Annotated in this window: 195 protein-coding genes and 1 riboswitch (1 of these 196 only partly in view); of the genes, 79 read left to right on the top strand and 116 right to left on the bottom strand. The window is 71.2% G+C overall.

Annotated elements, in window-relative coordinates:
- A protein-coding gene (locus WAT24_RS08680; protein WP_336807452.1) for an aldo/keto reductase crosses the window boundary here: on the bottom strand, window positions 1-173 show its 5' portion. It extends 820 nt beyond the left edge of the window; 173 of the gene's 993 nt are visible here — the first part of the coding sequence; its start codon is at window positions 171-173; its stop codon lies beyond the left edge, outside the window.
- 105 nt (window positions 174-278) lie between these two features.
- Between WAT24_RS08680 and WAT24_RS08675 the strand changes: the two genes are divergently transcribed.
- Window positions 279-1190 (top strand): LysR family transcriptional regulator, encoded by a 912-nt coding sequence (locus WAT24_RS08675; protein WP_336807451.1) that lies wholly within the window; start codon window positions 279-281, stop codon window positions 1188-1190.
- A gap of 114 nt (window positions 1191-1304) precedes the next feature.
- Here the strand turns inward: WAT24_RS08675 and WAT24_RS08670 are convergent, their stop codons facing one another.
- A complete protein-coding gene (locus WAT24_RS08670; protein ID WP_336807450.1) occupies window positions 1305-2048 on the bottom strand; it encodes a glutathione S-transferase family protein in 744 nt (247 codons plus the stop codon).
- 139 nt (window positions 2049-2187) lie between these two features.
- Here WAT24_RS08670 and WAT24_RS08665 point away from each other — a divergent pair, with 139 nt between their 5' ends.
- Window positions 2188-4512: a S9 family peptidase gene (locus WAT24_RS08665; protein ID WP_336807449.1), complete on the top strand. Its 2325-nt coding sequence runs from the start codon at window positions 2188-2190 to the stop codon at window positions 4510-4512.
- An 83-nt stretch (window positions 4513-4595) separates the two neighbouring features.
- Here WAT24_RS08665 and WAT24_RS08660 read toward each other — a convergent pair whose 3' ends face one another.
- The 9 genes from WAT24_RS08660 to WAT24_RS08620 all read right to left on the bottom strand — a co-directional run bounded on the left by WAT24_RS08660 (window position 4596) and on the right by WAT24_RS08620 (window position 16548).
- Window positions 4596-5066 (bottom strand): nuclear transport factor 2 family protein, encoded by a 471-nt coding sequence (locus WAT24_RS08660; RefSeq protein ID WP_336807448.1) that lies wholly within the window; start codon window positions 5064-5066, stop codon window positions 4596-4598.
- A gap of 194 nt (window positions 5067-5260) precedes the next feature.
- On the bottom strand, window positions 5261-7159 hold the full coding sequence (locus WAT24_RS08655) for a M56 family metallopeptidase (RefSeq protein ID WP_336807447.1): 1899 nt from the start codon (window positions 7157-7159) through the stop codon (window positions 5261-5263).
- 1 nt (window position 7160) lies between these two features.
- A complete protein-coding gene (locus WAT24_RS08650) occupies window positions 7161-7547 on the bottom strand; it encodes a BlaI/MecI/CopY family transcriptional regulator (RefSeq protein WP_336807446.1) in 387 nt (128 codons plus the stop codon).
- Between the two features lie 217 nt (window positions 7548-7764).
- Complete coding sequence (locus WAT24_RS08645) at window positions 7765-11010, bottom strand: TonB-dependent receptor (RefSeq protein ID WP_336807445.1); 3246 nt, start codon at window positions 11008-11010, stop codon at window positions 7765-7767.
- A gap of 326 nt (window positions 11011-11336) precedes the next feature.
- On the bottom strand, window positions 11337-11777 hold the full coding sequence (locus WAT24_RS08640; RefSeq protein WP_336807444.1) for a nuclear transport factor 2 family protein: 441 nt from the start codon (window positions 11775-11777) through the stop codon (window positions 11337-11339).
- 30 nt (window positions 11778-11807) lie between these two features.
- Window positions 11808-12671 carry a helix-turn-helix transcriptional regulator gene (locus WAT24_RS08635; RefSeq protein ID WP_336807443.1) on the bottom strand — a complete coding sequence of 288 codons (864 nt, stop codon included), beginning with the start codon at window positions 12669-12671 and terminating at the stop codon, window positions 11808-11810.
- A 31-nt stretch (window positions 12672-12702) separates the two neighbouring features.
- On the bottom strand, window positions 12703-13710 hold the full coding sequence (locus WAT24_RS08630) for a ribonucleotide-diphosphate reductase subunit beta (RefSeq protein WP_336807442.1): 1008 nt from the start codon (window positions 13708-13710) through the stop codon (window positions 12703-12705).
- 189 nt (window positions 13711-13899) lie between these two features.
- A complete protein-coding gene (locus WAT24_RS08625) occupies window positions 13900-14124 on the bottom strand; it encodes a hypothetical protein (RefSeq protein ID WP_336807441.1) in 225 nt (74 codons plus the stop codon).
- A gap of 12 nt (window positions 14125-14136) precedes the next feature.
- Window positions 14137-16548 (bottom strand): ribonucleoside-diphosphate reductase subunit alpha, encoded by a 2412-nt coding sequence (locus WAT24_RS08620; protein WP_336807440.1) that lies wholly within the window; start codon window positions 16546-16548, stop codon window positions 14137-14139.
- Between the two features lie 243 nt (window positions 16549-16791).
- A riboswitch (cobalamin riboswitch) is annotated at window positions 16792-17007 on the bottom strand.
- Between the two features lie 244 nt (window positions 17008-17251).
- On the opposite strand from WAT24_RS08620, the gene WAT24_RS08615 reads away from it, so the two are divergent.
- Window positions 17252-18283 (top strand): SDR family oxidoreductase, encoded by a 1032-nt coding sequence (locus tag WAT24_RS08615; protein ID WP_336807439.1) that lies wholly within the window; start codon window positions 17252-17254, stop codon window positions 18281-18283.
- Between the two features lie 4 nt (window positions 18284-18287).
- On the top strand, window positions 18288-18758 hold the full coding sequence (locus WAT24_RS08610) for a DUF421 domain-containing protein (RefSeq protein ID WP_336807438.1): 471 nt from the start codon (window positions 18288-18290) through the stop codon (window positions 18756-18758).
- 11 nt (window positions 18759-18769) lie between these two features.
- On the opposite strand, the gene WAT24_RS08605 is transcribed toward WAT24_RS08610, so the two are convergent.
- The 3 genes from WAT24_RS08605 to WAT24_RS08595 all read right to left on the bottom strand — a co-directional run bounded on the left by WAT24_RS08605 (window position 18770) and on the right by WAT24_RS08595 (window position 22549).
- Window positions 18770-20569, bottom strand: a complete 1800-nt coding sequence (locus WAT24_RS08605; protein ID WP_336807437.1) for a sensor domain-containing phosphodiesterase — start codon at window positions 20567-20569, stop codon at window positions 18770-18772.
- An 89-nt stretch (window positions 20570-20658) separates the two neighbouring features.
- A complete protein-coding gene (gene zapE / locus WAT24_RS08600; protein ID WP_336807436.1) occupies window positions 20659-21771 on the bottom strand; it encodes a cell division protein ZapE in 1113 nt (370 codons plus the stop codon).
- 85 nt (window positions 21772-21856) lie between these two features.
- On the bottom strand, window positions 21857-22549 hold the full coding sequence (locus WAT24_RS08595) for an alpha/beta hydrolase (RefSeq protein WP_336807435.1): 693 nt from the start codon (window positions 22547-22549) through the stop codon (window positions 21857-21859).
- Between the two features lie 60 nt (window positions 22550-22609).
- On the opposite strand from WAT24_RS08595, the gene WAT24_RS08590 reads away from it, so the two are divergent.
- Window positions 22610-23197, top strand: coding sequence for an acyl carrier protein phosphodiesterase (locus WAT24_RS08590; protein ID WP_336807434.1), 588 nt, complete (start codon window positions 22610-22612; stop codon window positions 23195-23197).
- A gap of 155 nt (window positions 23198-23352) precedes the next feature.
- Here WAT24_RS08590 and WAT24_RS08585 read toward each other — a convergent pair whose 3' ends face one another.
- Window positions 23353-23874 (bottom strand): c-type cytochrome, encoded by a 522-nt coding sequence (locus tag WAT24_RS08585; RefSeq protein WP_336807517.1) that lies wholly within the window; start codon window positions 23872-23874, stop codon window positions 23353-23355.
- Window positions 23875-24183: 309 nt separating this feature from the next.
- Between WAT24_RS08585 and WAT24_RS08580 the strand changes: the two genes are divergently transcribed.
- From WAT24_RS08580 to WAT24_RS08570, 3 genes are all read left to right on the top strand, one after another.
- Complete coding sequence (locus WAT24_RS08580) at window positions 24184-25401, top strand: efflux RND transporter periplasmic adaptor subunit (RefSeq protein WP_336807433.1); 1218 nt, start codon at window positions 24184-24186, stop codon at window positions 25399-25401.
- 124 nt (window positions 25402-25525) lie between these two features.
- Window positions 25526-28762: an efflux RND transporter permease subunit gene (locus tag WAT24_RS08575; protein ID WP_336807432.1), complete on the top strand. Its 3237-nt coding sequence runs from the start codon at window positions 25526-25528 to the stop codon at window positions 28760-28762.
- Window positions 28763-29432: 670 nt separating this feature from the next.
- A complete protein-coding gene (locus WAT24_RS08570; protein WP_336807431.1) occupies window positions 29433-32549 on the top strand; it encodes an efflux RND transporter permease subunit in 3117 nt (1038 codons plus the stop codon).
- 239 nt (window positions 32550-32788) lie between these two features.
- On the opposite strand, the gene WAT24_RS08565 is transcribed toward WAT24_RS08570, so the two are convergent.
- The 4 genes from WAT24_RS08565 to WAT24_RS08550 form a co-directional block, all read right to left on the bottom strand.
- Window positions 32789-34123, bottom strand: a complete 1335-nt coding sequence (locus WAT24_RS08565; protein ID WP_336807430.1) for a metal-dependent hydrolase family protein — start codon at window positions 34121-34123, stop codon at window positions 32789-32791.
- Window positions 34124-34185: 62 nt separating this feature from the next.
- Window positions 34186-36822, bottom strand: coding sequence for a glycerol-3-phosphate 1-O-acyltransferase PlsB (plsB, locus tag WAT24_RS08560; protein WP_425605282.1), 2637 nt, complete (start codon window positions 36820-36822; stop codon window positions 34186-34188).
- A gap of 97 nt (window positions 36823-36919) precedes the next feature.
- Window positions 36920-37858 carry a hypothetical protein gene (locus WAT24_RS08555; protein ID WP_336807428.1) on the bottom strand — a complete coding sequence of 313 codons (939 nt, stop codon included), beginning with the start codon at window positions 37856-37858 and terminating at the stop codon, window positions 36920-36922.
- A gap of 246 nt (window positions 37859-38104) precedes the next feature.
- Window positions 38105-38983, bottom strand: coding sequence for a 5'-nucleotidase, lipoprotein e(P4) family (locus WAT24_RS08550; RefSeq protein ID WP_336807427.1), 879 nt, complete (start codon window positions 38981-38983; stop codon window positions 38105-38107).
- 131 nt (window positions 38984-39114) lie between these two features.
- On the opposite strand from WAT24_RS08550, the gene WAT24_RS08545 reads away from it, so the two are divergent.
- Both WAT24_RS08545 and WAT24_RS08540 read left to right on the top strand, forming a co-directional pair.
- Window positions 39115-40149, top strand: coding sequence for an AI-2E family transporter (locus WAT24_RS08545; RefSeq protein ID WP_336807426.1), 1035 nt, complete (start codon window positions 39115-39117; stop codon window positions 40147-40149).
- A 152-nt stretch (window positions 40150-40301) separates the two neighbouring features.
- Complete coding sequence (locus WAT24_RS08540) at window positions 40302-43145, top strand: TonB-dependent receptor domain-containing protein (protein WP_336807425.1); 2844 nt, start codon at window positions 40302-40304, stop codon at window positions 43143-43145.
- Window positions 43146-43191: 46 nt separating this feature from the next.
- Here the strand turns inward: WAT24_RS08540 and WAT24_RS08535 are convergent, their stop codons facing one another.
- The gene (locus WAT24_RS08535; RefSeq protein ID WP_336807424.1) at window positions 43192-44772 is read right to left on the bottom strand and encodes a tetratricopeptide repeat-containing sulfotransferase family protein; all 1581 of its coding nucleotides are present in this window, start codon (window positions 44770-44772) and stop codon (window positions 43192-43194) included.
- On the bottom strand, window positions 44772-46754 hold the full coding sequence (locus WAT24_RS08530; RefSeq protein ID WP_336807423.1) for a UvrD-helicase domain-containing protein: 1983 nt from the start codon (window positions 46752-46754) through the stop codon (window positions 44772-44774). The genes WAT24_RS08535 and WAT24_RS08530 overlap by 1 nt, the downstream gene beginning before the upstream one ends.
- Before the next feature lie 115 nt (window positions 46755-46869).
- Between WAT24_RS08530 and WAT24_RS08525 the strand changes: the two genes are divergently transcribed.
- From WAT24_RS08525 to WAT24_RS08515, 3 genes are all read left to right on the top strand, one after another.
- Window positions 46870-48168: an NAD(P)/FAD-dependent oxidoreductase gene (locus WAT24_RS08525; RefSeq protein ID WP_336807422.1), complete on the top strand. Its 1299-nt coding sequence runs from the start codon at window positions 46870-46872 to the stop codon at window positions 48166-48168.
- 57 nt (window positions 48169-48225) lie between these two features.
- Complete coding sequence (locus tag WAT24_RS08520; protein WP_336807421.1) at window positions 48226-48858, top strand: thymidine kinase; 633 nt, start codon at window positions 48226-48228, stop codon at window positions 48856-48858.
- 73 nt (window positions 48859-48931) lie between these two features.
- On the top strand, window positions 48932-49702 hold the full coding sequence (locus WAT24_RS08515) for a hypothetical protein (RefSeq protein ID WP_336807420.1): 771 nt from the start codon (window positions 48932-48934) through the stop codon (window positions 49700-49702).
- Window positions 49703-49772: 70 nt separating this feature from the next.
- Here WAT24_RS08515 and WAT24_RS08510 read toward each other — a convergent pair whose 3' ends face one another.
- Window positions 49773-52268, bottom strand: a complete 2496-nt coding sequence (locus WAT24_RS08510; protein ID WP_336807419.1) for a S8 family serine peptidase — start codon at window positions 52266-52268, stop codon at window positions 49773-49775.
- Between the two features lie 177 nt (window positions 52269-52445).
- On the opposite strand from WAT24_RS08510, the gene WAT24_RS08505 reads away from it, so the two are divergent.
- On the top strand, window positions 52446-53147 hold the full coding sequence (locus WAT24_RS08505; RefSeq protein ID WP_336807418.1) for a 2OG-Fe(II) oxygenase: 702 nt from the start codon (window positions 52446-52448) through the stop codon (window positions 53145-53147).
- Window positions 53148-53175: 28 nt separating this feature from the next.
- Here the strand turns inward: WAT24_RS08505 and mutM are convergent, their stop codons facing one another.
- The 6 genes from mutM to WAT24_RS08475 all read right to left on the bottom strand — a co-directional run bounded on the left by mutM (window position 53176) and on the right by WAT24_RS08475 (window position 58993).
- Window positions 53176-54003, bottom strand: coding sequence for a bifunctional DNA-formamidopyrimidine glycosylase/DNA-(apurinic or apyrimidinic site) lyase (gene mutM / locus WAT24_RS08500; protein ID WP_336807417.1), 828 nt, complete (start codon window positions 54001-54003; stop codon window positions 53176-53178).
- A gap of 88 nt (window positions 54004-54091) precedes the next feature.
- Complete coding sequence (gene gndA / locus WAT24_RS08495; RefSeq protein WP_336807416.1) at window positions 54092-55507, bottom strand: NADP-dependent phosphogluconate dehydrogenase; 1416 nt, start codon at window positions 55505-55507, stop codon at window positions 54092-54094.
- Window positions 55508-55669: 162 nt separating this feature from the next.
- The gene (locus WAT24_RS08490; protein ID WP_336807415.1) at window positions 55670-56155 is read right to left on the bottom strand and encodes a hypothetical protein; all 486 of its coding nucleotides are present in this window, start codon (window positions 56153-56155) and stop codon (window positions 55670-55672) included.
- Window positions 56155-57507, bottom strand: a complete 1353-nt coding sequence (locus tag WAT24_RS08485) for a GldG family protein (protein ID WP_336807414.1) — start codon at window positions 57505-57507, stop codon at window positions 56155-56157. The genes WAT24_RS08490 and WAT24_RS08485 overlap by 1 nt, the downstream gene beginning before the upstream one ends.
- On the bottom strand, window positions 57507-58262 hold the full coding sequence (locus WAT24_RS08480) for an ABC transporter permease (RefSeq protein WP_336807413.1): 756 nt from the start codon (window positions 58260-58262) through the stop codon (window positions 57507-57509). The genes WAT24_RS08485 and WAT24_RS08480 overlap by 1 nt, the downstream gene beginning before the upstream one ends.
- Window positions 58259-58993, bottom strand: coding sequence for an ABC transporter ATP-binding protein (locus tag WAT24_RS08475; protein ID WP_336807412.1), 735 nt, complete (start codon window positions 58991-58993; stop codon window positions 58259-58261). The genes WAT24_RS08480 and WAT24_RS08475 overlap by 4 nt, the downstream gene beginning before the upstream one ends.
- Before the next feature lie 138 nt (window positions 58994-59131).
- On the opposite strand from WAT24_RS08475, the gene WAT24_RS08470 reads away from it, so the two are divergent.
- Both WAT24_RS08470 and WAT24_RS08465 read left to right on the top strand, forming a co-directional pair.
- A complete protein-coding gene (locus tag WAT24_RS08470; RefSeq protein WP_336807410.1) occupies window positions 59132-60325 on the top strand; it encodes a DesA family fatty acid desaturase in 1194 nt (397 codons plus the stop codon).
- Between the two features lie 73 nt (window positions 60326-60398).
- Complete coding sequence (locus WAT24_RS08465) at window positions 60399-61493, top strand: saccharopine dehydrogenase family protein (protein WP_336807409.1); 1095 nt, start codon at window positions 60399-60401, stop codon at window positions 61491-61493.
- On the opposite strand, the gene WAT24_RS08460 is transcribed toward WAT24_RS08465, so the two are convergent.
- The 5 genes from WAT24_RS08460 to rpmB form a co-directional block, all read right to left on the bottom strand.
- Window positions 61490-61897, bottom strand: coding sequence for a thiol-disulfide oxidoreductase DCC family protein (locus tag WAT24_RS08460; protein ID WP_336807408.1), 408 nt, complete (start codon window positions 61895-61897; stop codon window positions 61490-61492). The genes WAT24_RS08465 and WAT24_RS08460 overlap by 4 nt on opposite strands.
- On the bottom strand, window positions 61887-62432 hold the full coding sequence (locus tag WAT24_RS08455) for a DUF4166 domain-containing protein (protein ID WP_336807406.1): 546 nt from the start codon (window positions 62430-62432) through the stop codon (window positions 61887-61889). The genes WAT24_RS08460 and WAT24_RS08455 overlap by 11 nt, the downstream gene beginning before the upstream one ends.
- A gap of 37 nt (window positions 62433-62469) precedes the next feature.
- Window positions 62470-62982: a DUF3016 domain-containing protein gene (locus WAT24_RS08450; RefSeq protein ID WP_336807405.1), complete on the bottom strand. Its 513-nt coding sequence runs from the start codon at window positions 62980-62982 to the stop codon at window positions 62470-62472.
- 133 nt (window positions 62983-63115) lie between these two features.
- Window positions 63116-63283 (bottom strand): 50S ribosomal protein L33, encoded by a 168-nt coding sequence (gene rpmG, locus WAT24_RS08445; RefSeq protein WP_267170299.1) that lies wholly within the window; start codon window positions 63281-63283, stop codon window positions 63116-63118.
- A 10-nt stretch (window positions 63284-63293) separates the two neighbouring features.
- Window positions 63294-63530 carry a 50S ribosomal protein L28 gene (rpmB, locus tag WAT24_RS08440; protein WP_055999652.1) on the bottom strand — a complete coding sequence of 79 codons (237 nt, stop codon included), beginning with the start codon at window positions 63528-63530 and terminating at the stop codon, window positions 63294-63296.
- 296 nt (window positions 63531-63826) lie between these two features.
- Here rpmB and secB point away from each other — a divergent pair, with 296 nt between their 5' ends.
- From secB to WAT24_RS08425, 3 genes are all read left to right on the top strand, one after another.
- Window positions 63827-64333, top strand: a complete 507-nt coding sequence (gene secB, locus WAT24_RS08435) for a protein-export chaperone SecB (protein WP_336807403.1) — start codon at window positions 63827-63829, stop codon at window positions 64331-64333.
- Between the two features lie 12 nt (window positions 64334-64345).
- Window positions 64346-65371 carry an NAD(P)H-dependent glycerol-3-phosphate dehydrogenase gene (locus WAT24_RS08430; protein WP_336807402.1) on the top strand — a complete coding sequence of 342 codons (1026 nt, stop codon included), beginning with the start codon at window positions 64346-64348 and terminating at the stop codon, window positions 65369-65371.
- Window positions 65372-65557: 186 nt separating this feature from the next.
- Complete coding sequence (locus tag WAT24_RS08425; RefSeq protein WP_336807401.1) at window positions 65558-68581, top strand: SNF2-related protein; 3024 nt, start codon at window positions 65558-65560, stop codon at window positions 68579-68581.
- 459 nt (window positions 68582-69040) lie between these two features.
- Here the strand turns inward: WAT24_RS08425 and WAT24_RS08420 are convergent, their stop codons facing one another.
- Genes WAT24_RS08420 through glk form a run of 3 tightly spaced genes read right to left on the bottom strand, consistent with a single transcriptional unit; the run spans window position 69041 to window position 72018 of the window.
- Window positions 69041-69724: an HAD family hydrolase gene (locus WAT24_RS08420; protein WP_336807400.1), complete on the bottom strand. Its 684-nt coding sequence runs from the start codon at window positions 69722-69724 to the stop codon at window positions 69041-69043.
- On the bottom strand, window positions 69721-70950 hold the full coding sequence (locus tag WAT24_RS08415; protein ID WP_336807399.1) for a hypothetical protein: 1230 nt from the start codon (window positions 70948-70950) through the stop codon (window positions 69721-69723). Before WAT24_RS08415 ends, WAT24_RS08420 begins: the two co-directional genes overlap by 4 nt.
- Window positions 70951-71001: 51 nt before the next feature.
- Complete coding sequence (gene glk, locus WAT24_RS08410; RefSeq protein ID WP_336807398.1) at window positions 71002-72018, bottom strand: glucokinase; 1017 nt, start codon at window positions 72016-72018, stop codon at window positions 71002-71004.
- Window positions 72019-72173: 155 nt separating this feature from the next.
- On the opposite strand from glk, the gene WAT24_RS08405 reads away from it, so the two are divergent.
- The 6 genes from WAT24_RS08405 (at window position 72174) to WAT24_RS08380 (ending at window position 80328) form a co-directional block, all read left to right on the top strand.
- Window positions 72174-72839, top strand: a complete 666-nt coding sequence (locus WAT24_RS08405) for an ABC transporter ATP-binding protein (protein ID WP_336807397.1) — start codon at window positions 72174-72176, stop codon at window positions 72837-72839.
- Complete coding sequence (locus WAT24_RS08400; protein ID WP_336807396.1) at window positions 72823-74715, top strand: HlyD family secretion protein; 1893 nt, start codon at window positions 72823-72825, stop codon at window positions 74713-74715. Before WAT24_RS08405 ends, WAT24_RS08400 begins: the two co-directional genes overlap by 17 nt.
- A complete protein-coding gene (locus WAT24_RS08395; protein ID WP_336807395.1) occupies window positions 74712-75920 on the top strand; it encodes an efflux RND transporter periplasmic adaptor subunit in 1209 nt (402 codons plus the stop codon). The genes WAT24_RS08400 and WAT24_RS08395 overlap by 4 nt, the downstream gene beginning before the upstream one ends.
- Window positions 75917-77149: an ABC transporter permease gene (locus WAT24_RS08390; RefSeq protein WP_336807394.1), complete on the top strand. Its 1233-nt coding sequence runs from the start codon at window positions 75917-75919 to the stop codon at window positions 77147-77149. Before WAT24_RS08395 ends, WAT24_RS08390 begins: the two co-directional genes overlap by 4 nt.
- A 290-nt stretch (window positions 77150-77439) precedes the next feature.
- Window positions 77440-78432, top strand: coding sequence for a porphobilinogen synthase (gene hemB, locus WAT24_RS08385; RefSeq protein WP_336807393.1), 993 nt, complete (start codon window positions 77440-77442; stop codon window positions 78430-78432).
- A gap of 90 nt (window positions 78433-78522) precedes the next feature.
- Window positions 78523-80328, top strand: a complete 1806-nt coding sequence (locus WAT24_RS08380) for a monovalent cation:proton antiporter-2 (CPA2) family protein (RefSeq protein ID WP_336807392.1) — start codon at window positions 78523-78525, stop codon at window positions 80326-80328.
- A gap of 81 nt (window positions 80329-80409) precedes the next feature.
- Here WAT24_RS08380 and WAT24_RS08375 read toward each other — a convergent pair whose 3' ends face one another.
- Entirely contained in the window at window positions 80410-83835 is a 3426-nt protein-coding gene (locus WAT24_RS08375) for an ankyrin repeat domain-containing protein (RefSeq protein ID WP_336807391.1), read from the bottom strand.
- A 64-nt stretch (window positions 83836-83899) separates the two neighbouring features.
- On the bottom strand, window positions 83900-84187 hold the full coding sequence (locus tag WAT24_RS08370) for a YcgL domain-containing protein (protein ID WP_336807390.1): 288 nt from the start codon (window positions 84185-84187) through the stop codon (window positions 83900-83902).
- Between the two features lie 199 nt (window positions 84188-84386).
- On the opposite strand from WAT24_RS08370, the gene WAT24_RS08365 reads away from it, so the two are divergent.
- The gene (locus WAT24_RS08365) at window positions 84387-85829 is read left to right on the top strand and encodes an OmpP1/FadL family transporter (RefSeq protein ID WP_336807389.1); all 1443 of its coding nucleotides are present in this window, start codon (window positions 84387-84389) and stop codon (window positions 85827-85829) included.
- A 79-nt stretch (window positions 85830-85908) separates the two neighbouring features.
- Here the strand turns inward: WAT24_RS08365 and WAT24_RS08360 are convergent, their stop codons facing one another.
- The 3 genes from WAT24_RS08360 to putA form a co-directional block, all read right to left on the bottom strand.
- Window positions 85909-86241, bottom strand: a complete 333-nt coding sequence (locus tag WAT24_RS08360; RefSeq protein WP_336807388.1) for a hypothetical protein — start codon at window positions 86239-86241, stop codon at window positions 85909-85911.
- Between the two features lie 72 nt (window positions 86242-86313).
- Window positions 86314-87720: an aldehyde dehydrogenase family protein gene (locus WAT24_RS08355; protein WP_336807387.1), complete on the bottom strand. Its 1407-nt coding sequence runs from the start codon at window positions 87718-87720 to the stop codon at window positions 86314-86316.
- Between the two features lie 173 nt (window positions 87721-87893).
- Window positions 87894-91118, bottom strand: coding sequence for a bifunctional proline dehydrogenase/L-glutamate gamma-semialdehyde dehydrogenase PutA (putA, locus tag WAT24_RS08350; RefSeq protein WP_425605281.1), 3225 nt, complete (start codon window positions 91116-91118; stop codon window positions 87894-87896).
- A 241-nt stretch (window positions 91119-91359) separates the two neighbouring features.
- On the opposite strand from putA, the gene WAT24_RS08345 reads away from it, so the two are divergent.
- From WAT24_RS08345 to WAT24_RS08325, 5 genes are all read left to right on the top strand, one after another.
- Window positions 91360-91800 (top strand): DUF2244 domain-containing protein, encoded by a 441-nt coding sequence (locus WAT24_RS08345; protein WP_336807516.1) that lies wholly within the window; start codon window positions 91360-91362, stop codon window positions 91798-91800.
- Between the two features lie 20 nt (window positions 91801-91820).
- Window positions 91821-92783, top strand: coding sequence for a cytochrome c oxidase subunit II (gene coxB, locus WAT24_RS08340; protein WP_425605280.1), 963 nt, complete (start codon window positions 91821-91823; stop codon window positions 92781-92783).
- Window positions 92784-92836: 53 nt separating this feature from the next.
- Window positions 92837-94453 carry a cytochrome c oxidase subunit I gene (ctaD, locus tag WAT24_RS08335; protein WP_336807385.1) on the top strand — a complete coding sequence of 539 codons (1617 nt, stop codon included), beginning with the start codon at window positions 92837-92839 and terminating at the stop codon, window positions 94451-94453.
- Between the two features lie 49 nt (window positions 94454-94502).
- A complete protein-coding gene (locus tag WAT24_RS08330; RefSeq protein WP_336807384.1) occupies window positions 94503-94628 on the top strand; it encodes a hypothetical protein in 126 nt (41 codons plus the stop codon).
- A 101-nt stretch (window positions 94629-94729) separates the two neighbouring features.
- Window positions 94730-95617 (top strand): cytochrome c oxidase subunit 3, encoded by an 888-nt coding sequence (locus WAT24_RS08325; protein WP_336807383.1) that lies wholly within the window; start codon window positions 94730-94732, stop codon window positions 95615-95617.
- A gap of 196 nt (window positions 95618-95813) precedes the next feature.
- Here the strand turns inward: WAT24_RS08325 and WAT24_RS08320 are convergent, their stop codons facing one another.
- Window positions 95814-96029, bottom strand: a complete 216-nt coding sequence (locus WAT24_RS08320; RefSeq protein ID WP_231349938.1) for a twin transmembrane helix small protein — start codon at window positions 96027-96029, stop codon at window positions 95814-95816.
- 59 nt (window positions 96030-96088) lie between these two features.
- Here WAT24_RS08320 and WAT24_RS08315 point away from each other — a divergent pair, with 59 nt between their 5' ends.
- The 7 genes from WAT24_RS08315 to mgtA all read left to right on the top strand — a co-directional run bounded on the left by WAT24_RS08315 (window position 96089) and on the right by mgtA (window position 103255).
- Window positions 96089-96829: an SURF1 family protein gene (locus WAT24_RS08315; RefSeq protein ID WP_336807381.1), complete on the top strand. Its 741-nt coding sequence runs from the start codon at window positions 96089-96091 to the stop codon at window positions 96827-96829.
- Window positions 96826-97398, top strand: a complete 573-nt coding sequence (locus WAT24_RS08310) for a hypothetical protein (protein ID WP_336807380.1) — start codon at window positions 96826-96828, stop codon at window positions 97396-97398. The genes WAT24_RS08315 and WAT24_RS08310 overlap by 4 nt, the downstream gene beginning before the upstream one ends.
- Before the next feature lie 77 nt (window positions 97399-97475).
- Complete coding sequence (locus WAT24_RS08305; protein WP_336807514.1) at window positions 97476-98648, top strand: COX15/CtaA family protein; 1173 nt, start codon at window positions 97476-97478, stop codon at window positions 98646-98648.
- An 18-nt stretch (window positions 98649-98666) separates the two neighbouring features.
- Window positions 98667-99080, top strand: coding sequence for an EF-hand domain-containing protein (locus WAT24_RS08300; RefSeq protein ID WP_336807379.1), 414 nt, complete (start codon window positions 98667-98669; stop codon window positions 99078-99080).
- A gap of 28 nt (window positions 99081-99108) precedes the next feature.
- Complete coding sequence (gene cyoE / locus WAT24_RS08295) at window positions 99109-100014, top strand: heme o synthase (RefSeq protein ID WP_336807378.1); 906 nt, start codon at window positions 99109-99111, stop codon at window positions 100012-100014.
- Window positions 100015-100283: 269 nt separating this feature from the next.
- Complete coding sequence (locus WAT24_RS08290; RefSeq protein ID WP_336807377.1) at window positions 100284-100469, top strand: hypothetical protein; 186 nt, start codon at window positions 100284-100286, stop codon at window positions 100467-100469.
- A gap of 134 nt (window positions 100470-100603) precedes the next feature.
- A complete protein-coding gene (mgtA, locus tag WAT24_RS08285) occupies window positions 100604-103255 on the top strand; it encodes a magnesium-translocating P-type ATPase (RefSeq protein ID WP_336807376.1) in 2652 nt (883 codons plus the stop codon).
- 124 nt (window positions 103256-103379) lie between these two features.
- On the opposite strand, the gene WAT24_RS08280 is transcribed toward mgtA, so the two are convergent.
- From WAT24_RS08280 to rpsU, 6 genes are all read right to left on the bottom strand, one after another.
- Window positions 103380-104390: a bile acid:sodium symporter family protein gene (locus tag WAT24_RS08280; RefSeq protein ID WP_336807375.1), complete on the bottom strand. Its 1011-nt coding sequence runs from the start codon at window positions 104388-104390 to the stop codon at window positions 103380-103382.
- A 53-nt stretch (window positions 104391-104443) separates the two neighbouring features.
- The gene (locus WAT24_RS08275; protein WP_336807374.1) at window positions 104444-105070 is read right to left on the bottom strand and encodes a DedA family protein; all 627 of its coding nucleotides are present in this window, start codon (window positions 105068-105070) and stop codon (window positions 104444-104446) included.
- Window positions 105071-105139: 69 nt separating this feature from the next.
- Window positions 105140-106936, bottom strand: coding sequence for a DNA primase (locus tag WAT24_RS08270; protein WP_336807373.1), 1797 nt, complete (start codon window positions 106934-106936; stop codon window positions 105140-105142).
- A gap of 113 nt (window positions 106937-107049) precedes the next feature.
- Window positions 107050-107220 carry a DUF1328 domain-containing protein gene (locus WAT24_RS08265; RefSeq protein WP_336807372.1) on the bottom strand — a complete coding sequence of 57 codons (171 nt, stop codon included), beginning with the start codon at window positions 107218-107220 and terminating at the stop codon, window positions 107050-107052.
- A gap of 210 nt (window positions 107221-107430) precedes the next feature.
- Complete coding sequence (locus tag WAT24_RS08260) at window positions 107431-107877, bottom strand: GatB/YqeY domain-containing protein (protein ID WP_336807371.1); 447 nt, start codon at window positions 107875-107877, stop codon at window positions 107431-107433.
- Between the two features lie 119 nt (window positions 107878-107996).
- Window positions 107997-108212 (bottom strand): 30S ribosomal protein S21, encoded by a 216-nt coding sequence (gene rpsU / locus WAT24_RS08255; protein WP_055999514.1) that lies wholly within the window; start codon window positions 108210-108212, stop codon window positions 107997-107999.
- Window positions 108213-108323: 111 nt separating this feature from the next.
- Between rpsU and tsaD the strand changes: the two genes are divergently transcribed.
- The 5 genes from tsaD (at window position 108324) to WAT24_RS08230 (ending at window position 112698) form a co-directional block, all read left to right on the top strand.
- Entirely contained in the window at window positions 108324-109358 is a 1035-nt protein-coding gene (tsaD, locus tag WAT24_RS08250) for a tRNA (adenosine(37)-N6)-threonylcarbamoyltransferase complex transferase subunit TsaD (RefSeq protein ID WP_336807513.1), read from the top strand.
- A gap of 133 nt (window positions 109359-109491) precedes the next feature.
- The gene (gene folB, locus WAT24_RS08245) at window positions 109492-109851 is read left to right on the top strand and encodes a dihydroneopterin aldolase (protein ID WP_336807370.1); all 360 of its coding nucleotides are present in this window, start codon (window positions 109492-109494) and stop codon (window positions 109849-109851) included.
- Between the two features lie 88 nt (window positions 109852-109939).
- Window positions 109940-111202 carry a mechanosensitive ion channel family protein gene (locus WAT24_RS08240; RefSeq protein WP_336807369.1) on the top strand — a complete coding sequence of 421 codons (1263 nt, stop codon included), beginning with the start codon at window positions 109940-109942 and terminating at the stop codon, window positions 111200-111202.
- Window positions 111203-111204: 2 nt separating this feature from the next.
- Complete coding sequence (gene folK, locus WAT24_RS08235) at window positions 111205-111687, top strand: 2-amino-4-hydroxy-6-hydroxymethyldihydropteridine diphosphokinase (protein WP_336807368.1); 483 nt, start codon at window positions 111205-111207, stop codon at window positions 111685-111687.
- Window positions 111688-111840: 153 nt separating this feature from the next.
- Entirely contained in the window at window positions 111841-112698 is an 858-nt protein-coding gene (locus WAT24_RS08230; protein ID WP_336807367.1) for a DUF6159 family protein, read from the top strand.
- Here the strand turns inward: WAT24_RS08230 and WAT24_RS08225 are convergent, their stop codons facing one another.
- A complete protein-coding gene (locus WAT24_RS08225; protein WP_336807366.1) occupies window positions 112699-113454 on the bottom strand; it encodes a pteridine reductase in 756 nt (251 codons plus the stop codon).
- A gap of 31 nt (window positions 113455-113485) precedes the next feature.
- A complete protein-coding gene (locus WAT24_RS08220) occupies window positions 113486-114142 on the bottom strand; it encodes a hypothetical protein (protein ID WP_336807365.1) in 657 nt (218 codons plus the stop codon).
- 133 nt (window positions 114143-114275) lie between these two features.
- Between WAT24_RS08220 and WAT24_RS08215 the strand changes: the two genes are divergently transcribed.
- Complete coding sequence (locus WAT24_RS08215; protein WP_336807364.1) at window positions 114276-116414, top strand: TonB-dependent receptor; 2139 nt, start codon at window positions 114276-114278, stop codon at window positions 116412-116414.
- Window positions 116415-116597: 183 nt separating this feature from the next.
- Window positions 116598-117791: a class I SAM-dependent methyltransferase gene (locus WAT24_RS08210; RefSeq protein ID WP_425605279.1), complete on the top strand. Its 1194-nt coding sequence runs from the start codon at window positions 116598-116600 to the stop codon at window positions 117789-117791.
- 482 nt (window positions 117792-118273) lie between these two features.
- Here WAT24_RS08210 and hemH read toward each other — a convergent pair whose 3' ends face one another.
- On the bottom strand, window positions 118274-119332 hold the full coding sequence (gene hemH, locus WAT24_RS08205; RefSeq protein ID WP_336807362.1) for a ferrochelatase: 1059 nt from the start codon (window positions 119330-119332) through the stop codon (window positions 118274-118276).
- 103 nt (window positions 119333-119435) lie between these two features.
- Between hemH and WAT24_RS08200 the strand changes: the two genes are divergently transcribed.
- The 4 genes from WAT24_RS08200 (at window position 119436) to tatC (ending at window position 121640) form a co-directional block, all read left to right on the top strand.
- The gene (locus WAT24_RS08200) at window positions 119436-120122 is read left to right on the top strand and encodes a lipid-binding SYLF domain-containing protein (RefSeq protein ID WP_336807361.1); all 687 of its coding nucleotides are present in this window, start codon (window positions 119436-119438) and stop codon (window positions 120120-120122) included.
- A gap of 68 nt (window positions 120123-120190) precedes the next feature.
- Window positions 120191-120436, top strand: a complete 246-nt coding sequence (tatA, locus tag WAT24_RS08195; protein WP_336807360.1) for a twin-arginine translocase TatA/TatE family subunit — start codon at window positions 120191-120193, stop codon at window positions 120434-120436.
- Window positions 120437-120454: 18 nt separating this feature from the next.
- Complete coding sequence (tatB, locus tag WAT24_RS08190) at window positions 120455-120901, top strand: Sec-independent protein translocase protein TatB (RefSeq protein WP_336807359.1); 447 nt, start codon at window positions 120455-120457, stop codon at window positions 120899-120901.
- A complete protein-coding gene (tatC, locus tag WAT24_RS08185; RefSeq protein WP_336807358.1) occupies window positions 120888-121640 on the top strand; it encodes a twin-arginine translocase subunit TatC in 753 nt (250 codons plus the stop codon). The genes tatB and tatC overlap by 14 nt, the downstream gene beginning before the upstream one ends.
- A 981-nt stretch (window positions 121641-122621) precedes the next feature.
- Here the strand turns inward: tatC and WAT24_RS08180 are convergent.
- Window positions 122622-123974 (bottom strand): S41 family peptidase, encoded by a 1353-nt coding sequence (locus tag WAT24_RS08180; RefSeq protein ID WP_336807357.1) that lies wholly within the window; start codon window positions 123972-123974, stop codon window positions 122622-122624.
- A gap of 103 nt (window positions 123975-124077) precedes the next feature.
- Window positions 124078-125250: a murein hydrolase activator EnvC family protein gene (locus tag WAT24_RS08175; protein ID WP_336807356.1), complete on the bottom strand. Its 1173-nt coding sequence runs from the start codon at window positions 125248-125250 to the stop codon at window positions 124078-124080.
- A gap of 63 nt (window positions 125251-125313) precedes the next feature.
- Between WAT24_RS08175 and WAT24_RS08170 the strand changes: the two genes are divergently transcribed.
- The 4 genes from WAT24_RS08170 (at window position 125314) to ligB (ending at window position 133283) form a co-directional block, all read left to right on the top strand.
- A complete protein-coding gene (locus tag WAT24_RS08170) occupies window positions 125314-127443 on the top strand; it encodes a TonB-dependent receptor family protein (RefSeq protein ID WP_336807355.1) in 2130 nt (709 codons plus the stop codon).
- A 281-nt stretch (window positions 127444-127724) separates the two neighbouring features.
- On the top strand, window positions 127725-130565 hold the full coding sequence (locus WAT24_RS08165; RefSeq protein WP_336807354.1) for a TonB-dependent receptor plug domain-containing protein: 2841 nt from the start codon (window positions 127725-127727) through the stop codon (window positions 130563-130565).
- Between the two features lie 99 nt (window positions 130566-130664).
- Complete coding sequence (locus WAT24_RS08160) at window positions 130665-131429, top strand: NRDE family protein (protein ID WP_336807353.1); 765 nt, start codon at window positions 130665-130667, stop codon at window positions 131427-131429.
- A gap of 162 nt (window positions 131430-131591) precedes the next feature.
- On the top strand, window positions 131592-133283 hold the full coding sequence (gene ligB, locus WAT24_RS08155; protein WP_336807352.1) for an NAD-dependent DNA ligase LigB: 1692 nt from the start codon (window positions 131592-131594) through the stop codon (window positions 133281-133283).
- Between the two features lie 716 nt (window positions 133284-133999).
- Here the strand turns inward: ligB and WAT24_RS08150 are convergent.
- Window positions 134000-134398 (bottom strand): YchJ family protein, encoded by a 399-nt coding sequence (locus WAT24_RS08150; RefSeq protein WP_336807351.1) that lies wholly within the window; start codon window positions 134396-134398, stop codon window positions 134000-134002.
- 182 nt (window positions 134399-134580) lie between these two features.
- Between WAT24_RS08150 and WAT24_RS08145 the strand changes: the two genes are divergently transcribed.
- Window positions 134581-136506 carry a CocE/NonD family hydrolase gene (locus WAT24_RS08145; protein WP_336807349.1) on the top strand — a complete coding sequence of 642 codons (1926 nt, stop codon included), beginning with the start codon at window positions 134581-134583 and terminating at the stop codon, window positions 136504-136506.
- A gap of 41 nt (window positions 136507-136547) precedes the next feature.
- Here WAT24_RS08145 and WAT24_RS08140 read toward each other — a convergent pair whose 3' ends face one another.
- From WAT24_RS08140 to dinG, 5 genes are all read right to left on the bottom strand, one after another.
- Window positions 136548-137153, bottom strand: coding sequence for a DUF938 domain-containing protein (locus WAT24_RS08140; protein WP_336807348.1), 606 nt, complete (start codon window positions 137151-137153; stop codon window positions 136548-136550).
- Window position 137154: 1 nt separating this feature from the next.
- Window positions 137155-137352, bottom strand: coding sequence for a hypothetical protein (locus tag WAT24_RS08135; RefSeq protein WP_336807347.1), 198 nt, complete (start codon window positions 137350-137352; stop codon window positions 137155-137157).
- Window positions 137353-137431: 79 nt separating this feature from the next.
- Window positions 137432-138019 carry an NnrU family protein gene (locus tag WAT24_RS08130; protein WP_336807346.1) on the bottom strand — a complete coding sequence of 196 codons (588 nt, stop codon included), beginning with the start codon at window positions 138017-138019 and terminating at the stop codon, window positions 137432-137434.
- A gap of 67 nt (window positions 138020-138086) precedes the next feature.
- Complete coding sequence (locus WAT24_RS08125; protein WP_336807345.1) at window positions 138087-138641, bottom strand: HutD/Ves family protein; 555 nt, start codon at window positions 138639-138641, stop codon at window positions 138087-138089.
- Window positions 138642-138768: 127 nt separating this feature from the next.
- On the bottom strand, window positions 138769-140874 hold the full coding sequence (dinG, locus tag WAT24_RS08120; RefSeq protein ID WP_336807344.1) for an ATP-dependent DNA helicase DinG: 2106 nt from the start codon (window positions 140872-140874) through the stop codon (window positions 138769-138771).
- 217 nt (window positions 140875-141091) lie between these two features.
- Between dinG and WAT24_RS08115 the strand changes: the two genes are divergently transcribed.
- Window positions 141092-144031 carry a bifunctional diguanylate cyclase/phosphodiesterase gene (locus WAT24_RS08115; protein ID WP_336807343.1) on the top strand — a complete coding sequence of 980 codons (2940 nt, stop codon included), beginning with the start codon at window positions 141092-141094 and terminating at the stop codon, window positions 144029-144031.
- 39 nt (window positions 144032-144070) lie between these two features.
- Here the strand turns inward: WAT24_RS08115 and WAT24_RS08110 are convergent, their stop codons facing one another.
- The 8 genes from WAT24_RS08110 to WAT24_RS08075 form a co-directional block, all read right to left on the bottom strand.
- Window positions 144071-145714: an NAD(P)/FAD-dependent oxidoreductase gene (locus WAT24_RS08110; RefSeq protein WP_336807342.1), complete on the bottom strand. Its 1644-nt coding sequence runs from the start codon at window positions 145712-145714 to the stop codon at window positions 144071-144073.
- A gap of 152 nt (window positions 145715-145866) precedes the next feature.
- Window positions 145867-146091, bottom strand: a complete 225-nt coding sequence (locus tag WAT24_RS08105) for a hypothetical protein (protein ID WP_336807341.1) — start codon at window positions 146089-146091, stop codon at window positions 145867-145869.
- Between the two features lie 154 nt (window positions 146092-146245).
- Window positions 146246-146758 (bottom strand): DUF1993 domain-containing protein, encoded by a 513-nt coding sequence (locus WAT24_RS08100; protein ID WP_336807340.1) that lies wholly within the window; start codon window positions 146756-146758, stop codon window positions 146246-146248.
- Window positions 146759-146771: 13 nt separating this feature from the next.
- Entirely contained in the window at window positions 146772-148079 is a 1308-nt protein-coding gene (locus WAT24_RS08095) for a TCR/Tet family MFS transporter (RefSeq protein WP_336807339.1), read from the bottom strand.
- 130 nt (window positions 148080-148209) lie between these two features.
- Complete coding sequence (locus tag WAT24_RS08090) at window positions 148210-148542, bottom strand: EF-hand domain-containing protein (RefSeq protein WP_336807338.1); 333 nt, start codon at window positions 148540-148542, stop codon at window positions 148210-148212.
- Window positions 148532-149125, bottom strand: coding sequence for a GTP cyclohydrolase I FolE (folE, locus tag WAT24_RS08085; RefSeq protein ID WP_336807337.1), 594 nt, complete (start codon window positions 149123-149125; stop codon window positions 148532-148534). Before folE ends, WAT24_RS08090 begins: the two co-directional genes overlap by 11 nt.
- A gap of 176 nt (window positions 149126-149301) precedes the next feature.
- Window positions 149302-150744 (bottom strand): DNA recombination protein RmuC, encoded by a 1443-nt coding sequence (locus WAT24_RS08080; protein WP_336807336.1) that lies wholly within the window; start codon window positions 150742-150744, stop codon window positions 149302-149304.
- A 44-nt stretch (window positions 150745-150788) separates the two neighbouring features.
- Window positions 150789-151859, bottom strand: coding sequence for a DNA topoisomerase IB (locus WAT24_RS08075; protein WP_336807335.1), 1071 nt, complete (start codon window positions 151857-151859; stop codon window positions 150789-150791).
- Window positions 151860-151989: 130 nt separating this feature from the next.
- On the opposite strand from WAT24_RS08075, the gene WAT24_RS08070 reads away from it, so the two are divergent.
- Complete coding sequence (locus tag WAT24_RS08070; protein WP_336807334.1) at window positions 151990-153180, top strand: NAD(P)/FAD-dependent oxidoreductase; 1191 nt, start codon at window positions 151990-151992, stop codon at window positions 153178-153180.
- A 16-nt stretch (window positions 153181-153196) separates the two neighbouring features.
- Here the strand turns inward: WAT24_RS08070 and WAT24_RS08065 are convergent, their stop codons facing one another.
- From WAT24_RS08065 to WAT24_RS08050, 4 genes are all read right to left on the bottom strand, one after another.
- Window positions 153197-154369, bottom strand: a complete 1173-nt coding sequence (locus tag WAT24_RS08065) for a class I SAM-dependent rRNA methyltransferase (protein WP_336807333.1) — start codon at window positions 154367-154369, stop codon at window positions 153197-153199.
- Window positions 154370-154391: 22 nt separating this feature from the next.
- On the bottom strand, window positions 154392-154826 hold the full coding sequence (locus WAT24_RS08060; protein ID WP_336807332.1) for a hypothetical protein: 435 nt from the start codon (window positions 154824-154826) through the stop codon (window positions 154392-154394).
- Between the two features lie 74 nt (window positions 154827-154900).
- Window positions 154901-155845, bottom strand: a complete 945-nt coding sequence (locus WAT24_RS08055; protein WP_336807331.1) for a serine/threonine protein kinase — start codon at window positions 155843-155845, stop codon at window positions 154901-154903.
- A 160-nt stretch (window positions 155846-156005) separates the two neighbouring features.
- On the bottom strand, window positions 156006-156443 hold the full coding sequence (locus WAT24_RS08050) for a hotdog fold thioesterase (RefSeq protein ID WP_336807330.1): 438 nt from the start codon (window positions 156441-156443) through the stop codon (window positions 156006-156008).
- 62 nt (window positions 156444-156505) lie between these two features.
- Here WAT24_RS08050 and WAT24_RS08045 point away from each other — a divergent pair, with 62 nt between their 5' ends.
- On the top strand, window positions 156506-157561 hold the full coding sequence (locus WAT24_RS08045; protein WP_336807329.1) for a 2Fe-2S iron-sulfur cluster-binding protein: 1056 nt from the start codon (window positions 156506-156508) through the stop codon (window positions 157559-157561).
- Between the two features lie 103 nt (window positions 157562-157664).
- On the opposite strand, the gene WAT24_RS08040 is transcribed toward WAT24_RS08045, so the two are convergent.
- From WAT24_RS08040 to WAT24_RS08030, 3 genes are all read right to left on the bottom strand, one after another.
- Entirely contained in the window at window positions 157665-158108 is a 444-nt protein-coding gene (locus WAT24_RS08040) for a rhodanese-like domain-containing protein (RefSeq protein WP_336807328.1), read from the bottom strand.
- Window positions 158109-158215: 107 nt separating this feature from the next.
- On the bottom strand, window positions 158216-158629 hold the full coding sequence (locus tag WAT24_RS08035; protein ID WP_336807327.1) for a hypothetical protein: 414 nt from the start codon (window positions 158627-158629) through the stop codon (window positions 158216-158218).
- 25 nt (window positions 158630-158654) lie between these two features.
- Complete coding sequence (locus tag WAT24_RS08030) at window positions 158655-159131, bottom strand: YiiD C-terminal domain-containing protein (protein WP_336807326.1); 477 nt, start codon at window positions 159129-159131, stop codon at window positions 158655-158657.
- Between the two features lie 86 nt (window positions 159132-159217).
- On the opposite strand from WAT24_RS08030, the gene WAT24_RS08025 reads away from it, so the two are divergent.
- The 3 genes from WAT24_RS08025 (at window position 159218) to WAT24_RS08015 (ending at window position 162511) form a co-directional block, all read left to right on the top strand.
- On the top strand, window positions 159218-159970 hold the full coding sequence (locus WAT24_RS08025; protein WP_336807325.1) for a uroporphyrinogen-III synthase: 753 nt from the start codon (window positions 159218-159220) through the stop codon (window positions 159968-159970).
- Between the two features lie 178 nt (window positions 159971-160148).
- Window positions 160149-161258 carry a uroporphyrinogen-III C-methyltransferase gene (locus tag WAT24_RS08020; RefSeq protein ID WP_336807324.1) on the top strand — a complete coding sequence of 370 codons (1110 nt, stop codon included), beginning with the start codon at window positions 160149-160151 and terminating at the stop codon, window positions 161256-161258.
- Complete coding sequence (locus WAT24_RS08015) at window positions 161255-162511, top strand: heme biosynthesis HemY N-terminal domain-containing protein (RefSeq protein ID WP_336807323.1); 1257 nt, start codon at window positions 161255-161257, stop codon at window positions 162509-162511. The genes WAT24_RS08020 and WAT24_RS08015 overlap by 4 nt, the downstream gene beginning before the upstream one ends.
- 81 nt (window positions 162512-162592) lie before the next feature.
- Here WAT24_RS08015 and WAT24_RS08010 read toward each other — a convergent pair whose 3' ends face one another.
- From WAT24_RS08010 to WAT24_RS07995, 4 genes are all read right to left on the bottom strand, one after another.
- Entirely contained in the window at window positions 162593-163798 is a 1206-nt protein-coding gene (locus WAT24_RS08010) for a hypothetical protein (RefSeq protein WP_336807322.1), read from the bottom strand.
- A 113-nt stretch (window positions 163799-163911) separates the two neighbouring features.
- On the bottom strand, window positions 163912-164247 hold the full coding sequence (locus WAT24_RS08005) for a hypothetical protein (protein ID WP_336807321.1): 336 nt from the start codon (window positions 164245-164247) through the stop codon (window positions 163912-163914).
- A 96-nt stretch (window positions 164248-164343) separates the two neighbouring features.
- Window positions 164344-166152 (bottom strand): ATP-binding cassette domain-containing protein, encoded by a 1809-nt coding sequence (locus tag WAT24_RS08000; protein ID WP_336807320.1) that lies wholly within the window; start codon window positions 166150-166152, stop codon window positions 164344-164346.
- A gap of 10 nt (window positions 166153-166162) precedes the next feature.
- Window positions 166163-167263 (bottom strand): phosphoenolpyruvate carboxykinase (ATP), encoded by a 1101-nt coding sequence (locus WAT24_RS07995; RefSeq protein ID WP_425605278.1) that lies wholly within the window; start codon window positions 167261-167263, stop codon window positions 166163-166165.
- 158 nt (window positions 167264-167421) lie between these two features.
- On the opposite strand from WAT24_RS07995, the gene WAT24_RS07990 reads away from it, so the two are divergent.
- The 3 genes from WAT24_RS07990 (at window position 167422) to WAT24_RS07980 (ending at window position 171117) form a co-directional block, all read left to right on the top strand.
- Window positions 167422-168900, top strand: coding sequence for a B12-binding domain-containing radical SAM protein (locus WAT24_RS07990; RefSeq protein ID WP_336807319.1), 1479 nt, complete (start codon window positions 167422-167424; stop codon window positions 168898-168900).
- Between the two features lie 4 nt (window positions 168901-168904).
- A complete protein-coding gene (locus WAT24_RS07985; protein WP_425605283.1) occupies window positions 168905-170119 on the top strand; it encodes a nucleotidyltransferase family protein in 1215 nt (404 codons plus the stop codon).
- Between the two features lie 149 nt (window positions 170120-170268).
- Window positions 170269-171117, top strand: coding sequence for a class I SAM-dependent methyltransferase (locus WAT24_RS07980; RefSeq protein WP_336807317.1), 849 nt, complete (start codon window positions 170269-170271; stop codon window positions 171115-171117).
- Here WAT24_RS07980 and WAT24_RS07975 read toward each other — a convergent pair.
- The 18 genes from WAT24_RS07975 to WAT24_RS07895 form a co-directional block, all read right to left on the bottom strand.
- Window positions 171114-171476: a GNAT family N-acetyltransferase gene (locus WAT24_RS07975; protein ID WP_336807316.1), complete on the bottom strand. Its 363-nt coding sequence runs from the start codon at window positions 171474-171476 to the stop codon at window positions 171114-171116. The two genes, WAT24_RS07980 and WAT24_RS07975, sit on opposite strands and share 4 nt — an antisense overlap.
- Window positions 171477-171532: 56 nt before the next feature.
- Window positions 171533-171889, bottom strand: a complete 357-nt coding sequence (locus WAT24_RS07970; RefSeq protein ID WP_336807315.1) for a DUF4440 domain-containing protein — start codon at window positions 171887-171889, stop codon at window positions 171533-171535.
- 111 nt (window positions 171890-172000) lie between these two features.
- Window positions 172001-172411, bottom strand: a complete 411-nt coding sequence (locus WAT24_RS16520) for a lysozyme inhibitor LprI family protein (protein WP_425605277.1) — start codon at window positions 172409-172411, stop codon at window positions 172001-172003.
- A gap of 162 nt (window positions 172412-172573) precedes the next feature.
- Entirely contained in the window at window positions 172574-173701 is a 1128-nt protein-coding gene (locus WAT24_RS07965) for a glycosyltransferase family 4 protein (protein ID WP_336807314.1), read from the bottom strand.
- Window positions 173698-174825 (bottom strand): glycosyltransferase family 4 protein, encoded by a 1128-nt coding sequence (locus WAT24_RS07960; protein ID WP_336807313.1) that lies wholly within the window; start codon window positions 174823-174825, stop codon window positions 173698-173700. Before WAT24_RS07960 ends, WAT24_RS07965 begins: the two co-directional genes overlap by 4 nt.
- Before the next feature lie 2 nt (window positions 174826-174827).
- Entirely contained in the window at window positions 174828-176339 is a 1512-nt protein-coding gene (locus WAT24_RS07955; RefSeq protein WP_336807312.1) for a B12-binding domain-containing radical SAM protein, read from the bottom strand.
- 21 nt (window positions 176340-176360) lie between these two features.
- Entirely contained in the window at window positions 176361-177056 is a 696-nt protein-coding gene (locus tag WAT24_RS07950) for a class I SAM-dependent methyltransferase (RefSeq protein WP_336807311.1), read from the bottom strand.
- Window positions 177056-178267, bottom strand: coding sequence for an amidohydrolase family protein (locus tag WAT24_RS07945; RefSeq protein WP_336807310.1), 1212 nt, complete (start codon window positions 178265-178267; stop codon window positions 177056-177058). Before WAT24_RS07945 ends, WAT24_RS07950 begins: the two co-directional genes overlap by 1 nt.
- 6 nt (window positions 178268-178273) lie before the next feature.
- Window positions 178274-179077: a class I SAM-dependent methyltransferase gene (locus WAT24_RS07940; protein WP_336807511.1), complete on the bottom strand. Its 804-nt coding sequence runs from the start codon at window positions 179075-179077 to the stop codon at window positions 178274-178276.
- Window positions 179078-179363: 286 nt separating this feature from the next.
- A complete protein-coding gene (locus tag WAT24_RS07935) occupies window positions 179364-180203 on the bottom strand; it encodes a Wzz/FepE/Etk N-terminal domain-containing protein (protein WP_336807309.1) in 840 nt (279 codons plus the stop codon).
- 9 nt (window positions 180204-180212) lie between these two features.
- Window positions 180213-181364, bottom strand: a complete 1152-nt coding sequence (locus WAT24_RS07930) for a hypothetical protein (protein ID WP_336807307.1) — start codon at window positions 181362-181364, stop codon at window positions 180213-180215.
- Complete coding sequence (locus WAT24_RS07925; RefSeq protein ID WP_336807306.1) at window positions 181361-182284, bottom strand: glycosyltransferase family 2 protein; 924 nt, start codon at window positions 182282-182284, stop codon at window positions 181361-181363. Before WAT24_RS07925 ends, WAT24_RS07930 begins: the two co-directional genes overlap by 4 nt.
- The gene (locus tag WAT24_RS07920) at window positions 182281-183531 is read right to left on the bottom strand and encodes an O-antigen translocase (RefSeq protein ID WP_336807305.1); all 1251 of its coding nucleotides are present in this window, start codon (window positions 183529-183531) and stop codon (window positions 182281-182283) included. Before WAT24_RS07920 ends, WAT24_RS07925 begins: the two co-directional genes overlap by 4 nt.
- Window positions 183528-184640 carry a DegT/DnrJ/EryC1/StrS family aminotransferase gene (locus tag WAT24_RS07915; RefSeq protein ID WP_336807304.1) on the bottom strand — a complete coding sequence of 371 codons (1113 nt, stop codon included), beginning with the start codon at window positions 184638-184640 and terminating at the stop codon, window positions 183528-183530. Before WAT24_RS07915 ends, WAT24_RS07920 begins: the two co-directional genes overlap by 4 nt.
- Window positions 184640-185572, bottom strand: a complete 933-nt coding sequence (locus WAT24_RS07910; protein ID WP_336807303.1) for a GNAT family N-acetyltransferase — start codon at window positions 185570-185572, stop codon at window positions 184640-184642. The genes WAT24_RS07915 and WAT24_RS07910 overlap by 1 nt, the downstream gene beginning before the upstream one ends.
- Window positions 185559-186512 carry a glycoside hydrolase family protein gene (locus tag WAT24_RS07905; RefSeq protein WP_336807302.1) on the bottom strand — a complete coding sequence of 318 codons (954 nt, stop codon included), beginning with the start codon at window positions 186510-186512 and terminating at the stop codon, window positions 185559-185561. Before WAT24_RS07905 ends, WAT24_RS07910 begins: the two co-directional genes overlap by 14 nt.
- Before the next feature lie 7 nt (window positions 186513-186519).
- Window positions 186520-187185 carry an acetyltransferase gene (locus WAT24_RS07900; RefSeq protein ID WP_336807301.1) on the bottom strand — a complete coding sequence of 222 codons (666 nt, stop codon included), beginning with the start codon at window positions 187183-187185 and terminating at the stop codon, window positions 186520-186522.
- Window positions 187170-187607, bottom strand: coding sequence for a sugar 3,4-ketoisomerase (locus WAT24_RS07895; protein ID WP_336807300.1), 438 nt, complete (start codon window positions 187605-187607; stop codon window positions 187170-187172). Before WAT24_RS07895 ends, WAT24_RS07900 begins: the two co-directional genes overlap by 16 nt.
- A gap of 239 nt (window positions 187608-187846) precedes the next feature.
- Here WAT24_RS07895 and WAT24_RS07890 point away from each other — a divergent pair, with 239 nt between their 5' ends.
- The 7 genes from WAT24_RS07890 (at window position 187847) to WAT24_RS07860 (ending at window position 193638) form a co-directional block, all read left to right on the top strand.
- Window positions 187847-188464 (top strand): cytochrome b, encoded by a 618-nt coding sequence (locus WAT24_RS07890; protein WP_336807299.1) that lies wholly within the window; start codon window positions 187847-187849, stop codon window positions 188462-188464.
- Window positions 188465-188507: 43 nt separating this feature from the next.
- On the top strand, window positions 188508-189848 hold the full coding sequence (locus WAT24_RS07885; protein WP_336807298.1) for a cytochrome C: 1341 nt from the start codon (window positions 188508-188510) through the stop codon (window positions 189846-189848).
- 189 nt (window positions 189849-190037) lie between these two features.
- Entirely contained in the window at window positions 190038-190328 is a 291-nt protein-coding gene (locus WAT24_RS07880) for a c-type cytochrome (RefSeq protein ID WP_336807510.1), read from the top strand.
- A complete protein-coding gene (locus WAT24_RS07875; RefSeq protein ID WP_336807297.1) occupies window positions 190276-191070 on the top strand; it encodes a TorF family putative porin in 795 nt (264 codons plus the stop codon). Before WAT24_RS07880 ends, WAT24_RS07875 begins: the two co-directional genes overlap by 53 nt.
- Window positions 191071-191150: 80 nt before the next feature.
- Window positions 191151-191735 carry an RNA polymerase sigma factor gene (locus WAT24_RS07870; RefSeq protein ID WP_336807296.1) on the top strand — a complete coding sequence of 195 codons (585 nt, stop codon included), beginning with the start codon at window positions 191151-191153 and terminating at the stop codon, window positions 191733-191735.
- A complete protein-coding gene (locus tag WAT24_RS07865; protein ID WP_336807295.1) occupies window positions 191732-192346 on the top strand; it encodes an anti-sigma factor family protein in 615 nt (204 codons plus the stop codon). The genes WAT24_RS07870 and WAT24_RS07865 overlap by 4 nt, the downstream gene beginning before the upstream one ends.
- Window positions 192343-193638: a S8 family serine peptidase gene (locus WAT24_RS07860; RefSeq protein WP_336807294.1), complete on the top strand. Its 1296-nt coding sequence runs from the start codon at window positions 192343-192345 to the stop codon at window positions 193636-193638. Before WAT24_RS07865 ends, WAT24_RS07860 begins: the two co-directional genes overlap by 4 nt.
- A 59-nt stretch (window positions 193639-193697) precedes the next feature.
- Here the strand turns inward: WAT24_RS07860 and WAT24_RS07855 are convergent, their stop codons facing one another.
- From WAT24_RS07855 to polA, 3 genes are all read right to left on the bottom strand, one after another.
- On the bottom strand, window positions 193698-195986 hold the full coding sequence (locus WAT24_RS07855; RefSeq protein WP_336807293.1) for a 3'-5' exonuclease: 2289 nt from the start codon (window positions 195984-195986) through the stop codon (window positions 193698-193700).
- A 64-nt stretch (window positions 195987-196050) separates the two neighbouring features.
- Window positions 196051-196269, bottom strand: coding sequence for a hypothetical protein (locus tag WAT24_RS07850; RefSeq protein ID WP_336807292.1), 219 nt, complete (start codon window positions 196267-196269; stop codon window positions 196051-196053).
- A gap of 433 nt (window positions 196270-196702) precedes the next feature.
- The gene (gene polA / locus WAT24_RS07845; protein WP_336807291.1) at window positions 196703-199429 is read right to left on the bottom strand and encodes a DNA polymerase I; all 2727 of its coding nucleotides are present in this window, start codon (window positions 199427-199429) and stop codon (window positions 196703-196705) included.
- A 91-nt stretch (window positions 199430-199520) separates the two neighbouring features.
- Between polA and WAT24_RS07840 the strand changes: the two genes are divergently transcribed.
- Both WAT24_RS07840 and WAT24_RS07835 read left to right on the top strand, forming a co-directional pair.
- A complete protein-coding gene (locus WAT24_RS07840) occupies window positions 199521-199991 on the top strand; it encodes a DUF2782 domain-containing protein (protein WP_336807290.1) in 471 nt (156 codons plus the stop codon).
- Window positions 199992-199997: 6 nt separating this feature from the next.
- The gene (locus WAT24_RS07835) at window positions 199998-200429 is read left to right on the top strand and encodes an EamA family transporter (RefSeq protein ID WP_336807289.1); all 432 of its coding nucleotides are present in this window, start codon (window positions 199998-200000) and stop codon (window positions 200427-200429) included.
- Between the two features lie 4 nt (window positions 200430-200433).
- On the opposite strand, the gene WAT24_RS07830 is transcribed toward WAT24_RS07835, so the two are convergent.
- The 3 genes from WAT24_RS07830 to WAT24_RS07820 form a co-directional block, all read right to left on the bottom strand.
- The gene (locus WAT24_RS07830) at window positions 200434-201111 is read right to left on the bottom strand and encodes a GNAT family N-acetyltransferase (protein WP_336807288.1); all 678 of its coding nucleotides are present in this window, start codon (window positions 201109-201111) and stop codon (window positions 200434-200436) included.
- The gene (locus WAT24_RS07825; RefSeq protein ID WP_336807287.1) at window positions 201108-201608 is read right to left on the bottom strand and encodes a MarR family winged helix-turn-helix transcriptional regulator; all 501 of its coding nucleotides are present in this window, start codon (window positions 201606-201608) and stop codon (window positions 201108-201110) included. Before WAT24_RS07825 ends, WAT24_RS07830 begins: the two co-directional genes overlap by 4 nt.
- 64 nt (window positions 201609-201672) lie before the next feature.
- Complete coding sequence (locus tag WAT24_RS07820) at window positions 201673-202383, bottom strand: glutathione S-transferase (RefSeq protein ID WP_336807286.1); 711 nt, start codon at window positions 202381-202383, stop codon at window positions 201673-201675.
- 85 nt (window positions 202384-202468) lie between these two features.
- Here WAT24_RS07820 and WAT24_RS07815 point away from each other — a divergent pair, with 85 nt between their 5' ends.
- The gene (locus WAT24_RS07815) at window positions 202469-202753 is read left to right on the top strand and encodes a hypothetical protein (RefSeq protein WP_336807285.1); all 285 of its coding nucleotides are present in this window, start codon (window positions 202469-202471) and stop codon (window positions 202751-202753) included.
- Window positions 202754-202887: 134 nt separating this feature from the next.
- Here the strand turns inward: WAT24_RS07815 and purH are convergent, their stop codons facing one another.
- The 10 genes from purH to WAT24_RS07765 all read right to left on the bottom strand — a co-directional run bounded on the left by purH (window position 202888) and on the right by WAT24_RS07765 (window position 213722).
- A complete protein-coding gene (gene purH / locus WAT24_RS07810; protein WP_336807284.1) occupies window positions 202888-204510 on the bottom strand; it encodes a bifunctional phosphoribosylaminoimidazolecarboxamide formyltransferase/IMP cyclohydrolase in 1623 nt (540 codons plus the stop codon).
- A 114-nt stretch (window positions 204511-204624) separates the two neighbouring features.
- Window positions 204625-204915, bottom strand: a complete 291-nt coding sequence (locus WAT24_RS07805) for a helix-turn-helix domain-containing protein (protein ID WP_425605276.1) — start codon at window positions 204913-204915, stop codon at window positions 204625-204627.
- Between the two features lie 157 nt (window positions 204916-205072).
- Window positions 205073-205873: a zinc-ribbon and DUF3426 domain-containing protein gene (locus WAT24_RS07800; RefSeq protein ID WP_336807282.1), complete on the bottom strand. Its 801-nt coding sequence runs from the start codon at window positions 205871-205873 to the stop codon at window positions 205073-205075.
- 93 nt (window positions 205874-205966) lie between these two features.
- A complete protein-coding gene (prmA, locus tag WAT24_RS07795) occupies window positions 205967-206863 on the bottom strand; it encodes a 50S ribosomal protein L11 methyltransferase (RefSeq protein ID WP_336807281.1) in 897 nt (298 codons plus the stop codon).
- A gap of 43 nt (window positions 206864-206906) precedes the next feature.
- Window positions 206907-208274 (bottom strand): acetyl-CoA carboxylase biotin carboxylase subunit, encoded by a 1368-nt coding sequence (accC, locus tag WAT24_RS07790; RefSeq protein ID WP_336807280.1) that lies wholly within the window; start codon window positions 208272-208274, stop codon window positions 206907-206909.
- Window positions 208275-208383: 109 nt separating this feature from the next.
- Window positions 208384-208848 carry an acetyl-CoA carboxylase biotin carboxyl carrier protein gene (gene accB / locus WAT24_RS07785; protein ID WP_336807279.1) on the bottom strand — a complete coding sequence of 155 codons (465 nt, stop codon included), beginning with the start codon at window positions 208846-208848 and terminating at the stop codon, window positions 208384-208386.
- A gap of 64 nt (window positions 208849-208912) precedes the next feature.
- A complete protein-coding gene (gene aroQ / locus WAT24_RS07780) occupies window positions 208913-209356 on the bottom strand; it encodes a type II 3-dehydroquinate dehydratase (protein ID WP_336807278.1) in 444 nt (147 codons plus the stop codon).
- 704 nt (window positions 209357-210060) lie between these two features.
- Window positions 210061-210585: a TlpA family protein disulfide reductase gene (locus WAT24_RS07775; RefSeq protein ID WP_336807277.1), complete on the bottom strand. Its 525-nt coding sequence runs from the start codon at window positions 210583-210585 to the stop codon at window positions 210061-210063.
- Window positions 210586-210589: 4 nt separating this feature from the next.
- The gene (locus tag WAT24_RS07770; RefSeq protein ID WP_336807276.1) at window positions 210590-212764 is read right to left on the bottom strand and encodes a protein-disulfide reductase DsbD family protein; all 2175 of its coding nucleotides are present in this window, start codon (window positions 212762-212764) and stop codon (window positions 210590-210592) included.
- A gap of 28 nt (window positions 212765-212792) precedes the next feature.
- Complete coding sequence (locus tag WAT24_RS07765) at window positions 212793-213722, bottom strand: DMT family transporter (RefSeq protein WP_336807275.1); 930 nt, start codon at window positions 213720-213722, stop codon at window positions 212793-212795.
- Window positions 213723-213828: 106 nt separating this feature from the next.
- Between WAT24_RS07765 and pdxR the strand changes: the two genes are divergently transcribed.
- Window positions 213829-215262, top strand: coding sequence for a MocR-like pyridoxine biosynthesis transcription factor PdxR (pdxR, locus tag WAT24_RS07760; RefSeq protein ID WP_336807274.1), 1434 nt, complete (start codon window positions 213829-213831; stop codon window positions 215260-215262).
- Window positions 215263-215352: 90 nt separating this feature from the next.
- Entirely contained in the window at window positions 215353-216345 is a 993-nt protein-coding gene (locus tag WAT24_RS07755) for a TlpA family protein disulfide reductase (RefSeq protein ID WP_336807273.1), read from the top strand.
- Between the two features lie 12 nt (window positions 216346-216357).
- Here WAT24_RS07755 and WAT24_RS07750 read toward each other — a convergent pair whose 3' ends face one another.
- Window positions 216358-217254, bottom strand: coding sequence for a DMT family transporter (locus tag WAT24_RS07750; protein ID WP_336807272.1), 897 nt, complete (start codon window positions 217252-217254; stop codon window positions 216358-216360).
- A gap of 57 nt (window positions 217255-217311) precedes the next feature.
- The gene (gene cutA / locus WAT24_RS07745) at window positions 217312-217650 is read right to left on the bottom strand and encodes a divalent-cation tolerance protein CutA (RefSeq protein ID WP_336807271.1); all 339 of its coding nucleotides are present in this window, start codon (window positions 217648-217650) and stop codon (window positions 217312-217314) included.
- A gap of 299 nt (window positions 217651-217949) precedes the next feature.
- Between cutA and groES the strand changes: the two genes are divergently transcribed.
- The 3 genes from groES (at window position 217950) to WAT24_RS07730 (ending at window position 222043) form a co-directional block, all read left to right on the top strand.
- Window positions 217950-218243: a co-chaperone GroES gene (gene groES, locus WAT24_RS07740; RefSeq protein WP_336807269.1), complete on the top strand. Its 294-nt coding sequence runs from the start codon at window positions 217950-217952 to the stop codon at window positions 218241-218243.
- Between the two features lie 56 nt (window positions 218244-218299).
- Window positions 218300-219943, top strand: a complete 1644-nt coding sequence (gene groL / locus WAT24_RS07735; RefSeq protein ID WP_336807268.1) for a chaperonin GroEL — start codon at window positions 218300-218302, stop codon at window positions 219941-219943.
- A 264-nt stretch (window positions 219944-220207) separates the two neighbouring features.
- The gene (locus WAT24_RS07730) at window positions 220208-222043 is read left to right on the top strand and encodes an ABC transporter ATP-binding protein (RefSeq protein ID WP_336807267.1); all 1836 of its coding nucleotides are present in this window, start codon (window positions 220208-220210) and stop codon (window positions 222041-222043) included.
- Between the two features lie 46 nt (window positions 222044-222089).
- Here the strand turns inward: WAT24_RS07730 and WAT24_RS07725 are convergent, their stop codons facing one another.
- Together WAT24_RS07725 and WAT24_RS07720 are read right to left on the bottom strand one after the other, a co-directional pair.
- Window positions 222090-222650, bottom strand: a complete 561-nt coding sequence (locus WAT24_RS07725) for a hypothetical protein (RefSeq protein ID WP_336807266.1) — start codon at window positions 222648-222650, stop codon at window positions 222090-222092.
- A gap of 187 nt (window positions 222651-222837) precedes the next feature.
- Window positions 222838-224736 carry an LTA synthase family protein gene (locus WAT24_RS07720; RefSeq protein WP_336807265.1) on the bottom strand — a complete coding sequence of 633 codons (1899 nt, stop codon included), beginning with the start codon at window positions 224734-224736 and terminating at the stop codon, window positions 222838-222840.
- Window positions 224737-224859: 123 nt separating this feature from the next.
- Between WAT24_RS07720 and glnE the strand changes: the two genes are divergently transcribed.
- Window positions 224860-227632, top strand: a 2773-nt coding sequence (gene glnE / locus WAT24_RS07715; RefSeq protein WP_336807264.1) for a bifunctional [glutamate--ammonia ligase]-adenylyl-L-tyrosine phosphorylase/[glutamate--ammonia-ligase] adenylyltransferase, incomplete at its 3' end; no start/stop codon positions are given.

The raw sequence follows: 227632 nt of genomic DNA, 5'->3' as shown, positions 1-227632 counted from the left end.
GGGCCGTACATGTCGGCGGTGTCCAGCAGCGTGACGCCCCGGTCCAGCGCGTGCCGGATGGTGGCAATCGACTCGGCGTCGTCGTGCGCGCCGTAGAAGTCGCTCATGCCCATGCAGCCGAGGCCGAGCGCCGAAACCTGGGGACCGTTGCTGCCGAGCGTGCGCATTTCCATGGGGCTATCTCCGGGTTGGGTGGCGGGGCGGCCATCGTGCGCTGCTGCGGCCTCCGGATAAATGCTCAATAATCGCCATCACCTTTCAAGCAGGATCAACAATCCATGGACCGCCTGCAGGCCATGCGGCTGTACGCGCGCATCGTGGAAACCGGCAGCTTCACCGCCGCCGCGGACGACCTGAACCTGCCCCGCGCCACGGTCACCCATGCGATCCGGCGACTGGAGGAACGGCTCGGCGCACAACTGCTTCAGCGGACCACGCGGCGCGTGCGCGTCACCCGCGAAGGCGAGGCCTATTACGCCCACTGCGTGCGCCTGCTGGCCGACGTGGACGAAGTGGAGACCAGCCTGCGCGAGGGGGTGATCCAGCCGCGTGGCCGTCTGCGCGTGGAACTCACCTCCACGCTGGCGCGGCTGCTGGTGATCCCGGCGCTGCCGGAATTCTTCGCCCGCTTCCCGCAGGTCGAGCTGGACCTTGGCACCACCGACCGGCGGGTCGACCTGGTGCGCGAGGGCGTCGATTGCGCCCTGCGCGTGGGCGAGCCGGGCGACGCCGGCATGGTCGGCCGGCGCATCGCGGCGCTGCCGCAGGTGACCATCGCCAGCGCCGACTACGTGCGCCGGCACGGCCGGCCGCGCAACCTCGCCGAGCTGCAGGACGGCCACCAGGCAGTGAACTGGGCCTCGCCCACCACTCGCCGGTGCGAGCCGCTGGAATTCATGGTGGGGCGGCGGCGCCGCGAGGTGACCCTGCCCGGTCGCGTCACCGTCAACGGTGCCGAGGCGTACCTGGCTTGCTGCTGCGCCGGCATGGGCATCGCGCAGTTCCCGCGCTACCGCATGGCGCAGGAACTGGCCGACGGCCGCATGGTCGAGCTGCTGCCGCAGACGCCGCCGCCGACGCTGCCGCTGACCGTGCTCTACCCGCCGCGGCGGCAGATGCCGGCGCGACTGCGCGTGTTCATCGACTGGCTGGTGGAACGGGCGGCATCGCAGTTCGGGTCGCTGCGGTGAGCTTGCGGACCCTCGACCCCGGCCCGTGCCTACGCGCGGCGGTTGCCGGCGGCCCTCGACCGTTCGTGCCGCGCGCAGGCCGCGGACCGAAGCGCAGGCGCCGCCGGGGGCCCGCTACGTGCGCGGCAGGCCATGCCGCGGCGCCGATGTGCCGAACGTGTCCGCCGTCAACGGCGCGCCGGCCGCGGCCAGTGCCGCGCGCTGCTCGGCCAATGGCTGGCGCAGCACCGCGTCCTCGAGCACGGCAAGCTTGCGGAACGGTTCGAGCGCCAGCACCCGCTCGACGAACGCGGCGCTGCGCGGCCAGCGCCCGGCATCGATGGCGAAGCGCGCGAACGCGGCGGTGCGGAACATGCAGGCGATGGTGACGTCGGCGATCGACAGGGCGCCGAACAGGAAGCCCTCGGCGGGCAGCCGGCTTTCCAGGTAATCCAGCGCGCGGGGGATGTGCACCTCCAGCGCCTCGCGCACCACCGCCTCGTCGGCGGGTTCGCCGAAGACGTAGCGGCGGATCGCCTTCTGGTAGAACAGCCGCCAGATCAGGCCGTCGGCCAGGTAGGTGTCGGCGTACTCCTCCAGCCAGCGCGCCTGCGCGCGGTCGGCCGGGTCGCTCGGGTACAGCGCGGGCGCGGGATGCACGTCCTCCAGGTACTGGCAGATCACCGAGGAATCGTTGAACACGCGATCGCCGGCCAGCAGCACCGGGATGCGGCGCAAGGGGCTCAGGCGCTCGAAGCGGTCGTTGCCCACGAATGGCGCGATCGGGTCGATGCGGTAGGCCAGGCCCTTGAGCTCCATGCACACCAGCACCTTGCGCACGTAGGGCGAGACGTAGTTGCCGATCACGACGTAAGCCATCGCTTGCGCTCCGCTGCAGGAAATTGCGAGCGTGCGTCCGCTCGGCCCGCACGTCAACGCCCCCGACCTTTGGCAGGGGTGCCATGACTTTCGGCACGTTAGGATCGGACCGTTCGCAGGTCCTCAAAGGGGAAAACAGATGGTTTCGATGATGGGCAAGGCGCGCCTGGCCGGTGCGCTGGCACTGGGCCTGGTGGCCACCGGCGCGTTCGCGCAGGGTCGCACGCTGAGCGCCGACGACTACGCGCGGGCCGAGCGTTTCCTGGGCGACGCCACCGTGCCGCTGGTGGACCATGCGGTCCAGCGCGTGACCTGGCTGGACGACACGCACTTCTGGTATGTCGACCACGACGCCAAGGGCGACCACTACCGCGTCATGGATACCGCCAGCGGCAAGGTGTCCGATGCCTTCGACCAGCCGCGGCTCGCCGCCGCGCTGGGCAAGGCGCTGGCCAAGCCGATCAAGGCCGACAAGCTGGGCATCCGCGACTACGTGATCGCGAACGACGGCCGGCTGGACGTGCAGGTCGCCGGCCGGCACTACCTGTGCGACCTCAAGTCGGCGCAGGGCGAATGCGTGGCCAGGAAGGCCGGCAAGGAGCCCGGCGTGCTGTCGCCGGACAAGAAGACCGAGGCCTTCATCCGCGACTGGAACCTGTGGCTGCGTGACGTCGCCACCGGCAAGGAGACCCAGCTCACCACCGACGGCGTGGAGAACTTCGGCTACGCCACCGACAACGCCGGCTGGAAGCACACCGACAACGCGATCCTGGTGTGGTCGCCCGATTCGAAGCAGATCGCCACCTTCCAGCAGGATCAGCGCAAGACCGGCGACATGTACCTGCTCAAGACGCAGGTCGGCCACTCCGAGCTGCTCAAGTGGAAGGGCCCGCTGGCCGGCGACGAGCACGTGACCATGATCGAGCGCGTCGTCATCGACGTGCCCACCAGGAAGGTGGTGCGCCTGAAGATGCCGCCGGACCAGCACCGCTCGACCCTGTGCGATGACATCAGTTGCGGCCCGGAGGGCGGCTGGGACGACGTGAAGTGGGCAAGCGACGGCAAGACGCTGGCCTTCGTCTCCACCTCGCGCTACCACAAGGACGAATGGTTCCGCATCGCCGATCCGAAGACAGGCGCGGTACGCACCGTGTTCGAGGAGCACGTGCCGACCTACTACGAGAGCGGCAACGGCCAGGTCAACTGGTTCTACCTGCCCGAGAGCCACGAGGCGATCTGGTTCTCCGAGCGCAGCAACTGGGGCAACCTGTACCTGTACGACCTCGACACCGGCAAGCTCAAGCATGCCATCACCACCGGCGAAGGCAACGTCACCGAGGTGCTCAAGGTCGATCCGAAGACGCGCACCGTGTGGTTCCGTGGCGTCGGCCGCACGCCGGGCGTGAACCCGTACTACCAGCAGTTCTTCAAGGTCAGCCTGGACGGCGGCAGGCCGGTGCTGCTCACGCCGGAAGCGGCCAACCACGAGATCACCCTCTCGCCCGACGGCAAGGCCTTCGTCGACACGTACTCGACCCCGACGGAGCCGCCGGTCACCGTGCTGCGCGACAGCCACGACGGCCGCACGCTCGCCACCGTCGCCAGGGCCGACATCAGCCGCCTGCGCGCGGCCGGCTGGGTGCCGCCGATGCCGATCACGGTGAAGGCGCGCGACGGCAAGACCGACCTGTACGGCATGCTGTTCCGGCCCAGCCACTTCGATCCGCACAAGAAGTACCCGGTCATCGACTACATCTACCCCGGTCCGCAGACCGGCTCGGTGCGCGGGCGCAACTTCCTCGCCGCGCGCGGCGACAACCAGGCGCTGGCCGAGCTCGGCTTCGTCGTGGTGGCGATCGACGGCATGGGCACGCCCTGGCGTTCCAAGGCCTTCCACGACGCCTGGTACGGCAACATGGGCGACAACACGCTGCCCGACCAGGTGGCCGGCATCAAGGAACTGGGCAAGCGCTACGCGTGGATCGACCTCGACCGCGTCGGCATCTGGGGCCATTCCGGCGGCGGCAACGCCACCGCGGACGCGATGTTCCGCTACCCCGACTTCTTCAAGGTCGGCTGGTCCGAGAGCGGCAACCACGACAACCGCAACTACGAGGACGACTGGGCCGAGAAGTACCAGGGCCCGCTGGTCAGGAACAAGGACGGCAGCACCAACTACGACGACCAGGCCAACCAGAGCCACGCCGCCAACCTCAAGGGCCGGCTGATGCTGGTGCACGGCACGCTGGACGACAACGTGCCGCCGTCCAACACCTTGCTGGTCGCCGATGCGCTGATCAAGGCGAACAAGGACTTCGACCTGCTGCTGATCCCCAACGTGCACCACGGCTACGGCAAGGAGAAGGGCGCCTATGCCATGCGCCGGCGCTGGGACTACTTCGTGCGCTACCTGGCCGGCGACACGCCGCCCAAGGAGTTCGGCTTCACCCCGTCCAAGGACTGAGGGGCGTCGCGACCGGAAACCCACCGAAGGCCGGGCTTGTCCCGGCCTTCGGCCTTCCGGCGATATGCCTCGGGAAGATGGGGCTAGCGTGCCGTGCTGTGCTGGGAGTAGACCGCGTGCCAGCCGCCGTCGCGGTACACGAACACGTCGGACGAACGAATGTGCTGTGGCCCTTGCGCCGGGTCGTAGAAGGACACGATCGCCAGGTTTCCCTCCAGCCGCACTGCCTTGCCCGAGGGGTGCGCGGACAGGTAGGCCTGGATCCGCCGCATGACGCGATCCGAGCCCTTGGCGCTCCGCGCGTGGGCCAGGATGGCGGCGCGGTCGTGCACGGCGCCGTCGGCGCCGACCGAACGGTAGGACGGCAGCAGCATCTGCGCCAGCCAGGCGGTGTCGCCGGTGCCTTCGGCCTGCAGCCAGTGCTCCTCGACGGCAAGCACGGCCGCTTCGGAGCGGGCGGTTTCGTCGACCGCGGCGGCAGCGGGGCTGCCGCAGGCGAGCGCCAGGCCGCAGGCCTGGGCGAGCAGGGCGTGGCGCAGGAAGCGGCAGGACATGGCGGCTCTCCAGGCGAATGGTCCGCCGAGGGTGCCCTGCCCGGGAATCGCGGTCGCCTGGTCGGTGACGGGCGGGTGGCCCGGGTGGACGAACGGCCCGCGCACGTGGCAGGCGGACCGCGCCGGTGTGCCTTCGAGCGGCGCCACCGGATGCGGGCCGGACCGCCGACGGCGGCCCGGCCGATGGACCAGCGCTAGCCCTTGCCCAGCGGCTGCGCCTTGCCGCTGCGCACGGCCTCCTCCAGCAACTGCTGCATCTGCTGCCCGGCCTGCCGGGCGACCTGCTGCTGGCGCTGGTCCAGCGCCCGCTGCTGCTTCTCGAACTCGGCCTGCTGCGCTTCCAGCTCGCGCTGCCGCGAGGCCTGCACCTGTTCGAGGGCGGCGCGCTTGGCTTCCAGCTTGGCTTGCTCCTGCTCCAGGGCCTGCCTGCGGGCTTCACGCATGGCCGTGGTGTCCGAGCCGGAGTGCCGGACCAGCTCTGCCTGCTGCCGCGCCAATTCGGCCTGCTCGCGGGCCAGGCCGGCTTCGCGGGCGGCCAGTCCCGCCTGCTTGCCGGCCAGCTTGCCCTGCCTGCCGGCGAGCTTGCCTTGCTCGCGCGCCAGCTCGCTTACCGGCTGGAAGGCCTGGCGCGCCCGTTCGATCGTCGCCTCGTCGCGCACCACGTAGGTCCTGCTGTCGCGACGGAACCACAGCATGGGTTTGCCCGCGTTCCGGTACAGGCGCTCGATCGCGGGCATGTCGGACTGCGCGGCGGTGACGATGACCGCGTCGTCGTCCAGCAGGGCGAAGCCGTCGCCCCCGGGATTGCCGTTGTCGATGTAGACGTGCCGGGCCGACAAGCCATCGAAGTTCGCGAGCGGCGGGGGCGGTGGGGACAGCGGTGCCGCCGGCGGGAGCGGCGCAGGCGGCGGCGGAGGCGGGGCCGGCCAGTGCGACACCGACGCGGCGGCGACGGGCGCCGGAGCGGCCGCAGGAGCCGGCATCGGCTGGGGCGCAATGGCCGGTGCCGGGGACGTGGCGGGCGGCACCGTCGCGGCCGGCGTATCGCCTGCGGTGACGCGGTAGGGCAGCACGCCGGCCAGGGCGACCAGGGTCACCAGCAGCCAGCCGCGCGCGCGGGGCGAGGATTCGTTGACGCTTTGCTGCAGCATGAGCAGTCGCCTCTTCAGGTTGTCGAACGTGGGGGAAGCGCCGGCCAGGCCGGCGTGGAGCGGATGCGAGACGCCCAGGCGCAGCAGCAGCCGGCCGTAGGCCTGCACCGCGGCGTGGTGGTCGCGCATCACGCGCGCGTCGCAGGCCGCCTCGCGGTGCAGGGCGTACTCGCGCATCGCCCAGCGCACCGCCGGGTGGAAGAAGAACAATCGCTGCGCGAGCGCCGGCACCAGGCCGAACCACAGGTCGCGCCGCGCGAGATGGGCGAGCTCGTGGGCGAGCGCCAGCTCCCACTCGCGCGCATCCAGCGCCTGCCGCGCCGGCAGCAGCACCACCGGGCGCAACCAGCCGGCGACCTGCGGCGAGGTGACCGTGGCGCACTGGCGCAACTGCGGGCAGCGGCGCAGGCCGAGCGCCCGCGCCTGGCGGCGGCACCGCTCGCGCAGGAGCGGATCGGCCACCGGCTCGGCGTGCGCGTGCACGGCGCGCGCGCGTCGCCATTGCCGCCAAAGTCGCGGCACCTGCAGCACCAACCCGGCGAACCACGCCAGCACGGCGAGCAGCGGACCGGTGGAGGCCAGGCGATCGGCGGTGGCCGTGCGGTCGGCGGCCGTGGGCGAGGGCGCCTGCGCGGGCAGCGCCGGCGCGGCGAGGTCGGCCAGCGGAGCCGCTGCGTTCGGGACCATCGGCGCAGCGATGTCGGCGACGGACACCGGCGCCGGTTCGGGCGACAGCAGCGGCAGTTCCACCGGACGGCTCCAGCTCAGGCCGAGCAGCAGTTGCGCGCCCACCAGCCACCACAGCGCGCTGCGTGCCGCCGCCGGCATGCGCGGTGCCAGGCGCAGCAGCAGCGCCACCGCGGCGATCAGGACGCAGGCCTGCAGCGAGGTCCAGGCGAGCCGTTGCAGCAGGTCCCCGGCAAGGGCGGTGAGGGTCGGCATGTCAGGTCTCCTTGCGGCGCGACTGCAACTGGGCCACCAGCGCCTCCAGCTCGGCCAGCTCCTCGTCGCTGACCTCGGCGCGTTCGGACAGGTAGGCCACGAACGGCGACAGCGAGCCGCTCAGGGTCTTTTCCACGAAGCTGCCGACCGCGTTGCGCATCGCCTCGCCGGGCGCGGTGGCGGGGCTGTAGCGGTAGATGCCGCCGGCCTGGCGGCGCTTGAGATAACCCTTGCCGCGCAGGCGCTCCATCATGGTCAGCACCGTCGAGCGGGCCAGGCCGCGCGCCTCGCCGAAACCGGCGGCGACCTCGCCGACCGAGGCCGGCGCGTGTTCGGCGAGGTAGTGGAGCAGGGCGAGTTCCTGGTCGCCGATGGAAGGGCGGGGCATGGCGGCTTTCCTGACTACAGTTGTAGTCAAGCTAGCGCTGACTACAGCTGTAGTCAATAGGCCGGAAGGGCTGCTGGATCGCTCCACCATCCTCTTCGGACGACGGAGCGGCTCCCGCCCCTCGCCCTGCAGGGGAGCGGGGGGGCCGGTATTGCGCGGGCAAAAAAAAACGGGCGCCCGAAGGCGCCCGTCGCGGGACCGGCCGAGGCCTGGCCCGTCAGAACGAGTAACGCAGGGTCAGCATCGCCGACCAGCGGGATACCACGCGGCTGGGGTCGTAGAAGCCGCCGTCGTAGGTCTGCAGCTGCTGTGGCTGGTAGTTGCCGTTCTTGTCGGTGGGCAGCGTGTACACGTACTGGCCCTGCGCATTCACGCCGGCGTAGCTGGCGAGGCTGCGGGTCGGGTAGATGCCCGTGTTGCGCTGCTGCCCCCAGTCCTTGTTGAGCAGGTTGAGCACGTTGTAGATGTCCAGGCGCAGCTCGCCCTTGTTGCCCTTGAAGATGCCGGGCACCTCCTGCGAGAAGCTCATGTCCAGCTCGTTCACCCAGGCGGTGCGGTCGCCGTTGCGGTTGGCGATCTGGCCGCGGTGGTGCCTGAGGTAGTCGTCGCTGGCCAGGAACGCTTCGAACTGGTCGATCACCTGCTGGCTGGTACCCGGGGCGAAGGCCACCTTCGGGTCGTTCACCGCCGGGATGTAGGCCGGATCCCAGCCCGAGATGCTGTCGCCGTTGGCGTCGTTGCTGAACACCCAGGTGTAGGGCATGCCGGTACGGCCGCTGTAGAACGCCGACACCTGCGTCTGGTAGTCGCCGAAGAAGGCGTGCTGCCAGGTCAGCGAGGCCTTCAGCACCTTGGCCACGTTGTAGTTCGAGGTCGCCTCCACGTCGGAGTTCGGATTCAGGCGCGCCACGCGCTGGTAGCCGTTGTAGGCGATGGTGTCGGTGCCCGGGTCGACGTCGGTGGCGTGGTTGAAGGTCAGGCTGAGATTGCCGAACCAGTTCTCCGAGAACGGCTTGTTCAGCGCCAGGGTCAGGCTGTCGGACTTGCCGCGATGGGTATTGGTCAGCAGCGTCGAGGCGCTGCTGAAGGCCCGGTTGCGGTTGGCCAGCGCGTCCTTGGAGGTCGGCGCCTCGCCCGGGGTCGCCCAGTACTGCTCGCGGCCGTCGGGCAGCACGCCGGTCGGCGCGCCGAAGTTCACCGCCTGGTACAGGATGCCGTCGCGCACCTTGATGTGCTGGTACTCGGCCGAACCCACCAGGCCCCACCAGGGCAGTTCGCGGTCCAGCGCCAGGCTCATCTTCCACACGGTCGGCAGACGGAAGTCCTTGGCGATGGTGTCGATCGAGCCCGCGCCGCCGCCGGCGGGGATGTTCTGGTTGAACGGGTCCGGGCTGAACGGCGCGCTCGAGGGGTCGAACGAGGTGTAGTTGAGCAGGGTGACGCCGTTGTTCTGGAACGGGTTGGTCATCCACACCGTCGGCGGATTGGTCTGGAACAGGCCCACGCCGCCGCGCAGCTGGGTCTTGTACTCGCTGTCGAACAGGTAGTTGAACGACAGACGCGGCTCCACCACGCGGTTGGACGAGCCGACCACGTAGTTGTTCGGATAGCCAAAGGCCTGTTCGAAGGCGGGGTTGTAGACCGGCTGGTCGCTGGAATGCGGGATGTCCACGCGCACGCCGTACTGCAGCGACAGCGCATCGGTCACCTGCCAGGTGTCCTGCAGGAACGGGCTGATCTGACTGTAGGTCCACTTGCCGGCGATGTCGTCCAGCGTGTAGCCCGGCGCCGGGTGGTACAGCTCGTACTTGTTGTAGTTGCCGGCGGCGAAGTTGTCGAGGCCCCAGAAGGTGTAGACGCCGAACTGGGCCTGGCCGAACAGGTTGTTGATCTTGTTGCGCTGGTAGTCGACGCCGCCCTTGATCGCGTGGTCGCCCAGGTAATAGGTGCCGGCCAGGAAGATGCTGAGCTTCTTGGTGTCGATGTGGTTGTAGTGGCGGTAGCGCTCCTCGCCCAGGTTCACCGACGGGCCCTTGCCGTCCGGCGAAAGGTTCACCGTCACCGACGGCTGCTGGAACGGCGCGGTGGTGTCCTGCAGGTACTTCTGGTAGCCGACCTTCGCCTCGGTGGAGAAGCTGTCGGTCCAGTCGTCGAACACGTGCGCGACGTAATTGTCGGTGGTGATCGCCTTGGTGTAGGTGTAGCTGGTCAGGCCCACGCTGGAGGGGCTGTTGCCGCCCACGGCCGGCAGCATCTCCTTGGTGCGCTGGTAGGTGAAGCTGGCGCGGTGGTTGTCGGAGATGTTCCAGTCGATCTTGCCCAGGTAGCGCTTGTCGTCGTAGGTCAGGCCGGTCGGGCCGCCGAACACGCCGGGGGTGAGGCCCAGCTGCTTGGCCGTGTCGATGATCTTCTGCAGGTCGCCCGGGGAGACCTTGTTGCTGGTGGACGGGCCGTTGCCCAGCGAGTCGTCCAGGCCGTTGGCCGAGTCGGCACCGATGCCGGTGGTCTTCTCGTGCTCGGCCGAAACGAAGAAGAACAGCTTGTCCTTGATGATCGGGCCGCCCACGTTGGCGCCGTAGGTGGTGTCCTTGTCGTAGCCGTTGTAGTGGTAGCCCGGGTTGTCCTTGGGCAGCCAGCCGGCGTCGCCGACCAGGTGGTTGGCGTTGCGGTAGGCGTAGTACACCGAACCGTGGAACTGGTTGGTGCCCGACTTGGTGACCGCATTGACGTCCGCGCCGACCACGTCGGAGGACACGTCGTAGTTGGCGGTGGAGATGTTGTACTCGGCGATCGTCTCGGGGGAGATCGGTGATTTCTGGTAGGGCAGGCCGTTGGCGTTCAGGCCGAACGGGTCGCCCTGGGTCACGCCGTCCACGGCGATGTTGTTGTAGCGGTTGTTCATGCCGGCGGCGGAGATCGCGCCGGTACCCTGGTCGGTCACGGTGATGCGCGGATCCAGGCGCACCACGTCGTCGATCGAGCGGTTGCCCTGCGGGGTGGCCTGCAGCTGGCGCTGCGAGATGGTGGTGGACAGGCCCTTGTTCTCGGTCGAGAAGGTCTGCATCAGCGCGGAGGCGCTCACGGTGACCGCGCCCAGCGTGCTCGCCTCGGCCGCGGCCGCGCCCATGGTCAGGTTGATCGAGGAAGGCTGGCCCAGCTGCAGGTACACGCCGTCCCGCTCGGCGCCGGCCAGGCCCGGCTTGCTCACGGTGATCGCGAACGGCCCGCCCACGCGCAGGCCCTGCGCCGCGTAGCGACCGTCGGCGTCGGTGGTGACCGTCTTGGTCGTGCCGGAGGGCTGGTGGACGATGGTCACGGTGGCGCCGGCGACCGGCTGGCCGTGGGCATCGAGCACGCGGCCGTTGGCGCCGGAGGTGGTGATGTTCTGGGCGGCCACCGGGGCCACCGCCAGCAGCGAGGCGATGGCGAACGGAAGGACGCGCACGCGGATCATGGATTTCATGGGATTCCCGAGGTTGTGACGAACACGGTTCCACCGCCCAGCACGACGCCGCCTCCCGTGAGGGAGGCGGTGGGCAGGGACGCGTGGGCCGGGCAGACCGGCGCAATGGCGCGCATTGTAGGCGCGCCCTTGTGACAATCGAACGAAATTTTCACGGCCCCTTCAGCGCCGGTTCTGCCGTCCGCGAGTACGGCCGCAGCCCTCCCGTGCGCGCGGGACGCTGCCCCACGGGCGGATCAGGGCACCGAGCCAGCCCATCAGCGGCCCAGGCCCCGTCGCAGGTGACATCGCGGACCGAGCCGCGGGCACGACCCTCCCGGCAAGCGCTACGGTGTGGGCACCCGCGTCGCCTCGGTGAAGATCACCTGCCAGCGGCCGCCGCGCTCGGCCCAGATGTCGGCGAAGCGCAGGCGAACCTTGTAGGGCTTGCCTTCGCGGGTGCCTTCCAGCGTGACCACGCCGCCCAGCACGGCGCCGCCGGGCCAGTGGCGCACCACCTCGTCCTCGATCGTGAACGGCTCCATCGAAAAGCCGGGCGCGGTGTAGTCGCGGATGAAGGCGGCCTTGTCCTCGACCCGGGCACGGCTGTTGAACAGCACGTAGTCGTCGGCAAGGAGGCGTGCCAGCGCCGCGCCGTCGCCCTGCATCTGGGCGCGGTCGAACGCGGCAACCGCCTTGGCCAGCGCGGGCGGCAGCATCCGATGGGGCGCGGTGGCGTGGGCGTGGAAGGCCACGGCAAGGGCGAACAGGGCGATGGCGGTCTTCATGGCGTCTCCCGAGGGCTGGCGCCGGCCACGCTAGCGATCGCGCGAAGGTGCCGCTATCAAAATACTGCTCATGCGCGCCGCGCCGTCCGTGCGCAGCCGCGCGCGGGCCGCCGCAGGGGTGAGGCCGAGGTGCCGGCGGAACGCCGCACCGAAATGGCTGTGATGGCTGAAGCCGAGTTCGCAGGCCAGCGCGGCCAGATCGTCCGCGCCGCGGGCGAGGCAGTCGAGCGCGCGCGCCAGACGCAGGCGCGTGCGGTACTCGCTGAGGCGCAGGCCGAAGGCGCGGCGGAACACCCGCGTGAGGTGGAACGGCGAGCAACCGACGCGCGCGGCCAGCGACGCCAGGCCGCCCGCGTCGGCAGGATCGCTCAGCAGGATTTCCTGGGCGCGCCGCGCCAGCCGACGGGCCGCCGTGGAACACGGCTGCGGTGGGGCATCGCGGTGCATGAGGTCGTGGCAGAGCGCGGCGGCGGATTCCTCGGCGGTCAGCCGGTCGGCTTCTCCGCGTGCAAGCGCAGCGTGCAGCGCAAGGTGCCGGTACTGCTCCGCGCTCGTGACCGTACGCGCGGCGTCGGCGCGCTCGCGCAGATACCGGCCGAACAGTTCCTCCTCGTGCTCCGGCGCCACCTCCAAACAGGTGCAGGCATCGCCGCCCTCGAACGGGTGCGAGATGCGGTAGCTGTCGCCGGCCCGGTAGAGCAACGCGGTGGCCGGATCGCCCAGGTAGGTCGCGCCCCGCAGGTGGTAGCCGAAGCCGCCGCGGCGCAACAGGGCCAGGTGCGTGCGCTCGTCGCCACGTTCGCAACCGCAGCCGCCGCGGGGGTGGCGGCAGTCGATGCCGGTGATCCGCAGCAGCGGGCTGTCGAACAGCACGGTGACGTCGGCCAGGCTCATCGGTGTCCTCGCGGCGCGAGCCGCCAGCGTGTCAGAACGCCATGTCGAACGCCACTTCGCCTTGCACGCCGACCTGGTAGGCCGAAACGCGCCGCTCGAAGAAGTTGGTCACCTCCTGCACGTCCTGCAGGTCCATGAAGTCGAACGGATTGGCGGCGCCGTACTTCCTGGGCAGGCCGAGCTGGGCCAGGCGCTGGTCGGCGCAGTACTCCAGGTATTGGCGCATGTCCTTCACCGACAGGCCGGCCACGCCGCCGGCGAGCACGTCCTGGGCGAACTGGGTCTCGCAGGCAATCGCCTCCTCCAGCATCTGCTCCACCTGCGCTCGCAACGCGGCGTCGAAGAGCTCCGGTTCCTCCGCGCGCACCGTGCGCACCACCTCGAAGGCGAACGCCATGTGCGCGCTCTCGTCGCGGAACACCCAGTTGGTGCCCGAGGCCAGCCCGTGCAGCAGACCGCGCGAACGCAGGTAATAGACGTAGGCGAAGGCGGCGTAGAAGAACAGTCCTTCGATGCAGGCGGCGAAGCAGATCAGGTTGAGCAGGAACTGGCGGCGCTGCTCACGCGTCTCCAGGCGGCGCAGGTTCTGGATGGAATCGATCCACTTGAAGCAGAACGCGCCCTTGGCGTGGATCGAAGGGATGGTCTCGATCGCCGCGAAGGCCTGGTGGCGCTCGGCCGGGTCGGGGATGTAGGTATCCAGCAAGGTCAGGTAGAACTGCACGTGCAGCGCTTCCTCGTAGAGCTGGCGCGCGAGGTACATGCGCGCCTCCGGCGCATTGACGTGCTGATAGAGGTTGAGCACCAGGTTGTTGGCCACGATGGTGTCGCCGGTGGCGAAGAAGGCCACCAGGCGGCGGATCAGATGGCGCTCGGCATCGTTCATGCTGCCGTGCAGATCGTTGAGGTCGGGCGCGAAGTCGACCTCGTCCACCGTCCAGGTGTTGCGGATCGCGGCGCGGTACATCTCGTAGAACGCCGGGTAGCGCATCGGGCGCAGGGTCAGGGCGAAGCCGGGGTCGAGCAGTTGGCTGGTCATGGGGTGAGCCTCGGGTGTCTTTCCTCTTCCCTCGGGAGAAAGCCTCCCGAAGGGGCGGATGAGGGTGCGGGGCGTGCGTGGACGCTGGGCGTGCGGCCCTTCGAGTCCGGTGCTATGCGCCTGCCTCAAGTGGACGGCGGTGGCGGGGCGTACCCTCACCGCAACCTCCCTCCCGCGGGGAGGGGACTTTCAGGCCTCGCGGTCGTAGTCGTCGTGGACGTGCTTGCTGATGTAGCCGGCCAGGCCCTTCCCAGCCCGCGCGAGCGCGTGCATGTTCAGCACGTGCTCCATTCCGACGTTGGCAGCCGAGTACCGGTAGTCCTCGCCGTTGACGAACCACACCTGGATCCAGTCGGCACCGAGTTCGTACCTGGTGACGCCCGAATTTCCGTCGAGATTGCGATAACGCGGCACGTGCGTCTCCCATCACTGACAGGCCTCGCAATACTCCGGGCTCTCCAGTGAACAGAACACCGCTGCGTTCGCCTGGCTCTGGCTGGGCGCGACCACGGTGGTCTTGGCGATCTTGGTCGCCGGGCGCGAGCGCAGGTAGTACGTGGTCTTGAGGCCGGCCCTCCAGGCGTACATGTACATCGAGCTCAATGGCCCGATGTTCGGGTTCTCCATGAACAGGTTCAGGGACTGGCTCTGGTCGATGTAGGCACCGCGGGCGGCGGCGAGGTCGATCAGCGCCTTCTGCGGCAGCTCCCACACGGTGCGGTAGATCCGGCGCAGCCGCTCGGGAATGGCACCGATGCCCTGGATGGAACCCTCCGCCAGCTTGATCGCGTCGCGCACGTCGGCCGTCCACAGGCCGAGGGTCTTCAGCTCCTCGACCAGGTAGCGGTTGACCACCAGGAAGTCGCCCGAGAGCGTCTCGCGCTTGAACAGGTTGGAGACCTGCGGCTCGATGCACTCGTAGCAGCCGGCGACCGAGGCGATGGTCGCGGTGGGGGCGATGGCGACCAGCAGCGCGTTGCGCAGGCCGTTCGCGCGGATGCGCTCGCGCAGCGCGTCCCAGCGTGCCACGTCGTGCGGCGCCGCCTGCGGCCAGTAGTCGAACTGCAGCTCGCCGCGCGCGGCTCGCGTCTGGCTGAAGCCCGGGTGTGCGCCGGCCTGTTCGGCCAGCGTGCAGGACTCGTCCAGCGCATGGAAGTAGATCTCCTCGGCGATGCGCGTGGACAGCGCCAGCGCCTCGGGTCCGTCGAACGGCAGGCGCAGCTGGAAGAACACGTCCTGCAGGCCCATCACGCCCAGGCCGACCGGGCGCCACTTGAGGTTCGCGTTTCTCGCGGTGGCGATGGGATAGAAGTTGAGATCGATCACGCGGTCGAGCTGGCGCACCGCGGTGCGCACGGTGGCGGCCAGCTTGTCGAAGTCGAACGCGCCCTCGGCCACGTGCCGGGCCAGGTTGATCGAGCCCAGGTTGCACACCGCGGTCTCGTCCGCGCCGGTGACTTCCAGAATCTCGGTGCACAGGTTGGACAGGTGGATCACATTGCCCGGCTCGGCGGTCTGGTTGCCGGTGGCGTTGCAGCGGTCCTTGAACGTCATCCAGCCGTTGCCGGTCTGCGCCAGCGTGCGCAGCATGCGCGCGTAGAGCTCGCGCGCCTTCACCGTCTTGACGGCCAGGCCGGCGGCTTCCGCCTCGCGGTAGGCGTGCTCGAACGACACGCCCCACAGGTCGACCAGCTGCGGCACCGCCTTGGGGTCGAACAGCGACCAGTCGCCGTCGCTCTCCACGCGGCGCATGAATTCGTCCGGAATCCAGTTGGCCAGGTTGAGGTTGTGCGTGCGACGGGCCTCGTCGCCGGTGTTGTCGCGCAGTTCGAGGAACGCCTCGATGTCCGCGTGCCACGGTTCGATGTAGACGCAGCACGCGCCCTTGCGCTTGCCGCCCTGGTTCACTGCGGCGACCGAGGCGTCCAGCGTCTTCAGCCACGGCACCAGTCCGTTGGAGTGGCCGTTGGTGCCGCGGATCAGCGAGCCACGCGAGCGCACGCGGGTGAAGGACAGGCCGATGCCGCCGGCGAACTTCGAAAGCTTGGCCACGTCCGCGTACCTGTCGTAGATCGCCTCCAGCGAATCGGCCGGCGAATCGAGCAGGAAGCAGGAGGAAAGTTGCTCGTGCGCGGTGCCGGCATTGAACAGCGTCGGCGAGCTGGGGATGTAGTCCAGCGCGGAGAACAGGCGGTAGAGCGCCAGCGTCTCGCCGACTTCGTTGCCGCCCAGCGCACAGGCGATGCGCATGAAGAAGTGCTGCGGAGTCTCGATCACCTTGCGCGTCTGCGGATGGCGCAGCAGGTAGCGGTCGTAGACCGTGCGCAGGCCGAAGTACTCGAAGCGGCGCGTGGCCAGCGGGTCGACCGCGTCGTTGAGCTTGCGCGCGTGCGCGGCGACGAAGTCCCGCAGGCGCGCGTTGAGCAGGCCCAGTTCCGCACCGCGCGCGATGGACTGCGAGAAGCTCTGGATCTCCTGGCCGCGCACTTCCTTGTCGATGTAGGCGCCGAGCAGCCGCGCGGCGAGCTGGCCGTACTCGGGCTCCTCGGCGGTCAGCGCGGCGGCGGTGCGGATCGAGAGCTGGTCCAGTTCGGCGGTGGTCGCGCCGTCGTACAGGCCGCCGATGGTCTTCAGCGCCACACGCAGCGGATCGACTGCGTGCAGGCCGTCGGCGTTGCGCGTCACAGCGCGCACGATCTTGTTGACGTCCACGCTTTCGGTGGCGCCGTTGCGCTTGGTCACGCGCATCTGCGCGGGGCTGTGTGGCGGGGTGAGGGCGAAATCGTCGGCACGCGCGGCGGCGCTGCCTTCGCGGGAAGGAGTGTCGAGGGTGTCCATGCGGATCTCCGGAAAGGAAGCCGCCGCGCCGTGACGGAGGAGAGCGCCCCGACGCGACGGTTCCGAAATCGTCAAACGCCTGCTCCCGCGCGCAGGGCCTGAGGTTTTCGCTTGCACGGAGGACACGCATCACGCGGACGAACGGATCTCCGCATGCGACGCGCCTCCCCGCGGAAGCGGCCACCCGCGCCGGGTCGCGTCAGGGTCGGACGGGCGCGTCTCAGGAGGCGCGACCGCCGGCCCTTGGGGCCTGGCGTGCCGGCAGGTCTTCGGACTCGCGGACCTGGGATCGTTCGATCCCGCCTACTTGCCTTCGCTTCCCAGGCGCGGCGGCCCAGTGCATGTGAAGGCGTTCGTTTCCGCTTACCGCTGCGGGGCAGTTCCGGATTCGCACCGGATTCCCTTTTAAGCCCGACCGACACGATCGTCTGGGCGGGCACCGACGGACACAACATATCGGGCTGTGATGCCGCGGTCAACCCAACATTTGGTGTCGGGCGCCGCGTCGACGGCGGCAGTCCGGGGCTTCGGCGGAGGGTTGGTGCTGCCAGGCTCCGCTTCGCCGGAACGCTGCTGCCCTTGGGGCTCGGGGAAGGACACCGCGTGGTCGGCCCGTCAGCAACCGCGCTGGTCCCACTCACCTGTCCGCCACGGCGCGCTGCCTATCGTCGCGAGCCATACGCAGCCACTACGGGAGTGCACGATGGCCACCTCCAAAACCACCTCCAAGCGCGGCAACGGGGCGGGCCGCGCCGTCGCCAAGGAGCGGCGCGTGCAGTCGCAGATCGACGCCAGGGACCAGCAGAAGCAGCAGGCCAAGGCATCCAAGTCCGCCGCCAAGAAGAGCGCCACGAAGAAGCCGCCGGGCCAGACCAGCCCGCGGTCCAAGCCCCGCACGCCGCTGCCCGAGCAGCACCTGGCCAAGCCGGGCCGGGAGGCCAAGCTGCAGCCGCGCCCGCAGTTCGAGGCGCCCGCCTATCGCGGCAGCGGCAAGCTGGAGGACATGGCGGCGATCATCACCGGCGGCGACTCGGGCATCGGTCGCGCGGTGGCCGTGCTGTTCGCGCGCGAGGGCGCGGACGTGGCGGTGGTGTACCTGTCCGAGGACGAGGACGCGCGCGAGACCCAGCGCTACGTGGAGAAGGAAGGCCGCCGCTGCCTGCTGATCCGTGGCGACGTGAAGGACCCGGCCTTCTGCGAGCAGGCGGTGCAGCGGACGCTCGACGCCTTCGGCCGGCTCGACGTGCTGGTCAACAACGCCGCCTTCCAGGAACACGCCGACGCGCTGGAGGACATCACGGAGGAGCACTTCGACCTCACCATGCGCACCAACATCTACGGCTACTTCCACATGGCCAAGGCGGCCCTGCCGTACCTGCACGAGGGCAGCGCGATCATCAACACCGGTTCGGAAACCGGCCTGTTCGGCAACGCGCACCTGCTCGACTACTCGGCCACCAAGGGCGCCATCCACGCCTTCACCATGTCGCTGGCGAGCAACCTGGTCTCGCGCGGCATCCGCGTGAACGCGGTGGCGCCGGGCCCGGTGTGGACGCCGCTCAATCCCGCCGACAAATCCGCCAAGCAGGTGGCCAAGTTCGGCCAGCAGAACCCGTGGGGCCGACCGGCGCAGCCGGAGGAGCTCTCCCCGGCCTACGTGTTCCTGGCGGCACCGAGCTGCTCCAGCTACATCAGTGGCGCGATCCTGCCGGTGATGGGCGGTTCGACCGGGTGACCCGATGCATCTCACCGATCCGTGGTGGGTCTACGCGCTGCGCGGCGCCGGCGTCTACCTCGGCCTGCTGATCCTGCTGCGCCTGATCGGCAAGCGCTCGTTCGGCGAGATGACCACCTTCGACATCGTGGTGCTGATCCTGGTCGGCGGCACCCTGCGCCAGGCCATCATCGGCGACGACAAGTCGCCGCTGGCGGCGATCATCGGCGTGCTGGCGATCTTCCTGCTGGACAAGGCGATCGCCTGGACCTGCGCGCGCTGGCCGTGGCTGGACCGCGTGGTGGAAGGCAAGGACAGCCTGGTCGCGCGCGATGGCAAGATCCTGCACGACGCCCTGCGCCGGCACGACATGTCCGAGGCGGCGTTCCGCCGCGCACTGCGCGAGAAAGGCCTGCACGAGATCAGCGAGGTGGTCGAGGCGCGGCTGGAGGCCAACGGCAAGGTCAGCGTGCTGAAGGCCGGCAAGCCCGACTGACCGACGCCGGATCAGCCGCGGTGCCGGGCCTCCAGCCACGCGGGCACGGCCGCCGCCGGCAGCGGACGGGAGACGTGGAAACCCTGCACCTCGTCGCAGGCCATGCCGCGCACGGCGGCGTAGATGTCCGCGGTCTCCACGCCCTCGACCACCACGCGGAAGCCCAGGTCGCGGGCCAGGGCGGCGATCGAGCGCACGATCGCCGCGTCGTGGCGGCTGGCGTCCATCGAGCGCACGAAGGACTGGTCGATCTTCAGGCAGGTCGCCGGCATCTGCCGCAGCGAGGCGAGGTTGCTGTAGCCGGTGCCGAAATCGTCGATGGCGATGCCCGTACCCAGGTCGCGCACGGCAGCCAGGTGCCGGCGCGTGTCGTCGTTGTGCTGCAGCAGCGTACTCTCGGTGAACTCCAGCTCCAGCCGCGCCGCCTCGACGCCGTGGCGCGTGGTCACCGCCTGCAGGCGGGTCACCAGGTCGGCGTCGAAGTCGGCGTTGGAGACGTTGATCGAGAGGCCGACGTCGTGGCCGGCGCGCAGCCAGGCAGCCAGCTGGGCCACGCCGTGATCGAGCACCCAGCCGGTCAGCGTGCGCATCAGCCCGGCACGCTCGGCCAGCGGCACGAACTGGTCCGGCGGGACGGTGCCCAGGGTCGGATGGTGCCAGCGCACCAGCGCCTCCAGCGTCATGCACCGGCCGTCCTCCAGGCGCACGCGCGGCTGGTAGTGCAGGTCCAGTTCGGTGCGCTCGGTGAGCGCGGCGGCCAGCTCGGTTACCAGGAAGAACTCCTGCCGGTGCCGCTCGTCCTGGCTGCGCGAGTACAGCGCCCAGCCGCGTGCGCTGTGCTGTGCCGCGTGCGAGGCACTCATCACGCGCCGCAACGGGTCGGTGCCCTGCAGCTGGCGTACGTCCAGATCGAGCAGACCCACGCCCGGCTGCAGTGTGAGCGGAATGCCCAGGCAGTCGAACGGCGTGCGCAGCAGCGCCACGAGCTGGTCCAGCTGCACCGGGCCGAGCGCCGGCGACCCCTCCGGCAGCACGGCGGCGAAGCGGGTCACGCCGACCTGGTACAGGTGGGTGTCCGACGGCATCCAGGCCTGCAGGCGGCCGGCCACGGCACGCATCAGCTCGTCGGCGTAGGGAAAGCCCATCGCCCGCACAAAGGCGTTGAAGCGGTCCACCGGCGCCACCTCGATCGCCACCAGCCAGGCGCGCTGTGCGCCGTGCTGCTGGCGCGAGCGCAGGTCCTCGAAGAAGGCGCTGCGATGCGGCAACTGGGTGACCGGATCGGTGCGGCCGAGGTAGCCGCCCAGCACCACGCCGGCACCGGCCAGCCGCGCCGCGTCCCGCAGCGTGGCACGCGCGGCGCCGTCCAGATCGTGCCGCGGCGCGGGGTCCATCACGCACAGCGCGCCGACGTGCCGGCCGCTCAGGGTGTGCACCGGCTCGCAGGCGAAGAAGCGCAGCGGCGCCGGCACGGGGCCGGTGAGCGGCGGCGTGTCGCGGAAGCGCGCGTCGGCGGCGATGTCCGGCAGAATCTGCGCGCTGCCGCGGCGGGCCGCCTCGAGGTAGAGCGGGTGCAGCCCGTACGGCGTGCCGGCCCGGCCCGGCTCGGCGCTGTACCAGTACGCGCTGCCGTCGTTGAGCACCAGCGCGACCATCGCCACCTGCAGCGAACCGGCCGCCAGCCGCGCCACCGCGTCGAAGCCGGGCACGACGAAGCCGTCCGCGCAGGCGCTCATGCGGTCGGCGGACGAAACGATCGCGGGTCCGTCGTGCGGGTTTCGCGCCAGGTCCTGCTCCAGCGTCGTGTGCATGGCGTCCTCCCTGTCAGGACCGCCCCTCGGGATGCCGCAAACCCTCGCGGCAGGGTACTTCCGCCACGGCGGCCGCAATCATGGTGGGGTCAGTCCGGCCGGTGCGGCAGGGCGAGGTAGTCCTCGCTCTGCATCTCGATCAGGCGCGACTCGGTGCGGCCGAACTCCGCGCGGTGGCGTTCGCCGTCGTACAGCTCGGTGATCGGCGCGGCGGCCGAGAGCACCAGCTTGACGCGGCGGTCGTAGAACTCGTCGACCAGCAGCACGAAACGCTTGGCCGCATCCTCGCTGTAGATGGAGAACTGCGGCACGTTGGAGACGATCACGGTCGGTACGCGGCGGGCCAGCGCGATGTAGTCGGCGACCGCGCGCGGGCCCTCGCACAGTGCCTCGAAGTCGAACCACAGCACGCCTTCGGCCTGCCGGCGTACCGGGATCGGGCGGCCGTTGACCTCCAGCGTGCCGCCCTCGCGCGGCTCGTCCTGCGCCTGGCTGGCGAAGATGCGCGCCAGCGTGCGCTCGGCCTCGGCGCCGGGCGGGGTGAGGTAGACCGAGGCCCGGGTCAGCGCGCGCAGGCGCCAGTCGTGCGGCGAGACCATCTCCACCACGTGGCAGTGCCGCTCGAGCAGCGCGATCGCCGGCAGGAAGCGCGCCCGCTGCAGGCCGTCGCGATACAGGTTCGCCGGCGCGGTGTTCGAGGTGGTGACCAGCGCCACGCCGCGACGGAACAGGGCGTCGAGCAGGTTCGCCAGGATCATCGCATCGCCGATGTCGGCGACCAGGAACTCGTCCAGGCACAGCACGCGGCAGCGCGCGGCCAGGCCTTCGGCCACCGTCTCCAGCGGATCGGCGCGTTCGCCCAGCTCGCGCAGGTGCGCGTGCACCTCGCCCATGAAGCGGTGGAAGTGGCGGCGCAGGGCCACGCCGTGCGGCAGGCTGGCGGCGAACAGGTCCATCAGGAAGGTCTTGCCGCGGCCCACGCTGCCCCACAGGTACAGGCCCGGCACCGGCGCGCGCGGCTCCTCGCCGAACAACGACTTCAGCCGGCCGAGCAGGCCGCCGTTGCCGCGCGCGGCGCACAGCTGCGCATGCAGGCGGTCGAGTTCGGGCAACACCGCGAGCTGTGCCGGGTCGGCTTCCCAGCGGTGCGCGGCGACGCCCTCGTGGTAGCGCGCGGAAGGAGGGAGCAGGGCTTCGGTCATGCAGGCAGGGCGACAGGCCGCAGTGCCCCTTCCGCGCTCGGGCGCGGGGCGGGGGATCGTGCAGGAGAAGGGAACGCGAGGCCGCTCATCCGGCCCGCGGCGGCGGCAGCCACGGCTGTACCGCGTGCTTGACCGCGCCGCGCAGGTCCATCAGCCGGCGGTGGAAGAAGTGGCTGGTCTCGGGCATGCGCACCACCTCGGGTGCCACCGGCAGCCCGGCGATCCAGTCGAACACGTCCTGCGGCTCGACCACCTCGTCGGCCTCGCCCTGCACGATCAGCCAGGGGCAGGTGGGCACCTGCACGGTCTGCAGCGCGAAGCGCCCGGCCGGCGGCGCGATGCTGACCAGCGCATCGGCCCGCAGTCGCACCGCGTTGCGGATGGTCACGTAGCTGCCGAAGGAGAACCCGGCCAGCCACAGCGCATCGCCGGGCCGCACGCGGCGCGCCCAGGCGACCACGGCGGCGAGATCCTCGCTCTCGCCGTTGCCCTCGTCGTAGCGGCCCTCGGAGGCGCCGGTGCCGCGGAAGTTGAAGCGCACGGTGTCCAGCCCCGACTCGCGCAGGCTGCGCTCGAGCATGGTCACCACCTTGTTGTGCATGGTGCCGCCCTGCACCGGGTTGGGGTGGCAGATCAGCGCCACGCCGCGGCGCGCGTCGGCGGGCGCGGCGGGGCTGGCGATGGTCTCCAGCTTGCCGGCCGGCCCGTCGAGCGCGAAGCTCGCTTCTTCCTGCGGGAACGCGGCAGGGTCGTCGGGAAGAGTGGGAATGGGCGTCATGCGCGCAATGATAACCGTCGGCGTCGTGCATCGGCCGTGGTGCCGGCGCGGACGGCGACCATGAATCACCTCGCCCACGCCGTGCTGGCCGGCGACGACGAGGGCCGGCGCCTGGGCGGCGTGCTCGGCGACTTCGTGCGCGGCACGCCGGACCCGGCGTGGCCGGCCGCCGTGCGCGAAGGCATCGCGCTGCACCGCGCGGTGGACGGCTATACCGACCGCCATGCGGAGGTGGCGGCGGCGCGCGCGCTGTTTCCGCCACCGTACCGGCGCTACGCCGGCATCGCGTTGGACGTGTGGTTCGACCACTGCCTGGCGCGCGATTTCGCGCGCTGGTCGGCGGTGCCGCTGGCGCCGTACTCGAGTGGCCTGCGCGGCCTGCTGGACCGGCACCAGGCCCTGTTGCCGCCGGCCGCACGGCGTTTCGCGCGCTACATGCACGCACACGACCTGCCGGCCGGCTACGCCGACCCGGCCGCGATCGGCCGCGCGCTGGCCGGCATCGGCCAGCGGCTGCGCCGGGACAATCCGCTGGACCGGATGCTGCCGCTGCTGCAGGCTCTGGATGGCCCGTTGCAGCAGCGCTTCGAAGCCTTCTTCCCGCAGTTGCAGCGGTTCGCCCGGGAGTGGACCCCGCCGCATCCGTAGGCGCGAGCTTGCTCGCGATGGTCTTCTGGGCACCCGAACGCCGTGGTCCGAGGGCATCGCGAGCAAGCTCGCGCCTACTGGGTGGGAACTGTCGGTGGCCCAATGAAAACGCCGCCCGGGGGCGGCGTTTTCGATCGAGCATGCAGGCGGAAGGCTTACTTGGCCTGGTCGACGATCCAGTGCACGGTGTTCTTCACCTGCTCGTCGGTGAGCGACGGCATGCCGCCCTTGGGCGGCATGAAGTTGCCGTCCGGACCGTGGTAGCCGTTGATCGCGTGCTGCACCAGGACGTCGATGCCCTGCGCGATGCGTGGCGCCCAGGCGGCCTTGTCGCCCAGCTTGGGCGCGCCGGCCACGCCGGCGGTGTGGCAGCTGTGGCACAGGCCGTCGTAGATGGTCTTGCCGTCGGTGCTGCCGCCGAAGGCGACCTGCGCGGCCGCAGCCTTGGCGGCGGCTTCCTGCGCGGCCTGCATGGCGGCGCGGCCGGTGTCGCCGGCGTACACCGCACCGGCCGGGGCCAGGCGCTCGGCGACCTTCTGTGCCGCGTGCGGATTGGTTTCCTTCGGCTCGTGGGTGTAGATGACGTAGGCCATGATGAGCAAGACCAGCGCCAGCACGTGAAGACCGGCGATCAGCCAGCCGAACTGGCGGATGAAGCTCTGGTCCGATTTGGTCAGGGAACCGCTCACGCAAGTAACTCCAGATGATCGACGGGACGTGCCGGCCGCCCGTGGGCCGCCAGCGCAGGCAAACAAGCCGCAGAGTATAGATCAAGCCGGCGGCAAGTTCAGGCGGCGCCTGCGCGGCGCGGCGATTCGCCCTCCGGCGGGCGCTGCCTGCCCTACGTGCCATCGGTTGGGTGTCGCCAGTCATGGGGCACCTGTGTCAACTGGCATTGTCCAAGGCCGTTCCATAGACCCTATCCTTCTCGCCGTCGCAAAGGCTGCGCGCAGCGCGGCACGAATCACATCCCGGGAGCTTTCGCAATGTCGCGTTTTTGGAAGATCGCGCTGGTCGTCGTGGTGGCGCTGGTGCTGCTCGGTGTCGGGCTGCGCCTGCTGCACAAGCCGGGCGGCCCCCAGCCGGGTCAGGCACGGGCCCAGGGCAAGGAAGGCGAGCAACCGCCGGTGCCGGTCACGGTGGTGCCGGTGGCGCGCCAGAACGTGCCGGTCTACCTGACCGCGCTGGGTACCGTGCAGGCGCTCAACACGGTGGCGGTGAGCCCGCAGGTGAGCGGGCGCCTGCTCAGCCTGGAGTTCACCGAGGGCCAGCCGGTGAAGAAGGGCCAGGTGCTGGCGCAGATCGATCCGCGCAGCTTCCAGGCCACCTACGACCAGGCCGTGGCGCGGCTGCACCAGGACCAGGCGCAGCTCGCCACCGCGCGCGCCAACTACTCGCGCAGCCAGGAGCTCGCCCCGAAGGGCTACATCGCCAAGCAGGACCTCGAATCGCTGCGCAACACGGTGACCCAGCTGGAGGCAACCGTGGCCGCGGACCAGGCCGCCATCCGCGATGCCGAGGTGCAGCTGGGCTACACCAAGGTGATCTCGCCGATCGACGGCCTGGCCGGCATCCGTGGTGTCGACCCCGGCAACGTGGTGACCACCGCCAGCACCATCGTCACCCTGACGCAGCTGCATCCGATCAACATCATGTTCAACCTGCCCGAGCAGAACCTGGACATGGTGCGCCAGGCCTCGCGCGGCGGCGGCGAGCTGAGCGTGGCCGCGCTGGACCGCGGCGACGCGCACGTGATCGCCGACGGCGGCGTGCTCAAGGTGATCGACAACCAGATCGACGCCAGCACCGGCACCTTCCGCCTGAAGTCCGAGTTCCCCAACGCCGGCAACGCGCTGTGGCCGGGCCAGTTCGTCAACGTGCGGCTGAAGGTGCGCACGGTGGACGGCGGCCTGGTGATTCCCGCGCAGGCGGTGCAGCGCGGGCCGGACGGCGACTACGTCTACCTGGTGCAGGCCGACAACACGGTGAAGATGCAGCCGGTGCAGGTGGCGCAGGAGGTCGGCGACAGCGCGGTGATGGTCGCCACCGGACTGAAGGAAGGCGAGCGTGTGGTCACCGAGGGCCAGTTCCGCCTCAAGCCCGGCAGCAAGGTCAACCCGCTCAAGCCGGGCGAGGTGCCGCCGGCGCCGACCGCCACCGAGATGGCGAAGGCCAGGCAGGGCGGCCATCGGCGCGCGCATTGACCGGACACGACGGCGCCCTGCGCCCCCGGCGTAGGGAAGCGGAAGGGCAGCCCTGCGCCTGCGCCGTCCGTGCAGGGCGAACCGTGGTTGGCGTGCGCTTCCCTACAGACTGATCGGATTACCCATGGGCTTCTCCACCCTCTTCATCCGCCGCCCGATCGCCACCTCGCTGCTGATGGTGGCGGTGCTGCTGCTGGGCGTACTCGGCTACCGCCAGCTGCCGGTGTCGGCGCTGCCGGAGATCGACGCGCCCACGCTGGTCGTGACCACGCAGTACCCCGGCGCCAGCGCCACCACCATGGCGACCCTGGTGACCACGCCGCTGGAGCGCCAGTTCGGCCAGATCTCGGGCCTGTCGATGATGAGTTCGGACTCGTCGGCAGGCCTGTCGACGATCATCCTGCAGTTCAACATGGGGCGGGACATCGACATCGCCGCGCAGGACGTGCAGGCGGCGATCAAGCAGGCGACGCTGCCGAACAACCTGCCCTACCCGCCGGTGTACAACCGGGTGAACCCGGCCGATGCGCCGATCCTCACCCTGGTGCTCACCTCCGACAGCCGCCAGCTGCGCGAGGTGAACGACCTGGCCGACTCGATCATCGCGCAGAAGCTCTCGCAGGTGCAGGGCGTGGGCCTGGTCTCGATCGCCGGCAACGTGCGCCCGGCCGTGCGCGTGCAGGTCAACCCCTCGCAGCTGTCCAACCTGGGTCTGACCCTGGAGGACGTGCGCGCCGCGCTGACCCAGGCCAACGTCAACGCACCCAAGGGCACGCTCAACGGCACCACGCAGAGCTACTCGATCGGCACCAACGACCAGCTCACCGACGCGGCCGGCTACGCGCAGACCATCATCAGCTACAAGGACGGCGCGCCGGTGCGCCTGAAGGACGTCGCCCGCGTGGTCGACGGCGTGGAGAACGACCAGCTCGCCGCCTGGGCCAACGGCAAGCCGGCGGTGCTGCTGGACATCCGCCGCCAGCCCGGCGCCAACATCGTGCAGACCGTGCAGCAGATCCGCGCCGTGCTGCCCTCGCTGCAGGCGGTGCTGCCGGCGGACGTGCACCTGGACGTGTTCGCCGACCGCACGGTGACCATCCGCGCCTCGGTGCACGACGTGGAGTTCACCCTGATCCTCACCGTGTGTCTGGTGGTGGCGGTGATCTTCGTGTTCCTGCGCCGGCTGTGGGCCACGGTGATCCCGTCGGTGGCAGTGCCGCTGTCGCTGATGGGCACCTTCGGCGTGATGGCCTTCGCCGGCATGTCGCTGGACAACCTGTCGCTGATGGCGCTGACCGTCGCCACCGGCTTCGTGGTCGACGATGCGATCGTGATGATCGAGAACATCGTGCGCTACATCGAACAGGGCAAGAGCGGCCCGGAGGCGGCCGAGATCGGCGCCAGGGAGATCGGCTTCACGGTGCTGTCGCTGACCGTCTCGCTGATCGCGGTGTTCCTGCCGCTGCTGCTGATGCCGGGCGTCACCGGGCGCCTGTTCCACGAGTTCGCCTGGGTGCTGACCATCGCCGTGGCGATCTCGATGCTGGTGTCGCTGACGCTGACGCCGATGATGTGCGCCTACCTGCTCAAGCCCGACCAGCTTCCCGAGGGCGACGACGCGCACGAACGCCATGCCGCCGCCGGCCGGCGCAGCGTGTGGCTGCGCACCGTGGATCTCTACGCGCGCACGCTGGACTGGGTGCTCGACCATCGCCGGCTGACCATGCTGGTGGCGGCCGCGACCGTGGTGCTCACGGTGATCCTGTACGTGGCGATCCCCAAGGGCCTGCTGCCCGAGCAGGACACCGGCATGATCACCGGCGTGGTGCAGGCGGACGAGAACATCGCCTTCCCGCAGATGGAGCAGCGCACCAAGGCGGTGGCCGAGGCGCTGCGCAAGGATCCGGCCGTCTCCGGCGTGGCCGCCTTCATCGGCGCCGGCTCGATCAACCCCACGCTCAACCAGGGCCAGCTCTCGATCGTGCTGAAGGACCGCGGCGATCGCGACGGCCTGGACGAGGTGCTGCCACGCCTGCAGCAGGCCGTGGCGAACATCCCGGGCGTGGCGCTGTACCTCAAGCCCGTGCAGGACGTGACGCTGGACACCCGCGTGGCCGCGACCGAATACCAGTACTCGCTGTCCGAGGTGAACGCCACGGAGCTGGCCGGCTACGCCGAGCGGATGACCCAGGCGCTTCGCCAGCGGCCGGAACTGGCCGACGTGGACAACAACCTGGCCAACCGCGGCAACGCGCTGAAGCTCACCATCGACCGCGAGAAGGCGAGCCGCCTGGGCGTGCCGGTGCAGACCATCGACGACACGCTGTACGACGCCTTCGGCCAGCGCCAGATCTCGACCATCTTCACCCAGCTCAACCAGTACCGCGTGGTGCTGGAGGTGGCGCCCGAGTTCCGCAGCAGCCGCGACCTGCTCAACAAGCTCACCGTGCGCGGCAACGGCAACGGCGCGCTGACCGGCTCGACGGCCACGTCCTTCGGCCAGCTCACCTCGGCCAACTCGGCCACGCCATCGGGTATCGGCAACACCGGCAACGTCGGGTTCCAGGTCGGTGCCGGCGGCACCATTCCGATCGCCTCGCTGGCCACCGCCGAAGTCACCAGCGCGCCGCTGGTGGTCAGCCACCAGCAGCAGCTGCCGGCGGTGACGATCTCCTTCAACCTGGCGCCGGGCTACTCGCTGTCGCAGGCGGTCGATGCGATCCACCAGGTGGAGACGGACCTGAACTTCCCGCCGCAGGTGCGCGGCGAGTTCATCGGCAAGGCGGCCGAGTTCAACGCCTCGCTGGGCGACGAGGTGTTGCTGCTGCTCGCCGCGATCGTGGTGATCTACATCGTGCTGGGCGTGCTCTACGAGAGCTACATCCACCCGCTCACCATCATCTCCACGTTGCCGCCGGCCGGTGTCGGCGCGCTGCTGGCGCTGATGATGTTCGGCATGAGCTTGTCGGTGGACGGCATCGTCGGCATCGTGCTGCTGATCGGCATCGTGAAGAAGAACGCGATCATGATGATCGACTTCGCGATCGAGGCGCAGCGCGAGGGCCTCAACGCGCGCGACGCGATCCGCCGCGCCTGCCTGCTGCGCTTCCGCCCGATCATGATGACCACCGCCGCGGCCATGCTGGGCGCGTTGCCGCTGGCGCTGGGCAACGGCATCGGCGCGGAGCTGCGCCGGCCGCTCGGCGTGTCGATCGTCGGCGGCCTGCTGCTGTCGCAGCTGGTGACGCTGTACACCACGCCGGTGATCTACCTCTACATGGAGCGCTTCTCCGACTGGCTGCGCCTGCGTCGCGAGCGCCGCGCGCTCGCTGGCGCCGAGGCCGACGCCCGCGCCGCCTGACGTCGCCCAGGGGTCGGGGCGAGCATCCGCCGTCTCCGGCCCGTTTTCGCCGGATTGCGCTTCCTCGCATGGGAGGGCGCGTCGGGCACGGCTCCCCTGTTCGCTTTCTCGGCACCGATTCGCTGCCCGGCATCCTGCTTCCTCTCTCGCCGGAGAGAGGGGGCGGCTGCCCGCTGCGGGCGATTCGTGCACTGATGCGCCCTGGTGCGTCTGGCGCGGTTTGCGCTGCCGGCGGCCCGGTCGGAGCGAGCTCGCTCGCGATGCGATTTTTCCTTGTGCTTCGCGCAAGCAGGCCTTCCGCGAAGCGAACAAAAAGCAAAGGGCATCGCGAGCAAGCTCGCTCCGACCGAGCACGCGGCGGGGACAGCTAACCGGCGGGGCGCCCGGACGCGGAATCCACACGGCGGCGTCAGCGCACACGTGCCCCCTCACCCGCCCCTCACCCGGCGGAAAGCGGGAGCCAATGGCGATGTGGCGAGCGCCATCACTACATGCCTCGAGGCGAATCGACCGGGCGAGCCTCGACCGGTCGCGCGGCGGAGAACCGCAGCCCGCCGTGGCCGCGCCACCCGAGACCGAAACCAGCCGCCCCCGGGATTCAACCGAATCCTCCCCCGCGCGTTAGCGGGGCGATGCCGCGTATCCTGCCCCTTTCCCCAAGCTCCGTCGCATGAACATCTCCGGCCCTTTCATCTGCCGCCCGATCGGCACTTCGCTGCTGGCCATGGGCGTCTTCATCGCGGGATTGATCTGCTACGCGTTGCTGGGCGTGGCGGCGTTGCCGCAGATGCAGTTCCCGGTGATCTTCGTGCAGGCGCAGGAAGCGGGGGCGGATGCCAGCACGATGGCGTCGACGGTGGCGGCGCCGCTGGAGCGCCACCTGGGGCAGGTGCCGGGCATCGACACCATGCGCTCGCGCAGCTCCGAGGGGAGCACCTTCGTCTTCATCATGTTCCGCGGCGGCACCGACCTGGATGCCGCGGCGCGCGACGTGCAGGCGGCGATCAACGCCGCGGCGCCGGACCTGCCGGCGGGGCTCAACAGCCCGCCCAGCTACCAGAAGGCCAATCCCAACGACGATCCGGTAATCGCCTTCGCGCTGACCTCCGACACCGAATCGGCCGCCGCGCTTTACAACCTCGCCGACACCCTGCTCGCGCAGCGGCTGCGCCAGCTGCCGGGCGTGTCCTCGGTGGAGGTCACCGGCGCGGCCACGCCGGCCATCCGCGTGGACGTGGACCTGCATGCGCTCAACGCCATGGGACTGTCCCCCGACCAGCTGCGCAATGCACTGACCGCGGCGAACGTGACCTCGCCGCAGGGCTTTCTTTCCAACGGCGTGACCACCATGGCGATTACCGCCAACGACCAGCTGCACACGGCGGAGGACTTCGCCAGCCTGGTGATCGCGGTGCGCGACGGCGTGCCGGTACGACTGTCGGACGTGGCGCGGGTCTACGCCGGCCAGCAGGATGCCTACCAGGCCGCCTGGTTCCAGGGCAAGCCGGCGGTGCTGATGTACGTCTACAAGAAGGCGGACGCCAACGTCATCGCCACCGTCGACGCGGTGAAGGCGCAGGTGCCCGCCTTGCGCACCTATCTTTCGCCCGGCACGACGCTGACGCCGTACTTCGACGGCACGCCGACCATCCGCGCCTCGCTGCACGAGGTGCAGGCCACGCTGCTGATCTCGCTGGCGATGGTGGTGCTGACCATGGCGCTGTTCCTGCGCCGCCTGGCGCCCACGCTGATCGCCGCGCTGACCGTGCCGCTGTCGCTGGCCGGCGCCTTCGTGGCGATGCATCTGTTCGGCTACACGCTCAACAACCTCACCCTGCTGGCGCTGGTGATCGCCATCGGCTTCGTGGTGGACGATGCCATCGTGGTGATCGAGAACGTGATCCGGCACATCGACGCCGGCATGCCGCGGATGCAGGCGGCGCTCACCGGCGCGCGCGAGATCGGCTTCACCATCGTCTCGATCACCGCCTCGCTGATCGCCGTGTTCATCCCGCTGCTGTTCGCGCCGGGCATCACCGGCATGTTCATGCACGAATTCACCATGACGCTGGTCGCCGCGATCGCCATGTCCGCGGTGATCTCGCTGACCCTGACCCCTTCGTTGTGCGGCCAGTTCCTGCGCGGGCACCGCGCCGCGGCCCGGCCCTCGCGCCTGGGCGCGACGCTGGACCGCTTCCACGCCGGCATGCTGCGCGCCTACACGCGCTCGCTGGATTTCGCGCTGCGCCATGCGCTGGCCTTGTCGCTGACGCCGCTGGTGCTGATCGTGGCCACCTTCTTCCTGTTCGGCATGGTCAAGGCCGGCCTGTTCCCGCCGCAGGACACCGGGCTGATCTGGGGCCGCGCCACCTCCAGCGCCACGGTGTCCTTCCAGGACGCCATCGACCGCCAGGAGCGGCTCACGGCAATGCTGCTGGCCGACCCCGACGTCAAGGCGGTGGGCTCGCGCCTGGGCACCAGCCGGCAGGGTACCAGCGGCTCCTTCAACATCGAGCTCAAGAGCCGCGCGGAGGGGCGCACGGACGACACCTTCGCCGTGCTGGCGCGGCTGTCGGCCAAGGCCGACCGCTACCCCGACCTGGACCTGCGCCTGCGCCCGATCCAGGATCTGCCCAGCGGCGGCGGAGGCGGCAACCAGGGCGCGCAGTACCAGGTCTCGCTGCAGGGCGACAACCTGGAGGAGCTGCAGGCGTGGCTGCCCCGGCTGGTCGCGGCGCTGAAGAAGAACCCCAAGCTCGAGGATGTCGGCAGCGACGTCGACGAGGCCGGCCTGCGCCAGAACATCGTGATCGACCGCGACACCGCCGCCCGCCTCGGGGTGTCGATCGGCACCATCGACGGCGCGCTCTACAACGCCTTCGGCCAGCGCCAGGTCACCACCATCTACTCGGACATCAACCAGTACAAGGTGGTGGTCAACGCGCTGCCCTCGCAGACCGCCACGCCCGCCGCGATCGACCGCATCCACGTGCGCTCGAACAGCGGCAGGATGATCCCGCTCACTGCGCTCGCCCACCAGGAGCCGGGGCTGGCGCCCTCGGAGGTGTCGCACGAGAACCAGTACACCACCATGGATCTGTCCTTCAACCTGGCCGAAGGCGTGAGCATGGGCGAGGCGATGGCGATCATCCAGCGCACCGTGGCCGATCTGCGCATGCCCGGCGACATCCGCCTCAACGTCGGCAGCGACTTCCGCCGCTTCATGCAGACGCAGAGCGGCATGGGCTGGTTGATCCTGGCCGCGATCCTCACCGTCTACATCGTGCTGGGCATGCTCTACGAGAGCCTGATCCACCCGGTGACCATCCTCTCCACGCTGCCGGCGGCCGGCGTCGGCGCGCTGCTGGCGTTGTGGATCACCGACACGGAACTCTCGGTGATCTCGCAGATCGCCCTGGTACTGTTGATCGGCATCGTCAAGAAGAACGCAATCATGATGATCGACTTCGCCCTGGTGGCCGAGCGCGAGCACGGCAAGAGCCCGCTGGAGGCGGCGCGCGAGGCCTGCATCGTGCGTTTCCGGCCGATCATGATGACCACCATGGTGGCCATCCTGGCCGCCCTGCCGATCGCGATCGGCCTGGGCGAGGGCTCGGAGCTGCGCCGCCCGCTGGGCATCGCGTTGATCGGTGGCCTGCTGATCTCGCAGAGCCTGACCCTGCTCAGCACGCCGGCGCTGTACGTGATCTTCTCGTGCCTGGCGGCGCGCTGGCGGGTGTGGCGGGCGGGGCAGCGGGGGCAGGCGATTCCCGTACGGGTTTCTTAGGGCGCCTTGCGGCGTGGCTGCGCGGTGTTGCCGGGCCGCGTGCATCCGCAGTTTCCGTTCCGGTCCCCGCATCGCGAGCGAGCTCGCTCCGACCGAGCGGGTGACGGCGGCAAGCCCACGGGTGAGCCCGGTAGCGCCACAGGCGCAAGGCAAGCGGCTTGCCGCTCGCACAGCGGGCAGGGAACCACGCGGTGCACGCCCCTCGCGGGCGAGGACGAAGCGCGCAGCCGCCGAGGGCGTCACTCCACCGGCTTGCCGTCCACCTTGTAGACGACGCCCCCTTTCATCACGAAGCTCACCCGCTGCATGACGGCGATGTCCTGCAGGGGGTTACCGGGTACCGCGATCACGTCCGCGGGACGGCCGGGTTGGATCCGGCCCAGTTGGTCCGCCTTGTGCAGCAGTTCGGCCGCGTGTGTGGTGGCCGCCTGCAGCACGTACATCGGCGGCATGCCGGCCTGCACCATGTAAACGAACTCCTTCGCGTTCTGCCCGTGCGGGTAGACCGACGCATCGGTGCCGAAGGCGATCCTCACGCCGGCCTTGTAGGCGCGACCGGCGGTGGCCAGGATGATCGGGCCGACCTGGCGCGCCTTGGCGGCGACCTGCGGCGGGTAGTAGCCCGGCCTGGACGCCATCTGCTCGACGTACTTGCCGGCGATGATGGTCGGCACGTACCAGGTGCCGTGTTCCTTCATCAGCTTCATATCGGCGTGGTCCATGAAGGTGCCGTGCTCGATCGAGTCGACGCCGGCCAGCACGGCGCGGCGGATGGCTTCGGCGCCGTGCGCGTGGGCGGCCACGGTGAAGCCGTAGTCGTGCGCCGCGGCGACGACGGCCTTGATCTCGTCCAGGGTCATTTGCGGGTTGTCGGCGCTGGCGCTTTCGTCCAGCACGCCACCGGAAGGCATGATCTTGATCAGGTCCGCGCCGTCCTTGTAGTGCTGGCGCACCGCCTTCCAGGCGTCGGCCGTGCCGTTGATGATGCCCTGTTTCGGGCCCGGATCGCCGGCCAGGTCCTGGCGGTAGCCGTCGGTGGGGTCGGCGTGGCCGCCGGTGGAGCCGATCGGCACGCCGGCGGTGAAGATGCGCGGGCCCGGTACCACGCCGGCGTCGATCGCGTTGCGCAGGGCGATCGATTCGCCGGCGTTGTCGCCCAGATTGCGCACGGTGGTGAAGCCGGCCAGCAGCGTGCGCCTGGCGTACACGGTGGAGCGGATCGCGTAGTCGGCGATGTTCCAGCGGAACTGGTCGGTGTAGCCGGTGGGGCTGGTCTCGGAGGTGAGGTGGGTGTGCGCGTCGATCAGGCCGGGCAGGCAGGTCTGGCCGGCCAGTTCGACGACGCGCCCGTCGCCGGTCTGCGGGGCGCCGGCGCGTACCGCCTGGATGCGCCCGTTCTTGACCCGCACCGTGGTCTCGCCGAGCAACCGGCCGGCCGCCGGATCGAGCAGGTGTGGGCAGTGCAGCGCGACTGCTCCGTCGTCCGCAGGTGTACCGGCTGCTGCCGGAGCGATGGCAGGGGCCGGAGCGGCGGCCAGCACGGCAGCCAGGACGAGCGCGGGACGATAGGGCATCGACGGCTTCCTCGGACGGAGATGCCCCATCATAGGCAGCCGGGCACGCCTGCCGGAAGCGCTCAGCCGCCCTTGTCCACGTCCTCGTCGCCGTCCACCGACACCGCCGGCTCGTGCGTGTGCGTGTGGTGTTCGGCCGCCACATGGCGGCGGTGCAGGTCGTCGCTGCCGCTGTCCTCCGGCACGTGCGTGACCGGCCGTGCCGGCGCCGCCGCATCCATGTCGCCGTCGACGCCGGTGATCTTCAGGATCGAGTGGCGCACGTCGCGGGCCAGGATCACCCGCGCGTCGCGCACCATGTCCTCCAGCGCGCGGTCGTAGTCGAGCTTGCCCGCCTCGTCGGTCCATACGATCTTCTGCTCGCGCAGCTTCTGGATGAAGCCGCGGAACAGCGCCTTGTCGAAGAACTCGGGCGCCGACTGCTCGTTGAGCAGCGACAGCCGCTGCGCGGTGAGCGCGCAGGCGTTCTCCAGCTCGCCGGCGGTGATCGTGTGCGGACCGTTCTTGGCCAGCGCGGCAATGGTGATGTAGTAGCGCTCGAAGGCCTGGATCAGGCTGCGCGCGATGGTCTTCAACTGGAACGCGGCGTCGTCCTGGCCCGGGCCGCGCTCGAGCACGCGCCCGTCCGCCGAAGCCTCCAGCAGGCCGCGCCGCACGAAGAAGTCGATGGTGCCCTGCATCTGCGCCACGAAGCCGTCGGAATCCCACGGCAGGAACAGCTCGGCCTGGATGAACGGGTAGATGATGCGCCCCAGCCGCAGCACCGAGGCGCGCGCCATGCGCCGGTTGTTGAGGAAGCAGCAGGCCACCCAGGCCGCGGTGGCGGTCAGGTGCAGCACGTTGTTGCGGAAGTAGGACAGCAGCACCGCCGGCTCGTCGTCGGCCACCAGCACGTCGCCGAGCGGATGGCGTACGCGGCGGATCCAGCCCATCTGCTCGCCGTAGGCGACGATCGCGGGCGGGTCCATCGGTGTCAGCGTGACGCGGTCGGAATAGGGCAGCTCCGAGATCAGCGCGCGCATCAGCTCCAGCTGCGCGAGCAGGTCGCTTTCGGCCATGGCGTGCTTGGGCGTGGCCAGCAGCGCCAGCGCCAGCAGGTTGATCGGGTTGACGTCGGCCGCGCGGTTGATGTTGATCTGGATGCGTTCGGCGAGCTGGTCGACCACCCGCCCCAGCCACTCGGGCTTGGCGTCCGGGTCGCCGGTGGCGGCACGCCATTCGCCGCTGGCCGCATCCAGCAGCGGGGTCAGCTCGATCGGCTCGCCGAAGTTGAGCGCCACGTGGCCGTAGCGCTGGCGCAGCACCTTCAGGCCCTTGAGCAGGCCGAGCAGGGATTCCTTTTCCTTCGGCTTGCCAGAGAGCTCGCCGATGTAGCTCTTGCCCTCCATCAGCTTCTCGTAGCCGATGTAGACCGGCTGGAACAGCACCGGCCGCCGCGGCGCACGCAGGAACGCGCGCACGGTCATCGCCAGCATGCCGGCGCGCGGAGCCAGCAGCCGCCCGGTGCGCGAGCGGCCGCCTTCGATGAAGTACTCCATCGGTACGCCACGGTCGATCAGCTGTGCCACGTACTCGTTGAACACCACCGAGTACAGCGCGTTGCCCTTGAAGCTGCGGCGCAGGAAGAACGCGCCGCCGCGGCGCAGGATCGGCCCGATCACTGGCAGGTTGAGGTTCACGCCCGCGGCGATGTGCGGCACCACCACGCCGGACATGTGCAGCTGGTAGGACAGCAGCAGGTAGTCGGCGTGGCTGCGGTGGCAGGGCACGTAGACCACCTCGTGGCCGGGCGCCACCGCACGGGCCTTGTCGAAGTGATGCATGGCGATGCCGTCGTACAGCTTGTTCCAGAAGTTCGACAGCAGGAACGAGGCCGAGCGCACCACCGGGTGCGAGTAGTCGGCGGCGATCTCCATCACCAGCGCGTGCGCGCGCCGCCATGCCTTGGCGTAGGGGATACGCTCCTTGGCCGCGGTGGCGGCGATCGCCGCGCGCACCGGTTCGGCATTGAGCACCGAATCGACCACCGTGCGCCGGTGCGACAGGTCGGGGCCGATCACCGCGGCGCGGATGCGCCGGAAGTGGGTGCGCAGGACGCGCGCGATCTTGCGCGCGAACCGTTCCGGCTGCACCGGGCCGGCCTCGTCGAGCACCTCGCGCAGCGAGACCGGCGCCGAGAAGTGCACCACCGTGTCGCGGCCGTTGAGCAGCAGCGCCAGCAGACGGCGGAAGCGGCCGACCATCACCCAGTTCTCGGAGAACAGCACGCGGAACCAGCCGGTATCGCGGCTGGGCGCGCGGCCGACGTAGATCGACACCGGCACCACCTGCACGTCACGCGAGGGATGGTCCTCCAGCAGGCGCACCAGCTGGCCGAGCGTGTCGTAGGGCGCGCGCTGGCGGCTGCGGCCGAGCAGCCAGCCGTCGCGCCGCGCCAGCGCGAACACCGAACGGCGGCGGCGGGTGCCGGCCAGCGGCTGCATCGGGGGAGGCAGCCCGGCCTCGCGGCAGGCACGCTCCAGGATCAGCGCGTCGGAAAAGCCGTCGCGCTCGATCACGTAGCACACCGGCGCGCCGGCCTTGAGCAGGGTGGCGGGTTCGGCCGGGTCGCGCCGGATGCGCACCCAGGGCTCGAGCAACTGGCCGGCCAGGCTGAACCACCAGGGTGCGCGGCTGCGGGCGGGGGGTTCCGCGGTCATGTTCTGCATCGGCGGATTGTAGCCGGTGCCTCGTAAAGAGCCGAAGCACCGGGCGGGTTGCAGGGGTCCTGCGCGCAGGCGGTCGCGCGGGCCGTCCTCAATCGTCCGTCGCCACCGTCGCCGCACTGGCGGTGGCGGCCGGTGCCGCGAGTTCGCGGTGCGACCGTCGTACGCTTTCGACCAGGTCCTGGTCGTACCAGCGGCCGTTCTGCAGCACCAGCGAAGCTTCCACCGAAAGCGGCGTGCCCAGCACCTCGTACTCGATGCGCACGCGCGCATACGGGGGGTGGTAGTCCAGCGGCACCACGTGCGCCGAGGCCAGCACCTGGTCGACCGACAGCCCGTACAGCGCCAGTATGCGCTTGAACCCGGCGAACGCGACCGCGTAGCGGCGCATCGCCTGCGCGAAATCCGGTGGATGCAGGCCGTCGGCATCGCGCAGTTCGGGCTCGCCGGCGGTGGCGACCGCGATGCGCACGGCGCGGCGTGCCCTGTCCGGATCGAACCAGGGCGCCTGCTGCGCCCAAGGCACCAGCGCCTGCACCAGCGCGGTGGCATCGCGCTTCTGCGCCTCGCTCAGGCGCGGCTCGTTGGCGACAGCCCGGTCGACGATCGCGCGGCCGATGCCGACCAGCAGCGGCAACTGGTCGCCGTAGCGGGCCTGCGTGTTCGCCAGCCAGGGTTGCAGTTGGGCGTCGATCGCCTCCTCGGCGTCCGGCGCATGGAGCTGGCGCAGGGTGGCGTCGATGGGCGTGGGTTCCGTGGCGTTCGACAAGGGGGCGTCGCCGTGCGCGAGGTGCCAGTCGTCGCGCAGCATGGCGTAGTCCGGCGGCGGCAGCGCGTGCCGCCAGAAACCGTCGAAATCGCCCTCGCGCAGGAGCGCGAGCGACTGCCGCACGGTCGCCTCGGGTGACTCGATGCGGTCGCCGCCGGTCGCCTGGTCGCGCGAGTGGCACGCCGCCAGCGCCAGTAGCGCGAGCAGCAGGAGCAGGCGCCGCAGCGTCCGGCGCGTGGGGTGTCGGTGGGGCGCGAGCATGGTCGAAAGCATGGCGCAGCAGGCGTACGCGGCGCGTCGAGCGCGCGGCAAGCGTTTGCGAGCCTGCCCTACGGCGGCGGGCAAGAAAAACCCCGCGGGCCGAGGCCGCGCGGGGGAAATCCGGCCGGGCCGGAAGGGAAATGGCCTTGCCCGCGTCTGGAGGTCGGCAGGTTTCGGCTGTCCAAGCTTAGTGGCTCTCCGAACTTGAGGCAACACTTGATGTTTGGATAGGCAAGTGCTTGATTTCTAATCAACGTGGAGCGCTTGCATCTTGCGCCGACGGCGCTCCTCGCGCGGTGCCTGCCAGTCGTTGTCGAACAGCGCGGGTTCCCAGCTGCCGTAGCTCGGGTTGGGCAGGACGAACCAGCGCTCGCCGATCCAGTTCAGGTAGGGCGCCACCACCCGCTTGCGGCCCTCGGGCGTGTTCGGCAGCACGTCGACGAAGTCGCCGAGCTGGTCACCGAACTGCATCAGCACGCGATGGTGGCGCGCCACCAGCTGGCGTCGGCAACCCTTTTCCGAGCCGACCTGCTCGCAGCCCTCGACGAAAGTGCCTAGGCCGAGGAAGGACTGCGGGCCGGCGACCGGCAGGCCGGCCGCGCGCAGGTTGGCGAGCGTGGCCTGGTCCAGGTCCTTGGCACGGTTGGACAGGTAGATCACCTCGATCCCGTGCCGCGCGGCGAAGCGGGTGAACTCGACCACCCCGGGCAGCGCGCGGGCCCGGGCCTCCTTGCACCAGGCCGCCCAGTCGGCCTCGTTGAACTCGCTGCCGCTGCGCACCAGGCGCGCCTGGTAGGGGGAGTTGTCCAGCACCGTCTCGTCGACGTCCAGGATCACCGCAGGCTTCAGGCCGTCGGCAGGCACCACGCGGTCGGCCTTGGCCAGCGCATCCCAGTGCGGGTCGGCCAGGGCGGCGAGCAGGCGCGTCTGGGCATCGCGGTAGGTCTGCAGATAGATCAGGTCGTGCTCGATGGCGGTCTGGGACCAGGCCACGGCGTTGAGGTTGTCGTCCGCCGGCACCGCCAGGGGCGCCGGCGCCGGGGCGGCGGGTGGGACATGCGAGGGCTGCGCAGCGCACCCGGCGAGCAGGGCGAGGGCGGCCACGAAGGGCAGGCGGAGCGGCATGGATATCCTTGCGGCGGTCGGGAGGGCGACAGGGTCGCGCCAGTTTACGACAGCCCCGTGGCAACCCCGGGCTGGCGGACGGCCGGGCCTGCTGCGAGACTGGACGCCCCATGCTTCCCCGACGCCCAGGCATGCACTCCGACCCCTCCCGTCTGCGCGAACCCTCCCGCGCCATCCGTATCGCCAGCTACGTGCTCGCCGCCGTCGCGCTGGTGCTGGTGATGGAACTGCGGCTGCTGTCCGCCCTGCTGGCCGGCCTGCTGGTGTACGAGCTGGTGCAGACCATCAGCCCGCTGCTGGAACGGCGGTTGTCGGGCGAGCGTGCCCGCGTCCTGGTGGTGGCGCTGATCGGCGCGGTGGTGGTGGGCCTGCTGATTTTGCTGGCGCTGGGTGCGATCGGCCTGTTCCACCGCGAGATCGGCAACCCGCAGGATATGTGGCGCGAGCAGCTGATGCCGCTGGTGGAGAAGGCGCGCGAGCAACTGCCCGCGGCCCTGGTCGGTTCGTTGCCGGACAGCGTGGACGAGCTGCGCGTGATGGCCACCGAACTGGCGCGCAAGCATGCGTCGAGCCTGCAGCTGGCCGGCAAGGACACCGCCCGCGGCTTCGCCCACATCATCATCGGCCTGGTGCTGGGCGCCATCGTGGCGCTCAGCCGCAGCACCCGCCATCCGCACCAGGTCGGGCCGCTGGCGACCGCGCTGGGCCAGCGCTGTCATCGGCTTGCCGAGGCGTTCCACAACATCGTGTTCGCGCAGATCAAGATCTCGCTGCTCAACACCGTGTTCACCGCGGTGTTCCTGATCGGCGTGCTGCCGCTGCTGGGCATCCACGTGCCGCTGGCCAAGACGTTGGTGGTGGTGACCTTCGTGGTCGGTTTGCTGCCGGTGATCGGCAACCTGATCTCCAACACCGCGGTGACCATCGCCGGCCTGTCGGTGTCGCTGGGCGTGGGTATCGCCGCCCTGGTGTTCCTGATCCTGATCCACAAGCTCGAGTATTTCCTCAACGCCCGCATCGTCGGCACCCAGATCCGCTCCCGGGCCTGGGAGTTGCTCGTCGCGATGCTGGTGATGGAGGCCGCCTTCGGCCTCGCCGGCCTGGTCGCCGCGCCGATCTACTACGCCTACCTCAAGAGCGAGCTGGAAGGCGAGAACCTGCTCTGAGCGCGCGCCTACACCCCGAATCTGACCAATTGATTTTCGGCCGGGGGATGAAGTACACATTGTTTAGCGCACGTTAACTGGACTGGGGAAGTCCGGCCCGAACCGTCGGCCAGGGCCAGCGGCGCTGTTTTTCTATTTTAGGGGAGTAACTCATGTTGAAGACGCCCATTGCGGTCGCCGTGCTGATGGCACTGGCGGCAAGCCCCGCGTTTGCCCACGCGCAAGACGCAGCCGGCACCTCCGTCCAGGATCAGGCCGGGCAATCGAACGAAAGCGCCGACAAGGCGAATGCGAAGCGCTTGCAGACCGTCACGGTGACCGGTTCGCTGATTCCTCAGACGGAGATCGAAACGGCGACGCCGGTCATCACCATCACCGCGCAGGACCTCAAGGTCCGCGGTTTCACGACGGTTGCCGAAGCCCTGCAACAGTCCTCGTTCGCCACCGGCAGCGTGCAGGGCGCACAGAGCTCGGCTTCGTTCACCCAGGGCGCCCAGACGCTCAGCATGTTCGGCCTGCCGGTCGGCTTCGTGAAGTACCTGATCGACGGCCGCCCGATGGGCAACTTCCCGGGGCTCTACAACGGCAGCGATGCGTTCAACAACCTGAGCGGCATCCCGATGGACATGGTCGACCACATCGACATCCTGCCGGGTGGCCAGTCGTCGCTGTATGGTTCGGATGCGATCGCGGGCGTCATCAACATCGTGCTGAAGAAGCACGTGGACGCTCCGTCGGTCGACGCCCGCTACGGCTGGCGCACGGGCGGCGGCGGCGCCGACCGGCGCATCAGCTTCGCGGACGGCTTCAGCGCCGGCAAGTTCAATCTGCTGGCCGGGGCGCAGCTCCAGAGCACCCAGCCGATCTGGGGCTTCGACCGCGGCCCGACCAAGCAGTACTTCACCCACGGCACCAGTGCGCCCACCGCGTCACGCGATTTCCTGGTCTACAGCCCGTTCACCGGCGCCTACTACTTCGAGGATCCGAACAACTGCGCGAACGTGACCGGTTTGTTCGGCGGCACGGAAGGCATGCGCACCCGCAGCGGTGGCCGTACCTACTGCGGCTCGTTCTTCACGCCGGGCTACAAGACCGTCAGCAACGACGACAAGACGGCGAACCTCTACACGCACGCCACGTTCGACGTGAACGACAACCTGCAGTTGTACGGCGACCTGCTCTACAACTACGAGGAGCAGAAGTACTCGATCGGCTCCAACTACATCTGGTGGGGTACCGGCGTGGACTTCGGCGCCTACTACGATCCGAACCTGGACGACTTCGTCGACCTGCAGCGCGCATTCGCGCCCGAGGACGTAGGCGGCTTCAAGTCCATCATGGACAAGCAGTACGAGCATTCCTACATGCTGACCCTCGGCGGCAAGGGCACGTTCGGCCAGTCCAACTGGGACTACGATCTCGCCTTCACCCACTCCGACGACAAGCTGCTGTCGCACAACTTCCAGCGCTTCGCCGGGCCCATCGACAACTACTTCATCCAGCACGTCCTGGGGCCGCAGCAGGGCCTGGATCCGTACTACGGCGCGTACCCGGTATTCACCCCGGACTACGCGGCGTTCTACCAGCCGATTTCTCCGGCCGATTTCGCGAGCTTCACCGGCTACACCGACACGCACGCGAAGACCTGGGACAACATGCTTCGCGGCCAGTTGACGAATGCGTCGCTGTTCTCGCTGCCCGGCGGTGACGCCGGCATCGCGGTCGTCCTCGAGGGTGGCAACCAGGGCTGGTCCTACGTGCCCGACCCGCGTCTGCTGAACGGGGAGGTCTGGGGTACCACCGACGTCCAGGGCGCGGGTCACCGCTCCCGCTACGCTGCCACCACCGAGCTGAGGCTGCCGCTGCTGAGCCAGGTCACGCTGGACGCGTCCGGCCGCTACGACAACTACAAGGTCGGCGGCGAGAACGTCAATCACGGCACCTACAACCTGGGGCTCGAGTACCGTCCGTTCGAGTCCTTGCTGCTGCGTGGCCGCTACGGAACCGCGTTCAAGGCGCCGACCCTGGCGGACGAGTTCCAGGGCCTGAGCGGTTACTACAGCTTCGTGCCCGACTACCTCAACTGCGCGCGCATGGGTTACGACCCCTCGAACATCTCGAACTGCCCGGCGCCGTACGATTCGACCCAGTTCTTCGGTCAGCAGGCGGGCAACAGGGATCTGCAGCCGATTACGGCCAAGGTGTGGAGCTACGGCTTCGTGTGGGCACCCATGTCGCAGATGTCCTTCAGCGTGGACTATCTGCACTGGGACATCGACAACGAGGTGAACACGCAGAGCGTTGACCAGCTGTCGAACACGGAATACCTGTGCGACATCGGCACGCTGGACATGAACTCGCCGACCTGCCAGAACGCGTTCAGCCAGATCACCCGCGGCACGTCGACCACGCCGGGCCTGCTGGGCCAGATCCAGCAGATCTATACGCCCAAGGTGAACGTGTCCAATGAGCAGGTCAATGCGATCACGGCCAGCTTCAGCTATGTCCAGGACATCGGCCGTTTCGGCAAGCTGGCTTTCGCGACCTCCTACAGCGACGTGCTCAAGCACACCACCCAGACCTACCCGACCGATCCGAAGGTCGACGTGCTCCGTCACCCCGCCGCCTATCCGAACGGGACCGACTTCAAGAGCAAGGTCAACGGCTCGCTGACCTGGACGCCGAACGAGACCTGGAGCGCGACCGTCTACTTCAACCGTTACGGCAGCACGCCCAACTATCTGGCCTCGGCGCTCGACAACTACACGGACGAGGGCACCGGCCGGTTGGCACCGTGGATCCTCTACAACGCCAGCGTGACCTACAACCCGACCAGGAAGCTGGCGCTGTCGTTCCTGGTGAACAACGTGTTCAACAAGATGCCGCCGCTGGATCGCAGTTATCCGGGCACCACCGGCTCTCCGTACAACGACAACAACTACAACGTGTACGGTCGCGCCATGTACGTGGAGGCGCGTTACCAGTTCGGTGACTGACCGCCTGGCGACGAAAGACGGCCGCCGCTCCGGCGGGGCCGTCTTTTTAATCGTCTTCCGGCACCAGGCCGGCATGCCGCAGCAGTTCCCGCACGGGCGCCAGTTGCGCCCGGTATCGCTCCCAGCGCCGGATCGCGGTGCGATAGATCGGACTCCTGACCTGCACCGCGCTGGCCGTGGCGACGGGTGCCGGATTGTGTTCGAACCGCAGGCAGGCCTCGTCCCATGGCAGTCCGCAGTGCTGCAACAAGGCGCGCGTGCCCGCCTCCTGGTCGTCCACCAGCGACTCGTACCGGACTTCGAGGATGCGGTCCGGAAGCACGCGCCGCCAATGTGCCATCAGGCGATCGAACAGGACGTAGTAGCGGCCCGTGTCGAGCAGATCGAACGAATAGTCGTAGTACGGTGAGGTCTGCGCGAAGAGCTGCCGGAAATTGCTCAGGCAGGTATCGAGCGGATCGCGCCGCAGGCAGATGATCCTGGCCTTCGGCAGTGCGCGCGCGATGAAGCCCGCATAGAGAAAGTTGTGCGGTAGCTTGTCCACGAAGCGCGGCTTCGCGCCCGTGGCGGGCCGGGTACTGGCGACGTAGGCCTCGCCCAGATGCCGGGGGGCGATGCGGCGCGCGCGCGCGATGGTGTCGGGATCGAGCAGATACGGGGTCGGACTGGCGGACAGGCGCTTCAAGACGGCGCCGAAGTTCTGCAGTTCGCCTGCCGAGTGCACATCCGGATGGCTGGAAAGGATGCGCTCGACCAGGGTCGTGCCCGAGCGGGGCATGCCGATCACGAAGATGGGCTCCTCACACGGGAAGCCGGACGCTTCCTGGCTGGGCTGGGAAAAGGCGCGCATGAGGGCTTCGAACAAGGCCTCGTCACGCCGTGCCGCGTACGGGCGCGAGGCCCGCCCTGCCGCCTTGCCGCGGACGAGATGGTCGAACGCGGCCGGGTAGTCCCCCAGGTCCTCGTACTCCTTGGCCAGGGCAAGGTGGAGGTACATCGCCCCTGCAGGATCGGCACTGGCTTCGGTCAGCAGGGAGCGCAGGCGTTCCAGATGATTGCGCTCGCGGGTCTGGTGACGGAGCTGAGCCAGCGTCAGGTGCGCCTTCCAGAATGCGGGGTCCAGGGCCAGGCATGCTTCGAGTTCCTGCTCGGCGCCCTGGGTATCGCCGGCGAAGACCAGCGAGGTGGCGAGGTTGAAGCGGTAATGGGCGGCGCCCGGCATGCACGCGGCAGCCCGGCGGAACACCGCGATGGCCCGTTCATGCGCATTCGCCTGCGTGTAGACCACGCCGAGGGTGTCCAGCGTGATCGGATCGGCGGGCGCCAGCGCGAGCGCGCGGTCGGCCGCCGCCACGGCGTCGCCAGGCATCCGCGCGATGGACAGGGCCTTGGCGAGTTGGGCTGCGAAATCCGCGCGTCCGGGATGGAGCTCGACCGCCTGGCGCAGCCATCCGATCGCCGGCACGAGCTGCTGCATCTCCAGGCAGGCGATGCCCGCGACGTAGTGCATGCCCGAGCGCGCCAGCGGCGCCTGTTCGAGCGCGCGCAGGGCAAGCTCGCGTGCTCTGGGCCAGTCGCGCCGGTTGAAGGCGGCGGCCGCCTGATCGGCGAACGTAGGTTCGCCCATCATCCGCCTCCCGCGAGCATTGCGGCGATGCGGGCCATGTGCGATTCGGCCGTCTCGCGCACGATCTCCTTGTCCGCTTCCGGGTCCTTGCCCTGCCAGTGCAGGTCGCCCTGCGGCAGTTCGTGCAGGAAGCGGCTGGGCTGGTTGCCGTGGACCTCGCCGTAGCGGCGGGTTCTGGCCGACCAGGACAGCGTCAGCAGTTCCTTGGCGCGGGTGATGCCTACGTACATCAGGCGCCGTTCCTCGTCGATGCGGCCTTCGTCGATGGCCCCTTCGTGCGGCAGCGTGCCTTCCTCGCAGCCGACGATGAAGACGAAGCGGAACTCCAGGCCCTTGGCCGCGTGCAGGGTCATCATGCGCACCGCGTTGCCGGGCTCGTCGCGGTCCGCGTGGCTGAGCAGAGCCAGCTGCGCGGCGAGGTCGCCGGCGCTGTTGCCTTTCTGCATGGCGCGGAACCAGTCGGCCAGTTCCTGCAGGTTGGCGAGGCGCCGGTCGCGCAGGGCGGCGTCGGGTGTGCTGGCGGCAAGGTGCGCCGCGTAGCCGGTGCGCTTGAGGAGGGTCTCCACCAGGTCGGCCGCGCTCTGGTGCAGCGAGGCGCTGCGCAGTTCGTCCAGCAGCTCGGAAAAGCCGGCCAGCGCCGCCGCCGGGCGTGGCGTGAGCTGGCGCAGCACGGCGTCGCTGCGGGTGGCTTCCAGCAGCGAGCAGTGCCGGGACTGCGCGAGCTGGCCGAGCTTCTCCAACGTGGTGGCGCCGACTTCGCGCTTGGGTACGTTCACCACGCGCAGGAAGGCCGCGTCGTCGCTGGGGTTGGTGAGCAGGCGCAGGTAGCAGAGCAGGTCCTTCACCTCGGCGCGGTCGAGGAAGGACAGCGCGCCGGTGAGGTGGTAGGGGATGCGCGCCAGGCGCAGCGCCTTTTCCAGCGGACGGGCCTGGAAGTTGCCGCGGTAGAGGATGGCGATGTCGTGCCAGCGCGCCTTGTGCTTCTCGGCCAGGGTGGCGACGATCGCCGCCACCTTCTCCGCCTCGTGCTCGGCGTCCTTGCATTCGAGCACGCGGATCGGCGCGCCCTCGGGATGCTCGCTCCAGAGCTTCTTCTCGTGCACGTGCGGGTTGTGCGCGATCAGCGCGTTGGCCGCGCGCAGGATGCGCCTGCCGCAACGGTAGTTCTGCTCCAGCTTGATCACGCGCAGGTTCGGCCAGTCGCGGCCGAGCTGCTCGATGTTCTCGGGGTTGGCGCCGCGCCAGGCGTAGATCGACTGGTCGTCGTCACCCACGCAGGTGATGCCGCCGCGCTCGCCGGCCAGCGCCCTGAGCAGGCGGTACTGCGCGTCGTTGGTGTCCTGGTACTCGTCCACCAGCAGGTAACGCAGGCGTTCGCGCCAGGTGTCGCGGCACTCGGCGTCGGTTTCCAGGATGGAAAGCGGCAGGCGGATCAGGTCGTCGAAATCCACCGCGTTGAAGGCGGCCAGGCGCTGCTGGTACATCTGGTAGATCGTGGCCGCCTCCAGCTCCCGCGGGCTGCGCGCGGAGGCTAGCGCCTGCTCGGGCGAGAGGCCGGCGTTCTTGGCGCGGCTCAGCAGGTTGCGCAGGCCGAACAGCACGTCGGGCTTGGCGCCCTTGGGAGCGAGCTCCTTGACGATGCCCTCGCTGTCGTCCGCGTCCAGTACGGAGAAACCGCGGCGCAGCCCCGCGCGCGCATGCTCGATCTGCAGGAACCTCAGGCCCAGCGCGTGGAAGGTGCACACGGTGAGCGCGGCGGCATCCTCGCTGCTGACCAGCTTGCCCACGCGCTCGCGCATCTCGCGCGCGGCCTTGTTGGTGAAGGTGATGGCGGCGATCTTCGCGGCGGCGAGCTTCCGCCGCTGGATCAGGTGGGCGATCTTCTGCGTGATCACCGAGGTCTTGCCGGAGCCGGCGCCGGCCAGCACCAGCAGCGGGCTGTCGCAGTGTTCGACGGCGGCCAGTTGTTGCGGATTGAGCATGGAACCGGAAGCAGGGGCAGGCGGAGCGCGATCGTAGCAGAGCCGCTCTCCCACGCCCGGGCGCATCGGCCATAATCGGCGCACGCGTGCCGCCCAGGCACGCCGGGGAGGTGCGATGGAGCGGGAGACGGCGATCGAGCGGTGCGACGTGGCGGTCATCGGCGGCGGGCCGGCCGGCAGCACGGCGGCCGCCCTGCTGGCGCGACGCGGCTACCGGGTGGTGGCGCTGGAGAAGGAACGCCACCCGCGCTTCCACATCGGCGAATCGCTGCTGCCGATGAACCTGCCGCTGTTCGAGCGCCTGGGCGTGCTGGACAAGGTGCACGCCATGGGCGTGTTCAAGGCCGGCGCGGATTTCGAGGCCGACAACGAGCGCGGCTACAACGTGTTCTCCTTCGGCCGCGCGCTCGGCGACAGCCCGCCGCACAGCTACCAGGTGTGGCGGCAGGACTTCGACAAGATGCTCTACGACCACGCGCGCGAGTGCGGTGCCGAGGCACGCGAAGGCCACGAGGTGCTCAAGGTCGAGCAGGCCGGGCCGCGCGAAAGCCGGCTCGAGGTGCGCACCGACCAGGGCCGCCACTACCGCATCGAGGCCCGCTACGTGATCGACGCCAGTGGCCGCGACGCCTTCCTTTCCTCGAAGAGGAAGCTCAAGCGCAAGAACCGCCAGCACCAGAGCGCAGCGATCTTCGGCCGTTTCGCGGGCGCGCAGCGGCGCCCCGGCGAGGATGCCGGCAACGTGAGCATCTACCGCTTCGAGCACGGCTGGATGTGGATGATCCCGCTGCCCGACGGCTGCATGAGCGTGGGTGCGGTGTGCTGGCCCGACTACCTCAAGCGTCGCCGCGGCGATGCGCGCGCGTTCCTGCTCGAGACCTTGCGCCTCAACACGAGCCTTTGGCAGCGCCTGGAGGGCGCCACGCTGGTCGACGAAGTTCGCGTCGCCGGCAACTACTCGTACGACTCGACGCACATGGCCGGCCCCGGCTGGATCCTGGTCGGCGACGCCTTCGCCTTCCTCGACCCGGTGTTCTCCTCCGGCGTGTACCTGGCAATGGAGGGTGCGGAGCGGGCGGTCGGGGTGGTCGACGGCGCATTGCGCGAACCGCATCGCGAGGCGGCGCTGCAGCGCGCGCTGGAGAAGCGCCTGCGCGCGGGCATGGCGCGTTTCGCCTTCTTCATCTACCGCTTCAACGAGCCGGTGATGCGGCAGATGTTCCGTTCGCCGCGCAACGTCTGGCAGCTGGAGCAGGGTGTGATCTCGATGCTCGCTGGCGACCTGTTCGATGCGCCGGCCGTGCTGCGGCGGCTGCGCCTGTTCAAGCTGATCTACGCGATCGCCGCGCTGCGCAACGCCCGCCAGTGGTGGGTCGGCCGCCGCCAGCGACTGGCGCAGGCGCGCGCCGGCTAGCCCGGCGCGCCTACAATGTCCCGTTTCCGCTGACCGATCCGGCCCTGCCGACGCCTCATGGCCAAGCTCTATTTCTATTACTCGGCAATGAATGCCGGCAAGACCACCACGCTGCTGCAGAGCGCGTACAACTACCACGAGCGCGGCATGCGCACGTTGATCCTCACGCCCGCGCTGGACGACCGCTTCGGTGCAGGCGTGGTCGCCTCGCGCATCGGCCTGAAGGCGAACGCGCGTCGTTTCCACGGCGGCGAGGACCTGTTCGCACTGGTGGAGAAGGACATCGCCGACCGCGGCGCGCTGCACTGCGTGTTCGTCGACGAGGCGCAGTTCCTGAACAAGGCGCAGGTGTGGCAGCTGTCCGACGTGGTCGACCGGCTCAGCATCCCGGTGCTCGCCTACGGGCTGCGCACCGACTTCCGTGGCGAGCTGTTCGAGGGCAGCCGCTACCTGCTCGCCTGGGCCGACAACCTGGAAGAGATCAAGACGATCTGCCATACCGGGCGCAAGGCGACCATGGTGGTGCGCGTGGACGAGCAGGGCCGTGCGGTGACCGAGGGGCCGCAGGTGGAGATCGGCGGCAACGACCGTTACGTCTCGGTGAGCCGCGCCGAGTTCAAGCACATCACCGAGGGGCGCGGCCGCATCGAGTTGCAGCAGAGCGTGCTGCCGCTGGACGACCGGCCCTGACGCTCGCTTGCCCGCCCCGGTGCGCGCCAAGCAGTGGGGCGGGTGAGGGCGCTTCTCCTACCGAGGAATCCGCATGACCGCCATCCCCGAAACGTGGCCGCGCCCGTACTGGCAGCCCAGCGACGAGACCATCCTGCTGTACTTCTACGTGTTCGGCCGGTTCACCGAGGACCTGGCGATTCCCGCTGCGCGCTACGCCAGCCGTGGCCTGCCCGAGGGCGTCGGGCTGGAGCGCTTCGCCCACAACGCCCTGCGCGGCTGGGAGGGCTACCCGCTGAAGGGCGTGCTCGGCGAGCTGCTGAAGGAGGACGACCCGACGGCCTTCGACCAGGCCCGCGCCGCGCCCGACGTGCTGGTGGTGCGCGGCGAACTGGCCGACCGCGACAGCCTGGATTACCTGCGCGACACGCTGGGCGTGCTGGCCGGGCTGCTCGATGTGGGCGGCAGCGCGATCCTGGACCCGCAGATCCTCACCCTGTTCGACGCCGCGGGCTGGCGCCGGCACTACCTCGTGCCCGGCGGCGCACCACCGCGCCATCACGTGCTGATCCTGCGCAACGAGGACGCCGCGCCCGGTCGCTCGCACATCCATACCCGCGGCCTGCGCAAGTTCGGCCGGCCGGACCTCAGTCTCCGCCGCGTGCCCGACGCACAGGCCGAGCAGGCCGGTCTGCTGTGCGAACGGCTGGTGGAGCTGCAGGCGCTGGGCGTGCGCTTCGTCGAAGGCCAGCCGCTGGAAGTGGAAGGGATCCCGGGCGAGCTCATCGCCCATCCGGGCGGCAGCCTGGAGGATCCGCACTTCAACAACACCCACGTGGCGTTCGACTGGCCCGTGACGGCGTGACCGGCGTCCGATATCGGCGGTGCCCGCCAGGCGAGCCGGATGTCCGGCCCGCCGGCGGGATTGGCGGGCCTTACTGCCCGCTCTGGTACAGCGAGAGATAACGCCCGGCCGCCACGGCGTAGGCCGCACGCGTCACGGTGCCGTTCGGGTCGAAGTAGGCATGCAGCGTGGGCTGCAGGTCGTACGGGCCCTGGGTCAGCTTGAAGCGCGCGTTCAGCACGCCGCGGTCCAGCGCCAGCTGCACGTAGCCGCGCAGGTTGGCGGGGATCAGGCCGGCGTCGTCCAGCGGGATGCGCTGGCCGTCGTAGAATGCCGCGAGGTCGCCGCTGAAGGAACGCGCCTGGTCCTGCAGCGCCAGACTCTGCACCAGCGAGTAGGCCAGGCTGAGCCGGGTCACGCTGTCGTTCGGACGGAACTGGCCGCCCCACAGGGTCATCACGCCGTCCTGGTTCTGGCCGGTGTCGCGCAGCGCGGCGCCGCGGGCGATCGCCGACTCGGCGAAGGGGTAGGCGGCCTTGCCGGTGCCGAGGTCGGTGAAGCTCGGCTGGCCGTCGAAGGGCAGGTACTGGCGCACGCTGGCGCCCATCACCAGGTACTTGGCCAGGTCGCTGCGCTTGAGCGGATCGTCGGGATGGAACAGGCCGTCGGCCAGGCCATCCACCAGCCGGTTGGCAACCGCGAACTCGATCGCCTCGCGCGCCGGGTGGTCGGCGATGTCGCCCAGGCCGGTGTAGCCACCGCTGTTGAGGAAGCTGATCTCGCCGGTGACCGTGCCGGGTGCCGCGTAGCCGTTGGTGGCCCCGAGCGGGTCCACGTTGGTGCCGGAGACCGATCCGATGCCGCGCACGGTGACCTTCCACACGCCCGGTTTCGCCGGCGCGCCGGTGGTGACGGTATCGCCGAGCACCGGCAGGGCGATCGACGAGCCGTAGCGCACGCCGTCCGGGTCGATCAGCACCAGCGCCAGCGTGTTGGCGTCGATGGTCGCCCGAGCACTGACCCAGGCCACTTCCGGCCCCACGGTGAAGCTCTGCTCGCCGACCGGGCCGACCGGCGCGAAGTCGACCGAGAACGGGATCGGCGGCGCGCCGGGCGTGACGATGGCGTTGCTGTTGAAGCTGTGGAGCGCGTTCACCGTGGCGCCGAAGTCGTTGCGCAGGCCCGCCGCCTCGGCAACCGCCGTGTAGGCGTTGACATGGCCGGCGCCCGCCTCCCAGCTGAGGCGCCCGGTCATGTTGGTGGCGGTGCGGCGCAGGATGTCGCGCACCTGTGCCGGCGTGAGGCCGGGGTTGGCTTCGAGCATCAGCGCGACGATGCCGGCCACGTGCGGCGTCGCCATCGAGGTGCCGCTCATGGTGGTGTAGAACGGCAGGTAGGCGGCGGGAATGGTCTGCGCGTCCTGCTGCGCTTCCAGCGCGGGCAGCGTGCCGGTGCTGTCGCGGGTGGAGACGATATCCACGCCCGGCGCGACGATGGTCGGCTCGTTGACGTAGGTCCACTGCGTGCCGTCGGGCATGGTGAAGCTGCCGCTCTCGCCGCGCTTGCCGCGCGAGGAGAAATCGGTGAGCACGCCGTTCTTCTCGCTGGCGCCGACCGAGATCACCCACGGGGCCTGCGCGTAGGGGTTGTGGGTGTCCTCGCCAGGGCCGTCGTTGCCGGCGGCGAACACGGTGACGATGCCGCGCTTGTAGAGCTCGTAGGAAGCGATGTTGACCGGGTCGGCCGGGTCGAACTTGCCCGAGCTGCCCCAGGAGTTGCTGACCACGCGGATCGGGTTGCGGTAGCTGAACTGGTTGGTGGCGGCGTAGTCCAGCCCGCCCACCGCGTCGAGGATCAGCAGCACGCCGCCGGAGCCGTAGCCGACCAGGTCGGCGCCCGGCGCCACGCCCGTGTAGAGGCCGTTGGAGCGCGCGCCGGTGCCACCGACGATGCCGGCGCAGTGCGTGCCGTGGCCCGAGCCCCAGTCGGTGTTGGACACGCCTTCGACGTAGGTGATCGGCAGCAGGGTGTCGTATGCGGCGAGGTTGGTCAGCCCCTGCGTGTTCTGCACCACGTGCGTGCCGTAGGCCAGGTCCATGTGGGTGGCATCGATACCCGAGTCGTTGACCTCGACGGTCACGCCCTTGCCGCTGAAGGGGATCGCGCGGTGGTAGTCGCCCGGATTGGCGATCGTGCGCGCAGCGCCGGACAGCCCGTTGGCCTCGGCGTCGAGGTATTTCAGCGGACGGTTGGCCCAGATCGAGACCACGTCGTCGCGCTTGGCCAGCGCGCGGATCTCGTCCGGCGTCGCCAGCGCACCGGCGATCGGCAGCGTGTGCATGGTCAGGCCCTGGGTGATGCCCAGCGACTTGAGCACGGCCAACTGGTCGGCGGTCACCGGGCCCGACTGCCTGTAGGTGATCACCACCTGCAGCGGGTCGGTGGGTGCGGCGGCGCTCATTTTCTGCACCAGCTGCGGATCGAGCTGCGCGTCGGCCAGGGCGACGCCGCTGGCGAGCAGGCCGGCGGCGATGGCGCACAGGCGGAAGGCCTTGCGGCGGATCAACGGCGTGAACTTCGAATGCATGCGTGTGGCTCCCCGATACGCCCTCGGAATGGGGCGGTCCGGGGCAGGATTGGTAGCGCGGCGTGAATTCGGAGTCAGCTTGCTCCGCACGCAGGCGTATGGTCGTGCCGCGCAGCGGTTGCCTGCGCGGATCTGCGCTGCATGCGAGGATGCTGCTCTCGGGGCGCGGGAGTTGCGATGGCGGCGGACGACTTCATCGGGGTGTATCCGCAGGCTTTGCCGGCGGCGACCTGCCAGGCGCTGGTCGAGCGCTTCGGCGCCAGCTGCGGACGCCGGCCGGGCCGTGTCGGTGGCGGCCTGCTGCCGGAGCTGAAGGACAGCGAGGACCTGGCCATCAGCGGCCCTGCCGAGTGGCGTGACGCCGAAGCACTGCTCAACCAGGCGGTGTTCGCCGGCCTGCTCGAGTACCTGCGCCGCTACCCGCATGCGCTGGTGGCGCCGCTGATGCTGCACGTGCATGGCCCCGACGGCGTACCCCGACGACTCACGCCCGAGCGACTGCAGGCCATGGACGACGCGGCACTGGCGCCGCTGGTGGAAACGGCGTTCCGGCCCGGCCCCATCAACCTGCAGCGCTATGCCGCCGACCGCGGCGGCTACCCGTACTGGCATTGCGAGCTCTACCCGCGCGATCGGTCGGCCGAGACCTTGCACCGGCACCTGCTGTGGACCCTCTATCTCAACGACGGCTTCGAAGGCGGGGAGACGGAGTTCCTGTACCAGCAGCGCCGCATCACGCCTCGCACCGGCACTCTGCTGCTCGCCCCGGCGGCCTTCACGCACACCCACCGTGGCAACCGCCCGCGTGGCGGGGACAAGTTCATCGCCACCAGTTGGGTGCTGTTCCAGCGCGCCGAGCAGTTGTTCGGCGCGCACTGAAGGCGCGCCCTCGCGGGACAGGCTCCGCTCAGCGCTGGCAGTGCGGGCACCAGAAGGTCGAGCGCTGCCCCAGCGTGACCTGGCGGATGGCCGTGCCGCACACCCGGCACGGCTCGCCCGCGCGGCCGTAGACGTTGAGTTCACGGAAGAAGTAGCCGGGCGCACCATCGGGGTTGAGGAAGTCGCGCAGGGTGGTGCCGCCGCGCTCGATCGCCCACGCCAGGATGCGCTTGACCTCGGCGGCGAGCCGCGCATAGCGCTCGCGCGAGACCTTGCCGGCGGCGCGGCGCGGATCGATGCCGGCGGCGAACAGCGCCTCGCTGGCGTAGATGTTGCCCACGCCCACCACCACCGTGTTGTCCATCAGGAACAGCTTCACCGCGGCGCCGCGTCCGCGCGAGCGATGCCAGAGCAGGTCGCCGTCGAACGCCTCGGTGAGCGGCTCCGGGCCGAGTGCGGCGAGCAGTGCGTGGACCTGTCCCGGTGGCTGCCACAGCAGGCAGCCGAACCGGCGCGGGTCGGTGAAGCGCAGCACGCGGGCAGGGCGGCTCGCTTCGGCGGCGAGCGCGATGTCCACGTGGTCGTGCGCGCCCAGCGGCGCATCCGGCGGCAGCACGCGCAGCATGCCGCTCATGCCCAGGTGCATCAGCGCGCTGCCGGCCGCGGTGTGCAGCAACAGGTACTTGGCGCGCCGCTCCACCGCGTCGATGCGCTGACCCGGCAGCAGCTCGCCCACCTCGCGCGGGATCGGCCAGCGCAGGTCCGGCCGACGCAGGATCACGGCGGCGACGCGACGGCCCTCCACGTGCGGGGCGATGCCGCGGCGGGTGGTTTCGACTTCAGGCAATTCAGGCATGCGGGAATTGTAGGAGCGAGCTTGCTCGCGACGCTCTTCGTTCTTCGCTTCGAGTCTGCGCCGGCGTCGCGAGCAAGCTCGCCCCCACCTAGGTGTTCGATTCCCAGTCGACGTGGAAGGTGCCGGGCCGGTCGACGCGCTCGAAGGTGTGCGCGCCGAAATAGTCGCGCTGCGCCTGCAGCAGGTTGGCCGGCAGGTGCTCGCTGCGGTAGCCGTCGAACCACGCCACCGCCGAGGCCAGGCAGGGCGTGGCCACGCCGCAGGTCACCGCGGTGGCGACCACCTCGCGCAACGCCTGCTGGTAGCGCGCCGCGACGTCGGCGAAGTAGGGGTCGAGCATCAGGTTGGCCAGGCCGGGCTCGCGCGTGTAGGCGTCCATGATCCGCTGCAGGAAGCCCGCGCGGATGATGCAGCCGGCGCGGAAGATGCTGGCGATGGTGGCGTAGTCGAGGTCCCAGGCGTGCGCCTGCGAGGCGGCGCGCAGCTGGGCGAAGCCCTGCGCGTAGGAGATCAGCTTGCCCAGGTAGAGCGCGCGGCGCACCGCCTCGACGAAGGCCGCGCGATCGCCCGCGAAGGTGGCGGCCGGCCCGATCAGCACGCGGCTGGCGGCGACGCGCTCGTCCTTCTGCGCGGAGAGGCCGCGCGCGAACACCGCCTCGGTGATCAGCGGCAGCGGCACGCGCATCTCCAGCGCGTCCTGGCAGGTCCACTGCCCGGTGCCCTTCTGCCCGGCGCGGTCAAGGATCATGTCCACCAGCGCGTGGCCGGTATCGGCGTCCTGGCGGGTGAAGATGCGCGCGGTGATGCCGATCAGGTAGCTGTCCAGCTCGCCCTCGTTCCACTGGGCATAGACCTGCGCGAGCTCGGCATTGGACAGGCCCAGCACCTGGCGCAGCACGGCGTAGCTCTCGGCGATCAGCTGCATGTCGCCGTACTCGATGCCGTTGTGCACCATCTTCACGTAGTGCCCGGCGCCGTTCGGGCCCATCCAGGCCACGCACGGCGTGCCGTCCGGCGCGCGCGCCGCGATCTCGGTGAGGATGGGCTCGACCTTCGCGTACGCCTCGCGAGGCCCGCCCGGCATGATCGACGGGCCGTTCAGCGCGCCCTCCTCGCCGCCGGAGACGCCGCAGCCGATGAAGTTCAACCCGGCCGCCTGCATGGACCGTTCGCGGCGAATGGTGTCCTGGTAGTAGCTGTTGCCGCCGTCGATCACGATGTCGCCCGGTTCCAGCAGTGGCTTCATCGCCTCCAGCATCGCGTCCACCGGCGCGCCCGCCTTGATCATCAGCAGGATCCGCCGCGGACGTTCCAGCGAGGCGATGAAGGTGCCCAGATCGCGGAACGGCACCAGGCGCCGGTCCGGATGCTCGGCGATCACCCGGTCGGTGAAGGCAGGGTCGTGGTCGTACACCGATACCGCATGGCCGCGGCTCTCGATGTTCAGCGCGAGGCTGTGACCCATCACGCCCATGCCGAACACGCCCATCACCTGCTGGCTCATCGCGCACTCCTTTCCAAACACCGATCCGCCCGATATGGGCCCGCATCCGACCCGCCGCAAGCGCCCCACGCATGTCCCGGCGGGCATCGCTCGCGATGCTCCCGGCGGCGCCGTCACGTCGGGGCGAAGAACATCGCGAGCAGGCTCGCTGCCGCGGGTGGCTCAGTGGATGCGTTCGGCGTCCCGAGTGGACGGGCGCGGCGTGTAGCGCAGCGGCACCAGCGCGATGCGTCCGTCGACGCGCACGTAGCGCAGCGGGCCGGTCACCGCGGTAGTGCCGAAATCCAGCGTGTGTCCGTCCAGCCGTAGTTGCGCCAGCGGCGGCGCCAGGCCGATCTTGGCCGGGTCGAAGGCGGATGCCGGGCGCCAGCCGGCCACGGGCGCCTGGGCGATCTCGGTCAGCTCCTGCAGCCGGCCCTCGTCGGCCGGCCGGCCGTCGGCCCGCCACCAGTGGCCCCGCGCGCGGCGGTAGGTCTCCGGCGGATGGCCGGGCAGCGTGAGCACCACCGAGCGGATGCCGGACGGATCGAGCCCCAGCAGGGTGCCGGGCGCGTCGCGGCGGTCGTGCAGGTACTGCACCGCGGCCAGCGCCAGCAGCGCGACGGCGATACCGGCCACGAGCCAGCGCTGGCGGACCGCGCGCCGCATCAGCGCCGGCGCCGGCGCCACACCAGCGCGCCGCCGATGCCGAGCAGCAGCGGCAGCCCGAGCAGGAAGCCCAGGCTCAGAACGTTGAGCTCGGTCTGCGAGATCGTCAGCACGCGGTCGGGCGCGCCACGCGGGGGCAGGCTGACCAGCGCGTCGTCGCCGAGCAGCCAGTCGAACACGCGCTCGCCCAGCGCGCGGTTGCCGCCGTTGCCCAGGAACGTATTGGAGAGGAAATCGCCGTCGCCGATCACCGCGACGCGCTGCTGGCTCTTGTCGGGGCTGGGCGAGAGGCGGGTCAGGGCGAGCCCGAAGTCGAGCGGTCCCTTGAGCTCGCCCGCGGCCGCATCGTAGCGGATGGTCGAACTCGCTGCGTTGTCGATCGGCTGGAACTCGGTCCAGCTCTGCGGTCCGGAGGCGAGGAACGGCTGCACCGCCCAGTCGTTGCGGTTGACCTGGGCCAGCGCCGCCACCTGCGGGAACAGCGTGGTCAGCACGAAGCCGCGGGTGATGGCGTGCGCCGGATAGGCGCCGAGCGCGATCAGGCGCGGGTCCTTCAGGCCCAGCGCCGCGCCGCCGCCGTCGACCAGTACGCCCGGCAGCACGCGCAGGCCGAGCGCGTCGGCCAGCGGTTCGAGGTTGAGGTCGCTGTCGGCCGGCTCGGTGAGCCACAGCAGGTTGCCGCCGTTGCCGAGGTAGTCGACCAGCGCGCGTACCGCGCCGGGCGCGAGCGGCAGCGTGGGGCTGGCCAGCACCACCAGGTCGGTGTGCTCGGGCACCGCCGTCACCTGCGCGAAGTTGAGCGGCACCGCACGCATGCCGCGGCTTTCCAGCTGCGCCATGAAGGTGCCCAGGTCCGCGTTGGCCTGACCGTCGGCGCGGCGTTCGCCGTCGCCCGTGACGAAGGCGACGATCCGTTCGCCGCTGCGGGTCAGGCGTACCAGCGCATTGGTCAGGCTGCGCTCGGACAGCTCGTCCAGGCGCTGCTCGCGGCCGCGGTAGTGCACGATGATCGCGCCGTCCACGGTGATGCCCAGCGCGCGCATCTTCGCCGGGTCCTGTTCCGGGTCGACGAAGCGCAGGGTGAGGTCCGGCTTGAGCCGCCGGTAGCGTTCGATGAAGCCGGCGATGGTCTGGCGCAGGTCGCCCTGCGGGTTGGCGTAGCTGACGATCTCCACCGGCCCGTCCAGCGCGGCCAGCACCGCGCGGCTTTCCGGCGAGAGGCTGGCGCGCCCGCCCGCGGTCCAGTCGGACATCACGGCGTAGCGGGTGGAGAGGTAGCCGAGCGCGCCGGCGCCGGCCAGCAGCGCCAGCGCGAACAGCCACACGTCCAGACGTCCCAGCAGGGCACGCATCAGCCGCGCTCCCGTTCGGCGGCGACGCGGCGGATCGTCAGCGCCAGGCAGACCGCCGTCAGCAGCACGAACCACGCCACGTCCGGGCTGGCGACCAGCCCGCGCAGCAGCGGCTGCAGGTGCGAACTCATCGCCAGCCAGTTGATCGCGCCGCCGCTCACCCCGGCCAGCTGCGCGCCGAGATTCACCGCCCACAGGCCCAGCGTGAGCACCAGCGCCAGCGCGGCCGCGATGGCCGGATGCGAGGCGAAGGCCGAGCAGACCAGGCCGAGCGCGCACAGCCCCGCCAACAGCAGCGCCATGCCGAGCGCGGCCGCGGCGAGCTTGCCCCAGTCGAGTGCGGTGGCGTGCGCGAGCGCCGTCGGCATCGCCAGGGTCAGCGCCAGCCAAAGCAACAGCCACACCATCAGCGCCAGGTACTTGCCCAGCACCAGCCGCGTGGGCGACTGGCCCATGCCGAGCAGCAGCGCCAGGCGCCCTTCGCGGCGCTCGCCGGCCAGCGCGGACATCGACAGCAGCGGCACCACCAGGAAGGCGAGCTCGGCCAGCTTGGCCAGTAGCGGCACCGCGACCAGGTCGGTGTAGCCCGGCCCGTCGGGCAGCGCGGCCAGGCGCACCTGCGCGGCGAGGAAGCTGCCCAGCAACAGGGTGAAGTTCCACGCCAGCCAGGCCAGCGTCAGCGCACCGACCACCCAGGCCAGCGGGCGCACGAACAGCCGGCGCAGTTCCAGCCGGGTCACCGCCAGTGCGCTCATGCGGCGGCCCGGGCGGTGGCGATGCCGAAAAAGCGCCGCTCCAGCGCAGCGTGGTCGTCCTTCGCCAGCATCCCCTCGTGGCGCAGGGTACCTTCGTGCAGGATGGCGACCCGATCGCACACGGCGGTGACTTCCGTCAGCACGTGCGTGGACAGGATCACCGCCGTGCCGGCGGCCGCCTGTTCGCGGATCAGTGCGCGCAGCGCGGCGAGCTGCAGCGGATCGAGCGCGTTGCCGGGCTCGTCCAGTACCAGCAGCGCCGGCTGGTGCAGCAGTGCGCAGGCCAGGCCCAGCCGCTGGCGCTGGCCCTGCGAGAGTACGCCGGCCAGACGCCGTTCCAGCGGTGCCAGCTCCAGATGCTCGAGCATGCGCGCGCGTGCCTGCCCGAGCGCCTTGCCGTCCAGCCCGCGCAGGCGACCATGTGCGTCAAGATGTTCACCCACGGTCAGTTCCTGCCACAGCGGGGCACGTTCCGGCAGCCAGCCCACCAGGCGGCGCGCGAGCGACGGGTGCTCGGCCAGCTCCTGGCCGTCGAGCAGGACGCGGCCGCGCTCGGGCGCCAGCGCACCGGCGATCATCGCCAGCGTGGTCGACTTGCCGGCGCCGTTGATGCCCAGCAACCCCAGCACCTGGCCACGCTCGAGCGCGAGGCTGAGCGCCTCCACGGCGGGCCGCCCGGCGCGGCGGCGGCTGACTTGCTCAAGCTTTAACAGGGGTTGTGGCAGAGTCATTGCTTGATTGTCACGGCGCCCCCACCTTTACACAACAGCGGGCCACGTTTCACGCATGCCTGAAACGTGATGGGCCATGCTGGCGGGTACGGAAACCCCTCCGATAGACTGCCTTTCCAACTCCCCTGGTGTTTTCCGATGCTCGATGCTGTGTTGACCTTCCTTTCCAACGGCGTGACCCACGCCGGTTGGCTCACCATGCTGATCTACACGCTGGTGGTGACGCAGCTCACCATCTTCACGGTCACCATCTACTACCACCGCTGCCAGACCCATCGCGGCGTCGACCTGCACCCGGTCGTGCAGCACTTCTTCCGCTTCTGGGGCTGGCTGACCACTGGCATGGTCACCAAGGAGTGGGTGGCGGTGCACCGCAAGCACCACGCCAAGGTGGAGACCGCGGAAGACCCGCACAGCCCGCAGATCTACGGCATCAAGAAGGTCTTCTGGGACGGCGTCTCGCTGTATCGCGATGCCTCCGAAGTGAAGGAGGACCTGGAGAAGTACGGCCGCGGCACGCCCGACGACTGGATCGAGCGCAAGCTCTACACCGGCCACCCGTACTGGGGCCCGGCACTGATGCTGATCGTCGACCTGGCGCTGTTCGGCGTGATCGGCGCCGCGCTGTGGGCGGTGCAGATGATCTGGATCCCGTTCTGGGCCGCCGGCTTCGTAAACGGCATCGGCCACTGGTGGGGCTACCGCAACTTCGAGAGCGCCGACACCGCGACCAACCTGATCCCGTGGGGCTTCTGGATCGGCGGTGAAGAGCTGCACAACAACCATCACGCCTTCCCCAGCTCGGCCAAGTTCGCGCTGCGCAAGTGGGAGTTCGACATCGGCTGGGCGGTGATCTGCGCACTGCGCGCGGTGGGCCTGGCCAAGGTGCTGCGCGTGGCGCCGACGCTGGACATCCGCCCCAACGTGCACCTGCCCGATGCCGAGACGCTCAAGGCCGTGCTGACCCACCGCTTCCAGGCGATGACCGACTACTACCGCGGCGTGATCGTGCCGACCCTGCGCGAGGAAGCCGCCCACGCCGGCGACAACCTCAAGTCGATGCCGCGTCGCCTGCGCCGCGCGCTGGCCGACGGCGGCCGCTGGCTGGACAAGGACGGCAGCGCCAAGCTGCAGGCCCTGCTGGCCAAGCGCCCGACCCTGCGCACCGTGTGCGACTTCCGCGCCCGCCTGGCGGCACTGATGGAGCAGCGCGGCGCCGAGCAGACCCTCAAGGGCCTGCAGCAGTGGGTGACGGAGGCCGAGCAGAGCGGCATCCGCTCCCTGCAGGAGTTCGCCGCGCGCCTGAAGGGGTATTCGCTCGCTGGCGCCTGACCGCCCGCCGTAGAATGACGAAGAGCCCGCCTCCTGGCGGGCTTTTTGTTGGAGAGCGGCGATGGCATTGCGGGTGGTGGTGATCGGCGCCACGGGCGTGTTCGGCTCGCGCATCGCGCGGCGGCTGGCGCAGGACGTGCGGTTTTCGCTGGTCCTTGCGGGCCGGCGGTTGGCGCCCCTGGAAGCGCTGCGCGACAGCATCGGCCGCCATGTCGACATCGCCCAGCTCGACATGGAACGATCGGATGCGGCGGCACATCTGGGCCGCCTGCAGCCACAACTGGTCATCCATACGGCGGGGCCCTTCCAAGGTCAGGACTACCGCGTGGCCGAAGCCTGTCTGGCGGTGGACAGCGACTACCTGGACCTGGCTGACGGCCGTGCCTTCGTGTGCGGTATCACGAGACTGGACGAGCGCGCGCGGCGCACCGGGCGGCTGCTGGTCAGCGGGGCGTCGAGCGTACCCGCGCTCAGCGCCGCCGTCGTGGATGCCTTGCTGCCGCGTTTCGGTCGCATCGAACGCATCGAGCATGCGATCAGCCCCGGCAACCGCACGCCGCGCGGGGACGCCACGGTCGCATCGATCCTCGGCTATTGCGGGCGGCCGATCCGCGTCTGGCGGGATGGGCGCTGGCAGCACGCGCATGGTTGGATGGACGGCAAGCGGCAATCCTTCCCCTTCGGCCGCCGTCGTGTGGGCGTGTGCGAGGTACCCGATCTCGATCTGTTCCCGGCGCGCTACCCAGGCATACGCACGGTGCTGTTTCGTGCGGGGCTGGAGTTGCCATTGCTGCAGGCGGGTACCTGGTGCGCCGCCGGCCTGGTGCGGCTCGGACTGATCCGCGACCTGGCCCGATGCGCGCCTGTCTTGCGCCGCTTCAGTGAGCGCTTCGTCGGCTTCGGCACGGACATCGGCGGCATGGTGGTGGAGGTATCCGGGACCGATCCGGCGGGCGAGGCCCTGTGCCTGCGCTGGTGGCTGGATGCCGACGCCGGCGACGGTCCGCAGGTGCCCGTCACGCCCGCCGTGGTGCTGGCCCAGCAGCTCGCGGACGGGGGAGTCGACGCCCATGGCGCCATGCCGTGCATGGGCCTGCTTCCGCTGGAGCGGATCGAGGCGGGTTTTGCCGGCTATGCGCTGCGCACCGGCATCGAGCGCATCGGCTAGTCCAGAAAGCGCCAGGCCTGTGCCGGATCGGGAATGCGGCAGGCCGCACGGCGGCCGAACAGGCGGTAGCGACGGCGGGCGATCCAGCGGTAGGCCGGGTCGCGGCAGAACCGTGGTACCAGGCGCAGCAGTGTGGCCACGGCCAGCCACGGGCCGCCGAGCCGGCGCAGCACGCGGATGATCGCCGTGGTGTCGGTGTAGCCGTGGCCGTCCTGCACCAGCAGCAGCGAAGCCGGGTCGTCGGCCGACAGGCCATGCGCCTGCAGCAGTGCCCGCCCCTGCGTCCCCTGCATGGCGGCCAACCGGAAGCGGCCGGCGCGGTCGTGCTTCAGCACGAATTCCACCCAGCGGCTGCACAGCACGCAGACGCCGTCGAAGACGATCACGGGCATCTCAGCGCGCATCCACCGGCTCCAGCCAGCCGCGGTAGGCCACGAGCCTGCCCAGCAAGGGCAACCGAGTCTCGACGTGGAACGTGTAGCGGTCGCCCTCGGCACCGCTTCGCGAGGCTACGCGGCCGAAGCAGGCGCGTGGCAGCGGCAGTCCGAACAGACGGCCGCCGCGCAGCCGCCAGTCGATCGCCTGGCCGTCGCGACGCAGTTCGAAATGCAGCCGCACCGGCCCCAGCGTTTCGTGCAGGTAGCCATCTTCCGCGCCGGTGAGCTGCGAACGCATGCGGCAGGTGGCGAAGCGGCGGGTCCAGGTCTCCGTGCGCCCCTGTCGTTCGATCGTCACTTCAAGCGTCTGTGCCGGGCCCGGCACAGGCAAACCCAGCCATCGACGCAGCAAGCGCGCGGGCAGATGCGCGGCGCCTTCGACCTCGGCCATGCCGCGTGCGCGCATGCAGGCGGCGGCACCGTGCACGCGCTGCACCGGAGCGGCCAGCGCGTGCCAGTCGGCCGCGAGCAGGGCGGGGAAAAGCGCCGTGGGCGTCGTCATGGCGCGTGTCCCGATGCGTGGTGGGCGCTCGCGTGGCTCAAAGCCCTTGGGGCCCCTTGGCCAGCCAGCGGTCGATCAACCGTTTCTCGTAGCGCAGCGGGTCGGTGTTGCGGCCGGCGACCGCCCCGTCCTGCAGGAAGGCCAGGTCGGTCAGCTTGCGCTCGCCTTCGCGGATCACGGCGCCGTGTTCGTCGAACAGGCGGAAACGCAGGCGGATGCGTGGCGGATACAGATCCTCGACGATGCGGACCGGATGGAGCGAACCCAGCGAGGGCAGGTAGGAGCCGGCGCGGTCGACGTCCTCGACGACGATCTCCAGGTGTTGCCCGGGCGCGAGGATGCTGGCGGCGCGCCGCTCGATGTAGCGGGCGAGCGTGTCGAGGTAGTCGTTACCGGACTCCGAGGGTGCGAAGGCGTGCACCTCGCGGGTCTCGGTGAAATTCCCGGGGTGGTCGAAACGCACGGTGACCGGAGCGGGGTCGGCCGCGTGCGCGGCCGTCGCGAGCAGCAGGACCAGGGCGAGCGTTGGGCGCGGGCGAAAACGGGACATGGCGGCTCTCCGGAGGTGCGCGGCCTGTCCGCAGCCGCGCTGCAGCGTCGAGCATACGCCGTGGCGCAGGGGGCCGGGGGAGGCCTTCCGCAGGCGCAAAAAGAAACCCGCCACAGGGGCGGGCTTCTTTGCATCACTTGATCTTGCCTTCCTTGTAGATCACGTGCTTGCGGATCACCGGATCATACTTCTTGAACTCGAACTTCTCCGGCGTGTTCTTCTTGTTCTTCTGCGTGGTGTAGAAGTGGCCGGTGCCGGCCGAGGAGATCAGGCGGATCTTGTCTTGGGTCTTGTTAGCCATGGTTCAATCCTCAGACCTTCTCGCCGCGGGCACGCAGCTCGGCGATCACGGCCTCGATGCCATTCTTGTCGATGGTGCGCAGCGCGGCGTTGGAGACGCGCAGCTTCACCCAGCGGTTTTCGCTGGCGACCCAGAAGCGGCGCTCGTGCAGGTTGGGCAACCAGCGGCGACGGGTCTTGTTGTTGGCATGCGAGACGTTGTTGCCGGTCTGCACGCCCTTTCCGGTGACTTGACATACACGGGCCATGAGAGCCTCCGTAATCGGTTTTGACCGCCCGTTGGCCAGGACGGCATCGGCCCAGCGGCGCCATGGCGCCACGCGATGCTGGAGGGTGTCGCGCTCGACGCGGGGCCGGCGATGATCCGCATCGCGTCGCGGAAAGGCCGGTATGCCGGGTGGCCCCAAGTCGAGCCGCGTATTGTCCCGGAAAAACAGGCGCCTGCGCAAGCCTTGCTCACGGGGCGGGCATGGCGGGGGCGGCGGATGTATGGAACAATCGCCCCCTTTGCTCCGCCGCACTCACGATTCCGAGGGACTCCAAGATGGCAGAAGTCACGCCCGCCAACGACCAGGCCAACGGCCCGGTGATGCCGCAGCTGATGCTGCAGAAGATCTACGTCAAGGACGTTTCCTTCGAGGCGCCCAACGCGCCGCAGATCTTCCAGGAGATCGGCGAGAACGAGCAGGCGCAGCCGCAGGTCCAGCTGAACCTGGGCCAGCGCGCCACCGAACTGGGCAACGACCTGTACGAAGTGGTGCTCAGCCTGACCCTGACCTGCACGCTGGGCGAGCGCACCGCGTACCTGGCCGAGGTGCACCAGGCCGGCGTGTTCGGCATTGCCGGCTTCAACGAGCAGGACCAGGCCGGGATCATCGGCAGCTATTGCCCGAACCTGCTGTTCCCGTATGCGCGCCAGGTGATCTCCTCGCTGGTGCTGGAGGGCGGCTTCCCGCCGTTCCTGCTGCAGCCGATCAACTTCGACGCCCTGTTCGCCGAGCAGCAGCGCCGCATGGCCGGTGGCGGCGAGGCGCCGACGCTCAACAGCTGACGTCGACATTCCATGCGGGACCATCCGATCCTCGCCGTGCTCGGCGCCGGCTCCTGGGGTACCGCGCTGGCGGCGCTCGCCGCGCGCAACGGCGTGGCCACCCGGCTGTGGGGGCGTGACCGCGACGCCCTGGCGGCGATGGCGGGCAGCCGCCGCAACCAGCGCTACCTGCCCGACCTGGAGCTGCCGGCCGGGCTCGCCTACGAGCCCGAGCTGGCCGTCGCCGTGCGTGATGCCGACATCGTGCTGATCGTGGTGCCCAGCCACGCCTTTGCCGCCCTGCTGGACGAGCTGGCGCCGCTGCTCGGCCCGGACACCGCGATCGCCTGGGCGACCAAGGGCTTCGAGCCGGGCACCGGCCGCTTCCTGCACGAACTGGTGGCGGGCAAGCTGCCGGGCCGCCCGGCCGCGGTGGTGACCGGCCCGTCGTTCGCGCGCGAGGTCGCCGCCGGCCAGCCCAGCGCGGTCACCGTGCACTCGGAGGACGAGGCCTTCGCCCAGGCGCTCGCCGCGCTGCTGCACGCGCCGAACTTCCGCGCCTATTCCGGCAACGACGTGCTGGGCGCCGAGCTCGGCGGCGCCATGAAGAACGTGCTGGCGGTAGCCACCGGCGTGGCCGACGGCATGCAGCTGGGCCTCAACGCCCGCGCCGGCCTGATCACCCGCGGCATGAACGAGATGCTGCGCCTGGGCCTGGCGCTGGGCGCCCGGCCGGAGACGCTGATGGGCCTGTCCGGCCTGGGCGACCTGGTGCTGACCTGCACCGGCGATCTCTCGCGCAACCGCCGGCTCGGCCTGGCCCTGGGCCAGGGCATCCCGCTGGACGAGGCGGTGCGGCAGATCGGCCAGGTGGTGGAGAGCGTGGTGACGGCCGACGAAGTGGCCCGGCTCGCCGACCAGCACGGCCTGGAGCTGCCGATCGCCAGCGGCGTGCGCGCCGTGCTGCACGGCGAGGTGACCCCGGTCGAGGGGGTACGCCTGCTGATGGCGCGCGAGCAGAAGCCGGAGTATCCGCAGGGCCTGTTCGGTCACGCCTGAGGTGGTCGCGTTCCCGTAGGAGCGAGCTTGCCGCGGATCCGTTTTGCGGCGGCGCAACATCGGGAGCCAGCTCGCTCCACCTACTCTGCACACCCCGGTTGCGCAGGAACCTGCGTCCTCGACGCGCACGCCACCCATGCCCTTGCTAAGCTCGGCCTTTTGGCCGGCACAGCGGACCGCATGCGCATGCAGCAACCGGACGAAAAGCAGCCCGCCGAAAACACGTCCGCACCGCAGGACGTGGCCGGCAGCGGCCTGCCACCGGCCTGGCGCCGTCTGTTCAAGCCGCCGGCGCCTGCGCCGGTCGAGACCCAGGTGCTCGGCTTCTTCCTGGAGGTGGTGCCGGAGGAGGGGGCCGCCTACGCCCACCTGGACGTGGCGCCGGTGTTGCTGGTCGTCGCCGAGCACGGCCGCTACGCGCGGCCCACCCCGCTGGACAGCCGCCATCTCGCCCATGCCCCACTGGAGCCGCACGAGCAGCACCTGGCCGCCACCGTGCTCGGCCTGCCGCAAAGCGTGCGCAAGGGACGCAGCTACGTGCGCCTGGCCGGCCACCTCGGCGATGCGCTGCTGGCGCAGATGCTGGATACCGCGCCGTGCTTCCTCGGTGGCCTGGCCGGGCTGCGGCTCTCGCGCGGCAAGGCGCATCCGCTCGCCTGGCACTGGCAGCTCGAGCAGGACGGCAGCCAGCGCCTGCTGCCGACGCTGGGCCAGAACCAGCGCCTGCTACGCCTGGACAATCTCTGGTACCTGGACGCCGAGCACGCCTGCATCGGCCTGCTGGAGGCCGAGCCGCGCGAATCGCACTGGCTCGACCTGCCGCCGCTCAAGCACGACGACAGCCGGCCCTTGCTCAAGGCGCTGAAAGGCTCGCCGCTGGGCCAGCGCCTGCCGCCGCCGCAGGTATTCGACGAGCTGCGTCGCGCCGAGCTCGCGCCCAAGCCGGTACTGACCCTGCACGCGCTGACCCGCCATGCCCGCCTGGCCGCCGGCACGCCGCCGTTGGCCTACGCGCGGCTGGCCTTCGACTACGCCGGCGAGCGCCTGCCCGGTCGCGGCGGCGAACCCCTGGTGCGCCGCGTGCGCAACGGCCACCTGGTGGAGATCGCGCGCCGTCGCGCCGAGGAGCTCTCGGCGATGGAACAGCTGGAGCGCGCCGGCCTCACCCCCGGCGTGGATACCGAGGGCCTGCCGTGGGACCTGGCCGACACCCTGCCCGAGGACGCCTGGCTGTTCCCCGGCAAGGGCTACGCCGGCGCGCTGGAGGTGAACACGCCCGCGCGCTGGCTCGCGCTGCGCGGCAAGCTCGAGGCCGAGGGCTTCCAGCTCGACTACGCGCCGAGCTTCCCCTTCGAGGTGCTGGAAGGGCCGGTGCGCTGGTACGGCAACGCCACCGAGGACACCGACGACCACGCCTTCGACCTGGAGATCGGCATCGAGGTGGAAGGCAAGCGGCACAACCTGCTGCCCGCGGTGGCGCAGGCGCTGGCCGAGCACCAGCTCAACCTGAGCCCGGTGCCCAACGAGCCCGAGGACGCGGTGTGGTACGCGCCGGTCGACGAGCGCCGCCGCGTGCCGGTGCGGCTGAAGGAACTGCGCGGCCTGCTCGCGCCGCTGGCCGAGTACCTCGAGCGCCCGAAGAAGAAGCTGCACCTGCCGCGCGTGCAGGCCGGCCGGCTGGAGGAACTGGCCGAGGCGCTGCCCAGCGGCGGCGAACTGCAGGCGCCCGAGGCCTTGCGCGGTTTCACCACGCGCCTGCGCGATGCCGCCGAGCGCGCCAGCGACGCCGTGCCCGAGGGGCTCACCGTCGAGCTGCGCCCGTACCAGCGCGAGGGCCTGCGCTGGCTGAACGCGCTGGCCGAAGCCGGTGTCGGCGGCGTGCTCGCCGATGACATGGGCTTGGGGAAAACCCTGCAGCTGATCACCCACCTGCTCGCGCTGAAGCAGCGCGGCGCGCTGGCCCAGCCGGCGCTGGTGGTGGTGCCGACCAGCCTGATCCCCAACTGGCAGGCCGAGATCGCACGCTTCGCGCCCGCCCTCAAGGTGCTGGCCCTGCACGGCCCGCAGCGCAGCGGCGACTTTTCCCAGCTGGGCACGCAGGACATCGTGCTGACCAGTTACGCGCTGCTGCCGCGCGACGTCGCCGCGTTGCGCAAGCAGCCCTTCGCGCTGATCGTGCTGGACGAGGCGCAGCAGGTGAAGAACCCGCGCACGCAGGCGCGCCGTGCCGTGCTCAGCCTGCGCGCGCCGCGCTGCATCTGCCTCACCGGCACGCCGCTGGAAAACCACCTGGGCGAACTGTGGTCGCAGGTCGACCTGGCCGTGCCCGGCCTGCTCGGCGACGAGGGTGCGTTCCGCCGCCACTACCGCGTGCCGATCGAGCGCCAGCACGACGAAGCCTGCCAGGAACGCCTCAACCGCCGCCTGGCCCCGTTCATCCTGCGCCGGACCAAGGCGCAGGTCGCCGCGGAGCTGCCGCCCAAGACCGAGATCACCCGCCGCGTGGTGCTCGACGGGCGCCAGCGCGAGCTCTACGAGAGCCTGCGCCTGACCCTGGCCGACGAACTGCGCGAGGTGATCGCCCAGCGCGGCATCCAGCACTCGGGCATCGTCGTGCTCGATGCGCTGCTCAAGCTGCGACAGGTCTGCTGCGATCCACGCCTGGTCAAGCTGGAGGCGGCCCGCGGCGTGCGCGAGTCGGCCAAGTTCGAGCTGCTGATGGACATGCTGCCGGCGCTGCTGGCCGAGGGCCGCAAGGTGCTGCTGTTCTCGCAGTTCACCGAGATGCTGCGGCTGATCGCCGACGAGCTGGACCGCCGCCGCCTGCCGTACGTGACCCTGACCGGCGAGACACGCGACCGCGCCCAGCCGGTGCAACGCTTCCAGGACGGCGACGTACCGCTGTTCCTGCTCTCGCTCAAGGCCGGCGGCGTGGGCCTCAACCTCACCGCCGCCGACACCGTGATCCACTACGACCCCTGGTGGAATCCGGCCGCCGAGGCGCAGGCCTCCGACCGCGCCCACCGCATCGGCCAGGACAAGCCGGTGTTCGTGTTCCGCCTGATCACCGCCAACACCGTCGAAGAGCGCATCGAGGAGCTGAAGGCGCGCAAGGCGGAACTGGCCGAGGCCGTGCTCGAGGGCGGCGGCGCGCGCGAGAGGCTCAGCTTCGACCAGGACGACCTGGATGCGCTGCTGGCGCCCGGGTGAGCGGCCGCGGGGCGCGGGTGTCCTTTTCGCCTGCCGCGGGGCGCTGAGGGGTGTTCTCCTTGCCGTGTCATCCGGACCGCCTGCGGCGAGCTTTGCATGCCGCGGGATCGCTCCTAGTCGAGCGTTTGGCTCTTGTTCCCTGCCGTGAGAGGGTGGGGTGAGGGGGCGCGGAGGTGTGCGCTGACGCGCGGTGGCGATTCCGTGTCCGGGTGCCCCTCGGGTTTGCTGTCCGCGCCGCGTGCTCGGTAGGAGCTCGCCCTTACCGATACGCGGCGCGATCGCTTGCGGAAAAAACCGCATAGAACGGCAACAAGCCGGCACCGGCATCGCCGCCGCGCGCCCCGTCCCCCACCCTGGCGTGGAGGAGGCGCCAAGGCAGCGCTGCAGCCGCGGCGAATCACCCGGGGCGCGTTCAGGGCGGCGAACTGCACCGCGCCCGGCGCGCGAAGCCGCGATGCCTCAGCTTCGCGCCGCCACCTCGTCGATGTGCCGCAGCAGGTCCGCCGGATCCTCGTACACGCGGAACGCGCCCGCACGCTCCAGTTCCTCCTGCCCGTAGCCGCCGGACAGCAATCCCACGCCGAGCGCGCGGCAGCGTTGCGCCGCCAGCATGTCCCAGATGCTGTCGCCCAGCACCAGCGCGTGCTGGATGTCCACGCCCAGCCGCGCCGCGGCGGTGACGAACAGGTCCGGGTCGGGCTTGGCATGTCGGACGTCGTCGCGGGTCACCACCGGCACCCGGGCCGGATCGACGCCGAGCGCTTCCAGGTTGTGCGCGGCGGTCTGCATGCGACCACTGGTGGCGATCGCCCAGGGCAGGCCCGCGTCGGTCAGCCAGGCGAGCAGTTCGCGTGCGCCGGGCAGGGGCCGCACGCCGCCAGCCTCGGCGCGCCGTGCGTAGGCTTCGGCGTGCCACCGGCGCAGGCGCGCCACGCGGTCTTCGGTAATCTCGATGCCGGTTTCGCGCAGCAGGATCTGCGTGAACAACCCGCCGCTCATGCCGATCTTGCGATGGATGCGCCACACCGACAGCTCGATGCCCTCGCGGTCGAGCGCCTCCTTCCAGGCCAGTACGTGCTGGTAGACGCTGTCCACCAGCGTGCCGTCGAGATCGAACAGGAAAGCGGTGCGGTCGCGGTTCATCGGGTGTCCGGTGGGGTAGAGGGAGGGCGGAGCAGGCCGAGCGACCGAAGCTGCGCGCGCAGCCGCTCGCGCTGGTCGGGCCCCGGCCAGCCGACCAGCGTCGCCACCACGTCGCCGTGGCGCAGGAAGTAGAACACCGGCGTCTCCAGCGTGCCGACGAACGGCAGCTCGGCGTCGTCGTTGGCGATCGCGAGCCTCTGCTGTGGATGCGTGTGGTTCCAGGCCAGCAGGGCGGCGAAGTCGGTGATGTCGCTCGCCGGGGCGATCCATTGCGCGTGCGCACCGAAGAGCGCGCGCAGGACGGGATCGGCGTCGATGTCGCGCGCCGCCGCCCCGGAAAAATGGCAATGCGGCGAGCCCATCACCACCACCTGCGCCGTGTCGCGCAACATCAACGGCAGACGCCACAGCTCGTGGGAGCCATGGGCGATCCACACGCTGGCCTGGCCCGCGCGCAGGCGGGCGGTGCGCATCACGGGAGGCGGTCGACGATCCAGGTTCGGCCGGCTGGCGAGCAGGGCGCGTGCTGCTTCCGTGCGGTGGGCGGCGAGCAGCGCCTCGTAGAGCGCGTCGGCGTGCGGGCGATCGACGCGACCGCGGCGGTCGAGTTCGGCGAAGGCGTGCTGCATGTCCGCCAGGTAGCCCGGATCGGCCCGGCGCCCATGAGCGAGCCGGCCCGCCGCACGGAACAGCAGCTCCACGTCCGCGTCGTCGAGCCGGGCCAGTCGGGCCCGGGCGGGCGCGAACGCCTCGGCGTAGAGGGCGACGAGGGCGGCATCGTCGGGCTGCAACGTGGCCAGTCGGTCGTAGGCGGCGGCCAGCGTTGCCGGCCGGTCGTCGGGTGGCCGCGGCCGGGTGCGCGCGGGAAGGCCGCTGGCGTAGGCCTGCTCGCCGAACAGGCGCAGCACGTTCCAGGCCTGTGCGCGCGTCAGCTCGTAGGTGAGGTCGTCGGTAGAGAAGCCGCCCAGGCCGTGTTCGTGGAACGTCAGGCTGGCCAGGAACCGCCGCCGACCGTCGGCGGTGAACGCACTCAGGGGCGAGGCCGCCGGCGGCGTCCCGCGCAGGTAGGCGTCCAGGGCGGCCGCGGAAGCGATCGGCGCGGCCGGCCAGCGCAAGGCGGGGGCCACGGTGACGCCTGCGGGCGCGTTCGAGGGCGTCGTTCCTGCCAGGGCGGCGCCGGCCACGATCCAACTGCACAGCCAGGCGAATCGCAAGATGCGTGGCATGGTCGTCCTCCTCGAAGCGGGAGGATAACCATGCCCGGCGCGAAGGTGCGTCTACGCGTGCGGGACGAGCGCCCGGCCCGATTCCATCACCGCCAGCGCGGCGGCGCCGAGCAGGCCCGGCTCCGGGTGCAGCACGGCCACGGTCGGCACGTGGCGCAGGGTCTCGGTGAAGCGGCCCTTGGCCTGGAAGCGCGCGCGGAAACCGCCGCGCTGCAGCCACGGCAGCAGGATCGGCAGCAGTCCGCCGGTGAGGTAGACGCCGTCCCAACCGCCCAGGGTCAGCACCAGGTCGCCGGCGACGCTGCCGAAGATGCCGGCGAGCGTCTCGACCGTGCGCACGCACAGCGGGTCGGTGCCGGCGCCGGCATGCGCGGTGATGTCCTCGGGGGTGTAGTCCTGCGCCGCCTGGCCTTCGATGTCGGCCAGCGCCTGGTAGAGATTGACCAGGCCGTTGCCGCAGATCAGCCGCTCGTTGGACACGCGGCCGAAGCGCTGGTTGAGCCGGTGCAGGATCGCGATGTCCTCCGGACTGTGCGCGGCGAAGCCGGCGTGGCCGCCTTCGCTCTCCAGCACGCTGCAATGGCCGTCGCGACGCAGCAGGCCGCCGACCCCCAGGCCGGTGCCGGGGCCCATCACCACGAAGGTCTGGTGGTCGCAACGGTCCAGCCGCGGCAACGGCAGCTCGCCGACCGCCTTCAGGTGTTCCGGCCGCAGCAGCGGTACCGCCATGCTCTGCGCCGCGAAATCGTTCACCAGCTTCACCGAATCCATGCCCAGCGCGGACTGCAGCGCACGCGCCGCAACCGCCCAGGGGTTGTTGGTGATCTGCACCGTCTCGCCGTCGGCGATGCGTCCCGCGGCGGCGATGATCGCGCGCCTTGCCGTGAGGCCGGTGTCGGCGAAGTACTGGCGGATGGTGTCGGCCAGCGTGGCGAAGTCGCGGACGCGGTAGCGCCGTACGCTGTCGCTCATCAGCGGCTGCTCGCTGGTCACGTCGGCCAGTGCGAAGCGCACGTTGGTGCCGCCGAGATCGGCGAGCAGGGTAGGGGTGCGGATGTCGAAACTCATGGATTCGTTCTGTGGTCTTTACGCGCGGCCCTGTGGCGGGGCCGGCGGCAATCGGGCAAGGTATCGGAAACCGGCCTGCCTGGCTACTTGCGCGGGCCGGCGGGCACCGGTGACACTGGCGCGGTGTGACGCAAGTGGAGTCAGGGATGGTCTGCATGGAAGCAGTAACCCGGCATTACCGCGTGGGCGGGCAAACCATCGCCGCGCTGGATGGGCTGGGTTTCACCGTGCCACGGGGCCAGTTCACGGCCATCGTGGGGCCTTCGGGATCGGGCAAGTCCACCCTTCTGAACATGCTCGGCTGCCTGGATCGGCCGGACAGCGGCCGCTACCTGCTCGAAGGCGTCGACGTCTCCACCTTCGATGACGAGCGCGCCAGCGATTTCCGCAACCTGCGCATCGGCTTCGTATTCCAGTCGTTTCATTTGCTGCCGCGCCTGTCGGTGCTCGAGAACGCGCTGCTGCCGCGCCGTTTCCTGCGCGGGCCGGGCGAGGGTCTGGAACAGCGGGCCCGCGACCTGCTCGCGCGCATGGGGCTGCAGCGGCATCTGGAACACCGACCGGGTCAGCTCTCCGGTGGCCAGATGCAGCGCGTGGCGATCGCCCGTGCGCTGCTGATGAAGCCCGCCCTGCTGCTCGCGGACGAACCGACCGGCAACCTCGATTCGAAGAGCGCCGCGGACGTGCTGGCGCTGCTGGACGAGGTGCATGGCGAGGGCCAGACCGTGGTGATGGTCACTCACGATGCCGATGTGGCGGCGCGTGCGCAGCGCCAGATCGGCATTCGCGACGGGAGGATCGAGTTTGACTCGGCGGCGTGAGCGGGTGGCGGCGTGGCTGGCGATGTCGGCGTGTGCCGTCGCGCAGGGCACCGTGTTCAGCGGCGAGATCCGGATGGCCCATGCGCAGGGCATTTACACGCCGCCCTCGATGAGCTCGCCGGTGGTGTTGCGCTACTACGTGCCGGACGGCGCACACGTGGCGAAGGGGGACGTGCTCCTGCGCATCGATGCCGGCTCGGCCGAGGCCCAGTTGCACAAGCTCAAGGCGCAGCTCGAGCAGACCGCGGCCAAGAACGCCAAGGAGATCGCCGAACTGCAGCTCAAGCAGTCCGACGCCGAGCTCGCGTTGGCCGATGCGCAAGCCGAGCGGGATACCGCGGCGGTGGATGCGGCGATTCCCAGGAACCTGATCTCGGCACTCAATTACGACCGCTTCCAGGGCGAGATGCAGCGTGCCGGGCGCACACTCGCAGCCAAGCGCCAGGCAGCAGTGCAGGCAGTCGAGGCGGTCGCGCGCAGGCGCCACGACAGCGAACTGGAGCTGGAAAAGCAGCGACTGTCGATGGGCTTCTACCAGGACCAGGTCACCCAGGCCGCGGTCCTCGCCGAGCGCGCAGGTACCGTGATCCACGGCTTCGACAACATTCTGGGCAGTGGCGGCCGCTACGAAGAAGGATCGTCCGCCTACCCCGGCAACCAGGTGGGCGAGGTGGTCGGCGAGGGAGACGCCTATGTCGTGAAGGCGTGGGTGCTGGAGCCGGACCGCGAGGGCCTCGCGCCGGGCCAGCCGGTCTTCCTGGCCATCGACGCGCTGCCGGGCGAGGTGGTGCGCGGGCGCATCGAGACCATCGCCGGGGCCCCGGCTGCGCGCAAGGAATGGGGCGAAGGCCGGTACTTCGAGGTGTCCATCGGCTTCGAGGGGGCGGCGCCGACCGGCCTGCGGCCCGGCATGAGCGTGCGGGTGGATACCCGGGAGGAGCCTGCGGCCATGCCGCTGCAAGCGCCCACCAGGCCGCTGCGCATCGCGGGCGAGCTGTTCGCCCGGAGCAGCGTCGCCGTCGCGCCGCCGGCGGTGGATGGGCTGTGGCAGCTCACGGTCACGCAGATGGCCGGTGACGGCGCGCCCGTCGCCAAGGGCGATGTCCTGGTGGTGTTCGACGGTGCGGAGGTGTCGAAGAACCTTACCGCCAAGCGCAGCGAACTGGCCGAGAAGCAACGCAAGCAGGAACAGCTCCGGCTGGACCTGGCCGACCGCGCACGCGAGGCCGAACTTGCCACGGCTCAGGCCAGGGCCGATGCGGAGAAGGCGCGCCGCAAGGCGAGCGTGCCGCCGGGCTATGTCGCTGGCATCGACTACCGCAAGCTGTTGGTCGCCCGCGCCAGGGCCGAGCAGAAACTGCGCCTGACGATCGAGCGCGAACGTATCGCCGCAGCCGAGCGTGCCGCCGAGCAGCAGCTGGCGGATGCCGAGGTGGCGCAGCTGCAGAGCGAGGTGGCCGAGCTGCAGGCTTCGCTCGTCGCGCTCACCATTCGGGCGCCTCGCGCAGGCATCGTATTGCACGAGACCAAATGGAACGGCGACAAGATCGACGCGGGCTCACAGGTCTGGCGCGGCCAGTCGGTCGCGCAGATGCCGGACCTTTCCACGCTGGCGGTGCGCGCGGCGTTGCCGGAGCGGGAGCTCGGGCGGGTGCGGTTGGGCCAGCGGGTGCAGGTGCAGCTCGCCGGTGCAGGGCAGCGAAGCCTGGCCGGCACGGTGGTGGTGATCGGCAACAACGTGCACAGCAAATCCCGGGTCGAAGCGATCCCGGTGATGGACCTGCTGGTGCGATTGGACGACGGCCAGACGGCACGGCTCAGGCCCGGCCAGCCGGTGCAGGTCGAGATTCCGGGCCGCGCGGAGGGGGCACGATGATGCGTCGCGCATGCCTCGGCCTGGCGCTGGCAGCGCTTTGCGCATGCAGCGCCTCGCCCAGGGCCGCCTACACGGTGCTTGAGCAGGCGCACGCGGGGCCGCTGGAATTCGAGGTGCGCGCCGAGGGCGAACTGCGAGCGGTCACCGCTACGCCCATGCTGGTGCCGGGCGAGCAATGGACGCCGCGGCAGATCGTCTGGATGCTGCCGGACGGGACCCGTGTCACCCGCGGTGAACGGGTCGCCCGGTTCTCCGCCACGCAGAGCGAGCAGGACCTGGCCCAGGCCCGCATCGATCTGGAGCGCAACCTGCTTGCCCGCGCGGGCAAGCAGGACGAGCTCGCGACCAAGCAGGGACAGCTCGGCGTGGATATCGTCCAGGTGGACGGCCAGCTGGCCATCGCCCACCGCTATGCCCACGCCACGCTTGCCGCGATCGCGCGCAACGACATCCTCGACGCCGTCCAGGACGAGGCCTACCTGGGCGTGCGCCGGCAGATACTCCAGTGGCGGGAACGGCAGTCGAGCGCCCGTGGCAAGGCCGAACTGGCCGTGCTGGACGCCCAGCACGACACCTACGCCACGGTGGCCCGGCAGAAGCAGGCCGATCTGGATGCGCTGGAACTGCGCGCGCCACACGATGGCGTGCTGGTGCTGGAACGGGACTGGGCCGGCCAGGAGCCGCACGTGGGCAGCAACCTCTGGGCCGGCAACAGCTTCGCCAGCCTGCCCGACCTGAGCGCACTGGAGGTGCAACTGGCCGTGCCGCAGATCGAGGCACAAGGCATCGCCGTTGGGCAGACGGTGCAGTTGCACCCGTGGGGACGGCCGGCGCAGCGGGTGAGCGCCAGACTCGACTGGATCGCGGCCGCCGCGCAGACGCGCGATCGCGAGAGCCCCGTCAAGTACCTGTCGTTGAAGGCTCGGGTACCCGCGGACGCGGTGCGCCGGTTTGGCTGGGTCCCGGGCCAGCGTTTCGTCGGCGACATCGTGCTGCTCGACGCACGGCGCGCGATGAGCGTTCCCAACGTCGCGCTGGTCGGCAACGGCGACGGCGCTACCGTGCGCGTACTGAGCCACGGTGCGGAAGTGGTCCGCAAGCTCCGGCTCGGCGTGCGCGGCGCCACCCGCACCCAGGTGCTCGATGGGTTGCAGGAAGGCGATCGCATCCTGCTTGCCGCAGCGCCCGATGGAGACGGCACATGAAGGCCGGGCCCTGGCGCGAAGCGATCGACGAGCTGTCGCGTCGCAAGCTGCGTACCCTGCTAACGTTGCTGGGCATGATCTTCGGCGTGGGCGCGATCGTCGCCATGCAGGGCGTGGGCGCGGGCAGCCGGCGCGAAGCGCTCCGGCTGGTCGAAAGCCTGGGCCTGCACAACCTCATCGCGGAGGCGCACAGCGCCGAGGGCGACGCGCTCAAGGAGGCCCGTGCACGAAGCCTGGGCCTCACCGTGGCCGATGCCCGCGCCGCGCTCGGGGTCGTGCCTACCGCCGAGCGCTACGCGGCGGAAAAGCGCATCAAGAGTTGGGGCATCTTCAGCGACCTGAGTGCCAGCCAGGCGCAGGTCAGCGGGGTCAGCCCCGGTTACTTCGAGCTTGCCTCCCTGCGCATGGCTCGAGGGCGCGCCCTCACCGCACAGGACGATGCGCGCCTGGCCGCCGTGGCCGTGCTCGGTGCGCAGGCGGCGCACGAGCTTTTCCCCGACGGCAGGCCGCTGGGGCGCCTGGTCAAGGTCAATCAGGTCTGGCTGCGCGTGGTCGGCGTACTGGCCGATCGCGACCTGGACAAGGACAGCTTCGAAGGCGTGGCGCTCGGTGCCGACAACAACCGCGTGTTCGTGCCGCTTTCCAGCGCGCTGGCGCGCTTCCGCTTCCAGCCGATGGAAGACCAGATCGACCGCTTCCTCCTGCGCGTGGCCGATGCGGACCGCCTTGGCGATGCCACGCGCGTGCTGGACCAGGTGCTCGACCAGCGTCATGCGGGTGTGGGCGACTACCAACTGGTGGTGCCGCAGCAACTGTACCGGCAGAACCAGCAGACCCAGCGCATCTTCTCGATAGTGATGGGCTCGATCGCTGGCGTGAGCCTGCTGGTCGGCGGCATCGGCATCATGAACATCATGCTGGCCAACGTGCTGGAGCGCCGCCGGGAGATCGGCCTGTTGCGCGCGATCGGCGCGCGCCGGCACGACATCGTGGTGCGCTTCCTGCGCGAGGCGGTGGTGATCTGCACGGCCGGAGCACTGATCGGCCTGCTGTTCGGTGCGTCCCTTGCCTATGCGATAGCCCTGTTTGCGGGCTGGCAGGTGGCGTGGGAGCCGATCGGCATCCTTGCCTCGGTGGCCGCCTGCCTGGCGATCGGGCTGGTGTTCAGTTTCTACCCCGCGCGGCAGGCGGCGGCGCTCGACCCGATCGCGGCGATCCGGGACGCCTGAGGCGGGCAGCCCTTGGCTGCACCGCTGAAGATGAACGCGAAAGCCCCGCGCGTGCTGGGGCCAAGCGCTGGCGCCCACGCCGAAGCACCAGCCTCCACGCCGGGATGTCTGCCACCGGGAGGGTGCCGAGCGCCGGGCGGCCGGAGGTGCGAGCCGGCACACCCGCCCCTTTGCCAACCCCTCTCTTCCGAGGGGGCTGTACCGGCAGGATGATGGATCGCCGCAGCCCGCCAGTGCTGCGCAGCCCCGAGCGTACAATGGCAGCTTCGGCACCACCGCAGGATTCCCCCATGAGCTTCCCCGCCATCCGCATGCGGCGCATGCGTCGCGACGCCTTCTCCCGCGCGCTGATGCGCGAGCACACGCTGCTGCCGGGTGACCTGATCATGGTGGCGTTCGTGATCGAGGGCGAGGGCCGGCGCGAGCGCGTGCCCTCGATGCCGGGGGTGGACCGGCTCTCGATCGACGGCTTGCTGGAGCTGGCGGGCGAGTGCGTGCGGCTGGGCGTGCCCGCGCTGGCGTTGTTTCCCGCGCCCGATCCGGCGGTCAAGAGCGAGGACGCGGCCGAGGCGTGGAACCCGGACAACCTGATGCATCGCGCCACCCGCGCACTGAAGGCGAAGTACCCGCAGCTGGGCCTTATCGGCGACGTGGCGCTGGACCCCTACACCACGCACGGCCAGGACGGCCTGATCGACGCCGACGGCTACGTGATGAACGAACCCACGGTCCAGGCGCTGGTGAAGATGTCGCTGGCGCAGGCCGAGGCGGGCATGGATTTCGTGGCGCCCTCGGACATGATGGACGGCCGCATCGGCTCCATCCGCGACGCGTTGGAGGCGGCCGGCCACATCCACACCCGTATCCTGGCCTACTCGGCCAAGTACGCCTCGAGCTTCTACGGCCCGTTCCGTGACGCGGTCGGCTCGGCGGCCAACCTGGGCAAGGGCAACAAGCACACCTACCAGATGGACGTGGCCAACTCGGACGAGGCGTTGCGCGAGGTGGAACTGGACCTCGCCGAGGGCGCCGACGCGGTGATGGTCAAGCCCGGCATGCCGTACCTGGACGTGCTGCGCCGCGTGAAGGACGCCTTCGGCGCGCCGACCTTCGTCTACCAGGTCAGCGGCGAGTACGCGATGCTCAAGGCCGCGGCGCAGAACGGCTGGCTGGACGAGAAGGCGGTGGTGCTCGAGTCGCTCACGGCCTTCAAGCGCGCCGGCGCCGACGCGATCCTGACCTACTACGCGCTCGACGCCGCGCGCTGGCTGCGTGGCGAATGACCCGCCGGTAGCCCGCGCCTACGACGGCGAGGCGGCGATGCGGATGCCTCGTGGCGTGGAATAATCGATGCTCCCCACCGGAGCGTCCGCATGGAAAGCCACCATTTCCTCGAAACCGCGCTGGTGTTCCTGCTGGCGACGGTGATCGCGGTACCGCTGACCAAGCGCTTCCGCCTGGGCGCGGTGCTGGGCTACCTGCTGGCCGGCGTGGTGATCGGACCGCAGGAGCTGGGGCTGGTCAGCGATACCGCCGGCGTGGCTACCATCTCCGAGTTCGGCGTGGTGCTGATGCTGTTCGTCATCGGCCTGGAGCTGTCGCCGCAGCGCCTGTGGGTGATGCGCCGCGCGGTGTTCGGCACCGGTCTGCTGCAGGTACTGGTCTGCGGCACGGCGATCGGGGCGCTCGGCTTCGCCCTGTTCGGTCTGGGCGGAGCGGCGGCGGTGATCGTGGGCGGCAGCCTGGCGCTGTCGTCCACTGCCTTCGGGCTGCAGATCCTGGCCGAACGCAAGGAGGCCGGCTGGGCCTACGGGCGGCAGGCGTTCGCGATCCTGCTGTTCCAGGACCTGGCCGCGATCCCGCTGATCGCCGCGGTGCCGCTGCTGGCGAACACCGGCGGGCACGGCGTCGATCTGGCCGGCGTGCTGCGCACGATGGGCGCGATCGTCGCCGTGGTGGTCGGCGGGCGCTACCTGCTGCGGCCGGTGTTCCATTTCGTGGCCAAGGCGGACGCGGTGGAGGTGTCCACCGCCACCGCGCTGCTGGTGGTGATGGGTACGGCGTGGCTGATGGAGCGGGTCGGCGTGTCCTCCACGCTGGGCGCGTTCCTGGCCGGCGTGCTGCTCGCCGATTCGGAATACCGGCACGAGCTCGAGTCGCACCTGGAGCCCTTCAAGGGCCTGCTGCTGGGGCTGTTCTTCGTCAGCGTCGGCATGTCGATGAACCTTTCGCTGCTGCTCAGCGAACCCCTGCGCGTGCTGGCGCTGGTGGCCGGCCTGTTGCTGGTCAAGGGCGTGCTGCTGTGGCCGCTGGGGCGGCTGGCCGGCGGACTGGACCGGGGCGAGGCCTTGCGCCTGGCGGCCCTGCTGGCTTCCGGCGGCGAGTTCGCCTTCGTGGTGCTCAATCTCGCGGCGGGGCAACGGGTGCTCGACGGCATGCTGCACGGCCGGCTGGTGCTGGCGATCACCCTCTCGATGGCGCTGACGCCGCTGCTGGTGGCGCTGACCGGGCGCCTGCTCGGTGCGCGGCCGAAGAAGGCCGTGCGCGAGTACGACACCATCGAGACCGAGACGCCGCGGGTGATCATTGCCGGCTACGGCCGCATGGGCCAGATCGTGGCGCGCGTGCTGCGCGCGCAGGGCATCCGCTTCGTGGCGCTGGACCACTCGGTCGAGCAGATCGACCTGGTGCAGCGCTTCGGCGGCTGGAACGACATCTTCTACGGCGACCCCGCGCGCCCCGAGCTGCTGCGCGCGGCGCAGGCGGACAAGGCGCAGGTGTTCGTGCTGGCCAGCGACGATCCGGAATCGAGCCTGCGCGTGGCGCGACTGGTGCGCCGGCAGTACCCGCACCTGAAGGTCATCGCCCGCGCGCGCAACCGCCAGCACGTGTGGCGCCTGATGGACCTGGGCATCGAGGAACCGGTGCGCGAGACGCTCTGCTCCAGCCTGGAGATGACCCGCATGACGCTGGAGGCGCTGGGCATGGCGCCCGAGGTCGCGGCCGCGCGGGTGGAGCGCTTCCGCCAGCAGGATGCCGAACTGCTCAAGCGCCAGTACCTGGTCTACGACGACGACGCGCGCATCGTGCAGACCACGCGCGAGGCGCTGGTCGACCTGGAGCAGTTGTTCGAGGCGGACGCCCAGCGCGAAGGGCGGGAACAGTCGCCTTCCGCCTAGCGGTGCGCGCGTCCCGCGCCGGCGGGGCATGCGATCTCCGGCAGCACGCGTTTCCGCGGCTCCCGATGCCCGGCGCGTGTGTCACTCCGCCGGCTGTGCCGGCTGGCGCAGCATCTGCCGCACGCTGGGCACGGCGTTGCCGCGAGCGGCCAGCTCGTGGGCGATGTCGACCAGGCCCAGGTGCCGCGCGACGTCGGCCGGCGTGCGGCCGAAGGCGTCGGCCGCCTGACGGTCGGCGCCGCGGGCGAGCAGCACGCGGGCGGCCGGCAGCAGGGCGTGCATCGCGCAGGCGTGCAGCGCGGTGACGCCGCGCTGGTCGGCGTGGTCCAGCCGCGCGCCGGCATCCAGCAGCACCGGCAGCAGCGCGGCCAGGTGGGTGGCGTCGCAGGCGGCGCCGGGCTTGAACTGCGCGCCGAGCAGCAGCAGCAGCGCGGTCTTGCCTTCGGCGTCGGCGCGGTCCACCTCGGCATCGTGCTTGAGCAGGACGTCGAACAGGCGCCGTGCGCGCAGGCTGTCGTTGTGCTCGAAGCCGAACTGTGCGGCGGCGTGCAGCGCGGTACGTCCACGGGCATCGGCCGCGCGGACGTCCGCGCCGGCGGCGAGCAGGCGCTCGGCGAGCTCCGGATAACCCAGGCCCGCGGCGATCATCAGCGCGGTGGTCTCGCCGGGCAGGCGCTGGTCGGCCGCCACGCCGCGGTCGAGCAGCAGGCCCACCAGCGTGTTGCGGCGTGCGGCCACGGCGGCGGCCAGCGGCGTCACGCCCGTCGCCGCCGGCAGCGTGGCGTCGGCGCCGGCGTCCAGCAGTCGCAGTGCGATGTCGAGGTGCCCGGCGCCGCAGGCGTGCAGCAGCGCGGTGGCGCCCTGCGCGTCGCGGGTGTCGACCGGGAAGCCGAGCTCGAGCAGGCGCTCGACCGCGGTGAGCGCGCCGGCGCGGGCCGCCGCGGGCAGGTCCTCGGCGGCGAGCGCGCGCCGCGGTCGAGCCCAGTCGCCCCAGTGCAGCCAGTGCTGGATCGCGTCGTGCTCCAGGGCCAGGCCGAGCGGCGTCTCGCCGTTGGCGTCGGCGGCCTCGGCGTCGGCACCGTGCGCGATCAGGGCGCGCACTAGCGGCAGCGCCGTCTCGCCGTGTTCGATCGCGGCGAACAGCGGCGTGCGGCCGCTGGCATCACGGACGTTGGGATTGCAGCCCCGTGCCAGCAGCGCCTCCAGCAGCGCCGTGCAGCGGTAGGTGGCGGCCAGGTGCAGCGGTGTGCGTTCGCGGGCATCGGGGCCGAATGGATCCGCACCGGCGCCGAGCAGCGCCAGTGGCAGGGGCGAACCCGCCGCGGCCTCGCCCAGTGTCGTCAGCGCCTGCGCGAGCAGGCCGGCGCCGGCCGGCGTGGCACCCGCCTGCAGCAGGCCTTCGACCGCCTCGCTGGCGTCCGGCAGTCGGGCCAGCAACGCGTCGAACAGGCGCCGGCCGGGTCGCGCGTCGACCGCGGGCAGGGTCGCTTCGGCGGACAGGCCGTGCTCGAGCAGCCACCGCCGCGCCGCGCCGAGCCCGGGCTGGGTCAGCTCCAGGTAGCACTGCGCCAGCCGCTCCATCGGCCAGCCGCGCGCGCGCTCGGCGAACGCCGACACCACCGCCCACTGGCCGGCACGCAACGCCTCGAGCAGCGGTTCGGGGCCGTCGGTGCCCTCGGCCGGCGCCTCGCCGCCCAGGCTGGCGGGCAGCGGCGACTGCGGATCGAGCAAGGCGACCAGGTCCCAGCGGCCGGCCGTGGCGGCATGGTCGAGCGGGCTGCGGCCGTCGCTGCCGACCCGCGTCGGTTCGGCGCCGAGCGCGAGCAGGGCGCGCACGGTCTCGGCGTCGGCACGGGGCGACTGGCAGGCGAGGGTGAGCGCGTCGCGGCCGTGGCTGTCGCGCGCCAGCGCGTCCGCGTGCGCCTCGGCCAGCGCCTGCACCAGGCCGCTGGCGCCACTGCGCGCGGCTTCCATCAGGGCGGTGGTGCCGTTGCGGTCGGCCAGATTGGGATCGGCGCCGGCGGCGAGCAGGGTTCGCGCGATCTGCTCGTGGCCTTCGGCGGCGGCGGCCATCAGCGCGCTGCGGTGATGCAGGTCGGTGGCGTTCACCGGCGCGCGGTGCTTGAGCAGCAGCTTGATGCCGCTGGGATCGTCGTCGGCGATGCCGGCGGCGGCGACCAGCGCCGGTTCGCCCTCGGGCGGTGCCGGCTTGGCGCCGTGTTCGAGCAGGAACTTGGCGAGCGGCCAGTTGGCCGCGCGACAGGCGGCGGCCAGCGGGCTGACGCCCGCCTTGTTGAGGGCGTTCACGGGGGCGGCCGCATCGAGCAGCATCGCGGCCACGATCGGTTCGCCGCTGAGCGCGGCGCCGTGCAGGGGCGTGTTGCCCTCGCCGTCCGTTGCCAGCGGGCTGGCGCCGTTGGCCAGCAGGGTCATCACCGCCTCGGCGCGACCGTGCCAGCTGTCACGGGTGGCCGCCAGCAACGCCGTCACGCCGCCGCTGGCGCGGTTGACGTCGGCGCCCTTGGCGATCAGTGCGCGCAGCAGGCGGGTGTCGGGCAGCAGCGCGGCGAGGGTGAGTACCGGACGCTGGTCTCGCTCGCCGGGCGCGGGCGCGGCATTCGGGTCGGCGCCCGCCTCCAGCAGGACCAGCGCGCGCTCGATGTCGCCGGCGCGGGTGGCGGCGAGCAGGGCCGCGCCCTGCGCGGGTGCGCCGGCGGTGCGCTCCTCCTCGCTCAGCGCGACCGGGCGCGGCGCCGGCGGTGCGGGAAAGTCCGCCGGCAGCGGCGCGTCCTCGGCGCGCCGGCGCGGCCGCGAGCGCTCGCACAGCAGCGCGCGCAGGGTGCGATTGGCGATCAGCAGGCAGCCCAGCGGCAGCAGCGCCAGGCCGTAGACCGCCAGCGCCGCCGCGCGCAGTTCCGCCGGCAGCACGCCGTAAAGCCCGCTCAGCGCGATCGCGGCGAAGGCCAGCACCAGCAGCGCCAGGGCGGCCGGCAGGAAGTGGCTGAAGAACCGCTCCTCGCGCGCCAGGTGCCGGCCGAAGGCGAGGCTGCGCGCGGTGGCGGTGAAGATCCACGAGCCGTCGCTCTGCTCCGGGTAGGCGTCATCCCAGACGAACACCAGCCCGAACGCCGGCCACACCCGCCACAGCGCCACCAGCGCGACGACCAGCGCCGCGGCCAGCAGCAGCGCGCCGCTGAGCGAGGGTTGCCGGTGCAACTCGAGCATCGGCCAGGCGATCAGCAGGAACACCAGCGCCACGTAGCCGGTGAACATGACCAGGTGCGCCGCGCCCCGGCGCAGCACGGTACGGCGGAAGCGGGGCTCCGGATCGAAACCGATGGCGTGGCACACCGCGGCCATCGTCAGGGCGTTGGCCAGCAGCAGCGGGATCAGCGCGAGCGGATGCGCCCCCAGGGCGGCGACCGCCACGGCGATCCATCCGGGCAGGAACCATGTCGCTCCCTGCAGGAGCGGCGGCGGGCGGCGGCGCGATCGGGGTTCGTTCATTGCGCGAGTATAGGAAGCGTCGACGCGGCAGACGGTAACGCCGCGTTAACCGCGACGCCACGTTTCACGCGTCGCGATCGTCCGCGGTGCTGCGCTGCAGCTGGTTGGCGACGGCGAGGGTCTCCTTCGGCGGCAGCTGCAGGTGCCAACCCTGGGCGCGAAGGTTCTGCAGCACCACGCGGCTGTCCTCGCGCGGCAGACGGCGCTGCTCGTCCAGCTGCACTTCGAGCACGAAGCGCAGCTCGCCGAGCAGCAGCGCGAGCGACTCGGGCAACACGCCGAATTCGTCGCGCTCGGCAAGCCACACGTAGGTATCGGGTTTGCGCTGGCTGGCGTAGACGAAACAGTGCATGGACGACTCCGATGCAGTGGCGCGATCACGAGGACGCGAAGGGTAGCAGCGGCGCGCGCAAATGCTGCGGTCGCACTTGCAAGCCCCTGGGTGGCTGGGCAGAGTGTCGCCCGGGAACGTCAAACGCGCGTATGAAATAAGCGCCGCGCCGTTGCCATGCCACCCCGAGCCGCGTCTTCAGAATAAGCAGGAGCAAGCGATGCCTATGTCTTTTCGTTCCGTTCCGGGCGCCGCCGCCCGGCCCTTTGCGCTGGCCGCACTGAGCCTCGCCATCGCCGGCGCGCTGGCGTTGCCGCAGGGCGCACATGCCAGCGCCTTCCAGCTGAAGGAAAACAGCGCCAAGGGCATGGGCCGTGCCTACGCCGGTTCGGCGACCGCCGGCGGCGATGCCTCGGTGGTGGCCAACAACCCGGCGGCGATGACCGACCTGGACGGCACCTACCTGCAGGCGGACGTCACCGCGATCAACTTCAGCGCCCGCTTCAGCGGCACGGCACACGACGCGCTGGGCCGGCCGATCAGCGGCGGCAACGGCGGCGATGCCGGCACCACGCTGCCGGTGCCCGCTCTGTTCCTCGCCAGCAAGGTGTCCGACCGCGTGCACCTGGGCCTGGGCTTCTCGGTGCCGTTCGGCTTCCAGACCGAGTACGGCCGCAACTGGATGGGCCGCTACAACGCCATCAAGTCGCACTTCCAGTCGCTGGACACCACCCTGTCCGCTTCGTTCGACGTGACCGACACCTTCAGCCTGGGCGTCAGTGCGATCGCGCAGAAGACCTCCGCCGAGCTCACCTCGGCGATCAACTTCAACGGCGTGGCGCTGGGCCTGATCCAGCAGGGCGCCGCCGGCGGCCTGATCCCGCCGGCCGCCGTGCCGACCTACATGAACCTGGTGGGCGCCGTGGTGCCGCCGGGCTCGGACGGCCTGGCCCGCATCAAGGGCGACGACTGGGGCTACGGCTGGCAGGTCGGCGCCTACTGGAAGCTCACGCCGAACGACAAGCTCGCCTTCAACTACCGCTCGAAGATCGACCACACGCTGGAAGGCACCGGCAACTTCACCGTGCCGGCCAACGTGACCGCGCTGCTGTCCAGTCCGCAGGTGGCGCCGCTGCTCGCGGGGCTGGGTGGCGTGCCGTTCACCCACACCACTGGCCGGGCCGACTTCACCACGCCCGCCACCGCCGGCTTCAGCTACTGGCACCAGGCCGAGAAGTTCGGCCTCGGCATCGACCTGAACTGGACCAAGTGGGACGTGTTCAAGGAGCTGCGCGTGCAGTACGGCAACCCCGCGCAGCCGGACAGCGTGGAAACCTTCAACTGGCGCAATACCTGGTACGCGGCGATCGGCGGCGACTACTACGTCAACGACAAGCTGACCCTGCGCGCCGGCATCTCGGTCGACACCACGCCGACGTACAACGCTACCCGCGACGCCCGCGTGCCCGACTCCACCCGCAAGTTCGCCGCGGTGGGTCTGGGCTACAGGGCCAGCGAGCACTTCGAGATCAACGCCTCGTACGCGCACATCTTCGTCAACCATGCGCACGTCAATACGGTCAGCCCGACCGGCGACGTGCTCACGGGCGACTTCGACGACTACGGCAATCTGCTCAGCCTGTCGGCGCAGTACAAGTTCTGATCGTCCGCAAGCCAGGCCTCCCCGCGCCCGCGGGGAGGCTTTTTTTTGCCCGCGGCATGGCGGGTGCGCACGAGGCGCGTCAGCCGTTGCGCAGCGGCTTGTCGCCCTGGTCGCTGGCGATGTAGTTGCCCTCGCCGGGTGGCTCGTCGAGGGCGGAGGTGCGGTCCTCCTGCAGGCCGACGCCGCTCTGTCCGGCCGGGCGCGCGCGGTAGCCCGGCCGGGTCGTATCCGAGGAGTGCTCGCGGTGGCCGGCGTCCTGCGGCACGTGCCGCGCAGCGGGCCGGTCCTGTTCCTGCGCCTGCAGGGCCGCGCCGCTGGGTTCGCCGCCCGCTCCGCCCGGGCCGCTCTGCGGACCGGCGTCCACCCCGGCCGGATCCGGGGCGCGCTCGTCGTTGGAAGGTGCTCTGGCCATGGCCGGCTCCTGCGGGTTGCCAGCGCGCAGTGTCGCCAGCTCCCCGTCGCCAGCGCGTGGACACGGCGGCGTTCAACCGTGCCGCAGCAGCAGCTCGAGCAGGCGGCGGAAGCGCGGGCCGTACGGCGGGCGCAGCAGGCCGGCGCCGTTCCAGCGCGCCTGGACGAACACCGGCTTGAGGTGCGAGAAGGTGTCGAAGCCCGCCTTGCCGTGGTAGCCGCCCATGCCGGAGGCCCCGACGCCGCCGAACGGCAGCCCGTGCTGGGCGAGGTGATAGAGGGTGTCGTTGAGGGTGACGCCGCCGGCGCGGGTACGGGCGATCACCGCGTCGACGGCGGCCCGGTCGCGCTCGAACAGGTACAGCGCCAGCGGGTGCGGGCGGGCGTTCACGTAGTCGATCGCCTGCGCCAGGCTGTCGTAGGGCACCACCGGCAGCAGCGGGCCGAAGATCTCCTCGCGCATCACCCTCGCATCGTCGGGAACGTCCAGCAGCAGCTGCGGGGGAAACAGCCGTCGCGCGGGGTCGGCCGCGCCTTCGGCCAGCGGCACGATGCGGGCGCCGGCCGCGGCGGCCTCGTCGCGCAGTGCCGCCATGCGCGCGAAGTGCCGGTCGGAGGCCAGGCTGGCGTACTGCCGGTTGTGTGCCAGGTCGGGATACAGCCGTGCCGCAACCGCACGGGCGCGCGCGGCGAAGGCCTCGATCCGTGCCCGTGGCAGCAGCACGTAGTCCGGCGCGACGCAGGTCTGGCCCGCGTTAAGCAGCTTGCCGATCAGGATGCGCTCGACCGCGTGGTCCAGGTCGCCGCCGGGGCCCAGGATGGCCGGCGACTTGCCGCCGAGCTCCAGCGTCACCGGCGTCAGGTTGGCCGCCGCGGCGCGCATCACCTGGTGGCCGACCGCGGTGGAGCCGGTGAACAGCAGATGGTCGAACGGCAGCGCGGTGAACGCCTGCGCCACTGCCGCATCGCCGGTGACCACCACCACCTCGTCGTCGGCGAAGCGGCGTGCCACCTGTTCGGCGAACAGGGCGGCGAAGCGCGGCGTGAACTCGCTCATCTTCACCATGGCGCGGTTGCCGGCGACCAGCGCGTCCACCAGTGGCCCGACGGCCAGGAACAGCGGGTAGTTCCACGGCACCACGATGCCGACCACGCCGCGCGGCTGCGGCACCAGCCGATTGCGCCCGGGCCGGAAGGCCAGGCTGGTCGGTGCGCGGCGCGGCCGCATCCAGCGCCGGCCGTGGCGCAGCGCGTGGTGGACCGCGGAGAGCGAGGGAAACAGCTCCAGGTCGGTCTCCTCGGCAGGGCGCTGACCGAAGTCCGCGTCGATCGCCGCAGCGAACGCGGCGCGCTGTTCGCGCAGCATGCGCGCGAGGCGGCGCAGGCGGTCGGCGCGCACCGGCCAGGCCGGCAGCGGGTCGCGCGCCTGCGCGCTGCGCAGGCGGTGCAGGGTGGTGATCAGCTCCGTGGTGTCGGCCATGACGCGCGCTTGCTGGGGTAGGGCGTCATCCTCGCACGAGCCCTGCGCCGGCGACCGCCGTCCCCCGAAGATTGTCGGCGCCCGGATCCGGCCGTCCGGCCGGCGCCCCGGCGAAGGCAGCCCCGCCCCCTCACCCTCGCCCTCTCCCCCCGGAGGGAAGGGGCGCCTTGCGCTTACTCGCCGATGGTCAGCAGCGAGGCGTTGCCGCCGGCCGCGGTGGTGTTGATGGTGAGCGTGCGCTCGCTGGCGAAGCGCAGCAGGTAGTGCGGGCCGCCGGCCTTGGGACCGGTGCCGGAGAGCGCCTCGCCGCCGAACGGCTGCACGCCGACCACCGCGCCGATCTGGTTGCGGTTGACGTAGCAGTTGCCGACACGCGCGCGGCTCTGGATGAAGTTCACCGTGTCGTCGATGCGGCTGTGGATGCCCAGCGTGAGGCCGTAGCCGGTGGCGTTGATCTGGTCGATCACCTCGCCCAGCTCGCTGGCCTTCCAGCGGATCACGTGCAGTACCGGCCCGAAGATCTCGCGCTTGAGCGTCTGCAGCGAGGGGATCTCGTAGGCGCGCGGGGCGAAGAAGGTGCCGTGCGCGGTCGCCGCCGGGTCAAGCGGCACCTCGGCGATCTTCTTCGCTTCGGTGTCCATGCGCGCCGCATGCTCGACGAGGATCTTCAGCGCGTCCGCGTCGATCACCGGGCCGACGTCGGTGGAGAGCAGGCCCGGGTCGCCCACCTTGAGCTCGGCCATGGCGCCGGCGAGCATGCCGATCACCTTGTCGGCGATGTCCTCCTGCACGAACAGCACGCGCGCCGCCGAGCAGCGCTGGCCGGCGGACTGGAAGGCGGCCGAGATCACGTCCTTGACGATCTGCTCGGGCAGCGCGGAGGAGTCGGCAATCATCGCGTTCTGGCCGCCGGTCTCGGCGATCAGCGCGGCGATCGGCGCGTTGCGCGCGGCCAGCGCGCGGTTGATCGCCCAGGCGGTTTCGGTCGAGCCGGTGAAGGCGACGCCGGCCACGCGCGGGTCCTTCGTCAGCGCCGCGCCGACCGTGGCGCCGTCGCCTGGCAGGTACTGCAGCACGTCGGCCGGGATGCCGGCCTCGTGCAGCAGCTTGACCGCGACGTAGCCGATCAGCGAGGTCTGCTCGGCCGGCTTGGCGATCACCGCGTTGCCGGCGGCGAGCGCCGCGGAGACCTGGCCCAGGAAGATCGCCAGCGGGAAGTTCCACGGGCTGATGCAGACGAACACGCCGCGGCCGTTGAGGAACAGCTGGTTGCTCTCGCCGGTCGGGCCGGGCAGTTGTTCGGGCTGACCGAACAGGCGGCGCGCCATGGTCGCGTAGTAGCGCAGGAAGTCGGCCGCCTCGCGGATCTCGGCGATCGCGTCGGGCAGGCTCTTGCCCGCCTCGCGCACGCACAGGGCGATGAACTCGCCGCGGCGCGCCTCGAGCTGGTCGGCGGCATGCTCCAGGATCGCCGCACGGCTGGCGGCCGGCAGGCGGTCCCAGCCCGGCTGCGCGGCCACCGCGTTGGCCAGCGCCTGGTCGGCCATGGCGGCGTCGCCGGGGACGTAGCTGCCGATCACCTGGCGGCGGTCGGCCGGGTTGGTGACCTCGACGGTCGGACCGCTGCTGCTCGCGCCGGGCACCAGCGGGGTGGCCCGCCACGGGCCGGCGTGGCTGTTGACCGCTTCGGCGAGCGAGCGGAGTTCGTTGTCGTTGGAGAAGTTCACGCCCATGGAATTCTTCCGGAGTTCGCCGTACAGATTGACCGGCAGGGGAATGCGCGGGTGAGGGATGGAAGCGAAGCTGCGCACCGTTTCGCACGGATCGGCGACCAGCTCGCGCACCGGCAGGCTCTCGTCCACCACGCGGTTGACGAAGCTGGTGTTGGCGCCGTTCTCGAGCAGGCGGCGTACCAGGTAGGGCAGCAGGTCCTCGTGCGTGCCGACCGGCGCATAGACGCGGCAGGGCACGCCCAGCTTGTCCTTGCCGATCACCTCGGCGTAGAGGTCGGTGCCCATGCCGTGCAGGCGCTGGAACTCGAACGGCCGGCCCTTGGCCAGGTGATGCACCGCGGCGATGGTGTGCGCGTTGTGCGTGGCGAACTGCGGATAGATCAGCTCCACGCCGGCGTCGAACAGCTTGCGCGCGCAGGCCAGGTAGGAGACGTCGGTGTTCGGCTTGCGCGTGTAGACCGGGTAGCCGGCCAGGCCGTTCTCCTGCGCGCGCTTGATCTCCGCGTCCCAGTAGGCGCCCTTGACCAGGCGCACGTACCAGCGCCGGCCGGTGGCGCGCGCGGTCTCGATCAGCCAGTCGATCACGAAGGGCGTGCGCTTGGAGTAGGCCTGCACCACGATGCCGAGCCCGTTCCAGCCTTCCAGCGAAGGGTGCGCGAACACGTCGCCGACGATGTCGAGCGACAGCTCCAGGCGGTCGGCCTCCTCGGCGTCCACCGACAGCGCGATGCCCTGCGCCATGGCCAGCTGCGAGAGCTCCAGCAGCTTGGCGGTGAGGTCGCGCCGCGCGCGCGCGCGGTTGGCCACCTCGTAGCGCGGGTGCAGCGCGGAGAGCTTGACCGAGATCGACGGGGCGTCGGTGTGGTTGGCGAACGGCCCGCGCGCGCCGATGCGGGCGATCGCGCGGCGGTAGTCCTCCTGGTAGCGCTCGGCCGTCTCGGCGGTCAGCGCGGACTCGCCCAGCATGTCGTAGGAATAGCGGTACATCGCGTATTCCTTCTTCGCGCAGCGGTCCAGCGCCTCGTCGATGGTGCGGCCCATCACGAACTGGTGGCCCATGATGCGCATCGCCTGGCGCACGGCCAGGCGGATCGCCGGTTCGCCGGCGCGCGCGACCAGGCGCTTGAGCGCGCCGGTGAAGTCGTGGCGGGTCTCCTCGGCCAGGCTGACCAGCTTGCCGGTGAGCATCAGCCCCCAGGTGCCGGCGTTGACGAACAGCGACTCGCTCTGGCCCAGGTGCTTCTTCCAGTTCGCGTCGCCGAGCTTGTCGCGGATCAGCTTGTCGGCAGTGGCCTTGTCCGGGATGCGCAGCAGCGCCTCGGCCACGCACATCAGCAGCACCCCCTCCTCGGAAGAGAGGTCGTACTGGCGCATGAAGGACTCGACCGCGCTCTGGTCCTTGGCGCGGGCGCGCACGCGGGTGACCAGGTCGGCGGCCAGGTCGATCACCTGCTCGCGTTCGGTCGGCGGCAGGCTGGCCTGGGTGAGCAGGTCGTTGACCGCCTCGGTCTCGTCGCGCAGCCAGGCGGCAGTGATGCGCGCGCGGGCCGGCTCGGCACCGGCGGGGACTTCGGGGCTGAGGATGGGTTCGATCACGGGATGTTCGTCGGGAACCGCGGATGCGGCGGGGAAGCTCGCGATTGTACGCCCCGCACACAGGCGCATGCATCCGTGCGCGGCCGCATCCGGCGGCGCGAGGCGACCTCGGCTCGCGCCCTGATGTGCGGGGATCGCCGCTCCGGGCGAGGCCGGCTGTTTCACCGGACAGCGTGCTCTGATCCAGGTCAGCCCGGTGCGGCATTCTTGCCTAGGGACGACGCGGCGGCCTATCATTCCGCAGTTCCAGGCACGCCGGATGTCCATGATCGTGCTTCGACCAGCTGCCGACGGCGTGTCGTGCGTGACGATGTGGCTACGGCCCAATCGCATGCTCAGCCGTCGCGGACTGCGTCGCCTGATCATGGTGCTGGCGGCTCTGGCGCTGACGACGGCCGGGCTGGGTGCGTGGCAGGGGAACGTTTTCGCTCCGCTGTTTGCCCTGATCGAGTCCTGCGCGATGGCCCTCGCCCTGCGGCAGGCCTGGCGCGCGGGCGACCGCAGCGAACGCATCACCCTCGACGCGTCGTCGCTGGAGGTGCGCTCGCTGCCCGGGCGGCGGCGCGCATGCTTCCAGTCCTACTGGGTGCGCGTGCGGCTGGAGCCCGGCAACGGGCGTGGCCGCCTGCTGCTGGGGTCGCACGGACGCGAGCTGGAAATCGGTTCGTTCCTCGCCGAGGAGGAACGCGCCGCGTTGTCGAGGAAACTCAAGGTGCTGCTGGCGGACGTGCAAGGCCAGCGGCGCGGGTAGGGTCAACAAAGGTGCAAGACATGACATCTGGCGGCATCAGGATCAAGGCATGGGCGGCAGCGGCCTGTGCGCTGTTCAGCGGCGCGGTGTGGGCCAACCCCCAGCCGGGCCAGCTCAACATGACCCGCGGCGTGACCGAGTGGTCGCCCGAACCCTACTTCCTCAACAACGTCGCGCTCGGCGTGTGCACGGCGATCGGCCTGCTGGTGTTCGGCGCGATGTTCATCGCCATGTTCCGCTTCCGCAAATCGCGCGGCGCGGTGGCGGAGAAGTGGTCGCACAACACCATGCTGGAAGTGGTGTGGACCACCGTGCCGGTGCTGATCCTGATCGTGCTGGCCTGGATGTCCACCGGCGGCCTGACCTCCTTCGCCAACACCACCGATTCGCAGATGACCGTGAAGGTCACCGGCTACCAGTGGAAGTGGCGCTACGACTACGTCGACTACCAGGGCAAGGCGATCGATGGCGTCGGCTTCATGTCCAAGCTCGACGAGCAGAGCAACGACACCCGCCAGCTGCGCTCGGGTCTGGATCCGAACGCGGTCAAGGTGGGCGACGAGAACACCTACCTGCTCAACGTCGACAAGCCGCTGGTCGTGCCGGTCGACACCAAGATCCGCTTCGTGATCACCGCCGGCGACGTGATCCACTCCTGGTGGGTGCCGGCGCTGGGCTGGAAGATGGATGCCATCCCGGGCATCGTCAACGCGGCCTGGACCAACATCAAGGTGCCCGGCACCTATCGCGGCCAGTGCGCCGAGCTGTGCGGCCAGGATCACGGCTTCATGCCGATCGTGGTGAAGGCGGTCTCCAAGGCCGAGTTCGCCCAATGGCTGGCGCAGCAGCAGGCCGCCTCCAAGGCGCCGCCGGCCACGCCCGCGACGCCGGCCTCGCCGACCCCGGCCCCCGCTTCCACGACGGCCGCCCCGGCGACCGCCCAGGTCGCCACGGCCGCCAAGGCGCCGGGCAAGCAGGGCTGAGCTTTACAGCCCATCCGCTTTCAAGCATTCGCATTAGGTAGAGGTGCAAGGCCATGGCCCACGCAGCCACCCACGATCACCACGACGAGCACCACGGCGCGCCGTCGAACTTCTTCACGCGCTGGTTCATGTCCACGAACCACAAGGACATCGGCACGCTGTACCTGATCTTCTCGCTGCTGATGTTCTTCATCGGCGGCAGCTTCGCGATGGTGATCCGCGCGGAGCTGTTCAAGCCCGGCATGCAGCTGGTGCAGCCGTACTTCTTCAACGAGATGACCACCATGCATGCGCTGGTGATGATCTTCGGCGCGATCATGCCGGCCTTCGTCGGCCTGGGTAACTGGATGATCCCGCTGATGATCGGCGCGCCGGACATGGCGCTGCCGCGCATGAACAACCTCTCGTTCTGGATCCTGCCGTTCGCCTTTGCGCTGCTGCTGTCGACGCTGTTCCTGCCCGGCGGCGGCCCCGCCGGCGGCTGGACCATGTACCCGCCGCTCTCCCTGCAGAGCAACACGGTGGCCTACGTGGTGTTCGCGATCCACCTGATGGGCATCAGCTCGATCATGGGCGCGATCAACATCATCGCGACCATCCTCAACATGCGTGCCCCCGGGATGGACCTGCTGAAGATGCCGGTGTTCGTGTGGAGCTGGCTGATCACCGCGTTCCTGCTGATCGCCGTGATGCCGGTGCTGGCCGGTGCGGTGACCATGCTGCTGACCGACAAGTACTTCGGCACCAGCTTCTTCAACGCCGCCGGCGGTGGCGACCCGGTGCTGTACCAGCACGTGTTCTGGTTCTTCGGCCACCCCGAGGTGTACATCATGATCCTGCCGGCGTTCGGGATCATCTCGGAAGTGATCCCGACGTTCTCGCGCAAGCCGATCTTCGGCTACAAGGCGATGGTGTTCGCGATCGCCTCGATCGCCTTCCTGTCGTTCATCGTGTGGGCGCACCACATGTTCGCGGTGGGCCTGCCGCTGGGCGCGGAGATCTTCTTCATGTACGCCACCATGCTGATCGCGGTGCCGACCGGCGTGAAGGTGTTCAACTGGGTCTCCACCATGTGGGGCGGCTCGATGACCTTCGAGACGCCGATGCTGTTCGCGATCGGCTTCGTCATCCTGTTCACCATCGGCGGCTTCTCCGGCCTGATGCTGGCGCTGGTGCCGGCCGACTTCCAGTACCACGATACCTACTTCGTGGTGGCGCATTTCCACTACGTGCTGGTGACCGGCGCGGCGTTCTCGATCATGGCCGCGACCTACTACTGGCTGCCGAAGTGGACCGGCCGCATGTACAGCGAGTTCTGGGGCAAGATGCACTTCTGGAACTCGGTGGTGTGGGTCAACGTGCTGTTCTTCCCGCAGCATTTCCTCGGCCTGGCCGGCATGCCGCGCCGCATCCCCGACTACAACGTGGCGTTCGCCAACTTCAACATGATCAGCTCGATCGGCGGCTTCCTGTTCGGCGCCTCGCAGCTGATCTTCCTCGGCGTGATCATCCACTGCGTGTTCTTCTCCAAGAAGAAGGCGACCGACCGCGTGTGGGAAGGTGCCAAGGGCCTGGAGTGGACGGTGCCCTCGCCGGCCCCGCACCACACCTTCGCCCTGCCGCCGGTGATCCACGACGACGAGCTGGCGCACGGCCACGTCGAGGACTGATGGCACCGGGTGACGCCACGGCAACGGCGCGTCGCCCGATCGCGAGACGATGGGCAGGCCAGTGACCAACCAGCAACCGAACCGGCGTGGCGTGCGGCGCACGCTCTGGATCACCGGAACGATCGCGGTGGCGCTGTTCCTGCTCTCGATCCTGAGCATGCTCAGGATCGGCTAGCAGCAAGGTATTCCCCGGTACGCGTGTCGTGCCGGCAAGCAGTTCCCCGTGCGGCACGGCGGGGATGGAAGCAAACGAAGAGAAATCCACGGGGATCACTCATGGGTCAGCAGCAAGGCGCTTATTTCGTACCGGCCAAGAGCCAATGGCCGATCGTGGCCGCAGTGGTCATGTTCGTCACCGTGTTCGGTGCCGCGCACTGGCTCAACGCCGCGCCGGGCGAGGCCGGCTTCGGCAAGACGGTCATCAGCATCGGCTTCCTCGGCGTGCTGGCGATGTTCTTCGGCTGGTTCCGCTCGGTGATCCGCGAGTCGCTGGCCGGCAAGTACGACGCCCAGGTGGACCGGTCGTTCCGCATGGGCATGATGTGGTTCATCTTCTCCGAGGTGATGTTCTTCGGCGCCTTCTTCGGCGCGCTGTTCTACGCCCGCCTGTTCGCCGTGCCGTGGCTGGGTGGCGAGGGCCACGGCGTGCTGACCCACCAGTTCCTGTGGAGCGATTACGCCGCAGCCTGGGGCGCAGGCGGCGGCAATGGTCCCGCGCACATCGGCGGCGACTTCGAGACGGTGGCGCCGTGGGGCCTGCCGCTGCTGAACACGCTGATCCTGCTCACCTCGAGCGTCACCGTGACCATCGCGCATCACGCGCTGAAGGCCGGCCACCGCGGCAAGGTGCTGCTGTTCCTGGGCCTGACCGTGCTGCTGGGCGCCACCTTCGTGTTCGCCCAGGCGCACGAGTACATCGAGGCCTACCGGGAGCTCAACCTCACGCTGCAGACCGGCGTCTACGGATCGACCTTCTTCATGCTCACCGGCTTCCACGGCATGCACGTGACGCTGGGCACGATCATGCTGGCGATCATCTGGCTGCGCGTGCTCAAGGGCCACTTCAACGCCGAGCATCACTTCGGCTTCGAGGCGGTGGCCTGGTACTGGCACTTTGTCGACGTGGTGTGGCTGGGCCTGTTCATGTTCGTCTACATCCTCTGAGCGGCCCGCCGACGCACAGCAGAAAGCCCGCCGATGGCGGGCTTTTTCGTTGCGGCTCGTCTCTTGTAAGCTCGCGATGCCCTGGCTCCTGGCAAGCACCGCTGAAAAAAGCATCGCGGGCAAGCCTGCTCCTACCGGGCGTGGTGCGTGGGCCAATTGTCGCGCAGGCGAATTCCGGCAACCGCCGCCGCTACAATTAACGGCCGACGCCGTGGGGCTGCAGCCAGCCCATCCAGATGCCCAGCATGATCATGGCGATCAGCACGATCGACAGGCCGATGCGCCGGGTCAGCGCCCAGGCGGTGCGCTTGCTGCCGTCCTTGTCGGTCATCATGTAGTAGAGCGCCTGGCCGAGGTTGAACACCACGATCAGGAACATGATCACCAGCGCGATTTTGTAGATGGTTTCCACGTGAGCGGTCCGAACGACTTTCGAGCCGGCAGTATAGCCACCGCCGACGGGGCCTCCGCGTGACACGTTGGCGCAGGCCGGCCTGGTGGAGCGTGCTGCTGACCGTGGGCGCCGCGGCGCTGTTCGTGCGCCTGGGCGTGTGGCAGCTCCATCGCGCGGACTACAAGGAAGCGCTGCTGCGGCGCTACGCCGCCGCCGCGGAAGCGCCACCGGTTCCCTTGCGCCAGGTGGCCGCGACACCGCCGCAGGACGCCTTTCCCCGCGTGGCGGTCGAGGGACGCTACCTGGCCGACCGCGTCTACCTCCTCGACAACCCGCGACACGATGCGCGCGGCGGCGTGGAGGCCTACGTGCCGCTGGCGCTGCCCGGTGACGCCCGCCTGCTGCTGGTGGATCTGGGCTTCCTTCCCGGCAGCGGCGACGAGCGGACGCCGCAGTTGCCGCCGCTGCCGCAAGGCGAGCTGCGCCTGCACGGGTTGTACCTGCCGCCGCCCGGCACCGGGCTGGAGCTCGGCGGCGACGCGCTGGCAAGCCAGACCCGCTGGCCCAAGACCAGCATCTACCTGGACCTGGCCCAGGTGGCGAAGGACCTCGGCCGGCCGCTGTATCCGCGCGTGCTCGCACTGGACGCCGACCCGGCGGCGGTGTACCAGCGCGCGCACATGTTCGATTTCTCCGCGATGCCACCGGCACGGCATCGCGCCTACGCCTTCCAATGGTTCGGCTTCGCGGTGGCGGTGCTGGCGATCTTCGCCGTGCTGCATCGCCGCCGTGGCCCCCGACGTACGGACGACCGATGAACACTCCCGCGCCCTCCCTCAAGGCCAGCCGGCTCAAGCTGCTGGCGATCATGGCGGTGTTCGCCGCCCCGATCATCGCCGCGGCGATCCTCACCTTCAGCGGCTGGCAGCCCAGCGGCAAGGGCTACGGTCGGCCGGTGCAGCCGCAGCGCAATTTCGTGGACGAGCACGTCCGCGTGCGGCTCGCCGACGGCAGCGACTACGCCTGGCGCGACCCGGCCGAACCGCGCATGACGCTGGTCGCGCTGGCCGGGCCCGGCTGCGCGGCACGCTGCTTCGATGCGCTCAGCGGGATGGCCAAGGCGTGGGTGACGCTGAACCGCAACCAGAAGCGGTTGCGGCTGCTGTACCTGGGTACGGCGCCTGCGGACCGGGCGCAGGTGGCCGCGATGAAGGCCTACTGGATCCTCGGCGAGGATCCGGACGGCCGCCTGGCCGCCTTCCGCCCGGCCGCGGCCGACAGCGTGAGCGCCCTGCTGGTGGAGTCCAACGGCACGGCGCTGGCCTACTACCCGGCGGGCTTCGACGGCACCGGCCTGCTGCGCGACCTGCACAAGGTGATCAAATGAACGGTGACGCAGGCAGCCGCATGCCGGTTGCAGAGACGGTGGCGGACACGGGGCCGGGGCGCGGGCTGCGCCGTGCGATGCGCTGGCTCGCCGTGTGCGCGGCGGTGTTCGCGTTCGGCGTGGTGATGTTCGGCGCCTTCGTGCGCCTCTCCAATGCCGGCCTGTCCTGCCCGGACTGGCCCACTTGCTACGGCCAGGTGACCTGGCCGCAGCATGCGCAGGCGGTGGCGCGCGCCGATGCCGCCTTTCCCGACCGTCCCTACGAGGCGGACAAGGCCTGGCGCGAGCAGGTGCACCGCTTCCTGGCGGGCACGCTCGGCGTGCTGGTGCTGGCGCTCGCGTTGCTGGCCGCCTGGCGGCCGCGCTGGGCGCGGACGGCGGTGATCGCCGGCGCGCTGCTGGCGGCCGGCGGCGTCACCTTGTACGTGCGCGGGGAGCACGTCTGGTCCTCGCTGCTGGCGGTGGCGGCGATCGCGCTGCCGCTGGCCGCGGCGGTGCGGCTGCGCCGGCCGGGCGCGTGGCGGCTGGCCGTGCTGGCGCTGGCGGTGATCATCTTCCAGGCGATGCTCGGCATGTGGACGGTGACCCTGCTGCTCAAGCCGATCGTGGTGATGGGCCATCTGCTCGGCGGCATCACCACCTTCGCGCTGCTCGCCTACGCCGCGCTGCGCTTCGCCGGCGTCGGCGCAGCGGACGAGCGGTACGCCCCGCTGCGCCGCTGGATCGCGCTCGGCATCGTGCTGCTGGCCTGCCAGATCGCGCTGGGCGGCTGGACCTCGTCCAACTATGCCGCGCTCGCCTGCGGCACCGGTCCGGATGCCTTCCCCAAGTGCCTGGGCCAATGGGCGCCGCCGACCGACTTCAGGGAGGGCTTCGTACTATGGCGCGGCATCGGCGTGAACTACGAAGGTGGCGTGCTCGACATGGCCGCGCGCAGCGCCATCCAGATCGCGCACCGCATCGGCGCGCTGGTGGTTTTCGTGTACCTGCTGTGGCTGGGCCACCGCGTCGCCCGCGCCGGCCTGCGTGCCGCGGGGGGCGCGATCGGCGTGGTGCTGGTGGTGCAGGTGCTACTGGGCATCAGCAACGTGCATTTCGGGCTACCCTTGCCGGTAGCGACCCTGCACAACGGCGTAGCGGCCCTGCTGCTGTTCACCCTGCTGGCGACCCTGGCGCGCGCGCAGCAACGGTTGGATGATGCGGGGCCTTCCGTGCCCGTCTCGCCCACCGGGCCGCGTCAACCGCGCTGAAGCCCGTGGAGGAACGGAATGGTGGCAAACCGTCAAGGCCGGATACTGGGAAGCGCCCTCGCGGCGTTGGGTGCGCTGTGCCTGTGCGGCGTCGCCGTCGCGCAGGAAAAGGCGCAGAAGGGCGTCAGCGCAGGCGCCCTGGAGCGACGCAGCCAGCACACCGGCAGCCAGGATCCGCTGTCGATCGAACGCCGGCTCCGGGAGCGCGATGCCGCGCGGCCGCGGATGTCGGACCAGCAGCTGACCGACTTGTTCCTGGCGCTCGACCGCAACAGGGACCTGCGTCTGGCGCGGTCCGAAGTGGCCAGCCTGCCGGTGCTGCGTGCACGCTTCGATACGTTCGACCTGAACGGCAATCATCGCCTCGATTACTCGGAATTCGCCGACTACGCCGATACGGCCGCGAACGAACTCGCCCAGCACGGGCCCTGAGCCCGTGCCCCGACCTGTGAAGCCTCCCGTGGCCCTGCATTTCTCCCAGTACTTCCAGTTGACCAAGCCGCGCGTCGTGGCGCTGCTGGTGTTCTGCGCGGTGATCGGCATGTTTTTGGCGGTGCCGGGCATCCCGCCGTGGCGCGCGCTGGTGTTCGGCACGCTGGGGATCTGGATGGCTTCCGGGTCGGCCGCCGCGTTCAACCACCTGATCGACGAGCGGATCGACAAGCTGATGGCGCGCACCCAGCGCCGCCCGCTCGCCACCGGCCAGCTCACCGCGCGGCAGGTGCTGGTGTTCGCGGTGGCACTGGGCATCGCCTCGATGCTGGTGCTGGCGCTGCTGGTCAACCCGCTGACCGCGTGGCTCACCTTCGGCGGGCTGATCGGCTACGCGCTGGTCTACACGGCGTACCTCAAGCGCGCCACGCCGCAGAACATCGTGATCGGCGGCTTGGCCGGCGCGATCCCGCCGGTACTGGGCTGGACCGCGGTGACCGGGCAGCTGCACGCCTTCGCGCTGCAGCTGTGCCTGATCATCTTCGTGTGGACGCCGCCGCATTTCTGGGCGCTGGCGATCTTCCGCCGTGACGACTACGCACGCGCACGGATCCCGATGCTGCCGGTGACCCACGGCGTCGCCTACACGCGCTGGCACGTGCTGTTCTATACCGTGCTGCTGGTGCTGGTGACCCTGCTGCCGGCGCTGACCGGCTTCAGCGGCGCCGTGTACCTGGGCGGCGCGCTGGTGCTGGGTGGCGGGTTCCTGTACTACGCGATCCGCCTGCTCGACCCACCGGACGAGTTCTTCGCCATGCGCGTGTTCAAGTATTCGGTGGTCTATCTGATGGCGCTGTTCGCCTTCCTGCTGGCCGACCACTGGCTGATGGCGCCGCTGCAGGGCAGCCGTCTCGTGCTGCAGCACGCGGCCTGAGCCTGCCGCAGGCTTGACAGCCTCCCGCTTCGTCACGACAATGCGCGCGCCGGACGGCGCGCAGCGCCGCGGCATTCCCCAAGACCTTCCAAGGCATATGGACGTCTACCCTAGTCGCAACGTCGACATCCGCGAGCATCGGGTGCCGGCGTCGCATTACAAGCTGATCGTCTGCGGCGACCGCCTGCGGTCGGCCGGCGCCTTCCTCGACTAGGGAAGCCCGGCCCACTCCGAGCGGTGTCGCGGACACCGTTACGAGGAGATGGGCCATGAACCTCCTTCGCGATTTTTCCCTGCTGAGCCTGTGGCGCAGCCTGTTCCCGCATCGTCGGACGGCGCGGGCGGTCTACACCGTCACCGTGCCCGCGCCGCTGGCCGCGGCCGAGGTGATCGAGCTGCGCCGTCCCGTCGTGGTGGCGCAGTCGGCACCGCTCCCCCGCGTGGTCAACGGATGAGCCCGCGTCCGCTCCGCAAGGGCTGGCCTCCGCCAGTCCCCGCGATCGACCGGCCAAGACGGCCGGACCGGTAGCCGGCGCGCGCCTGATTCCTGGCCCGCCGGTGCAGCGAAGCGACAGACGGAAACGGACAGATGATCAGGCAGACCCTTCAGACCGCCGCGGCGCGGGCGACCGGCAGGAGCGTGACCCACTCGCGCGTGGCGGCCGCCGACCACGCCCTGGCCCGCAACGACGAACTGCTGGCCACGCTGGACACCACCCTGGCCGGCCTGGACGCCACGCAGATCGCCGCGCGGCTGCACCGCGACGGCGCCAACGAGGTCTCCCACGAGAAGCCGCCGCACTGGTCGCGGCAGCTGCTGCGCGCCTGCAAGAACCCGTTCATCACCGTGCTGGTGCTGCTGGCGATCGTGCAGCTGGCGACCGACCGCGCGGACCTCACCGGGCCGCTGATCATCGCGGTGATGGTCGGCATCAGCGTGCTGCTCAGCTTCACCCAGGAGTTCCGTTCCTCGCGCGCCGCCGAGCAGCTCAAGGCGATGGTACGCAACACCGCAACCGTCACCCGGCGCGCCGCCGACGGCCACAGCGAGCGCATCGAGGTGCCGGTCGGCGAGCTTGTCGCCGGCGACATCGTGCACCTGGGTGCCGGCGACATGGTGCCGGCCGACCTGCGCCTGCTCTCGGCCAAGGACCTGTTCATCAGCCAGGCCATCCTCACCGGCGAATCGCTGCCGGTGGAGAAGGCCGCGCCCAGCGCGCGCGACCTGCTCGCCGCCGACAGCAGCCATCCGCTGGAGCTGTCCAGCGTCTGCTACATGGGCACCAACGTGGTCAGCGGCACCGCCACCGCGGTGGTGGTGGCGACCGGTCCGCGCAGCTACCTCGGCTCGCTGGCGCACACGCTGTCGGGCCCGCGCGTGCAGACCAGCTTCGACCGCGGCGTGCGTTCGGTCAGCTGGCTGCTGATCCGCTTCATGGCGGTGATGGTGCCGGTGGTGTTCCTGATCAACGGCTTGGACAAGCACGACTGGCTGCAGGCCTTCCTGTTCGCGCTGTCGGTGGCGGTTGGCCTGACCCCGGAGATGTTGCCGCTGATCGTCACTGCCAACCTGGGCAAGGGCGCGCTTGCCATGTCGCGCCGCAAGGTGGTGGTCAAGCGCCTGAACGCGATCCAGAACTTCGGCGCCATGGACGTGCTGTGCACCGACAAGACCGGCACGCTCACGCTGGACCGCATCGTGCTGGAGCGCCACCTGGACCTGGAGGGCGAGCCGTCCGACGAGGCGCTCGAGTACGGCTACCTCAACAGCCGCTTCCAGACCGGCCTGAAGAACCTGATGGACAAGGCGGTGCTCGCCCACCGCGACCTCGAACCGACCGCCGCCCGCTTCCGCCTGGTCGACGAGATCCCGTTCGACTTTCAGCGCCGGCGCATGTCGGTGGTGCTGGCCGGCGGCGACGGACAGCACCTGCTGGTGTGCAAGGGCGCGGTGGAGGAGATGCTGGCCATCTGCAGCGCGGCCCGTCTGGGAGGCCAGGAAGTGCCGCTGGACGACGCGCGCCGCGCCGGGATCCGCGCGATGACCCACCGCCTGAACGAGGACGGCCTGCGCGTCCTGGTGGTCGCGGTCAAGCGTGCGAGCCCGAGCGGCCGCGCCTACGGCCTGGCCGACGAGGCAGGCCTGACCGCGATCGGCTGCCTCGCCTTCCTCGACCCGCCCAAGGACTCGGCCTCCACCGCGATCGCGGCGTTGCACGAGCACGGCGTGGCGGTGAAGGTGATCACCGGCGACAACGAGGCGGTGACCCGCAAGATCTGCCGCGAGGTGGGGCTGGAAGTCAGCCATTCGGCCCAGGGGCGCGACATCGAGGCGCTGGACGACGCGGCGCTGGATGCGCTGGTCGCGCGCACCACCGTGTTCGCCAAGATGTCGCCGTTGCAGAAGGCGCGCGTGGTGAAGTCGCTGCAGCGCCAGGGGCACACCGTCGGCTTCCTCGGCGACGGCATCAACGACGCGCCGGCGCTGCGCGAGGCGGACGTCGGCATCTCGGTGGACACCGCCACCGACATCGCCAAGGAGTCGGCCGACATCATCCTGCTGGAAAAGAACCTGATGGTGCTGGAGGAGGGCGTGGTCGAGGGCCGCATCACCTTCGGCAACGTCATGAAGTACATCAAGATGACCGCCAGCTCGAACTTCGGCAACGTGTTCAGCGTGCTGGTGGCCAGCGCGTTCCTGCCGTTCCTGCCGATGCTGCCGTTGCAGCTGCTGGTCCAGAACCTGCTCTACGACATCTCGCAGCTGGCGATCCCGTTCGACCGCATGGACGAGGAATACCTGCGCCGTCCGCGGCAGTGGGACGCCAGCGACATCGGTCGCTTCATGGCCTGGGTGGGGCCGGTCAGCTCGATCTTCGACCTGACCACCTTCTGGTTGCTGTGGCACCTGTTCGGGGCGAACACGCCGGCGCACCAGGCGCTGTTCCAGTCGGGCTGGTTCGTCGAGGGGCTGCTGTCGCAGACGCTGATCGTGCACATGATCCGCACGCGGCGCATCCCGTTCCTGCAGAGCATCGCAGCCGCGCCGGTGCTGGCGCTGACCGTGGCCATCGGCGCCATCGGGCTGGTCATCCCGTTCAGCCCGCTCGGCGGCAAGCTCGGCATGGGTACGTTGCCGGTGGCCTACTTCGGCTGGCTCGCCTTGACGCTGCTCTGCTACGCCGGCCTCACCCAGCTGGTGAAGCATCTGTACATCCGCCGCTACGGGCGCTGGCTCTGACCGCCCGGCGCCTGCCGCAGGAGCGAGCTTGCTCGCGATGCCTTTGGCTTGGGTACCGCATCGAGCAGAGCATCGCGGGCACGCCCGCTCCTATCTGTCGCGGACGGCGGTCGCGGTGGCCTGCTCAATCCGCGCTCGCTTCCCCGTCGCCGCGGGCGGCGGCGCGAGTGGCGTAGCGCCGCGCCAGTACCGCGCAGACCATCAGTTGCAGCTGGTGGAAGATCATCAGCGGCAGCAGCAGCGCGCCCAGCCCGCCGGCCTGGCCGGTGAACAGGATCTTCGCCATCGGCACGCCGCTGGCGAGGCTCTTCTTCGAACCGCAAAAGAGCAACGTGATGCGATCGGCGCGGGTGAAGCCGAGCAGCCGCCCGGCCATGCCGGTGGACAGCAGCGCCAGGCCGAGCAGCAACGCGCCGAGCCCCAGCGTGGCGGCAAGCGCGAGCGGTGCGGTGTCGCGCCACAGGCCCGCGACGACGGCCTCGCCGAACGCCGCGTACACCACCAGCAGGACCGTGCCCCGATCGGTCAGGCCCAGGAGCGGCCGGTGGCGCTCGACCCAGTCGCCGAGCCACGGCCGCAGCAGGTGCCCGGCCGCGAAGGGCAGCAGCAGCAGCTCGACGATCTTCCAGACGCCGGCCAGGCCGGGCGACGCACCGCCATGCGCGGCGAGCAGCAGTCCCGCCAGCAGCGGCGTCAGCACGATGCCGAGCAGGCTGGAGAGCGAGGCGCTGACCACCGCCGCCGGCACGTTGCCCCCGGCGATCGAAGTGAACGCGATCGAGGACTGCACCGTGGACGGCAGCGTGCAGACGAACAGCACGCCGAGCGCCAGCTGCGGCGTCAGCAGCGCGCGCGACAGCGGCGCGAGCAGCCAGCCGAGCAGCGGGAACAGCACGAACGTGCTGGCGAACACGGCCAGGTGCAGCCGCCAGTGCGCCAGGGCACGCAGGATCGCCGCGCGCGGGAGCTTGGCACCGTGCAGGAAGAACAGCAGCATGATCGCCGCGTCGGTGGCGCGGTCCAGCCACCGCGCCGCGTCGCCACGGCAAGGCAGCACGCTGGCCAGCGCGACCGTGCCGAGCAGGGCGAGCGTGAAGCCGTCGGGAAGCAGCCGGCGCAGCGGGGCAGGGAGCATGAACGATCGTGAGGGACGCGAGCGCGCGGGTCGCCGATTCTAGCGGCTGCCGGTCAGCCGTTGCCTGCGCTGCGGCGTGCGCGTCGCCGGCGCCACCACCACAGTGCCGCCACCACCAGCACGCCCAGTCCGGCCAGGATCCACATCCCGTGCTGTCCGCGCCCGATCCACATGGCCAGCCACTCGCGCTTGTCGGCGCCGGCATAGCCGAGGTAGACCCACAGCGGCACGCTGATCAGTGCGGCCAGGCCGTCGAGCAGGAAGAAGCGCAGGAACGAGACGCGATGGGTCGCGCCCGCGGTGACGTAGACCGCCGTGCGCATGCCCGGCAGGAAGCGCGCCAGGAACAGCAGGCGGTTGCCGTAGCGGGCGAACTTCTCCTGCACCTGGGCGTAGCGCGCCGGCGTGAGCAGCCGCGCGACCAGCGGCCATTGCATGATGCGTGCGCCGTGGCGGTGGCCGAGCAGAAACATCGCCGCGTCACCGGCCAGCACGCCGACCAGCGCCACCACCACCATCGCGTGCACGTTGGCGAACCCCAGGCCCGCGATCACGCCGCCGGCGACCAGCGTGATGTCCTCCGGCAGCGGCGCACCCGCACCGCACAGCAGCAGTGCGCCGAACACCGCCAGGTAGCCGCTCTCGGCGAACAGCAGGATCAGGCGCTCAAGCAACTGCATCGGCGGTCCAGGCGGGCGCGCGCGCCGGGCGGTGGAGGCGCGTGCGCGCCGGGAATCGCGCCATCGTGCTCAGCCCTGCGCCGGGGTCGGGCGGCGCGCCGCCAGCAGTTCGCGCAGTTCCGCCTTCTCGGCGTCGCTGAGCGCGCCCTCGCGGTGCTTGGCGGTGAGCGCCTCGCGGCGCAGCGCGACGGCCTGGTCTTCCATCCGCGCCAGTGCGTCGAGGAACTCCGCCCGCTGCGCCTCCGGCTCGCCGACCACCATCGCCGCCATCAGCTTCTGCAGCGCGGGGTACTCGGGCCGCTCGGCGAAATGCTCGACCAGCATGGCCGGGTTGATGCCCGGCCGCGCGCGGCACAGGTCCAGCAGCTCGGCGAGCAGGCCCACGCCCGGCTTGTCCAGGCGCAGGAAGCGGTAGGGCGGCTCGACCAGGTCGGCCAGGCCGGGCTGCGCCAGCAGCAGGGCGATCGCGCTGCGCACCAGTGAACGCTGCACCGCGACCGGCCGTTGCACCGCGCGGCGCGCGGCCGGCTCGGCCGGCACCTGGGCGCGCGCGCCGGTGCGCTTCTCCAGCTCGTCCGCCATCAGGTCGCGGAAGGCGCCGTCGGGAAGCCGGGCGATCAGCGGGCGCGCGCGCTCGGCCAGCCGAGCGCGGCCGTCCAGGCTGGCGGTGTCCACGTCGTGCGCGAGCTCGCCGAAGAAGTATTCGGACAGCGGCGTGGCCGCCTTCAGGCGCCGCTCGAAGCCCTCCTTGCCCTCCTTGCGCACCAGCGTGTCCGGATCCTCGCCCTCGGGCAGGAACAGGAAGTAGGCCTGGCGCCCGTCGCGCAGGCGCGGCAGCGCGGCCTCCAGCGCCTTCCAGGCGGCGGCGCGGCCGGCACGGTCGCCGTCGAAGCAGAACACCACGTCGGGCGCGGCACGGAACAGCACCTCGGTGTGCTCGGGCGTGGTCGCCGTGCCCAGCGTGGCCACCGCGATCGGCAGGCCGGCCTGGTGCAGGGCGATCACATCCATGTAGCCCTCGACCACCACGACGCGCTGCAGGCTCGCGTTGGCCTGCTTCACCTGCCACAGCGCGAACAGCTCGCGGCCCTTGTGGAACAGCGGGGTCTCGGGCGAGTTGAGGTACTTGGGGGCGCTTTTCTCGGGAGCCAGGGCAGGGCTGCCCGCCTCTTGGTCTTCGCGCGAAGGACTCACGCTCGAAGAACCGCTCAGCACCCGGCCGCCGAAGGCGATCACCCGGCCGCGACGGTCGAGGATCGGGAACATCAGCCGCTCGCGGAAGCGGTCATAGCGGTGGCCGCGCTCGCCGGTGGCGACCATGCCCGCTTCCGTCAGCAGCTGCATGCGCCGGTCGCTGCCGCCCAGCGCCTTGATCAGCCCGTCGTAACCGGCCGGCGCCCAGCCCAGGCGGAAGCGGGCGATGGTGTCGGCATCCAGCCCGCGCTTGCGGCAGTAGGCCTGTGCCTCGGCGCTCCTGGGCAGCTCGCCCTCGTACCAGCGCGCGGCGTCCTCGAGCAGGGCGTACAGGTCGCTCTTGTCCTCGCGTGGCCCCGCTTCGCGGCCGCCCTCGCGCGGCACGGTCAGGCCCACCGACTGGGCCAGCTCCTCCACCGCGTCGGGGAACTCCAGCCGCTCGTAGTCCATCAGGAACTTCACTGCGGTGCCGTGCGCGCCGCAGCCGAAGCAGTGGAAGAACTGCTTGGCGGGGCTGACGTAGAACGAGGGCGTGCGTTCGTTGTGGAACGGGCAGCACGCGGTCCACTCGCGCCCGGCCTTCTTCAGCGGCACGCGTCGCTCGATCACGTCGACGATGTCGACGCGGGCGAGCAGTTCGTCGATGAAGCTGTCGGGGATACGGCCGCGCATAGACGGCCTAGTCTAGGGCCTGGGCCCGGGTTCGGGGGCACCTGCGACGTCACGGAAGGCCGCCTGGGCCCGCCGTGACGTGCCGTGCGCGGGCGCGCGGACGGGCCCCGGCGCTACAGGATGTGGAACACGCCGATCACCGCCAGCAGGGCGATGATGAACAGGATCACGAAGATCGCGAACAGGATCTTGGCGATGGTGGCGGTGACGCCCGAAATGCCACCGAACCCCAGCCAACCCGTGACCAGCGAAATGATGGCGAAGATGATGGCCCACTTGAGCATGCCGCTTCTCCCTCCGTCGCGCGGCCGGGGCGGGAGCCTCCGATCAGGCGACGCCGCCCCCTTGTAGGCGATCGGGCGTGAAGGGTGCGCATCAGCTCGCTGTGCGGGGCGTGAGCGTGGCGTGCGCCAGTGCTTGGCAGGGGCCGCGCGCCCGGGGCACCCGTTCCTCTTCAAGGCGGGTCGGGGGTGCCGTGCCGCCGCGCCCGGGCGTCAGCCGCCCAGACGGGCCTTGATGCGGGCGGAGACCTGCGCCATGTCGGCGCGACCGGCTGCCTTCCGCTTCACGGCACCGACCACCTTGCCCATGTCGCGGGCGGAGCTGGCGCCGGTCTGCGTGATGGCTTCGTCGATGAGCGCGTCGAGCTCGGCGTCGTCCAGCTTGGCCGGCAGGTAGCCCTCGATCACCGCCATCTCCGCGCGTTCGACCGCGGCCAGGTCCTCGCGGCCGGCCGCCTCGAACTGGCTCACCGAATCGCGGCGCTGCTTGAGCATCTTCTCGAGCACGGCCAGCGTCTGGGCGGCGTCCAGCTCGATCCGCTCGTCGACCTCGCGCTGCTTGATCGCCGCGAGCATCAGGCGGATCACTCCCAGGCGTTCCTTCTCGCCGCCGCGCATGGCGGCCTTCATGTCGTCGGTGATGCGCTGCTTCAGGCTCATGGGCTGGCTCCGGAAATGCGAAAGGCCGGCGTTGCCGCGCGGCAACACCGGCCTCGGGATGCGGCGGCCGTGCCGCCGGAGAACGCCTGTGCCGCGCGGGACGCTGCGGCGGCAGGGGTTCAGTACATCCGGGTCTTGCGGGAGACGTCGCGCGAGAGGCGGCGCAGGTGGCGCTTCACCGCGGCGGCGCGCTTGCGCTTGCGCTCCTGGGTCGGCTTCTCGTAGAACTCCCGCTTGCGGGTCTCGGCGAGCACGCCGGCCTTTTCGCAGGTGCGCTTGAAGCGGCGCAGGGCAAGCTCGAACGGCTCGTTCTCGCGGACTTTGACGCTGGGCATGAAAACTCCGGGTGGTAAACTGGCCCGCCAACCTGGCGAGCCTGTGAATAGTGGCGAGCCGCGAAGTATAGCGTGGACACCAATCCATTTTCAAACCTGCCCGGCCGGCCGGTGCTCGGCGTGGAAACCTCCTGCGACGAGACCGGGGTGGCGCTGCTGCGCTGGGAGCCGCAGGCGCCCGGCAGCGGGCTGCTCGCCCATGCGCTCTACAGCCAGATCAGGCTGCATGCGGACTACGGCGGCGTGGTGCCGGAACTGGCCAGCCGCGACCACGTCCGCAAGCTGCTGCCGCTGGTCCGCGAGGCGCTGGCGCAGGCCGGCCTGACCCCGGCCGACCTCGGCGGCGTGGCCTACACCGCCGGCCCGGGCCTGGTCGGCGCCCTGCTGGTCGGGGCCGCCGCCGCGCGCGCCATGGCCTGGGCGCTGGGGGTGCCGGCGATCGGCGTGCACCACATGGAAGGCCATCTGCTGGCGCCGCTGCTGGAGCCCGACCCGCCGGCGCCGCCGTTCGTGGCGCTGCTGGTCTCCGGCGGGCATTCCATGCTGGTGGAGGTCGAGGCGATCGGGCGCTACCGCCTGCTCGGCGACACCCTGGACGACGCCGCCGGCGAGGCCTTCGACAAGACCGCCAAGCTGATGGGGCTGCCCTACCCGGGCGGGCCGGCGCTGGCCAAGCTGGCCGAGCAGGGTCGCCCGGGCGTGTTCCGCTTCGCCCGTCCGATGACCGACCGGCCGGGGCTGGACTTCAGCTTCTCGGGCCTGAAGACGCAGGTGCTGCTGGCCTGGCAGCAGTCGGACCGGTCCGAGCAGACCCGTGCCGACGTGGCGCGCGGCTTCGAAGAGGCGATCGTCGACACGCTGGTGATCAAGTGCCGCCGCGCGCTGGAGGCCACCGGCACCGAGCGGCTGGTGATCGCCGGCGGCGTCGGCGCCAACCGGCGCCTGCGCGAGACGCTGGCCGCGGCCGGACGGCAGGACGGCTTCCGCACCTATTTCCCGCGCCTGGCCTTCTGCACCGACAACGGCGCCATGATCGCCCTGGCCGGCGCGATCCGGCTGGCCGCGGGGCAGGGCCAGGACGAGGCCGTGCGGGTGCAGCCGCGCTGGGACCTGGAGAGCCTGCCGGCCGTCGCCGCAGCCACGTAGGAGCGAGCTTGCTCGCGGTGCTCTGGCTCTGGAGCCTCCCGAAGACCACAGCATCGCGAGCTCGCTCGCTCCCACGGTGCGTTGATTGCGGCGGTGGCTTGCATCCCTGCCCGCGCTCGCCGACCCTTGTCGCATGGACATCGTTTTCATCGAGGACCTGCGCATCGACGCGGTGATCGGCATCTACGACTGGGAGCGGCGCGTGCGCCAGACGCTCGCGTTCGACATCGAGATGGCCTTCGACAACACCGTGCCGGCGGCGCACGACGACATCGCCCACACGCTCGACTACAAGGCCGTGTCCAAGCGGCTGATCGAGTACGTGGGCGCGTCCAGCTTCGGGCTGGTCGAGACGCTGGCGGAGCGGTGCGCCGCGATCATCCGCGAGGAGTTCGGCGTTCCCTGGGTGCGGTTGAAGCTGTCCAAGCCGGGCGCCGTGCGCGGCGCGCGCGCGGTCGGCGTGCGGATCGAACGCGGTACGCGGCCGCAGTAGGCACGCCCCGGCCCGCGGGCGCCCGCCTTCCTCGACCCATGCTCGCCCGGAGCGCGCCGCGCGCTCCCGCGACGACAGGAGCAACTTCATGGCCTCCCTGCAAACCCTTTTCGATCTGCCCTGGATGCGCACGCTGCTGGGCAGCCTCGCCCTGCTGGCGCTGGCCTGGCTGGCCGGCGAGCTGTGCCGGCGCCTGTTGCTGCGCCTGCTCGACGGCCTCGCCCGCCGCACCGTCTGGCGCTGGGACGACGCGCTGCTGCAGCACGGCGCGTTCCGCTGGCTGGCACGGCTGGTGCCGCCCCTGCTGGTGCAGTACGGCATCGTGCTGGTGCCCGGCGTGCCCGCCGCGGTGGAAACCGTGGTAGGCAAGGCGATGCTGGCGCTGGTGGTGCTGTTCGTGGTGCAGGCGCTCGGCGCCGTACTGTCGGCGGCGGACGACCTCTACCGGCAGACCCCGGCCGGGCGCCAGCGCTCGATCAAGGGCGTGGTGCAGCTGCTCAAGCTCGGCCTGTTCCTGACCGGCGCGCTGGTGGTCATCGCCGTGGTCACCGGCCGCCAGGTCGGGTTGCTGCTGTCGGGCGTGGGCGCGCTGTCGGCGGTGCTGATGCTGGTCTTCAAGGACACCATCCTCGGCTTCGTGGCGAGCCTGCAGCTGTCCTCCAACGACCTGCTGCGGGTCGGCGACTGGATCGAGATGCCGCAACTGAGCGCCGACGGCGAGGTCATCGACATCGCCCTGCACACGGTCAAGGTGCGCAACTGGGACAACACCGTCACCAGCATCCCCAGCTGGCGCCTGATCGGCGATGCCTACCGCAACTGGCGCGGCATGCAGGAGTCGGGCGGGCGGCGGATCAAGCGCGCCCTGCACATCGACGCGGCCAGCGTGCGCTTCCTCGACGAGGCGGAGATCGGCCGGCTGTCCGCGCTGCGCCTGCTGGGCGACTACCTGCCGTCGAAGGCGCGCGAGGTGGAGCACTGGAACCGCGCGCTGGGCGAGGCGGCCGCGGTGCCGGCCAACCGCCGCCGCCTGACCAACCTGGGTACCTTCCGCGCCTACGCGCAGGCCTACCTGCGCCAGCATCCGCGCATCCATCGCGGGATGACCTGCATGGTACGCCAGCTCGACAGCGGCCCGCAGGGCATCCCGCTGGAGCTGTACTGCTTCACCGCCACGGTGGCCTGGGCCGAGTACGAGGGCATCCAGGCGGACATCTTCGAGCACCTGTTCGCGCTGCTGCCGGAATTCGGCCTGGCGCTGTACCAGCAACCGTCGGGGCAGGACGTGCGCGCGGCGCTGGCCTCGCGCGCACCGGTGCCGGTGCGCGTGGGCGCGCTGGCCGAGGCCTGAGCATGGCACGCGCCTACCTCAGCCTGGGCTCCAACATCGAGCCGCGGCGGCACCTGCGCGCGGCGCTGGACGAGCTGCGCGCGCGCTTCGGCGACGTGGTCGTCTCGCCGGCTTACCGCAGCCGCGCGGTCGGTTTCGACGGGCCCGACTTCGTCAACCTGGCGGCGGCATTGCAGACCGGGCTCGAACCCGAAGCGCTCAACGATTGGCTGCACGCGCTGGAGGACCGCCACGGCCGCCGCCGCGACGTGCCGCGCTATGCGGATCGCACGCTCGACGTGGACATCGTGCTCTACGACCAGCGCGTGATCGATGGGCCCGGCCACCTGCAGGTGCCGCGCAAGGAGCTGGCGCACGCCTTCGTGCTCAAGCCGCTGGCCGACATCGCGCCGGACCTGCGCCACCCGCTGGACGGGCGCCGCCTGGCCGAGCTGTGGGCGGCGTTCCCGCAGGAGAGCGAACCGCTGCAACCCTATCCCCTGTAGGAGCGAGCTTGCTCGCGAGGCCGTTGCTCCGCAGGCGACAGACGGAGCACCGCGAGCAAGCTCGCTCCTATGGAGCGCGTGGGTCGGCCACTGTCGCGGCAGCCGGCCGGGTGCTAGAAAGGCCGCCGTCAATCACGGAACGAGGGGAAGCGCATGGCCGGCAAGTTGGCCCGCAGTTGGGACCTGATGAAGGCGAGTGCCGCGGTGTTGCGGTCGGACAAGGCGCTGCTCGCCTTTCCGCTGCTTTCGGGCGTGTGCTCGCTGGTGGTGGCGGCAAGCTTCCTGGTCCCCGTGGCGCTGGCGGTGATCGCCGGCGGATACCTCGGCGGCGAGCGCACGCGGCATGGGTCGGCGCTCGTCTACCTGGTCGGATTCGGCTTCTACCTCGTGCAGTACTTCGTGATCGTGTTCTTCAACACCGCGCTGGCCGGTTGCGCCTTGCGCCACCTGCGCGGCGAGCCGACCCGGCTTTCCGACGGCCTGGCGCTGGCCCGCTCGCGCTGGGCGAGCCTTCTCGGCTATGCACTGATCGCGGCCACGGTCGGCCTGTTCCTGCGTGCACTGCAGGAGCGGCTGGGCCTGATCGGCCGGCTGGTGGCGGGCTTCCTCGGGCTGGCGTGGACGGTGGCGACCTTCCTGGTGGTACCGGTGCTTGCCAGCCAGGACGTCGGCCCGTTCGATGCGGTCAGGCGCAGCGTGGAGCTGCTCAAGCGCACCTGGGGCGAGAACCTGGTCGGCAACGTCGGCCTGGGCACCGCGTTCGGACTGGCGACCTTGCTGGCCGTACTGCTCGGCGCGCTGCTGATCGGCGGCGCGGTGGCGCTGCATTCGCTGCCCGCGGTGGTGGTTGCGGTGGCGGTGGTGGCGGTCGGTCTGGTGCTGCTCGGCCTGGTGCAGGCCTCGCTGCAGGGCATCTATGCCGCTGCGCTGTACCACTACGCGGAGGATGGCGTGGTCGGTGCCGGCTTCGAGGCCGCGCTGCTCGAAAGCGCCTTCCGTCCGAAGCGGTGACTACACCGACAGGCTGCGCCCGCCGTCCACGCGGATGATCTGTCCGGTGACGAAGGGCGCGTCGCGCAGCAGCCACAGCACCGCGCCGGCCACGTCCTGCGGACTGCCGGCGCGCCGCAGCGGGGTGCGCGCCAGCATCGCGGCGCGGTCGTCGTAGTCCTTGCCCTCGTCCGGCCACAGCACGGCGCCGGGGGCCACCGCGTTGACGCGCACCTCGGGACCCAGGTCCAGCGCCAGCGCGCGGGTCATCGCCGCCAGCGCGGCCTTCGCCATCACGTAGATCGGGTAGCCGGCCAAGGGCCGTTCGGCGTAGATGTCCACCAGGTTGACGATCGCCCCGCGCGCCTCGCGCAGCGCCGGCCAGGCGGCCTGGGACAGGAAGAACGGTGCCTGCGCGTTGGAGGCGAACAGCTCCTCCCAGTGCGCCGGCGTGGCCTCGCCGACCGGCGTGGGCCGGAATGCGGAGGCGTTGTTGACCAGCGCGTCGAGTCGGCCGAAGCGATCCACTGCGCGCTGCACCAGCGACGGCAACCGCGCCGTATCGGCCAGCTCGGCGGCCAGCAGCAGCGTGCTGTGGGGGCGCCGGACCTCCAGCTCCGCCGCCAGCGCCTCGGCATCGCCCGCCGAGCGGCGGTAATGCAGGGCCAGGTCGTAGCCGGCCGCGTGCAGCTGGCGCGCGATGCTGGCGCCGACGCGGCGTGCGGCACCGGTGACCAGGGCGACGGGGCGGGTGGAGGGGTCGGTCGGGGCGGTCATGCGGCGAGCTTGCCGCAAAGCACCGCGGCCGTCACGGCGTCGCGGGATCGAGCGGCTCGGCGTCGGCCGGCAGAACCGTTTCGGTGTCCACCGCGGTGCGGCCGCTGAACAGCTCGATCGCGGTACGCGCTACGCCGCGCGTGTCGTACCAGGCGTAGGCGCCGACGCCGGCCGCGCCGATCACCGGCAGCCAGCGCGAGATGCCGGCACCGACCGCGCGCTGCGACAGGTGCAGACCGATCCGTTGCGCCAGCCGCTCGGCCAGCGTGGCCGAGAGCTGGCGGAACAGCAGCCGGTCGCCCATGCGCACCACCAGGTCGCGGAAGGCCTGTGCCGCCGTGTGCCGGAACAGGCACCAGAGCATCTGCTCGCGGCCCAGGCTGGCGTGCTTGCCGTAGGCGGCGGCGATGTCGCTGACCATCTGCGCCTGGATGCGCCAGATCGCCACCAGCTCCGGCAGCACGGTCAGCCAGCCCAGCGGTCCCGGCGGCAGCGCCAGCGAGCCGGCGGTGAGCGCCGCCTTGCGCGCGGCCTGGCGGGCCAGTTCGCGGGCCCGGGCATCCGGGTGTGCCTCGCCGTGAACCCGGCTGCCGGGAATCTGGCTGACGAAGTCCAGGATCGCGGCAGTGATCAGGCCGTGCTCGAGCGTGGCCGGAACGGCAGGCACCTGGGTGGAAGGCTGGGCCATGGCGTGTCCTCGGGGTGGAGGGCCAGTGTCCGCGACGCGGCGTGAATGCCGCATGGCCTGCATGACTTCCGGCAGGGTGGTCCGGATTGGTTATATTATAACATTTCGAAACCCCAGTCCCAGGATGGTATCCATGACGCGTACCCTGCTCGCCCTCAGCCTCGCCTGCGCCCTCGGTCCCGCCTTCGCGACGTCCGCGCCGGACGCCGTCGCGCCGGCGGACACCAAGTCCGACACGCCGATGCAGGTGCGTCAGCTGGGAACGGTCGACGTCACCGCGGCGCTGGACCAGGCGCGCAATGCGCTGTCGCCGGACACCGGCTCGAGCCAGTACGTGATCGACCAGCAGGCGATCGCGCAGCTGCCGCTGGGCCAGTCCACTCCGCTGAACCAGGTGCTGCTGCAGGCCCCGGGCGTGGTGCAGGACTCCTACGGCGGGTTGCACGTGCGCGGCGACCACGGCAACCTGCAGTACCGCATCAACGGCGTGATCATCCCCGAGTCGATCTCCGGCTTCGGCCAGGCGCTGGACGCGCGCACCATCCGCAGCGTGAAGCTGCTCGACGGCGCGCTGCCGGCGCAGTACGGCCTGCGCACCGCCGCGGTGGTGGACATCACCACCAAGAGCGGCCACCAGCTCGGCAACGGCGGCAGTGTGGGCATCACCGGCGGCTCGTTCGGCACGCTCAACCCCAACGTCTCGCTGTGGGGCAGCAGCGACCGCTGGAGCGCCTTCTTCACCGCCAACTACCTGGAAAGCGATGCCGGCATCGAGAACCCCACCGCCAGCCGCAAGCCGATCCACGACCATACCAACCAGGTGAAGAGCTTCGGCGACGTCAGCTACCTGATCGATGCCGATACGCGGCTGAGCTTCCTGTTCGGCTCGGCCAACAACCGCTTCGAGATCCCCAACGTGCCGGGCCAGCAGCCGCAGTTCGGCTACCTGGACCGCACCGCGTTCGATTCCGCGCTGCTCGACGCGCGCCAGAACGAAACCACGCGCTTCGGCGTGCTGGCGCTGCAGGGCAAGCTCGGCGGCAGCACGGACTACCAGGTCTCGCTTGGCCAGCGCTACACCGACGTGGACTACATGCCCGACCGCGTCGGCGAACTGATGTTCAACGGCGTGGCCTCCAATGTCACCCGCAGCAACCGCGCCAGCACCCTGCAGGCGGATTTCGCCACCCCGCTGGGCGATGCACACACGCTGCGCTACGGCCTCTACGGCAGCTTCGAGCGTGCCGGCAGCGGCAATGACGCCTGGGTGTTCCCGGCCGACGCCGACGGCGGGCAGACCAGCACCACGCCGATCGAGATCCTCGACGCCAGCCGCCTGACCGCCAAGACCTGGTCCGCCTACGTGCAGGACGAGTGGTCCCTGAACGAGGCCTGGACCCTCAACCTCGGTTTGCGCGGTGACCGCTACCGGCTCACCCGCACCGAGAGCCAGCTCAGCCCGCGCATCGGCCTGGTCTGGCAGGCCACCGGCAGCACCGTGGTGCACGCCGGCTACGCGCGCTACTTCACGCCGCCGGCGACCGAGATGATCACCAGCGAGAACATCGCGCGCTTCGACGGCACCACCAACGCGGTGCCGGACCTGGGCAACAACACGCCGCTGGCCGAGCGCTCGGACTACTTCGATGCCGGCGTGCAGCAGAGCCTCGGTGCCTGGACCTTCGGGCTCGACGCGTACTACCGCAAGGTCCACCGGCTGCAGGACGAGGGTCAGTTCGGCTCGGCGCTGGTCTACTCCACCTTCAACTACGCGCAGGGCCGGGTGAAGGGCGCGGAGTTCACCGTCAACTATGCCCAGGGCCCGCTGTCGGCATACTTCAACCTGGCCGCCAGCAAGGCGATCGGCGAGCGCATCATCACCAGCCAGTACAATTTCGATCCGGACGACCTGGCCTACGTCAACGACCACTACATCCACCTGGACCACGACCAGAAGCTGGCCTCCTCCGGCGGCGTCAGCTACGCGCTCGACGAGCGCACGCGGATCGGCGCCGACTACCTGTTCGGCAGCGGCCTGCGCCGCGACGGCGCGGTGCCCAACGGCGACCACCTGCCGGCCTACTTCCAGCTCAACCTGAGCGTCTCGCACGACTTCGACTTCGGCCGCTTCGGCGACCTGCACACGCAACTGGCGGTGCTCAACGCGCTGGACCGCAGCTACGAGCTGCGCGACGGCAGCGGCATCGGCGTGGGCGCGCCGCAGTTCGGTCCGCGCCGCGGGGTGTACCTGAGCCTGCAGAAGGACTTCTGACCACCATTTCCGCCCTGTGGGAGCGAGCTTGCTCGCGACGCTCATGCGCGGCGAGACCGAGAACAAGGCACCGCGAGCAAGCTCGCACCGGGGAGCTGCACAGGGCACGGCCGGGACGGCGCGGCACGGGACCGTGACAGGCCATCGGCTATGCTTTCCGATCCTTCGCCACGATCCGCCCGCATGGCTTCCCGCCTTCCCGAACCCGGTCCCGACGAGCGCGAACATTCGCAACGCCTGCTTCAGCTGCTGCGCACGCAGATCGCGGCGCACGGGCCGATGCCGTTCGCACAGTACATGGAGCGCTGCCTGTACGCGCCGGGACTGGGCTACTACAGCGCCGGCAGGACCAAGTTCGGCGCCGCCGGCGATTTCGTCACCGCCCCGGAGCTCGGCGAGCTGTTCGCGCGCTGTGTGGTCAACGCGGTGCAGCCCGTGCTCGCCCTGCTCGGTGGCGAGGCGGATTTCCTGGAGCTGGGCGGCGGCAGCGGCGCCTTCGCCGAGGCCGCGCTGCGCGCCCTGGCCGACGCGGGCACGGTGCCCCGGCGGTACCTGATCCTGGAGCCCAGTGCGGACCTGCGCGACCGCCAGCGCGAGCGGCTGTCCGGCGCGTTGCCGGCGGAACTGCGCGCGCGGGTGGCCTGGCTGGACCGCCCGCCCGAGCGGGACTGGCGCGGCGTGCTGTTCGCCAACGAGGTCATCGACGCGCTGCCCACCACGCGCTTCACCCTGCGCCAGGGCGAGGTCTACGAAGAGCACGTCGCCCTGGACGGCGAGGGTCGCCTGCTGCGCACCGACCGCCCGGCCGACGCGCTGGTGGCGGCGGCGGTGCGCCACGTCGAGCGCGACGTGGAGCGGCGCTTCGCCGACGGCTACCGCTCGGAGATCCTGCCGCAGCTGCCGTACTGGATGCAGGCGGTGGCGGGGTCACTGGTGGCTGGCCTGATGCTGTTCGTCGACTACGGCTACGTGCGCCGCGAGTACTACCTGCCCGAGCGCGACGACGGCACGCTGATGGCGCACTACCGCCACCACGCGCACAACGACCCTTTCCACTGGCCGGGTCTCAACGACCTCACCGCCTCGGTGGATTTCACCGCGCTGGCCGAGGCCGGCAACAGCGCCGGCTTCGGCGTGGCCGCCTACCTGCCGCAGGCGCAGCTCCTGCTTGCCAGCGGCCTGCAGGCGGCGTTCGAGCAGGCCTATGCGGCGGCGCCCGACGAGGTGGCGCGCCACCGCCTGGCCCAGGAAGTGCGCCGCCTGACCTTGCCCGAGCAGATGGGCGAGCGCTTCCAGGCCATGCTGTTCGCGCGCGGGCTGGACGTGCTGCCGCTGGACGCGGAGCTGCTCGCCGCCGATCAGGGCGGGCGGCTCTGAGGGCAGGCGCCTCGCCAGCAAGCCCTGGCAGCACCGCCATCCACCTGCCGCCGCTTCCTTGCCGAGCGGGGGAAGAACTGACGACCGCGGCGTCGTTTTCTGCGGCCCCCAAAAAGCCGGAATCGCACGAACCATACATGCGATACGCATGTGAGGCCATCGCCTCGGTCATCGACCGCTCGCGGTGTAGCCGCACTAGCTCTTCTTGAAGCGGGCAACTCACCCGGCAAGGCGTTAGGGTGCCTAGCTCTTCTCCTCGCATCGAGTTGCCCAGGCCATTTTCTTGGTTACTTCTCTTTGGGCCAGCAAGGAGAAGTGACCCGCTGGCCGGCAGGCCAGCGGAAGCCCGCCGCAGGCGAGCCCGGTCGCGAAAGCGCCGTAGAAGGACGACACGCTCCGCAAGCGAGCGCCCAAACAAAGGTCAAGGGCATCGCGAGCAAGCGCGCTTCCACCGAGCGCGCGACCGCGGGGGCAGCAAACCCTCAGCTCGGTCCGCCGGCGAAACCGGGCCAGCCCTGCGCGTGGCGGCGGACCAGCGCGGCCAGGCTCGCCACCTGCTCGGGCGTATCGTTGAGCGCCGGGATGTAGCGCAACGCCTCGCCGCCGGCCTCGACGAAGAACTCGCGGTTCTGCATGGCGATCTCCTCCAGCGTCTCCAGGCAGTCGACCGCGAAGCCGGGGCAGGCCACGTCCAGCCGCCGCACCCCCTCGCCGGCCAGCCGGCGCACGGTGGCGTCGGTGTAGGGCTCCAGCCAGCGTTCGCGGCCCACGCGCGACTGGAAGCTCAGCAGCAGCTCGTCCCCGCGCAGGCGCAGACGCTCGCGCAGCAGAGTCGCGGTCGCCTGGCACTGCGCCAGGTAGGGATCGCCCAGGCGCACGTAGCGCTCGGGAATGCCGTGGAAGGACAGCAGCAGCTTCTCGCCGCGGCCGTGCGCGCCCCACCAGTGCTCGATGCGCCGCGCCAGCGCCTCGATGTGTGCCGGATCGTCGTGGTAGTCGTTGACCACGCGCAGCTCCGGCGGCCAGCGCAGGCGCTTGAGCGCCTCGGCCACCGCGTCGATCACCGAGCCGGTGGAGGTCGCCGAGTACTGCGGGTAGAGCGGCAGCACCAGCAGCCTCCGCACGCCGGCCGCCTGCAGCGCGGCGATCGTCGCCGCGACCGTCGGCTGGCCGTAGCGCATCGCCAGCGCGACCCGGGCCTGGCCGCCGAGCTCGGCCTGCAGCGCGGCGGCGAGCGATTCGCTCAGCACGCGCAGCGGCGAGCCCGCCTCCGTCCAGATCCGCGCGTAGGCATGCGCCGAACGCCGCGGCCGGATCGCCAGGATCACCTTCAGGATCGGCCACCACAGCCAGCGCGGGTAGTCGATCACGCGCGGGTCGGACAGGAACTCGGCCAGGTACGGTCGCAGCGCACGCGCGGTGGGTGCCTCGGGCGTGCCCAGGTTCACCAGCAGCACGCCGGTCCCGCAGATGGCGCCAGCCTGAACGCGCCGGTCAGGGGCGGCGTCGGCGGGGCCGGTATAGTGGCTGGGCTGTGGCATCGTGGACCCGGTGGCGCAGGCAGGCGGTGGAGTCTGCCACAAGCGGCCCGGCGCCCCGGCGGAGCGGTTGCCGCACCCCCAACCCCACGTGGAGGAGAAGCCCATGTTCAAGGCATTGCGTCGTTGCCTGCTGCTCGCGCCGGCCCTGCTGCTGCCGGCGACGGTCGTGCAGGCGGAAGACCCGCCGCTGGCGCGCGCGCAGAATGCGGTGCGCGTGCTGCGCGAGATCATGCAGGCGCCGGACAAGGCGATCCCGCGCGACCTGCTGCAGAACGCCAAGGCGATCGCGGTGATCCCCGACATGGTCAAGGCCGGACTGATCTTCGGCGGCCGCCGAGGCGAGGGCCTGATCTCGGTGAAGAGCCCGGACGGCACCTGGTCCAACCCCAGTTTCATCACCCTCACCGGCGGCAGCGTGGGGTTCCAGGCGGGCGTGTCCTCGACCGACGTGGTGCTGGTGTTCCGCACCCAGCGCGGCGTCGATTCCATCGTCGACGGCAAGTTCACGGTCGGCGCCGACGCCGCGGCCGCGGCCGGCCCGGTCGGGCGCACTGCCACCGCGGCCACCGATGCGCAGATGAAGGCGGAGATCTATTCCTACTCGCGTTCGCGGGGCCTGTTCGCCGGCGTGGCGCTGGACGGTTCGGCGCTGCGCATCGACTACGACGCCAACGCGGCCGTGTACGGTGCGGGAATCACGCCCCGGCGCATCTTCGAAGGCGGGGTCAGCAACGTGCCGGGGGCGGTGGTCGACTTCCGCGATCAGCTTGAGGAGTACACTGCACGTTGATCGCGGTGCTGGCATAGCCATGCGGGCACCTATCGGTTTTCGGCACGCACCGTCAGAGGTTTCAAGACATGGGTCTGGACAGTTTTTGGCATTGGCTCATCCTGCTCGTCGTGGTGCTGGTGATCTTCGGCACCGGCAAGCTGAGCAAGATCGGACCGGATCTCGGCAACGCCGTGCGTGGCTTCAAGAAGGCCATGCAGGGGGACGACGAGGAAGACGAGGCCAAGCGCAAGGCGCCCGAGCAGCTGCGCGCCGATCCCCCGCCTGCGGAAGGCACCACCAGCAAGGCGCGCGACACCAGCGAAACCCGCTGAGTGCGCGGTGGCGGGGCGATGATCGAGATCAGTTTCGGCAAGCTGCTGCTGCTTGCACTCGTGGCCTTGCTCGTGCTCGGGCCGGAAAAGCTTCCCGGCGCGGCGCGTACCGCCGGCGCGCTGGTGCGCCGCGTGCGCAACAGCTGGGAGAGCGTGCGCGCCGAGGTGGCGCGCGAGCTTGAGATCGAGGAGATCAAGCGCACCGCGCGCGAGGCAGCCGCGCGCGCCGAGGCGGCACAGGCGCAGATGCATGCCGCCGCACGCGAGGTGCGTGAGGCGGTCGGCTCGGTGACCGCCGCGCCGGCCCCCGCCGCGCCGGCGCCGCTGCCGCAGCCCGCCGGGCAGGAGGCGCCCGTGGCGGCGGCAGACGATCCGGCGCCCGAGCGCGACACGCTCACCGGCGACCTGTTCGCCGACGACCCGCACCACGCCCCGGCGAAGGAACACCCGCATGGCATCGCCTGAGCCCGAGCAGGTCGACCTGCAACAGGGCCTGTTCTCGCACCTGATCGAACTGCGCGCGCGCCTGCTCAAGGCCTGCGCCGCGGTGCTCGTCGTGCTGCTGGCGCTGATCCCCTTCGCCAACCGGCTCTACACCTTGCTCGCCGCGCCGCTGGTCGCGCGCCTGCCGCAGGGCGCGCACCTGATCGCCACCGAGGTGGCCAGTCCCTTCATCACGCCGCTCAAGCTCGCCTTCTACACGGCGCTGTTCGTCAGCATGCCGGTGATCCTGTACCAGCTGTGGGCCTTCGTCAGCCCGGGCCTGTACCGGCACGAGAAGCGCCTGGCGCGGCCGCTGCTGGTCGCGGCGCTGGCGCTGTTCTACATCGGCTGCGCATTCGCCTATTTCCTGGTGCTGCCCGCGGCGTTCCGCTTCCTCACCGCGGTGACGCCCGCGGGCGTGGAGATGATGACCGACATCACGCACTACCTCGACTTCGTGATGCTGATGTTCTTCGCCTTCGGCCTGTGTTTCGAGGTGCCGGTCGCGGTGGTGATCCTCGCCGTGGTGGGCGTGGTCGACGTGGATCGGCTGCGCAGCGTGCGCCGTTACGCGATCGTGGGCGCCTTCGCGATCGCCGCGGTGATCACGCCGCCGGACATCACCTCGATGATCATGCTGGCGGTGCCGATGTGCCTGCTCTACGAATTGGGCGTGCTGGCCGTGCGCTGGCTGGTGAAGCCGCGCGAGGCCACCGAGTAGCGGGACGCCGGGGCCGGTTGTCCCGCAGGTGGCCATGGTCCCGCCTCTTGCCGTGGGAGCGAGCTTGCTCGCGATGCTCTTTGTGCTTCGCTTCTTTGCGCTTCGCTGGGGGCTTGCTTGCGGGGGGTGTCGTTCTTGTGTGGGCTCTCCGCGAGCGGGCTCGCCTGCGGCGGGCTTTCGATCGCCTGCCGGCGCTCGAGTGATTTCTCTTTGCTGGCCCAAAGAGAAGTCGCCAGGAGAAACGGCCTGGATGAGCCCGGGGCGAGGCAAAAGCTAGGAGCCGTTGCGGCCAGCAAGGTGCGCCCGGTTCTTAGAGGGGCTACAGCCGCTATCCCGCGGGCGCTCGGGGACCGGGGCCAGGAGGTGCACGGCGGCGTGGAGGCTGTGGCCGCGATGCGCAGCGAGCCTGTCCATCGCCTCGGTCATCGAGCGCTCGCGGCTCGCCGCGGTAGCTCCTCTGGAAGCGACCACGTCGCCCGGCAAGGCGTACGGGCGCCTAGCTCTTCTCCCTCATCGAGTTGCCCCAGGCCATTTCTCTTGGTGACGTCTCTTGGGCCCACAAAGAGAAGTGACCCGCTGGCCGGCAGGGCAGCGGAAGCCCGCCGCAGGCGAGCCCGGTCGTGGAGAGCCCACACAAGAACGACACCCCCCGCAAGCAGGCCTCCAGCGAAGCACAAAGAAAAAGAGCATCGCGAGCAAGCTCGCTCCTACCGAGCAGGCAAGCCCACGGCCGGGCGCGGCCACCGCAAAGGCGGACCACGGCGTGGGGTGCACGAGCCACCGTCGCGAGCGCCCTCAGCCCAACTGTCCGATGGGGAGAGGGAGCCCAGCCGTCGGGCCACAGGCGGGTCGCGTTGGCCGCCCCGAAGAACGCGGGCCTCGGCAAGCCCATCCCCGGCGGAGCGAGTGAGCGGGCGCCTCGCGACCGTGCGCGCTCCGCCGCGGTGCGGCGCAGGGGCAGGCCGCCCCTGGGGCCGACGGCTACTGTGCGACGCTGCTGCGGTGCCCGAGCGCGAGGCCTTTGAGGATGTTGAGCGCCTGCGCCAGCGCGTAGTCCTGCGTGGCCAGCTTGGCGTCGGCCGCGCTGCCGTCGTTGTCGATGTCCTGGCCGCTGGTCGCGTGCTCGTTGGCCAGGTGGTTCCTCAGGTCGGCCTCGGAAGTGACGAGTTCGGGCCCGCTGTCGGCGGGATTGACGGTGAGGTCGGCCAGGGCGATGTCGGGCTTGATGCCTTCGGCCTGGATCGAGGTGCCGTTGGGCGTGTAGTAGCGCGCGGTGGTGAGCTTGACCGCGTGGTCGGCGTCCAGCGGCAGCACGGTCTGCACCACGCCCTTGCCGAAGGTGCGCCGGCCGGCGATCAGCGCGCGGCGGTCGTCCTTCAGCGCGCCGGAGACGATCTCGGCGGCGGAGGCGGTGCCGTTGTCGACCAGCACGATCATCGGCGCGCCGTGCAGCAGGTCGCCCGGATGCGCCTCGAACTTGAGGTTGGCGTCGGCGAGGCGCCCACGCGTGCTGACGATCCCGCCGGCATCGAGGAAGTCGTCACTGACCGCCACCGCCGAGGTGAGCAGGCCGCCGGGGTTGGAGCGCAGGTCCAGCACGGCCCCCTTGGGCTGACCGTGCCTGGCCACGTAGTCGGCGAACTTGTGCTCCAGGTCGCCGGCGGTGTCTTCCTGGAACTGGCTGATGCGGATGTAGGCGTAGCCGGGCTCGAGCTCGCGCAGCTTCACGCTGGTCACCGAGATGCGCTCGCGCACCAGGTGCATGTCCACCGGCTGGTCGCTCTTCTCGTGCAGGACGGTGAGGGTGACCTTGCTGCCCGGCTCGCCGCGCAGCTTGCGGAACATCTCGTCCGCATTGTCGGCGTCGACCGGCTTGCCGTCGATCTTGACGATGGTGTCGCCGGGCTTGATGCCGGCGCGCGCGGCGGGTGTGTCGTCGATCGGGGCCACGATGCGCAGCGCGCCGTCCACCTGCAGTACTTCGATCCCCAGGCCGCTGTACTGGCCGGTGGTGTCCTCGGAGAGCTGCTCCAGCCCCTCCTTGTCGAGGTATTCGCTGTGCGGATCCAGCCCGCTCAGCATGCCGCTGATCGCCGCCCGCATCAGCGTCTTGTTGTCCACCGGCTCGACGTAGGCCTGGCGGATCACCTCGTAGACGCGGCTGAAGTTGCGCACGTCGTCCAGGTCGACACGGTCGGGTGCGCTCGCCGCGGGGGCCGGCGCGCCCTTGGCGGCAGGCCCGCCTTGCACGGCCGGCGCCTCCTGCGCATGCAGCGGCGCGAGCAGCAGCGCGGCGGTCACGGCGCAGGCGAGGGCTCGGGAAAACGGGTACATGCGGGAACTCCTGGACGTTCGGGACGTCCGCGTGACGGACGTCGTTCGACCGCGCGAAGGCGCGGTTGTTCAGACGCTAGCCTGCGGCCGGGCGCACGAGGCGTCAACGGCGCCTGGCCAGCCAGCTTCGCGGGTCCACCGGCTTGTTGTTGTGGCGCAGTTCGAAGTACACGCCGGTGTTCACGCCGGTGAGCGGACTGGCGGTGCCGACCGCCTGGCCGGCCTCGACCTGGTCGCCCACGCCGTGCAGCAGGCTTTCGTTGTTGCCGTACATGCTCAGCCAGCCGTCGCCGTGGTTGAGGATCAGCAGCAGGCCGTAGCCGCGCAGGAAGGCGGCATAGACCACCCGGCCGCGCGCCACCGCGTGCACCTCGCTGCCGGCCGCGGCCTTGATCAGTACGCCGTTGCCGTAGCTGACCACCTCGCCCGCGGCCGGCCATGGCAGGTTGCCGCGGATGTCGGCCTTGCCGCCCGCGCGGCCGGGCGCGGCGGGATTCGGGCGCGCGCTGCGCTGCGCCTCGCGCGCGGCCTCGTCGATGGCCCGCTGCAGCTTGTCGACCAGACGGTCCAGCGATTGCGCGTTCTGCTTCATCGCGGCCAGCCGCTGGGCCTCGTCCTTGTACTTGGCGTCCACCTGGGCGGCCAGCTTCTGCTGCGAGGCGCGCTGCGCGGCCAGCGCCTGGGCCTTGTCGGCCCGCTCGGCGCGGGTGGCGGCCAGCGCCTGCTGTTCGGCGCCGATCTGCGCCTCCAGGTCCTGCAGGCGGCCGAGCTCGCCCATCAGCTCGGTGACACGCTGTGCGCGGTCCTGCTGGAAGTACTTCGAGTAGGCCAGCGCGCGCGCGATCTGGGCCAGGTCCTGGTCGCCCAGCAGCAGGCGCAGGTCCGAGCCGCGGCCGAGCGTGTAGGCGGCGCGCAGGAGCTCGGCGATGGCGGCGCGCTGCCCGGCCAGGCGCTGGTCCAGGGTGGCCCGCTCCTGCTGCAGCCGCGCGAGCTCCTGCTGCTTGGCGGCCAGCGCCGCGTCGGCCTCGCGCAGGGCGCGTACCGCCTCGGACAGCGCCTGGGCCTGGCGCGCGAGCTCCGCGTTGGCCTGGTCACGCCGTGCCGCGGTCTGCGCCTGCTCGCGGGCAAGCGCTTCCATCTTGCTGCGCAGCTCGGCCAGCTGCTGTTTCGCCTCGGCCTGGCGGCGCGCACTGTCCTGGGCGCGGGTGGTCGGCGGCAGGGCCAGCGCCAGGAGGGCCAGCAGAAAGGCGAGGGCTCGGGCGTAGGGTGGGTGCATCCACCGATTATGGCCAACCGGCCCGGCCGGATCGAGACGAGCCCTGCACGGGCGGGCACTACCATGGGCGTTTTCGAAACGGCGACCCCGATGCGACGAGGCGGCTGGACAACCGTGCTGGTGCTGGCCTGGCCGCTGGCGGTGCCCGCGCAGACGGTCACCGAGCTGCCGCCGGTGCCGGTGCAGGCGATGCGCCTGGACCTGCCCGCGTTCGACCTGCCGGCGGCCTTGGCCAGCGTGCCGGTCCATCCCGCCGCCAGCGGCAAGCCGGGGGTGAACCTGTCCGAGGCGCTGGTCGGCGTGCCCGGCGTGCTGGCGCGCGACCGGCAGAACTATGCGCAGGACACCCAGCTCTCGATCCGCGGTTTCGGCGCGCGCGCGAGCTTCGGCGTGCGCGGCGTGCGCCTGTATGCGGACGGCGTTCCGGCGACCATGCCGGACGGGCAGGGCCAGCTGTCGCATGTCGCCCTGGCGGCGGCCGGTCGCGTGGAGGTGCTGCGCGGCCCCTTCTCGGCGCTGTACGGCAATTCCTCCGGCGGCGTGGTGCAGTTGTGGACGGCGCCCGGCGAGGCGGTACCGCAGCGCTCGGTACAGGTGCATGCCGGCGCCGATGCAGGCCTGAGTGTGGCAGCGGGGGCCCGCGGCATCGCCGGGGCGCTGAACTACAACGTGGCGCTCGCCCAATGGCGCAGCGACGGCTACCGCCGGCACAGCCGCGCGCGGCGCGACGTGGGCAACGCGCGGCTGGCGTTCGGGCTCGGCGCCGGGCGCACGCTGACCGTGGTGGCCAATACGCTGGTCCAGCCGCAGGCCGAGGATCCGCTCGGGCTCACCCGGGCGCAGTGGCATGCCGACCCGCGCCAGGCGGTCACGACGGCGCTCGCGTTCGACACCGGCAAGCGGGTGCGCCAGAACCAGCTCGGCGTGATCTGGGAGCAGGCCGGTCCGCGCGACGCGCTGCGGCTGATGGGCTATGCCGGCCGGCGCACGGTGCTGCAGATGCTGGCGGTACCGCGCGCGGCGCAAGCCAGCCCGCTGAGCGCCGGCGGCGTGGTCGACCTCGACGGCGGCTACGGCGGCGCGGACCTGCGCTGGACGCGGCGCACCGACGCCCTGGAACGCCCGCTCGAGCTGGTGCTGGGTCTCTCGGCCGACGTGCAGGACCAGCGCCGCCGCGGCTACGAGAACTTCGTCGGCGACGCGCTCGGCCTGCGCGGCGCGCTGCGCCGCGACGAACGCGACCGCGTGCGGGACCTCGACCCGTACGTCCAGCTGTACTGGCGCCTCGCCGAGCGCTGGTCGCTGCTGCTCGGCGCGCGCCACAACACGATCGCGTTCCGCGCACGCGACCGCTACGTCACCGGCGCCAACCCCGACGACAGCGGCCGCGTCCGCTACCGCGCGACCACTCCGGTGATCGGCCTGGACTACCGCCCCGGCGCCACCCTGCGCCTCTACGCGAATTACGGCGAAGGCTTCGAGACGCCCACCTTCAACGAACTGGGCTACCGCCGCGACGGCGGCGCCGGGCTCGCCATCGACCTGCGCCCGGCGCGCAGCCGCAACGGCGAGCTGGGCCTGAAGTGGCACCCACGCGATGCCCTCGCGCTGGAGGCGGCACTGTTCCGCGCCGACACCCGCGACGAGCTCGCCGTCGCCACCAGCTACGGCGGGCGCTCGACCTATCGCAACGTGGGCCGCAGCCGCCGGCAGGGCGGCGAACTCGCCCTCGATGGCGAGCTCGGTGCCGGCTGGCGCCTGCAGCTGGGCCTGACCTGGCTGGATGCGCGCTTCCGCAGCGCCTTCCTCGCCTGCGGCGAGACTCCCTGCATGGCGCCGCAGGTGCCGGTGCCGGCCGGTACGCGCATCCCCGGCGTGCCGTGGCGCTACGGTTCGTTGCGGCTCGAACGGGGCGGGGCACTGGGCTGGCACGGCGGCATCGAGCTGGACGGCGCCGGCGCGGTGCCGGTGGACGACCGCGACAGCGCGCGGGCGCCCGGCTACCTGCGCACCGGCGTGGACATCGCCTACGGGCTGGCGCTGGGCAGCACGCGACTGGGCCTGAGCGCCCGTGTCGACAACCTGTTCGACCGGCGCATCGTCGGCTCGGTGATCGTCAATGACGGCAACGGGCGCTACTACGAGCCAGCGCCGGGGCGCAGCCTCACCCTGGGTGCGCAACTGACCTTCTGAGCGCGCCCCGCGCGGCACTGGCGCTCCACCGGATGGACATCCATACGTCCGTATGAAGGACGCCTGTGTCTGCTTCCAGCAGGCACGCACGAAGCATGCCCCGTGCCACCGCAGGCACGATGCGATGAACTCGCGCAGACCGGGTTAAGTGCTTGTAGCCCCCGGCGGGAAGTGGAAGACTGCCGTTGCGCAACTCCCCTCGCCCGCAGAGCCGGTGGCGTCGCAGCATCCACCTCCAGTCCTCGGGCGCGTTGCGCACCCCCACAACCGAGGATCCAGTCATGAAGCCGAACAAGCTTGCTTTGGCGTTGGCCGGTTTGCTGTTGACGCCTCTCGGGACCACCCTTGCCCAGACCCCACCGCCTGCGGGTACCACCGGTGCCGCGCCGCCGCAGGACGCCCAGCAACCCAGCCCGCAACAACCCAGCCCGCAACAGGCGCAGCAGCTGCAGACCATCACCGTGACCGGCTCGGCGATTCCCCGCATCGACGTGGAGACGCCCTCGCCGGTCACCGTGATCACCGCGGCGCAGATCGAACGCAGCGGATTGAAGACCGTGTCCGACGTGGTGCGCGCGATCTCCGCGGACAACAGCGGCTCGATCCCGACCGCGTTCACCGCCGGCTTCGCCGCCGGCTCCGCCGGCGTGGCGCTGCGCGGCCTGACCGTCAACTCCACGCTGGTGCTGATCGACGGGCGTCGCTCGACCAACTACCCGCTCGCCGACGACGGCCAGCGCACCTTCGTCGACCTCAACACCATCCCGGTCAATGCGATCGAACGCATCGACGTGCTGAAGGATGGCGCCTCCTCGCTCTACGGCGCCGACGCGATCGCCGGCGTGGTCAACATCATCCTCAAGCACGACTACAAGGGACTGGAAGGCACCGCCGAGCTCGGCACCTCGCAGCGCGGCGGCGGCACCACGCGGCGCGTCACGCTGCTGTTCGGCGGCGGCGACCTGGAGAAGAACGGCTGGAACGCCTACGGCAGCATCGAGGCGCAGAAGGACGATCGCATCTGGGCGCGCGACCGCGACTATCCCTACAACACCACGGACCTCAGCCGGGGCGGCGGCAGCGACTTCAACTGGGGCCAGCCCGGCTTCAACACCGGCTCGATCTGGGGCATGGTGCAGCCGGCCGTCCCGGGCCTGCCGGGGCCGGGCGGCCAGCAGACCGGTACCGCGGTCGACGGCGCGCTGTGGCAGCCGTTGCGCCCGTGCGGCCCGGGCTCGACCGTGGTCACCAACGCCCTCGGCACCGGCTGCGAGCAGAATCAGATCGCCGACTACATCGACCTGGCGCCCAAGCAGGAGCGCGCGGGCATCTACGGCCGGTTGACCGTGAAGGTGGGCGAGAACAGCGAGGCGTACGTCAGCGGCAGCTACTACCACAACAAGGTGGAGGCAGCCGGCGTGCCGCCGCAGATCCGCGCCGGCACGCCGGTGAACACGCGCTCGATCGTGTTGCCGGCCACCTTGCCGGATGGCTCGGACAACCCGAACAACCCGTTCCCCGACCAGCCGGCGCTGATCACCTACGCCTTCGGCGACATTCCCGGCGGCGCGAAGAACGTCAACGACAACGCGCGTCTGGTCGGCGGCATCCACGGCCTCTGGGGCGAGTGGAACTACGACAGCGCGGTGGTTTTCAACCACAGCTCGCTGGACGTCAACAACTACGGCTTCCTCAACTACGCCGCGCTGATCAGCGCGGTCAACAACGGTACGTACAACTTCATCGACCCGTCGCAGAACTCGCCCGAGCTGCTCGCCCAGCTGGCGCCGGTGCTGCACAAGCGCTCGACCACGGACCTGCAGTCGATCGACTTCCACGTCACCCGTCCGCTGGCCGATCTGCCGGGCGGCTCGCTGGGTCTGGCGACCGGCGTGGACATCCGGCACGAGAAGCAGAGCGACCCGGACCTCAATCCGGGCCTGTCGGCGCAAGGCCTGGGCGTGGCGCACACCTTCGGCAAGCGCACCGTCAAGGGCGTCTACGTCGAGCTGGATGCGCCGTTCCTGGAATCGCTGGAAGTGGATGTTTCCGGGCGCTACGACAAGTACTCGGACTTCGGCAGCAACTTCTCGCCCAAGGCCGGCTTCAAGTGGAAGCCGATCGAGTCGCTGGCGATCCGCGGCACCTGGTCCAAGGGCTTCCGCGCGCCGAGCTTCGCCGAGAACGGCTCGAGCGAATCGGAGGGCTTCGCCACCTACAACCTGCCTGACGACTACGTGGCCGCCCATGGCAGCGATGCCTACACGCGGCCCTACGGCCTGGCCTACGACACCATCGGCAATCCCGACATCAAGCCGGAGAAATCCAAGAGCTGGACCTTCGGCGTGCTGTGGCAGCCGACCGAGCAGTTCAGCGCCTCGGTGGACTACTACGACATCAAGAAGACCGGGGTGATCGGCCAGTTCGACCCGCAGGCGGTACTGGACGCCTACTTCGCGGGCCAACCGCTGCCGCCGGGCTCGGCGATCATCCCGGACGTGCCCGACCCGGAACACCCGACGCTGCTGCCCAAGCCGGTGGTGGTGCAGGCGCCCTACGTCAACCAGAACGCGCTGCAGACCAAGGGCGTGGACCTGGACCTGATCGGCAACTTCAACCTCGGCGGCAACGTGAAGCTGCGCAGCGAGTTCAGCGCCACGCGCATCTTCGAATGGAACCTCACCCTGCAGGACGGCACGGTGCAGCGTTTCGTCGGCACGCACGGCGTGTATGCGGTGTCCTCCGGTGCCGGCACCCCGCGTGACCGCGCGACGTGGGCGAACACGGTCATGTTCGGGCCGGCGACGGTCACCGGCACGCTGTACTACACCAGCGGCATCAGCATGACGTCACCCGACGCGGGCGAGGGCTGCATCTCCACCGACGACAACGGCGATCCGTACCCGCCGAGCTGCCACGTCGGGGCCTGGACGCAGTTCGACCTCACCGGAAGCTACGACTTCAACGACCACTTCTCGGTGTACGCGTCGGTCCTCAACGCGTTGAACCGGCGTGCGCCGTTCGACCCGGCCAACTACGCCGGCATCAACTACAACCCCACCTGGTCGCAGATGGGCATGGTCGGGCGCTTCTACACGGTCGGCGTCAAGTACAAGATGTAGCGCGCTTTCGGCACCACGCGGCGCGCCGGTCCGCCGGCGCGCCGTTTTCTTTGCGCCGTGAAACGGGCACAGTCGGACGATGCGGACGGAGCCTTTCCCATGTGCCTGATCGCCTTCGCCTGGCAGGCGCACCCGCGCTGGCGCTTGCTGCTGGCCGGCAACCGCGACGAATACCACGCGCGCCCCAGCGCCCCGCTGGCGCGCTGGAGCGACGCGCCGGTGATCGCCGGGCGCGACCTGGAGGCCGGCGGCACCTGGCTGGGGGTGGATCCGCAGGGCCGCTGCGGCGTGGTAACCAACGTGCGCGACCCGCGCGACCCGCAACTCGGCTCCTCGCGCGGCTGGCTGGTGTCCGACTGGCTGCGCGGCGGGCTGGATGCCGTCGCGCACGCGCGGGCCTTGCAGGCACGGGCCGAAACGTACCGTCCCTTCAACCTGCTCACCTTCGACGCGCGGCACGCGTTCTACCTGGGCAACCGCCCGGCGCCGCGCGCCCAGGCGGTGACGCCGGGCGTGCACGGCCTGTCCAACGCCGACTTCAACACGCCCTGGCCCAAGACGCGCGTGCTGATGGCGCGCCTGCAGGCCTGGCTCGACGCCGGCGCGGAGGAGGACTTCACGCCGCTGTTCGCGGCACTCGCCGATGAGCAGCCGGCGCCCGAGCACGAGTTGCCGGATACCGGCATCGGCCGCGAGCGCGAGCGCTGGCTTTCCGCCGCCTTCATCCGCGGCGAGGCCTACGGCACCCGTTCGAGCACGGTGGTGGCCATCGACCACGCCGGCAACGGCTGCATCGTCGAACGCCGTTTCGGCCCCGGCGGGCGTGCGGGCGGCGAGACGCGGATCGACTGGACCGCCGGCTGAGCCCCGGCGCCGGGCAAAGCGGCGAAGGCAGGGTGCCGAGCGTCGATGTAGGTCCGGCCCCGCACGCCCGTCCGGCGAATCCTACCCCAGGGATCGTCGCGCACCGCTGCACGCGACACGCCGGCACCGCTAGCCTCCCGCAGGAACACCACGGAGCACTCGATGCGACAAGGACGCCATCGCCTGTGGGCCCTGCTGGCCGCCTGGCTGCTGACCATGCCCTGCCTCGCCGCGTGTCCCGCCTGGAGTGCAGCGCACGCCGCGCGGGAACTGCAGGCCCTGCACGACCAGCTCGACGCCTGGAACCACGCTTACCGCACGGAAGGCCGCTCGCCCGTGCCCGATGCGATCTACGACCAGGCACTCGCGCGCTATGAAGCCTGGCACGCCTGCTTCCCGCGGCAGGCGCTACCCCCGCTGGCGCACCTCGCCGATGCCACCGGCACCACCACGGCACCGGTGGCGCAGACCGGCCTGGCCAAGCTGCCCGACGCGGCCGCCGTGCAGGCCTGGATGGCCGCGCGCCACGGCGACGACCTGTGGGTGCAACCCAAGGCCGACGGCGTGGCGGTCACCCTGCTCTATGTCGATGGCCGACTGCGCCAGGCGACCAGCCGCGGTGACGGCCTGCACGGTTCGGACTGGACCGCCAAGGTACGCCGTATCGCGGCGGTGCCGCAGCGCCTGCCGCACGCACCGGCACGGGTGGTGCTGCAGGGCGAGCTGGTGTGGAACCTTCCCGGCCACCGGCAGGCGCGGGACGGTGGCGTGCGCGCGCGCGCCGACGTCGCCGGGGCGCTGGCGCGCGATCCGTTCGACGCGCAGGCGGCCGCGCACATCGGCCTGTTCGTGTGGGACTGGCCCAGCGGTCCGGACGACATGCCCGCGCGCCTGGCCGGCCTCGTGGCGATGGGCTTCGGCACCAGCGCCGCGCTCACCCGGCCGGTACGCAGCCTGGAGGACGTGCGCCACTGGCGCGAGCGCTGGTACCGCGGGGCGCTGCCGTTCGCCACCGACGGCACCGTGCTGCGCCAGGGCCACCGCCCGCCCGCCGCGGCGTGGAAGCCCGAGCCGCCTGCCTGGGCGGTGGCGTGGAAATACCCGCCCGCGCAGGCGCTCGCCACGGTGCGCGCGGTGGACTTCCGCCGCGGCCGGCGCGGCGGCCTCAGCGTGGTGCTGGAACTGGAGCCGGTCGTGCTCGATGACCGCACCGTGCGCCGTGTGAGCCTGGGCTCGCTCGCCCGCTGGCGCCGGCTCGACCTGCGGCCGGGCGATCAGGTGGCGCTGTCGCTGGCCGGGCTCACCATCCCGCGCTTCGACGCGGTGGTCTGGCGCACGCGCGAACGCGCCCGGGTCGAGGTGCCTGCCGACGCCGGCCACGGCCCCCTGGACTGCTGGCATCCGTTGCCCGGTTGCCGCCGGCAGTTCCTGGCACGGCTCGACTGGCTCGCCGGCCGGCAGCGCCTGGCGCTCGACGGCATGGGCGAATCCACCTGGCAGGCGCTGATCGATGCCGGCCTGCTGCACGGCCTGTTCGACTGGCTCACGCTCACTCCTGCGCAGCTCGCCGCCGTCCCCGGCATCGGACCGACCCGCGCCAGACGCCTGGCCGAAGCCTTCGCACGCACGCGCGCCCGCAGCTTCGCACGCTGGCTGCAGGCGCTGGGCATGCCGCCGGCCGGCCGGTCCAGCCTGCCGGACTGGCGCACCCTGGCCGCGCGCGACACCGCGGCCTGGAACGACCAGCCGGGCGTGGGGCCCGGCCGTGCAGCCAGCCTGCAGGCCTTCTTCCACCACCCGGAGGTCGTGCGGCTGGCCGCGCGTCTGCATGCGGCCGGCGTGAAGGGTTTCTGACGCGCCTGCCGAAGCGGACTTGGCGTGTGCCGGCGGCGCGGCATCAGGGGCGAGGAGACGGAGCTACCGCATGGCGCGCGATGCGACCGGGCCGTCCACCGTGACGACAGGCCATCCGGTGCGGACGAGGTACGGGTGCGCGGTCCGCGATGACAGCATCGCGGCCTGGCGGTCGTTATCGGAGCGCAACGCATGAAGAGACCGGTCCGGCCGGGCGGCGCCCGGCGCCGGGGTCGATCGACCAGCGCGTCGCCGAGCTCGGCGATCGGCGCGAGGCGACCCGGGCAGGATGCGCACGCTCATCCACGCGGCCGATCCCGGGGTGGTGGAACAGTGGAAGTGGATGGCACGCCGGCCGGGTCGCAGGACGGCATCCTCTGCACCCGTGAGGCCGACACGTCGGTGGCGAAGCTGACCCTCGCCAAGGGGGCGTCGCTGCGGGACCCGGCAGGACTCCTCAACGCCCGCCTGATGGGAACGTCAGGCGTGCGATCGGACCTCCGCGAGGGCGAGACGAGACGGCCGACGCGGCTGCCCTCGAGGCACTCGTCCGCAAGGCGGTCGCGTTCTACCGCTCCGTCCGCAAGGCCAGGCCGAGGCGCGTCAGGTAGCACGTGCCGCTGGGAGCTGGCGGCACCGGCCATCTGCCTGCGGGTGCGCCACGCGCGGATGCGGGACCCCCGCGTCGCCCGCGTGCGAAGAAAGCGGTGCCCGCCTCAGGCGAGGATTTCCCCGTCCACGTAGTACCAGCGCCCGTCTTCGCGCACGAAGCGGCTCACTTCGTGCAGGCGTTGCGCGCGACCGCCGCCGTAGCGCAGCCGCGCGACGAACTCGACCACCGCTTCGGCGGCGCCGCGCTCGTGCCGCTTGACCGACAGGCCCAGCCAGCTCGGCGCGGGCTGCTGCGCGGCGAGCTTGAGGTGCGCGGGGCGGGTGCTGGGGTGCCAGGTCGCGAGCAGGTAGTCCTCGCGCTTGAGCACGTAAGCGCTGTAGCGCGAGCGCATCAGCGCCTCGGCGTCCGGCGCGGGGGTCCCCTCGTGCAGCGGGCCACAGCAGCGGGCGTAGCCGGCCGGGTTGCCGCAGGGGCAGGGAGTCAGGGTGTCGACGGCGCGCACGATCGCTCCGCTGGAGGCATGGGCCCCATGCTGCCACCATGCGCCGCGCTTGCCCATCCACCCGACGCCCGCGGCTGTGCAGGAAGTCATGGTAGGCATCGCGGGAGGCCGCTGGTTACAGTCGGGGACGGCGCGTCGCGCCCGCTCCACGCCGCGTCGTGCGGCCCGTCACCGGAGGTTCCATGTTGCCGTTCCGCCCGCTCGTCCTGGCGTCCGTCCTCGCCGCCGCCCTCGCCGTCCCGCTGGTCCATGCGCAGACCGCGCCGCTGACGCCGGACATCCCGGCCAGCTTCAAGGCGCCGACCGCCGCCAACGACTACGTCAAGCGCGAGGTGATGATCCCGATGCGCGACGGCGTGAAGCTGCACACCGTGATCGTGATCCCCAAGGGCGCGCACGACGCGCCGATCCTGCTCACCCGCACGCCCTACAACGCCGACGGGCGCGCCGCGCGCAACGACTCGCCGCACATGCTCGACGTGCTGCCGCAGGGCGACGAGGTGTTCGTCGAGGCCGGCTACATCCGCGTGTTCCAGGACGTGCGCGGCAAGTACGGTTCCGAGGGCGAGTACGTGATGACGCGCCCGCTGCGCGGTCCGCTCAACTCCAGCGAGGTGGACCACTCCACCGACGCTTACGACACCATCGACTGGCTGGTGAAGCACGTGCCCGAATCGAACGGGCGCGTGGGCATGCTCGGTTCCTCCTACGAGGGCTTCACCGTGGTGATGGCGCTGGTGCACCCGCATCCGGCGCTCAAGGTGGCCGCACCGGAGAGCCCGATGGTGGACGGCTGGATGGGCGACGACTGGTTCCACTACGGCGCCTACCGCAACGTCAACCTCGACTACCTCACCGGACAGAACAGCAAGAGGGGCGCCGGCTCGGCCATCCCCCGCCAGGCCTACGACGACTACACCAATTTCCTGCGCGCCGGTTCCACCGGCGACTATGCGCGTGCCGCGGGCCTCGAGCAGCTGCCGTTCTGGCGCAAGGTGCACGAGCACCCGGCTTACGACGCCTACTGGCAGGCACAGGCGCTGGACAAGGTGATGGCCGCCCAGCCGCTCAAGGTGCCGACCCTGTGGCTGCAGGGCCTGTGGGACCAGGAGGACATGTGGGGCGCGATCCACAGCTACGAGGCGGTGGAGCCCAAGGACACCACCAACACCATGAACTACCTGGTGATGGGCCCGTGGCGGCACAGCCAGGTGAACTACGATGGCCGCTCGCTCGGCCCGCTGCAGTGGGACGGCGACACCGCGCTGCAGTTCCGCCGCGACGTGCTGCTGCCGTTCTTCAACCAGTACCTGGTGGATGGTGCGCCCAAGGCCGACACGCCGCCGGTGCTGATCTACAACACCGGCGAGAACCACTGGGACCGTTTCCAGCGCTGGCCGCTGAGCTGCGAGCAGGGCTGCGCCTCCAGGCCGAAGCCGCTGTACCTCACCGCCGGCGGCGGGTTGTCGTTCCAGGCGCCGGCTGCCGGTGCCGCCGCGTACGACGAGTACGTCTCCGACCCGGCCAAGCCGGTGCCCTACCTGCCGCGCCCGGTGGTGTTCGCCGACCACGAGGCGTGGACGCGCTGGCTGGTCACCGACCAGCGCTTCGTCGACGGCCGCCCGGACGTGCTCACCTACGTCAGCGAGCCGCTCACCGCGCCGCTGCACATCGGCGGCGTGCCGCGGGTGGACCTGGTGGCCTCCACCAGCGGCAGCGACAGCGACTGGGTGGTCAAGCTGATCGACGTGTACCCGGACACGGTGCCCTCGAACCCGGCGATGGGCGGCTACGAGCTGCCGATCGCGCTGGACATCTTCCGCGGCCGCTACCGCGAGAGTTTCGCCAAGCCGCAGCCGATCACGCCGAACGCGCCACTGCACTACCGCTTCGACCTGCCCACCGCCAACCACGTGTTCGAGCCCGGGCACCGGATCATGGTGCAGGTGCAGTCCACGCTGTTTCCGCTGTACGACCGCAACCCGCAGACCTACGTGCCGAACATCTTCGACGCCAAGGCGGCCGACTACCGCAAGGCGACCCAGCGCGTGTACCACGCGCCGGGCCAGGCCAGCCTGATCAGCCTGCCGGTGGTGTCCGGGCAGTGAGCGGCGGGCGCGGCGGACGAGGAGCGTCCGCCGCCCGCGCCTCAGGCCGGGCCCGGTGGCGTCCTGCGCCACACGCGGCAGCGGTTGTTCGCCGGCATGGCGTGGTCGGCCTGCAGCGCGAAGCCGGCGTCCGCCGCCAGCGCATCGACCGCCGCGGCGTCGCGCAGTCCCATGCGCGGGTCGCGCGCCTTCAGCGCGTGGTCGAACGCGGCGTTGCTTTCGCTGGTGTAGCGCCCGCCCTCGTTGAACGGACCGTAGATCGCCAGCACGGCGTCGTCGGTGGTGACGTCCGCGAGCCGCGCGAACAGGCGCTCGACCTCCGACCAGCCCATGATGTGCAGCGTGTTGGCGCTGAACACGGCGTCGTAGCGCGCCGCCGGCCAGGGGCCGGCGACGTCGAGCACGAGCGGCGGCGGCGTGTTTGGCAGGCCGGCCTCGTCCAGCCACAGGCGGATGCCCGGCAACTGCTCGGGCCGGTCCGAGCACTGCCAGCGCAGCCAGGGCAGGGCGGCGGCGAAATGCACGGCATGCTGGCCGGTGCCGCTGCCGATCTCCAGCACCCGGCGCCGGTCCGCGAAGGCCTCGCGCAGCACGCCGAGGATCGGTTCACGGTTGCGCTCGCAGGCGGGCGCGAACGGCTTGTCCACCTCAGGCCGGACGCCCGCGCAGCACCCGTGCCGGCAGCATCAGCAGGGCGCCGAGGAAGGCGAACACCGCATGCAAGGTGATGCCGACCAGCCGGAACGGCAGCGACAGCAGCCACACGATGGGATAGAGCACCAGCGCCAGCAGCGCGAGCGGCCAGCAGAACACCAGCAGCAACAGCCACAACAGGAAACCGACCATGGCCCGTCCTCGGGTGGTGGGAGTGCACCGACTCTAGCGCGGCCGGTGGATGGCTGCGTAGATGACTCCCGGCACCCGTTCAGTGCATGCCGGCCATCGGGTCCACGCCGATCAGCACGCGGTGCAGCCAGAACGCGAACACCGCCCAGGCGAGCGCGCCGACCACCGCCACCTTGAGGTCGCCGGCCAGCGTGCCGGCCGGGTAGGTGACGCCGGCCTGCCGGTCGCGCCGCCGCGACACGGCGAACAGCGCCACCGACCACAGCAGGAACGCGCCGAACAGCACCACGTCGTGCAGCCCGCCCGCCGCCAGCAGGTGGCCGAAGGCCCACACCTTCACGCCCAGCACCTGCGGATGGCCGACGGCGGCCTTCAGATGGTTGCGCGGTATGCGGGCGGCGGCGACCAGCACGAAGGCGACCAGCGTGAACAGGGCATTGAGGTGCTGCAGCCACAGCGGCGGCACGTACAGCAGCACGGCATGCCGCCGCGCCATCCCGAAGCCGTAGCACAGCAGCACGAAGCCGACCAGCGAGACGACCGCGAACAGCGCCTTCCAGCGCTTCTCGCCCAACCGCGCGCGCTGGCGCTCGCGCCAGGTGGGCGCGACCATGCGCAGCGAATGCATGCCCAGGAAGATCAGCAGGCCGAGAACCAGGATGGACATCGGGGCACTCCGGGGGGGGGGATCGCCCGAGTATAGGCAGCGGACCCGGCCGCACGAGTGACACTCGTCAGCCGGCGGGACTGATCCCGATCACCAGTGCCACTGCCGCCTCGCCCAGCTCGAGCCGCCCGTCACCGCCGCGCCATGCATCGCCCTCGCGCAGGCCACCGTCCGCCGTGTCGACCGTGCCGCGGGCCACGTAGACCAGCACCACCGCGGCATCGAGCGAGTGGCGGCCCGGCCCGTGCAGCGCCTGCAGGCGACCGTGCGCCAGGCCGCGGCGCACCATCAGGTTGAAGTCGCGCGTGGGCCCGTCGGCCAGCGTGATCGACACCGCTGCTTCGCCGGGAAAGGCAAACGGTGCGTAGGGTTCGGTCAAAGCGTGGACGCGGCCGTCGTCCAGGCGCATGGTGAAGCCCGCCCCGTCCAGCAGCACGATGGTGCGGTCGATGCCGGGAAAGGCCGAGAACGGCGCGGCACTGTCCACCTCGGCCACGCTCGCGCGCCAGAGGAAATCGTCCATACCCGCGCCGGCCGGCTCCACGGCCAGCTCGCGCGTGCGCCCCAAGCCATTCTTCCAGGGGCGGGCCGGGCAGTCGTGCAGGTGCAGGATGCGGGACACGGCAGCACTCCTCGCAAAACGTCATTGTAGGAGCGAGGTGCTCGCGATGCCTCTGCTGTTCGCGCGCCCGGAGCCAAGAGCTCGGAGCCAAGGGTCGCGGGCACGCACGCTCCTACACAGGCGGGCGTCAGGCCACGCGTTCGATCACGCGCTCGAACGGCGGCAGCGCACGCAGCATGTTGGCGCCGTAGCGCTTGGTGACCACGCGCCGGTCCAGCAGCACGATGCGGCCGCGGTCGGTCTCGCTGCGGATCAGGCGGCCGCAGTATTGGGTCAGCAGCCGCGTCGCCTCGGGAATGCTCACCTCGAGGAACGGGTTGCGGCCGCGCGATTCGAGCCACTCGGCGTAGGTGGCGCCGACCGGGTCGGTCGGCACCGCGAACGGCAGCTGGGTGATCACCACCGTCTCGCACAGCTTGCCGGGCAGGTCCAGGCCCTCGCCGAAGGAGGCCAGGCCGAACAGCGTGCTGCCCTTGCCGGCCTCGACGTCGGCGACGTGCTCGGCGATCAGCTGCGCCTTGCCCAGCGAGCCCTGCGCGCGCACCTTGCGCACCTTGTCGATGGGCAGGCGCTGCAGCACGCGGTCGAGCTTGGCGCGCGAGGTGAACAGCACCAGGTTGCCGGCGCTCCAGTCCAGGTGCCCGGCCAGCCAGTCGCAGATCGCCTGCGCGTGCGCCTCGCGCGCATCGGGCAGCACGTCGATGGCCGGCACTTCCAGCCGCGCCTGGCGGGCGAGATCGAACGGCGAGGGCAGGCCCAGCGTGACCGCGTCGTCGGGCAGGCCGACCGCGTCGGCGTAGCCGCGGAAGTTGCCGCCCGCGCTCAGCGTGGCCGAGGTCAGCACCACCCCGCTGGCGTTGTTCCACAGCACGTGGCGCAGCAGGCCGCCGGCGGAGACGGAGGAGGCATGGCAGACCAGCTGCTGGTCGCCGGCGAGCGTCACCCAGCGCGCCAGCGGCGGCGCGTTGTCGGCATCCTCGCCCGACCAGGCACGCCAGGTGCGCTCCTGCCGGTCCAGCCGTTCCAGCGCCATGCCCAGCTCGCGCGCCAGCGCCTCCTGGGTCGGGCCGCCGTCGGTCATCTCCACCACGGCGCGACGCACGGCGCCGAGCCAGCGCTGGATCTCGGCGGTCTGCGCGTGCAGTAACTGCGCCTGCGCCACCCAGTCCGCCGGCAACTGGCCGAGCGAACCGCGGTACATCGGCTCGCTTTCGCCCGGGTCTGGCAGCCAGGCCAGGCGGATCGCCCGTTCCAGTTCTTCCAGGCTGTCGCTGAGTTCCTGCAGCCTGGCGTCACCCGCGTCGAGCGAGAGCTTGCCCAGCGATTCCTTGTCGGTAAGCGAGTAGGCCGCGTGCACCTGGCGCGCCAGGCGGCTCAGCTGGCGCACCGCCACGCCCAGGTGGACTTCCGCCGCGCCGCGGTCGATCGCCTTGGCCGGCACGTGGTGCGCCTCGTCGAACACGTACAGCGTCTCGGCCGGCTTGGGCAGGATCACGCCGCCCCAGCCCTCGTCCTCGCCGGGCATGGTGAGGTCGGCCAGCACCAGGTCCTGGTTGGCCACGATCAGCTCGGCGTCTGCCACCGCGCGGCGCGCGGCGAAGAACGGGCAGGCCATGAAGTGCACGCACTTGCGTCCGGTGCAGCCGCCGGCGCTGGTGGTGAGCATCGGCCGCAGCAGGTCGCCGACGGGCTCGGGCGCGGCGTCCATGTCGCCGTTCCAGTCGCCGCGTTCGAAGGCACCGGCCAGCTTCGCCAGTGCCTGCTTGTCGCGCTCGGCGGGCGGTTTCGACCACAGCGCCAGGTCCGCGTCGAAGCCCAGGCCCATCTGGCTCGGTTCCGTGCCCAGGCTCTGCCGCGCCATGGCCAGGTTGCGCGGGCACAGGTAGCGGCCGCGGCCCTTCGCCAGGGCGACCTTGGCCGCGTGGCCGGTGAGCTTGAGGTAGAGCGGGATGTCGCGTTCGACCAGCTGTTCCTGCAGCGCCACGGTGGCGGTGGCGATCAGCAGTTTCTTCTTCTGTGCGCGCGCCACTTCCATGCCGGCAATCAGGTAGGCCATCGACTTGCCGGTGCCGGTCGGCGCCTCGATCGCCGCGGCGCCGCCCTCGCTGGCCAGCGCCTTGGCCACCTCGGCGATCATCCTGCCCTGCGCCGCACGGGGGCGGAAGCCGGGCAGGCCGTCCTTCAGGCGCGCGTAGGCGGCGCGGATCGCGTCCTTGGTGGCGTCGGTGAGCATCGAACGATTCTAGCGGGCCGGCCCGCCGGCGCCGCGTAGCTGCGGCGCCCCGTCACTCAAGATGCATGCCGATCGGCCGATCCTGTGATAGGCATCAACAGCAGAGCAGAGCCGACGGTACTACGGTATCCCAGATGAAGAGGCGTCGCTGCCACGCGCGGGCGCGTCACCGCGCCGTTTGCCACGGACGCCGGCCAGCCCGGTGCGGGGGGCGCGTATGAGTCTTTCCGGTACCACCCGGCTGTTGCCGCTGCAGGCGAGCCTGTCGTCCTGGTTGACCCGGCTGGTCGAGGCGACCACGCCGGCGGAGGTCGCCGAGGTGATCGCCGACTTCGCCAAGGCGCAGGGCGGCAGCCGCGAGGCCGTGGTGGCCTGGCGCAGTGCGGGCCTGCTGCAGACGTACAGCAGCGCCGGCCGGCCGCCGGACCAGGACCGCATCGGCCGTGCCCAGGCCTTGCTCGCGCCGACCGCACAGGCGTTCGTGCTGGAAGGCCGTTGTCTGGCCTTGCGGCTGCTGCCGCAGGAACGCGCAGTGCTGCTGCTGGAACTGGAGCACGAGTCCGCCCCCGAGCCGCTGGTGGCCTCGCTCGAGCGCTTCCTGGACCTGGCCGCGCGGCACCTGCGGCGAGCCCTGCAACTGGCGGACCTGCAGGACTCGCACCGGCAACTGGCGCGCTCGGAGGCCCTGCAGCGGGCGCTCTTCGCGATCTCCGACCTGGCCGGTTCGGAGCAGGACATGCCCGAGATGCTGCGCGGCATCCATTCGATCATCAGTACGCTGATGTACGCGGAGAACTTCTACATCGTGCGCAGCGACCCGGCGCGCGGGACCATGTGCTTCCTGTACTACGCCGACGTCAAGGACGAGGACGCCCCCGAGATCGGCCTGGACATGCCGATGGATACCTGGCGCAACGGCCTGACCTGGCACGTGCTCACCGGCGGCAAGGCGCTGATGGGCAGCCACGAGGAGATCCGCCGCCAGGTCGACGGCGTGCTGACGCCGTCGGGCCCGGACAGCATCGACTGGCTCGGCGTGCCGATGCTGCGCGACGGCCAGGTGCACGGCGCCCTGGTGGTGCAGAGCTACCAGGAGGGCATCGGCTTCTCCGAGGAGGATCGCACCCTGCTCGAGTTCGTCGGCAGCCACGTGCTCACCGCACTGGAGCGCAAGCAGCACAAGCACGAGCTGGAGGAGCGGGTGCGCCTGCGCACGCAGGAACTGGCCGAGGCCAACCGCGGCCTGCAGCAGGAGGTGCTCGAGCGCCAGCGTGCCGAGCGCCTGCAGGCGGCGCTGTTCAAGATCGCCCAGCTCGCCACCGCTGACATCGACCAGGCCGAGTTCTACCAGCGGGTCCACGTGGTGGTGGGCGGCTTGCTGGACGCGCGCAATTTCTACATCGCCCTGCTCGCCGACAACGGGCGCGTGCTCGAGTTTCCCTACTACGTCGACGAGCGCATCGACAACCCCAGGTCGCGCCCGCTCGCGCGTGGCCTGAGCGAGTACGTGCTGCGCACGGGGCGGCCGCTGATGGGGCGCAAGGAGGACGTGGAACGGCTGGGCGCCGCCGGCGAGGTGGACCTGCTGCGCATCCGCGCGCCCGCGCTGTGCTGGCTCGGCGTGCCGCTGCGCGTGGGCGAGGAGGTGATCGGCCTGGTCGCCGTGCAGAGCTACACCGACCAGCTGGTCTACGACGACGCGGACCAGGAGCTGCTCAGCTTCGCCGCGCTGCAGATCGCCAACAGCATCCACCGCCGCCGCGCGGCCGCCTCGCTGCAGCGTGCCTACGCCGAGCTCGAGCTGCGCGTACAGGAACGCACGCGCGAGCTGCGCGAGCAGATCCAGGAGCGCGAGCGCATCCAGCAGCAGCTGCGGCACGAGGTGATGCACGACGCGCTCACCGGCCTGCCCAACCGCGGCTACCTGCGCGACCGGCTCGAACGGGTGCTGGCGTTGCAGCAGCGCGAACCGACCCATCGTTGCGCCCTGCTGTACCTGGACGTGGATCGCTTCAAGGTCATCAACGACAGCCTCGGCCACCTGGCGGGCGACGCCTTCCTGAAGGAGATCGCGCGGCGCCTGCACGCCTGCGTGCGCGAGCCGGACGTGGTGGCGCGCCTGTCCGGCGACGAGTTCGCGATCCTGCTGGAGAACGTGGAGGTGCCCTCCACCGCGACCATGGTCGCCCAGCGCGTGCTCGAGGCGCTGAGCGAGCCGATGCAGGTCGCCGGCCGCGAGCTGGAGCCCTCGGCCAGCATGGGCATCGCCATCGGCGACAGCAGCTACGCCAGCGCCGACGAGGTGCTGCGCGACGCCGACATCGCGCTGTACCGCGCCAAGGAACAGGGCCGCAAGCGCTACGAACTGTTCGACGACACGCTGGCGAAGAACGTGGTCGACGTGCTCACGATGGAGGGGGAGCTGCGTCACGCCCTGCAGCGCAACGAATTCGAGCCCTACCTGCAGCCGTTCTGCCGGCTGGGCGACGGCGGCGTGGTCGGCTACGAGGCGCTGCTGCGCTGGAACCATCCGGTGCTCGGCGTGCTGTGCCCGGCCGACTTCCTCAAGATCGCGCACGACAGCGGCCACATCGAGACCATCGACTGGCGCCTGTTCGAACGCGCCTGCGAGCGCTTTCTGCTGCTGAAGGACAAGGACACCTTCCTCACCTTCAACGTTTCCGCGCTGCACCTGCGCCACGGTGACTTCGACGCGCGCCTGGTACGCCTGCTCGAACGCACCGGCCTGCCGCCGACGCGGTTGATCGTCGAAGTCACCGAGGGCTCGCTGCTGGACAACCCCGAGCAGGTCCGCGCCATGCTCGAGCGGCTGCGCGCGATCGGCGTGGGCGCGGCGCTGGACGACTTCGGCACCGGCTATTCCTCGCTCAGCTACCTGCATTCGCTGCCGCTGCGCATGCTGAAGATCGACCGCGCCTTCGTGCACGCACTGGGCGAGGAGGAGCACGGCACCGCCACCACGGTGGTGGCGGCGATCCTGGCGCTGGCCCGGGCGCTCAACATCCAGGTCATCGCCGAGGGCATCGAGACGCCGGTGCAGCGCGATGCGTTGCTGCGCATGGGCTGCGAGCTGGGCCAGGGCTACCTGCTGGGGCATCCCGCGCCGATCGGGGAGTGGCTGCGCGCCACGCCATAGCGGGCGCCCGGGCCGTCCGCAGTCGTGCCGTGCAGTGCGCTACCGCCCGCCGGTGATGTCCAGCGCCACCGCCTCCGCCACGCGGATGCCGTCCACCGCCGCCGAGAGGATGCCGCCGGCGTAGCCGGCGCCTTCGCCGGCCGGGAACAGGCCGCGCGTGTTCAGGCTCTGGTAGTCCGCCTCGTTGCGCCGGATGCGGACCGGCGAAGAGGTGCGTGTTTCCACGCCGGTCAGCACCGCGTCGTGCGTGGCGAAGCCGCGGATCTGCCGGTCGAACACGGGCAGGGCCTCGCGGATGGCGGCGATGGCGTAATCCGGCAGTGCGCCGGAAAGATCGGTCGGGCGCACGCCGGGCTTGTACGAGGGCAGCACCTCGCCGAACGCCGGCGACGGCCGCCCGGCCAGGAAATCGCCCACGCGCTGGCCCGGCGCGGCGTAGTCGCCGCCGCCCAGGACGAAGGCGTGCGATTCCCAGTGCCGCTGCAGCGCGATGCCGGCCAGCGGTCCGTCGCCGTAGGGCGCGAAGTCCTCCGGCGTGATGCCGCAGACGATCGCCGCATTGGCGTTGCGCTCATTGCGCGAGTACTGGCTCATGCCGTTGGTGACGACGCGGCCGGGCTCCGAGGTGGCGGCGACCACGGTGCCGCCGGGGCACATGCAGAAGCTGTACACCGAACGCCCGCTCTGGCCCGGCTTGTTGCCGTGGTGCACCAGCTTGTAGTCGGCCGCGCCGAGGATCGGGTGGCCGGCCTGCGGGCCGAAGCGGGCGCGGTCGATCAGCGACTGCGGGTGCTCGATGCGGAAGCCGATCGAGAACGGCTTGGGCTCCACGTACACGCCGCGTGCATGCAGCATGGCGAAGGTGTCGCGCGCGCTGTGGCCCACCGCCAGCACCACGTGGTCCGAACGCAGCTCGCCGCCGTCGGCCAGTTTCACGCCGCGTACGCGGCGCCCGCCGGCGGCATCGGTCTCGATCAGCAGGTCGTCCACGCGCTGGTCGAAGCGGATCTCGCCGCCGAGCGCCTGGATGGTGCCGCGCATGTTCTCCACCATCGTCACCAGGCGGAAGGTGCCGATGTGCGGCTTGCTGACGTAGAGGATCTCCTCCGGCGCGCCGGCTCGGACGAACTCGGTGAGCACCTTGCGGCCATGGTGGTGCGGATCGGAGATCTGGCTGTGCAGCTTGCCGTCGGAGAAGGTGCCGGCGCCGCCTTCGCCGAACTGCACGTTCGACTCGGGGTGCAGGTTGCGCTTGCGCCACAGGTCCCAGGTGTCCCTGGTGCGCTCGCGCACCGCCTTGCCGCGATCGAGCACGATCGGGTGGAAGCCCATCTCCGCCAGGATCAGCGCGGCGAAGATCCCGCACGGGCCGAAGCCCACCACGACAGGCCGATGCGCCAGGCCGGCGGGCGCCTTCGCCACCGGGCGGTAGCGGGTGTCGGGCGTGGGCTGCACGTGGCGGTCCTCGGCGAAGCGCGCCAGCACGGCGGCCTCGTCGGCCACCTCCACGTCCAGCGTGTAGATCAGCGCGATCGCGCCACGCTTGCGGGCGTCGTAGCCGCGACGGAACACGGTGTAGCCACGCAACGCGCCGGCCGGCAGGCGCAGGCGCTCGCGGATGGCGGCGTCCAGCGCTTCGGGCGGATGGTCGAGCGGGAGCTTGAGATCGGTCAGTCGCAGCATGGGGTCCGAGCGGCGGCGCGGCCGCCTTGCGCCAGGGCTGCGTATTGTCCGTGTGCCGGCACGGCGGGAACAAGGCGTTCAAGTGACGCCGAGGGACCGGTCCTGACGTCCGTGGCGGCACCGGGGCACGCGCCGGTGACGCGCCGCGCCACTCAGGCGGCGAGGATGGTCAGGAACTGCGCGCCGGTCGCCTGCGGGTGCAGCAGCACCACGCGGGTCGCATCGGCACCGGCCTGCTTGCAGGCGGCCGGGGTGCACAGCTGGCCGTCATCGGTGACCACCGCCAGCGGCGTGGGGTGCTGCGCATCCAGCGGGCGGCGGTACACCAGGCCATGCTGCGGGCCGCCGGCGATGATGCACTCGTAGAAGCTTTCCATCGGTGCTGTCCCGTTCGGTGGGTGTCGACCGGGGACAAGCAGCTCGCGCGCCAAGGTCGGGCGGGGAACGTGGCCTGCGTCACGTTTCGCGCACCGGGGCGATGCCGGCTGCGCATTCGGCGGGCGCGCCGGCCGGCCGGCGCGCCCGCGGCGCTCACTGCTGGGCGCCGGCGATGAAGTCGGTCTTGCCCAGGTCCGCGCCGGCCTCGCGCAGGATCACGTAGGTGGTGGTGCAGTGGAAGTACAGGTTGGGGATGACGAAGGTGAACAGGTAGCCCTGGCCGTCGAAATCCAGTTCGCCGTTGCGCATCTTCAGGTGGATCGGCCGCTGCTCGCTGCCGTCGATCTGCTCGGCCTTGAAGCCCTGCACGTAGTCGAGCACGCGCTGGATGCGCGCGTAGAGCTGCTCCAGCGTGGTCTCGTTGTCCTCGAACGAGGCCGGCTCCGCACCGGCCAGGCGGGCGGCGCCGCGGGCGGCCATGTCGCAGGCGATCTGCACCTGCTTGACCAGCGGCAGCATGTCCGGGATCAGGCGGGTCTGCAGCAGCACCTCGTCGCTGACGCCCTTGGCCCTGGCGTGCGCCTCGCCCTTCTTCAGCACGTGGGTGAGGTTGGACAGCGCCCGCACGAACACGGGAACGGAAGCCTGGTACATGGACAGCGTCATGGGAAGCTCCAAGTCAGTGGGAGGAATCGTCCGGCAGGGCGCGCGGCGCGCCCACGGTGGGGGCATCCGCGGCCTCCGCCAAGGGGCGGGTATGGGCGGTCACGCGGGCGGCGATCACGGTGCCGACCACCAGCAGTGCCGCCGACAGCACGAACGCCAGGCCGGGCAGGTGCCACGGCGCGGCGTCGGAGATCGAGAAGGCGAACACCTGCGCGAACAGGTAGGGCCCGAAGATGCCGGCGAAGCTGCCCAGGCTGGTGATCGCCCCCTGCAGGCGGCCCTGTTCCGACGGGTCGACCTGGTGCGTCATGATCGCCTGGATCGGCGGCCCCGCCAGGCTCCACAGTGCCATCAGCGGGATGCCCACCAGGAACACCCAGCCCCGGCTGGCCAGGCCCATCAGCAGGAAGGCGCCGACGCCGCAGAGCAGACCGGCCAGCAGCACGCGCCGTTCGCCGAAGCGCGGCGTCAGCCGTCCGGTGAGGAAGGCCTGCACCGAGCCGTCGCAGGCGCCGACCAGCATCAGCACGAAGCCCACCGCCTGCGGGCCCCAGTGGTAGCGGTAGTCGGCGTACAGCACGAAGGTGGTCTGCAGCACGTAGTGCGCCAGGTAGACCAGGAACATCACGATGCCCAGGCCCAGCACCTGCGGGTAGCGGCGCAGCAGCTTCAAGGAGCCGAGCGGGTGCGCGCTGTGCAGCTCGAAGCGCGGCGTGCGCCGCTCCTTCGGCAGCGACTCGGGCAGGATCAGGAGCCCGTAGAGGAAATTGCAGGAAGCCAGTCCGGCGGCGACCCAGAACGGCAGGCGCAGCGAGATGTCGCCGAGGAAGCCGCCCAGCCCCGGGCCCATGATGAAGCCCAGCCCGAAGGCGCCGCCGAGCACGCCGTAGGCCGCCGCGCGCTTCTCCTTGGGCGTGATGTCGGCGATGTAGGCGTTCGCGGTGGTGAAGCTCGCCGCGGTCATGCCCAGCAGGGTGCGGCTGACGAACAGCAGCCACAGCGAGGGCGCCAGCGCCAGCACGACGAAGTCGACCGCGAGGCCCAGGTTGGAGATCAGGATCACGGGACGGCGCCCGAAGCGGTCCGACAGCGCCCCCTGCACCGGCGAGAAGGCGAACTGCACGATCGCGAACACGGTGGAGAACACGCCCACCCACCATGCCGCCCGCGCGACGCCGCCGCCGGCCAGTTGCTCGATCAGGTGCGGCAGTACCGGGATGATGATCCCGAACGCGAGGATGTCCAGGAACACAGTGACGAAGATGAACGCCACCGCGGCCCGGCGGCGGGTGTCGCTGAGTACGGTGTGGGTCGAGTCCATGCGGGGGCACCGGAGGCGAAGCGCGAACGATAGCGCATGACCGACGGTAAATTGATGCGGGCCGGGCAATACGGCCTTGTCGGGCCTGCCGCAGTCGGGCGGCCTTCGCGGACGGGGCAGGAGCCCGCTCCTACCCGGGCGGCTGCGCCAGCTCCCGTGCGCTGAGGTAGCCGTCGCGGTTGCGGTCCAGCCGGTGGAACTGCGCGCGCAGGTCGGCCTGGAAGGCGGCCAGCGTGCGCGGCGTGCGGCGCGGCCCGGGCGGCAGCTCGGTCGCGTCGAGCACGCCGTCGCCGTTGGCGTCCATCGCGCGGAAGCCGGCACTCAGGTAGTTGACGTATTCCTGCACATCGATGCGGCCGTCGCCGTCGGTGTCGAAGCGACGCAGGTAGTCCGCCGGCGTGTCCTGCGCCAGCACCGCCAGCGGCAGCAGCAGGGCCAGCGCGGCCAGGCGGTCAGCGGCCACCACGGATGCCGATGAAGTCCAGGAACTCCGCCCGCGTGCGCGCGTCCTCGCGGAACGCGCCGAGCATCTGGCTGGTCACCATCGATACGCCGCGCTTGTGCACGCCGCGGGTGGTCATGCACTCGTGGCTGGCGTCGATCACCACCGCCACGCCGGCGGGCCTGAGGTTTTCCTGGATGCAGTTGGCGATCTGCGCGGTGAGCTTTTCCTGCACCTGGAAGCGGCGCGCATAGCCCTCCACCACGCGGGCGAGCTTGCTGATGCCGACCACGCGGTTGGTCGGCAGGTAGCCCACGTGGGCGCGGCCGATGATCGGCGCCATGTGGTGCTCGCAATGGCTCTCGAACTCGATGTCGCGCAGCACGACCATCTCGTCGTAGCCGTCGACTTCCTTGAAGGTGCGCTTGAGGAACTCGGCCGGGTCCTCGGCGTAGCCGGAGAACCAGTCGCGGTAGGCCTTGACCACGCGCCGCGGCGTGTCGAGCAGGCCTTCGCGCGAGGGATCCTCGCCGGCCCAGCGCAGCAGCGTGCGCACGGCCTCTTCGGCCTGCTCGCGGGTGACGTCGTTGGGAATCTGGCTCATCGGAATGCCTTGGCTTGCGGATGTGCCAGTTTAGCGTCCGTCGGCGCAGGCTGCGTCCGGACATGTGTAAAGCGCCCACGACGGCGGCCTCACTCTGTCGGGACGGATCGGGTGAGGGCCGGCGCTGCGGAGCAAGCGCGTTCGCTGCAGTGGCGCTGACCCCGCCATCGATCGCGTCAGACGGTGTCTTCCTCGACGTCGTCGTCCAGCTCGGACACCACGCCCAGCAGCTGCTGGGTCACCTCGCCCGAGAGGGTCTCCACGCCGCGCAGCTTGCGCTCGATGGTGCGGGTCTTCTTGCCGGCCTCGCCCAGGCTCTTGCTCACCGTGTTTATCTGCTTCTCGGCCTTCTCGAGAATGCCCGCGAACTTGCCGAACTCGTTCTTCACCGCGCCCAGCAACTGCCAGACCTCGCTGGAGCGCTTCTCGATGGCGAGCGTGCGGAAACCCATGCGCAGGCTGTTGAGCAACGCGCTCAGCGTCGAGGGACCGGCGATCGTGACGCGATGGTCGCGCTGCAGCTGCTCGAACAGGCCGGGGCGACGAATGACTTCCGCGTACAGCCCCTCGGTCGGCAGGAACAGCACCGCGAAGTCCGTGGTGTGCGGTGGCGACACGTACTTGTCCTTGATCGACTTCGCCTCGTCGCGGATGCGGCGCTCCAGCGCCAGGGCCGCCAGTTCCGCCGCCGCGGCGTCGGCACGGTCGTGCGCGTCCAGCAACCGCTCGTAGTCCTCGGTCGGGAACTTCGAATCGATCGGCAGCCATACCTGCCCCTCGGGGTCCCGGCCCGGCAGGCGGATCGCGAACTCGACCCGGTCGTTGGAGCCGGGGACCGTCGCCACGTTCAGCGCGTACTGTTCGGCGGTGAGCAGTTCGTCCAGCAGCGAGGCGAGTTGCACCTCGCCGAAGATGCCGCGTGCCTTCGGGTTGCTCAGCACGCGCTTGAGGTCGCCCACGCCGCTGGCCAGGCTCTGCATCTCGCCGAGGCCGCGGTGGACCTGCTCCAACCGCTCCGAAACCAGCTGGAAGGACTGGCCCAGGCGCGTCTCCAGCGTGCTCTGCAGCTTCTCGTCGACGGTGGCACGCATCTGTTCGAGCTTGGCGGCGTTGTCGTCCTGCAGCGCCTTGAGCTTGTTCTCCAGCGTGGCGCGCACCTCGCCCATGCGCTTTTCGTTGTCGGCGGTGAGCGCGGCCAGGCGCTGCTCCTGCCGTTCGCTGGCGCGGGCCAGGGTGAGGGTGACTTCCTCGCGGCTCTTGCGCGCGTCCTCGGCCAGCCGCTGTGCCAGCGCCTGCAGGCCGGCGTCGGTGCGGGTGGTCAGGCCGTCCAGGCGCTGCGCGAAGCCGTCGATCCGCTCGGCCTGCTGGCGCGACATGCCGGCCAGCTGCTCGGCCACGTAACCACGGAAGCGGTCAAACCCCTGTTGCAGTTCCTCGCGGCCGGCGCGCTGTTCCTCGCGCAGGACGCGTTCCAGGCGCTCGCCGTCGCTCCTGATCGCATCCAGGCGGGCAGCCAGCCCGTCGTCGGCGCGGCCGCGGCGGAGCAGCACCACCTGCAGCGCCAGCACGGCGCAGGCGGCGAGCAGCAGGAGCACGAGCAGGACATCGGTGAGGGGCATGGCGGGTTCCGGGTGGCGACCCCGCCAGTGTACGCGCTGGCGTCTCAGTCGCCGCGACCCTTCGCGCGCAGGCGCCGGCGCAGGAAGCGCAAAGTGGCGCGTTCCAGCCGGTGCCGGTGCGCGGCGCAGGCCGGGGTGACCACGCGCTGCAGCTCGCCCTCGCGCCAGCCCTCGAACACCTGCGGGTGGATGTAGGAGCCGCGGCAGACCGCCGGCGTGTTGCCGAGCACCCGTGCCACCTGCGCGACGGCCTGCACCAGCGCGTGGCGCCGCGCGCGCTCGCCGCCCTTCTCCGGGAGCGGCGTGCCGGCCAGCACGCCGGCGGCGTGCACGGTGCCGCCCCAGGTGCGGAAGTCCTTCGCGCTGAACGCCTCGCCGCAGGCCGCGTGCAGGTACTCGTTGACCATCCCCGAATCCACCGGCTGGCGTTCGCCCGCGTCGTCCAGGTACTGGAACAGGCGCTGGCCGGGCAGTTGCTGCACGCGACGTACGATGCGCGCCAGCCGGCGGTCGTCCAGCTCGACCTCCTGCTCCTGCCCGCTCTTGCCGCGGAAGCAGAAGCGCAGCCGCCCGCGTGCCACGCGCAGGTGACGCGAACGCAGGGTGGTCAGGCCGTAGCTGCGGTTGCTGCGCGCGTAGGCTTCATTGCCGACACGGATCAGCGTCTGGTCGAGCAGGCGCACCAGCAGTGCCAGCACCTTCTCCCGCGGCAGGCCCGGCAGCGCCAGGTCCTGCCGCGTTCGCCGGCGCAGCGCCGGCAACGCCGCGCCGAAGGCGGGCAGGCGGTCGAACTTGCCGTGGTCGCGCAGTGCGCGCCAGCGCTTGTGGTAGCGGTACTGCTTGCGTCCGCGCGCGTCGCGGCCGGTCGCCTGCAGGTGCCCGGCGGGGTCGGCGCAGATCCACACGTCCTCGTAGGCCGGCGGCACGGCGATGGCGCGGATGCGCGCCAGCTCGGCCGGGTCGCGGATGGTGTGCCCGGCCGGGTCGATGTAGACGAAGCCCTTGCCGCGACGGCGCCGGCGGATGCCCGGCTGCGCGTCGCTCACGTACACCAGGCCGGCCGCGCGCGCCTGGGCGCGCAGGGCCGGATCGGCATCGCCAGGGTGGCTGTTCATCACCGCGGAGTGTGGCAACCGTCGCGATCAAGGCGGCGTGCACGGCGCCGGGCGGGCTTTTGCCTCCTGCCGACGCGCACCGCACGCAAACGGCGCATGATGGGCAGCGGGCCGGACACGGGAGCGAGGTATGGAACACGACTACGACTACCTGATCATCGGCGGTGGCATGGCGGGCGACGCCGCCGCCAGGGCCATCCGCGATGCCGAGCCGGCCGCGCGGATCGGCCTCGTCGGTGCGGAAGGCGATCCGCCGTACAAGCGGCCGCCGCTGTCCAAGGGCCTGTGGAAGGGTGACGAGACGCCCGCATCGATCGACCTGGACACCGCTGCCCATGCCACGCTGCACCTTGGACGCCGCGTGCGGCGGCTGGACCGCGCGGCACGCCGCGCCGGGGACGACCGCGGCGACGGCTACCGCTACCGGCGCCTGCTGCTGGCCACCGGCGCCACGCCGCGACGGCTGCCGTTCGACGGCGACGGGCGGGTGATCCACTTCCGCACGCTCGCGGACTACCGCCGGCTGCGCGATCAGGCGGTCGCCGGCACGCACGTCGCGGTGGTCGGCGGCGGCTTCATCGGCAGCGAGCTGGCCGCCGCGCTGTGCGGCGCCGGCTGCCGGGTGAGCCTGGTGTTCCCCGGGGCCTCCATCGGCAGCGGACGCTATCCGTCGGCGCTGGCGGCGTTCCTCGACGACTACTACCGCGCGCGCGGCGTGGAAGTGCTGGCCGGCGCCAAGGTGGTCGATGGCCGAGCCGGCGAGGCGGGAGTCGAGCTGACCCTGTCCGACGGCCGCCGGCTGCCGGTGGACACCGTGGTCGCCGGCCTGGGCGTGACCCCCGACCTCGCCCTGGCCGAGCAGGCGGGGCTGGTGGTGGGCGATGGCGTGGAGGTCGATGCGCAACTGCGCACCAGCGACCCGGCGATCTGGGCGGCCGGCGACCTGGCCGCCTTCTTCAACCCGGCGCTGGGCCGGCGGTTGCGGGTGGAGCACGAGGACGCCGCCGTCGGCATGGGCGCGCATGCCGGCCGCTGCATGGCCGGCGCGGAGGAGGCCTACGCCACGCTGCCGTACTTCTACTCGGACCTGTTCGACCTCGGCTACGAGGCGGTCGGGCTGCTCGACGCGCGGCTGCAGACGGTGGAGGACTGGAGCGAGCCGCACCGCAAGGGCGTGGTCTACTACCTCGACGCCGGCCGCGTGCGCGGCGTGTTGCTGTGGAACGTGTGGGGCCAGGTCGATGCGGCGCGCGCGCTGATCGCCGAGCCGGGCCCGTTCGTTGCGGACGCGCTGCGCGGGCGCATTCCGCACGACGGCTGAGGTACGGCGTGGAAGATCATTCCACGCGGCAGAACACCGCCTTGAGGTAGCGCCCTTCCGGCACGTCGGCGCGCACTGGGTGGTCGGCGCCGGCGCCGGCCACCTGCAGCAGCTGGATCTCGCGGCCGGCGTTGAGCGCCACCCGGCGCAGCATCTCCAGGAAGTCCGCCTCCGCCACCAGGCCGGTGCAGGAGCAGGTGAGCAGCAGGCCGCCGGGCGGGATCACGTCCAGCGCCAGGCGGTTCATGGCGAAGTACTTCTTCAGCGCGTCGAACACCTTGTTGCGGTCGCGGGTGAGCTTGGCCGGGTCCAGGATCACCGCGTCGTAGCGCTCACCGCGGGCGGTGGCCTGGCGCAGCCACTCGAAGATGTCGGCCTGCTGGAAGTCCACCGCCAGGTCATTCGCCGCGGCGTTGGCGCGCGCGATCTCCAGGATGCCGGCGTCCATGTCCACGCCGGTCGCCTCGCGCGCGCCGGCGGCCATCGCGTGCACCGCGAAGCCGCCCGAGTTGCAGCACAGGTCGAGCACGCGCCGGCCGCGCGCCAGTTCGGCGAAGCGGCGCCGGTTTTCGCGCTGGTCGGCGAAAAAGCCGGTCTTGTGGCCCAGGCCGGGCGCGGCGTGGAAGGCCAGGCCGTGCTCGTGCACCTGCACCGGCGCCGGCGGTCCGGGGCTGCGGCAATCGAAGGATTCCTGCTTCTGCACGTGGCTTTCGGCGAACCAGTACAGCCGCGCGCCGGGGAAGTGCCGCAGCAGCGCGGCGTGGATCGCCTCGCGGAACTTCCACATGCCGGCGGCGAAGTACTCGATCACCAGGATGTCGGCGTAGCGGTCCACCACCAGGCCCGAGAGGCCGTCGCCCTCGCTGTGCACCACGCGCCAGGCGTCGCTGGCACGGTCCAGCTGCAGCAAATCACGACGCAGCTGCACGGCGCGCGTGATGCGCGTGGCGATCCAGTCGGCGTCGATCGTCTCGTCCGCGTCGGCGGTGAGCAGGCGCAGCGCGATGCGCGCGTGGCCGTTCCAGAAGCCGCGGCCGACGAAGCGGCCCTTGGCATCGGCCACGTCGACCACGCTGCCGGGCGGCAATCGGCCCTCCGGCTTGCGCACCTGCGCGGACCACACCCAGGGGTGGCCGGGCGGGCGGTCGGACTTGAGCCGGACGACGGGGAGTTCGGAGGACGGAGTCATCCGCCCATGATAGCCGCTGCGCCTAGCGCAGCTTGAGGATCAGCCACGACAGCAGCGCCAGCAGGTTGACGCCCAGGCGCGCCACCGACGGCCCGGCGATGGCCAGCACGAAGCCCTGCGTGCCGAGGCTCCAGTCCAGCCACGGCCGCGCCAGGTGCACGGTGGTGTAGAGGTTGAGGTAGGCGCCGGCGTGCAGGGCGTAGCTGAACACCGGCGTGGCGACCAGCGGCAGTTGCAGCAGCTGCGCGACCCGCGAGAAGGCCACGCCGCGTTCGCTGCCCTCGACCAGCAGCACGCCCGCCACCAGCACGAAGCCGAAAACGATCAGCGCGATCAGGGCATGCAGCGTGTCGACGGTCGAGCCCATCGCCAGCACGCGGCGCAGGGCGCCGGCGGCGCCGTACAGGCCGCCGGCGATTTCGAGGATGCCGATGAGGCGGAACAGGTAGCTGCGCATCGTGACCGGACCGGACCGTGGGAAAGAGCGCGAAGTGTGCCGTGTTTGCGCCGCGGCGTCTGCGCCCGTGCGCCTCATTCCAGCGCGTCGGCCAGTTCCTGCAGGTCGGCCACGTGCTGCTCCCACCAGCGCGGTTCGGCGGCGAACGGGAACGCCGCCGGAAAGGCCGGATCGGCCCAGCGTTCGGCGATCCAGCCGGCGTGGTGGACCTGGCGCATGGCGCGCAGCGCGGGGATCAGCGCGAGCTCGGCCGGATCGAAGTCGCGCATCGAGGCGTAGCCCTCCAGCAGCGCCGCCATCGCCGCCTCGTCGTGGGCGAGCATCCACAGGTCCTGTACCGCCGGGCCGATGCGCGCGTCGTCCAGGTCGACGAAATGCGGGCCGGCGTCGGTCCAGAGCAGGTTGCCGGGGTGGCAGTCGCCGTGCAGGCGCAGCTGGCGCACCGGACCGGCCGCCTCGACGCGGGCGCCGACCGCCGCTCCCAGCCGCTGCACGGCGGCGCGATACACGCCGGCCAGGTGCGGCGGCAGCAGCGGCGAGGCCAGCACGGCACGGGACGGGCGTTCGATCAGCGTGGCCCGGTCGATCCGCTCGCGGTGCACGAACGGCGCACGCGAACCTGCCGCATGCATCCGCGCGATCAGCCGGCCCAGCCATTGCAGTTGCTCGGCCGACTCCAGCGTGGGGGCGCGACCGCCGCGGCGCGGATAGAGCGCGTAGCGGTAGCCGCCGTGAACGAGCAGGGTGCGGCCCTCGAAGGCCAGCGGTGCCACCACGGGCAGCTCGTCGGCGGCCAGCTCCCGCGCGAAGGCGTGTTCCTCGGCGATCGCCGCGTCGCTCCAGCGCCCGGGCCGATAGAACTTGGCGATCACCGGCGCATCGTCCTCGAGGCCGACCTGCCACACGCGGTTCTCGTAGCTGTTGAGCGCGAGCAGGCGCCCGTCCGGCCACAGGCCGCAGGCACCGACCGCGTCGAGCACGAGGTCGGGGGTGAGGTTGGCGTAGGGCGTCGCGCTCATGCTCCCGGCTCCCTCGCCCCGCCGCGGAGAGGGCCGGGTGCTCGCGACGAAGCCTGTCCGAAGCGTGGGAGAAAGGGTCGCGTACGCGCGCTGCGCTCCCGCAAGGGCACACCCTCGTCACGGCCTTCTCCGCGGCGGGGCGAGGGCGCCAGGAGCGCTCTCACCGCAGCACCGCCCGCCGCGGCACCACCGCCATGGTCAGGCGGGCGATGCACACCAGCGCGCCTTCCTCGTTCTCGATGCGGATCTCCCACACCTGCGTGGAGCGACCCAGATGCAGTGCTTTCGCGGTGCCGGTGACGATGCCGCTGCGTACCCCGCGCACGTGGTTGGCGTTGATGTCCAGACCCACCGCGACCTCCTGCTCCGGGTCGAGCGTGAGCAGCGCGGCGGTGCTGCCCAGCGTCTCGGCCAGCGCCACCGAGGCGCCGCCGTGCAGCAGGCCGAACGGCTGGTGGGTGCGCGCGTCCACCGGCATGGTGCCGGCCAGCCAGTCCTCACCGATCGCGGTGATGCGGATGTCGAGCGCCTGCATCAGCGTGTCGGCGCTCCAGCCGTTGACGCGCTCCAGGTTGGTGGGCTGCTTCCAGATCGCCATGCCGGTTCCGGTTCGGAAAGCCTGCATTGTCCGTCCACGGCCCTCGCGGCGACAATGCGCGGGTGTTCACCATCACCCTTCATGGCTCCGGCCGCATCTTCCCTGCCGCGCCGGGCGAAACCGTGCTCGAGGCTGCACAGCGCGCCGGCATCGCCCTGCCGTATTCCTGCCGTGCCGGCGTGTGCGGCAGCTGCAAGGCCACCCTGCTCGAAGGCCAGTGCAGCTACCCGTTCAACCCACCGGTGGCGCTGAGCGGCCAGCCGGGCGTGCAGCACGCGATCCTCCTGTGCCAGGCGGTGCCGGTCGGCGACCTCACCATCGTGGCGCGCGAGGTGACCTCGGTGGAGGACATCGCGCGGCGCCGGCTCACCGTCGAGGTGGCCGGCAGGCAGGCGCTGGCGCCGGACGTCACCGGGCTGGTGCTGCGGCCGGTGGCCGGCGAGGCGCCGCTCAACTGGCTGCCCGGCCAGTACCTGGACGTGCTGCTGGAGCAGGGCAGGCGTCGTCCGTTCTCCATCGCCAGCGGTCCGCGCGCGGACGGCGCCATCGAGCTGCACGTGCGGCACGTGGCCGGCGGCGGCTTCACCTCGTGGGTCCACGAGGGGCTGCGCACCGGCGACCGCCTGCGCATCGAGGGGCCGCTGGGCACCTTCGTGCCGCGCGAGGATTCCGAGCGGCCGATGGTCTTCATGGCCGGCGGCACCGGCTTCGCGCCGGTGAAGGCGATCGTCGAGCACTTCCTGGCGCTGGGCACGCGCCGGCCGATGGCGCTGTACTGGGGCGCGCGCAGCGCGGGCGACCTGTACCTGCGCACGCTGGCCGAGCGCTGGGCGCGCGAAGCGCCGAACCTGCGCTTCCAGCCGGTGCTGTCCGATCCCGAGCAGGCCGCCGCCGCGGGCCTGCGCGCCGGTCTGGTGCACGAGGCGGTGCTGGAGGACCAGCCGGACCTGTCCGGCCACGAGGTGTACATGAGCGGACCGCCGGCGATGATCGACGCGGGCCGGCGCCTGTTCGCCGAGGCCGGGCTGCCGGAGGAGCGGCTGTACTTCGACTCGTTCGACTACGCGCCGGACGTGCTGGCGCAGATCCTGGCGGGGCGGGCCGGCATCGGCGCCTGAGCCGCCGCCGCGCTTTTTGGAAGGAGCGGGCTTGCTCGCGATGCCCCAGGCTCTGGCGTACATCGGAGCCGAGCATCGGCTCGCTCCCGCACGGGCGTGTGCCCTACTTGGCGCCCTTGGCCACCGGCAACTGCGCCTGCTGCCAGGCCAGCACGCCGCCGCCCAGCGTGTAGACCCTGGTGAAGCCGGCCTTGACCAGCCGCTGCGCGGCCTTGTCGGAGGCGCGGCCGTCCTTGTCCATCACCACCACCGGCAGGTCCCTGGCCTTGGCCAGGTCCTTGTGCTCGGGGTCGAACTGGCTGGGCAGCACGTGGCGGGCGCCGGGCACGTGCGCCTTCTCGAAGTCGGCGCGCGCGGACAGGTCCACCAGCAGCGGGTTCTCGCGGTTGATCAGGAGGGTGAGCCCGGCCGGCGTCAACTCCTTGTACTTGCGCAGCAGGCGGCCGAACTCCATCGCCACCAGCGCGACCAGCAGGATCACGAACAGCGCCGACAGCGCCATGTGGTTGCCGACGAAGGTCGGCAGCTTGTGCAGGAAGTCGTTCATCGCTCGATGGGCCTGGCCGGATGCGCAAACCGGCGATTATCCGGGAGCGGCGCGATGGGCGCAAAGGCGGCCGCCGGAAGTGCCCCCTCGGGGAAAGGACCGCGCGGCTACTCGCGCGTGATGTCGGGCAGGCCGCTCGTCAGCCACCAGCGCTTCTTTTCCGGATCGTAGCGCCAGCTCTGCCGGTCGACGATGGTGCGCTCGGCCTGCGTGTTGAGGTTGACCAGGCTGATCTGCACCACCTGGCGCACCCGGTTCTCGCCGTCGGGTACCGGGCCGGCGCCTTCGTCGTAGCCGGTCACGCGCACCTGCTGGTAGCGCGCCATGTCCAGCGCGCTCGGCGGATGGGCCTCGCGCACCTTGGGGTCGACGAACTGCAGCGCGCTCTGGAAATCGCCCCAGCGCAGCGTGCCGGCGTAGGCGTTGAGCGTGGTGATCAGCGACTGGTTGCGCTGGTCGGTGGCGCAGCCGGCGCACAGCGCGAAGGCGAGCGCGAGCAGCGGAAGCAGGAAACGACGCATGGGATGCCCCTCCAGGACGAAGGCCTCATTCTGCCCCAGCGCGCCGCTTGGCGACGAAGCGCGCCTCCAGCGTCGCGGCCGGACGGGCGCCGCTGCCGGGCACCGCGCAGCGCACGTCGACGCGCGCCTTGCCGCGCTGGGCCAGCGCATCGTAGAAGCTCGCCCAGGCGGCGCCCTCGGCCAGCCGCGCCTCGGCCTGGAAGTCGTTCCACACCGGCTCGAGGTAGCGCACCGTCGAATCGCCGACGTAGACGTCGCAGTCCTCGCCACGCCGCTGCAGCGCCAGTTCCACCAGCGCCCAGCCGGCCAGCGTCATCACGCTCGCCAGGCTGCCGCCGAAGGCGCAGCCCTTGTCGTTGACGTTGGGCGCGAGCGGTGCAGCCAGGCTCAGCACGTCGCCCTCGTAGCGCCCAAGCGAAAGCTCCATCGCGCGGGCGAGCGGGATCTTCCCGCGGATGAAGCGCAGCAGGTCGTCGGCGAGCGGTGCGAGTTCGGCGTTCACGTGGGGATGTGCATTCGGAAGGGAACGGCCAAGTGTAGCCGGCGCCGTGCCGTACACTCGCGGCCGGCCTTGTCGGATGGGATCCGATGTCACGCGTCGCCAACAACCAGGATCTGCAGGGGCGGGTGATCGTGATCACCCGCCCGGCCGGCACCGCGGCCGCCTTCGCGCGCCAGGTGCGCCGGCGCGGCGGCGTGCCGTTGCTGCTGCCGGGGTTGGCGCTGCGTCCGGCGCAGGATGCGGCGGCGGTACGTGCCTCGCTGCGAGCCGCGCTGCGCGAGGATGCGCTGCTGCTGTTCACCAGCCCTGCCGCGGTGCGCTTCGCCGCGGCGCTGCTGCCGCTGCGCACGCGCGCCGTCGTGCTGGCGGTGGGGCAGGGAACGGCGGCGGCGCTGCGTCGTCACGGACTGGCCGCCGCGGCGCCCGCGCGGCAGGACAGCGAGGGCCTGCTCGACCTGCCGGTGCTGCGCGAGGTGCGCGGTCGTGGCGTGGCGCTGATCGGCGCGCCCGGCGGGCGCGGCCTGCTGCAGCAGCGCCTGGCCGAGCACGGCGCGCGCCTGCGCGAGGTCGGGGTGTACCGTCGGGTCGCGCCGCGGCTGGACCGTCGGCACGTCGAGGCGGTGGCGCGGCTGCCGGCCGGTGCGCGCGTGCTGCTTTCCAGCGCGCAGGCGCTCGCCCAGTTGCAGCAGTGCCTGCCCCCGGCGGCCTGGAAGCGCCTGTGCACCGCCACCGCCGTCGCGAGCAGCGAACGCCTCGCCGCGGCGGCGCGCGCGGCCGGCTTCCGCCGCGTCCGCCTGGCCGCCTCCGCGCTGCCGGCCGACCTGCTGGCTGCCACCTGAGCCCGCCCCGCAGGAGCGAGCCTGCTCACGATCACCCGCCTCGGCGCCCAACGAAAAAGTGCATCCCGAGCAGGCGCGCTGCTACCGCCATCGGGTGCGGCGCGTGGTGTTGGACCGGGCATGCCGGCTTCACGCCGGCCACGCGAAGTGCCCGGTGCGGGCTGCTAGCATGGCGTGCATGAACGCAGACGACCTCGACTCCGATCGTCCCGCGCCGACCCCGGTCCCGGCGCCATCCCCCGTCGCCCGTCCCGCCGCCACGCCGGCGCCGCGCAGTGGCGGCGCACTCGCCCTGGCCCTGCTGCTGGCGCTGCTGGCGCTGGGCCTGGCCGGCTACGTCGCCTGGTGGCAGTGGCAGCAGGCGCGGGGGGCCGCCAGCGACGACCGCACCCTCGCCGGCCTGGACGAACGCGTCGGTCATCTGGAGGACACGCTCGGCAGCCTCGGCGACGAGCGCACGCTGTTGCGCCAGCGGCTGGGCGACGCCGAGCAGGTCAATCGCAGCCTGCGCGAGGAACTGCTCGGCCAGTCCGAGCGCCTGCGCAACCTGGAGGACGCGGTCGCCAAGCTCTCGGAGAAGAGCCTGTCCGGCCATGACGCCATGCTGCTGGACGAGACCGAGACGCTGCTGCGCATGGGCCAGCAGCGTTACGCGCTGTTCCACGACGCGCAGGGCGCGGCCGCCGCCTACGGCCTGGCCGACCAGGCGCTGGCCGCGGTCAACGACGGCGCCTTCTCCGGGGTGCGCCAGAGCATCGCCGCCGAGCGCGAGGCGCTGGCGCAGCGCCAGTCGCGCTCGGCGGCGATCGATGCCCTGCAGCAGCTGCGCGGCGCGATGGACAGCCTGCCGCTCAAGCCGCAGGACACGCCGGCCGCCGCCGCCAACCCGGGCTTCTGGGCGCGCATCCGCCATGCGCTCGCCGGCGTGGTGAGCGTGCAGCGCGACGACGGCACGCCGCTGGCGGTGGCCGATGCGCGCTTCGCCCGCCAGTTGACCGCGCTCGACCTGGCCCAGGCGCAGGCCGCCCTGCTCGCCGCCGACGACGCCGCTGCCCACGCGGCGATCGCGCGCGCGCAGGCCAGCCTCGCCGCACAGTTCGACACGGCCAGTCCGGCCGTCGCGCAGGCCCAGGCGCAACTGGACAGCCTGGCCCGGGCGCTCAAGCCGGCGGCGCCGGTGCAGCTCGGCGCCGCGCTGGCCGAGTTGCGCAACCTGCGCGCCGTGCATGCGCTCAAGGCGGTCGACCTCGGTCCGGCGCGCGCCGCCAGTGCGGAGCAGCGGCCGTGAAGCTGTGGCGCTGGCTGCTGCTGGTGATCGTGGTCGCGGCGCTGGCCGCCTTCGGCTGGCACTGGGTCGCCGAAGACCCCGGCTACGTGCTGGTCCGCCTGCATGGCTGGCGGGTGGAAACCACGGTGGTCGCGGCGCTGGTCATCCTGCTGCTGGCCTGGGCGCTGCTGGTCGGCCTGTGGCGCCTGCTGCGCTGGCCGTTCGGCGCGATGAGCCGCCGGCACCGGCGGGTCAGCCGCCAGCGCCTGGGCAGCGGGCTGGTCGCGCTGATGGAAGGCCGCCACGGCGACGCCGAACGCGACCTGGAACGCGCCGCTCGCCTGGAGGCCCTGCGTGGCCCCGCGCTGCTGGCCTCCGCCGAGGCGGCCTCGCGTCGCGGTGAAGTCTCCCGCGCGCTGGAAGCGCTCAACCGCGCCGGCCAGGCCGCGCCGCAGGCGGCCCGCGTGGTGCGTGCCCGCGTGCTGCGCCGCGATGGCCGGCCGGCGGAGGCGCTCGCGCTGCTCACGCCCGAGGCCGACAGCGGCAGCCTCACGCCCGGCGGCTGGCATGAGCTTGCCCTCGCCGCGCTCGCCACCGGCGACCACCGGCGCGCGCTGACGGCGCTGGAGCCGCTGCACAAGAGCGGTGCCCTGGGCAGCCAGCGCTACGCTGCGCTGGAAACGCGGGTGCTGGTCGCTGCGATCGAGGCGGCCCCCGACGGCCAGGCGCTCAATACGCTGTGGTCACAGCTGCCCAAGGGCCAGCGCCGCGCGCCGGCCGTGATCGACGCCTACGCGCGCCGCGCCGCGGGCTTCGGCCTGGCCTTGCCGGCGATGGACGAGGTCGAGTCGGCGCTGCGGCGCGAATGGTCGCCGCAGCTCGCCGAGACCTGGGGTGCGCTGGACGGCGACGACCTCGACGCCCGCCTGCGTCGCGCCGAGGGCTGGCTCGACGCCCATCCCAACGATCCCGGCCTGCTGCTCGCGCTGGGTCGCATGTGCGTGCGGCTGAAGCTGTGGGGCAAGGCGCGCACCTACCTCGAACGTTCGCTCGCCGTGGCGCCGAGCCCCGGCGCCTGGGAGGCGATGGGCGACACCTGCGTCGGCCAGGGCGACCTGCCGGCGGCCCAGCGCTGCTACCACAACGCCCTGGCGCTCACCCGCGGCGAGATCACCCGCGACCTGCCGCGCGAGAGCCGCCTGTCCCATCCGGACACGCGCTCGCTGGTGGTGGAGGAGCGAGACGAACACGGCGTACCGCGGCTGCGCCCCTAGTCCCGAACCGGTGCCGCTGGCTCGCCGCAAGCACGCCATCGGTCAGCCCGTGGGCGCAGGTCGGGGCCACCACGGCGACCGCTAAGGTCGGCCGATCCCCAGCGCCCGCAGTTGCGGGTCGGGCAGCGCGCGCCAGTGCCCCGTGACGATGCAGCGGCGTACCGCGTCGGCAAGCTGGCTACGGTCTCGCGCGTCGCGCGGCTGCGGTGCGCCGGGCATGTGCAGGGCGGCATTGATGCGGGAGCAGAGCGTGCCCGTGAACAGGCTCGGTTGCACGGTTGCGGCAGGCGCAGAAGCAGGCGCAGAAGCAGGCAAGCCCGAGTGCCCGCCCAAGGTACCGAGGAAGTTGAGCACGAACAGGCTACCCGCCAGAATCGCCCACACGGGCGAGCCACGCCGGGACTCCGTCACGCGCGGCCTTGCCTGCCGGAAGGCCGCGGGCGAAGGCAGGCCCGCATAGGTTTCGGCCAGGTCACGGTCGAGCGCGGGCAGCGCATCGAATGCCGCCTGCCAGGCGGACAGGGTCGCCGGGGAAAGTCGCAGGCGCAGCTGCTGCGGGCAACGCCTCGACAGCAGCACCACGCACGGCCACTGCGAGGCGAGTTCGCGCGGTACCGACCCGTGCTGGCGCTGGCCGATCCACTCGAACCAGTTTGCGCCCGCGAGCTGGCGTACCTGCGCCCGCCAGGCCGGCTCCTCGGCCAGCACGCCCTCGATCCAGCGGCCACGCGCGCCCAGCTGCGCCAGGCGGGTCACATCCATCCAGCCCAGGCCCTGGCAGGCTGCCTCGAACAGGGCTGCGCGGTCGGGCAAGCGGCCCTGCGCCAGCGCATCGATCAGCATGCATTCGAATTGCGTGGCCGCGTCCAGGTGGCCGCCGTGCAGGTGGGCAAGCTGTTCGGCGAGCACTTCCGGTGCCGATGCGCCGGTGTCGAGCGCGCGCGCCAGCGCTTCCATTGCGGTGCGCGCCTGGTGTGGCGCGGCCGGTTGCGGCACGACGACGGTCGCGCTGGCGGTCGCCTGGCGCATCGTCGGCGGCAGCCGCAGGTTGAACGAAGGCGCGCCGTCCGCAAGCGGGTGCGAACCGTCCGCCGCGGCGGTGGGGCGAGGGGGCTGCGTCGCCAACCACCGCAGCGCCGCCTCGTATGCCTGGCGCAGCTGCGCGAATCCCTCCAGGTCACGGGTCGGGTCGATCCGTTTCAGGCGCGCGGCATAGGCGCGCTTGATCGCCCGCTCGTCGGCCTCGGGCGAAAGCTCGAGAAAGGTGAGAAACCACTTTGCATCCATGCGATCGATAGCCCCCCGGCGACACGTCGTAGCCTAGCGCAGCGTCGCCGGAGCGGAAACGCTTCGAACCAACCGATAAACGGAGGCATGCACGAGGCGTCACGGACGGCCGCTCAATCCACCGACACCGCCCAGGTGATGAGTCCCGCGCTGAGCGTGGTGAGCGTCAGGGAAAGCAGGAACGATGCGTCGGAGATGCGCTCCAGCGTGTGGTTGCGCTGCACCTTGCGCGTACGCAGGGCCCAGTAGGAGAGCAGGCAGGAGACCAGGTAGAGCATGGCGTTCACGGCAAGCAGGTCGTCGCCGATGAGGTCGGCCCGGCGGATGCTGATCACCACCCGCAGGATGCCGATGACGGTAATGCACACGCCCACCATCGCGGCGGAGGCGCTGAAGATGTGCACGCAGATGTCCTGGTCGAGCGTCTGTTGGCGCGAGGCTTTGTTCATACGCAGTCCGGTTGGCGGCAGGCGGACTCTAGACCACGGACGGACGCCGCGGGTGCCCCGCCGATCGCCGGCGGGCCGGGGACCGTTCATGCGTGTTCAGCCGAACGTGGCGTCGTCGGGCACGGGCAGGTCCGAGGGCGCGTAGCGCACGATCGTGGCGGCCAGGTCGCGGCCGATCTCCAGGTGTTGTTCCGCCATCGACGCCACGCTGGCGCGATGGGAGACGACGATCAGGATCGAGCGCGGCAGGCGCCGCTTCAACATGGCGAGCACCGCCAGTTCCGACGCCGCGTCGAGTGCGCCGGTGGCCTCGTCGAGCACGGCCACGAACGGCCGGCGCAGGATCACCTGGGCGAGCATCAGCCGTTGCAGCTCGCCGCCGGACAGGCGGCTGGACGGTCCGTGCAGCGGCGTGTCCAGGCCATCGCTGGACGCGGCCAGCCAGCGGCCCAGGCCGACGTCCAGCAAGACGTTGCGCATGGCCTCCTCGCCCGCCGTGGGCGCGGCCCAGAGCAGGCAGTCGCGCACCGTGTGCTGCCATGGCCGCACGCTCTGGCTGACGTAGGCGCCGTTGCGCACCAGCGCGCGGTAGTCCTCGAAGCCGATTGCCTGCCCGCCGGCGTGCGCCGCGAACGCGGCCGGCGGGGTCATGCCCGCCAGCACGTCGACCAGGCTGCTCTTGCCGATCCCCGAGTCGCCCGAGACCAGGGTGAGCTCGCCCGGCGCCAGCAGCAGGTCGCGGACCTCGAGCGCCGACAGCGGTGGGCGCAGCTGCAGGCGTTCGATCCGCAGCATCTCGCCCAGCGGCAGTGCGCGCGGCGCCGCGCCTGCGGTGTCCGGGCGCAGCCGCATGTGGCGCCGCCACAGTTCCAGCGCGGGCGCCGCCGAGCGCAGTTGCTGGAAGCTCTGCCGGGCGGACACCAGGTAAGGCAGCAGGCGTCCCAGCAGCAGGCCCGATGCGATCAGTGCCGCGGTATCGATGCCGCGCCAGCGGTGGGCCAGCACGAACACGGCGGCGATCCCGGCCGCGGCGAGCAGCTCCAGCATCATCCGCCCCGAGGCGACCAGCTCGAGCTGGCGCCGGTAGCCCAGGCCGAGCTGCGCGGAAAGGGCACCGTAGCCCGCTTTCTCTGCGCCCTGTCGCTCGAACGAGCGCACGTAGCGCAGGCGCCGCGGGAAATCCTCGCTGAGCCAGAACAGCCGCGTCATGTCCGCCACGTACTGTCGGCTCACCGCCGACTGCTCGTGGCCGTAGGCGCGAGCGGCCAGCAGGCCGAGCGCCAGCAGCGCCGGCGAGGCCAGCATCAGCGCCGGCGAGACCCAGAACACGAACGCCAGGCTCACCGCCGTGGTGAGTCCCATGACCGCCAGCTGCAGCAACGCGCCGTAGCCCTGCACCAGGATCTCCACGTTGTAGGTCAGCACGTTGGCGATCTCGGCCGAGCTGGTGCGGGCCAGGTCGTCGAGCGGCGCATCGATCAGGCGGGCGTGCACCAGGCGCCGCAACTGCATGCCGCAGCGGCTGATCAGCTCCGCGCCCAGGCGCGCCACCTGCCAGCGCAGCAGCGCGAAGCAGCCGGTCGCCACGGCGAATGCCGCGGCGTGCATCTCCACGCTGCGCTGGCCGGCCAGCGGCAGGCTGCCGACCGGCAGGTGGCCGGGCTGCACCAGCGGCACCAGGCAGATCGCCGCGAGGCTGCCGGCCAGCGCAGCGCCCAGCGAAAGCAGCAGGTAGGCGACGATGCGCAGCAGGTCGCCGTGCCCCAGCGTGAGCGCGAAGGCGTGCCACAGCCGGCGCGCCGGCGAGGCACGCAGCAGCCGCAACGCCAGGCGTCGGCGACGCACGACCGGCCCCCGGTCTTCGCGCGGGTCCAGCGTGGCGTCCTTCAGCGTGCTCACGGCCATGGGTGCGCGCTCATCCGCCCACGCCGACGGCGGCGGGCGCGTCGGTCAGCAACGCCTGCAGCGCCTCCACCGAGGCCCGCGGGTGCGTCCCTCGGCGCAGCTCGTAGACGCCGCGCCAGGTCAGCTGCTGCACGAAGTGGTGCCAGCCGGGCTGGCCGGCGGCGTAAGGCTGGCTGGCGAAGAGCCGGGTGACCGCCTCCTCGGCGGGCAGCCGGGCCAGCAGCGCGGTACCGGCCGCCGCCGGCCGTGGCGACACGAACACCGCCGCGGCCAGTTCCAGCGGCGCGTCGGCCAGCGGCCAACGGCCGTGGCGCAGGTCGGCCTCGCGTTTCTCCACGCCGCTGCGCCGGCGGATCAGCGGCGCCCGGCCGATCCAGTCGCGCACGTGCATGTCGTCGACGAAGCGCAGCGCCTCCGGGCGCACGTGCAGGAAATTCGGCACGCCGGTCGCCAGCAACGGGTCCGGCCGCACGAAGACCGCGTCCTCGGCGAGGAAGTCCAGGCCGCACAGCAGGCTGTGCAGGGCCAGCGTGGACTTGCCCGAGCCGCTTTCGCCCAGCAGCAGCACGCCGCGCCCGGCCCGGCCCACGCAGGCGCCGTGCAGCGGCACCAGGCCCAGGCCGCGGGTGGCCAGGGTGAACACGGCGAACTCGATCAGTTCGTAGCGCAGGTGGTAGGGGTGGGCGAGCATGTCGCGCGAGGCCACCACCAGCGCGCGGCGGCCGTGCGGGTCCAGCGTGACGTAGTTGCACTCGTCCATCACGCCGCAGAGCAGGCCCGCGCCCGAGTGCACCTGCACCGGCGGCGGAGCGGCCGGGCGCACGGCCCGCATCGCGCCCAGGCGCAGCGCCACGTGGAAGGGCGCCCCGCCGCCGGGCAGGCGATGCCCCGGCAGGCGGCCGTAGGCCGACTCGACCAGCTGCAGCAGCGCCTCGCTCTCGCTCTCGAAACGGAAACGCCCGCCCAGCACCTGCCGGTGCAGCACGAAGCGGTGCGCCAGCCGTTCGCCGAACGGGTCGGCGGTGGCGTGCACGGTGTGGGGCGAGGGCAGGTCCATCGTCGGCGAACGCACAGGTGTCCGGCCGGATGCGCGCGGCACCCGATGCGGCATGAGTGCGCCGGCGGGCCGGAAAGGTTGCCGCCGGAGGGAAAGCGCCGCGGGTACGGCAACCTCGAGGCGCAGCCCCGGCACTCACGCTCATGCACCGCCCAGGGGGCGATGCGCGGCCGCCGTGGTGCGGTCCTCCGCCACCGGTCCGGGCTTTCACGATGCTCACGATCCAGGTCACCCACACCTACTACCTGCACTACGACCGCAAGCAGTGGGAACGGGGCAAGCCCTATCCGCCGCTGGCGACCATCCAGATCGCCGCCTTCCTGCGCGCGCGCGGCCATCGCGTGAGCCTGTTCGACGCGATGCTCGCCGAGGGCGTGGAAGCCTACGCCGCCAGCCTGCGCCCCGCGGCCCCCGCGCTGGTGGTGATGTACGAGGACAACTTCAACTTCCTCACCAAGATGTGCCTGAGCCGCATGCGCGAGGCGGCCTGCGCCATGATCGGCCAGGCCCGGGCGGCGGGCGCGCGGGTGATCGTCGCCGGCTCCGACGCCACCGACCAGCCCGACGCCTTCCTTGCCGCCGGCGCGGACGTGGTGCTGCTCGGCGAAGGCGTGGCGGCGCTGGCCGAGCTGGTGCAGCGCCTCGACCGCGACCCGGCGCTCGAGGTCGGCGCCTGGACCGACGGCATCGCCGGCGTGGCCGCGCGCGAGCACGGGCAGCTCGCGGTGCGGCGCATCGGCGTCCAGCCGCCGGATGCGCACCTGGTCGAGGCGCCGGCGTGGGACCTGGTCGATATCGAGCGCTACCGCGCCTTCTGGAAGGCGCGGCACGGCTACTTCAGCCTCAACATGGCCGCCTCGCGCGGCTGCCCGTTCCGCTGCAACTGGTGCGCCAAGCCGATCTGGGGCAACCACTACCGGCAGCGGCCCGCCGCCGAGATCGCCGCCGAGATGACGCATCTCAAGCGCGCCTTCGCGCCCGACCACATCTGGATGGCCGACGACATCTTCGGCTTCTACCTCGACTGGGTGCAGGCCTTCGCCGAGCACCTGCGACGCAGCGGCGGCTCGGTGCCGTTCACCATCCAGGCGCGCGCCGACCTGATCAGCGAGGCGATGGCCGTCGCGCTGGCGCAGGCCGGCTGCGTGGAGGTGTGGATCGGCGCCGAGAGCGGCAGCCAGCGCGTGCTCGATGCCATGAACAAGGGCACGCGGGTCGCCGACCTGATCACTGCGCGCGAGCGGCTCGGGCGGCACGGCGTGCGCGTGGGCTTCTTCGTGCAGCTGGGCTACCTGGGCGAGGAACTGGACGACCTGCTCGCCACGCGCGCACTGGTCGCGCAGGCGGCGCCGGACGACATCGGCGTCAGCGTGTCCTACCCGCTGCCCGGCACCCGGTTCTACGAGAAGGTGAAGGCGCAGCTCGGCCGCAAGACGCACTGGGAAGACAGCGCCGACCTCGCCATGATGTTCCGCGGCGCCTATGACTCGGAGTTCTACCGCGAGGTGCGCGATCTGCTGCATGCGCAGGTCGACCTGCAGCGCTCCATGGCGCACGCCTCGCCCGACTGCGTGCATCGCGTGCGCGCGTCGCTCGAGGCCCAGTGGGACGCGCTGGTCGCGCGCGCGGCAGCGCACCGCAGCGACCGTGCGCCGGCCGCGTCCGCGACGGCGGCGGTCAGCCATGCCTGAGGCCCTGCCGCCGCTGCGCACGATCCACGCCGGCCTGCGCCGCACCACCGAGGCGCTCGCCGCCGAGCTGGCGCTCCCCAGCGGCGGCACGCCCGACTGGAGCGCGCTGGAATGGCGCCTGGCCATGGCCGCGGCGGCCGCGCACGGCGTTTCGCCGCTGCTCGAGCGCGTGCCCGGCTGGCAGCATCCGCCGTGGCGACGGTTCCTTGCCGCGCAACGCGAGCACGTCGAGCAGCGCCACCGGCGCATCGTCGCGCTGCTGCACCGGCTGGACGCGCTGGCGCGCGACGCCGGCATCACGCTGGTGCCGCTCAAGGGCGCGGCGCTGCACGCGCTGGGCCTGTACGAGGCGGGCGAGCGGCCGATGGCGGACATCGACCTGCTGGTGCATGCGGACGACGCGCCGCGTGCCGCCGCGCTGCTGCGCGAGCTGGGCTACGTGGAATCCTTCGCGCAGTGGAAGCACCAGGTGTTCAAGCCTGCCGCGCAACCGCCGGTCGCCGCGCTGGGCGAGCACCGCGACACGCCGGTCAACGTCGAGCTGCACACGCGCATCCACGAGCGCCTGCCGCTGGCCGCGGTCGACCTCACCGCCACGGTCTACCCGCGCGCACCGCGACCCGGCCTCAACGCCTACCCCTCGACCGCGGCGCTGATGGCCCACCTGCTGCTGCACGCGGCCGGCAACCTCTGCGGGCGCAGCCTGCGCCTGCTGCACCTCAACGACATCTCGCTGCTCGCCACGCGCATGACGCGGCGTGACTGGGAGGTGCTGTGGGAGGGCATCGAGCCGCCCTGGTGGGCGTGGCCGCCGTTGTGCCTGGTGGCGCGCTACTACCGCCACGCGGTGCCCGAGGCCGTGCTGGCCCGCCTCGAGCGCGATTGTCCGCCGCTGCTGCGCGCGCGCGCGCGCCGCTGGACGCTGAGCCGCGTCTCCTGTTCCGAATTGTGGCTGCACGGGCTGGCGGGCATCGAATGGTGCCGCTCGCCCGGGGAGGCCGCACGCTACCTCTATCGCCGCGTCCGGCCGACCGACGAGGCGCGCCGCGAACGTGCGGACATGGTGCGCACGCAGTTGTGGCTGCAGGACCGCAGCTGGGTGACCGCCTCGCAGCTGCGCCGCATCGTCGCCTGGCTCACGCGGCCGGTGCCGCGCATGGACACCCTGTACGTGGTCCGCGCGGCGCTGCAGCCGTCCCTGGCGCGGGCCGAGGAATGACCGGCCTGCGCGCCTGCGGGCTCGGCGGGACGGCGATCGCAGCGCCGCAGCCCGCGCCTCCGCCCGAGGTCCACGTATCGGCGTGGCCGGTGGACCTTCGCCTGCAATGTCCCCGCTGCCGTATGCGCACCGACGGGCTGGAATGCCCCGTGTGCGGTTTCGCCATGGCGGTCGAGCACGGCGTCCTGCAGGCGCTCACGCCGGAGTCGCGCGCCCACTTCGCACGGTTCGTCCGGGACTACGAGCGCATCCGCGCCTGCGAGGGGCGCGGCGGCAACGACGCCGGGTTCTATCTCGACCTGCCTTACCGCGATGCGTCCGGACGCAACACCGGCCAGTGGCGCATGCGCGCGCGCAGCTACGACTACCTGGTGCGCCACCTGCTGGCCGGCCTGGAACCGCGCCACGGCGGCCGCATCCTCGATCTGGGCGCCGGCAACGGCTGGATGAGCTACCGCCTCGCGCTCGCCGGTTTCCGCCCCTGTGCCGTCGACCTGCTCGGCAACGCCAGCGACGGCCTGGGCGCCGCCCGTCACTACCGCGCACGCCTGCCCGGGCTGTTCCCGCGCGTGCAGGCCGAGCTCGCCCGCCTGCCGTTCGCCGACGGACAGTTCGACGCGGCCGTGTTCAACGCGTCGTTCCACTACGCCGAAGACGCCGAGGCGACCCTCGGCGAGGCGCTGCGCTGCGTGCGCGCCGGCGGCCTGGTGGTCATCAGCGACACGCCCTGGTACGCCCGCGAGGAAAGCGGCCGCCGGATGGTCGCCGAGCGCCAGGCCAGCTTCCGGCAACGCTACGGCAGCGCCGGCGACACCCTCGCCAGCCTCGACTACCTCACCGACGCACGCCTGCAGCGGCTGGCCGACGCGCTCTCGCTGCGCTGGGACGTGCATCGGCCGTGGTACGGCCTGCGCTGGGCCGCGCGCCCGCTGGTCGCGAGGCTGCGTGGAAGGAGGGAGCCCTCGCGCTTCCGGTTGTACGCGGCGCGGAAAGGCTAGCGAACGGGCGCGCGATCGCTGCAGAGCCCGGCACCGGCCTGGCCATACGACTTCCGCTGCAGGTCACGGCCCTGCGCAAAGACGCGAGCCCCCACCTCGACGAACCCGCACTTGCGGCAGAACGCGATCGCCCGCGGGTTGCGCTCCCAGACGCCCAGCCAGCCCACGTCCGACCCGCGCGCCCGCATCTGCGCGAGGTAGGCGCGCTTGAGGCGCTGCGCCACGCTCCTGCCGTGCCAGTCGCCGGCGACGTAACAGCCGCTGGACTCGCCCGGGCGTTCCGCCGCCACGCAAGCCGGTGCACCGTGCCAGCGTAGCTGCGCGAAGCCGACCCGCTGCCCGTCCTGCCCGCTCGGCATGGCCGCCCTCGTCGGAGCGCCGATTCGCCCGCCTGGATGGCGATGCGCCAGGCGCCTTACTCCCGGGCGTCGTGCAGCGGTGTTTGTTGGTGGGCCACCAGCTTCCACCCTGTTTCACTCAGGACATACGTCGAGGAGCACTGCGCCGAATACGAAGAGTCGGGGCCGCCGCGATCGGCGGACCCGACGTAACTGATGATCGAAACACCGTCTCCGGCACGGACGAGGCGTTTGCCGGAGAACCTCACATTGCGCCAGCGAACGGACGCACGAATGGCGTCGATGGTCTCGGCTCGGCCCAGTACGCCCACGGGGGACGGAAGGACCATCAGCACATCGGGGGCCAGGTGCTCCTCGTAAAAGTCGGGGCCGTCTTTCCAGAACGATGCCTCGAGCGTCCAGATATCTTTCATGGATCCCTCGTTCGAGGATGCCCCCAACGCTGGAGTCAAGCGGTGCACGGTATGCGTGTCCGCTTGGCGAGGGGTTAGGCCTGTGCGAGTGCGTACACACGACCCGGATACCTACCGAGGCTCAGGGAGCACCGGAGGGGTGGAATCTTGGTGGGTGAGATAAGCCTGCCAGATCTCATGGGTGCGTTGCCGGGTAAGTCGAAGCATGCACTCGGAACTCGCAACTGTCCGGTACGTGCCCTGCGACCATAAATCAAAGACATCCGCGCACTCGAGGTCGCGGTAGCGCAACCATGCTGCTTGGGCGTTCCCGAGGTTGGGCCTTGAATTGGAATCCTCGTCTATTCGGGCTTGCGCTGCGGCCAGATACTTTGCCAGGAGGGCGTTCGCCTCATCGAGCTTCGTCCCCATGCAAGCCTGGATTTCCAGCGTGTCGCCACCGCACTGCGAAGAGGAGGCTTTCACCAGACCTGCCGAACACGAGCCTAGAGCGACCAGAAGAAGATTTCGTAGGAGACGCATGGGATCCTCGATGGCCAATGCCCGAATCAAGCGGCAGCGACGCGCCCGCTTGAATGAGAGTTCCGCTCGGATGCGTGGCGACTGCGCGCCGCCCGCCTTTGACAGTACCACCGGCGAACCAAGGACGCCCCCTCGGAGGGAGGGGTATCGGCGTGGGTCGGGCTAGCGTCGCAACCGGGCGGGCATCGGCGCCGTCTCGCGCACCGAGAGGTAAAGCGCCTCGAACGCCCTGGCGGTGTGGTCGGCGTCTTCGCGCATGGCGCGGCGTTGGGCGGACCAGGCCAGTTGCAGGCGCAGGTCTTCGTCGCCCAGCACGCGTTCGATGGCGTCGGCAAGGGCGAGCCAGTTGCCGGGTGGTACGGTCAGGGCCGCGGCAGGCGACCATTCGGCGAGGTGACCGACGGCGGTGCCGACGGTGGGGATGCCGGCGACGGCGGCTTCCAGCAGCACCAGCGGGCCGGTTTCATGGCGCGAGGCGAGCACCTGCAGGTGCGCCGCGGCCATCAGCGGGCGCAGTTCGCGCTGGGTGCGGAAGCCGAGGAAGCGCACGTGCCGTTCCAGGCCCAGCGTGACGGCCAGGCGCTGGATCTCGCCGCCGAGCGTGTCCACGCCGACCACCGCCAGATGAAAGTCGATGCCGCGATCCTTCAGCGCGGCGAGGGCGCGCAGCAGCGTGGACTGGTCCTTGACCCGGTTGAGGCTGGCGACGTGGATCAGACGCGCCGGTCCCACGCCGCGGCGCCGCGGTGGCTGCGGCGGCCACGCCTCGAGGTCCACGCCGAGCGGCACGCGCTGGGCCTCGACGCCCAGGCGCTGCAGCGCCGTGATGACCGGCGCACTGGCAGCGGTGACGCGGTCGGCGCAACGCAGTACCAGCGCCTCGCACAGGCGTCCGCGCCAGTTCAGGCGGCCGCCGTAGCCGATCTCGCGCAGGGCGACCAGCTCGCCGCCGGCGACGTGCACCAGGCTCGGGCAGTGCAGCCACAGCCCCGCGGCTATGGCGACCAGCCCGCACCGGCCGGAGAAGATCGCCTGGATGCAGTCGAACGGCGCACGGTGGTGTTCGGCGCGGATCGCCGCGATCGCGCGCAGGCGCGGCCAGCCGTCGCCGATGTTGTGGATCGTGGCGCCGGCCAGGAACCAGCGACCGGGCGCGGCTTCCTGGCGCAGCGCGAAGACGTGCACCTCGTGCGCCCGGGCCAGTCGTGCGATCAGGTGCAGCAGCGCGGGGATCACGCGTTGCTCGCCGCTGCGGTCGACGCCACCGGGGACCACCAGCGCGAGCTTCACGCGGGCCTCCCGCGATCGAGCAACTGCGCGTAGGCCTGGCGCCAGCGCCGGCCGACCGCGTCGAGCGAGAGCGTAGCGTCGAAGTGCGCGCGCACCTGCGCGGCCGGAGTGCGCACGACCGCGGCCGCCACCAGCGCATCGGCCAGTGCGGGCGGATCGCCGCGGCGCCACAGCTGGCCGACCCGTCCGTCGCCGGTCAGGGCGCGAAAGGCCGGAATGTCGCTGAGCACCGGCGCCGTGCCGCAGGCCATCGCCTCCAGCGCCGCGTAGCCGCAGCTTTCGCCCAGGCTGCTGGAGACGAACAGGTCGGCCGCCTGCAGCAGCGTCTCGATGCGCGCGTGCGGCACCCTGCCGAGCAGGTGCACGCGGCCGGCGAGCCAGGGGTCGCGCGCGATGCGCGCCTGCACCTGGGCGAGCAGCGGCGCCGTGCCGAAGGCCCACCACAGTTGCAGGCCCGGCAGCCGCCGGGCGGCAAGCGCCACGCCGTCGAGCGCGGTGAGCGGATCCTTGCCCGCCTGCAGATGGCCGACGCACAGCACCGCCGGATCGCCGTACACGCCGGTCGCCGCGCGTGCCCGTGTGCGGTCGCCGGGACGGAAGCGGCTGCTGGATTCGGGAATGGCGAACAGCCGCGTGCCTGCGCCCAGCAGGCGCCTCGAGGTGAACGGCCAGGCCAGCTCCGGCGCGGTGAAGGCCGCGCCCGCGGCGGCGCGGTAGCGATGACGCCATTGCCAGCGCCGCCACCAGCGTCGCGGCGGCCGGTCGGCGTGGTCCTGCAGCAGCATCGGCAACTGCGGCAGGCATCGCGCCACCGCCGCGGCTTCCTCGGGAAAGCCCAGGCCGTGCACGTGCAGCAGGTCCACGCCGAGCGCCGCGAGCAGGCCCGCGATGCGCCGGCCGCGCTCGCGGCGGCGCGCGCCGCGCACGTCGACGAAGTGGTAGTCGACGCCGTGGCGGCTGAGCCGCTCCGCCCGTGCGGCGGCCTGTACTACCGAGACCCGCGTGCCGCCGGCCGCCGCGGCTTCGGCGATGTCGGCGAGCGAAGGCCAGCGCTCCAGCACCTGCGCGCCCGTCCAGTCGGCGGGCGCAGGCAGGAAGCCGATCTGCGCGACGTGCGGCGGCATGGCTAGAGCCCCTGCACCTGCGGCAGGCGCAGCTGCACGAAGCGGTTGGCCAGGCGCAGCTCCCACGGCCGGTCGTAGTGGCCGAGGCGGTACCGCCAGGCGGCCATGGCGCTCAGCGTGCGCTTGGCCCAGCGCGGCGCGCGCATGTCCTGCACGGTCGGGTAGCGGCAGCGCAGCACGGTCACGAAGTCGTCGATGCGCCGGCGCAGGCGCTCGTCCAGCCACGGTGCGTCCGCATGGCAGGCATAGTCGACCCATCGGGGCTGTGCCCATTCGTCCGGCGTGGTGGGGAACGTCACCGGCTCGCCGTGGCGGTCGAACAGTGGCGTGGCGCGATGCTTGCCGCGGTCCTTCTCGTGCATCGCGCTCTCGGGGAGCGGCGTGTAGATGTAGATGACCACCTCGCAGGCCGGGTTCACGCGCTTCAACTGGCGGATGAAGGCGAAGGTCTGCTCGGTCTCCTCCTCGGTGTGGGTCGGCGGCGCGACCATGAAGGAGAACTCCGGGATCACGCCGTGGCGCCGGCACACCTCGGCCACTTCGAGCGTCTGGTCCGGGCGCGTGCCCTTGCGGATCTCCTTGAGCATCTGCCCGCTGGGTGATTCGGCGCCGATGTAGGCCATGCGCAGGCGGCTTTTGCGCACCCGCTTCCAGCTCGCCTCGGACAGCTTGATCAGCGCATCGGCGCGTGCGAAGCACCACCAGGGCAGCTCCAGCCGCGCCAGCACCTCCAGCAGCGGCACCATCTCCGCTTCGCGGTCGAAGAAGTTGTGGTCGAAGAACTGCACCGAGTCGGCGCCGAGCCCGTACTTGAGGTAGCCCAGCTCGCGCTCCAGCCGCGCCGCGGTCGGCAACGCCGTGGCGCCGCCGAACATCGCCGCCACGCCACAGAAGGTGCAGTGGTAGCGGCAGCCGATCGCCGCCTGGTGCGCGACGGTGCGCTGGCCGAGGAAGGTGCGCGCCAGGTACCGGCGCGGGTCGCCGAGCTTGTCGTAGGGCAGCAACGGTGGTGGCTGGCCGGGCGAGAAGCGCCGCGCCGGGTTGTGCACGACGCGCTCGCCGTCCTTCCAGGAGAGTCCGGCGATGCTGCCCGGCGCCGGCCCTTGCCCGGTCAGCGCGGCGACCAGCTCGACCAGGGTCTCCTCGCCCTGGCCGCGCACGGCGTAGTCGACGTAGGGGGCATTGAGCGCGGCGTCGGGAAACAGGGTGGGGAAGTAGCTGCCCCACACGATGGGCAGCCGCGGCGAATGCGCGCGGATGGCCCTGGACAGCTTGATCGCCTCGGGCACGTGCGGGCCGCCCATCACGGTCATGCCGACCACGTCGAAGGACTCGCGGTCCAGTGCGCGCAGTACTTCGGCCACGGTGTCGCGCTCGAGGTTGCCGTCGACGATCCGGCTCTCGCCGCGGCGGTCCAGCGCCGCCGCCAGGTTCAGCAGCGCCAGCGGAAAGCGCGCGCTGTGGCGCGAGGCGATGGTGGGGTTGATCAGCAGCGTGCGGGGCGAACGGGTCATGGAAGGCCTACCGTGGAAAGCTCAAGGCAGCCGGCGCAGACGCAGCACCAGCGCCACGGGCACCTCGAGCGCGGTGCGGTCGAACTGTGCGCCGGCGGGGATGGTGGCCGGGTCGAGCATGGGTTCGCGCACCTCCTCGATGGCCAGCGCCAGCGCCGCGCATGCGGCATGCCAGTGGCTGTACAGGTGCTGCGTGTGGCGCACGGCGTAGCGCTGGCCATCGGCCCTGAAGTCGCGCTGCCAGCCGAGTGCGGTGCCGATCGGGTGCACGTCGCTGCACAGGATCGTGCCGCCCGGCCGGGTCACCCGCCGCAGCTCGGCCAGCGCGGGCCCCAGCGCCTCCAGGTGGCCCAGCACCAGGCCGCAGACAGTGAGATCCGCGCACGCGCCGGCCAGCGGCAAGGCGGTCAGCTGCGCCTGCGCCAGTGGCACCGGGCAGCCGCCCGCCGCCCGCAGCTCCCTGGCGGCCCGGCGCAGCATCGGCGGCGAGAGGTCGATGCCGATCACGTGCGTCGCGCCCCGGCGCAGCGCGTGGCTCATGTAGCGCCCGCTGCCGCAGCCGGCATCCAGCACCGCCAGGCCGTCCAGGCGGGACGGCATCAGTGCCAGCATCGCGCGCTCCTCGGCGCGCATCACCGGGTTGTGCGCGTGCGCGGGATAGGCCGGCGCCCACAGCGCATAGGCGGCAAGCGGGTCGAGGATCGGCGGGCGCGACATCAGCCGGCCTCCGCCAGCGCGAGGGCCGCCGCCGCGGTCGCCCGCAAGCCGGGCTCCAGCACGAGCACCGCGGGATCGGCGAGCCGCCGGTCGAGCAGCTTGGGCCGGCCGTCCAGGGTAATCGCCACCGTCTCGATGCGGACGGCCTCGAACCACGAGGCGAAGTCCGGATCGGCCAGGCACGGCAGCCCGCCGCGCACGACCGCACGCAGGTCGCCGCGCGTGCATTCGAGCAGGTTGCGCGCCGGATCGCCGCCACGGTCCTCGACGATCACCAGGTCAGCGTGCGCGCCGGGCTGCAGGCGCCCGCGGCCGGTGAGCCCGAGAAGGCGCGCGGCATCGGTGGTGACCAGGCGGAGCAACTGCGTCGGGGTGAGGCCGTGGCGGTCCAGCGCCAGGCGCAGTTCCTCCAGCAGGTCGCGTTCGCCGCTCAGGCGCGAGTCGCTGCCCAGCAGCAGGCGCCCGGCGGCGCACAGCCGGCGCGGGTCGAGCGTGCGGCCGAGCAGCCTGCGGTTGCTGCCGGGGCACCACACCACCGCGGCGCCGGCGGCGATCACGCGCTCGATGCCTGCCGCGTCGAGGCCGACGCCGTGCACCAGCACGCTGTTGGCTGCCAGGCAGCCGAGCCGGTCGAGTTCGGCCAGTTCGGCACGCGCGATCGCGTCGGTGCCTTCGGCCAGGTGGATCATCCAGGGCCGTGGCGGTGGCGTGGCCGCGAAGCTCGCCTGCACCGGCGGTCCGAAGTCGGGCCCGCCCAGTGCATAGCTCCAGCCGAACTCGTGCAGCAGCGCGACCGGGAAGTCGGTCGCGTCCAGCGCCGGATGCCAGGGGTCGTGGTGGACCACGCAGGTGGTGCCGGCCAGCAGGTTCTTCAGCGCGCCGTGGCGCAGCCGGATCGCCTTCGGCACGGCGAGCGCGACGACCACCTCCGGCACGCCGAAGTGGGTGCGGAAGGCCTCGATCCAGGCGTAGCTGTTGGCGAACGGGGCGCCGTCGCGCAGCGGTGGCACGGCGTTGACGTGCAGGTGCTCGTGCGCATTGACCAGGCCGGGGAAGACGAGGTGGCCGCGCAGGTCCAGCCGCCAGGCGGCGGTGGGCGGCGAGGCGGCGATGCGCCCATCGCGGAGCGGCAGCGGGCCGCGCGCCAGGCCCGTGCCCGACCACCAGGCGGCGCCGAGCAGCAGCGTGTCGGGGGACGGGGCGGCGTCCACTTGGGCTCAGCGCCGGTGCATCACGATAAGGAAGTGATCGCCCATGCCGCGCAGCAGCGGCAGGGCGCCGAGGCGGTCGTCCAGCCGGCCCAGCCGCTCGCACCAGGCGCGGCGGCGCCGGTAGAACTCCACCAGGTAGGGCGGCGGCAGGAACAGGCTCAAGGCGCGGTAGCCGTGCAGCGAGAAGTGGGCGGCGAAGGCGCGGTAGAACTCGCGCGGCAGGTAGTAGCGTGTCCAGATCGTGTGGCGGTTCATGCCGACTGCGGTGGGCCGGCGTGCCATGCGCACCAGCGCGCGGCGGAAGCGGCCGCGCAGCCCGTAGTGCAGCAGTTCCCACGGGCAGACGCGGCCGATCACCGAGAACACCAGCGCGCCGCCGGGGCGCAGCAGGCGGGCGCACTCGGCGGCGACCGCGTGCAGGTCGGGCGCGCAGTTGAGCGGCCCGAAGTTGGAGTAGATGCCGTCGAACTCGGCGCTCAGCCGGCCGAGCTGGTGCACGCCCAGGTGGGCCACCGCGACGTGCGAGGCCAGCCCGCTGGCCACCGCGCGCGCCTGCGTGCGCTCGATCATGCGCGGCGACCAGTCGCTGGCGAGCACCTGGTAGCCGCGACGGGCGAACTCGACGGCGTCCAGGCCGGTGCCGCAGCCGAGGTCGAGCAGGCGCGAACCGGCCGGCAGCTCGCGCTGCACGGTCTCCCACAACGTCACGCGCATGCGCTGGATCAGTTCGTTGTTGCCGCGCGGGCCGTCGTAGTCGGCGGCCACGCTGTCGAAGGCGCGCTGGGTGTCGAGCAGCTGCGCCTCGCTCATGCTGCCCGGCGCCGCCGGCGTACCGGCGAGCGCGGCGCCGCCATCGGGCTCGAGTGGGTAGGGTCGTTTCACGGCGGCTCCTCGCGTGGCCATGGCCACCGCAACGACGCAGGGCTGCCGATGGCCAGGGTTCCCGTGAGTGCCGGCTGCCGCCGGTGCGGTTGAACCCGGACCGCGTGCCCGCCGCTGACTCCGGTCTCGGGCCTACGCTGCCCGACGGTCGACGTTCCTGCGCGACCGATCTCGCCCAGCCCGTGGCTCTCGCGAGCCAAAGGCCGGAGGCCCCTCAACCCACGCGACCGCGCCGCGCCGCATGGCGCGCGAGCGCGGCCATCACGCCGAGGCCCAGGCCGAGCACCAGTCCCGCCCCCACGATCAGTACGCGGTTGGGATAGGCGCGCCGGTCGGGCACGTAGATCGGCCAGGCGAGCGAGGTGCGGTAGGAGTAGGTCGCGGTGAGCCGGGCCTTCAGGTCGCTGACGGTCTGCTGCAGTTGGCGCACCTCCTGGTTGCTGCTACTGAGGACCATGCTGGCGAGCATCAGGTCCTGGCGGCTGGGGCGGTCCGCGGCATCGCGCGTCGTGGGCGCCACGGCGCGCTGCAGGCGGTCGCGTTCGGCGGTGGCATCGTCCAGCTGCGCCTGGGCCTGGCGCAGGCGGGCCTGCGCCAGGCCCAGCGGTTCGGCCATCAGGCGTTCGTGCAGCGCGCGCAGGTGCTCGAAGGTGGTTTCGGCGAAGCGCCGGGCCTGCTGCGGCGAGGCCGCGCGCACGCTGAACTTGATCAGGCCGGCGTACGGCGAGGGCTCCAGCCTGAAGCTGTCGCGGTACAGATGCGCCTCGCGCGAACGGAACGGCAGGCCCAGGTCGTGCAGCACCGCGTCCTGGAACGGCACGGTCCCCATGCGGTCGATCACGCGCTGGAACGGCTCGATGCGCGGGTCCTCGCCGGCCGGCACCGGCCCCAGCTGGCCCGGGCGGATCCAGGCGCTCGCCTCCCACTGCGGGCGTGCGGTCAGCGCGAAGGCCAGCGCGCCGGCCAGCACCACGGCGAGCACGGCGGCGAACCAGCGCCATTCGCGGCGCAGCACGCGCCACAGGTCGGCCAGGTAGATCTCGTCTTGTTCCATCGCGGTTACTCAGGTGGCGGAGGTGGAGGGCGCGCCTTGCCCCGGCGCGCGCGCGGTGCGGTCGGGCAACCAGGCGGCGGCCAGCTGCATGAGCAGGCAAAGCACGATGAAGTCGACGTTGGTCCAGATGAAGGCCTGCGGCGCGAACGGCGCCATCACGCAGACGTAGGCCATGCGCAGGAAGATCAGCAGCCCGAACAGCGAGGCGCTGGGCCGCAGCCGCCGCACGCTCCAGCACAGCCAGGCGTACAGCGCGAAGACCGATGCCACCGCGCCCCAGGGGCCCCACGCCAGCAGGAACGGGAAGAACTCCGTGCCGACATTGACGGTCGGCGAATCCAGCGGAATGCCGGTGCCGGCGGTGGCCACCGAGCCGCTCATCGGCACCACCTGGTGGATCAGGAAGCTGGCGTCGTGGTACTGCCTGGCCTCGATCGCGCCGAAGTTGTACGGGCCGGCGGTGATGTAGAGCAGCAACCACTTGATACCCTGCGGCGCGGCCGTGTAGAGCGTGCGGAACGGCAGCGTCACGCCGGTGAGCGGCCCCGAGCGCAGCAGCCCGATCAGCGAGAACACGCTGGCCCCGGCCAGCGCGATCAGCGCGATCCGCTTCCACGGCAGCGGCCGCTCCTCGTCCCGTCGCAGCACCAGCACCAGCGCGATCGCGAACAGTCCGGCGCACAGCCGGTTGCGGTCGACCACCAGCACCGGGAAGACCAGCCCCGTGCCGACCAGCAACCAGCGCAGCCAGCGCTTGCGCACGCACAGCAGGCCGATCGCCGGCAGCGTCCAGCACATGTCGGAGATGTGCCGGATGTGCTCGCGCCCGCCCGCCATGGTGGCGTAGGCGGACGGGTCGTCCACCAGCGTCACCGGGAACAGCGCCAGGTCCAGCAGGCAGAAGCCGAGCACCGCCAGCGCGAACGCGGTTGCGACGAAGGCGTCGCGCGTGCCCGCGTAGTGGCGGCGGAAGCGCCCGAATTCCGGCAGGCGGGCGCTGCCGGGCAGGCGGTCGAGCGCCAGCAGGGCCACGGCGCAGCCGGCGAGCAGCGCGATGCCTTCGCCGTAGCCGGGCGGCAGGTCGTAGGTGAGCCAGGCCAGGCCGCAGGCGAACAGCAGCGGCCAGGCCAGGTAGGTGGAGGGCAGGCGCAGCGCGTTCACGAGGCGTGCTCCACCAGCGGCGGCGGGCGCGGCAGGCCGACCCGCGCCATCGCGGCCAGCGCCAGGTACGCGGCCATGTGCGCGGCCACCGCACCGGGCCGTCGGCGCAGGAACGCGATCTTGGCGCCGATGTAGTGCACCTGCGCGCGCAGCAGGGTGCGGTCCGCGCCCTCGAACAGCGCCAGGTGCCGCTGCGCCACCCCGCGCGACTCGGCCAGGTGCAGCAGGCGGGTCGGCACCTGTCGGGTGCGGCTGACGTTGCCGGCGTGCACGCGGTAGGCGCACACGCGCACGTCGATGAAGCCGAGCGCGTCCCGCGCGGCCAGACGCAGGAAGAAGTCCCAGTCGTCGATGCGCAGGCCCTCGGTCCAACCACCCACCCGCTCCAGCGCGCGCCGCCGCAGCATCGCCACCGCGCCGCCGACCGCCCATTGGCCGATCACGGCGCGGCGGATGCCCTCGTCGCTGCGGTACAGCCGCTTGTTCGCACGGTGCAGGCCACGCATGCCGCTGCCGTGCAGGCGCCGGTCGTCGGTGTCGACCACGATCGAATCGCCGACTACCGCGTCCTTGCGCGGGTGCATGTGCAGGTAGGCGATCTGCGCCGCCAGGCCGCCGGGCAGCAGGTAGTCGTCGCTGGCGCCCAGGCGCAGGAACTCGCCGCGCGCGAGCGTGGCCAGCTCGTTGAGCGTGGCGGCCACGCCCCGGTTGCCACGGCGCACGAAGCGGATCGGCAGCGCGCCACGGTGCGCCTCCACCCAGGCGGCGATGCGCTCGGCGGTGCCGTCGGTCGAACCGTCGTCGACGACCACCAGCTCCTTCGCCGGCCAGGGGTCCTCCAGCACGCTGTCCAGGCAGCGCACCACGAAGCGTTCGTGGTTGAAGGCGGGGATCAGGATGGAGACCAGCGGCGCGCTCATGAGGCCCCCAGGTAGCGTCGCGCCACCACCAGGTTGAAAGCGAAATACAGCGCGTAGTTGACGGTGAACGCCCACACCGCGCCGACCAGGCCGAAGCGCGCGGTGAGCAGGTACACCAGCGCGAGGTAGAGCAGGGCGAACACGCACTCGGAGGCCACGAACAGCCGCGTCATGGCCTTGGCGAGCATCAGGTAGGAGAGCACGAACGAGGCGATCTTGATCACGTCGCCGAGCAGTTGCGGTCCGTACAGTGCGTTGGCCAACGCGAAGTCGCGGCTGAACAGCAGGCGGGTCACCCAGTCGCGCGCCAGGTAGATCGCGCCGGCCAGCGCCGCCACCGCCGGCAGCAGGAAGCGGAAGCCCTGCCGCAGCTCGCGCGCCAGCGCGTCGCGTTCGTGCGTGGCCGCCAGCTTGGGCAGGTAGTAGATGTTGATCGCCGCGGTGAGGAACAGCAGGTAGGCATCGGAGACCCGCGTCACCGCCTGCCAGTAGCCGGCCTGGACCCAGCCGTAGCGGCCGGCCAGGTGTTCGCGCACCGCGATGTTGACCAGCGGCGACAGCAGCGCCGAGCTGATCGTCATCAACGAGAAGGCGGCCAGCCGCGCGGTCATCTCGCGATCGAAGCGGGCCCGCCACATGCCGGGGCGGAAGTACGGGCTGCGCCGGAATGCCGGCAGGCCGACCGCCAGCCACAGCACCTGGCCGATCACCAGCGCCAGCAGCGCGCCGTACAGGCGCAGCCACAACGACAGCACGAGCGCGACGGCGATGCTCAGGGCCGAGCCCAGCACCTGCACCAGCGCCAGCCGGCGCACGTCCATGAAGCCGTTGATCACCGCCAGCAGGTAGTTGAGCAGGGCGATGCCCAGCTGCGCCACCGCGAGCGTGCGGATCAGGTTCTGGTAGCCGGCGTCGTCCAGCAGCCACAGCGCCAGCGGCCGACTCCACAGCAGCGCCAGGCATCCCACCAGGCACGAGGCGCACAGCGCGTACCACAGCGCCGAGGCGAGCAGGCGCGAGAGCCGCGCCGGGTCCTCGCGGTACTCGGCCACGTACTTGACCACCGCCGCGCTGATGCCGCCGCCGGCCAGCACCGCCAGCAGCGACATCAGGCTCATGAACTGGCCGAGCTTGCCCACGCCCGCCGGTCCGGCGAAGGAGGCGACCAGCTTGACCACCACCAGCGCCGCGAGCAGCCGCGCGGCGGTGGCGGCGCTGGAGTACAGGCTGGCCCGCGCGATGTTCACGGCCGTCCCCCGAAGCGACGGCAGGCGGCGACGACCTGCTCGACCGCCACGTCCGACAGGGTCGGGCTCATCGGCAGGCTGAGCACTTCCTCGTGCAGACGCTCGGTGACCGGCAGGTGGGTCTCGTGCAGGTCGGCGTAGGCCGGTTGCCGATGCGGCGGCAGCGGGTAGTGCACCTGGGTCTGGATGCCGTGGGCCTGCAGGTGGCGCTGCAGGGCGTCGCGCTGCCGGCTGCGCACCACGAACAGGTGCCAGGCGTGCGCCTCCTCGCGTACCACGCGGGGCAGCGTGATGCCGGGATGGTCGATGCCGTGCAGGTAGCGCTGCGCCACCTGGCGGCGCAGGCGTACGTCCTCGTCCAGGTACCTTAGCTTCACCCGCAGCAGCGCCGCCTGCAGCTCGTCCAGGCGCGAGTTGGTGCCGCGCAGGGGATGCGCGTACTTGCTCTGCGAGCCGTAGTTCCGCAGCGCGCGGATGCAGTGCGCCAGCGCGTCGTCGTCGGTGGTGACGGCACCGGCGTCGCCCAGCGCGCCCAGGTTCTTGGCCGGGAAGAAGCTGAAGCCCGCGGCGTCGCCGAACGCCCCGGCACGCCGTCCGTCCCAGGCCGCCCCGTGGGCCTGCGCGGCGTCCTCGATCAGCAGCAGCCCGCGTTGCCCGGCCAGCGCGCGCAGTGCCGCCATGTCCGCCAGCTGGCCGTACAGGTGCACCGCCATGACCGCGCGGGTGCGTGGCCCGATCGCCGCCGCGACGGCGGCCGGGTCGAGGTTGAAGGTGCCTGGGTCCGGCTCCACCGGCACGGCCTTGAGGCGGTTGCCGGTGACCGCGAGGAAGCTCGCGATGAAGGTGTTGCCGGGCAGGATCACCTCGTCGCCTTCGGCCAGCCGTCCCAGCTCCAGATAGCCGCGCAGCAGCAGCGCCAGCGCGTCCAGCCCGTTGCCGACGCCGATCGCGTGGCGCACGCCGCACCAGGCGGCGAACTCGCGCTCGAACGCGGCCAGCTCCTCGCCGAGGATGTACCAGCCCGAATCGATCACCCGCGCGGCGGCCGCCTTCAGCTCGTCGGCATGGCGGGCGTTGACCTCCTTGAGGCTGAGGAAAGGCACGTCCATCACAGCGTCCACTCGTAGAAGTCGTGCACCACGGCGCGCGCGCCGAAGCGCTCCTTCTGCGTGACCAGGCCACCGTTGAGTACCCGCCCCTCCTGCTCGGTGGAGATGCCGAAGCTGAAGTAGCGCCGGTCCGCATAGACCCGTTCGATCAGCTCGCCGAGCAGCAGGCTCAGCGCGTCGGTGTGCCGGCCTTCCTCGGAGGCGGCCAGGTACTGCGTGTGCACCGCGTTGCCGAAGTCGTAGACCAGTGCGCCGGCGAGCAGCGTGCCGGCGGCGTGCGCGGTGTGCAGCACGATCTGCCGCGGGAAGCGCTCCTGCAGCAGGCGCAGCTCCGCCAGGCTGTGCGTGGGCGCGGCACCGTGGCGGCGCAGCACCTCCACCAGCAGCGCGTGGAAGGCGGCCAGGTCGCCACCGGTGCCGATGCGCACGCCGGCGTTGCGCGCGTGGCGCAGGTCGCGACGGCGCGCGGGGGCGAAGCGGTAGGGTTCCTGCAGCGCGATCGCCGAGGAAAGGTCGCGCCGCACCAGCCGCGCGCCAAGGCGATGCAGCGCGTACAGGTCCTCCTCCGCCGGATAGGCGTGGAAGATCCACGGCACCGCCTTGTAGCGCACGCACCGCACGCCGGCCGCGCGGTAGTGCTCGCCGATCCGCTCGAAGGCCTCGAGCGTGGCTTCGGCGCGCAGCGCGGGCGTGGACAGCAGTCCCGCGTAGGTCAGGCCGCCGTGGCTAATGACGGTGTCGCCCTCCCGGCTGGCCGGGAATGCGGCCACCGCTTCGCCGTGCCGCGCGATCATCAGCGAGCAGTCGACGAAGCGGTCGGCGTGGTAGTCCATGTAGCCGCGCCGGTGCAGCAGGTTGCCGGTGCGCGAGCGCGCCACCAGCGCGTCCCAGGCATCCGCATCGCCCGGGCGGTAGGGCTCAAGCGCAAGCATGGGCGAGGCCCTCCATCGCGTGGAGTGGCGCTTCGGCCAGGCCGAACCCTTCCACGCCCATGTCGTTGCCGTTGTAGAACATCAGCAGCCGGTCGCCCTGGCGCAGCAGGGCCGGGTAGCACAGGGTGCGCGAGTCCCAGCCGCTTTCGGACAGCGCGAGCCCCAGCTGCTCGTCGCAGCGCGCCCAGTGCACGCCGTCGTCGCCGACCGCGATCCCGGGGAAGTATTCGCCGGTGCGGTTGCCGCGGGTGAAGTACATCAGGTAGCGCCCGTCGAGCCGGTACACCCGCGGGCGGCCGATGCGGTACTCGCTGCCGCGCGGCAGCAGGCAGACGTGGTCTGCGCCGGGAATCGCATGGAGGTCGTCGGTCTCGGCGCAGCGGATGTGGTAGCGCGGGAACGGCGCGCCGCCGATCCATTCCCAGTCGTCGCCGGCCGCGTACCAGAGCCGCCAGCGGCCGCCCTCGTAGTGCGCCGAGTGCACCGCGGCGATGGTGCTGCGCCCGGGCGCGCGGTCCAGCAGCGGGGTTTCCTGCACGCGTTCGAAATGCTCGCCGCCGTCGCGCGACACGGCCAGGCCGGTGAAGGCGAGGAACTTGGCGCGCGCCACGCGCTGGAAGCCGACGTAGAACAGGTGCAGCCCGCCGGGGCCGTCGACCACGTCGCCCAGGATCACGCCGTTGTCGTCGAAGCAGCCGGCGCGGCCGACGTCGAGCACCGGCTCGCGGCTGACCGCGAGCACCACGGTCGGCTCGTCGGCCGACAGGTCGACGTAGCCGATGCGGCTGACGCCCTCGGCGTCGCGGAAGCCCGCGTAGACGCGGATGCGCTCATTGTCGATGCGCCAGGGCGTGGGCGTCAGCGCGGAGTGGCGCATCCAGCCGCCCACGCCCTGCCGCGCGGTCTCGAACACCAGGCCCTTCTTGCGCCACGCGTACATCGTCACCTCACAGCGGCACGTCGAAGCTGGAGCGCCCGTCCAGTGCCCTGGCCGGCGAGCCGACGTAGACGCGGCCGGGCTCGGTGTCACGGGTGACCAGCGCGCCCGCGCCGATCACGTTGTCGGCGGCCACCCTCACGTGGTCGTTGAAGGTGGCGTTGACCCCGACGAAGCTGCCGCTGCCGATCACGCAGTAGCCGGAGATCACCGCGTGCGAGGCGACGAACACGTGGTCCTCGATCACCGTGCGGTGGCCGACGTGATTGCCGCTCCACAGCACGCAGTTGTCGCCCACGCGCACGAACGGCTGGATCACGTTGTTCTCGAAGATGAAACAGTTCTCGCCGACCTGCGCGTTGCGCCACACGAAGGCGCGCGAGCTCACGTACCGCGCCAGCCGGTAACCGCGACGCTTGGCGTCGAGGTAGAAGCGCCGGCGCAGGCGGTTGAGCCGGCTGGCAGGTATCGCGACGAACAGCTCGACCGCATCCGGCGGGTAGCGTTCCTCCAGCGCTTCGTACGGCACCACCGGCAGGCCGGCGAGCTCGGCCTGGGCCAGGTACTCGCGCTCGACGCTGAAGGCGACCACGTCGTAGTCGCTGTCGTGGCGGAAGTATTCGCAGGCGATCTGCGCGAACTCGCCCGCGCCGACGAGAACTAGCGGTCCAGGCATGCCAGCATGCCTGCCGGGTAGAGACTGCCGTGCACTTCCCTGAGGAAGGCGTCGTAGTCGGTGATGTAGTCGTCCGGATCGTACGGCTGGTCGGCCAGCACCATCAGCACGCAGTCCTCACTGAAGTCGTACAGCTCGCGCCAGACCATGCGGCCGAGCAGCAAACCCTGCGAGGGATCGTTCAGCACCACCTCCACCGGGCCGGTGCCGTCGTCCAGCAGGAAGGTGACCGAGCCGCGCACCGGGATCGCCAACTGGTTGAGGTGGCGGTGCGCGTGCCGCCCGCGGTGCACGCCACTGCGGGTGGCAAACAGGTAGTACACGCGCCGGATCGGGAATGGCACGTTCCGCTCCGGCTCCAGGGCGATCAGCATGCCCCGGTGGTCGCCGTGCGACTGCAACTGGATGCGCTCGATGTCCATGCCTCGGCCGATGCGTCGGGACGACTCGCCTGGCTGAGTGCTGCCCGCCCGGCGAAAGGTTGCATCGGACGCGCGCGGTGTCGCCGGTGGCGCAGGACCGCATGGCCCTGGCGCGTACCCGCCAACCTTTCCCGCGCGCGGCGGCACTCATCCACCCGAGTTCCCCGGGCGGCCGGCCCGTCGCGAACGACGACCACGGGTGGAGGACAGGGCTTCGGATGGGATCGGCAAACGAGAAGATGTCCGACTGCGAGGGCGGCGTTTCCGCGAGCGCGCCACTCGTGGGGCGCCAGGCCGACCAGGCGCGCGCCTCCACGGACACATCGCCGCGGGCGCGTCCGCGCCTGGTGGTGGCGTTGCACTGGCTGACCGTGCTGGCGCTGCTGCTCGCCGCCGCCGTGATCCTGGCCCGTGCGCAGGTCGGTGGCAGGGCGTTGCGTGCCGCCCTCTTGGAGATCCACCGCCACCTCGGCCTGGCCGTGCTGCTGCTGTTCGCGCTGCGCATCGCGGTGCGCCTGCGGCTCGGCCCGCTGCCGGACCCGGGCTGCCCTTCCCGGCCGTTGCGTGCCGCCGCCGAGCTGACCCACGCGGCGCTGTACGGCGCGCTCCTGGTGCTGCCGATGCTGGGCTGGATGCTGAGCAACGCCGAAGGCAAGCCGGTGGACCTGCTCGGCCTGCCGCTGCCACAACTGGTGCCGCCGGACCTGGACCTGGCCGACGAACTGCTGGTGTGGCACCAGGGCGCCGCCTGGGCGTTGCTCGCGCTCACCCTGCTGCACGTGGCGGCGGCGCTCTGGCACCACTTCGTGCGGCGCGACGGGGTGCTGCGCGCGATGGGGTTCCGCACCAGGGATTGAGGGGAGGCGGGCCGCCCGCCGCATGGTTCAACGGGGAGTGACGATGATGGCTGATGGAAAACGACAGGCACGTGGACGTGGCATCGCCGGACGGTTGTGGGGCAGCGTGCTTCTACTGGCGGCCGTCACCGGCCTGCCGGCGCAGGCGACGCCGGTGTTCGCCCGGCAGACCGGGTCGGCCTGCGCCGACTGCCACACCGCCGCCTACGGTCCGGCGCTCACGCCCTACGGGATGCGCTTCAAGATCAACGGCTTCACCGAGACCAACGGCGAAGGCATCCAGCTGCCGCTGGCGGCGCAGCTGATCGGGCAGTACACCAACCCCTCGCGCGGCGACAGCTCGACCCGCCTGACCGAGGCGGACCTGTTCCTGGCCGGCCGGCTGACCGACCACGTGGGCGGCTTCGTCAAGGTGGAGGCCGACCGCACCGGCGCCGGCGACTACGACACCAGGCTGAGCAACGTGGACCTGCGCTACGTGCTGAAGGACCTGCAGGTGCGCGGGCGCGACCTCACCCTCGGCGTGAGCGTGAACAACAATCCGGGCTTCACCGACCCGATCGGCGTGCTGCCGGCCCCGTCGTACCTGGGACCACCCGGCACCACCGGCACCCTGCTCAATGCCTCCAGCCCGAACGCGCCGGCCAACCGCGTGATCGGCGCCACCGTCTACGGCTTCTACGACGCGCAGTGGTACGGCGAGGTGGGCAGCTATCGCTCGCTGTCCGCCGCGCGGCAGGACGACCTCGGTTATGCGGTGTCCGGCGACCCGGGCAAGCTGAGCGACACGGCCTACCTGCGCCTGGCCTGGATGAAGGATCTCAAGCGCCAGTTCCTCTCCGCCGGCGTGGTGGCGCTGTCCACCAAGCGCCAGCTGCCGCGCAACGCGCCGAGCGACGACCTCACCGACCTCGGCTACGACTTCAGCTACCAGTTCCTGGGCAACCGCGAGCACATCGTCCAGCTGAGCTACGTGAACGTCTACGAGCGGCGCCACTACGGCAGCACGCCCGGCGTTCCGGGCCTGTTCGCCCACGCGCACGGCTCGGCGCACGACCAGACCCTGTCGGCCACCTACATCTTCAGGCAGAGCTTCGGGATCACCGCGAGCCACCTGATCAGCACGGGCTCGCGGGATCCGGTGCGCTTTCCGCCCTATGGCGACCCGGACACCACCAGCAACCTGCTCAGCGTGTTCTGGACGCCTTTCGGCAAGGAGGACTCATTCACCTCGATCGCCAACATGAAGCTCGCCGCCACCTGGTTCCGCTTCAGCAAGTTCAACGGCCGCGGCTCCAACATCTTCGGCGCGCCGCCGGGCGCGCCGGTCACGGACGCGGCGGACCTGAACGCCTTCTTCGTGTCGCTCAGCCTGGCCTTCTAGGTGGCCGGACCTGGGCAAGCCCTTCGGTCGATCGGCTCCCGCTCGCGGGAGCCGTGGACAAGCACAACCGGAAGCCGGGAGTGAAGCGTGAGCAAGCTGTCCCTGTGGCACCGTCTGCCGTGGCTGGTCCTGGTGGTCCTTCTTCTGCTGGGTCCGCGACTGGCGGCGGCGGGTGATCCGTCCGCGGGCATGGACGTGTTCCGCTCGGAGTGCTCGGAGTGCCACAGCGTGCGGCAGGGCCGCAACAAGAAGGGGCCGAGCCTGTTCGGCATCGTCGGCCGCCACGCCGGTGCGCTGCCGGACTACCACTACTCCGACGCGCTCAAGCGGGCCGACTGGGTGTGGACGCGGGACAAGCTGCGCAGCTACCTTTCGCAGCCGGCCAAGCGGGCCAATCCGGGTACGAGGATGAAGTACGATGGCCTGGATGACGCCACGCAACTGGACGATCTCATCAGCTTCCTGGCCACCGTCCACTGACGCGGCGTGGCCGCCCGCGCGACTGCGGCGGGCCCTGCCTTTCCCGCTTCTCCTCGCCCTCGCCCTGGGCCTGCCCGGCAGGCCGGCGCACGCCCAGGCCGCACCGTTCGGCGGCACCGTGGCGCTGAGCTCGCAGCTGGTCGATCGCGGACTGCCGATCACCCCGGGCACACCGGTCCTGCAGGGCGACCTGCACTGGAGCCCGCGGCCCGGCTGGTCGCTGGGCGTGGCGGCGAGCACCGAATGGCACTCGCCGGGACGACTGGCCGAGGCGCTGGCCGAGGTCTCCCGCGCCTGGGCGGTGTCGGACGACTGGCAGGTGCAGGGAAGCCTGCTCTACTACGACACGCCGCGCCGTGGCCGGGCCCGGCCGTATCACCGCGTGGAAGCCAACCTGACCTGGATCTACCGCGACGTGCTGACGCTGAACCTGTCGGCGTTCCGGCCCACCGGCGTCCGCGATGCGCGCACCGAGCCGGCTGCCGAGGCCAACCTGCGCTGGCCGCTCACGCGGCACCTGTCGCTGGCCGCGGGCCTCGGGGTGGCAGGCTTCCAGCATGCCCACGGCTACTACGGCGCCGGCGAAACCGACTACTACCGCTACGGCCAGGCCGGGCTGGTGTTCGCCGCAGGGCGCTGGCGCGTCGAGCTCGACCGTATCGCTACCGACAACGCCCCGTATCCACGCCGCGGCACCGGCGGGCTGTCGCCGTGGCTGGCCACGGTCGCTTGGTCTTTCTGAGCTTTGGGAGCAACCTTTCCGCCCCGGGCGGGCACCTACCGGGCGAACGGTCGGGTTCCGACCGCCGTCCCTGCGCAACCATGACCGACGCCGATTCCAACGCCGACGCCACCGACCGCATGCTGCTCCAGCGCATGTCGGCGGGCGACCGCGACGCGCTGTCCGTGCTCTACCGCAGCTACCACGGGCGGTTGTGCCGCTTCCTGTCGCGCCTGACCCGGCGCAGCGACATCATCGAAGAGGTCATCAACGACTGCTTCTGGATTGCCTGGCAGAAGGCCGGCAACTTCCACGGCGACTCGCGCGTCTCCACCTGGATCATGGGCATCGCCTACCGCTGCGGCCTGAAAGCCCTGCGCCAGCACGGCGACGAGCCGGTCGAGAGCGATCCGCTGCGCGAGGAGCGCAGCGCCGCCCACGATCCCGGCGAGGATCGCGAGCTGCGCGACTGGCTGGCCAAGGGGCTCGAGCGCCTGTCGGTGGACCAGCGCGTGGTGGTCGAGCTGGTCTACGGCGTGGGCCACGGCCTGGACGAAGTGGCCGCCATCATGCAGTGCCCGGTCGGCACGGTGAAGGCGCGCCTGTTCTATGCGCGCGTGAAGCTGCGCAACGTGCTGCCGGCGCTGGCCGGCGACACGGCTTCCCGACACGAGACACTGCCATGACACTCCCGAACGGATGCGCGCGCGCCTGGGAGGCCATGCCCTGGGTCCTGCAAGGCAGCGCGCCACGAGAACAAGGCGACTGGCTCGCGCGGCACCTGGCCGAGTGCGCCGATTGCCGCGTCGAGTTCGAGCAGCAGAGCCGGCTGCAGCTGGCGCTGTCGCTGCCGCCCGAAAACGCCCCCGACCCGGGGGTGGGGCTGGAGCGCCTGCTGGCGCGCCTGGACCGCCCCGAGCCCGAGCAGGCCCCGCCTCAGCGCGCGGGCGGCTGGCTGACGCGCGCGCTGGTGGCGGCCGTGCTGCTGCAGGCCGTCGGTATCGGCACCCTCGGCGTGAAGCTGTGGTCGGAGCGTCCGGTAGCGGCCTATCGCACGCTCAGCCAGGCGGCACCCCCCTCCGCACCCGGCGCGATCCACGTGGTGCCGGATCCGGGCATGAAGCTGGCTGACTGGAACGCCCTGCTGCACGGCCTGGGGCTGCGGGTGATCGGCGGTCCGAACGACGTCGGCGCCTACACCGTGGTGCCGGCCGGTGACTCGACCGGCGATGCCGTGCGGCGCCTGCGCGCGGCCCCGGGCATCCGTCTCGCGGAACCCGCCAGCCCCGCACCATGAACGGCCGCGCCCTCGCGCTCGTCGCCCTCGCGCTGGCCCTGGCCGGCTGCGCGCGGGTGCCGGCGCGTTCGGCCGGCACGGATGCGCCAACCGCGACCGCGATGGACGGCAGTCGCGACATCGTGCTCGCGGTGGACAATCCCCTCGAACCCCCGGCCATCCACGCCGGTTCGAATCTGCTCGGCTACACGATCACGGGGCACTACGGCGCCGGCCGGCGCGCGTCGGCGACGCTCGCCGCGTTGCGCGAACAGTACGGCTGGCACGAGGTGGCCGGCTGGCCGATCCGTACCCTGCAGCTCTATTGCGTGGTGCTGCGGCCACCGCGGGGCACCACCCGCGAGGCGATGCTCGCCGCGCTGGCGCGCGACGGACGCGTGCAACTGGCCGAACCGCTGCACGAGTTCGCCACCTACGGCGAGGACGACGCGCGGCCGCGCCACTACAACGACCCCTACGCCGAGCTGCAGCGCGGCTTCGTGGAAACCGATGCCGCGCTCGCCCACAACACCAGCCAGGGCGGGGGCACCGCCGTCGCCGTGGTCGATACCGGCGCCGATCCGGCGCACCCCGACCTGCGCGGGCGCATCCGCAGCACCCGCGACCTGGTCGACGGCGACGCCAACACGTTCGCTGGCGACCGTCATGGCACCGAAGTGGCCGGGATCATCGCCGCCACCGGCAACAACCACCTGGGCATCGTGGGCATGGCGCCCGATACGGTGCTCGACGTGTACAAGGCCTGCTGGTACGCCGCCGCCGGTGCCCCGGGCGCGCGCTGCAACTCGTTCACCCTGGCCAAGGCGCTGGCGGCTATCGTCGAGACCGACGCGCGCGTGGTCAACCTCAGCCTGGGTGGTCCCGCCGATCCGCTGCTGGCCCGGCTGCTCGGGCAACTGCTGCAGCAGGGCCGCGTCGTGGTCACCGCGTTGCCGCCCGGCGGACGCATGGGCGGCTTTCCCGACGGCGTGCCCGGCGTGCTGGTGGTGCGCGTCACCTCCGGAGCGCCGGCGCCGCCGGGTGTGCTGAGCGCGCCGGGGCACGACATCCTGAGCACCGAGCCCGGTGGCGGCTACGACTTCAGTTCCGGTTCCTCCATGGCCGCCGCGCACGTCAGCGGCATCGTCGCGTTGCTGCTGGCGATCGATCCCGGGCTGGACGCCGAGGCGATCCACGGGCTGCTGCTGGCCAGCAGCCGGCCGGCCGCGGAGGGACTGCAGGTCGATGCGGCGCGCGCCGTCGCCGGCCTGCGCCGCCTTGCGCGCACCGAGGTGGCGGGCGATCGTCGGTGACGCCGGTCGGGGTGGCGTGACCGGCGCCGGCGTCACGGCGTTCCGTCTGCCGGTGCGGGTCACAAGGGTGTGAGGTTGGCGTAGGCCGCCACCAGCCACTTGCTGCCGGCGTCGGCGAAGTTGACCTGCAGGCGCGTGTGCGCGCCGCTGCCCTCGGCACTGACCACCACGCCTTCGCCGAAGCTCGGATGACTGACGCGCTGGCCGAGCTTGATCGGCAGCTCTTCCTGCAGCGAGTTCGCCTCCGCGTGGCGGCCGGCGTACAGCGGGCGGCTGACCTGCACGCGTGGGCGCACCTCGTCGATCAGCTCGGCGGGCATCTCGGCGAGGAAGCGCGAGGGCCGGGCCAGCATCTCGGTGCCGTGCATGCGGCGCGACTCGGCGTGGGTGACCACCAGCCGCTCGCGCGCGCGGGTGATGCCGACGTAGGCCAGGCGCCGCTCCTCCTCCAGCCGGCCCTCGTCCTCGACCGAACGCTGGCTGGGAAACAGCCCTTCCTCCATGCCGACCAGGAACACCAGCGGGAACTCCAGACCCTTGGCCGAATGCAGCGTCATCAGCTGCACGCAGTCGTCCCAGGCCTCGCCCTGGCCCTCGCCCGCCTCCAGCGCGGCATGGGCGAGGAAGGCGTCCAGTTCGCCGAGGCCGGCCTCGAGGTCCTCCGGCGTCATCACGAAGCGGCTGGCCACGTTGACCAGCTCGTCCAGGTTTTCCACCCGCGCCTCGCCGTTGCCGCGGCTGTCCTTCTCGTAGTGGTCGCGCAGGCCGGTGTGGGTGATCGCGTGGTCGACCTGTTCGGCGAGGGTGAGGCCGCCGCCTTGAGCCCTCTCCACTCCGGAGAGAGGGTTGGGTGAGGGGCCGGGCTGGCCTGGAACTCCCGCTTCGGGCAGCCCCTCGCCCCAGCCCTCTCCGCGGAGGGGGGAGGGGGCGAAGTCCCTGGCCATCTGGTCGATCAGCGCCAGGAAGCCCTTCACCGCATTCCTGGCGCGCCCGGCCAGTTCGCGCCCGTCGGTCAGCTCGCCCAGCGCCGCCTCCCACAGCGAACTGGCCTCGGCGCGTGCGCGGCGGCGCAGTGCGTCCAGCGTGCGCTCGCCGATGCCGCGCGGCGGCGTGTTCACGGCGCGCTCGAAGGCGGCGTCGTCGTGGCGGTTGGCGGTCAGGCGCAGGTAGGCCAGCGCGTCCTTGATCTCGGCGCGCTCGAAGAAGCGCAGGCCGCCGTAGACGCGATAGGGAATGTCGCGCTGGATCAGCTGCTCTTCGAAATTGCGCGACTGTGCGTTGGAGCGGTACAGGATCGCGCAGTCCTTGGCGTTGCCGTGCTCGGCGATGTACTCGCGGATGCGCTCGATGACGAAGCGCGCCTCGTCCTGCTCGTTGTAGGCGGCGTACAGCGCAATGCGCTCACCGGCCTCGCCGGCGGTCCACAGCTGCTTGCCCAGGCGGCTGCCGTTGCGCGCGATCACCGCGTTGGCGGCCTTCAGGATCGTCGCGGTGGAGCGGTAGTTCTGCTCCAGCTTGATCGTGCGCGCGCCGGGGAAGTCGCGCAGGAACTGCTGCATGTTCTCCACCTTGGCGCCGCGCCAGCCGTAGATCGACTGGTCGTCGTCGCCGACGGCGAAGACCTTGCCGACATCGCCCGCCAGCACGCGGATCCAGGCGTACTGCAGCGCGTTGGTGTCCTGGAACTCGTCGATCAGCAGGTAGCGCCAGCGCTGCTGGTAGTGCTCCAGCACGGCCGGGTTCTTCAACCACAGCTCGTGGGCGCGCAGCAGCAGCTCGGCGAAGTCGGCCAGGCCGGCGCGGCGGCAGGCCTCTTCGTAAGCCTGGTAGATCTGTACCAGCGTGCGGGTCACCGGGTGGTTGCCGTGCTCGATGGCGTCGGGGCGCTTGCCCTCGTCCTTCCAGCCGTTGATCTGCCAGGTCGCCTGGCGCGGCGGGAAGCGCGCCTCGTCCAGGCCAAGCCCGGCCACCACGCGCTTGACCAGGCGCTGCTGGTCGTCGGCATCGAGGATCTGGAAGCCCTCCGGCAGGCCGGCTTCGCGCCAGTGCCGGCGCAACAGCCGGTGCGCGATGCCGTGGAAGGTGCCGACGGTGAGGCCGGTGGTGCCGCCGGGGATCAGCGACTCCAGCCGCGCGCGCATCTCGCCGGCGGCCTTGTTGGTGAAGGTCACCGCCAGCACCGCCCATGGCGGCACGCGCTCGACCTGGGTCAGCCAGCCGATGCGGTGGGTCAGCACGCGGGTCTTGCCGGAACCGGCGCCGGCCAGCACCAGGTAGTGGCCGGGCGACGCGCAGACGGCCTCGCGCTGCGCGTCGTTCAGCGAGTCGATCAGATACGAAACATCCATCGACCCATTGTACCGGTGGGTGTCAAGCGCGCCGCGCGGAGCACCCCCCCAGGTTGCCGCGCGATCAGCTCTTCTTGACGAAACCGCCGATCGTCAACAGCCCGCCGACGACGATGCCGGCGATCCCGATCCACTGCGGCACGGCCTTCTCGTGGGTGGCCTCGATCTTGGCGGGACCCAGCTGGGCGACGGTGTCGGTGTCCTTGTAGCTGCCGTTCCCGACGGTGATCCAGATGCCGGCGATCAACAGGATGATGCCGACGATGATGAGACCGGTGCGCATGGCTCTCTCCTTGCGGTTGAGTACGCTGTCCCATGTAGCCGCCTTCGCCCGAAACGTTCCGTGAAGGCACGAAAAAGCCCCGAAGGCTAGGGGGAACCTTCGGGGCCGGGGTGGATGCGAAGCCCAGGGGAGAGGTTCGCATCCGTTTGACCCGCTCAGGGAGGTGGACGGGTCGTGGATGCCGTTGCGCGCATCCGGAACCTTGGATGCGTCCGGGAAGGGAAAGTTTCAAGGCGCCGGGAACAGGTCAGGATCCGTTCATTCGCACGATCCTGCTCCTTTCCTCTCCGGCGAGAGGGCTGGGGTGAGAGGCCGGGCTCGCCGAAGCCCCGCGCCCGTGTGCTTCTTGTAAAGCCGCCCGACGCAAGTTTTTCGCAAGACCCGCCCCTGACCCCGTCTTCTTCCCGGGGGAGAGGGGCGTAAAGCGGTGAAGCTAGTGCGCCTGCTCCCAGTTCGCCCCCACGCCCACGTCGACCACCAGCGGCACGGCCAGCTCGGCGGCGCCGGACATGCGCTCGATGATGGCCTGGCGCACGGTGTCCACCGCGTCCTCCTGCACCTCGAAGACCAGTTCGTCGTGCACCTGCATCAGCATGTGGGCGTCGGTGCGGTCGTGCAGCCAGGCGCCGAGGGCGATCATCGCCCGCTTGATGATGTCGGCGGCGCTTCCCTGCATCGGCGCGTTCACCGCGGCGCGCTCGGCGCCGGCGCGCAGCGCCTGATTGCGCGCCTTGAGGTTCTCCAGGTACAGCCGGCGGCCGAAGATCGTTTCCACGTAACCATCGCGGTGCGCCTGTTCGCGGGTGGCGTCCATGAACGCGCGCACGCCGGCGAAACGGGCGAAGTAGCGCGCCATGTAGTCGCTGGCCTCGCCGCGGTCGATACCGAGCTGGCGTGCCAGGCCGAACGCGCTCATGCCGTACATCAGGCCGAAGTTGATCGCCTTGGCGGCGCGGCGCTGGTTGAGCGTGATCTCCTCCGGCGGCACGCCGAACACCTCGGCAGCGGTGGCGCGGTGCACGTCGCCGCCACTGGTGAACGCGCGCAGCAGCGCCCCGTCGCCCGAGAGGTGCGCCATGATGCGCAGCTCGATCTGCGAGTAGTCGGCCGCCATCACCACCCAGCCCGGCGGGGCGATGAAGGCGGCGCGGATGCGCCGGCCTTCCTCGGTGCGCACCGGGATGTTCTGCAGGTTCGGGTCGGAGGAGGAAATGCGCCCGGTCGCCACCGCCGCCTGGTGGTAGCAGGTGTGCACGCGGCCGGTGCGCGGGTTGACCATCTGGGCCAGCTTGTCCGTGTAGGTCGAGCGCAGCTTGGCCAGGCCGCGGTAGTCCAGGATCAGCCGCGGCAGCGCGTGCTCGTCGGCGATGGCCTCGAGCGCCTCCTCGTTGGTCGAGGGCTGGCCCTTGGGCGTCTTGAGCTTGGCCGGCAGGCCGAGCTGGTCGAACAGGATCGTCTGCAGCTGCTTGGGCGAGTCCAGGCTGAATTCGCAGCCGGCCTCGGCATAGGCCTGGCGCTGCAGCTCGAGCATGCGCTTGCCGAGCTCCTGGCTCTGCGCGCGCAGTTCGTCCGTGTCGATCAGGACGCCACGGCGCTCCATGCCGGCGAGCACGGGCACCAGCGGCACTTCGATCTCCTCGTACACGCGCCTGAGCGCCGGCACGCCGGCCAGCATCGGCTGCAGCGCCTCGTGCAGGCGCAGGGTGATGTCAGCGTCCTCGGCGGCGTAGCGGCAGGCGGTATCCAGGTCGACCTGCGAGAACGGGATCTGGCGGGCGCCCTTGCCGGCCACGTCCTCGTACTTGATCGTCTGGTAGTTGAGGTAGCGGCTGGCCAGCGAATCCATGTCGTGGCGCGTGGCGGTGGCGTTCCACACGTAGGAGGCCAGCATGGAGTCGTGCGCCAGCCCCCGCAGCTCGATGCCGTAGTGCGACAGCACGTTGATGTCGTACTTGGAGTGCTGGCCGAGCTTGGGCCGGGATGGGTCCTCCAGCAGCGGCTTCAACGCGTGCAGCACCTGGTCGCGGTCCAGCTGCCAGGGCGCGCCGGGGTAGTCGTGCGCGACCGGGATGTAGCAGGCCTTGCCCGGCTCGACCGCGAAGGACAGCCCGATCAGCTCGGCGCGCATGGCGTCGATGTCGCTGGTCTCGGTGTCGAAGGCGATCAGCGGCGCCTCGCGCAGCTTCTGCAGCCAGTGCTCGAAGCGCTCCGGCGAGGTGACCAGTTCGTACTGGCCCGGCCGTGCCGCGGCGGGGGCGGGCACGGCCTGCACGGGCGCGGCCGCGGGCGCCGGCGCGGGACCCGGTTCGCCCAGCGTCTCGGCGTCGAGCTCGCGCAGCGCCGCCTTGAACTCGTAGCGGGTGAACAGTTCCCGCAAGGCCGCGGTGTCGCGCTCGCGCAGGGTGAGGTCGGTGGGTTCGAGTTCGAGCGCGATGTCGGTGCGGATGGTGACCAGTTCGCGCGACAGCGGCAGGGTGGGCAGCGCCTCGCGCAGGTACTCGCCGATCTTGCCGCCGACCTTGTCGGCGTTGGCGATCACGCCCTCCAGCGAGCCGTACTCGGCCAGCCACTTGGCGGCGGTCTTGGGTCCGCACTTGGTCACGCCCGGCACGTTGTCGATGCTGTCACCGGTGAGACTCAGGAAATCGACGATACGCTCGGGCGGCACGCCGAACTTCTCGGTGACGCCGACGACGTCCAGCGTCACGTTGGTCATGGTGTTGACCAGCTTCACGCGCGGGCCGACCAGCTGGGCCAGGTCCTTGTCGCCGGTGGAGATGGTGACGTCGATGCCCTGCGCCTGCGCCTGCAGCGCCAGCGTGCCGATCACGTCGTCGGCCTCCACGCCCGGGATGCACAGGATCGGAAAGCCGAGCGCGCCGACGATCGCCATCATCGGCTCGACCTGCGCGCGCAGGTCGTCCGGCATCGCCGGGCGGTTGGCCTTGTAGCTCTCGTAGAGGTCGTCGCGGAAGGTGCGTCCGGGCGCGTCGCAGACGAAGGCGAGGTAGTCCGGCTGCGCCTTGAGCGTGGCGCGCAGCATGTTGACCACGCCGAACAGCGCGCCGGTGGGCTCGCCGCGCGCGTTGGACAGCGGCGGCAGGGCGTGGAAGGCGCGGTACAGGTACGAGGACCCGTCGATCAGGATGAGTTGTGGCATCCGGGCATTCTCGCACGCGTGCCATGCGGCCGCGGTTCACCGGTCGGAGCCGATGCCGCTGCTATGCTCGCGCAAACCGACGGAGCCCCCCATGAAGCTTTCTGCCGCGTTCGTCCTCGTTCCCACCCTGCTGGCCGCGCCGGCCATCGCCCAGTCCGCGCCGCCGCCGGCCAACGTGCCGCCGCCGCCGGGGATGAACGACCCCGGTGTCAAGGCGGTGGCCCCGGTGCCGGCCCCGGCGGCCGCAACGACCCCGGCGCCAAGCGGCAGCTCGCTGCAGCCGACCCTGCCGGCACCGATCCGCTCCGGCGAACCGATGCCCGAAGTCAGCGTGCACCGGCAAGGCGAGAACACGGTGCAGGAGTACCGCCGCAACGGTCAGCTCTACATGGTGGTGGTGACGCCGCCCAGCGGCATCGCGCAGACCTACATGGTCGACCCGAGCGGCCGCCTGGTCGACGAGCACGGGCAGAAGCCGGCCCGCCCGGTGATGTACAAGATCATGGAGTGGGGCAAGAGCAAGCCGGCCGAGGCCGCCTCGTCGGCGAACGGCGGCGACTGAGCGGCCGTGGGTCCGCGCCCGGGCTGGCTGCTGTTCGCGCTGGGCTCGGCGTTCTTCGCCGCGCTGACCGCGCTGTTCGGCAAGCTCGGCGTGGCCGGGATCAACTCCAACCTGGCGACCTTCATCCGTACGGTGGTGATCCTGCTGGTCACCGCCGGGCTGCTCGGCCTGCGCGGCGAATGGGCACGCCCGTCCGGGCTGCCCTGGCACAGCTGGCTGTTCCTGGTGCTCTCGGGCGTCGCCACGGGGCTGTCCTGGCTGTGCTACTACCGCGCGCTGCAGCTCGGGCCGGTCAGCCGCGTGGCGCCGATCGACAAGCTCAGCGTGGCGCTGGCCATGGTGCTGGGCATGCTGCTGCTGGGCGAGAAGGCCAGCCCGCTGGTGCTCGCCGGCGGCGGGCTGATCGTCGTGGGGGCGATACTGGTGGCGCTGGGCTGAGCGGCTAGCGGTGGGCCAGCACCGCGACGTCCACTTCGGCACGCAGGGTGAAGCCCAGGCTGCGATAGAGCGCGATCGCCGCGGCGTTGTCCGCCCAGGCATGCAGGAACGCGGTGTCGCCGCGCGCGGCAATGGCGGCCGCCACGTGCCGCGACAGCCGCCGCGCCAGGCCGCGTCCGCGATGGTCCGGATGGGTGCACACGCCGCTCACCTCGGTATGCCCCGGAAAGCGGAAGCGCTCGCCGGCCATCGCGGCCAGGCGCCCGTCGATGCGAATGCCAACGAAGCGGCCCATGCGATGGGTCTGCGGCAGGAACGGGCCGGGCTGGGTGAGCGTGGCCAGGGCCAGCATCTCGGGGGCATCGGCCTCGCCGAGGGCGACGATGCCATCCTGCTCCGGCGGCGCGGCGAGCGGTTCGCGCGCGACCATCTGCACCCCGCGAGCCCGCTTGAGTTCGACCAGCCCCGGCGGCACCCGGATCGTCGGCACCTGCAGGATGAAGGCGCGGCCGCCCGGTTCCACCAGGCGGGCCAGGCGCTCCAATGCCTCGCCAGCGTCGTCCCGGGCGGAGGCGAACAGGTTGACCTGCGGCAGGTAGCGGCGCGCAAGGTCGTCGCCTTGCGAGAGGGTCGCGTGGTGTGTGGTCAGGCTGGCCCAGACCGGGCGATCCAGCAGGATCATCGCCGTTTCGCTGCGGAGCGGGTGGCCAGCCGCGCCTCGATGCTGCCGCCGAGCAACGCATCCTCGAACGCATCCAGCTGCTGCAGCAGCGTGCCGGACAGCCCGGCGCACTGGTCGGCCAGGGCCGCCTCGATGACCGGCCAGACGCGCTGCCTGGCCTGGTCGATCAGGCGCCTGCCTCCGGCGGACAGCGCCAACCGCCGCACGCGCTGGTCGCCGGCCAGGCGCCGCGAGGTGACCAGGCCCGCCCGCTGCAGCCTGTCGGCCATGCGCGTGACGCCGGGCTGAGTCAGACGCAGGGCCTGGGCGAGTTCGCCGACGGTCAGCGGCCCGTGGCGGTCCAGCGTGGCCAGCACCGGCAGCTGGGCCGCCGGGACGTCGATCCCCACCGTCGCGAGGTAGGCCTGGGTGGTCGCCTGCAGGCGCTCGCCGATGCGCCGCAGCCGGCTGCCCAGTGTGAGGTGCCCCAGGGCACGCAGCACGTCTTCCATTTCCATACCCAGTTATATGCCTGCACATAGGCTAGGCGGCCGCCGGCCCTGGTGCAAGCGCTGCGGCACCTCAGGCGGCATCGTCCAGCGCCGGGTAATGGCGGAAGATTCCGCTCTCGTTGAACGGCAGGCGCCGGGGCGAGGCGAGGTAGGCCGCGATGCGCGGGCGGGCGGCCACCTCCTCGGCCAGCGCATGCAGGCGCGGCAGGCCCGGGCGGAGGCGCGCCATCGCGCGCGGAAAGGCGTAGTGCAGGCCGGCGAGCAACTGGAACAGCGAGAGGTCCACGTAGGACGGGCTGCCCAGCGCATGGCGGCCATCGGCGCGCTCGAGCACGCGTTCGAAGTAGCCCAGGTACTTGGGCAGCCGGTGCTGGCGCAGGTCGGCGGCGCGCCGCGCCGCTTCGACCTGCTGGTCCTCGTAGTACAGGCGCGCGGCGACCGGGTGGTGGCTGTCGTGGACCTCGGCGACCAGGTCGGCGATGGTCAGCTGCAACTGGTTGGCCTGGATGCGGCGCGCCTCGCCCTCGGGTACCAGGCCCAGGTGCTGGCCCAGGTAGTCGAGGATGGCGGCGGTCTGCGCGATCAGCAGGCGGCCGGCCCGCAGGAAGGGCGGCGCGAAAGGCAACGCATGCTCGTGCTCGCCGGAAAGGAAGGCGTCCATCAGCGCATCGCCGCGTTCGCGGCAGACGTCGACGTAGTCGGCGCCGGCGTCCTCCAGTGCCAGCCGGACGAACTCGCCGCGGCCGGGAATGCCGGTCCAGTAGTAGAGCTCGTAGATCATGCGTGTGGCTCCGCGGGGCCCTTGCCAAGCCTCGCAGGCGGTACCACAAAGCATCGTGAGGACCCGCCCGCCCCAAGGAGCCGCCATGGACCGATCCGCCTTCGACACCTCGCTCGCCGGCAGCGAACCACCCGCCGGCCTGCCCGTTCACCTGCAGGCGCTGTGGTGGCTGCGCCGCGGCGAAGCCGACCGCGCCCATCGCCTGGTGCAGGCGCTGGACGATGCCGGTGCCGCGGCGATCCACGCGCACCTGCATCGCCTCGAAGGGGATGCCGACAACGCCGGCTACTGGTACCGGCGGGCAGGGCTGCCGTTCTGCGATGTCCCGCCCGAGGACGAGTGGCGCGCGTTGGTGCAGCGCTTCATGTAGCCCCTCGTTCACGAGGTGCCGGGGGCGAAGCGGCCGGTGGCTGCAAGAGGCTTGGCCGCCCGACCGCAATCATCGCGAGCGGGCTCGCTCCTGCATGGGCACCGAGGGGGCGACCCTGCTCGCGCGAGCTTCGTTCAGTGGCGGAAGTGGCGCATGCCGGTGAACACCATGGCCATGTCGTGCTGGTCGGCGGCGGCGATCACCTCGGCGTCGCGCATCGAGCCGCCGGGCTGGATCACCGCGGCGATGCCGGCCTCGGCCGCGGCATCGATGCCGTCCCGGAAGGGGAAGAACGCATCGGACGCCATCACCGAGCCGCGCACTTCGAGCTTCTCGTCGGCCGCCTTGATGCCGGCGATCTTCGCGCTGTACACGCGGCTCATCTGGCCCGCGCCGATGCCGATGGTCTGGCGGTTCTTCGCGTAGACGATGGCGTTGGACTTGACGAACTTGGCCACCTTCCAGGCGAAGATCAGGTCGTCGATCTGCCCGGGCGTGGGCGCGCGCTTGGTCACCACCTTGAGGTCGGCCGCCCCGATCATGCCGGTGTCGGCGGTCTGGATCAGCAGGCCGGAACCGACGCGCTTGACGTTCATGCCCGGGTGCGGCGCGCGCAGGTCGCCCCGCTCCAGGTCGGCGTTGGCCGGCGGCGGGATCTCCAGCACGCGCACGTTGCCCTTCTTCGCGAAGGCCTTGAGCGCGTCGTCGGCGTAGCCCGGGGCCAGCACCACCTCGACGAACTGGCGCTCGACGATCGCGCGTGCGGTGGCGCCGTCAAGCTCGCGATTGAACGCGATGATGCCGCCGAAGGCCGAGGTGGGATCGGTCTGGAATGCCAGGTCGTAGGCCCTGGCCGTCCCCTCCAGGCTCACCGCCACGCCGCAGGGGTTGGCGTGCTTGACGATCACGCAGGCCGGCTTGACGAAGCTGCGCACGCACTCCCACGCGGCGTCGGCGTCGGCGATGTTGTTGAACGACAGTTCCTTGCCCTGCAACTGGCGGAAGGTCGCCAGCGTCCCCGGCGCCGGGTACAGGTCGCGGTAGAACGCCGCCTGCTGGTGCGGGTTCTCGCCGTAGCGCAGGTCCATCACCTTGACGAAGCGGCCGTTGGCCTGGCCGCCGAAGGTCTCGTGGCCGGCAACGGCATCGTATGCCTCGTTGAGCTTGAGGCTCGAGAGGTAGTCGCTGATCGCGCCGTCGTAGTCGGAGACGCGGTTGAACGCGGCCACCGCGAGACGGAAGCGCGTGGCACGCGAGAGACCGCCGTCGCGCTCGATCTCCGCCAGTGCCTCCTCGTACTGGTCGGGCGAGGTGAGCACGCCGACGTCCGCCCAGTTCTTCGCCGCCGAACGCAGCATCGCCGGGCCGCCGATGTCGATGTTCTCGATCGCCTCTTCCAGCGTGCAGTCGGGGCGCGCGACCGCCCGCTCGAACGGATAGAGGTTGAGCACCAGCAGGTCGATCGGTGCGATGCCGAGTTCGGCCATCACCGCATCGTCGGTGCCACGCCGGCCGAGCAGGCCGCCGTGCACCTTAGGGTGCAGCGTCTTGACGCGGCCGTCCATGATCTCGGGGAAGCCGGTGAGCTCGCTGACGTCGGTCACCGCGACGCCGGCCTCGCGCAGCGCCTTCGCGCTGCCGCCGGTGGACAGCAGCTCGACGCCCTGGGCGGCGAGGCGGCGGCCCAGCTCGATCAGCCCGGTCTTGTCGGAGACGCTGAGCAGGGCGCGACGGATGGGCGTGACGGCGGCGGGCATGGCGGCTTCCAGGCAGGGGGAAGCCGGCAATTATAGCCCGACCGGGCGGGCCGCTTCAGGCTATCGCGTTTGGATGGCCAGACGGCCAAATCGCGCGAAGCGCGGACAGTCCGCCTACAGCAGGCCGTGCGCGGCCAGCTTCTTGCGCAGGGTGGCGCGGTTGATGCCGAGCACGGCGGCGGCACGGCTCTGGTTGCCATCGTGGAACGCGAGCACCTCGCGCAGCAGCGGTCCTTCGACCTCGCGGATCACCAGCGCGTGCAGGCCTTCGCTGCACTCGGTGTCGCCGATGTCGGCAAGGTAGCGACGCACGGTGCGGCTGACGCACTCGCCCAGCGCGCTCTGCGACGACGGAATCTCCCGGACGGCCTCGTTCACAGGCAATCGGACGGCGTTCACAGGCAATACCTCACGAGCGGTGCGGCGGCTGCGTGGGCCGCTGCGATGGTTATGGCGGATCTGCGCCGGCGGCGCGCTTGACATGCGATGGAGCATGCGCGAGGGGGCGAGTGTACCGGCGCGCGACGATAAATTTAAGTGCTTGCGTCGCAGCGCTTCGGTTTCATTCGAAACCGAACTCGAACGCCACCGCCCGCGCCCCCGGGTCCGCCACCTCGATCAGCAACGCGGCGCTGGCTCCCGGGGCCAGGCCGGCGCGCAGTGCCGCGGCGTCGTCCAGGTACTCGGCCGGCTGCAGGCGCCGCATCGCCACGCGATGGCCGTCGGCGTCGGACAGGATCAGCGTGACCACCGGGTAGGGCTGGGCGAAGGGGGCGTCGTTGCGGATGGTGGCGCTGATCATCAGCGCGCCGGGCACGCTCGGGTGCGCCTGCACGTCGCGGGCGACCAGATGCAGGCGGCGCACGTCGCGCACCAGCGGCAACTCGCAGCCGAGCGACGCGCAGGCCTGCCGCAGCCAGGCGCCGACGACCGGGTCGGCGATCAGCAGGTCGCGCTTGGCCCAGGCCACCTGCGCCGCCAGCAACAAGGCCAGCAGCAGGCACATGACCACCCAGGGCCAGCGTCGCTCGCGTGCGGGCGGCGCGCGGCGGTCCTGCACGAAGCGCGGGGTGAAGCTCGGCTCGACCGGCGCCTGGGTTGCCTCGGGCTGGGCCGCCCTGCCGGCGTTCGCCGGCACCTCCGGACCCGGCCGGTAGACCGCATGGTCCAACCGTGGCGGATGTTTCGAGCGCACGTGTTCCGGCAACAGCCGGAACGGCTCCGGCGGCAGCTTGTCGGTCAGCGTGGCGGTGACGTCGAAGGTGCCGCCGCAGGTCGTGCACACGGCCTGGCCTCGCCCCTGCCCAAGCTTGGGTATGTCGAGCGAGAAGACGGTCAGGCAGTGGGGGCACTGGGTGTACATGCGCGCAAGGGTAAAGGTATTGCGCCGGCGCCGGGCGCGGTGTGCGCAGGCGCACGCTGCCACCGCGCCCGGCGCGGGGCAACGCGCGGCAGGTCAGCGGCGCCGGCCGCTGATGCGGACCCAGTCCTCGCGCACGTCCACCTGCAGTCCGTCGAACCACTCGCCGTAGCGCTCCAGCAGCTCGTCCTGCTGGCCGGCGAGGATGCCGGAGATCGCGAACGGCACGCCCGGTCTGCACGCCGCGGCGAAGGTGGGCGCCAGCTCGGCCAGCGGGCCGGCGAGGATGTTGGCGACGAACACGTCGGCCGGCTCGCGCGGCTCTTCGCCCGGCAGGAACACGCGCAGACGGTCGGCCACGCCGTTGCGCGCGGCGTTGTCCAGCGACGCGATGAGCGCCTGCGGGTCGTTGTCGATGCCCACCGCGGTGGCCGCCCCCAGCTTCAGCGCGGCGATCGCCAGGATGCCCGAACCGCAGCCGTAGTCGATCACGTGCGTGCCGGCGAGCTGCAGCCCGTCCAGCCATTCCAGGCACAGCGCGGTGGTCGGGTGCGTGCCGCTGCCGAAGGCGAGGCCGGGATCCAGTCGCACCACCACCAGGTCGTCGGCCTGCGGCGGCTCGATGTTCCAGGGGTAGATCCACAGCCGGCGGCCGAAGGCCATCGGCTGGAACTGGTCCATCCAGGCGCGCTCCCAGTCCGCGTCCGCGACCTCGCGGAAGGCGAGCTGGTCGGGCTCCAGCCAGGGCAGCAGTTCGCCCAGCGCCCCGACCAGGCCACGCCGGTCGGTGTCGGCGTCGAACAGCGCATCCAAAGTGATGGTCGGCCACAGGGGCAGCTCGCCCACGCCCGGCTCGAAGATCGCCTGCTCGTCGGGTGTTTCGGCATCGGCGTCGCGCAGCGTGATGGACAGCGCGCCGAGATCCTCCAGCGCTTCTTCCACACGTGGCTGCTGCTCGGCGCGCAGGGTGAGGGCCAGTTCGAGAAAGGGCATCGATGCAATCGTCGTTCAATGTAGGAGCAGGAGGCGGCGAGGGTTACTCGCCGCTGGGCTTCTGTTCCTTCTGCTCGGCCATGCGCTTCTCCAGGTAATGGATGTTCTGGCCGCCGTGCTGGAAGCCGGCGTCGGCCATGATGCGCTGCTGCAGCGGGATGTTGCACTTGACACCCTCGATCACCGTCTCGGCCAGCGCCAGGCGCATGCGGCAGATTGCGGTCTCGCGGTCGGGGCCGTGCACGATCAGCTTGCCGATCATCGAGTCGTAGTTGGGCGGGATGCGGTAGCCGTCGTAGAGGTGGGTATCCACGCGCACGCCGGGGCCGCCCGGTGCCTCGAAGCGCTTGACCACGCCGGGGCTGGGCAGGAAGGTATCCGGATCCTCGGCGTTGATGCGGCACTCGATCGCGTGGCCGCGGATCTGGATGTCCTCCTGTCGCAGCGACAGCTTCTCGCCGCCGGCGATCAGCAACTGCTCGCGCACCAGGTCCACCCCGGTGATCAGCTCGGTCACCGGATGCTCCACCTGGATGCGGGTATTCATCTCGATGAAGTAGAAGCGCCCGTTCTCGAACAGGAACTCGAAGGTGCCGGCGCCGCGGTAGCCGATCCGCAGGCAGGCCTCGACGCAGACCTGGCCGATCTGCGCGCGCAGTTCCGGCGTGATGCCGGGCGCCGGCGCCTCCTCGACCACCTTCTGGTGGCGGCGCTGCATCGAGCAGTCGCGCTCGCCCAGGTGGATCGCGTTGCCCTGGCCGTCGGCCAGCACCTGGATCTCCACGTGGCGCGGGTTCTCCAGGAATTTCTCCATGTACACCATGTCGTTGCCGAAGGCCGCCTTGGCCTCCTGCTTGGTCATGGTGATGGCGTTGCCCAGGTGCGCCTCGGTGCGCACCACGCGCATGCCGCGGCCACCACCGCCGCCGGCCGCCTTGATGATCACCGGGTAGCCGATTTCGCGGGCGATCCGCATGTTCTCCTCGACGTTGTCGCCGAGGGGTCCGCCGGAGCCGGGCACGCAGGGCACGCCGGCGGCTTTCATCGCCTTGATCGCCTCGACCTTGTCGCCCATCAGGCGGATCACGTCGGCGGTCGGGCCGATGAAGATGAAGCCGGACTGCTCGACCTGCTCGGCGAAGTCGGCGCGCTCGGAGAGGAAACCGTAGCCGGGGTGGATGGCCTGGGCGTCGGTGATCTCCGCCGCGGCGATGATCCGCGGGATGTTGAGGTAGCTGTCGGTCGAGGGCGCCGGACCGATGCAGATCGCCTCGTCGGCCAGGCCCACGTGCTTGAGGTTGCGGTCGGCGGTCGAGTGCACCGCGACGGTCTTGATGCCGAGGCTGTGGCAGGCGCGCAGCACGCGCAGCGCGATCTCGCCCCGGTTGGCAATGACGACTTTTTCTAGCATGGGGAGCTCCGAAGGAGCAGGGCACGGGGAAGGGCGAGCGGGGAACGGTAAGGGCGCGATGCCGCGGCCTTTTTCGTTCTCTGTGCCCTGTTCCCCGTTTCCCGCCTGATCACGCGATGACGAACAGCGGCTGGTCGAATTCCACCGGCTGGCCGTTCTCGACCAGGATCGCCTGCACCGTGCCGGCGACGTCCGCCTCGATCTGGTTGAACATCTTCATCGCTTCGATGATGCCCAGCGTCTCGCCGGCCTTCACCTGCTGCCCGACCTTGACGAAGGCCGGCGCGCCGGGCGTGGCCGAGGCGTAGAAGGTGCCCACCATCGGCGCCTTGACCACGTGGCCCTCGGGCAGGCCCGGCGTGGCCGCTGGGATCTCCGCCGCCGGCGCCGCGGCCGGAGCGGGGGCCGGCGCGGCAGGTGCGGCCTGGACCGCCATCGGCGCGGCAGCGACGGTCACGCCGCCCTTGGGTACGCGCGAGAGGCGGACCACCTCCTCGCCTTCCTTGATTTCCAGTTCCGCGAGGTTGGATTCCTCGAGCAGGTCGATCAGCTTCTTGATCTTGCGCAGATCCATGGAGATTGCCTTTGTCTCGGGCCGCCGGGGCGGCTTGGGTTCTGAAAGAGAGCTTGCAGGGAAATCAGGTGGGAGCGAGCCGTCGCATGGCCGCGTCCAGCGCCAGCGCGTAGCTGTCGGCGCCGAAGCCGCAGATCACGCCCACTGCCAGGTCGGCCAGGTAGGAGTGGCGCCGGAACGGTTCGCGCGCGTGCACGTTGGACAGGTGCACCTCGATGAACGGGATCGCCACCGCCGCCAGAGCGTCGCGCAGGGCGATGCTGGTGTGGGTGAAGGCGGCCGGGTTGACCAGGATCCAGTCGATGCCCTCGGCGCCTGCCTGCTGCACGCGCTCGACCAGGGCATGCTCGGCATTGGACTGGAAGCTGACCAGCGTGTGGCCGGCCGCCTGCGCCTGCGCGGCGAGGCGCGCGTCGATCCCGGCGAGCGTGTCCCGGCCGTAGATGGCCGGCTCGCGGGAACCGAGCAGGTTGAGGTTGGGCCCGTGCAGGACCAGCAGCTTTGCCACGCGACACCTGACAGCTGGCCGGAGCGATCCGGCGAGGGGGCGAAGTGTGCGCGCCCGGACCGTTGTTGTCCAGTTCGGCGCAGATCGGCGATGTTCAGCGGAGAACTGGCGCACATACCGTGCGTGGGCGTATGTGATGCGCGTGCGCGGCCGACCGGGGCTCGCCGGGGCGGGCCACAGCCGCGTGCCCGGCAGGAGCGAGCGTGCTCGCGATGCTCTTTTCCCTCTTTTTCGCTTCGCCGGAAGCTTGCTTGAGGGGTGTCGCCCTTCTGTGGCGCCTCCGCGACCGGACTCGCCTGCGGCGGGCTTCCGCTGCCCTGCCAGCCAGCGGGTCACTTCTCCTTGCTGGCCCAAGGAGAAGTCGGCAAGAGAAATGGCCTGGGACCACTCGACGAAGGAGAACAGCCAGGTCCCGCTGCGCCTTGCCGGGCGAGGCGCTCGCTTCAAGAGGAGCTACCGCGGCGACCCCGCGAGCGCTCGCTGACCGGGGCGGGAAAGAGGGGCGCCGCTATCCGCAGGTGGTCGCTTGCAGAGGAGCTACCACGGCTAGACCGCGAGCGCTCGATGACCGAGGTGGAGGAGCGGGTCGTCGGGCCTGAGCGGCGAGCGCATGCAGGGCGTGCGTGCGTTCTTGCCGGGGTGTTCGCTTCCCGAGGAGGAACTGCTCCCGGGCACGAGGGGACGGCGCTGCGCCGGGGCCGGTCCTACCACGGGTTGCCGCCGAGCCAGTCCTCGAGGGTTGCCGCATCCAGCACGCCGGCGTGGCTGGCCAGCACCGTGCCGTCGGCGCCGAGCAGCACGCTGTAGGGAAGCACGCCCGCGGCGTCGCCGAGCTGCCGCGCGGTATCCGGCGGGTCCAGCCGGCCCAGCAGGACCGGGTAGTTGACCGGGTGCGCCTGCAGGTAGTCGCGCACGTTGTCCGGGCTGTCCATGGCGATGCCGAGCACGACCGGATGGCCGCCGCCGAAGCGCGCCTGTGCCGCCGCGAGCGCCGGCATCTCCCTGCGGCAGGGCCCGCACCAGCTGGCCCACAGGTTCACCAGCACGCGGCGCCCGGCGTACTCCGCCAGCGTGTGGGTGCGTCCGTCCAGGTCGGGCAGCGACAGCGACGGTGCCGGCCGGCCGGCCAGGTCCGGCCCGCGGCGTTCGCGCGCGGCGTGCTGCAGCCAGCCGCCCGCGGCGCCGGCGAGGACCGCCAGCGCCAGGATCAGCCAGGTGGCGCGGCTCATCATCTCAGCGCGCCGCCTCGGTCAGGGCCTGCTCGACCAGGCCGGCGGTGAGCACCGTCGGCAGCTTGCGCCCGTCGCCGCCGCCGCGCGGGAACACCACGTACAGCGGCACGCCGGGTGAGTGGTACTGCTCCAGGAAGGCGGCGATGGTCGGATTCACGTCGGTCCAGTCGCCCTTCATGTAGACCGTGCCGGTGCGCCGGAGCAGGTCGCGGAAGGCGGCCGTGTCGAGCACCGTGTGCTCGTTGGCCTTGCAGGTGACGCACCAGTCGGCGGTCATGTCGACGAACACCGGCGTGCCGGCGGCGCGCAGCTCGGCGAGCTTCTCCGGGCTGTAGGCGACCACGCCGTCGTCGGCCTGCGCGGCGCGCACCGGCGGCGGCAGCTGCGCCAGCGTGTAGAGCGGCGCCAGCACGCCAGCCAGCGCCACCAGCACCAGCGCGCGCGCGACCGGGCCACGACCGCGGCTGCGCTCGAACCACCACAGGGTGAGCGCCAGCAGTACCGCGGCGACCAGCAGCAGGCCCACCGCGTCGGCGCCGCGCTGGTTGGCCAGCACCCAGGCCAGCCAGGCGGCGGTGAGGTACATGGGGAAGGCGAGCAACTGCTTGAGCGTTTCCATCCAGCGCCCGGGGCGCGGCAGCAGCCGCGCCAGCGCCGGCACGAAACCGACCGCCAGGAACGGCAGCGCCAGCCCCAGCCCGAGCGCCAGGAACACCAGCAGCGCATGCCAGGCCGGTGCGGCGAAGGCGTAGGCCAGCGCGCTGCCCATGAACGGCGCGGTGCAGGGGCTAGCCACCACCACCGCCAGCACGCCGGTGAAGAAATCGCCGAGGGCGCCGCCGCGCGCGGCCAGGCCGGCGCCGGTGTTGCCCAGCGAGGCGCCGAACTGCACCAGCCCGGACATCGACAGGCCGACCGCCAGCATCACCAGCGCCAGCACGCCGACCAGCAGCGGCTGCTGCAGCTGCGTGCCCCAGCCCAGCGCGTGGCCGGCCGAACGCAGGGCGAGGATGCCCAGGCCCAGGGCGACGAAGCTCAGCAGCACGCCGGCCGTGTAGGCGATCGCATGGGCGCGGGCGTGCGCAGGGCTCTCGCCGCTCTCGAGCAGGCCGACCGCCTTGATCGACAGCACCGGCAGCACGCAGGGCATCAGGTTCAGCACCAGGCCGCCGGCGAAGGCGAGCAGCAGGGCGAACCACAGGCGGGCCTGCAGCGGCCCTTGCGCCGCGGCGACCGGCGGCGCCTCGGGCGCGGTGGCCGTGGGCGTGCCGGCGGCGGGCACGGCGGAGCCCAGTTCCACGTCCAGCGCGCGGGTCATCAGCGGATAGCACAGCCCGCCGTCCTGGCAGCCCTGGAAGCTGGCCTCCAGCACGAGCCGTCGCCGGCCGTCGAGGTCGCCCTCGACCGCCACCGGCAGTTCCAGCTGGCGGTAGTACACGGTGACCGTGCCGAAGTGCGGGTCGTCCTTGCGCGTGCCGGCGGGCCACTGCGGGGTGAGGGTCAGGCGGCTGTCGCCACGCACCTGCAGGCGGGTCTGGTCGCGGTACAGGTAATAGCCGTCCGGCATGCTCCAGCGCAGTAGCAGGTGGCGGGGGTCCTGTGCGACCGCCTCCAGCTTGAACGCCTGCTCCGCCGGCAGCGGCGCGCCCGCGGTGGCGCCCGCGCCGGCGCTGCCCAGCTGCCGCAAGGCGGAGCCGAGCGAACCGGCGGCCGCGGCGGCGCTCGCGGGAAGCGGCAGGTCGAGCTGCTCGGTGTGCGGCGGATAGCAGATCTTCGGCTCCACCTCGTGGCAGCCCTGGAACTGCACGCCGAGGCGCAGCCGGGTGGTGCCGGGCGCCACCGTGTAGGGCACGCTGGCGTCGATGGCGTGGTGGTAGATCTCCACGTCGCCCAGGTACTCGTCGTGGTGCTTCTCGCCGTCGGGGAAGCTCGGCTCGCCCAGCGTCACGCCGTCGGCCGGCTTGAACTTCATGCGGCCGCGGTAGAGGTAGTAGTCCGGCGCGATCTCCCAGTGCAGCTTGAGCACGCCCGGCGTGGAAGCATCGGCGGAGAGCCTGTAGGCCTCGGTGACCGGCAGCAGGCCGTCGTCTTCCTGCGCAAACGCGGGAAGGACGAACAGCAGGCCCAGCAGCAGGAGGGCGCGGGTGGCCAGTCGGCCGGGAAGCGTCGATCGCATCGTGGGGACCCTGTTGGGTTGGGGGTGATTATGGCGCAGTCGCGCGGGCAGGCCCGCGGGCTGCGGCCTTATGCCTGCGCGCGGCGGTGCGCACGGGCAGCAGGCCGGTGGTGAGCGCGACGCCGAGCAGGATCACCGCGCAGCCGCCGGCCATCGCCAGCGTCACCGGCTCGCGCAGGAACAGGGCGCCCCACAGCACGGCGAAGGCGGGGATCAGGTACAGCACGACCATGGTGCGCGCGGCGCCGATGCGACCGATCAGCCGGAAGAACAACACGTAGGCCACCGCCGTGCAGAGCACCGCAAGCCCCGTCAGGGCCAGCCACGCCCGCACGCCGGGCGCATGCGCCGGCCACAGCCACAGCGTGGTCGGCGCCAGCAGCAGTGCGGAGACGAACTGCCCGCCGGCGGCGGCCGTCAGCGGCGAGACCACCGGCAGGTAACGCTCGCTGTAGTGCGCCGTGAAGGCGTAGCAGGCCACCGCGCCCAGGCAGGCCGCGATCGCCCAGCCGCTGCCGGCGCCGGCATGGCCCGGCGAGCCGCTGCCGCCGATCAGCCACAGCACGCCGGCCAGCCCGACCAGCAGTCCGGCCAGGCGTGGCCGGTCCAGCTTCTCGCCCAGCCACAGCCAGCCCGATGCCGCCACCAGCAGCGGCGTGAGCGCGTCGAAGATCGCCGACAACCCGGCTGGCAGGCTGCGTGCCGCCAGCGAGAACAGCGCATAGGGCAGCGCCGCGTTGCTCACGCCGACCACCGTGATGGGCACGGCGTGTCGGCGCAGCTCGGCGCGCCGGTCGGCGGACGCCAGCAGCGGCAGGAAGCACAGCGCCGCGCCGAGCGCGCGCAGTCCGGCCAGCGCGAAGCCGCCGAAGTCCTGCGCGCCCATCCGCATGAACAGGAAGGAGCCGCCCCACAGGGCGCCGAGCAGCAGCAGCGCGCCGAGGTCCGAGCGTTTCATGGCGTCCTCCGGAGTGTGGCCGGAGGTCAGGCTAGGTGGTGCGGTGGTCTTGCAAAAGGACCACGACGAGGGAAATCTTCCGGTCCAATTCACGGCCAGAGCAACCATGCATCCGTTCGAGTTCCCGCTGGACCTGCCCGGGCGCGGCTCCCGGCAGCGGCTGCAGGCGCTGCACACGCAACTGCGCGCGGCGATCCTGGACGGCCGCCTGAAAAGCGGCTTGCGCCTGCCGGCCACGCGCGAGCTGGCCGTGGCCCTGGGGCTGTCGCGCAACACGGTGGTGGCGGCCTACGAGCGGCTGCTCAGCGAGGGCTACATCGAGCCGCGCCGCGGCGCCGGCCACTTCGTGGCGGCGCTGGGCGCGCCGCGTACGGGTACGCCCGTCGACGGCGCCGGGGTGGCTCACCGCCTGGCCGTGCCGTGGCGCGCCGCGCACGTCGCATCTCCCGCGGCGCCGGCGCTGGCGTACGACTTTCGCCTGGGCAGCCCCGACCCGGGCCTGTTTCCGTTCGACGTGTGGCGGCGACTGTCGATGCGCGCCTGGCGCAACGCCGCACGTACGGCGCTGGGCTACGACGCGCCGCAGGGGCGCCGGGCCCTGCGCGAGGCGATCGCCCGGCACGTGGCGTTCGCGCGTGCCGTGGCCTGCGGCGCGGACGACGTGGTGGTCACGTGCGGTGCGCAGCAGGCGTTCGACCTGCTGGCGCGCGTGCTGGTGACGCCGGGGCGCACCGTGGTGGCGGTGGAGGACCCGGGCTACCCGCCGCTGCGCGATGCCTTCGCCGCGGCCGGGGCGCGGGTGGTCGGCGTGCCGGTCGACGCCGAGGGCCTGCAGGTCGAGCGCCTGCCGGCGCAGGCGCGGGTCGTCTACGTGACGCCCTCGCACCAGTTCCCGCTCGGCGTGACACTGTCGCCGCAGCGCCGTGCCGCGTTGCTCGACTTCGCGCGCACGCACGGCGCCACGGTGATCGAAGACGACTACGACAGCGAATTCCGCTACGGCCAGCGGCCGCTGGAGGCGCTGCAGACGCTCGACCGCAGCGGCTCGGTCTGCTACGTGGGCACCTTCTCCAAGTGCCTGTTTCCCTCGCTGCGGCTGGGCTACGCGGTGGCGCCGCCGTGGCTGCGCCCGGCGCTGGTGCGGGCGCGTCAGCTGGCCGACGGCCACGGCGATCCGGTGGCGCAAGAGACGCTCGCCGCCTTCATCGCCGAAGGCCACCTGGCTCGCCACGTGCGCCGCATGCGACGGGTCTATGCGCAGCGGCGCGAGCAGTTGCTGCAGGCGCTGGCCCGTCATGGCCGTGGCCGCCTGGACGTCTGGCCGTCCGGCGCCGGGCTGCATCTGGCCGCCACCCTGCCGCGCGAGCGGGAGGCCGCGCGCGTCGCGGCACTGGCCGCCCGGGAAGACATCCAGCTGGAGGCGCTCGACGGCTACGCGCTGGGGCGCGTGCCGCCCAACGGGCTGGCCTTCGGCTACGGCCGCGTGGAGGCGGCGGACATCGACGCCGCCGTGCGGCGGCTCGCGCGGCTGCTGGACTGACACTGGCCCCCTTTTTTGCCGCGGATTGGCTCTTATGCCGGCGTCGGTCCCAGGCCAGCATGTGGCGGTCCCTCCCGCCACGGAACGCCCATGCGCACCCTGCTGCTGCTCTCCCTGCTGTTGCTTGCCACGTCGCTGTGGGCCGATTCGGGCCAGCAGCGCGCCGAAACCGCCGGCCGCGGGCTGGTCGGCACGCCGGCACCGGACCTGGTGCTCACCACCATCGACGGCAAGCGCATCGACCTGGCGCAGCTGTACGACAAAAAGGCGGTGTACCTGAAGTTCTGGGCCACCTGGTGCGTGCCCTGCCGCGAGCAGATGCCACATTTCGAGCGCACCTACGAGCGCGCGGGCGACGACCTGGCGGTGATCGCCATCGATGTCGGCTTCGAGGACAGCGTGGCGCAGGTGCGCCGGTACCGCCGCGAGATGGGCCTGAAGATGCCCATCGTGTTCGACACGGACGGCGCGCTGGGCCAGGCCTTCCATTTGCGCGTGACGCCGCAGCACGTCGTGATCGGCCGCGACGGGCGCATCGCCTACGTGGGGCACGAGGCCGATGCCAGGCTCGAGGCGGCGCTGGCGGCGGCACGGCGTGCCCCCGCGGCAGCGGTGGCGGGCGACCCGCTGCGGCCGGCGTCGACCAGGCCCGTCGAGCGCCTGCCGGCGCTGGCCATCCCGACGCTCGGCGGCGGCGTGTTCCGCCTGGGGGCGCCGCAGCCGACCGCGCTGGTGTTCCTCTCGCCCTGGTGCGAGAGCTACCTGGCGGCCAGCCGCCCGGCCTACGCCGCCGAGTGCCGCGCGATGCGCGAGCAGGTCACGGCACTGGCGCGCCGGCCCGGCGTGCGCTGGCTGGGCATCGCCTCGGGGCTGTGGGCGGACCCCGACGACCTGGCTGCCTGGCGCCGGCAGCACGCCATCGGCTGGCCGCTCGCGCTCGATGCGGACGGCGCGCTGTTCCGCCGCTTCGGCGTGATGCACGTGCCGACGGTGCTGCTCGCCGACGCGCAGGGGCGCATCGTGGCGCGGGTCGAGCAGCACGCGCAGCTGGCCGCCGCGGTGCGCGAGGTGGCGGCGCGCTGAGCGGCAACGGGCTCAGGCTTCCTCGACCGCCAGCCGCGGTGACGCGCGGCGCGGCCGGATCAAGCCCGTGGTGAGCGCCGTGCCCAGCAGGATCACCGCACAGCCGCCCAGCATCCGCAGGCTCACCGGCTCGCCCAGCAGCAGCACGCCCCACAGCACGCCGAAGGCGGGGATCAGGTACGGGATCACCATGATGCGCACGGCACCGACCCGCGCCAGCACCCAGAAGAACAGCACGTAGGCCAGTGCCGTGCACAGCACCGCCAGTCCCGCGGCTGCCAGCCAGGCCTGCAGCGGCGGCGAACGTTCCGGCCACGCCAGCAGCGTGGTCGGCAGCAGCGCGAGCGCGGCGACCATGTGGCTGCCCACCGTCACCACCAGCGGTGTCACGCCGTCCAGGCGCAGTCGCGTGTAGTGCACCGCATAGCCGTAGAGCACGGTGGCCGCGATGCAGGCGAGCAGCGCCAGGCCTGCGGCCGGTCCCAGCCCCAGGCTCCCTTCGGCCAGCCAGAGCACGCCGGCGAAACCCGCCAGCAGGCCGGCGCCGCGCCAGGCGTCCAGCCGCTGGCCCAGCCACAGCCAGCCGATCAGCGCGGCGAACATCGGCGTCATGCCGTCGATGATCGAGGCGGTCCCTGCGGTCAGGCTGTGCGTGGCGAAGGTGAACAGCGCGAAGGGCAGGGCCGAGTTGGTCAGGCCCACCACCGCGATCGGTTTCCAGTGCCGGCGCCATTCCGCCAGGCGTGGGCGCGAGGCCAGCAGCGGCAGGAAGCACAGCGCCGCGCCGATGGCGCGCAGCCCCGCCAGCGGCAGCGCGCCGAAGGCGCCCGCGCCCAGCCGCATGAACAGGAACGAGCCGCCCCAGAGGGCGCCGAGGGACAACAGCACGGCCAGGTCGATCTTCTTCATGGAGGCGGGCACGGGAGGGAAGGGCGCAGCTTGCCACTGCGGCACTGACAAGGGCTGTCAGCAGCCTTGCGCGCGACCGGCAGTGCCCTCGCGCACCCAGTCCAGGTAGGCCGCATGGCCGCGCTCGACCGGCACGGCGATCAGCTCGGGAAGCTCGTACGGGTGCAGCGCCAGCAGACGCTCGCGCAGCGCCTCGAAGCGCGCGGTCGTGGTCTTGATCAGCAGCAATTCCTCCCGGTCGGTGGTGACCGACCCCTGCCAGCGGTAGGTCGAGGCCACCCCGGACAGCCGGTTCACGCAGGCGGCCAGCCGTTCGCCGACCAGCGTCTCGGCGATGCGCTGGGCGCTATCGGCGTCGGGGCAGGTGCAGTAGCAGAGCAGGACGGGATCGGGCATGGCGCGGGATGGTAGCCGCTCTCCCGGTGGGAAGGCGGCAGGGAGCCGGCTGGACCCGGAGGGCGCTTCGATCCGTCGCGCCGACCGCACCCCGGACGGCGCCCGTGTCCTGGGAGCGCCGCCATCCGATCACCGACCCCTTGAAACGCCCGGCGCTTCCCCCCACCTGCTGCGCCATTCGCGCTCCGCCCCCTTGCAGAGGCCGGTCGCGTCACTACAATTGGCACTCACCGTCACCGAGTGCTAACAAGGACCCGGTGATCCTCACCCTCTTTCAACCCGAACTGCTGGAGCCATCCATGAGCAAACTGCGTCCGCTGCACGATCGCGTCATCGTCAAGCGCCTGGAAGAAGAGCGCGTCTCCGCCGGCGGCATCGTCATTCCGGACAGCGCGACCGAGAAGCCGACCCGCGGCAAGGTCGTCGCCGCCGGCACCGGTCGCATCCTGGAGGACGGCAAGGTCCGTCCGATGAGCCTGAAGGAAGGCGACGTGGTCCTGTTCGGCAAGTACGCCGGCCAGGAAATCAAGGTCGACGGCGAAGAACTGGTCTTCCTCAAGGAAGACGACATCGTCGCGGTGATCGAAGGCTGATCAGCCTCTCCCGCTCTCTCTCGCAATCCACCTACCGAATTTGAAGGATTAGACATATGGCAGCCAAAGAAGTCCGCTTCGGCGAAGACGCCCGCTCGCGCATCCTCAAGGGCGTGAACACCCTGGCCAACGCGGTCAAGGTCACCCTGGGCCCCAAGGGCCGCAACGTCGTGCTCGAGAAGAGCTTCGGCGCCCCGACGATCACCAAGGACGGCGTGTCCGTGGCCAAGGAGATCGAGCTGGCCGACAAGTACGAGAACCTCGGCGCGCAGATCGTCAAGGAAGCCGCCTCCAAGACCTCCGACGTCGCCGGCGACGGCACCACCACCGCCACCGTGCTGGCGCAGGCGTTCATCCGCGAGGGCCTGAAGGCCGTCGCCGCCGGCATCAACCCGATGGACCTCAAGCGCGGCATCGACAAGGCGGTCAACGCCGCCGTCGCCGAGCTGAAGAACCTGTCCAAGCCGACCGCCGACGACAAGGCGATCGCCCAGGTCGGCACCATCTCGGCCAATTCCGACGCGGCCATCGGCGAGATCATCGCCACCGCGATGAAGAAGGTCGGCAAGGAAGGCGTGATCACCGTCGAGGAAGGCTCGGGCCTGGAGAACGAGCTCGACGTCGTCGAGGGCATGCAGTTCGACCGCGGCTACCTGTCGCCGTACTTCATCAACAACCAGCAGAGCCAGCAGGTCGAGCTGGAGGATCCGTTCATCCTGCTGCACGACAAGAAGATCTCCAACGTGCGCGAGCTGCTGCCGATCCTCGAGGGCGTGGCCAAGGCCGGCAAGCCGCTGCTGATCGTCGCCGAGGAAGTCGAGGGTGAGGCGCTGGCCACGCTGGTGGTCAACACCATCCGCGGTATCGTCAAGGTCGCCGCCGTCAAGGCGCCGGGCTTCGGTGACCGCCGCAAGGCGATGCTGGAGGACATGGCCATCCTGACCAACGGCCAGGTGATCTCCGAGGAAGTGGGCCTGCAGCTGGAGAAGGCCACCATCCAGGACCTGGGCCGCGCCAAGAAGGTCGTGGTCACCAAGGAGAACACCACCATCATCGACGGCGCCGGCGAGGCGGAGAAGATCCAGTCGCGCATCAGCCAGATCAAGGCGCAGATCGAGGAAACCTCTTCCGACTACGACCGCGAGAAGCTGCAGGAGCGCGTGGCGAAGCTGGCCGGCGGCGTGGCCGTCATCAAGGTCGGTGCTGCCACCGAGGTCGAGATGAAGGAGAAGAAGGCGCGCGTCGAGGACGCCCTGCACGCCACCCGTGCGGCGGTCGAGGAGGGCGTGGTGCCGGGCGGCGGCGTCGCCCTGATCCGTGCGCTGAAGGCGCTGGAAGGCCTGAAGGGCGACAACGAGGACCAGAACCTCGGCATCGCGATCACCCGCCGCGCGCTGGAAGCGCCGCTGCGCGAGATCGTCTCCAATGCCGGCGAGGAGCCCTCGGTGATCGTCAACCGCGTCAAGGAAGGCCAGGGCAACTTCGGCTACAACGCCGCCACCGGCGAGTTCGGCGACATGGTGCAGCTGGGCATCCTGGACCCGACCAAGGTGACCCGTTCGGCGCTGCAGCACGCCTCCTCGGTCGCCGGCCTGGCCATCACCACCGAGGCGATGGTCGCCGAGCTGCCGAAGAAGGAAGAGCACAGCCACGCCGGCGCCGGTGCCGGCATGGGCGGCATGGGCGGCATGGACTTCTGAGTCCCCGCTTCCTGCCGGAATCCGAGAAAACCCCGCCTCGCGCGGGGTTTTCTTTTGCCCGCGGGGAGGCTGCCGCCCGCGTCCCCGCGGTAGGAGCGAGCTCCCTCGCGATGCTCTCGGCCTCCAGAACCGAGCAGCGGCACCGCGAGCAAGCTCGCTCCTACCGTCGGTCTTCCGACCGGGCCGCGGGCCTTCGGCCGGCACCTTCACCGCACGCGCGCAGCGCTGGGCCAGAATGTGCGGTCCCGTCCCCGAGGCGCCCCCATGCTTTTCCGCTGGTTCGAATCCCTGATCGATCCCTTCGAGGAGCCGGTCGACCGGATGCCGCCCCGCTCGGTCGGCCGCTTCTACCTGTTCTACCTGCGCCAGGCCTGGCCCGTGCTGGCTGCGGTGGTCGTGGTCGGCTTCTTCGTCTCGGTCATCGAGGTGTCGCTGTTCGCCTTCATCGGGCGGCTGGTCGACTTGGCCCGGAGCGCCGACGGCGCGGCGTTCTTCCGCCAGCACGGACGCGAGCTGTCGTGGATGGGCTTCGTCGCGCTGGTCGCGCGGCCGCTGTTCAACGCCCTGCACGACCTGCTGGTCAACCAGGCGATCGTGCCCAGCCTGACCAACCGCATCCGCTGGCAGAACCACCGCTGGGTGATCCGCCAGAGCCTGGGCTTCTTCCAGAACGACTTCGCCGGGCGCATCGCCCAGCGCATCATGCAGACCGGCGCCTCCCTGCGCGAATCGGCGGTGCAGATCGCCGACGCGATCTGGTACGTGGTGATCTACACCGGAAGCGCCATCGTGCTGTTCGCCCAGGCGGACGCCTGGCTGGCGGCGCCGCTGGTGCTGTGGCTGCTCGCCTACGTCGCCACGCTGGCCTACTTCGTGCCGCGCACCAAGGCGCGCTCGTGGCGCTCGTCCGAAGCACGCTCGAAGGTGATGGGGCGGATCGTCGACGGCTACAGCAACGTGCTGACGCTCAAGCTGTTCGCGCACACCCGCCGCGAGGAGGCCTACGTGCGCGAGGCGATGGGCGAACACGTCGAGCGCGCGCGCGGCATGACCCGTCTCACCACCGCGATGGACGCCACCATCACCACCCTCAACGGGTTCCTGATCGTCGGGACCTCCGGGCTGGCGTTGTGGCTGTGGAGCCGCGGGCAGGTGACGGTGGGCGCGATCGCGCTGTCCACCGGGCTGGTGATCCGTATCAACAACATGTCCGGCTGGATCATGTGGGTGGTCAACGGCATCTTCGAGAACGTCGGCACGGTGCAGGACGGGCTGACCACCATCGCGCAGCCGCGCACCGTGCAGGACGCGCCCGGCGCGCGGCCGCTGGAGGTGACCCGCGGCGAGGTGCGTTTCGAGGGCATCCACTTCCACTACGGCAAGGCCGGTGGCGTGATCGCCGGGCTCGACCTCACGGTCCGGCCGGGCGAGAAGATCGGTCTGGTCGGCCCGTCGGGTGCGGGCAAGTCGACCCTGGTCAACGTGCTGCTGCGGCTGTACGACCTGGAGGGCGGGCGCATCCTGATCGATGGGCAGGACATCGCCGCGGTCACCCAGGAAAGCCTGCGCTCGCAGATCGGCGTGGTCACCCAGGACACCTCGCTGCTGCATCGCTCGATCCGCGACAACCTGCTGTACGGCCGGCCCGACGCCAGCGAAGCGCAGGTCGCCGAGGCGGTGCGCAAGGCGCGCGCGGACGAGTTCATTCCCGAACTGGTCGACGGCGAGGGCCGGCGCGGCTACGACGCGCACGTGGGCGAGCGCGGCGTGAAGCTCTCCGGTGGCCAGCGCCAGCGCATCGCGATCGCGCGCGTGCTGCTCAAGGACGCGCCGATCCTGATCCTGGACGAGGCCACCAGCGCGCTGGACTCCGAGGCGGAGGCGGCGATCCAGGATAGCCTCGACCTGCTGATGCAAGACAAGACGGTGATCGCCATCGCGCATCGCCTGTCCACCATCGCGCGCATGGACCGGCTGGTGGTGCTGGACAAGGGACGCATCGTCGAAAGCGGCACGCACGCGCAACTGATCGAACGCGGCGGCCTGTACGCCCGGTTGTGGGAGCGCCAGACCGGCGGCTTCGTCGCCGTGGAGGCATAAAAAGGAGCCCCGCGAACGGGGCTCCGGCGTCCCTGCAGGGTGGGCGTCAATGCCCGTGCGCGTCGGCCTTGGCGCGCACTCTCGCGTCGGCCCCCACCGAACTCCCGGTGGCGGTGCGGTGGACGGTGTCGCCGACCGAGCCGGCCGTTCGGTCGGCGCTGTCGATGGCCGAGTGCGCCGTGTCGCTGACCTGGTCGCCGATACCGCGCGAGGTGCCGGCGGCCTGGTCCATGGCTGCGCCGGCGTTCACGCCCGCGTCGAGATGCGCGCCGGTGCCGGCATGCGCGTGCGTGTCGCCGGCGCCGGCGCGGGCCGATCCGCCGGCATCCGCATCGACGTCGGCGCGACCGTGGCGCTCGACGGTGGTGCGGGAGCGGTCGGTCGCCTTGTGGGCGGTGTGGCGGGTACGCCGGTCCAGGCGATCCAGCGACTGGCCGGCGCGGGTATCCAACTGGCCGGCACCGTGCATCGCCCCGTTGAGTGCGCCACCGGCACCGGCGGTGAGCCCGCCGCCGGCGTGGCCGGCGCCGCCGAGGCTGACCTGTGCGAACGCGGGCAGGCTGAGTGCGCTGGCACCGATGAAGGCAGCGAGTAGGGTCTTGCGCATGGGATGCCCTCCTTTCGAGTGGTGCCGCGGATTCGTTCCGCGGACGCCACGACCCTAGGCGAGCCTGCCCGACCTCAATCTGAATACGCCCCTGTCCGCTTAAGCGGCCGGACAGCTGGCTGAACCGCCTCCCGTCCACAACGCGTGAACGCCCCCGGCGCCCGGCCCCGGGCAGGCGCCGTGGCGCTCAGGGACGCACGCCGTGGGTCGCCGTCACTGCCGAGGGCGCGTCGCTGCCGGCGTAGCGGTCGGCGGCAGCGGTCGGCTCGAGCCCGAGCAGCAGGCCGTCGAGTTTGCCTTTCAGGCGCAGCATGGCGACGCTGGCCATGTCGTGGTCGATCACCTTCTGCTCGGCGGTCAATTCCGGCTGCGGTGCGCCGGGAGCACGGGTGAGCGCGGCCAGCTGTGGCGCCAGCACCTGGGTCAGCGCGAAGTAGGGGTCGTCGTGGATGCCGGCATGCTCGAGCAGCTTGCCCGGCAGCATCCACGAGGCCAGGCTCTGCTGCTCCGGCTTGCCGGGATTGCGCGGGTCGAGCAGCAGCCACACCCCCGGCTCGCTCAGCATGTCGCCGCCATCTGTGAAGCCGGTGGCGTTGAAGCTGTTGGTGAGCGCGGGCAGGTGGTCGCCGTAGAACAGCAGCAGGGTCGGCCGCCCGCGCTGGGCCAGCAGCCGCGCCAGACGCCCCAGCTCGGCATCGGCGTGCCGGGCGTGGTACAGGTAGGTCTGCAGTTCCAGCCTGTCGCGCTCGGCCAGCCCCGCCGGCACCGGGATGGCGTCGCGCTCGGCGGTGTCCGCCGGCGGCACGTCGTACGGGCCGTGCGCCTCGATGCTGATCGCGAACAGGAACTGCGGCGGGCCGGCATCCTTGAGCTGCGCCATGATCTCGTCGGTCATCGCGCTGTCGGCCATGTACTTGCCGTCGTTGGGCGCGTCCTTGGGGAACGACGAGCGCGAGACGAAGCGGTCGAAGCCGATCGCCCGGAACGCGGCGGTGCGGTTCCAGAACGCCGGGTCGTTGCCGTGGATGGCGGTGGTGGTGTAGCCGTGCGCGCGCAGCGTGCGCACCAGGCTCGGCACCACCTTCTGGTTGAGCGTCAGGTAGGGGAACTGCAGCTCGTCGAAATAGCGCAGCGAGAGTCCGGTGAGTACCTCGAACTCGGTGCGGATGGTGCCGCCGCCGAAGGTGGGCACGTGCAGCGGGCCGCTCAGGCCCTGCTTCTCCAGCCGGTGCAGGTTGGGGGTGAAGCGGTTGTCCTCGTAGCCGCGCATGATCGCCGGGTCGAAGAACGACTCGCTCTGCACCACCACGATGTCCGGCCGCTCGTCGCCCGCCGGCGCCGCGTCCAGGCGCGCCTGCAGGGCCTGGCGGGTCTGCGCGATGAGCGCCTTGGCAGCGGCCGGGTCGGCCTTGTGCTGGCCGTGGCCGTACTGCAGGTGGAACAGCAGCAGCGAGCTGACCAGGCCCGAGTGGTTCGCGGTGACGGTCGGCGACCAGGGCTCGAGCCACAGCACGCGCGCGTTGTACACGCGCGACCAGACGGTCAGGCCGCCGAGCAGGCTGAACAGCAGCAGCGCGGTGATGCTGCCGGCCAGCAGCCGCTTGCCGTGCGTGCGCCGCGGAAACAGCGGCGGCTCCAGCCGCCACAGCGCCACGACCAACGCCACGCCGGCGATCAGGCCCAGGTAGGGCCACGGACTGTGCGGCAGGTAGCCCAGCAGCACGTGCGCGCCGCCCTTGCGCAGCTGGTCCACCATCAGGAAGTCCGCCGGCATCAGCGGGTTGCCCAGGTTCGCCACCTTCAGGCCGTTGACCACGTAGACCAGGCCCTGGGCCAGGAACACCAGGCCGAAGGAGAACAGCAGGCGCCGCGTCAGCGCCAGCAGCAGCCAGGCCGCCAGCAGGCCGGGCAGCGCATTGGCCAGCGGGTAGCGCGCCTGGTCGAAGATGCGCAGCGGCGTCACGCCCACGCCCCCATCCACCAGGCCGGTCAGCAGTACGAAGGCCAGGCTCATCAGCACCACGGCTGCGATGCGTTCGGCGAGTGCGCGTCCGCGCGGAGCGGTGGTTGGATTCGGCTGGGGCATGTCGTCCGCCGGCTGTCACGTGAGGGGAAGGTGACTGTAATCGGACGGAAATGAATCATGTGTTCGCCCGCCGGGGGCGGTTGCTGGCGGTTCATGCGTGTCCCGCTGCGGCACAATGGCCGGATGAGCGTCCCCGAAAGCCCCGCGCTGCGCGCGCTGATCGACGACCGCTACGCCGAACTCGCCGCGCGCTGCCGCGCCGCCGGCGTGGCGCTGCACGACGACGCCGGCGTGGCCGAGCGCATCCGCCGCACCCTCGCCGCCAGCGATTTCGCTTTCGAGGTCTGGCGGCGGCAGCCGCAGTTGCTCGCGCCGGCGGGGCTGGAGCGCCTGCGCACCGGCGGCGACGCCGCCTCGCGCGTCGGCGCGCTGGCGCTGCCGCCGGACGAGTCCGCGACGCTCGCCGCGCTGCGACGGTTCCGCCATGCCGAAGCGCTGCGGCTGGTGTTCCGCGACGTCAACGGGCTGGACGACCTGGCGGAGACCCTGTCCGCCACCAGCGTGCTCTACGAATCGCTGCTGGGCGTGGCGCTGGACTGGTCCGAGCGCGCGCTGGCGGCGCGCTACGGCCACGCGCGCAGCGCCGACGGCACGCTGCAGCGGCTGGTGGTGATCGGCTTCGGCAAGCTCGGTGGCGCCGAACTCAACTTCTCCTCCGACATCGACCTGGTGCTGGCCTACCCGCAGGGCGGCCAGAGCGACGGCGCGCGGGCGCTGGACAACAGCGAATACTTCGTGCGCCTGGGCCGCCAGCTGGTGCGCCTGCTCAACGAGCCCACCGACGACGGGCTGTGTGCGCGCGTCGACCTGCGCCTGCGCCCGTTCGGCAACGCCGGGCGGCTGGCGCTCTCCTTCGCCGCGATGGAGCAGTACTACCAGAGCGAGGGCCGCGACTGGGAGCGCTACGCCTGGATCAAGGCCCGTCCGGTCGCCGGCGACCGCGCCGCGGGCAAGCAGCTGCAGGACCTGCTGCGCCCGTTCGTCTACCGCAAGTACCTGGACTACACCGCGTTCGCCGGCCTGCGCGAGATGAAGGCGCTGATCGATGCCGAAGTCGCGCGCAAGGACCTGGCCGACAACCTCAAGCTCGGTCCCGGCGGCATCCGCGAGATCGAGTTCATCGTGCAGCTCACCCAGCTGATCCGCGGCGGGCGCGAGCCCTCGCTGCGCGTGCGCGGCCTGTTGCCGGCGCTGGCCGCCTGCGAGGCACGCGGCCACATCGCCGCGGCCCGCGCCAAGGCGTTGCGCGAGGCCTACCGTTGCCTGCGCCACGTCGAGAACCGCGTGCAGATGCTGCGCGACGCGCAGACCCACGACCTGCCGGAGGATGTGCTCAGCCGCGAGCGCATCGCGCGCGGGCTCGGCTACGCGGACTGGCCGTCGCTGGAGGCCGAGCTCGCGCGCCACCGTGCCGTGGTGAGCGAGCAGTTCGCCGACGTGCTGGTCCCCGCCGGCGGCCCGGCCGCGCGCGTGGCGGTGGCCGACGCGACACTGTGGCAGCAGGCGCTCGCCGCCGCGTCCGAGGCCGACACGCTGGAGGCGGCCGGCTTCGTGCCGGGCGCCGAGGCTGCCGACGCGCTGGCCAAGCTGCCGCAGGCCGCCTCGGTGCGCGCCATGTCGCCGCGCTCGCGCGAGCAGCTCGACCGCCTGATGCCGCACCTGATCGCCGCCGCGCGCGCCAGCGCCGCGCCGCTGCCGTGCCTGCTGCGGCTGTGCCGGCTGGTACAGGCGGTGGCCCGGCGCTCCTCCTACCTGGCGCTGCTGGAGGAACAGCCCGCGGCGCGGGCGCGCCTGGCCCGCCTGTTCGCCGAGAGCGCCTTCCTGGCCGAGCGGGTGATCGCCCAGCCGCTGCTGCTCGACGACGTGCTGGACCCGCGTATCGAACAACTGCCGCTCAAGCGCGCCGACATCAGCGCGGAGATCGTCCGCGTGCTGGCCACGCTGGACGAGCGCGAGGCCGAGGCGGAGCTCGACCGCATCAACGAGTTCAAGGCCAGCATCGCCTTCCGGCTGGGCCTGGCCTTCAATGACGGCCGCGCCGACGCGGTCGCCACCGCGCGGCGGCTCGCCGCGCTGGCCGAGTCGGTGGTCGGCGCGGTCACCGCGCTGGCCGAGCGCGAACTCGCCGCCCAGCACGGCCGGTTGCCGGGCGAGGGCTCGGGTTTCGCCGTGCTCGGTTACGGCAGCCTGGGCGGCGAGGAGCTGGGCTTCGCCTCCGACCTCGACCTGGTGTTCGTCTACGACGGCGAGCGGGCGCGGGCCTCCAGCGACGGCGCGCGGCCGCTGGAGGGCGTGCGCTGGTACCAGCGCCTGGCCCAGCGCGTGATGAACTGGCTCACTCTGCTGACCCGCGCCGGCCGGCTGTACGAAGTGGATACGCGGCTGCGTCCCGACGGCTCCAAGGGCCTGCTGGTCAGCAGCCTGGAGGCTTTCGCGGCCTACCAGCGCAGCAGGGCCTGGACCTGGGAGCACCAGGCCCTGCTGCGCGCCCGCCTGGTCGCCGGCGACGCGGCCCTCGGCACCGCCCTCGCCGAGGTGCGGCGCGAGGTGCTGGCGGTGCCACGCGAGGCCGCTGCGGTGCAGGCGGACGTGAGCCGCATGCGGCGGCGCTGGCGCGCCGAACGCGACCGCTCCGACGCGGCCCGGCTGGACCTCAAGCAGGGCCACGGCGCGCTGCTGGACATCGAGTTCGCGCTGCAGGGCCTGGTGCTGGCGCACGCGGCGGTCCATCCCCTGCTGCTGGCCGCCACTGCCAACGCCCGGCTGATCGAAGCCTGCCAGCGTGCGGGCCTGCTCGACGGGGAGGGGGTCCAAGACATGGCGGAAGGAAAAACCACAGGGCTTTACAACGCGATGGGCCGCACGACGGGCCCTTCCACGCGCGCGTACCCCCCAT

The organism is Fulvimonas yonginensis (assembly GCF_037137055.1).
Taxonomy (GTDB): Bacteria; Pseudomonadota; Gammaproteobacteria; order Xanthomonadales; family Rhodanobacteraceae; genus Frateuria_A; species Frateuria_A yonginensis.
Note: the sequence above shows the minus strand (reverse complement) of the source record. Positions and strands in the feature narration are given on the sequence as shown.

Bases quoted from the DNA above. Each gene is read 5' to 3' on its own strand.
- WAT24_RS08675 (WP_336807451.1), top strand. From the start codon at position 279: ATGGACCGCCTGCAGGCCATGCGGCTGTACGCGCGCATCGTGGAAACC.
- WAT24_RS08670 (WP_336807450.1), bottom strand. From the start codon at position 2,048: ATGGCTTACGTCGTGATCGGCAACTACGTCTCGCCCTACGTGCGCAAG.
- WAT24_RS08665 (WP_336807449.1), top strand. From the start codon at position 2,188: ATGGTTTCGATGATGGGCAAGGCGCGCCTGGCCGGTGCGCTGGCACTG.
- WAT24_RS08660 (WP_336807448.1), bottom strand. From the start codon at position 5,066: ATGTCCTGCCGCTTCCTGCGCCACGCCCTGCTCGCCCAGGCCTGCGGC.
- WAT24_RS08655 (WP_336807447.1), bottom strand. From the start codon at position 7,159: ATGCCGACCCTCACCGCCCTTGCCGGGGACCTGCTGCAACGGCTCGCC.
- WAT24_RS08650 (WP_336807446.1), bottom strand. From the start codon at position 7,547: ATGCCCCGCCCTTCCATCGGCGACCAGGAACTCGCCCTGCTCCACTAC.
- WAT24_RS08645 (WP_336807445.1), bottom strand. From the start codon at position 11,010: ATGAAATCCATGATCCGCGTGCGCGTCCTTCCGTTCGCCATCGCCTCG.
- WAT24_RS08640 (WP_336807444.1), bottom strand. From the start codon at position 11,777: ATGAAGACCGCCATCGCCCTGTTCGCCCTTGCCGTGGCCTTCCACGCC.
- WAT24_RS08635 (WP_336807443.1), bottom strand. From the start codon at position 12,671: ATGAGCCTGGCCGACGTCACCGTGCTGTTCGACAGCCCGCTGCTGCGG.
- WAT24_RS08630 (WP_336807442.1), bottom strand. From the start codon at position 13,710: ATGACCAGCCAACTGCTCGACCCCGGCTTCGCCCTGACCCTGCGCCCG.
- WAT24_RS08620 (WP_336807440.1), bottom strand. From the start codon at position 16,548: ATGGACACCCTCGACACTCCTTCCCGCGAAGGCAGCGCCGCCGCGCGT.
- WAT24_RS08615 (WP_336807439.1), top strand. From the start codon at position 17,252: ATGGCCACCTCCAAAACCACCTCCAAGCGCGGCAACGGGGCGGGCCGC.
- WAT24_RS08610 (WP_336807438.1), top strand. From the start codon at position 18,288: ATGCATCTCACCGATCCGTGGTGGGTCTACGCGCTGCGCGGCGCCGGC.
- WAT24_RS08605 (WP_336807437.1), bottom strand. From the start codon at position 20,569: ATGCACACGACGCTGGAGCAGGACCTGGCGCGAAACCCGCACGACGGA.
- zapE (WP_336807436.1), bottom strand. From the start codon at position 21,771: ATGACCGAAGCCCTGCTCCCTCCTTCCGCGCGCTACCACGAGGGCGTC.
- WAT24_RS08595 (WP_336807435.1), bottom strand. From the start codon at position 22,549: ATGACGCCCATTCCCACTCTTCCCGACGACCCTGCCGCGTTCCCGCAG.
- WAT24_RS08590 (WP_336807434.1), top strand. From the start codon at position 22,610: ATGAATCACCTCGCCCACGCCGTGCTGGCCGGCGACGACGAGGGCCGG.
- WAT24_RS08580 (WP_336807433.1), top strand. From the start codon at position 24,184: ATGTCGCGTTTTTGGAAGATCGCGCTGGTCGTCGTGGTGGCGCTGGTG.
- WAT24_RS08575 (WP_336807432.1), top strand. From the start codon at position 25,526: ATGGGCTTCTCCACCCTCTTCATCCGCCGCCCGATCGCCACCTCGCTG.
- WAT24_RS08570 (WP_336807431.1), top strand. From the start codon at position 29,433: ATGAACATCTCCGGCCCTTTCATCTGCCGCCCGATCGGCACTTCGCTG.
- WAT24_RS08565 (WP_336807430.1), bottom strand. From the start codon at position 34,123: ATGCCCTATCGTCCCGCGCTCGTCCTGGCTGCCGTGCTGGCCGCCGCT.
- plsB (WP_425605282.1), bottom strand. From the start codon at position 36,822: ATGACCGCGGAACCCCCCGCCCGCAGCCGCGCACCCTGGTGGTTCAGC.
- WAT24_RS08555 (WP_336807428.1), bottom strand. From the start codon at position 37,858: ATGCTCGCGCCCCACCGACACCCCACGCGCCGGACGCTGCGGCGCCTG.
- WAT24_RS08550 (WP_336807427.1), bottom strand. From the start codon at position 38,983: ATGCCGCTCCGCCTGCCCTTCGTGGCCGCCCTCGCCCTGCTCGCCGGG.
- WAT24_RS08545 (WP_336807426.1), top strand. From the start codon at position 39,115: ATGCACTCCGACCCCTCCCGTCTGCGCGAACCCTCCCGCGCCATCCGT.
- WAT24_RS08540 (WP_336807425.1), top strand. From the start codon at position 40,302: ATGTTGAAGACGCCCATTGCGGTCGCCGTGCTGATGGCACTGGCGGCA.
- WAT24_RS08535 (WP_336807424.1), bottom strand. From the start codon at position 44,772: ATGGGCGAACCTACGTTCGCCGATCAGGCGGCCGCCGCCTTCAACCGG.
- WAT24_RS08530 (WP_336807423.1), bottom strand. From the start codon at position 46,754: ATGCTCAATCCGCAACAACTGGCCGCCGTCGAACACTGCGACAGCCCG.
- WAT24_RS08525 (WP_336807422.1), top strand. From the start codon at position 46,870: ATGGAGCGGGAGACGGCGATCGAGCGGTGCGACGTGGCGGTCATCGGC.
- WAT24_RS08520 (WP_336807421.1), top strand. From the start codon at position 48,226: ATGGCCAAGCTCTATTTCTATTACTCGGCAATGAATGCCGGCAAGACC.
- WAT24_RS08515 (WP_336807420.1), top strand. From the start codon at position 48,932: ATGACCGCCATCCCCGAAACGTGGCCGCGCCCGTACTGGCAGCCCAGC.
- WAT24_RS08510 (WP_336807419.1), bottom strand. From the start codon at position 52,268: ATGCATTCGAAGTTCACGCCGTTGATCCGCCGCAAGGCCTTCCGCCTG.
- WAT24_RS08505 (WP_336807418.1), top strand. From the start codon at position 52,446: ATGGCGGCGGACGACTTCATCGGGGTGTATCCGCAGGCTTTGCCGGCG.
- mutM (WP_336807417.1), bottom strand. From the start codon at position 54,003: ATGCCTGAATTGCCTGAAGTCGAAACCACCCGCCGCGGCATCGCCCCG.
- gndA (WP_336807416.1), bottom strand. From the start codon at position 55,507: ATGAGCCAGCAGGTGATGGGCGTGTTCGGCATGGGCGTGATGGGTCAC.
- WAT24_RS08490 (WP_336807415.1), bottom strand. From the start codon at position 56,155: ATGCGGCGCGCGGTCCGCCAGCGCTGGCTCGTGGCCGGTATCGCCGTC.
- WAT24_RS08485 (WP_336807414.1), bottom strand. From the start codon at position 57,507: ATGCGTGCCCTGCTGGGACGTCTGGACGTGTGGCTGTTCGCGCTGGCG.
- WAT24_RS08480 (WP_336807413.1), bottom strand. From the start codon at position 58,262: ATGAGCGCACTGGCGGTGACCCGGCTGGAACTGCGCCGGCTGTTCGTG.
- WAT24_RS08475 (WP_336807412.1), bottom strand. From the start codon at position 58,993: ATGACTCTGCCACAACCCCTGTTAAAGCTTGAGCAAGTCAGCCGCCGC.
- WAT24_RS08470 (WP_336807410.1), top strand. From the start codon at position 59,132: ATGCTCGATGCTGTGTTGACCTTCCTTTCCAACGGCGTGACCCACGCC.
- WAT24_RS08460 (WP_336807408.1), bottom strand. From the start codon at position 61,897: ATGCGCGCTGAGATGCCCGTGATCGTCTTCGACGGCGTCTGCGTGCTG.
- WAT24_RS08455 (WP_336807406.1), bottom strand. From the start codon at position 62,432: ATGACGACGCCCACGGCGCTTTTCCCCGCCCTGCTCGCGGCCGACTGG.
- WAT24_RS08450 (WP_336807405.1), bottom strand. From the start codon at position 62,982: ATGTCCCGTTTTCGCCCGCGCCCAACGCTCGCCCTGGTCCTGCTGCTC.
- rpmG (WP_267170299.1), bottom strand. From the start codon at position 63,283: ATGGCTAACAAGACCCAAGACAAGATCCGCCTGATCTCCTCGGCCGGC.
- rpmB (WP_055999652.1), bottom strand. From the start codon at position 63,530: ATGGCCCGTGTATGTCAAGTCACCGGAAAGGGCGTGCAGACCGGCAAC.
- secB (WP_336807403.1), top strand. From the start codon at position 63,827: ATGGCAGAAGTCACGCCCGCCAACGACCAGGCCAACGGCCCGGTGATG.
- WAT24_RS08430 (WP_336807402.1), top strand. From the start codon at position 64,346: ATGCGGGACCATCCGATCCTCGCCGTGCTCGGCGCCGGCTCCTGGGGT.
- WAT24_RS08425 (WP_336807401.1), top strand. From the start codon at position 65,558: ATGCAGCAACCGGACGAAAAGCAGCCCGCCGAAAACACGTCCGCACCG.
- WAT24_RS08420 (WP_336807400.1), bottom strand. From the start codon at position 69,724: ATGAACCGCGACCGCACCGCTTTCCTGTTCGATCTCGACGGCACGCTG.
- WAT24_RS08415 (WP_336807399.1), bottom strand. From the start codon at position 70,950: ATGCCACGCATCTTGCGATTCGCCTGGCTGTGCAGTTGGATCGTGGCC.
- glk (WP_336807398.1), bottom strand. From the start codon at position 72,018: ATGAGTTTCGACATCCGCACCCCTACCCTGCTCGCCGATCTCGGCGGC.
- WAT24_RS08405 (WP_336807397.1), top strand. From the start codon at position 72,174: ATGGAAGCAGTAACCCGGCATTACCGCGTGGGCGGGCAAACCATCGCC.
- WAT24_RS08395 (WP_336807395.1), top strand. From the start codon at position 74,712: ATGATGCGTCGCGCATGCCTCGGCCTGGCGCTGGCAGCGCTTTGCGCA.
- WAT24_RS08390 (WP_336807394.1), top strand. From the start codon at position 75,917: ATGAAGGCCGGGCCCTGGCGCGAAGCGATCGACGAGCTGTCGCGTCGC.
- hemB (WP_336807393.1), top strand. From the start codon at position 77,440: ATGAGCTTCCCCGCCATCCGCATGCGGCGCATGCGTCGCGACGCCTTC.
- WAT24_RS08380 (WP_336807392.1), top strand. From the start codon at position 78,523: ATGGAAAGCCACCATTTCCTCGAAACCGCGCTGGTGTTCCTGCTGGCG.
- WAT24_RS08375 (WP_336807391.1), bottom strand. From the start codon at position 83,835: ATGAACGAACCCCGATCGCGCCGCCGCCCGCCGCCGCTCCTGCAGGGA.
- WAT24_RS08370 (WP_336807390.1), bottom strand. From the start codon at position 84,187: ATGCACTGTTTCGTCTACGCCAGCCAGCGCAAACCCGATACCTACGTG.
- WAT24_RS08365 (WP_336807389.1), top strand. From the start codon at position 84,387: ATGCCTATGTCTTTTCGTTCCGTTCCGGGCGCCGCCGCCCGGCCCTTT.
- WAT24_RS08360 (WP_336807388.1), bottom strand. From the start codon at position 86,241: ATGGCCAGAGCACCTTCCAACGACGAGCGCGCCCCGGATCCGGCCGGG.
- WAT24_RS08355 (WP_336807387.1), bottom strand. From the start codon at position 87,720: ATGGCCGACACCACGGAGCTGATCACCACCCTGCACCGCCTGCGCAGC.
- putA (WP_425605281.1), bottom strand. From the start codon at position 91,118: ATGCGCCTGTGTGCGGGGCGTACAATCGCGAGCTTCCCCGCCGCATCC.
- WAT24_RS08345 (WP_336807516.1), top strand. From the start codon at position 91,360: ATGTGGCTACGGCCCAATCGCATGCTCAGCCGTCGCGGACTGCGTCGC.
- coxB (WP_425605280.1), top strand. From the start codon at position 91,821: ATGACATCTGGCGGCATCAGGATCAAGGCATGGGCGGCAGCGGCCTGT.
- ctaD (WP_336807385.1), top strand. From the start codon at position 92,837: ATGGCCCACGCAGCCACCCACGATCACCACGACGAGCACCACGGCGCG.
- WAT24_RS08330 (WP_336807384.1), top strand. From the start codon at position 94,503: ATGGGCAGGCCAGTGACCAACCAGCAACCGAACCGGCGTGGCGTGCGG.
- WAT24_RS08325 (WP_336807383.1), top strand. From the start codon at position 94,730: ATGGGTCAGCAGCAAGGCGCTTATTTCGTACCGGCCAAGAGCCAATGG.
- WAT24_RS08310 (WP_336807380.1), top strand. From the start codon at position 96,826: ATGAACACTCCCGCGCCCTCCCTCAAGGCCAGCCGGCTCAAGCTGCTG.
- WAT24_RS08305 (WP_336807514.1), top strand. From the start codon at position 97,476: ATGCGCTGGCTCGCCGTGTGCGCGGCGGTGTTCGCGTTCGGCGTGGTG.
- WAT24_RS08300 (WP_336807379.1), top strand. From the start codon at position 98,667: ATGGTGGCAAACCGTCAAGGCCGGATACTGGGAAGCGCCCTCGCGGCG.
- WAT24_RS08290 (WP_336807377.1), top strand. From the start codon at position 100,284: ATGAACCTCCTTCGCGATTTTTCCCTGCTGAGCCTGTGGCGCAGCCTG.
- mgtA (WP_336807376.1), top strand. From the start codon at position 100,604: ATGATCAGGCAGACCCTTCAGACCGCCGCGGCGCGGGCGACCGGCAGG.
- WAT24_RS08280 (WP_336807375.1), bottom strand. From the start codon at position 104,390: ATGCTCCCTGCCCCGCTGCGCCGGCTGCTTCCCGACGGCTTCACGCTC.
- WAT24_RS08275 (WP_336807374.1), bottom strand. From the start codon at position 105,070: ATGCAGTTGCTTGAGCGCCTGATCCTGCTGTTCGCCGAGAGCGGCTAC.
- WAT24_RS08270 (WP_336807373.1), bottom strand. From the start codon at position 106,936: ATGCGCGGCCGTATCCCCGACAGCTTCATCGACGAACTGCTCGCCCGC.
- WAT24_RS08265 (WP_336807372.1), bottom strand. From the start codon at position 107,220: ATGCTCAAGTGGGCCATCATCTTCGCCATCATTTCGCTGGTCACGGGT.
- WAT24_RS08260 (WP_336807371.1), bottom strand. From the start codon at position 107,877: ATGAGCCTGAAGCAGCGCATCACCGACGACATGAAGGCCGCCATGCGC.
- rpsU (WP_055999514.1), bottom strand. From the start codon at position 108,212: ATGCCCAGCGTCAAAGTCCGCGAGAACGAGCCGTTCGAGCTTGCCCTG.
- folB (WP_336807370.1), top strand. From the start codon at position 109,492: ATGGACATCGTTTTCATCGAGGACCTGCGCATCGACGCGGTGATCGGC.
- WAT24_RS08240 (WP_336807369.1), top strand. From the start codon at position 109,940: ATGGCCTCCCTGCAAACCCTTTTCGATCTGCCCTGGATGCGCACGCTG.
- folK (WP_336807368.1), top strand. From the start codon at position 111,205: ATGGCACGCGCCTACCTCAGCCTGGGCTCCAACATCGAGCCGCGGCGG.
- WAT24_RS08230 (WP_336807367.1), top strand. From the start codon at position 111,841: ATGGCCGGCAAGTTGGCCCGCAGTTGGGACCTGATGAAGGCGAGTGCC.
- WAT24_RS08225 (WP_336807366.1), bottom strand. From the start codon at position 113,454: ATGACCGCCCCGACCGACCCCTCCACCCGCCCCGTCGCCCTGGTCACC.
- WAT24_RS08220 (WP_336807365.1), bottom strand. From the start codon at position 114,142: ATGGCCCAGCCTTCCACCCAGGTGCCTGCCGTTCCGGCCACGCTCGAG.
- WAT24_RS08215 (WP_336807364.1), top strand. From the start codon at position 114,276: ATGACGCGTACCCTGCTCGCCCTCAGCCTCGCCTGCGCCCTCGGTCCC.
- WAT24_RS08210 (WP_425605279.1), top strand. From the start codon at position 116,598: ATGGCTTCCCGCCTTCCCGAACCCGGTCCCGACGAGCGCGAACATTCG.
- hemH (WP_336807362.1), bottom strand. From the start codon at position 119,332: ATGCCACAGCCCAGCCACTATACCGGCCCCGCCGACGCCGCCCCTGAC.
- WAT24_RS08200 (WP_336807361.1), top strand. From the start codon at position 119,436: ATGTTCAAGGCATTGCGTCGTTGCCTGCTGCTCGCGCCGGCCCTGCTG.
- tatA (WP_336807360.1), top strand. From the start codon at position 120,191: ATGGGTCTGGACAGTTTTTGGCATTGGCTCATCCTGCTCGTCGTGGTG.
- tatB (WP_336807359.1), top strand. From the start codon at position 120,455: ATGATCGAGATCAGTTTCGGCAAGCTGCTGCTGCTTGCACTCGTGGCC.
- tatC (WP_336807358.1), top strand. From the start codon at position 120,888: ATGGCATCGCCTGAGCCCGAGCAGGTCGACCTGCAACAGGGCCTGTTC.
- WAT24_RS08180 (WP_336807357.1), bottom strand. From the start codon at position 123,974: ATGTACCCGTTTTCCCGAGCCCTCGCCTGCGCCGTGACCGCCGCGCTG.
- WAT24_RS08175 (WP_336807356.1), bottom strand. From the start codon at position 125,250: ATGCACCCACCCTACGCCCGAGCCCTCGCCTTTCTGCTGGCCCTCCTG.
- WAT24_RS08170 (WP_336807355.1), top strand. From the start codon at position 125,314: ATGGGCGTTTTCGAAACGGCGACCCCGATGCGACGAGGCGGCTGGACA.
- WAT24_RS08165 (WP_336807354.1), top strand. From the start codon at position 127,725: ATGAAGCCGAACAAGCTTGCTTTGGCGTTGGCCGGTTTGCTGTTGACG.
- WAT24_RS08160 (WP_336807353.1), top strand. From the start codon at position 130,665: ATGTGCCTGATCGCCTTCGCCTGGCAGGCGCACCCGCGCTGGCGCTTG.
- ligB (WP_336807352.1), top strand. From the start codon at position 131,592: ATGCGACAAGGACGCCATCGCCTGTGGGCCCTGCTGGCCGCCTGGCTG.
- WAT24_RS08145 (WP_336807349.1), top strand. From the start codon at position 134,581: ATGTTGCCGTTCCGCCCGCTCGTCCTGGCGTCCGTCCTCGCCGCCGCC.
- WAT24_RS08135 (WP_336807347.1), bottom strand. From the start codon at position 137,352: ATGGTCGGTTTCCTGTTGTGGCTGTTGCTGCTGGTGTTCTGCTGGCCG.
- WAT24_RS08130 (WP_336807346.1), bottom strand. From the start codon at position 138,019: ATGTCCATCCTGGTTCTCGGCCTGCTGATCTTCCTGGGCATGCATTCG.
- dinG (WP_336807344.1), bottom strand. From the start codon at position 140,874: ATGCTCACCGACGCCACCAAGGACGCGATCCGCGCCGCCTACGCGCGC.
- WAT24_RS08115 (WP_336807343.1), top strand. From the start codon at position 141,092: ATGAGTCTTTCCGGTACCACCCGGCTGTTGCCGCTGCAGGCGAGCCTG.
- WAT24_RS08110 (WP_336807342.1), bottom strand. From the start codon at position 145,714: ATGCTGCGACTGACCGATCTCAAGCTCCCGCTCGACCATCCGCCCGAA.
- WAT24_RS08105 (WP_336807341.1), bottom strand. From the start codon at position 146,091: ATGGAAAGCTTCTACGAGTGCATCATCGCCGGCGGCCCGCAGCATGGC.
- WAT24_RS08100 (WP_336807340.1), bottom strand. From the start codon at position 146,758: ATGACGCTGTCCATGTACCAGGCTTCCGTTCCCGTGTTCGTGCGGGCG.
- WAT24_RS08095 (WP_336807339.1), bottom strand. From the start codon at position 148,079: ATGGACTCGACCCACACCGTACTCAGCGACACCCGCCGCCGGGCCGCG.
- folE (WP_336807337.1), bottom strand. From the start codon at position 149,125: ATGAGCCAGATTCCCAACGACGTCACCCGCGAGCAGGCCGAAGAGGCC.
- WAT24_RS08080 (WP_336807336.1), bottom strand. From the start codon at position 150,744: ATGCCCCTCACCGATGTCCTGCTCGTGCTCCTGCTGCTCGCCGCCTGC.
- WAT24_RS08075 (WP_336807335.1), bottom strand. From the start codon at position 151,859: ATGAACAGCCACCCTGGCGATGCCGATCCGGCCCTGCGCGCCCAGGCG.
- WAT24_RS08070 (WP_336807334.1), top strand. From the start codon at position 151,990: ATGGAACACGACTACGACTACCTGATCATCGGCGGTGGCATGGCGGGC.
- WAT24_RS08065 (WP_336807333.1), bottom strand. From the start codon at position 154,369: ATGACTCCGTCCTCCGAACTCCCCGTCGTCCGGCTCAAGTCCGACCGC.
- WAT24_RS08060 (WP_336807332.1), bottom strand. From the start codon at position 154,826: ATGCGCAGCTACCTGTTCCGCCTCATCGGCATCCTCGAAATCGCCGGC.
- WAT24_RS08055 (WP_336807331.1), bottom strand. From the start codon at position 155,845: ATGAGCGCGACGCCCTACGCCAACCTCACCCCCGACCTCGTGCTCGAC.
- WAT24_RS08050 (WP_336807330.1), bottom strand. From the start codon at position 156,443: ATGGCGATCTGGAAGCAGCCCACCAACCTGGAGCGCGTCAACGGCTGG.
- WAT24_RS08040 (WP_336807328.1), bottom strand. From the start codon at position 158,108: ATGAACGACTTCCTGCACAAGCTGCCGACCTTCGTCGGCAACCACATG.
- WAT24_RS08035 (WP_336807327.1), bottom strand. From the start codon at position 158,629: ATGCGTCGTTTCCTGCTTCCGCTGCTCGCGCTCGCCTTCGCGCTGTGC.
- WAT24_RS08025 (WP_336807325.1), top strand. From the start codon at position 159,218: ATGTCACGCGTCGCCAACAACCAGGATCTGCAGGGGCGGGTGATCGTG.
- WAT24_RS08020 (WP_336807324.1), top strand. From the start codon at position 160,149: ATGAACGCAGACGACCTCGACTCCGATCGTCCCGCGCCGACCCCGGTC.
- WAT24_RS08010 (WP_336807322.1), bottom strand. From the start codon at position 163,798: ATGGATGCAAAGTGGTTTCTCACCTTTCTCGAGCTTTCGCCCGAGGCC.
- WAT24_RS08005 (WP_336807321.1), bottom strand. From the start codon at position 164,247: ATGAACAAAGCCTCGCGCCAACAGACGCTCGACCAGGACATCTGCGTG.
- WAT24_RS08000 (WP_336807320.1), bottom strand. From the start codon at position 166,152: ATGGCCGTGAGCACGCTGAAGGACGCCACGCTGGACCCGCGCGAAGAC.
- WAT24_RS07995 (WP_425605278.1), bottom strand. From the start codon at position 167,263: ATGCCGCATCGGGTGCCGCGCGCATCCGGCCGGACACCTGTGCGTTCG.
- WAT24_RS07990 (WP_336807319.1), top strand. From the start codon at position 167,422: ATGCTCACGATCCAGGTCACCCACACCTACTACCTGCACTACGACCGC.
- WAT24_RS07975 (WP_336807316.1), bottom strand. From the start codon at position 171,476: ATGCCGAGCGGGCAGGACGGGCAGCGGGTCGGCTTCGCGCAGCTACGC.
- WAT24_RS07970 (WP_336807315.1), bottom strand. From the start codon at position 171,889: ATGAAAGATATCTGGACGCTCGAGGCATCGTTCTGGAAAGACGGCCCC.
- WAT24_RS16520 (WP_425605277.1), bottom strand. From the start codon at position 172,411: ATGCGTCTCCTACGAAATCTTCTTCTGGTCGCTCTAGGCTCGTGTTCG.
- WAT24_RS07960 (WP_336807313.1), bottom strand. From the start codon at position 174,825: ATGCCGCCGCACGTCGCGCAGATCGGCTTCCTGCCTGCGCCCGCCGAC.
- WAT24_RS07955 (WP_336807312.1), bottom strand. From the start codon at position 176,339: ATGACCCGTTCGCCCCGCACGCTGCTGATCAACCCCACCATCGCCTCG.
- WAT24_RS07950 (WP_336807311.1), bottom strand. From the start codon at position 177,056: ATGTCGCGCCCGCCGATCCTCGACCCGCTTGCCGCCTATGCGCTGTGG.
- WAT24_RS07940 (WP_336807511.1), bottom strand. From the start codon at position 179,077: ATGAGCGAGGCGCAGCTGCTCGACACCCAGCGCGCCTTCGACAGCGTG.
- WAT24_RS07935 (WP_336807309.1), bottom strand. From the start codon at position 180,203: ATGGAACAAGACGAGATCTACCTGGCCGACCTGTGGCGCGTGCTGCGC.
- WAT24_RS07925 (WP_336807306.1), bottom strand. From the start codon at position 182,284: ATGAGCGCGCCGCTGGTCTCCATCCTGATCCCCGCCTTCAACCACGAA.
- WAT24_RS07915 (WP_336807304.1), bottom strand. From the start codon at position 184,640: ATGGACGTGCCTTTCCTCAGCCTCAAGGAGGTCAACGCCCGCCATGCC.
- WAT24_RS07910 (WP_336807303.1), bottom strand. From the start codon at position 185,572: ATGCTTGCGCTTGAGCCCTACCGCCCGGGCGATGCGGATGCCTGGGAC.
- WAT24_RS07905 (WP_336807302.1), bottom strand. From the start codon at position 186,512: ATGTACGCGTGGCGCAAGAAGGGCCTGGTGTTCGAGACCGCGCGGCAG.
- WAT24_RS07900 (WP_336807301.1), bottom strand. From the start codon at position 187,185: ATGCCTGGACCGCTAGTTCTCGTCGGCGCGGGCGAGTTCGCGCAGATC.
- WAT24_RS07895 (WP_336807300.1), bottom strand. From the start codon at position 187,607: ATGGACATCGAGCGCATCCAGTTGCAGTCGCACGGCGACCACCGGGGC.
- WAT24_RS07890 (WP_336807299.1), top strand. From the start codon at position 187,847: ATGTCCGACTGCGAGGGCGGCGTTTCCGCGAGCGCGCCACTCGTGGGG.
- WAT24_RS07885 (WP_336807298.1), top strand. From the start codon at position 188,508: ATGATGGCTGATGGAAAACGACAGGCACGTGGACGTGGCATCGCCGGA.
- WAT24_RS07880 (WP_336807510.1), top strand. From the start codon at position 190,038: ATGGACGTGTTCCGCTCGGAGTGCTCGGAGTGCCACAGCGTGCGGCAG.
- WAT24_RS07875 (WP_336807297.1), top strand. From the start codon at position 190,276: ATGACGCCACGCAACTGGACGATCTCATCAGCTTCCTGGCCACCGTCC.
- WAT24_RS07870 (WP_336807296.1), top strand. From the start codon at position 191,151: ATGACCGACGCCGATTCCAACGCCGACGCCACCGACCGCATGCTGCTC.
- WAT24_RS07865 (WP_336807295.1), top strand. From the start codon at position 191,732: ATGACACTCCCGAACGGATGCGCGCGCGCCTGGGAGGCCATGCCCTGG.
- WAT24_RS07860 (WP_336807294.1), top strand. From the start codon at position 192,343: ATGAACGGCCGCGCCCTCGCGCTCGTCGCCCTCGCGCTGGCCCTGGCC.
- WAT24_RS07855 (WP_336807293.1), bottom strand. From the start codon at position 195,986: ATGGATGTTTCGTATCTGATCGACTCGCTGAACGACGCGCAGCGCGAG.
- WAT24_RS07850 (WP_336807292.1), bottom strand. From the start codon at position 196,269: ATGCGCACCGGTCTCATCATCGTCGGCATCATCCTGTTGATCGCCGGC.
- polA (WP_336807291.1), bottom strand. From the start codon at position 199,429: ATGCCACAACTCATCCTGATCGACGGGTCCTCGTACCTGTACCGCGCC.
- WAT24_RS07840 (WP_336807290.1), top strand. From the start codon at position 199,521: ATGAAGCTTTCTGCCGCGTTCGTCCTCGTTCCCACCCTGCTGGCCGCG.
- WAT24_RS07830 (WP_336807288.1), bottom strand. From the start codon at position 201,111: ATGATCCTGCTGGATCGCCCGGTCTGGGCCAGCCTGACCACACACCAC.
- WAT24_RS07825 (WP_336807287.1), bottom strand. From the start codon at position 201,608: ATGGAAATGGAAGACGTGCTGCGTGCCCTGGGGCACCTCACACTGGGC.
- WAT24_RS07820 (WP_336807286.1), bottom strand. From the start codon at position 202,383: ATGATCTACGAGCTCTACTACTGGACCGGCATTCCCGGCCGCGGCGAG.
- WAT24_RS07815 (WP_336807285.1), top strand. From the start codon at position 202,469: ATGGACCGATCCGCCTTCGACACCTCGCTCGCCGGCAGCGAACCACCC.
- purH (WP_336807284.1), bottom strand. From the start codon at position 204,510: ATGCCCGCCGCCGTCACGCCCATCCGTCGCGCCCTGCTCAGCGTCTCC.
- WAT24_RS07800 (WP_336807282.1), bottom strand. From the start codon at position 205,873: ATGTACACCCAGTGCCCCCACTGCCTGACCGTCTTCTCGCTCGACATA.
- prmA (WP_336807281.1), bottom strand. From the start codon at position 206,863: ATGCCCTTTCTCGAACTGGCCCTCACCCTGCGCGCCGAGCAGCAGCCA.
- accC (WP_336807280.1), bottom strand. From the start codon at position 208,274: ATGCTAGAAAAAGTCGTCATTGCCAACCGGGGCGAGATCGCGCTGCGC.
- accB (WP_336807279.1), bottom strand. From the start codon at position 208,848: ATGGATCTGCGCAAGATCAAGAAGCTGATCGACCTGCTCGAGGAATCC.
- WAT24_RS07775 (WP_336807277.1), bottom strand. From the start codon at position 210,585: ATGAGCCGCGCCACCTGGCTGATCCTGGCGCTGGCGGTCCTCGCCGGC.
- WAT24_RS07770 (WP_336807276.1), bottom strand. From the start codon at position 212,764: ATGCGATCGACGCTTCCCGGCCGACTGGCCACCCGCGCCCTCCTGCTG.
- WAT24_RS07765 (WP_336807275.1), bottom strand. From the start codon at position 213,722: ATGAAACGCTCGGACCTCGGCGCGCTGCTGCTGCTCGGCGCCCTGTGG.
- pdxR (WP_336807274.1), top strand. From the start codon at position 213,829: ATGCATCCGTTCGAGTTCCCGCTGGACCTGCCCGGGCGCGGCTCCCGG.
- WAT24_RS07755 (WP_336807273.1), top strand. From the start codon at position 215,353: ATGCGCACCCTGCTGCTGCTCTCCCTGCTGTTGCTTGCCACGTCGCTG.
- WAT24_RS07750 (WP_336807272.1), bottom strand. From the start codon at position 217,254: ATGAAGAAGATCGACCTGGCCGTGCTGTTGTCCCTCGGCGCCCTCTGG.
- cutA (WP_336807271.1), bottom strand. From the start codon at position 217,650: ATGCCCGATCCCGTCCTGCTCTGCTACTGCACCTGCCCCGACGCCGAT.
- groES (WP_336807269.1), top strand. From the start codon at position 217,950: ATGAGCAAACTGCGTCCGCTGCACGATCGCGTCATCGTCAAGCGCCTG.
- groL (WP_336807268.1), top strand. From the start codon at position 218,300: ATGGCAGCCAAAGAAGTCCGCTTCGGCGAAGACGCCCGCTCGCGCATC.
- WAT24_RS07730 (WP_336807267.1), top strand. From the start codon at position 220,208: ATGCTTTTCCGCTGGTTCGAATCCCTGATCGATCCCTTCGAGGAGCCG.
- WAT24_RS07725 (WP_336807266.1), bottom strand. From the start codon at position 222,650: ATGCGCAAGACCCTACTCGCTGCCTTCATCGGTGCCAGCGCACTCAGC.
- WAT24_RS07720 (WP_336807265.1), bottom strand. From the start codon at position 224,736: ATGCCCCAGCCGAATCCAACCACCGCTCCGCGCGGACGCGCACTCGCC.